The sequence below is a fragment of the Ottowia thiooxydans genome, assembly GCF_040548795.1.
GTDB lineage: Bacteria > Pseudomonadota > Gammaproteobacteria > Burkholderiales > Burkholderiaceae_C > Ottowia > Ottowia thiooxydans_A.
This window is the reverse complement of sequence record NZ_JBEPSH010000001.1, coordinates 1-227,105: the sequence shown is the minus strand read 5'-3', so window position 1 is coordinate 227,105 and position 227,105 is coordinate 1. Positions and strand designations below refer to the sequence as shown.

The window sequence follows — 227,105 nt, the reverse complement described above, 5'->3', positions numbered from 1 at the left end:
AGCGGCTCAGCCCGCAGGAGCAAGCTGGCATTGCGGACTTCCTGTCTTGCGCCGTGGTCGGCGGGCCCGAGACTGTTCGCTCGGGCTTCGAGTCCTTGGCAGAGCAAACGGGTTGCGACGAAATGATGCTGGTCTGTGACGTGTTCGACCCCACCTTGCGCCTTCGCTCCCTGGACATCGCCATGTCCGTGCGCAATGGTGAATTGGTTCCCGGCACAGCGACAACACCATGATCGGCCTGCTCGGGCTCGCGTGTCTCAGCTCGGTTTTTCTGGTTACCGGATGCTCGGTGGCTGGTGCAGCTGCGGGTGCGGCTATCAGTGTGGGCGGCGCCGTGGTGTCGACCGGCGTCGTCCTTACAGGCAAGGCGATAGGCGCTGGAATCGATGCCATGTCCTCCAGTGGAGAGCCCCCTGACCATAGTGGCATTGTCGTGCGCGAACGCATCACCGACACTCCAGGCCCTTGCCGTCCAGACGTAGGGGACACCGTCAACCAGGCCCCTTGCACGTGATGTTGACGACAAAGGCATTCAGGTTCGGCGCAGCCAAGCCTGAGACGATCCCGACGCCCCGCCTCGCAAAGCCCTCGGCACAGGCCTCATGAGCACGCGCATGTGCGGCTAAAATGTCCGCCCTTCTCCTGAATCCGAAGCGCTCAAGCGTAATTGGCATGGACTATCCCGGTAATCTTTTCGTTGTCGCCGCGCCCAGCGGAACGGGCAAATCAAGCCTTGTGAAAGCCCTCATGGAGGTCGACTCAGGAGTTGCGCCCTCTGTTTCTCACACCACGCGGGCACCACGCGGTCAGGAAATGCATGGCCGTGAATACTTCTTTGTGCAGAATTCCGAATTTGACGCCATGGTCGCCGCGGGCGACTTCCTGGAATGGGCTCATGTCCATGGCAATCGCTACGGAACCTCCCGTCAAACCATTGAGCAACGCATTGGCGGGGGTGGGGACATCGTCCTGGAGATTGATTGGCAAGGCGCATTGCAGATCAAGCGCCTGTTCCCCAACGCCATCCTCGTTTTCGTGTTGCCACCCAGTCTGGAAGAACTGCGTGCAAGGCTGTTGCGGCGCGGAGAAGACTCCCCAGAGGTGATTGAGCTCAGGCTCAATAATGCCCGCCTGGAGGTGGCTCAGGCCAGCAGTTTCGATTTCGTTATAATCAATGAGATATTTGAACGCGCACTCTTTGACCTCAAAGCCATTGTGCACGCGCAGCGCCTTAAGTTCAGCGCGCAGAAAACGCTTCGCGCTGATACGTTCAAGGCGCTCAACATTACCTGATCCCGGAGTACTACAAGATGGCCCGCATTACCGTTGAAGATTGCCTTGAGCAAATTCCTAATCGTTTTCAGCTTGTGCTGGCAGCCACCTACCGCGCTCGCATGCTGAGCCAAGGCCACACGCCAAAGCTCGAAACCCGCAACAAGCCTGCCGTTACCGCTCTGCGCGAGATTGCAGCAGGCAAGGTCGGGATTGAAATGCTCAAGAAAGTTCCTTGAGCGCCTGAGACGGCATTAAAGAACTTTCGATCAAAAGGCGCTCCAAGGAGCGCCTTTTTCATTGCAGGGCCAACCCGCTTTGACCATGGGCGCAATCCGTCAATCCGGATGCACGGCGGAAAGCACCGTCTTCTGGCGCTCAACCTGTGAGCCTGCAAGAACTGCATTTTTCTTCAACGCCGCCGAGACTCGAACTGCACTGAAAATGGCCAGGAATGGCGCAACCGCCAACACGGAAAATAGCCACCATGCGGCACTGGATGTTCCCTGGATTCCGCCGGGTTGATTCAGTCCTCCCATATTGGCGAGCATGCCCGCCAGCGCAGACCCCAGAGCAGTCGCAAAGAGTTGCACGGTGGTGATCGAGGTTGCGGCGGAGTCCTGGTCCTTCTTGGGCGCCACCTGCACGACCCGAGTCAACAAGTGGGGCCAACCCAGCCCGATGCCGAACCCGACCAGGACGAGCCCCAGGCATATCAAACCCAATACCAGCACCTTACCGGGCGCGTGCATAGGCACACTAAAGGCCAGCAGCCCCATGCCTGCAAAAACCAACACCGGTCCGATGACAATGCCACGCTGGACAGCCCGCCCCTTCCATCCGGAACTCCATATCTCCGATACGGTCCATCCCGCCGCCATGAGTGCGGCCAGATAACCCGATACCAAAGGCGTCTGAGCATGCAGTACCTGCAGGAAATAAGGCACAAAGGTTTCGCTGGTCATGCCCACGACCAGCAGCCCGATGGTGATGTACAGGGGAAGTAATGGTGAATGCAGGCGCAAGGCGTTCTCAGGCAGCAAGCGCGTCTTGCTGACCAGCTCCCTGCGCACCAGGAGAATGAACAAAACCAGGGCGGTCAGCACGCCGCAGACGTTCCACAGGGGATCTGGCGAGATACTCCCCGCACTGACGGCCAGGACCGCCGCCGTCAACATAACAAGCTGCACAAATGGCAGTTTGTCGGCGTGCTCAACCCCCTCTCGCTGACGAGCGGGCAACACCAACCACACCCACAGCACATACGCCAAGGTCACAGGCACCAGCGAGCCGAACGCGGCGCGCCAAGCATCCATTTGAGCAAACACACCGCCCACTGCCGGGCCCAGCAAGGTGGCCACGCCCCACATGCCGGAGATCAGCGCCATGGCTCTGGGCCACAAGCGCTCATCAAACACCGCATAAATCATGGCGTAGCAAAGCGCGAACAGAAATCCGCCCCCAAAACCTTGCAACGCTCTGCCCATCAGCATGGTGGGCATATTGGGTGCCAGAGCGCAAAGCATGCTGCCCGCAATGAAAACCACTGCAGCAGTGGCATAGGCCCCCCGAGATCCTGCCGCAGCCAGCAACTTGGCTGTCAGAGCTGAACCGAGTATGGAGGCCACAACGAAGAGTGTGGTGTTCCAGGCGTAGAGCTCCAGACTTCCGAGTTCTTTGACTACCGACGGAAGCACCGTGGTGGCGATATAGATATTGATCGCGTGCAATGCCACTCCTCCTGACAACGCCACGGATCGCCCCAGATTTTTCCCGGAGAGCAGATCTCCCCAGCTTCCTTCTTCCCCAGACATGAAACCTCCAAGCCAGTAACTAACTCGCGCACCTCGTTGCCCACGAAAGCTGAATGCGCTACATTAATAAAACAAGTTTATTCTTTGTATATTAGAACTCGGATCAATAATTTGTCAAGCAAACACTTGGAATATTCAAAGGAATCAGCTTCGTCTACGGCCGAGCGCCTGCTTCACCTGCTCAAGACACGCGGGCCCCAGCAGGCGTCGGATGTGGGAGACAAGCTATCCATGACTGCTGAAGCGGTGCGCCAGCAATTCACCAAACTGGCCGCTGCAGGCCTGGTGGAGGCTTACTCTCAAGTCAAAGGAGTGGGTCGACCCAGCCAGTTCTGGAAACTGACGCCCAAGGGACACCAGCGTTTTCCGGATACCCATTCAGAACTGACAGTTCAGTTGCTTGATACCGTTCGCCAGGCATTCGGTGAGCAAGCGATCGACCGTCTCATCGACATGCGTGAGCAAAAAAGCCGCGAGTGGTATCTGCAGGAGCTGCGCGATGCACCAGATTTGCCAGCGCGGGTGGCTCGTCTGGCTCAATTGCGCTCGAGCGAAGGCTACATGGCGGAGTACGAAATTCTGGAGGACGGCAGCATACTGTTCATCGAAAACCATTGCCCTATTTGCGCTGCAGCCACGGCCTGCCAAGGCTTTTGCCGCGCCGAGCTCGCCATATTTGAGCAAGTGCTACAGGCACAGGTAGAGCGGGTAGAACACATACTCCAGCAGGCGCGCCGCTGCGCCTACAAGATCACGCCCGTATTGAATTGAAGGCGACTGGCGCCAACTGATCAGGCCGAACGCCTTGGGATATTCAGCCCCGAGCTTCGTGCTCGCCCACGCTTAAATCAGAGGGCGTTTTCCTTCCGCAAGAATACAAACCATGCCCACCGCCCTGCTCAGCCTCCTTGCGCCCTGTCCCACATGGACCGTCCTGACCGGTGCGGGTCTCAGCACAGGCAGCGGCATTCCTGACTATCGCGATGAACAAGGTGCCTGGAAACGCCCTTCTCCGGTCACCTTCCAGGACTTCATGGGCAGTGTTGCCGTACGGCAGCGCTATTGGGCCAGAAGCCTTATTGGCTGGCCCGTCTTCCGCCAGGCTCTGCCCAACGCTGCCCACCATGCCCTCGTACAGCTGGAAGGGTTGGGGCGCGTCTCGCAAATCATTACCCAGAACGTGGACGGCTTGCATCAACAAGCCGGTAGCCGCCACGTCGTTGACCTGCATGGCCGCCTGGATACTGTGATTTGCATGCAGTGCTCCGCGCGGTCCAGTCGAGCGGACTGGCAGAACGCGCTTTTGCAAGCGAATCCGCACTGGCATGCCCAATCTGCCAATGCCGCCCCAGATGGAGATGCAGATCTCGAAGGTGTGGACTTCTCGATTTTCGTGGTACCGCCCTGTTCTCAGTGTGGCGGGATTATCAAGCCTGACGTTGTTTTTTATGGGGAAAACGTGCCCGTGGCCAGGGTGAAGGCGGCCATGGAGCACCTACAGGGCAGCGACGCTCTCCTGGTGGTGGGCAGTTCCCTGATGGTCTACTCTGGTTTGCGCTTCGTACATGCCGCCAAAGCCCGGCAGATACCTGTGGTCGCCATTAACCTGGGGGTGACGCGCGCAGACGCCGAGCTCGATACCAAACTTCAAGCGCCATGCGATCAAGCTCTATCGCAACTTGCCCTTCACCTTGGCACGGCCACCGATTCAAATCGGTGAATGAAAGCGTGTTCATGAATTGGCGACACATGGGCGTCATATTTCACATTCCAGAAACTTTTGTGCGTAAAGCGACTGCGTAGACAACTCGCCGGTACCTAGACTTCGTAAAGCTTTCTAGGAGGAGACCCATGGGTAAGTCAGCTGCTCGCAATATGTTTTCCCGTCGTTTGGCTCTGGGCATTTCCGCCTTGCTCCTGACTTGCACCACCTCAGCGCAACCCCAGACAGCGCCCCCGAGCACGGCATTTCCACCCACGGCCCAGGTTGCCAATGCAAACCTGGTGCTCAATGGGGTTGGCACTCGTTATAGGGTGGTGTTCAAGGTCTACGACATGGCCTTGTACCTCCCACGCAAAGTGGGCACTACCGAGGAAGTGCTGGCCTTGCCAGGCCCTAAAAGAGTCGATCTGGCCATTCTGCGTGAGGTCACCAGCACAGACCTGGGCCTGGCCATGGTCAAGGGTATGCGTGCGAACGCCACCAAGGATCAAACCTCCCGCCACCTGATGACCATGACGAGATTGATCGAGATCTTTTCCAGTCGCGGCAAACTCGTGGCGGGGGACCGGATAAGCCTGCATTTCGTACCCAGCAAGGGTTCTCTCTTCTTTGTAGGTGATGAACAACAAGGCGCTCCATTGGGTGACGCAGAGTTTTTCTCCATGGTGCTGAAGATCTGGCTGGGCGACTCACCGGCAGATGCCCAGCTCAAGGATGCGTTGCTGAACCGTTAGGCACAATCCCGGCATCGGCCCGCACCCAGCGCGCGCTATGCGCTCACAAGGGGTGCCGGACTCGCCGGACGCCGCCCTGAGGCATGGCGCGCGTGGTAGGCTTGGGCTGTGTCCGCGTCTCCAGGGACTTTGCTCAAGAATCCGACGACGCGCGATTAAGATGACGAGCCCTCGATCCTCCCCAATTCAGCAAATCATTTGAATTTTCGGAGTTTGGCCCATTCTTGGGAAATAGTTGCTTCATACGGTGGTCTATGGCAGACCAGCCACTTTTCTCTCATGGTCAGTGTGCAACGATGACTACTTCGGGATATGCACTTTTATGCAGCATTTGCACGTTTTTTGCGCAACCGGGTTAAGCTAAGGGCATGAGTTCGGTGCTATCGACCCACACTATGCCGTCTGGCCCCTCTCCTTCCCCTCAAATAGCCGCGGCCAATGCCGCAGCTGCAAGTTTTGCGGCGCTGGAGGCCAAGCTGGACTATCTCGACGCGAGTGACGTTGAGCAGGTTCGCCGCGCCTATCGTTTTGCCGACACAGCCCACTTAGGGCAGATTCGCCACAGTGGCGAACCCTACATCACACACCCTATCGCTGTGGCCGCTCAATGCGCCGAGTGGAAGCTGGATGCCCCCGCTCTCATGGCAGCCTTGCTGCACGACGCCATGGAAGACTGCGGCGTGACCAAGGCTGATCTGGTCGAGCAGTTCAGTACCACCGTGGCGGAACTGGTAGATGGTCTTACCAAGCTGGACAAGCTTCAGTTCACCACGCGTGAAGAAAATCAAGCCGAATCATTTCGGAAGATGTTGCTTGCGATGGCGCGCGATGTCCGGGTCATTCTCATCAAGCTGGCCGATCGGACGCACAACATGCGCACCATGTCCGACATGCCGCGCAGCAAATGGGCACGTATTTCCACTGAAACCCTGGAGATCTACGCGCCCATCGCTCATCGCCTCGGTCTGAATCAGACCTACCGCGAACTGGAAGACCTGGCGTTTCGCCATCTCAAGCCCTGGCGCTACAGCATTCTCTCTAAGGCGATTGGCCGCGCACGCCAGCGTCGCCGCGACTTGATTCAGAAAGTCCAGCACGAAATTGAGTCCGCGCTGAACGAAGCGGGCTTGGTCGCGCGCATCGTCGGTCGCGAGAAAGCGCTCTATTCCATCTACACCAAGATGACGGAAAAGCACCTGTCTTTTGCGCAGGTGAATGATCTCTACGGCGTACGCGTGATCCTCTCGAGCGTCATCAACTGCTACACCGCGCTGGGCTTGCTGCACCAACTCTACAAGCCAGTGCCGGGGCGATTCAAGGATTACATCGCCATACCCAAAGTCAATGGCTACCAATCCCTGCACACAACCCTCGTAGGTCCAGCCAGTGTCAACATGGAGTTCCAGATCCGCACCGAGCCGATGGACCTCGTGGCCGAGTCCGGGGTGGCTGCGCATTGGCTCTATAAAGCGGGGGAAAATGAACGTCCGCAGGGCGAACAGCTGGGCACGCAATGGCTGCAGTCCCTGCTCGACATCCAGGACGAAACACGCGACGCCACGGAGTTTTGGGACCACATCAAGGTGGATCTTTTCCCCGACGCCGTGTATGTGTTTACGCCCAAAGGGCAGATCATGGCGCTGCCGCATGGGGCTACCGTGGTGGACTTCGCCTATGCCATCCACAGCAATATTGGCGACCATATGGTGGCGGCCAAAGTCAACGGTGAACAGGTGCCGTTGCGCAGTGAGCTGGCCAACGGTGATGTGATTGAAATCATCACCGCACCCGTGTCCGCACCCAACCCGGCGTGGCTGGGCTTTGTACGGACGGGGCGCGCTCGCTCCAGCATTCGGCACCACCTGAAGACCCTGGCGCACAACGAGTCCAGCCAACTGGGTGAAAAATTGCTGGCGCAGGCATTGCGGGCAGAAGGCCTTGACCATCTGCCCGGGCTGGAGCCTGTAGACAAGCCTATCTGGGAAAAACTGCAGCGCTTTACGGGCAACCGGACACGGGAAGAACTTCTGACCGACATCGGCCTGGGAAAACGCAGCGCCAACATGGTAGCCAAGCGCTTGGTCACCATGCTGGCCGCGCAGGGCCACAAACCCGACGCCCTGCTTCTGACCCGCGAACGCTACACAGCGCATGAAAATCTGTCGCAGGGCGCAGTCATGCTGGATGGTGGCGAAAACACGTCGGTCAAATACGCCACATGCTGCCGCCCCATCCCTGGTGATGGCGTGCTCGGCTACCTGGGACGGGGAGAAGGCCTGGTCGTGCATACCGATGAATGCGCCGTGGCACGCCGACTGCAGCACAAGGATGCAGAACGGTTTATCACCGTAGCCTGGGCGGACGAACCTGTACGGGCTTTCGAGGTCGGGCTTGTGGTCACCGTCGTCAATGGAAAAGGCGTGCTAGCCCGGGTTGCAGTGGCTCTGGCGGAAGCTGAAGCGGACATCATCCACTTGGGTATGGCAGACGAGGCCGCCCAGGATGCCATTGATCTGCGCTTCGTTATTACCGTGCGCGACAAAGCTCATCTGGACGCAGTGCTGCGCAATTTGCGCCGCACTCATTCAGTCCTCAGAGCTTCCCGCATCACGCCTGCTGCACACTGAGCTCCAGCACCGTATCAAGCTCTCGATAGGGGGCGAAGCACCTGCTTGGCATGCGCTTTTAAAAAACGCGTCGTTCTGGCGTGGCTGACTAGACACCAATGCGCCGTCACTGCCAGAGGTTCTCAGGTTCTTCACCCAGGAGCGTCGGGTGCGGGGTAGCTCACGCTCAGAACTTCGATTTCTCGCTGTCCTGCGGGCGTTTCCAGCTTCAAGACGTCGCCTATGCGTGACCGCAAGAGCGTCCGGGCGATGGGGGAAACCCAACTGACCTCCCCGAGTTGGCTTTGTGCTTCATCAATGCCTTTGATGGTTACGGTGCGTTCCTTGCCGTCGTCCTCCACGTAAGTGATGGTCGCTCCAAAGAAAACCTGTTCTCCGCCGTAATGTGCGCTAGGGTCTGTGACTTCGGCAATCTCCAGGCGTTTGGTCAAGAAGCGAACTCGCCGGTCGATTTCACGCAGGCGCTTTTTTCCGTAGAGATAGTCCCCGTTTTCAGAACGGTCCCCATTCTTGGCGGCCCAATGCACAGCCTCCACCACTTTGGGACGCTCGTCATCCAATAGGGTCAGCAGCTCGTCACGCAAACGGGCGTAACCCTTGGGAGTCATGTAATTGCGAGTACCCGCCGGCAACGGGGGCTGTGAGCCGCCTGCGTCGTCGTCATCCTCGTCTGCGTCGGATTCTCGTGTAAATGCCTTGCTCATAGTTTCAAACAATAACACCCCCAGCCTTTCCCACAGCCAGCGCCCTCATGTGCATGAAGCCGCACTGAAAGCACTCATTTTTCCGGTGGTAGTGACGTAAACCCTTATCCGTGGGAAAATAGCTCCTTTGCCCCTGCCATCGCGCGGGCTGGCAGGCTTTGCTCTTATTACAACCTATGACGACATCTACCCTGCATCCCATGCTCAACGTGGCCGTACGCGCCGCGCGCGCCGCTGGCGCCATCATCAACCGTGCCGCGCTCGACGTGGAAGCGGTTCGCATCTCCCAAAAGCAGGTCAATGATTTCGTCACAGAGGTTGATCACGCGAGCGAAGCAGCCATCATTGAGACGCTGCTCACTGCATACCCCCAGCATGGCATCCTGGCCGAAGAGTCCGGAAGCGCCCACGGCAACCCGAAATCTGACCACATCTGGATCATCGATCCGCTGGATGGCACCACCAACTTCATTCACGGATTTCCTGTCTATTGCGTCAGCATCGCCCTGAGCGTGCGCGGACGTATCGAGCAGGCGGTGGTCTATGACCCCTCTCGTAACGATCTGTTCACCGCTACCCGCGGGCGTGGCGCCTATATGAATGATCGGCGCATTCGTGTCAGCAAGCGCACCGAGATGAACCAGTGCCTGATCTCCACCGGATTTCCTTTCCGCAAGGGAGACGATTTCCCCAAGTATCTGCGCATGATGTCCGATGTCATGCAACGCACCGCCGGACTGCGCCGCCCAGGGGCTGCTGCGCTTGATCTGGCCTATGTGGCTGCTGGCTTTACTGACGGTTTCTTCGAAACAGGTCTCAAACCCTGGGATGCAGCCGCAGGCTCTCTTCTGGTGACGGAAGCCGGCGGCCTGATCGGTAACTTCTCTGGCGAATCCGAGTTTTTGGAAGCCGAAGAGTGCCTGGCCGCCAGCCCACGCATCTACGCCCAGCTGGTGGCACTGCTGCGCCAATACTCCAAGTTCCAGGGCGTTGCCCCCCGAGGCACCATCTCCAGCAGAGCCGAGCAAAATGTGGAGACACAGGAGCCAAACCGTGGAACCGAGCCGACATGATGGCAGGCCAAGCAAATGGCGAAGCTGCTGAACACCCAGAACAGGTAGAAGAGCACCAGCCTCCGGCCGAGGGCGTGCCCTTTCCCCGCGCTGTTCGCAGTTTCGTCACCCGCGCCGGGCGTGTGACCACCGGGCAGGCCCGCGCTTTGGCTGATCTGGGCCCGCGCTACATCGTGGCCTATGACCCTGGCACACCTGATCTGGTTGCGGCGTGCGCTACGTCGGCCCAGGCGCAGGGGAAAACCTACGAGAAGACCGTTCTGGAAATCGGTTTTGGAATGGGCGCCGCCACGGCGCATATCGCTGGTTTGCAACCAGACACCTTGTTCATCGGCTGCGAAGTCCATGAACCGGGCGTAGGCGCCCTGCTGAAGTCGATGGGCGAGCAGAACCTGGACAACATTCGCATCCTGCAGCACGATGCCGTGGAAGTGCTGGCGAAAATGATCGCGCCCGCCTCCCTGGACGGCATTCATGTGTTCTTCCCAGACCCCTGGCACAAAAAGCGTCACAACAAGCGGCGCTTACTTCAAGCACCGTTTGTTCGAGAGCTTGCCACCCGTCTGAAGCCAGGCGGCTATATCCACTGTGCCACCGACTGGGAACCCTACGCGCAGCAAATGCTGGAAGTGCTTGGCGCAGAACCATTGTTAGCCAATTCGGCTGAAGGCTATGCTGCAAAACCAGAGTACCGCCCTCTCACCAAATTTGAGCTTCGGGGATTGAAGTTGGGACATGGCGTGTGGGACTTGGTGTTTCGCAAGGTCTGATCAAGACTCTCCGTTTGTTCACGCCGCATGGTCGAGACAGCGTTCCTGCAGTCGACTCAGCGCAAGGTAAAAGGCCAGCCAAGTGCCATGCTTTAATTGGCTTCCCCTGAATCTCGCGCCCTCTCGTCTACCTATGGCCGGCCCCTTGCCAACACGGAGCGCTCAGCCCCGCATTTCAATGCCCCCCGAATGCGCCTGCGCGCGCTGCCGGGTAGGCCGGCATAGCGAAGGGAATGCCTGCTGATGGCCCACGCCGCGCGCCCTTTCAATTTACCCTTGCGTGACGGTGTGAGTGCCAGCACGGTGGCCATACCCACTGCCTCGTGGCCTACCGTACTGGATTTCCTCTCGGAGCGCTTTCCTGTTTTAACTCGAGACGATTGGGCAGCGCGGCTGCTTGCAGGCGAAGTGGTGGGCGATGATGGGCAGGCCGTTGCAGCCACTGCTGCGTGCCAGCCTGGACAGCGCCTGCACTATTACCGCAGCCAAACCAATGAGCCTGAGGTCTTGCAAAGCGAAACCATCGTTTTTCAGGACGAATGGCTGGTGGTGGCTGACAAGCCGCATTTCATGCCAGTCATCCCTGGCGGACCTTATCTTCACAGAAGCCTGGTGGTGCGGCTGAAGCGTCGGCTCGGTCTGGAGCACTTGAGTCCGCTTCACCGCATCGACCGGGAAACCGCAGGTTTGGTCGCTTTCGCTGTTCAACCCGCCACTCGTGCCTCATACCAGGCATTGTTTCGAGATCGCAAGGTGGACAAGGTATATGAAGCTGTGGCGCCGTTCAGGCCAGAACTTGCGCTGCCTCATACACACATCAGCCGACTGGAAACTGATCCTGAACGCTTCTTTCTGTCACGGGAAGTGGCGGGCGAAGCCAATAGCCACACACGCATCGAACTGGCTGCAGTGCGGGGTGAGCATGCCCATTACAAGCTGCGCCCCATCACAGGACAGCGCCACCAGTTGCGCGTGCATATGGCCGCGCTGGGCGTACCGATTTTGGGTGATGCTTTTTACCCCCGAGTGTTGCGGGGTCCTGGCGAGCCCGACGATACAGAACATCCGCTGCAACTATTGGCCAGTCAATTGGCTTTCAATGACCCCATAACCGGACAACGCCGGGAATTCACCTCAGGCTTGAAGCTGCAACAATCAGGTATCTGAACCATGCAATCTGAAATGAACCTGGCCTCGACACTCTTGCCTGCCGATATGCGCGTCCTGGAGCGTGGCTGGCTCTCTTCAAACAATATCGTTTGCCTGGGCGACGAGCCGTGCGTGATCGACACCGGCCATACCAAGCACGCCGGTGAAACAGTGACCTTGTTGCGCGATGTACTCGGCGACCAAGCCTTGGTCACCATCGCACACACACACCTTCATAGTGACCATTGTGGCGGCACAGGTGCGCTTCAGGCAGCGTGGCCGGATGCTTCTACCTGGGTGCCGCTGCCGTCCTTGTCTCATGTACAGACTTGGGACCAGGATGCCCTGACTTTTGGCGGAACGGGTCAGCGCTGCGATGTGTTTACGGCCAGCGACGCCTTGATTCCAGGCAATACGGTGCGATTAGGTAACCATCATTGGGAGATTCACTCTGCACCCGGACATGATGCGCTGGCCGTTCTGTTGTTCGAGCCCGAACACGGCCTCTTGATCTCTGGCGATGCCATGTGGGAGAGTAGTGTTGGAGTCATCTTCCAGCACATAGAGGGCACAGGCAGTTTCGACACGTATGCGGATACGCTTGCGCTGATCGAGAAGCTGTCACCCAGGGTAGTGATTCCTGGACATGGAGCGCCCTTTGCCCGGGATGACGGTGCCATTGATGCCGCCTTCGCCTCAGCTCGCAAGCGGATAGAGTATTTCAAAGATAACCCGGCTCAACACGCGGCGCATGCAGCCAAGGTGATGATCAAGTACCAGATGATGGACTTCGAGACTCTGCCGCGCGCGGAATTCGACGTCTGGCTGAACTCGATGCCTTTGCTGGCGGTACTGCATCAGCAGCATCGCCCTGATGTGCCCTGGAACGATTGGCTGGAATCAGTATTGGAGCCTATGTTCAGCAAGGGCGTGCTGCGGCGCAATGCCACGCACGTGATGAACGGTGACTGAATGGCTACTAATTACCTTCTGTGATTGCATTGAGGTCGGAGGCCGGGGAGTGCGCCCGGCAGCGCAGCCACCTTCTTTTGCTCCGCCAAAAGAACCTGGCGCAAGAAAAGGCGGCCCCACTGTCCGTGACCCTGCGCTGCGCTCCGGGCAACCTGTGGTGCTCAGTCCAGGGGCGGCGCGGCAGAACTCACTTCTTTCGCTTCGCTCTCTACGTTCAAACAGCTGCCGCAAGCTAGATCACGAAGCAAGAGCATCTTGCAGTGCTCTTGCCCGCCCCTGGCCCTGCGCTCCTCGGCACGGCCAAAGGGGTGGGATACCCAATCGGGCCATTGCTGCGCTCGGCCCTCGAATACCTAGTCTTCCCTTGCAGGAAAGATGAATCTAGGACTTGACTGTGTCCGGTCTCAGGAAGTACTTAGACCCTCTCGGCAACCCATCCCTGAACAGATTGCAACGCCTGTGGCAAGCCGCTGGCATCGGTTCCGCCAGCCATGGCCATATCAGGTTTGCCACCGCCCTTGCCGCCGACTTGCTGCGCCACAAAGTTGACGAGTTCTCCGGCCTTGACCTTGCCCACGCTGTCCGCTGTGACGCCTGCTGCCAACTGGACTTTGGTACCGTCCACAGCAGCCAGCACAATGACCGCAGACTTAAGCTTGTCCTTGAGCTTGTCCATGGTCTCGCGCAAGGTCTTCGCGTCCGCACCTTCCAACTTGGCGGCCAGAACCTTGATGCCGTTGATATCAACGGCCTGCGTGAGAAGTTCATCTCCCTGGGACGACGCCAGTTTGCCTTTGAGCTGGGAAATTTCCTTCTCAAGCGCTTTGACCTGATCGAGGACTTGCCCAAGACGACCCTGCACTTCTGAGGGCGGGGCCTTCAACGTGGCCGCCACGCTTTGCAGCGTAGATTCCAGGCCCTGCAAGTAAGCCAACGCATTGGCGCCAGTGATGGCCTCAATGCGGCGAACGCCGGCTGCCACACCGCCTTCGCTGACGATCTTGAACAGGCCGATGTCACCGGTGCGCGCCACGTGGGTGCCACCGCACAGTTCGCGGCTGCTGCCAATATCCAGCACGCGGACGCTTTCACCGTATTTCTCACCGAACAGCATCATGGCGCCGGTTTTTTGCGCGCTTTCTATGTCCATCACGCGCGCCTGCGTTGCGGCGTTGGCCAGGATCTCTTCGTTCACGCGGCGTTCGATTTCGACAACTTGCTCCGGCGTGACCGCCGAATTGTGAGCAAAGTCGAAGCGTGTCTTGTCTGCATCGACCAGCGAGCCCTTTTGTTGCACGTGGGCACCCAGCACCTCGCGGAGAGCCTTGTGCATCAGGTGGGTCACGCTGTGGTTGCGCATGGTAGACGCGCGGCGCTGCTCATCTACCCGCGCATCGATTGCATCACCCACTTTGAGCGCGCCCTGGGTCATGACACCATGGTGACCATAGACGTCGGCACGGATCTTCAGGGTGTCTTGCACGCCGAACTCGACGCCCTCTCCGACCAGTACGCCCTGGTCACCCACTTGACCGCCGGATTCAGCGTAGAAAGGCGTGGAGTCCAGCACGACGATGCCGCTCTGGCCTTCTTTGAGTTCGTTGGCTGGCGTGCCGTCCACATACAGGGCCACGATCTTGCTGCTGTGCGAGAGTTCGTCGTACCCAGTGAAAGCATTGGACGTGCCACTGTATTCAACGGCCTTGTCCATCTTGAATTTGCCCGCAGCCCGGCCTGCTGCCTTCTGGCGCTCCATGGCGGCGTCAAAACCAGCCACATCCACGGTGACGTCGCGCTCACGGCAGACGTCTTGCGTCAGATCGAGCGGGAAGCCATAGGTGTCGTGAAGCTTGAAGGCCACCTCGCCCGGCAGCGACTTCTGGCCGTTCGCCAGCGCGACATCCAGAATTTCCATGCCGTTGGCCAGTGTCTCGAAAAAGCGCTCTTCCTCGGCCTTCAGGACCTCGCCTACACGCTGCTCATCGGCGGCCAGGCGGGGATACGCCTCACCCATGAGCTGAACCAGATCAGGCACCAGTTTGTGGAAGAAAGGCTTTTTCTGCCCTAACTTGTAACCGTGTCGAATGGCACGGCGAATGATGCGTCGCTGTACATAGCCGCGCCCCTCATTGCTGGGAATGACCCCATCACTGACCAAAAACGCCGTGGCGCGCGCATGGTCTGCAATGACTTTGAGCGACGGATTGGTCAGGTCTTCACACCCGGTTGCACGCGCTGCGGACTTGATGAGTGCGTCAAAGAGGTCGATCTCGTAGTTGCTGTGCACGTGCTGCAAGATGGCAGCCAGGCGCTCCAGGCCCATGCCGGTGTCTACACACGGTGCGGGCAATGGAGTCAGGCTTCCATCGTCATGCATTTCAAACTGCATGAACACATGGTTCCAAATCTCGATGAAGCGGTCGCCATCTTCATCGGGCGATCCGGGCGGGCCACCTGGAATTTCCGGGCCATGGTCGTAGAAGATTTCGCTGCAAGGGCCGCAGGGGCCGGTGTCAGCCATCATCCAGAAGTTGTCGCTCTTGTAGCGTCCGCCTTTGTTGTCGCCAATGCGGATCACGCGCTCTGGCGGCAGACCGATGATTTCGGTCCAAATACCGTAGGCTTCGTCATCTTCTGCATAGACGGTGGCCAGCAAGCGTTCGGCGGGCAGGCCAAACACCTTGGTCAGCAGCTCCCAGCCCCACTCTATGCTTTCTCTCTTGAAGTAGTCGCCGAAAGACCAGTTACCCAGCATCTCGAAAAACGTGTGGTGGCGCGCGGTGTAGCCTACGTTTTCCAGATCGTTGTGCTTCCCGCCGGCACGTAAGCAGGCTTGCACACTGGTGGCTCGTACATAGGGCCGCTTGTCGGTGCCCAGGAAAACATCCTTGAACTGCACCATGCCGCTGTTGGTGAACATCAGCGTGGGGTCATTGCCCGGCACCAGCGGGCTGCTCTGCACGACGGCGTGGCCTTTGCTCTCGAAGAAATCCAGAAAAGTCTTGCGAATCTCAGCGACAGAAATGGGAGGACGATTTGTTTTCATATTATTTGACCGACTCAAGCACGGTCACAAGCGTCAACAGTTTTTCTTGCCACGGGGAAAAACCGTGACAAGGTGAAAAACCTCGGGCTTTCTGGGGAGTTAGGTTGAATCAGGCAAATTTTAGCTGTTTCACCCTCAGGGAGCCCTGCTCGCCCTCAGGAACGCTAACTTGCGCCGAAAAGTGCACAGTGAGGGGGCCATCAATGGAAATCCCGACTGGTGGTTGATTCCGCCAGGCGTCCCAGTAAATGGGTCAGGTCATACATATGTTGGGCGATCAGATGCCGCACAAGACCTCCGCTGCCCGCGTCTTTCTGCCATTCACCCTCCACCGCCAGCAAACGCGAGCGCAGCAGGGCGTTTCGTTGATCCTCATCGATACGGGCGCTTTTCCAGACAATGACATTCACCGGGCCGGTTTCGTCTTCCAGCGTCACGAAGATCGTTCCCTTGGCCGTGCTGGGCTGCTGCCGCCCAATAACCAGGCCACAAGCAGTGACACGACGCCCATGCGGCAATTCACTCAGCTGAGCAGCACTTTGTATGCCCCGCCGAGCCAACCGCTCACGCAGCAAGGCCAATGGGTGCTTGCGCAACGTCAGGCCTAATGTGGCGTAGTCATGGACGATTTCCTCACCTTCGACTGCCGCAGCCAGGGACAGCACCGCCTCTTGCACCGGCGCCTCACGCAGCAAACCTGGCGCACGCCGCTCAGCAGAAGCCTGCCAGACCTGCTGGCGGCGATGCCCACTGAGGGAGCACAAAGCGTCGGCAGAGGCCAAGACATTGATGTCTTTAGACTCCAGGTCGGCGCGCAGGCATAGATCGTTCACACTGGCAAAGGGTGAGGATTTTCTCGATTCCATCACCCGCTTGGCCGCCTCCTGGACAAGTCCTTTGACCAGCCGCAGGCCCAAGCGAACCCGGGGACGCGAATCAGAACCAGGAGGGAAACCCTCCAGCGTGCAGTCCCAGTCACTGACCGTGACATCGGGCGGCAACACCACGACATCGTGCCTGCGTGCATCTTGGATCAGCTGCGAAGGGCCGTAAAACCCCATGGGCTGGGAATTGATCATGGCCGCCAGGAATGCTTCAGGTTCATGGCATTTGAGCCAGCTGCTTTGGTAGGCAATCAGCGCAAAACTGTAGGCATGGCTTTCAGGGAAACCATATTCACCAAATCCTTCTATCTGCTTGAAGATGCGTTCGGCATACTCTTGCCGATAGCCGTTTGCCAACATGCCGGCGATCAGCTTTTCACGGTGCGGCCCCAGGCCACCTTTTCTTTTCCAGGCGGCCATGTCCCGGCGCAGCCGGTCGGCATCTTCAGCACTGTAGTTACCCGCGAGCATGGACAATTCCATGACCTGCTCCTGAAAAATAGGAATTCCCAGCGTGCGCGCCAGTGCCTTGCCCAGGCGGGGCTGGCTGCCCGGATCGTTGGGACTCTCAAGATCGAGGGGTGGGTCTTTGGAAGAGCGTTCGTATTCAATGGGCAGACCTTGCCTGCGCCGCTCACGCGCCTTGAGATAAGGATGAACCATACCGCCGGTGATAGGCCCGGGCCGCACAATGGCCACCTGCACCACCAGATCGTAAAAAGTGTCGGGCCTCAACCGAGGCAACATCGACATCTGTGCGCGGCTTTCGATCTGAAAAGTGCCCACCGTATCGGCCATCTGAATCATCTTGTAGGTTTTCGGGCACTCCGGCTGAATATCCGAGCAGCTAAAAGTCTTGCCACGCCGGGCAGAAACCATCTCCAGACAACGTCGCACCGCTGTCAGCATGCCCAGCGCCAGCACGTCGACCTTCATCATGCTCAGGGCTTCCAGGTCGTCCTTGTCCCACTGGATGACCTGGCGCTTTTCCATGGCGGCCGGCTCTAAGGGCACCAGGCGGTGCAAGGGGGTTTCAGTCAAAACGAATCCGCCTACGTGCTGGCTTAGATGCCTGGGGGCACCACGCAACTGGTTGGTCAACTCCAGCCATAAGGCAGCCAGCTCTGGGGTCAAGGTGGCGCCCACATCCTGAGCCAGTGCACTTAGCCGGTGGGCTGCAAGGTCGGTGTCGAACCAGTGGTGGTCCTTGGCAAAAACGTCGATCAGCCGCTCATCAATGCCCAGCGCCTTGCCTACATCGCGCAGCGCGCTGCGCCTGCGGTAGCAAATGACCGTGGCGGAGAGTGCAGCGCGGTCACGACCGTATTTTTCATAGATGTATTGAATGACGTCTTCGCGTCTCTCGTGCTCGAAATCGACATCAATATCAGGGGGTTCATGGCGTCGTTGTCTACTGATGAATCGCGCCAGCAGAGGGTGGGACACACGGGGATCAGCCTCTGTAATTCCAAGGCAATAGCACACCACGGAATTGGCAGCCGAGCCACGCCCTTGGCACAAAATGCCCATGCGGCGCGCTTCACGCACGATGTCATGCACAGTGAGAAAGAACATCTCATAGTTGCAATCGGCGATGAGTTCCAGCTCTGTGTCGATAAAGCCCTGGATTTTTGGTGGTGTTCCGTAAGGAAACCGCCAAGCCGCCCCTTCTTGAGTAAGGCGCGCCAGGGTCTCTGTAGCGGTCAGCCCCTCAATAACGCTTTCCTTCGGGTAGTTGTAGCAAACCTCGTTCAGCAAGAAATTACAGCGTTCAGCCACGGCCAAAGTGCGGGTCAAAAAATCTGGCGGGTACACCTGAGCCAACTGCATGCGAGGACGCAGGTGGCGCTCTGCATTGGGCTGCAATTCAAAACCACACTCATGAACAGGCTTGCCCAGATGGATAGCGGTCATCACATCGTGCAGCCGCTTGGCAGAACGCACATGCATATGCACGTCGCCCGCAGCGATCAAGGGGCAACCCGTGGCCTGGCTGAATTGCCGCATGAAAGACAACCACAGGGCATCATCGGCTCCGCCATTCAGTTCAACCAGCAAAGAGACACCAGAATCAGAAAGTGACCGTTCTTCTTGCTCGGACAAAAGTGAAGAAGCTTGGCCATGGGAAACGCTTTCAGCGCAGCGCCAGGGCGACCACAACAGTTCGCAATCGCCCAAGGCGGCCAATGTTTGCAAGAGCGAACCCATGCGGTACTGCCCCTTGATCGTGGCCCGGCGCGCATGGGTAATGGTCTCGCAAAGATTGCCCCAGCCATTCAAGTTGCGAGCCAACGCCACTAAAGTCCCCAGCCCTTCAAAACGAAACTCGCTGCCGTAAACCAGACGCATGGGTTGCGACATACCCAGCGCAAGACGAGCAGCCCGGATTCGCCCTAACTCTTCGTCATAGGCATCGCTACCCGTTTCGCACAACCCGAGCTCTTTCCAAGCCCGCACCACACCAGCAACCGAACATTCATCAGTAATCGCCAGCGCCTCATACCCCAGCGCCCAAGCACGCCGCACGAGGCTCTCAGGGCTGGAAGCGCCACGCTGAAAGCTGAAGTGCGTCAGGCAATGAAGCTCCGCGTAGCCAGGCAGCTCTGTCTCAGCCAACGGGGCAGACGCAGCACTCCGCCTTGAAGCTTCGCGTCGACGCTCTGGTAGCCGGAGAATGGTGGCGGTGCTCATGATATTTTTAGAGGCTTAGCGTGCTGTAGTGGCGAGCAGCCCTGGGCGGGCGGCCCCCTCACCCTGCCCTCTCCCGCATGCGGGAGAGGGGGCAAAAACCCAAGGGCCGCGGAGCAGGCCATAAAGGTGCCACCGCGGAACGGGCTCCGCCCGGCCGCCAGTGGCGTCCCCCTGGGGGGCGCCCGGCGTAGGGGAAGGCGCGTAAGCGCCTCAGGGGGGTCATGAATACATTCCTTGAAGAAACCAGCGAGGTTCATTTCCCCCATGGTGAGAGCTGGCTCGCTCGCGGTACACCCACAGCAACTCAGCCCCCGGGTTCTGGGCTATGTAGTAATCACGCGCGGCAGGTACGCCCTGCCCCTGCATGGCAGTCCCCCACCAGCCGGTCTCCACTCGGCGCGGCCCCGTCAGTAAACGCAAGCCACCTCGGTAGTAGGGCTGGTCGCCCCGCACTTCCAGCGACAGGGGTTCACGCAGCAGCCAGGTGGGCGCCAGGGCATCAGGCAGGTAGGGAGCGCTGCCTTTGTCTGAAGGAGAGTAAAAACCAGAGGGCGGTGGCGGTCGTTTGGTCTCTTTCGTCTCTGCGTTTTTCACGCCAAGGCTTCTGCCGATGGCGGCCGGTATCCGACCACCTGAACCCCGGCCTTGACGCGTATGAAGGCCGCCTGAACCAGCAGTCACTCCTACGGCTTCGCTCCATTCTTGCGCGCATTCGGGCCTGTGATCGGCACGCATGGCAGGAGACAGTACCTGAGCAGCCCCCAGGCGCGCACTGACACGTTCAAGAAAGGCGTGCATTGGCTCTCCGTTGCGCTGGTCTTCAGGCAAAAAGCTGGTAGTGCCCCCAGACCATGGCGCGGTCTCCAGAGAACGCAAGCGCAAATGCACGGCGGGCGCCATCAGCTTCACCTGGGCCAGGCGCTCAGCCAGCAAACGCCTCAAATGTTCCATGGACTGAGCGGGCTCTGCCGTGCGGATGATGAGCGACTGATTCGGTGGCAATGGCCTGCCGTCCAGGCGTTTCAGGTCCAGATCCCAGATCAATTCGAAAGCCAGCACCCCAAGCTGTCGCGCGCGCAGCCAGATCTGCAAGGCTGCCAGCAAACGGTTGGACGACCACATGAGGGCCTGTGCGTTTTCTACTCGGGCAGCCAGCTCCAATGACTGGTCAAAGAGGTCAGGCAGCTCAAGCCAGCGGTACCCCTCAGGTGCCGAGCCCCACGCCATATCAAGTGCAGCGCGCAGTTCGGCCCCAAAACGCCGCACCAAGGGTCCGCGCGGCAGCGCAACCACATCGCCCCAGGTACGGCAACCCAGGCGCGCCAGCAGATCGAGGTGCGGGCGTGCAGCCGTCAATGCAGCAAGCGGTAATGCGCCAATGCCTCCAGTGGGTAACGGCAGGCCAGCAACACGCAGGCGCAAACGCGCCAGTGCGCCAATGCCGCTGGTGGCTTGGGCCAGTCGCATCTGGCCGGGTGCAGGGTTGGATTCAAGCATCCGGTTCAACAGGGCTTGCCGCCCACCCCAGAGCCGCAGGCTGGCCGACACTTCCAGAAGCAAAGCTTCGTCTACCCAGGCCACGCGGGGAGTGAATCCCAGCGCCCACCAGCCTAATGCCTCATGCATGGGCAGTGCTTCCGCTCCACTGCCGGCGCCTTCAGGCGGCCACTGCAACGCGATCCAGTGCATGGAAGCCTCCTGATGAGTCTGCGGCGACTGGAATGATCAGCCTTGCAGGGGTGAGTGACTGTGCGAGTGGTAGTGATAGCGGTAATGGGGACGCAGGCTGATTCGCCACAAAGGGCAGTACCTCAGCGCCCGCGTTTTCGCTCGCGCCTTGCCGGTATTCCTGCGATTTCTGCGCAGCCTGGACCGCGGCCAGCAGGGCCCGCATTCCATCGCTCTGGGCGCTCAGGAACAGAGGCTCCATCAAGGGAGGTCCACGTCGCTTGAGAATATGCACTTGCAAGCTTGGCTCGGCACCCTGTTCTACCCGGGTGCTTCGAACCACCAGACGTATGCGGGCGGGGGAGGCAGAGGCCGCCGCGCTCTCTGGCCGCAACACAAAGAGCAGGCTTTCAACCCGCCGTGCAGCCGCACCTTGCAAGCGCCGGAGATCGGCTGCACGGACACCAGGCAACCAGGCCATGACGGCCCCGACGTCAGCGCAGTGCAGAGCCTGCTCTGCAGCCCATAAGGAAGCAGCGGCCGTTTCACCACGAATCCATAGAACAGACTGAGCCGCCAGACCTGCTGCTATCAATGCGGGCATGAAAGGCTCATGCGGTGGATGAACCAGCGCCACAGCTTCTCCGTGGGTTTGCCAGTGCGTAGCCAGTGCGGGCAACAGAAGATGCCATACAGGCGCATCCAGTGCGGGCTGAAGCAGCTCGGTCATGGCCCCTAAGGGCCAGCCACCTCCAGGTAGTTCTGCGTCTAGCCGAGAGTGGCCTGTGGCGACCGTACGCAAGGCTCCGCTCGACAATTCATCGGCGTGCCAGACGCCGGGCAGGTCAGTTTGAGAAAGTGAAAAAGCGCCCATGATTTAAACTTCAATACTGCGTTTTTATACAGTATTTTTGATTGTCTGGGAAGCCAAACTTCAGACTTGTAACAAGCCAGGTGCTTGATTGAACGCAAAAATCTCCACCCTCTTGCCCCTCAGCCTCTTGTGAGACTTGGGTACTCAGATGCGTCACAATCTCGACCATGACCACGCCGATTGACCGCCCCATCCGCCAGCAGTACGAAGACTTCATGCGCCATGTCAATGAACATGGCGTGTTCAAGGCTGACCGCACCGGCACGGGCACCAAAAGCGTGTTTGGCCATCAGATGCGTTTTGATCTGAGCGAAGGCTTTCCCCTGGTCACCACCAAGAAGGTTCACCTGAAAAGCATCATCAATGAGCTGCTCTGGTTCCTGCGCGGAGATGGCAATGCACGCTGGCTGCAAGAGCGCGGCGTGACCATCTGGGACGAATGGGCTAACCCGGAGACCGGAGACCTTGGTCCTGTGTATGGGGTGCAATGGCGCTCTTGGCCCAAGCCGGATGGCGGGCACATAGACCAGATTGCCCAGGTCATGGAAACGCTCAAGAAGAACCCGGATTCACGCCGCATCATCGTCAGCAGCTGGAACGTGGCAGAACTGGACAAGATGGCCCTGATGCCTTGCCACGCCTTCTTCCAGTTCTATGTGGCCAACGGAAAACTCAGTTGCCAGCTTTACCAACGCAGCGCAGATATCTTTTTGGGCGTGCCATTCAATATCGCCAGCTATGCCTTGCTGACGCACATGATGGCCCAGCAGTGCGGCCTGGAGGTGGGTGACTTCATCTGGACCGGCGGGGATTGCCACATCTATTCCAACCATGAAGAACAGGTAAAAGAGCAGCTTTCACGCCAGCCCTTCCCCTATCCCACACTGGTTATCCGCCGCAAGCCCGCTTCGATCTTCGACTACGAGTACGAAGACTTTGAAGTTCAAGGCTATCAGCACCACGCAGCCATCAAGGCGCCAGTGGCCGTGTAATTGCCACCCCTGAATGAGTTCGCCTGCATCCGGCAAGCCGCTTCAAGTCCTGCTTCAAGAGGCCTCTGCACATCTTCAGCAGCGTTCGTTCAGTTCTGCCCAGGCGCTGCTGGACGAAGCTGCTCGCCTGGAGCCGCAGGTGCGCGACGTGCGAATGCTGCAGGCCATTTTGGCTGTGCAGACGCGTCAGGCTGAAAAAGCCGAACAGATTTTCAAAGGCCTTTTGCAAGACAACCCTTCAGATGTCGATGCGCTGGCCAATCTGGGCTATTTGCTGCTACAGGCCGAGCGCACGAAAGAAGCCCGCGAGCTGCTTGAACGCGCTGTTCGTCTTCAGCCCCGCCATGCCGGGCTGCACCTGAATCTGGGGGTAGCCCTGGAGGCTCTCGGCCACACGCCAGAAGCCCTGCAAAGTTACCAACGCAGCCTGGCGCTCGACCCGCGCGATGCTCAGACCCACTATGCAGCAGGCAAGCTGCTGCAGCGTGGGCAGGATTACCAGGCTGCATTTGCCAGTTATCAGCGCGCCTTGTCGCTCAACCCTTCCCATAGTGAGGCATTGAGCAACCTCCTGTTCACACACCACTATCTTGAAGACTTCAGCCCCTTGATCAACAGCGCCTGGGCTCGGCGCTTTGCACCACCTGCCAGCGCGGCGCACGAACGCACGGCTTCAAGAGGTTTGCTCAAGCCGCCGCTGAAGGTCGGCTTTGTATCTGCCGATCTGCGACAGCACCCTGTAGGCTACTTCCTCGAAGCCGTTCTTCGGGAACTCGATCGCTCACGCCTGTCGCTGTTCGCCTATAGCAACAACATTTTTGAAGATGAGGTGTCCGCCAGACTAAAACCTCATTTTGCGCAATGGCACGTCATAGAGTCTCTCAATGATCAAGATGCTTCGGCACTGATCCAGCAGGACGAGATAGATGTACTGATTGATCTTTCTGGCTATACGGCCGGCCACCGCCAAAGCCTGTTCTCTTTGCGGCCCGCGCCACTGCAGCTGTCCTGGCTGGGCTATTTTTCCACGACTGGCCAGTCTGCCATGGACTACGTGCTGGCAGACCCGGTGAGCGTTCCGCCTCAAGAAGAGAACCTGTTCTCAGAACGGGTGTGGCGCATGCCTGTCATCCGCTATTGCTTCACGCCACCAGAAAATGCACCAGAGGTCGCTCGCTCGCCAGCGGCCGAACGCGGCCAAATCACCTTTGGAAGCTTTCAGGCTCTTGAGAAGATCAATAACCGTGTGTTGCGCGCCTGGGCTGAAATTCTCAAGGGTGTTCCTGGGGCCAGGCTACGTATTCAGAGCAGCAAGTTTGACCATCCCTCGTCGCGCAGCGAGTTTGAACGCCGGTTGCTGGCATGCGGGTTGCCTTTGGAGCAGGTGCAGCTTGCGGCGGGCCAGAGCCGATCAGATTACCTGGCCGCCTACAAGGAAGTCGATCTGGTGCTGGACACCTTTCCCTACCCTGGAGGCACCACTACCGTAGAGGCGCTCTGGATGGGCGTGCCAACGCTCACGCTCGCGCTACCGGGCATGCTTGGACGGCAAGGCCAAAGCATCATGTCCGCCGCAGGTCTGCCCGACTGGGCAGTGACTACCGAGGCAGATTACGTGGCACGTGCCCTACATTGGGCGCAATCTGCCACCGGCCATCCGGTTGAATGGGCTGAGCTTCGCAAGAACCTCCGTGATCAGGTGCAAGCCAGCGCCCTGTTCAATGCCACCCAGTTTGCCCGCGATTTTGAACAAGCCCTTGAGGGCATGTGGCAAGACACATCAGGCTCGCGCGGCTCTGCGCCGCAGCCACTCAACGCAACCCCAACACCGAAAACACCATGACATCGAAAATCGGCCTGATCTACGCACGTGCGCGCAATGGCGTCATTGGCAAGAACGGCGTCATGCCTTGGCACTTACCGGAAGATCTGGCGCACTTCAAACGCGTCACACTGAATCATCCCGTCATCATGGGGCGCAAAACCTGGGATTCGCTTCCCCCGCGTTTCCGCCCTCTGCCCGGCCGAACCAATATCGTGATCACACGACAATCCGACTGGCATGATCCAGGTGCCACACGCGTTGCCAGTCTGCAAGAAGCCTTGCAAACATGTGGAGATGCGCCTGAAGTCTGGGTCATTGGTGGTGCCCAGATATATGCCCAGGCCATTGACCTGGCACATGAGGTGGTGGTCACCGAGATTGATGCCGACTTCGAAGGCGATGCCTATGCGCCATCGCTCGACAGCTCCTGGCAAGCAGTGGAACGCAATGAACTGACCTCCGCCAGCGGCCTGGGTTTGAGTTTTATCACCTATAGAAAGTCGGCTTCCGACGTTTGAGGGCGTCATACCGTTGCGCCAGGAAGCTGCCTGACTTGGATCGCCGAAAGCGAATGGGCCCCAGCGAGGACAGTTCTTTCGAGTAAGCTCGGCGGCCCCAGGTGAACGGGCCGCTTCGCGAAGCCTGTTAAGGAATCACAATGGCCGTATCGGTCTTTACTCTGTCCAGCGCCACCAGCGTCCTGAAGTACACCACCAGTTCGTTTTCCGCGAAAAGGCGGCGGGTCAAGCCTTCGTAGGTGGGCATATTGGGGGCAATGATGATCAAAATGAAACTCATCCCACCTGTGACGTAAAAGCACTGCTGCACTTCCGGTGTATTGCGAAAGAGCTCCCTTGCAAGATCGGAAGTGCTTGCACGTTCGTCCCTCAGCTGCACTTCCACAATAGCGGTGATGGTGGCGGACACTGCATCAGGGTTCACCACCGCAACATTGGCTGCAATGACACCAGACTTTTCCATGGCGGCAATGCGCCGCTGAACTGCTGCAGTAGAAAGGCTGACCGATTCTGCAATCACCCGTTGCGGCGTCTTGTTATCGCGCTGGATGATGTCCAGAATGGCTCTGTCGTAGCGATCCAGGACAAATAGCGAATTAGTCATTTTCTTCGGCATAACTGAGAAATTCTCTCTTTTTTGAAAAAAGATAGAGTCAATTTATAGCACTGAAACGAGTAAATTACTCGCCATGATGACCCTCCCCATTTCTCGAAGCCACCACAGCGGACTCTGGATCGGCGTAGCCTGTGGCATGGGGGCAGGTGCGTTTTGGGGTTTGGTGTTTCTCGCTCCGGAATTGGTCGGTGAATTCAGCCCGCTGCAAATTGCCATCGGGCGGTATCTCAGTTATGGCTTGATTGCCGCTGCACTGCTGGCTCCTCGCTGGCGCTCAATCGTGGCTCATGTCCCGCGCCGACAGTGGTGGAACCTGATGTGGCTCGCCTTTGCAGGCAATACGCTGTATTACATTTTCCTGGCCAATGCCGTGCAGATTGGTGGAATCGCCATGACTTCACTGGTGATTGGCTTTCTGCCTGTTGTGGTCACCATTGTCGGTAGCCGCGAAGATGGCGCTGTGGCCTTGCGCAAGCTGGCCCCCTCGTTGCTGCTGTGCGCTCTTGGCGCCATCTGCATTGGCTGGCAGGCCGTCGCCGGGCCCAGCGCCGCATCGCCCGCCCAACAATTGACCGGCCTTCTATGCGCCATAGCCGCCTTGGCCTTGTGGTCAGCCTATGCCATTGGCAACGCGCGCTGTCTCGCAAAGCTCGATCGCGTTTCATCTCATGACTGGAGCTTGCTGACGGGCGTGGTCACCGGCGCTCAAAGCTTGCTCTTGATACCCTTTGCCCTGGCATTCAACAAAGCAGACCATTCCATCAACGCGTGGCTATTGTTTGGAGCCGTGTCGGTGGGTATCGCAGTTTTAGCGTCCATCGCCGGCAATGGCTTGTGGAACCGTGCCAGCCGCTTGCTTCCGTTGACGCTAGTGGGCCAAATGATCTTGTTTGAAACGCTTTTCGCACTGCTATACGGTTTCATGTGGGAGCGCCGCCTGCCCACCTGGTTGGAAGTTGCTGCCCTGATCTGCGTCGTGCTCAGCGTTCTTACCTGTCTTGCCGCCCACCGCAAGCCTGTGCCCATGGAGCCGGCAGCGTAACGTCTCAGGCGGCCAAGAGCTCTTAAACCGGCACACTTTCTTCCTTCAGCACACGCAGCACGAAGCTGGATTTGCTGTGCCGGATACCCGGAATCTTGTAGAGCTTTTCGCGCAGCAGGCGCTCATAGTCACGGGTGTCGCGCACCGCGATACGGATGTAGTAGTCGTAGTCGCCTGAGACCAGGTAGGCCTCCAACACTTCCGGAATAGTGGCCAGAACCTGGCCGAACGCGTACAGCGTGTCTTCCGTGTGGCTTTCCAGATTGAGTTGCACGATGACGGTGTCCCGATACCCCAGGCTCGCCGGATCCACCTCTATGGTGTAGCGCTTGATCACGCCTTCTGATTCAAGGCGCTTGATCCGGCTCCAGCAACTGGTGGTGGACAGACCCACTTCCTGCCCAATTTCTTGCAGAGTGCGGCGAGCGTCCTGGAGGAGGATGCGCAAAATGCTCAGATCCGTCTTATCAAAAATCTTTTCTTCTTTTGATGAATTCATAGAAATATTTTCCGGTTCATTGCCAAGATCACTGAAAATCTCGAAGCCAATTCTGCCTGATAACCTGAAAAATTGAGGCCATGAACTCCTCTTCCGTATTTGATTGTCAGGCTACTGCCTCCCACAAGGCACTGAGTGCCAGCCCGCAGGCGCATCGCAACGGCGCACAAGCTTTGCTGGAAACGCTCATTGAGTGCGGCGTGGACACCCTTTTCGGCTACCCCGGCGGTGCGGCGCTGCCCTTGTATGACGCCTTGCATGGCGAACCCCGGCTGCGGCACATACTGGTTCGGCATGAGCAAGCGGCCGTTCACGCAGCCGAAGGCTATGCGCGCAGTACCGGCAAAGTAGGTGTGGTCCTCGTCACCTCCGGTCCGGGCGTTGGCAACACCATCACGGGATTGCTAGACGCCATGAGCGACTCCGTTCCAGTCCTTTGCATCAGTGGACAAGTCGCCACCTCCGTGATCGGCACACAGGCTTTTCAGGAGAGCGATGCTCTGGGCATGTCTCGCCCAGTAACCAAATGGAATTTTCAACCACGCAAGGCGGAAGATATCGTAGGCGCCGTGCGTCGGGCGCTGGCCATTGCATCTGAAGGGCGGCCCGGCCCGGTGCTGCTGGATATCCCCAAAGATGTCCAACTGGCCCCAGCAGGCCCCTCTGTCCCAGCCCCGTCGCTGGCCAGCACACGGCCCGCACGTCTGCCGCTCGCCAATCTCCAGCGAGCCGCCCAACTGATAGCCGAGGCCAAACGACCTGTGTTCTACGGCGGTGGTGGCCTTATTAACGCTGGCACTGCTGCTTGCGAAGCCTTCACAAAACTGGTTCGCGAAGTCGGGGGGCCTTGCACGCTCACCCTCATGGGTCTGGGTGCTTTCCCCGCATCAGACCCGCAGTTTCTTGGGATGTTGGGCATGCACGGCACGCTGGAGGCCAACCTGGCGATGCACGAGGCTGACCTCGTCATCAACGTGGGTGCACGCTTTGACGACCGAATCACCGGCAAGCTTGATCAATTTTGTCCATACGCCCGCAAAATCCACATCGATATCGACCCCAGTTCCATCAATCGAACTGTCAACGTGGATGTCCCCATAGTCGGTGACTGCGGCGAGGTACTGAACGCCCTGTTGGCCCTGCCCCATCTTCGCGGCTTGAATCCCACCAGGCTGTCGCCCTGGTGGGAGTGTGTGGCCCGTTGGCGTTCCCAGCGTTGCCTGGATTTCCTTCCTGACGCCACATTCATCCTGCCTCAACAACTGATGAGCACGCTGAATGCCAAGATCGCAGGGCGCCAGGCCATCGTTTCCACCGATGTGGGCCAACATCAAATGTGGGCCGCCCAATACCTGCAGTTTGAGCAACCACAGCGGTGGCTGACCTCAGGCGGTGCTGGCACCATGGGCTACGGCCTGCCCGCCGCCATCGGTGCACAGATTGCCCACCCGGACGCTCTGGTCGTCTGCGTCAGCGGAGATGCATCGGTCTTGATGAATATTCAGGAGCTCTCTACCGCCATCCAGCATGCCACGCCAGTGAAGCTGGTTCTCTCCAATAACGGCTACATGGGCATGGTGCGGCAATGGCAGGAATTGATTCACGGCAACCGCTTGTCTCACAGCTGGAACGCCGCATTGCCTGACTTCGTGGCCTTGGCCAAAGCCTTCGGCTGGGGCGCATTGAGCGTCAGCGATCCGGCAAAACTGGACGACGCCTTGGCGCAATGCCTGGAGTATGACGGTCCGTTCTTTCTGGATGTCAGAGTCGCTGCGCAGGAAAACTGTTTTCCAATGATTCCTGCCGGCGCTGGCCATCATCGAGTGATGTTAGGAAAAGACCGATGGTATGACGACAAAGCAAACGGCTGTGAAACAAGCTCAACCGTGCTCCCAGCCACCGCCTGACGAACTCAGAAGGTATGAACGAATCCGGCGCGCTCAATGGGGCCGTCAAAAGCCGCCCGGTCAAGGCGAGCATGAGGGATTCGTTCACACCTTCTTAGTGCCCCACGTTACGGATAAGCACCGATTCGAACCTGTAATGCTCAGCAGGAAAAACGCTGAGCGACAGCAAAAGTAGCTTGCCCTCACGCCCCAAATACCAACGCCTGGAGCTCACCGCTGCAGAGCCCTCCGCTTGTTTGAGCATCTCTGCCTGCGTGGCATCCAGCAAGCATGCGCCAATTTCCTGGCGAATGGTCTGGATTTCGTCTCCGTGAGTCTCTGCTATGAATTGGGCGAGCGAGCTACGCAGCTTGGCCAGTTGGCCCACTGACGGAGTCAGCAACGCTGGCACATAGTGGACGCTGGTCAAGAGCTTGCTTCCGTTTGCAGCCTTTCGCAAGGCATGAAGCCGGGAAAAGCGTTGGCCTTCTGGAATTTTCAGCTCCTGTGCCTGCTCGGGCGTGACTGTAAATATCGTCTTCTCCAAGAGCTTGAAGGACACGCCCTGGGTGAAGTAGAGCACCTCATCAATGCTGCCGCCGGCATGAGCGAACACCGGCCGGCTCAGTGTCTGTGAGAGCACCTTGGTGCCAATCCCGGCCCGGCGAGAAACAGCGCCGCCTATCTCCAGCTCCTTCAGGGCCGCGCGCGCCGTAATACGGCTGATGTTGAACTGTTCACACAACTGGGCCTCCGAAGGCAGTAGATCACCTTGGCGGTAAGTGCCTTCCTGGATCTGCTGCAGCAGATGCTCGGCCAGCCGCATGTACTGCGACCCGGCGTGGCGCTTAGTCATGCGCGATCATCCTGGCAATGACCGTTGGAGGCTCTTGCCCCCAGCAAGCGGGAGCAAGCCAGGCAGCTGAAATTAGTGTGCATCCGAAATTTACAAGGTTATCAAGCGGTCACAACCGCCTCCACGATCATAAGACCCCTTCTGTCCGCAATGCCGCGATCTCTTCGGCATCGAAACCGCATTCGAGCAAAACATCATCTGTGTGCTCACCGAGCATGGGCGCCATGTTCTTAGGCTCACCATCGGATTTTGAAGAAGACAGCGGATTGCGAACAAGGCGCACTTCCTCCCCTTCATCACTGCGAACAGTCATGATACGTTGCCGATCATGCACATAGTCGCTCTCAAGCGCATCGTCCATAGACAATACGGGTGAAGCAGGTACCTGACCGCCAAAGATCGCCATCCATTCGCCAGTGGTTCGTGCGGATAGCGCGTGATCAATCAGCTCGGTCAATTCATTGCGGTGTTCCCAGCGACTCGGAAAGTCCTGGTAGCGAGGGTCTTTCGTCCATTCCGGACGCTCTATGCACTTGCATAGAGCGGCCCAGAATTTCTCTTTGTTGCACATCAGGTAGATCCAGCCGTCAGCGGTTTTGTAAAGCTGACACGGCACCAGCGAAGGGTGCGCAGAGCGGGCCTGCCTGTGCGTGGTCGCACCCGCATTCAAATACCAGGCGGCGAGGTAGTTCAGGTTATGAAGCGCCACATCGAAGAGCGAGACATCTACGTCGCTGCCAGTCCCACTGCTGCGGGCATTCAAGACCCCGCTGACCAGACCGAGCGACATCACCACGCCCGTCATGTAATCGATCATGGACAAGCCCATGCGTGACGGAGGCCCGTCTGGCTCTCCCGTCAAGCTGAAGTACCCCGCCTCAGCCTGCATCAGATAGTCGTAGCCAGGCCATTTGGCGCGGGGGCCTTCTCGCCCATAACCACTAAGGTGCGCGCACACAATCTTCGGATTCGCACTGGAAAGATCAGCATAGGTGATGCCAAGCTTGGCCGGCACATCGCCGCGGAGATTGTTGAGCACCGCATCGCTCTTGGCAACAAGCCTTTTGAACACGTCCCGCCCGCGCTCAGTTCTCAAATCAAGCGCAATGCTTTTCTTATCCGTATTAAGGCTATGGAAAAACAGGCTCTGCGCAGTTTCCGGCAGCTTGGGATTGAAATGCGGGCCCACTTGGCGAGAGACGTCTCCCCCTTCACCCGGCTGTTCGATCTTGATCACTTCCGCACCCAATGCAGCCAGGTATTCCGTCGCGAACGGCCCTGCTCCGTACTGCTCAATCGAAAGAACGCGAACCCCTCGCAGCAACGCCATTGGTTTTCCTTGCAAGCTCAAATGCCATAATGATATGATATTTAAGACAATATGATGAGACAAACTTGAAAGGGTTGACATGCAGCGACGCAGCTTCTTGCTTTCTGGAGCCGCCGTGGCTCCATGGGTATTCAACACATCCCCTGCCCTGGCGCAGTCTGCCTACCCAAGCCGCCCCGTCCGCATCCTGATTCCGTTTGCCGCTGGCCAAGGTTCCGACATTCTGGCCCGCGCATTAAGTGAGCACCTCACCACCCTTTGGAGCCAACCGGTCATCGTAGAGAACAAGGCAGGCGCCAACGGTGCGTTGGCTGCTCAGGAACTTGCCGGATCCGCCGCAGATGGCCACACGCTGCTTCTGACCTCCAACTCCCCCATCGTGGTGAATCCGGTTCTCTACAAGAGCCTCAGATACGACGTGGAGCGTGATTTCCATCCCATCGCCCTGCTCTCCACCACCCCATTGGCTTTGGTAGCCAATGCAGCACAGCCTTACAAAACCGTTCCTGAGCTACTGGCTTATGCAAAAGCCAACCCTGGGAAGCTGAGTTACGCGAGCATAGGCGCCGGCTCCACCAGCCACATGTGCATGGAAGCTTTCAAGCAGATCACCGGGCTTGATGCCGTCCATGTACCCTACAAAGGTAGCGCACCCGCACTGGCCGACGTCATGGCGGGACATGTGCACATCATGATTGACGGTCTGCCCAGCGCACTGGCCGCTCACAAGAGTGGCAAGACGCGCGCGCTCGCCATTACCGGCCCTAAAGAATCAAGTTTCATGCCGGGAACGCCCACATTCGACTCCCTGGGCATCAAGGGCGTTCCAGCCGGAGGCTGGTATGGCTTGATTGCCCCTGCGCGAACCGATGCAGCCGTACTGGACAAGCTATACAAGGACTTCACGTCCATCATGAAACGCCCGGATGTGGATGCCAAGCTGCGCTCCCTGAATCTGGAGCCAGCGCCCACGATGACATCCGCCCAATTTCATGAAATGATCCGCAAGGAAACGGCCATGTGGGAAGGCACTGCCAAGAAGCTTGGGCTGTACAAATCGGAGTAACCGAGCCTCTCAAACTTCCGCTCCCAAACCGCCCCCTTCAGATAGCTGCCCATGAACTCCAGCGAACTCGACCTTACGGAAAATTTCCTCAAACACCTGCCGGCCTATGAGACAGTCAGATGCTACCGGGCAGCCGATCATGTTGTGGGCGTCGAACTCGCCCGGCCAGATTCAGCCAACGCGCTGAACACGCAGATGGGCCATGATTTACTGGATGTCTGGACGCGCCTGACCGCTGAGCCGCTGGCGGCTCGCTGCGTCCTACTTGGAGCCAGTGGAACCAAGATTTTCTGCGCTGGCGGAGATCTGAAAGAGCGCAACGGAATGACTCGGGCTCAGTGGATACAGCAGCACGAGCTGTTCGAGCGCATGTTCTGGACCCTGGTAGATCTGCCGCAGCCCGTCATTGCTGCAGTGAACGGGCACGCGTTCGGTGGCGGGCTGGAAATGGCGCTTTGCTGCGACTTCATCTATGCCGGAAGCCATGTGCGCTTCGGGCTGCCAGAAGTGGGTCTTGGCATCATGCCCGGAGGCGGAGGCACACAAAATTTGCCCCGTGCCGTGGGAGAAAGGCGAGCAAAGGAAATCCTTCTCAGTGGAGCCCCCTTCGATGCGGAAAAAGCCTTGCGCTGGGGTTTGGTCAATGAAGTCTTCTCGCAAGAAGAACTTCCATCGGAAGCCTTGCAGATTGCCAGTCGCATTGCTGGCAATGCCCCCCTCTCGACCCGGCAGATCAAGAAGTCCGTCCGTTATGGGACTCAGATGGAGCTTCGCACTGCGTACCGCTTCGAAATCGAGGCTTACAACCACCTGATTGATACCGAAGACCGCATGGAAGGCGTACTGGCTTTCAACGAAAAGCGTGCACCACGATTCAAGGGCGTCTAAGGCTGTCCTCTACATAGCCCCACTATCGTAGCCACGTGGAGCGACCAAGCTGTAAAGTTGCGCCATGACCAAGACCACGGCTGAACTTCGCACGCTTTACCCCTCCATCGAACCCTACGAGACTGGACATCTCGACGTAGGTGATGGACATGTCATTTACTACGAACGCGTGGGCACTCCCGGAGCCAAACCGGCGGTGTTCCTGCACGGAGGACCAGGCGGAGGCATTTCACCGGAGCACAGGAGGGTCTTTGACCCGGCGCGGTATGACGTCGTCCTGTTCGATCAGCGTGGATGTGGGCGCTCTACTCCCCACGCTGGCCTTGAAGCCAATACGACTTGGCATCTGGTGTCCGACATAGAAACGCTGCGCCAACTCGCCGGGGTAGAAAAATGGTTGGTATTTGGCGGTTCGTGGGGATCTACCCTGGCACTGGCCTATGCACAGAAGCACCCGGAGCGGGTAAGCGCCCTGGTGTTGCGCGGCATCTATACCGTGACCCCGGCGGAGCTCTCCTGGTATTACCAATTCGGAGTTTCAGAGATGTTCCCGGACAAGTGGGAGCGTTTTCAGGCGCCTATCCCGCCAGAGGAGCGCGGCAACATGATGGCAGCCTATCGCAAAATCCTGACCGGCCCGGACAAAGCCAAACAGATAGAAGCCGCCAAAGCCTGGAGCCTGTGGGAAGGTGAGACCATCACCTTGCTACCCGATCCATCATTCACTGCAACGCACGGAGATGACCACTTTGCGCTGGCCTTCGCCCGGTTGGAAAATCATTATTTCGTGCATGGCGCCTGGCTGGAGGAAGGACAACTGCTGCGAGATGCGCACCGGCTGCATGGCATTCCGGGAGTGATCGTTCATGGGCGCTACGACATGCCCTGCCCTGCTCGCTATGCCTATGCACTGCACAAGGCCTGGCCTGAGGCGGAATTTCACCTGATCGAAGGTGCCGGGCATGCGTGGTCCGAGCCGGGCATTCGGGATCAGCTCATCCGGGCGACAGATAGATTCGCTCAAGAATAAGCCAAGAAAAGCCGGTGGGTCGTAGACGCACCGGAAGTGGCTTTTGCTTGAATTTTCACGCCCCGAAGATCAGCCCATTTCAGCTCGTTGCGCCGGGTATGGGTTTTGGCAAAAACACTCGCCCAAAGTTCATTAGTGCCATGCCCACGATCGCCATCACGCCCCCGGCTAGCAGTGACATGGTGAGTGACTCACCCAGCCACAATCCGGAAAACAACATGCCAAATAGGGGCACCAGCGCCATGTAGGCTGCAGCTGCGCCAGCACCCAGAACTTTGACACCGTGCAAATACCAGGCATACGCCAAGGCTGTACTCCCAAATGCCAGAGCCATCAGGCTAAGCCACACGGTTGTTGAAGCGCTTGGAAGAGTCTTCCAAGCGGCTGGCCCTTCCACGATCATGCTCGCGATGAACAGAAAAATGGCGCCAATCGCCGCAGTAATAGCCGTGGTCGTGAGCGAATCAACTGTGACAAGGACTTTGCGCCCGATCAAGGTGTAGCCCACCCAACAGGCTGCGCAACCGAGCAGCAACAGCTCCCCGGCACCGGAAAGGCCGGGTTGCATCAGAGCAAGCGAACCATCGGTCAGTGCGTAAAGCGCGCCAGTCACAGCCAGCACCAGTCCGAGCCCCATGATCCAGTTCACCGCCTCGCGAAACAGCAACACCGCAAATATCAAAGTCAAGACGGGGTTGAGCGCCACCACCATGGCCGCCTTGCCGGCTGGCACTTTTTGCAGCGCAAACAGGAAGAAGCTTGCATATCCCAGCACGCCGACCGCCGACGCAGCGGTCAGTCCCCACCATTGACGCACGCGCAGGCCACGCAAAGTGTGCATGCGTCCGCTGCCCTTGAGCCAGAGCAAGAGCACCACACTGGCAAAAACAAAGCGCAGGCAGGCTGCAGCCAAGGGTGGCATGGCTTGGGCCACGACACGCCCCCAAGGCCAGGAAGCGCCCCATAAGGCGGCCATGCCGACCAATCCGAGGTGTGTGGAATATCGAGCAGAGATCATGGTCCGTAGTATCTGCTGATGTGCTCATCATCGAATGTGCAGACACCCATGACCCCACGCAAGCGCAAATTTCTGCCAGCGAGGTCAGCTTGAATGCGCCGTTGCCTCGTAGTAGGCGCGAGACAGACGGTACAAGCGGTGGGGCAACGAACTGGCGGCTTGCACTCACGCGCGCAGATCCACCTTTTTCCACGCTTCGAATACTTCCATCTGATTTCTCAGCCATGCCACAGGAGCTGAGCTCGTACCCCAGTGGTGCAAACGCCCCACCGCCTCTCCAAGATTCCATAAATGCCTGAGCTGTATGAACAAGGGCAGCGCAGCCAAATCCGCATCTGATGGATTGCCACCACCCGCAGAGTAGCCACGCAGGTAGTGCGCCCAGCGCTCCCGCAGGGCTTCGTCGGGTTGCTTCAGGGTCTTGCGAACCATATAGGACCATGGCATCACACAAAGGTCGTACGACAAAAACCCAGGCCCCGCGTCATCGAAGTCGAAGAAAACAGTTTTCTTCTGTCCATTGGCATCCACGAAGACATGGTTATTGAACCCGTGGGTGTCGCCATGGCAAATGACCCGGGTAAGAGCGCCCTCAAGGTCCGCCAATTCTTCAAGTAGGCCGTAGATCAACCGGCTATACGTGTCCAACAGTTCCGCTCCCAACTCCGGGTAAGTTTGCAGATACATCAAAGTCTTGCCGGCCAGGTGATGCCCATCAAGCGTGTAAAGACTTGGCGGACCTGAGTAGTCGCGTGCCGCCCCGTGAATGACGGCCAAAAGGCGGCCAGTTAATTCGAACTCGTCCAGAGTATCGGGCGTGGTGCCCTCTGCATGGCGAAACAGTGCCAGTGCACGCGGACCTTCAGGAAACTGCAGCATGAAGTGCGTTCTCCCGTCCGCAGCGGGAACCACCACAGCCACACCCGCGCCTTGGCTCTCCAAATGCGCCAGAAGTGCGGATTCAAAGTCAATATTGAAGGTCCCACGTGGACGGATGGAGTAAAGGCGTGCGACGTACTGGACGCCTTCGGCAGACCGAAGGGCATAGTTGTCGTTCAGGCCGCGTCTGATCAGATGGCAGTGCTGCACCGCGATGCCATGGTGCTGCGCCACCCACCGAGCAACCGAAGCTGCTGCGGCAGTCGTGTGGGTGGGGACCAGGTCGGGGTCTTGTACTCGTACTTGTTCTTGGGAATCTGCCATGGCACATTGTCGATCCAAAGGAAGGCTCTTCGCGCAAGTTCATCATTTTGCTGTTAGCCTCACGTGGTCGGTAGTGCCCTGCCGAGCCAACCCCGGCCACGCGCCAATCAAAAAGTAAACCCACAATGACCAGCCCTCTGTACACCGCTTCCGTCCCCGTCATGCAGCAGATGCTGCGCGCCATGTCAGATGTGCTGAAGAAAGCCGAAGACCACGCGACACAAAAAAATATCGACCCCAATGCGCTGCTGCAGGCGCGGCTGTTCCCCGACATGTTTCCGCTGGTACGCCAAGTCCAGATCGCCTCAGATTTTTCCAAAGGCATTTCTTCCCGATTGGCTGGCGCCGAGGTGCCATCCTGGCCCGACACCGAAGTCAGCTTCGCTGATCTGCAAGCCTTGATCGCCAAGGCCCTGGACCATATCGAATCCTTCAAGCCCGAACAATTCGACCAAAGCGAAAGCCGTGAGATCGTGTTGCGCCCAGGCACACCCAAAGAAAGGAAGCTGACTGCAAGCACATATCTTCTGCACTACGGGCTGCCACAGTTCTTCTTCCACGTGACCACCGTGTATGACATCCTGCGCCACAACGGTGTTGAAATTGGCAAACGCGACTACATGGGAGCCTATTAATTCACGAGTTGCTAGCAGGCGAGCCCACCCTTAAGGATCCTCTGCATATATCGATCGGCGAGCTGCTGGCGCTCTCCTTAGATATTGCAAAATGTTAACTATTCACTAATAGTTAACGCAGGAGGCTAAGAATGTCGAGACGCCGCAAGTCCAGCCCAGTAGAAGACCTCATGGACTTGGTGGCCATGCTGCCCTGGTGGCTGGGCGTAGCTCTGGCGATCGCTAGCTATTGGGTGCTGCACGCAGTGGCCTCCCGCTCCCTCCCTACCGCAACGTCTGCACCACAAATCGGGCAATTTGCGGTAGACGCCATGGTTCAGACTCTCGCCACTTTTGGCCAATACCTGCTTCCGGTTCTCTGCCTTATTGGAGCGCTGGCTTCGGCACTCCGCCGCAGGCGTAGACACGCTCTTTTTGACTCTACTTCCTCAAGTAGCAGCCCCGATGCACTGCAAGGCATGTCGTGGCAACAATTCGAAGTTCTGGTGGGAGAAGGATTTCGACGCCGAGGCTATGCGGTCAAGGAACTGGGCGGTGGCGGTGCAGATGGTGGTGTGGACTTGGTGGTCACCAAGGCGGGAGAAAAATCGTTCGTACAATGCAAGCAATGGAAAGCCTTCAAAGTAGGCGTTTCTACAGTGCGCGAGCTCTATGGCGTCATGGCCGCCCATGGTGCCTCCGGCGGCTTCGTAGTGACTTCCGGACGCTTCACGAAGGAGGCCTTGGCGTTTGCGCAGGGCCGCAATATCCAGCTCATGGATGGCGCCGCACTCATGAGCTTGCTACGCGAAGCCCGTGGAAAAGGCGATGGGAATACGTCCTCGCCCTCACTAGGGTCAAAATCGCCAGGGTCGCAGAACTTGAACCCGCAAGGCCTGACGCCCCCTGCCACTGAGTTGACCATTCCGGCAGCAAAGACGGTAATACCCACCGAACCACCCTGCCCCCGCTGCAGTAAGCCAATGGTGCGGCGTGTTGCAAAGCAAGGCCCCGCGGCAGGAAAAGCCTTCTGGGGATGCTCTGAATTTTCGGGCGGATGCAGAGGCACAAGAGACATTTAGGCAAGTACATTCGAGGCAACACCAAGCTTTTTCGCAACAAACGCTCTCCATAGTTCATCTACGAGCGTCAGGTTTTGACAACCATAAACCTCGGTCACTATGTCCATAGCGACTCAGGGCCTGTTAACACTATTTCTCCAGGTGCTAATAGGTTAAAAACAGCGCTAAAACGGTGTTGAGATCGGCAAATGCGACTACATGGGTACCTGCTGACGCAAGCGCTCATCCACGCGAGCCACAGCCGGCGCGTTCAATCTCATGACGACGCGCGTCGGTAACTCCTATGCTTGCCAACGTATTCGATTAGCGCCTTGAGCTTGGAAGGTTGGTTGTGTCGGGTGGGGTAATACAGCTGGAAAGCGGGAAATGTGGGGGAAAAATCAGTCAACACCCTCACCAGTCGCCCAGCTTGAATATGCGGCTCAGCAAAGTCCTCGAAGGTGTAGGCCAGGCCAATACCCTCGAGCGCAGCGTCAATGCTGAAAGTCGTATCGCTGATGATCAAGTTGCCTGCGACCTCGTAATCTATCATCCGGCCGCCCATCTCGAATTCCCACTTATAGATGGCCCCAGTCGTGGAAAAGCGCAGACGTATGCAGTTGTGTTGCACGAGCTCATCCGGATGGTGAGGCGCAGGCATGCGACGCAGGTACTCCGGTGAAGCCACCACGGCGACCCGCACCGGCCCTCCAATGGGGACGGCAACCATATCGAGGTCTATGCTCTCCCCGAAGCGGATGCCTGCGTCGAAGCCTCTCTCAACGATATTCACAAAACCCTCGTCATTGGTGATTTCGAGCTGCACATCGGGGTACGTGCGCAGAAAACCATCCAGCAGCGGTCGCAAAGCGAGTGCGATAGAGGCTCGCGCCGCGTTCAAACGCAATAGGCCGGAAGGCCGCCCCTGAAGCGCATTCAATTCGTCGCCCGCATCGATCACCTGCCCAAGGGCCGGGCCTACGCGCCCAAGATAGGCCTCGCCAGCCTCGGTCAAGCTCACGCTTCGGGTGGTTCGGTTCAACAAGCGCACGCCGAGACGAGCTTCGAGCTGCCGTATGGCCTGGCTAAGTGCCGACGGCGATACAGCCAACTCTGCAGCCGCTGCTGTGAAGCCGCGATGTTCGGCGACTTTCCAGAATGCGATCAGTCCGTCCAGGTGATTCAGCTTCATATCTTGAAGCTTAGCTTAATACGGCATGCGGATTTACCCCATTCCTCTTCCTGGTCTAACTCCATAGACTTCTGTTGACAAGCCCCAGAGCATCTACAAGGTCTCGTGGCCTCACCGCCCCGCAAACCCGCATCGGCGCTCTTCAATACTGCCACTTCAAAAAAATACCCATGAGCGTGCTCCAAATTAACGGCCGAGACCATGCGATTGAAGCCGATCCTTCTACCCCCATTCTGTGGGCTCTGCGCGACACGCTGGGCATGACCGGCACCAAATTCGGCTGTGGCGCTGCCCTCTGCGGCGCCTGCACCGTGCATTTGGACGGGCAGGCTATCCGCTCCTGCATTACGCCCATTTCCGCGGCAGAGGGCAAGAAGATCACCACCATAGAGGCTGCCACAGATGGCACCGACCGAGTCGGCTCCGCCGTGCACGCAGCGTGGGTCAAGCACGACGTCGCACAGTGCGGCTACTGCCAGAGTGGCCAGATCATGAGCGCCACGGCGTTTTTGAAGTCACAGCCCAAAGGCAAACAACCCACTGCCGCAGAAATTGATTCAGCCATGGCTGGCAACATTTGCCGCTGCGGGACCTATTCACGTATCCGCGCCGCAATAGCCGACGCGGCCAAAACCCTCGCTTGAAGGAGTACCCATCATGATGCCTACCTCCATACAGCCGAGCGAGTGGCCGCGCGCCCTGCAGCACCTTCTGGAACGAGATCAAGCCAGCGACACTGATATCCCAGGCCTACCACGCCGCAGCTTCCTGAAGATGGCCAGCGTTGGCGGCCTGGCGATTGGTGCCTTTCCACACCTGGCATTGGCACAGGCAGACGGTGCAGCGAAACCGCCGGGCGCTTTGAAGCCCACACAGCAACCCTCGGCCTTTGTACAGATCGCCCCCAATGGTGAGGTCACCATCACCATCAACCGCCTTGAATTCGGACAGGGGGTACAGACTGGCTTGCCCATGATCCTGGCAGAAGAGCTCGATGCGGATTGGAGTTTGGTGCGCAGCAAGAGCGGCACCAACGACGCCGCTTACTACGACCCACTCTTCGGCATGCACTTGACCGGTGGTTCCAACTCGATCAAGAACAGCTTCACGCAATACCGCGAACTCGGTGCGCGTGCGCGAGCCATGTTGCTGTCTGCCGCAGCCTTGAAATGGAATGTGGACGCAGCCACGCTTCGCACGCAAGCCGGCGCAGTGATCGGCCCCGGTGGCCGCAAGGCCGGTTATGGCGAACTAGCCGAGGCAGCCATGGCACTGCCCGTTCCCGAGAAAGTGGTACTGAAAGACCCGAAAGACTTTCGGATCATTGGCAAGCCAACGACGCGCCTGGATGCACGCGCCAAGAGTAGCGGGCGCCAGGATTTTGGAATTGACGTCAAGCACCCGGGTCAACTCACCGCGGTGGTGGCGCACCCACCCGTTTTCCGCGCTCGCCTTACCTCTGTTGACGACAGCGCTGCGCGTGCCGTGAAGGGCGTCAAAGCGGTGTTTCGCATTCCGGTGGATGGTGGCGGCGAAGGGATCGCGGTAGTGGCTGACGGTTATTGGCCCGCCAAGGTGGGGCGCGACGCGCTCAAGCTGCAATGGAACACGGCGGCTGTAGAGAAAGTCGACAGCGAAAAACAACTGGCGCAGTACAGGGAACTGGCCAAGACGCCTGGCCCGCGAAAGTACGATGCTGACATGTCCGCACTCGATAAGGCGCCCCACCGGATCGATGCGGAGATTCTGTTTCCCTATCTGGCCCACGCTCCGATGGAGCCACTGAACTGCACAGTTAAGTTGACGGAAAACGGAGCCGAACTGTGGGTTGGCACGCAGAGCGCTGGACTGGATGCTGGCGCAGCAGCGAAGGCGCTCGGTCTGAAGCCGGAGCAGGTCAAGGTGAACGTGCAGATGGCAGGGGGCGGCTTCGGCAGGCGTTTCGTCGGAACCAGTGACTATGTGGTCGAGGCTTGCGAGGTCGCCAAGGCTGCGCGCACAGCGGGCTTGAACGTACCGGTCCGCCTTATTTGGAGCCGTGAAGACGATGTCAAGGGAGGCTACTACAGGCCCATGCACCTGCATCGCGCAAGCATTGGGTTCGATGAGCGCGGCAAGGTGCTGGCTTGGGATCATGTGCTGGTTGGACAGTCCATTCTGGCGGGGACGGTATTTGAGTCGTTTCAAGTCAAGGATGGCATTGACGCCTCGGCGACGGAAGGCATGCGCGATCCGTATGACCTGCCCATGCGCCTGACCGTGCACCATCCCAAGCTCAACGTGCCGGTTTTGTGGTGGCGCAGCGTGGGCTCGACCCACACCGCGTTCGTCATGGAAACCTTGCTTGACGACATAGCTCGCACTACCAATCAAGACCCGGTGGCCTATCGGATGCGCCTTTTCGACGACAAACATCCGCGCCACCGCGCAGCGCTTCAGCTGGCGGTAGATCAGAGCGGCTACGGCAAAAAGCAGTTACCAGCGGGCCGCGCCTGGGGTGTGGCCGTGCACGAGTCGTTCGAATCCGTGGTGGCTTACGTTGTCGAGGCCTCGGTCAAGGATGGCCAGCCGGTACTGCACCGAGCCACTGCCGGTGTGCATTGCAACCTGGCAGTTAACCCACGTAGCGTCGAGGCCCAAGTTCAGGGCGCGGCAGTCATGGGCCTTTCAATGTGCCTGCCGGGCTCTGCAATTACCCTGAAAGACGGTGTCGTGGACCAAAGCAACTTCGGTGATTTCACCGTTGCACGCATCACCGACGCGCCGGAGATATCGGTGCACATCGTGCCGAGTGCGGAACCGCCCAAGGGCATGGGAGAGCCGGGCCTTCCGCCACTGGCACCGGCATTTGCCAACGCCGTTGCGAAGCTGACAGGAAAACCGATACGCCAGATGCCCTTCAACCTCGGTTGAGGTGAAAGCCCCGCGCCCAGGCTTGCCTGGGTGTCGGTGACAGTGCGGTAAATTATCCGGTCGCTGACCGCTTTGCTAACTCACACAGAGACAGAATGCTCCACGGCGCGTGGCAGAGAAAACTGAAAACTGGCGCCTGTGTCTCCAGTTTCCACAAGTTTGATTGAGCTGCCCTGAAGTTCCAGCATGGTGTGCACGATGCGTAGCCCCAAGCCACCATCACGACGCGCACCGCCCACGGTGAATGGCCTGCGAAAGAGCCCCTCTCGAAGCTCACTAGCAATGCCAGGGCCCGAATCACTGACCGTAATTTCAAGCCGGTCGCCCTTGACGACAATCACCACCCGAACCCGCCCACCCTCGGGTGTGTACCGCAGGGCGTTGTCCAGTAAATTGCTCAAAACGCGCTCAATCATTCCCAAGTCAGCCCTGACAGAAGGCAATTGCAGAGGAAAGTCTGCGTCCAATTGAACGTGCTGGGCCTGCGCACGCAGCTCAAATTTCTGGAAGACATCTTGCACCAAGTCAGCCAGGGAAAAGGCTTCAGGCTCAGGCTGAACGAAGCCATACTCCAGGCGTGCCAGTTCGAAAAGACTCTGGGAAAGAGCCCCCACTTTTCGGCTTTGCTCCAGTGCAATTCCCAGGTAGCGGCGACGCTCCGATGGCTCCAAACTAGCGTCTTTCAACAGCAAAGTTTCCAGGTAGCCATGCAGAGAAGACAAAGGTGTGCGCAGGTCATGTGACACGTTGGCAATCAGCTCCCTGCGCTCCTGGTCTTGACGCGTCAGCGCTTTCCACTGCTCACCCATGCGCCGGACCATCTGCCGGTAGGCGGAATCCAACACTGCAATCTCGTCCTGGCCCTTCTCCATACTTCCGGCCGGCAAAGCAGAAAGCTCAGGCGGTGGGCCGTCGATATCAAACTGGCGCACTGACTCAGTCAGCCGGCGCAATGGCCGCGTAATCAGCGCAAACGCCACGAGGCCGGCCGCAAGGCACAGCAACGCCACCATAGCGATGGAGAGCAGCGCAGTCTTCAAGACGGCATTGGCGGATCCCTTGGCCGCAAGCAGGTCATGCGCCTCCCCCAGTAGCACGACATAAATGAAGCCCACCTGCTTACCCTTCACACTCAATGGGGCGGCGCTGAACACTTTTCGGCCGTCCGAGCTGCGTGGATCGTCGCCCAGAATGGGCAGCATTCGACCCTCCAGAAATCGGCGTACAGGGCCTAGATCGACCTGCTCACGGCGCAGGCGGCCTTCGGGAGCGGCGTGCCCTGCTATGCGGCCATCAGGCTCCAGCAGGTAAACCTCCACACTGGGGTTGACCATCATGAGCTGGTTGAAAAGATTGCGAACGGCGCCCGGCATGAGGCCGTTGGCATCCGTGAGTTGGGCGTCCCGCGCGATGCTCTCTGCCACATCACGTGAAAGCGCTTGGACCACCTCCAACTCATGCATGCGGTTGGAGCGAACCTGGAGCCACGCCGACGTGCCGCTGCAAATCAACAACAAAACGGCGAACACCACGGCCAGTCGCTGCGTGAGTGTGAGCTTCAGGCTCATTGACCTTCCCCGTCTTCGGCAAACTTGTAACCACGCCCCCAGACCGTGAGGATGCGCGCTGGTTCTGCCGGATTGGCCTCGACCTTGGCTCTAAGCCGGTTGATGTGGGTGTTGACAGTGTGCTCGTAGCCTTCATGCTGGTAGCCCCATACGGCATTCAGCAAATCCATGCGTGAAAACACCTTGCCCGGCTGCCGCGCAAAGAAATACAGCAGGTCAAACTCTCGCGGTGTCAGATCAAGCCTTTGGCCTTCAAGGCGTGCGTCACGGGTGACCGGGTCGATGGTCAGTCCATGTCTGGAAAGCTGGCCCGAATCCAGGCGTGCGTTCTGCGCCAGTGCATCCACGCGGCGCAACAGCGCTTTTACACGGGCCACCAACTCCAGCACGGAAAAGGGCTTGGTAAGGTAGTCGTCCGCGCCAATTTCCAAGCCAAGGATGCGGTGCACTTCGCTGGACCGAGCGCTGATGATGATGATGGGGGTGTAGCGCGTCATGGCACGCGCTCGTCGGCAAATCTCCAGGCCATCAACTCCAGGCAACATGATGTCCAGCACCAGCGCATCCCAACCACCCCGCTCCAACTGCGCCAAGCCCTCATCGCCACGCGCGCAGTGGACCACCTCCAAGCCTTCGTCCCGCAGATGGAGCAAGAGAAGATCGGCGATGTGGACGTCGTCCTCAACCAGCAGGACTCGGCGGGCAGTGCTCATAAATACGGGGTTTCAAGGTAGACGACAACGCGGAACGGTTCGCTGCTTCACATTGTGCGCAATCCTGAGTCTCAGACCCCGAGTTATCACGAATCTTTTAACTTTGCGTGAAGACTTCGAGACTCTGCACCTGTAAGCTGACTGGCATTCTCTCTAGGAAACCGATGTCATGACCACCAGACGACACTTGCTCCTGGCCACAGCCGCCTCTACCAGCGCTCTTTTGGCCGGGGTTTTTCACCGCAGTGCGGTCGCAGCAGCTGCATCCGAGACCTTCGAGGTGAACTACACAGACGCCGAATGGAAAAATCGGCTCAGTCCACAGCAGTACGCCGTCTTGCGCAAGGAGGGTACGGAGCGGCCGGGAAGCAGTCCACTCAATGCTGAAAAGCGCACAGGCACGTTTGCATGCGCAGGTTGCGCTCTGCCCCTGTTTTCTTCCGCCACCAAGTTTGAAAGCAATACGGGTTGGCCCAGCTTCTGGAAGCCTTTGGAAAACGCCGTGAGAACTCGGACCGACCGCAGCTATGGCATGGTTCGCATAGAAGCCCACTGCAGGCGCTGTGGCGGCCACCTCGGCCATGTCTTCGAGGACGGCCCTCCTCCGACAGGACTGCGTTACTGCATGAACGGTCTGTCTCTGACATTCTCGCCCAAGCCCGCTTGAGCAGATCGTCACAGCACAACCGTTGTACTAGGGCGTGTTCACCCAACAGACCTACACCATCGATTTTCCTGGGCTCGGGTAGTTCGGCTTACGCCTTTACTTTTGGATGAAAGACATGAAATCTTCTGATTCTTCGAAATCTGTGCCCAGCCGTCGCAACCTGCTCCAGGCTCTGCTGGGAAGTACTGTCTTGCTGGGCGGCGGACTGCTCTGGCAAAGACGTGCTTACTCCGCGGAAGAAGCTGTGCGGATTCCAGCTCCTGCGCAAGACCTCCCAACCAGTGACCAGACGCCACAGCGCGCGATATTTGCAGGCGGATGTTTCTGGGGTGTGCAGGGCGTGTTCCAGCATGTCAAAGGCGTACAACGTGCGGTGTCCGGCTACAGCGGCGGAACCGCAAACACTGCGGCCTATGAGCTGGTCAGCCGAGGCAATACCAACCATGCCGAATCAGTCGAGGTCACTTTTGACCCCACCCAGGTGAGCTACGGCACCTTGCTGCAGATATTCTTCTCGGTGGCGCATGACCCCACTCAGCTCAATCGCCAGGGGCCCGACGTCGGAACGCAATACCGCTCGGCCATCTTTGCCAGCAGCCCGGCGCAACTCAAGGTGGCGCAAGCTTACGTGGCTCAGCTGAACGCGGCGCGCGTCTACCCCAAAACCATAGTGACGCGCCTGGAAGAAAAGCCCAGCTTCTACCCTGCTGAGATGTCCCACCAGGACTACATGACCGAGAACCCTCGCAATCCATATATCGTCATCAACGATCTGCCCAAAGTAGAGGGGCTCAAACGCCTTTTTCCCGACCGCTACCGAAGCGAACCGGTGTTGGTGAAGAAAGCACGCACTTGAGGGACTCGGACTGCCTAGCGGTTAGCGCCTGCTTGGTCATGGCGCGCTAAGCGGCTTCGGACTTGATCTCTTCAAAAGCTTCGCACAAGGCTGTGATCTTTCGATTTTCACCGTCCGAATGCCTCCACGCCAGAGAGATCTGCCTGGATGGCGCCGTGCGACCGAGCCCAAGCACCTGGACGTTATAGGCTGCCAAAAGCCGATTCCTGGGCTTAGGCAAGATCGCCACGCCGATTCCCGCAGCCACCATGGACACAATGGCGTCAATGGAGCGGAGTTCCAGAATAGGAGAAATTCCAGGCACCAGTGCCCGCGCGGTTCGGGCGGCAACCCGACCTCCAGCGATGCCGGGCTCATAACTGATCCAGCCATAGCGCTCAAGAAGCTCTCCAGCGTCGAGTTCGGAGGCATTGGTGGGTGCAAGCATCACGTAGGGTTGCCGAAGCAGGTCGTACCAACCCAATCGCGTAGACCCTCCGCTTTCCGGCCTCGCAAGAAGCCCCACATCAATTTGACCTGACCGTAACGCGGCCAGCAATTCTCCGGGGTCATTCAACGGGGGGACCTTGATTTCCAACGCGGGGTGCTTTTCTCGCAATACACCCAAGGCCAGAGGCAGCAGTTCACTTTGCATGCTGGTCATGACTCCAAACCTAAGCTTTCCTTCCACCGCCATGGAAGGTCGTGCCCGAAGAGATTCAATGCGCTCAATAAAAGACGAAGCGGCAGCACCAACCTCTTTGGCAAATGGCGTGGCAACCACCGCTCTTGTACTGCGGTTGAACAGAGGTCTCCCGAAGTACTGCTCCAGTTGCTTGATCTGAATACTGACAGCACTCGGTGTACACCCCACTACCACCCCCGCAGCAGTGAAATTGCCGTGCACAAGCACTGCCTGCAAAGTTCTGAAGGCTGATAGATTCATGAATATTATTTGAAATTGATTCATGAATTTATCACTTCTCATCACAAAATTTTAAAAATAGGATCTCCTCAACCGCATCGCAGTTGCCTGCCAGCGGCAAGTGAGCCCCCCACAGTGGGACTCAATGCACTCATATCGCACTGTTTATCAATGAGTCTTCAAATGATCGACCTGAGAAGTGATACGGTGACACTACCGACGGAACGCATGTATGAGCAGATGTGCACGGCTCCGCTCGGCGACGACGGCCTGGGAAGGGACCCTACCGCTCTCAAGCTGGAGCAGCATGCGGCGGCGCTTCTCGACAAGCAGGCTGGCTTGTATGTGCCCAGCGCCACTATGGGCAACCTTCTGGCGATACTTGCCCAGGCTGGAAGGCAGCAAACCGTCATCGCTGGCACAGGCTCGCATATCCTGACTTCAGAACAAGGCGCCGCGGCCCTGACCGGCTGTTTTTTTCAATCAATACCTGATGCACGCGGTGCGCTTTGCGTGACTGCATTGGCAGCGTCCCTTCATCCTTCCGATGATCCGTTCAGACCAAGTCTGGTTTGCGCTGAAACCTCACATAACAACGAGGGCGGTGCAGTCGCGCCTCTTGGGCACATGCAAGAGGTCTATCGGCTGGCTCATGCAGCAGGAGCCAGGGTCCATCTTGATGGTGCGCGTTTGTTCAACGCAGCGTTAGCGCTTGGCACCAGCGCCGCCAGCATCTGCGCCCAGGCGGACACCGTTTCAGTGTGCTTGTCCAAGGGATTGAGCGCCCCTATGGGAGCTGTCTTGGTAGGCCCAAAGGAGTTCATTGACCGTGCGCGCTTTCTTCGCAAGGCTTTAGGCGGTACTCAGCGCCAGGTAGGCATATCTGCTGCTGCCGGCCTGGTGGCACTTTCTCCGGAGCAAATTGATCGACTCTCGGAAGACCACGCCATGGCCAGGCGTTTAGCACATGGCTTCAACGCTTCAAGCCACCTGTCAGCCAATACACCGCAAACAAACATAGTTCAAGTCAACGTCGCGCGAACAGGGATGACCGCAATCGAATGGGTCTCCAAGCTTCGTGATCGAGGCGTTTGGGTCCGGGAATGGGGACCCCACCTGTTGCGGTGCGTAACCCACCGTCATCTCGACGCCGAGTCCATAGACCGGGCCACGGCTGAATTCCTGAGCATAGAAGCAGAACTTGAAGCCGCTTGAACGTTGAATTCCACGACACTCATGCCACTAGAAGACGCCCACCTGGTTGAACTCCCAACTTGAGAAGAATATGAAAAATTACCTGCAACGAGCCCACGATAGGCTTGATGACATCATCGAAATCAGACGCGATATCCATGCTCATCCAGAGCTTGGGTTCGAGGAGACCAGAACCTCGGAACTGGTGAAATCCAAGCTCCTCAGTTGGGGGGTGGAAGTGGAGCACTCCATCGGAAAAACTGGCCTGGTTGGCACCATCCACGGCCAAAGAGCTGGAAACCGCGCCATTGGCTTGCGCGCCGATATGGATGCCTTGGCCATGAAGGAAACCAACAATCTCCCTCACGCGTCTCAACATGCCGGAAGAATGCACGGCTGCGGACATGACGGGCATACAGCCATGCTGTTGGGTGCGGCCCGCGCATTAGCTGAAGACCGCGATTTCGAAGGCAAGGTCCATCTCATCTTCCAGCCTGCCGAAGAAGGGCGAGGTGGTGCGCTGGCCATGCTGGAAGACCAGTTGTTTGAGCGCTTCCCATGTGACCGCATCTTTGGCCTTCACTCTTTCCCCTCAATTTCATTAGGTCATTTCGGCATGCGGGCCGGTGCCATGATGGCCGCTTCCGGACGCTGGCAGGTCACGTTTCGAGGAGCAGGAGGCCACGGAGGCGCGTTTCCTCACTTGACCGCAGATCTTGCTGTAGCTCAAGCCAACTTTGTGCTTGGGCTGCAAACTATCATTTCCAGAAATGTGCCGGCTACAGAATCGGCCATTGTCAGCGTGGGGCACATTAGCGCCGGGGACCCGAACGCCATGAATGTCATGCCTTCAGAGCTGCTCATATCGGGAACTATGCGCGCGTTTTCCCCAGCAGTGCAAACGCTTCTGGAGAGCAAGATCAAGGCGCTCGCAAAGGCGCACGCCGAGCTTGCAGGAGCCAAGGTAGAAGTCAAGCTCTGGTGGAATTCCGCGCCGGTCATCAACGACGATGACGCATTTGCTTCTGCCGCACGCGCCGCAGCTCGAGTCACCGATGGCCAAGCCGTGGATCTGGATATTGCCCCGACGACAGGTGGGGAGGACTTCTCCTGGATGATGCAAAAGCGCCCCGGAGCCTTCATGTTGATCGGTAACGGTCGCCGACTGGGTGATGGCGGCGGAGATCTTCACATGCCCAATTACGACTTCAACGACAAAGCCATTCCTTACGGTATTGCCTACTGGCTGTCGGTGGTAGATGAAGAACTCGGCTCCCGCAAATAAGGCTTGTAAGCCCCATCACCCCACCCACTGACCCGAAGAAGGAAAAAGTATGTCTAGAAATCTCCGCTCGGTCTCCCGCAGAACCATGCTCTCCTACGTGGCGGCTCCGGCATTGGCACTACCGGCCGCAGCCGCCTGGGCATGGCCAGACAAGCAAATCAATATGGTGCTGGGATATGCGGCAGGGGGAAGCGTCGACGCAGTCGCACGCTTGATCGCCCCAGCCCTGTCGAACAGGCTGGGGCAGTCGATCGTCATAGAGAATCTGGGCGGCGTTGGTGGGGCCCTCGGTGCCACCCGTGTAGCAAGAGCCGCGCCTGACGCCCATACCCTCATGCTGGGCTCTACGAGTGAGGTGTGTATTGCGTGGGCCGTCAACCCCAACCTGAAATACAACGGGCTCACGGACCTGGCGCCTGTAGGGAACATTGCATCATCGGGGCTCGTCCTGGTGGGTAACAAAGGCATTCCCAGGCAAACGACGCCCGAACTCTTGCAATATGTCAAAAGCAACCCCGGAAAGGTTAGCCTGGCAACGGTTGGAGTCGGTACTCCCCACCACCTCATGCTGGAATACATCAATCGCATGACAGGCACAGACATCCTGCATGTGCCTTATCGCAGCGCAGCGTCCATCACGACTGACGTTATCAGCGGTCGGGTCAGCCTTTCCCTCTTGAGCGTGACGACTGCACTTCCCTTCATCGAATCTGGTCAGCTTCATGCGTTTGCAGTCACCAGTAAGCTGGAAGACCCTGCCCTGCCTGGTGTTCCCCCGCTGTCCAGGGTGGCCGGCTTGAAAGACGCTGTATTCGAGCTCTTCTACGGGATGTTTGCACCGGCCAACACACCGCAAGCCCTTCTTGAAAAATTAAATACTGAACTGAATGCGATCCTGAAGACACCGGATATTCAACAGGCGCTTCTTAAACAGGGGATTGTGGCTTCTGGAGGCAGCATCCATCAGTTCAAGAAACAGGTGCGCGACGATTCGGAAAAGTATCAGCAGATAATCAAGAGCGCGGGGATCACTTTGAGTTGATCCCCTCCTTCTTCACGGCTCGCCGTTAGTTGAGGACAAGCTGCGCGATGATGCCCGTGGCGATGGCAATCAGCACATAGTCACCGCCCACCTGAACCCAGCGATGCCCCCGGGGAGGTGCGCTCAAGTGGTGACCGCGCCAATCGCTGACCACGTAATGTGGGGTCCGGTAATAGGTGGGCAGCCGATCGCCCCTGTAGAAATGCCGGCCAGGACCCGCACCTCTGCCGCGATGTGCATGAACAGGCGGGCGGACGTGGACTGCCACCGGTGCCTGGTAGAGGGGTCCGCGCGGAGGGCCCGCATGGCGACCGTGTTTATGCGCATCGCGCGACGGAGAATGATGACGCGATTGTTCCTGGTGCGGACCCCTGCCATGGCGGTCCTGCGAATAGGGCTGCGCGTTGGCCACGCCTGCACTGATACCAAAGGCCATAGCCGTCAAAGCGATGATGCCGCGTGCGTTCATGGAAATACTCCTTTCAAGGGTTGAAGACTCGTCGCTCCCATTCCATTCACAAGCGATAAACGCCTATTGCGGAATGCGAACATACGCTGGCAATCAGCTTAGATGCGCACAGGGTGCGGTCTTATGACCGGCGTGTAAAGCATCGTGAAGCATGTAAGAACTGAATCAACCGGGCTTGCTCTCGGACTGCGCAACCAGGCCCCTAGCTGGGCAGACACACAGCCTTGGGACGGTGACAAATCCGCATTGAATGGAGTCAAAGGGTTTTCACCGATAATTAGCCTATGCACGCGTTGCGCACATCTTCCGTTCTGAGCCGCCTGGTATTGGTGTGGTTCATGCTGATGCTGGGTGTCGCAACGGCCTCTCCTATCGTTCTGCCCAAGGCTTCGGAAATCATCTGCACCGTCGGCGGCGCGATGAAAGTGGTTTACCTGGACGATGAGAGTCAGGCCGAAAACAATGTCCAGCACACATTGGACTGTTCGCTGTGCTTGGGATCCACCTTACCGCTTCCATCGCAGAGCGTTGTCGGGACCAGCGCTCCTGCGCCCTTGCATCTGTTAATGCCCGAGCTGGCGGCGCCTTTTGCCGCCCTTGCAGGCGCGCCTCTGCCACCTCGCGGCCCTCCCGCTCTTACTTGAGTTTTTCTTAGGTCCTGCGTTGGTTGGCCTAACGCGAATGGTCAAAGATCATGACGAACATGACGAACATGACGAACATGACCATAGGCCCTACCAACGAAGACTCATCATTTCGAGCAAGAATTCGAAAAGCAACTGGCCGTGGATTTCGTGACGCGTTGCGACGTGCCTCTAGCCGCCGCCAGATTTGAATATCTGCGCTTTTCTCCGTAGTCTTTGGGAACATATCCAATCAATCGTCCAGTCAGCAAGTCTTGATATGCGTTCGATCTATCCGACCGCCGTTAGATGACTGTTCAGTTCGCGATGGGCTTGCACCGTTCTCACCCTATTCACTCCAAGAACTTCAACATGAAAATTTCAATTGCATACATCGCCATCGCCGCATCCTTTTTTGCATCAGTTGCCCATGCGCAGGTGACCGTGACGAACGCCTGGGTCAGAGCGACTGTGCCGCAGCAAAAAGCAACGGGCGCGTTCATGCAGATCCAGGCTGCTCAAGACACCAAACTGGTGTCTGTAAGCTCGCCACTGACCCCCGTAGTCGAAGTCCATGAAATGGCCGTGCAAGACAACGTCATGAAAATGCGCCATATCCCCGCCCTCGACCTGCCTGCCGGCAAAGCGGTGGAACTGAAACCCGGTGGTCATCACGTGATGCTGATGGACCTGAAGCAACAAGTCAAAGAAGGCGAGTCTGTACCGTTGACCCTGGTGTTCGAAGACAGCGGCGGTAAACGCGAAACAGTACAAGTTGCCGCGCCCGTGCGCGCCTTGAATGCCGCCGCACAGCACAAGCACGGCGCTGGCAAACACTGAGCGCGGGACTGACACCGAAACGAACCGTGGTGAGCCAGGAATCTAGCGCTGGTTCACCAACTGCCAAGCCATTCGGATACACCACATGTCGACCCATCCCATGACCCGCCGCGCCGCATTGGCGGCCGCCACAATGCTGCTCGTCACGCTCAATAGCGGGGCTCATGCACACGACTTCCGCGCAGGTGACGTGGTGATTGATCACCCTTATGCCACGCCCTCGCTGCCTGGGGTCAAAAACGGCGCTGCCTACTTCCGGGCCATTCGCAACGCTGGGGGTGCAGCTGACCGCTTGCTCGGCGCACGCACGGATGTGGCTGCGAGGGTAGAACTGCACTCCATGCGCACTGAAAACGACGTGATGCGTATGCGCGAAGTGCAAGGCATTGAGCTGCCTGCAGGAAAGAGCGTTCAGCTTCGTCATGGGCAGAAGCAGCACTTGATGCTTGTTGACCTGAAAAAGCCCCTGGTGGTGGGCGACCGCTTTGATTTGACTCTGGTGTTTGAGAAAGCCGGAGAGAAAACCGTGAAAGTCTGGGTTCAGCAGCCCAGAGAAGCCAACAGCGGACACCACCAACACTGAGTGCCGCTCCGCCGCGGCTCACCTCTTCCCTTTGCCACAGGTCGCGCGATGAATGACACGCGCTGTGGAGCGGCATCGCCACTCCAAAAGAGCGCCTCTGCAAAAACCTAACCTGCGGCGATCCCAGGGGAGTTCACGCGCAACAGCTTCCTGAACCTCGTGCACGCCATATGCGATGGCGCAGGACATTCGGCCACGTGCCTAAGCAATTTGCTGAGTGTCATCAGGCGCAGGATCTGTGCATCCAGCTCATCTGCGCGTTGATGCAAGGTGGGCCTTGGCAAGTTGGGCCGCCTTTCCTTGTCGAACATGCCCCTGATCTCATCCAGGGAAAAGCCAGCTGCCTTGCCCAACGAGATCAACGAGAGTTGTACCAATGCGTCCTCGTGGTACTGCCGGCGCAGCCCAATTCTGCTGACTGACTGTATCAATCCCACTTCCTCGTAGTAGCGGAGCGTGGACACGGGAATTCCCGCTGTTTTTGAAAGTACCCCTATATCTACAAGGCTCATGTTCGACCTCAAGTTGACCTCAAGTTGACTTGAGGTTGCATAGTAGGCCTTCATTCCAGATCAAGCAAGGAAACGCCCATGAAGACTGAAGGCTTTAACCCTGAGCAAAGGCTCGTCATGACCGCTTTAGCGGGATCCATCCTCCTTGCCTCCCTAGGCATCAGCATAGCGACCGTGGCACTGCCTACACTCGCGCGAGCCTTCTCTGCGGAGGTTCAACAGGTTCAATGGGTGATGCTGGCTTACCTTCTCGCTGTGACGGTGGCCATTGTTTCGGCCGGACGCCTGGGTGATATGTACGGGAATCGGCGCGTGCTCCTAGCCGGTCTGGCGCTATTTACCTCGGCGTCAGCCGCCTGCACTTTGGCTCCCACTTTGGAGTGGTTGATTGCCGGACGAGTAGCCCAGGGATTAGGCGCCGCCACCCTTCTGTCGTTGCCGATGGCCATGGCCAAAGGGTTGATGCCAAAAGAACGCTTAGGTACCGTCATGGGCTTGTTGGGAAGTACGTCCGCGATCGGCACCGCCATGGGGCCCTCACTAGGCGGCATGTTGATCGGAAAATTAGGATGGCAAGCAGCTTTTGCCTTGTTGACCTTACTCGCTGCAGCCATGTGGATCTTGGTCTCGATTGCAGTGCCGAAGCCAAGAGCGCGACAGGTCACGAGCACCTATATGGATTGGTCAGGCAATTTCTGGCTTGCCGTGACATTGATTTTTCTCTCGCTATCGGCAGCTGGCGGGAAAGTGGTCCTGAACATTGCTCCGATCCTGTCGCTGATGTGCGCTGCCATCGCATTGCTTTTATTTGTACGCGCAGAGCTTGCGTCGGATCGGCCATTGGTTCCCGTGGGTTCGCTGCGAGATCGAAGCATCTCTACCTCCTTGTTGATGAACCTTCTCGTAGGGGCCATCATGATGGCTACATTGGTCGTAGGGCCCTTCTTCCTCTCCTTCGGACTAGGTCTGACCGACGCTCAAACCGGGCTGGTCATGGCAGCCGGTCCTGTTGCAGCTGCGCTTTCCGGGGTTCCGGCTGGACGTTTTACGGATAAATTCGGGGCGGACCGCTCCTTGCTGGCAGGACTCACGCTTTCCACTGCGGGGCTTTGCTGCTTCGCGGTGTTGCCTGGTCTGTATCAGATTCCGGGTTATGTGATTGCCCTGGTACTGCTGACACCAGGGTTTCAGCTCTTTCTGGCGGCCAATAGCTCGGCCGTCATGCTGCGCGCGGCAGATGAGCACAAAGGCATGATCTCGGGGCTATTGGGTCTGTCACGCAATCTAGGCTTTATGGCTGGCGCCTCTCTGCTGCCACTGCTTTTTACATCCGTGCTGGGCGGCGACGGCCTTGCACACAGTTCACCTCAAGCTATAACCGATGCCTTCTCGTGGACGTTTTTCTCGGCAGCGGGTTTGTGCGCTTTAGCCATTCTTCTTGCATTGACTGCCACGAGACCCCTTGCCGCTGCCATTCGCACCTGAACCGATTTCAAAGAATCCAGGCCATGCACGGCCCGCTTTCATTCACAGAGGTCAGTAAGTGGCACCTGCTGAGATGAAGAAAGATGAACCCTATGTCTCCGTAGTCATTTTTCTGGTGAGGAAACTACCCGCGCGGAGTGCTCCTCGAGCGAATTGAGAAGCACAGACAAATGCGCATCCAGTTCAGCCAAGAGCCCCGCAGGCAGCGATTTCAGGATCGACCGCTCTCGCTCCAGGTGAACTTCGACCGCACGATTGACCAGCTCCAGACCCTTTGCGCTCAACGTCACCAGCATGCTGCGCGCGTCGCTTTCATTGGGAACACGCTCGATGAGGCCAGAACCCTCCAGACGCTTGAGGCGGTGGGTCATCGTGCCAGAGGTCACCATCAGTGATGAGAACAATTCGGTGGGGCTCAAGCGATAGGGCTCACCCGCACGGCGCAGCGAGGCCAGCACATCGAACTCCCAGATGCTCATGCCGAACTGGGAAAAGTTTTCATTCAGGCTGTGATCAAGCAAGGCCGCACAACGCTTTATTCGCCCTATCGGCCCCATGGGGCTGGGGTCCAGATCAGGTCGCTCGCGTTCCCACTGCATGAGGATAGCGTCCACCGCATCTTTCGGGCGTGTGGTCAAAGGCGTCTTGGCTTTCATTTGTCTTGACTTCAAGATAAATTACGTTGAGAATCATTTTATCTTGAATTGAAGATAAATGACCATGACGAACAGCGCCTCCCCGCCGCGATGGCAAGACTTCCTGCTGACTGCGGTGGCCCCTGCCATTTGGGGCTCCACCTACATCGTCACCTCCGAACTTCTACCACCGGAGCGGCCATTCACTGCAGCACTGATCCGAGTGCTGCCAGCTGGGCTTCTGCTCATCCTGATCACGCGCCAGAAACCTGAGTCCCAGCATTGGATTCGCCTTCTGATCCTGAGCGCGCTGAACATTGGCGCTTTCCAGGCCCTGCTCTTCGTGGCAGCGTACCGTCTGCCAGGCGGACTGGCAGCGGTTCTTGGGGCGATTCAGCCGCTCTTGGTGATGGCGCTGGCGTGGCTGGTGGATGGCAGGTCCCCGGCACGTACCGCCTTGATCGCAGCGCTGGCAGGTGTCTTGGGGATGGCCATGCTTTTGATCTCGCCACAGACCGTATTTGAGCCCATCGGCATACTCGCCGCATTACTGGGTGCAGCGTGCACTGCAGCAGGTGTCTGGCTGACCCGCCGCTGGCAACTGCCACTGCCTGTGCTGGCGCTTACTGGCTGGCAGCTGTTTCTTGGTGGGTTGATGCTCGCCCCATTGGCACTTCTAGTCGATGCTCCCCTCCCCCGGTTAACCCTTCCACAGTTCGCAGGATATGCCTACCTATGCCTCGCAGGCGCTCTGCTGTCCTATGTGTTGTGGTTCCGAGGGATTGAGCGACTGTCTTCCGTGGCGGTGACATCCCTGGGGTTGCTGAGCCCCTTGACAGCCGTGATACTAGGCTGGGTGTTCCTGGCCCAATCCATCACCGGAATAGCTTTCGCCGGATTGGCGATCGCTTTGGTAAGCATCCTTGTCGTTCAGTGGACCTCTGCACGACCTGGTTGATGATGCAGTCTTGGAGGCTTGGCCCTGCTTCAGGAAAAAAGCGCAGTCAAAGCAAACTAGCTTCCGCTTCTCCCTCGCACCAGCCAGGCCAGAACTCTCAGACAGCGCGGTCTCCAGGTCAAGATCAATGCAACCAGCAATGCGGCAGCGGTCAGCGTCATAACCCAGACCAGAACTGCCATGGACGGATGGTCCGTCCAATGACATAGAGCCAGTCCACAAGCCAACGACAGGACGCCGCACACTCGCAAACGGATCACGAGCTCAGGGTCCTGCATTTGGCCTTGAACCTGCTCCCAGTGGAAATCCAGGGACAACGCCAGCCAAGCCATGCCGAGCACGTTTACCAAAGCCGCGACGAGCATGACCAATGCGGCAGCACTTGCATCAAGCACCGGCTGTCCTTGAGTGCCGGGTGGGCTCATTTTTATCTGCGTTGGACTTCAAGCGGCGCGCGGCCACGAAAGCCAGCCCCCCTGTGCTGAGGAGGAAAAGGTCCACGCCTGCCACCGGCCAGTAGGTGCTGGTGAACACCGTCTTCAAGAGATGGTCGCCTGTAGTGATCCAGTTCAGCAACACCGCGGCCAACGCCATGGTCGCAACTGCGAGACATTGCTCACGCCACGCTGGGCTCTTGCGACTCCGCGCGACGGGCGCATTGCGCAGGAAGGCGTGCGTCATTGCCAGCAACCAGCCAGTCCAGAACACGAGCTGCTCCAGGCGGCCCCGCGGGATCCACCCCGTGGGCAAAGCTTCCGGCAGAAGTCGATTCGCGATGAGCAAGCTCAGAGTGGCTATCAGCATGCCTGTGATGATGGTCACAGCCATCGCGTCAACCACCCTCGCACCTTGTGCTCCCGCTTTGGCATGCTGCATCTTCCGTTTCTCGACGAAGAAAATGAAACCCGTGGCGATGCATACACAACCCATCAGACCTCCCAGCACATAGAGCCAGCGCAGCAACCAATGACGGAAGTGCTGCAGGTGCAGCCCCGTTAGAAATGTGTTGATGCTGCTCACAGTGGAGCGCGGCGGGTCCTGGCGCAAAACTTCGCCTGTCGCGGCTTTGAAGTGAATGCCATCGCCAACCAAGGCAATACGGTCCGTACCCGCACGGTAGATACTCACGAAGCCGTTGTCATCCCCGACATGGTTGATGGAAAGAAAACCCACCTCCCCCGCCATCCCCATCAACTCCCACCGGCGCTGTGCTTCGGCCACCATGGCGTCCACGGAAGCCAGAGGCGCGGCCACACCCGCGCGTTCATGCGGCAAGCCTGTCTCTTGAAACTCCAGTTTTTCGTGCAATTCGTGCAGTGGGCCCAGCTGAATGTCAGACACCGGGAAGTAGACGCCTGCGGAGATCACCATGCCGGTAAAGGCAAAGAAGAAATGAAACGGCAACGCCAGCACCCCGGCCATGTTGTGCAGGTCCAGCGTACTGCGCTGACTGGACCTGTGACTTCTGAACGTAAAGAACTCTCGAAACACCTTGCGATGCATCACCAGCCCGCTGACCAAGGCCACCAACATGACCAGCGCTGCAAAGCCGCCAATCCATGTACCCAAGCGTTTCCAACTCAGGTTAAGACTGTAATGAAGAGGATAGAAAAATTCGCTACCTATCTTGAGTCGGTCTTGAGGTAATGCGGCACCGCTGCGAGGGTCAATCGTCAAGGTACCTGCAGCAGCCTCCTCAGGGTCCTTGGCATTGGGGACCACATGAGCAGAAAACAGACTTAGCACTGGGTCGCGGTGCGTGGTGTAGGCCTCCCAACTATGGACGGTATTGAAATGCTCGGGCAATGTGCCATTGACGCGGTTACGCATGAAATTCCTGCTGGACTCATCGGGCTGCATGGCCTCAAAGACAGGTCGCAGCACTTTGTCGAACGACGGCATGGGCTGGGGCGCGAAACGTGATGAGGCAATCGCCCAACGGTCAATTTCACGGTCAAACACCGACATGGAACCGAAGAAGAAGCACACCATCAGTACAAAGCCCAGAACGAGACCGAACCAGGTGTGCAACCAGGCCATGGATTGGCGCAGATTCTGAAACATACGCGCCGCCTTCAAGTCAGGACGAGCTGCAGCAATGAAGCCATCGCCGTCATGACCACACCGCTAACGGCGAGCACGCTCCACACCAGCGCTGTGCTGCGCCTCGAGAATGCCCATAAAAACGCGACCAGGTACACCAGCATCCCCAGGATATTGCTCAAGCGCTCGGCGTCGTTGAACGGCATCCCCAGCGAGAAGAAACCTGATATGCCGAGAGCAATGAAGCCCCAAGTGAACATATAGCCGCCCAGGCACGCAGCGAATATTCGCGGCACGGCGTGCCAGCGCGAACGGAAGTTATGGCTGGCCATGGTACTGATAGCGAATGCGTGAGGCACCGAACGCACCAAAGTGTGCAAACGGGCTAATGAGTCGCCTCTAGAACCGATATTTAAGGTTGATGGTTATCCTGCGTGGCTCACCAAAGGTGGAGTAGTACTTATTTTCCAGATAAGCGCGGTACTTGCGGTCAAACAGGTTGCTTACCGCCATCACCAGTTCTGTCTTGGGAGTGATCTGGTACTTGGCCATGAGACCGACCAGCAAAAGCCCGCCACTGCGAATGGTGTAGGAATCGCCAGTGGTCCAACTCGAGTCGTTGCGATAGACCTTACTGCGCGCAGTAAGCGTACCGCCTAGCGTCCAACTGGTCCCAGGGAGCGCATAGGCGGTAGAGAGGCGAAGACTGTGCCGAGGCAACTCAGGGCTGTAACGCTGCCCATCCGTGCCGCCGCTGGCGTACTTGCTGTCTACCAAGGTGTAGCCCGCGGCCACGTTCCAGCCAGGCGCGAGCAGGCCGCTCGCACTGAGACTGATACCCTGGCTTACCACCTTATCCGCGGCTACATAGCAGGTACCTCCGCAGGGGTTGGCAGGGTCGTAGGGCACAGTGGAGTCTTCGCGCGGGAGGTTGGTTTGTTCCAGACGGAACAACGCCGCTGCAACGTGAAGCCGCTTGTCGAACAAATCTCCTTTGATCCCCACCTCATAGTTCGATCCAACCACCGGTTTGAGAGATGAACCACCCACGTTCTTTTCCGCTTGCGGATTGAAAATGTCGGAATAGCTTGCATACACGGAAGTCTGTGGAGTCAGTGCCAGAACCACGCCGGCATAGGGACTGATGACTCCGGTTTCTCGGCTATTCGCGAGCCCGGTCGTCACGTCCAGTTCCTTGTAATTGCTGACTCGAATGCCGGTGATGAGCTTGAGCGAATCATTGAGATTGAAACGGGCCACACCATAGGCCCCCAGCTGGGTGGTCTTGGTGTTGCTGGAATAGCCGCCACCTTCCGGACCTTCATCCAAAGACATGGGGTCGAAAGAATAGACATTGAAATCATTGGCAATGGCATAGCCCGTGCCCCGGGATTTGTAGTGCATGGACGACCCGTTCAAGCCGAAAGCAGCCTCGTGCTTTCTCCCAAAAAGATGGAAAGGTCCCGAAGCATGGACGTCCAGTGCATTGGTGCTGAAGTCCTGTGTCAAGCGGCGCTGACGTTGCAGCTCCAAGCCTTCGCCTGTCGCCACATCCAACTCACCCATCACGTAGCTGTCGCGAAACGCACTCATGGCGGTCTTCCCATGAGTGAACGTGGCCTTGGCCTGCCAGTCTCCGGGAAGACGCTGCGTCAAGCCCAGCGTGGTCAGGGTGTATTCCTTCACCGTGCGATTGCCTCCATCTGCAAAAAAGGATGACCGCGGGATATTCAGTTCGCTGCCATCGCCTGCAAATGGCGCGCCATAGTCATGACGCCCCACGTCTCGCTGGTATTGCACGCTGGCGTCGAGCATGGTGGTAGACGTGAGGTCGGCCTCCACCACACCATAGAGAACCCGGCGATTTCGGTAAGCGTAGTCCACGAACGACTGACTATTGTCCGCCACGACCACCAGGCGTCCGCGAACACGAGCCGACTCTGCGAATGGCCCAGAGATATCCCCTACGATGCGACGCCCGTTCCATGAGGAAAGTTGTGCCTCTACATGCGCTTGAAAAGTCTCTGTCGGCCTCTTGCGCACGAGGTTGATGGTGCCGCCAGGCGCTCCTGCGCCCGTCAAAAGGCCTGCCGCACCCTGGAGCACTTCAACCCTGTCAAGGATGGCATTGTCGATCTGAGGGTTTCGGTTGTTGTTGCTGATGCCCACCGGATTGGGGGTACCGTCATACTGAGACTGCATGGCAAAGCCGCGGCTGTAATACATGCTGCCGTTACCGCCCTGATCAGCTACGAATGCTCCACTGACTGATTTCAACACGTCGTCAACGGACGTCATTCCGAAGTCTTCCATCTGCTGGCGTGTCACGACGGTCACCGTCTGTGGAGTCTCGATCGGAGTGAGCGAAAGCTTGGTTGCCGTGTTGGTGTACTCAGCCTTATATGTTTGAGAGCCCTCAGTGACGGGGCTGCGCTCGGCCTGGGCTGTGACCTTGACCTCCGGCAGAACTCCTGCGCTTGAAGACGACGAAGACCCCTGCGCGCCCGAGGGCATCCGTTGCACAAGAAAGCCCCCATCGCCCTGGCGAACAGCCTGAAGCGCTGCACCCACAAGCAATATTCTCAAGGCGTCAGACACGGTATGAGCGCCTGACAGACCTGGACTTTGCAAGCCGTTGGTCAACTCCGTCGAGAAAGACAGCATGATCCCGGCCTCCCGGCCGAAGCGATTGAGCACCCCAGTCAGCGGACCGGCGGGTATGCTGTAGGAACGTGAGGCTTCCGGCTGCGCGTGCACGGAAGTAGCCGCCAAGGCGATCGAGCCTGCCACCACGCCGGCCAAAGCATGTGCCACGGCCAATGCAATGCCGCTGCGTCTGCCATACCGAAGAGCTGCGGACTGAATCGAAGGGTGATAAGGCACTGTCTGGCGCATGTGCGCTCCTCTTGAAAGCAAGTAAAGATGGGTTCCTTACTTTCATTGCCACTTGAGAACGCAAAAGGGATCAATCGACAAGAAGTTTTTTAAAAATTTTTAACTTCATGGCCGCCCGAGGGCTCGCGGCGAGCTCATTCGCTACGGGTCGAAGGCTGCACGCTCGCCCAGAAACGGGTGCGGTAATGAATTTCAACTGGCAGCGCCCTGGTGAGCATGCCCAGTACCTTGGTTGTATCGCTGACAGGGTAGGTGCCGGTCACTCTCAGATGCGCTACCGAATCTGCACAGCCTAGCCAGCCAGAGCGATAGCGCGCCAGTTCAGCGATGAATGCAGCCAGCGGCATGTCTTGTGCGACGATGATCCCTTGTATCCAGGCCGTGCTGCTCTCGTCCGCATCGACAGGCTCAGCCACCTGTTCACGTGTAAAACGTGCCTGCTCACCTGCATTGAGCAGACGAGGACTCCCCTGCTCGGGCTGCACCATGACAGCACCGGCGTAGACGGCCACAGTGCTTTGTCCTCGCACCGTCTGGCGAACCGTGAATTGTGTGCCTATCGGCTGTACACGCCCCTCCGCTGTATAGACAAAGAAGGGACGAGACAGAGCGCGATCATCTGGCCCGCTCGCTACAAAGATTTCACCAGCCACCAGCCGAACCCCGCGCTCTGAATCTGAGAAAGCCAACTCTATCGCCGTATCAGAATTGAGCTCTATGCGCGTGCCGTCCGGGAGCATGATGGTGTCGCGCTCGCCCACCCCTGTTCGGCGATCTGCCGCCCATTGGCGCCACGGCACTCGCTCTTCGCCTACCCAGGCTATCCCGCCCGCAAAAAGGGCCACCGCCAGCGCCTGTACTGTACGCCGTCGGCCAGAAGATTTTGCAGGAGACAGGGCAGCATGGGCCAGAGCCGGTTGCAGCGCTTGAAGTTTGGTGCCCAGTGACTCAATGCGCTGCCAGGCACGTTCATGATCTGGATGCGCTGCTCGCCACCTTTGCCATTCGTAGCGTGTGTGTTCGCCAACCTCGTCCGACTGAAGCTCCACGAGCCAGGCCGCCGCTTTCTTCCGGACGTGCTCTGGAATAGGAATATGGTTGGCCGTCGGAGCAGACATGAATCGAGGCTTTAAGGTGTGCTAACGCAAGGCGCGATGCGCGTCAGTCCTGGAAACAGCACTGCTCCAGCGCTCGGGCGATGTAGCGCTTCACCGTAGGAATAGACACACCCAGCTGCAACGCAATATCCGACTGGCGCAGGCCGTCAAGCTGCGACAAGAGGAAGGCGCGGCGTACCAGCGACGGCAGGCCATCTAGCAAACGATCTATCTCCACCAGAGTTTCAAGCATGATGGCTCGAGATTCCGGAGATGGCGCTACTTCTTCGGGCACCAGAGCGAGCGCATCCATATAGGCTTGCTCAATCTTGCGACGCCGAATATGGTTGAAAACGACACCCTGCGCCACCGTAGTCAAAAACGCGCGCGGCTCCTGAATGACCAGCGGCGCGTCCTTGCACAGCACGCGCACGAAAGTGTCGTGTGCGAGATCCGCCGCATCAAACGAATTGCCCAGTCGCCGACGCAACCAGGCCTGCAGCCAGCCATGATGGGCGGAATACAGATTTTCCAGACTTCCCGGTTCATCCAAGACATGCGCAGCCACAAATACATCCCAACCAAAATGCGATGACGACGCCCGTCCTGCGGTGGCTGAGATGTGGCGGCTGCTGAATCTTTAGCGCGAAGTTGGACGGGGAACGCCGCGATTATAGGCACCCAATGAGAATTACTCTTATTTGCATAAGATCAACCGCGCCGACAAGTAGGCAAGGCTTTTTTCAGCGGTGCGTCTTCCGACGTCAAAGTCCCAGGTAAGCTTTTTGCACCATCGGGTCGGAGCGGACAGCTCGGCTGTCTCCTGTGAATGCAATGCGGCCCGACTCCATCACGTAGGCGCGGTCTGCCACTGTGAGTGCGAGGTGCGCGTTCTGCTCCACCAGCAGGATGGTCGTGCCCTGAGTGCGCAATTGCCGGATGATGCGAAAGACCTCGTGCACGATAACCGGGGCCAACCCCATGCTGGGTTCGTCAAGTAGAAGCAGGCGCGGCCTGGCCATCAGAGCGCGACCCAGTGCCAACATCTGCTGCTGCCCGCCCGACAGGCTGCCGGCTGGCAAGTGCTGCTTCTCACGCAAGATAGGGAACATGTCCAGCACGCGCTCTATGTCTTGCGGGACCTCTGCCTGATCGCGCACGTACGCCCCCATGAGCAGGTTGTCGCGCACGCTCAGAGGTCCAAAGACCTGACGCCCCTCAGGCACCTGCGCCATGCCAGCGCGCAATCGCACCTGTGACGGCTGTGCACTCATGTCTTCCCCGCCAAAGACAATGCCACCGGAGGCCAACGGATGCACGCCCGACAATGTTCGCAGCAAGGTAGTCTTGCCTGCGCCATTGGCGCCTATCAAGGCCACGATCTCACCGGCGTCTATGTGCAGGGACACGCCGTGCAGCACTTCAATGCGGCCATAGGCGGCTCGCATTTCCTGTACTTGGAGCAACTTCATGCGGCCTCCAGCGATTCAGCACCTAAGTAGGCAGCCAGAACAGAGGGGTTGCTGCGTATCTGTGCGGGCGTTCCTCTGGCCAGTTCCTGGCCAAGGTTCAGCACCACAATGCTGTGTGAAATTTCCATGACCAGTTTCATGTCGTGTTCGACCAGCAACACCGTGATGCCCCGAGCGGCGATCGCCTGGATCATTCGCTTGAGCTGCTCCGTCTCAGCGCCATTGAGACCCGCCGCTGGCTCGTCCATGAGCAACAATCTTGGCTCGGACGCAATGGCGCGCGCAAGATCCAGCCGCTTGATGGCACCGTAGGACTGCTCGGCCGCTGGCATATCCGCCGCATCAGCCAGGCCCACGAAATCCAGCCACTCCAGACTGCGCTCACGCAGCGTACGCTCCTCACGCCGGTAGGCTGGCAAGCGAAACAACGCGCTTATCAGGCCACGATGGGCAAAGCGGTGACTGCCAATCTGCACGGTCTGGAGTGCGGTGGCTCCTTCGAAAACCTGAGGGTTCTGGAAAGTCCGCGCTACACCCAACCCCGCCAAGCGGTGCGGGCCCACACGCGTGAGGTCTTGCCCTTCCCACAGAACGCTGCCGCTCGTAGGGCGATACAGGCCACTGATCACATTGAAAAGCGTCGTCTTGCCTGCCCCGTTAGGTCCTATGACGGCCATGATGCTGCCCGGCGGGACCTCGAAGCTGATGCCCGACAAAGCCTGCACTCCCCCGAAGCGCATTTCTATGTTTTGTACCTGCAGCATCAGTTCCCCCTCTTGCGCCAGCGTTGCTGCAACGTCGGCAGCAGACCGCGTGGCAGGAACAAGACGGTAAACACCAGCACCAGACCGAAGACCAAGGTCTCGTAGTCATGAAACCAGGTGAGCAAGTGGGGAAGAGACATCAGGATCGCTGCACCCACGATTGCGCCGTAAATCGATCCCATGCCACCCAGCAAAACGATGATGAGCATCTCGAACGAGTACAGCAGATCTGCCTCCCCCGGTGTGATGAATTCGGTGTAGTGGGCGAAAAGGCTCCCCGCGACACTGGCATACACGGCTGAGACCACAAAGATCAACAGTTTGTAGCGCGCAATGTCCACGCCAGAGACCTCTGCCGCCACCTCGGATCCCTTGATCGCCACCAGCGCCCGTCCTATAGGCGAATTCACCAGATTCAGCGCCAGCCAGGTTCCCGCCAGCAAGGCACAGCAGATCGCGATATACCACTGCACACCGCCCTGCAGACGAAAGCCGCCCACCTCAAACGGCTTGACGGATATGCCATCCGGCCCACCAAAAAGAGCTACGTTCTGATTGAGGATGATGTAGATCATTGAGCCCATGGCCAGCGTAGCCATAGCCAGCAAGTGACCGCGCAGACGAAGGATGGAACGGCCAATGATGAGCGCAATGAGCGCGCACAAGCTCGCGCCCGCCAGCAGTGCCACTGGTACCGGCCAGTCCAGCCGAGAAGTGAGCAAGGCAGAGCTGTACGCGCCAATGGCGAAAAAGCCCGCATGTCCCAGGCTGATCTGCCCCGCAAATCCTAGTAGCAGGCTCAGGCCCAGGCACAGCAAGGCACGAATGCCTATGTTGTTGGCTACGTTGAAGTAGAGGTCACTGGTGATGAGCAGCGGAAGCAAGGCCATGATGGCCGCCAGCGCAACCAGCCCGCCAGTCTGCGGTTGCAAGAAACCGGATTTCATACACGCTCCTTGTGGCGGGCACCGAAGATTCCCTGTGGCGCCAGCAACATGACCGCCAGGATGACCAAAAGCGCAATCAGGTCCTTGTAGCTGGACGACAGATAGCCTGCAGCCATCGACTCCGTCAATCCGAGCAGCAGGCCGCCCACCACCGCTCCCAGGCCGTTGCCCATGCCACCAATAATGGCCGCTGAAAAGCCTTTGACGCCCAGGTTCAGACCTACGTCGTACGAGGTAAAAGTCAGCGGCGTCACGAGCACGCCGGCCAGGCCACCCAGAAATGCTGAAAGAGTGAAACTCCACCGAAGCACCACATCGATCTTGATTCCGAACAACTGCGCCGCCATGGGGTGCGCTGCAGCCGCCAAAATAGCCTTTCCGTGACGGCTGCGCCGAAAGAAGCTGTCTACTGCCACCACTGCGACGATCATCAGACCGATGACCCACAAGGTCTGGGGCACGATAGTGACACCCATCACCTGAATGAGCTCACCGCTGCCGATGGGCGCCAGCGTATGCACTTCCTTGTCCCAGAGCAGCATGGCAATGCCCCTGAAGACAATGCCAAGGCCAATGGTCAGCAGCATGAGCGTGAGTACAGGCGCTTGCCTGCGAGGCTCTATTGTCAAGCGCGCCATCAGTAATCCGACCAGGGACGTGCCCACTACAGCCAGGAACATGGCCACTGGCAGCGGCATGCCAAGGCCGGCGAGCGAGACCGCACCCATGCCTCCGAGCATCACAAACTCTCCCTGCGCCAGATTGACCACGTGGCTGGCGTTGTAGATCAGCGCGTAGCCCAAGCCGACCAGCGCATAGATTGAACCCATGGCGACACCGGAGATCGCCAGCTGCAGAAAACCATCCATTGGTCGATCCCGATGCGGTTGCTGTCAGAGGTCCGGGCGCGCCTTAAGGTGCGTCCTTCTCCAGTGCGAAGCCCTTGCCTTTTACACGCATGGTGTAGACGGAATCGATATCCAGGCCAGCGTGGTCCTTCGGTGTGTAGGTGTAGGTGCCGTTGATCATCACCAGGCCCTTGGTCGACTCCAGCGCTTCGCGCACCTTTTTCTTGTCGTGCGCACCGCCCGCGCGGCGGATGGCATCCACTGCGATCATCAAGCCGTCGTAGCCGGTTGCAGCGAACGCCGACACTTCGATCTTGTATTCCTTCTCATACTCGTGCTTGAGCGTCTGGATGATCTTCTTGCGCGGGTCGCTGTCTGCCAGCTGATCAACAATCGGCATCGCCACAGTGGACATCAGAACACCTTCTGCACCTGGTCCTGCCAGTTCGATGAAGCGCTCAGTAGCATTGCCGGTGGCCACGTAGAAGGGTTTTCCGATCTGCAACTGGTGGAAGTTCTTGGCAGCCAGCGCAGCGCCCGCACCCAGGCCAAACACAAAGACCGCATCCGGACCTTTGCCCCGAATGGTATTGAGTTGGGGAGACAGGTCCTTGTCGTTGTCAGCATATTGCTCATCCGCCACCAGGGTCATGCCCATGGCGGGAACCAGCTCCCGCACTGCCTGCTGACCAGAAACGCCGAAAGCCGAAGTGGAAGACAACAGCCCCACCTTGGTGACACCCCGATTCTTCATGTGAATAAGCGTCTTGCGCACGGTGAGCGCTTCGCCAGCAGCGACCTTGAACACCCACGGACGCACAGGCTCCGTCAGGCGGCTCGTGGTGCCCATGGCCACAAACGGCACGCCAGCGGCTTCTGCAATGGGAGCGGCGGCCAGCGCATGGCCTGAAACACCGCCGCCGACGACGATGTCCACCTTGTCGTTCTCGATCATGCGCTTCATGTAACTCACAGCCATCGCCGACTTCGACTGATCGTCGTACTCAACCAACTCAATCTTGCGACCGTCAATACCGCCCTTCTGGTTGAGCAACTTCACCCATAGCCGAACGGCTTTGAGTTCAGGATCGCCAATCGTTGCGGCGGGCCCCGTCGCTGGGTTGAAAGTGCCGATGCGGATGGTGTTGCTGTTGGCGGACACCGTAGGGGCTACGGCCAGCGTCAACGCAGCCGCTACCGAAGCCAATAGATTCCTGATGTTCATGCTTGTCTCCTGAAAGTTAAGAAAACGGGTCTGGTGCCCATTGCGGGGAATTCCGGAAAAAAATTCGGAAAGTTTGAGAGAGCGGGCCATCCCCAATCTGGCGAAAGCCTCCAGGCGTTCAGAGCTGCGTCAGAAATCCCTGGATCTGCCGAGCCGTCTCTTCCGGTTGCTCAAAGTGAGGCAGATGGCCACATTGCGGCAAGATGACCTTGCGCGAACGCGGCAGTGCCTTGCTCCACACTTCAGCGTATGGCGTGGGACAAATCAGATCGGTGTCCCCCCATAACACCAACGAAGGTGTCATGAGCGCATTCAACTGGCCTTCCAGGACTGGATTGAAAAATCCTGTGGGTCCACCGCCCAAACGCGCAGTGCTGGCGCGGTTCTTGGCAAGCATCTGTTTCTGCTCATGCGTCATTTCCATGGACAGGATGCGCTCCACGATGGACTGGTCGAAATAAGCTTTTCGAGTTACTTCTTGCGGCGTCCAGGACAGCATGTCGGGCACGGGAATATCATCGCGCCGCAATCCTGCCGGACCGAGTAAGGTAAGACTGCGCAGCAGCGTGCTGTTTCGAACGGCAATCTCGCTCGCCAACCAGCCCCCCAGGGAACTGCCGATCAGGTGGACGCGATCTACACCAAGGCCCTCAATCACGTCCAGATAGAACGCCGCCAACTCGCCCATGGAAGAAATCCACTCAGGCGCATCCGACTTACCGTAGCCTGGGTGCTCGATAGCAATGAAGTCGAACCCGTGCGACATGGTTTCAAAGAATGGCGTCCAGTGGCTCAAGCCGGCTGCACCGTGCAGGAACAGCGCAGGTTCGCCCTGCCCGCCTCGGAACATTCGCAGCTTGACGCCGCGCACGGTGTAGGAAGATTCGAATTGCATCATGTCAGATCAAAAAATTGCGGGCTAAGGGTTCTTATGCCGATTGGCCGGCGGCTTCGTCGGTAGATTGGTCGGCGGGGTCATTGACGATGGCGATCGCAGGGGAAATCGCAGGGACGATGGCACTGGGAGTAACGAGATAGTCATCCGGCTCGAACTCGCGCGTGAGCTCCCAGTAGTCCACCAACTTCCAAGGTGAAGTGATGGTCACGCGGTTCTCGCTGTTTTTGTACCAACTGCTCACCCCTGGGTGAGACCACACCATGCCGCGGCAACGTTCATCGACCTCATCGTTGTAGCGGTCATGGATGTCTTCACGTACTTCAATCGCTTGCCAGTCGTTTTCCAGCATGGCGCGCAAGGCCTGCATGATGTACTTCACTTGGCATTCGGTGTGGAATACAAGGCTGCCACCGTGTGCCAGCGCCGTATTGGGGCCGCAAATCACGAACAGGTTCGGAAAGCCCGGCATGGTCATGCCTTTATAGGCGCGAGGATTCTCGCCCTTCCAGGCATCTGCCAGGTTCAGGCCATCGCGCCCGGAGATCTCCAAAGGCCACAGGACTTTGCCCGCATGAAAGCCGGTGGCGAGAATCAGAACGTCTACTTCATGACGAGTACCGTCCTGCATCACGACTGCGTCGTTTGTGATGCGCTCGATCGGACCGTTCTCAAGCGCCACGTTAGGGCGGCGCAGCGTGCGGTACCAATGGTTGTCACGCAGCATGCGCTTGCCATAGGGAGGGTAGTTGGGAACGCACTTAGCGATCAGCTCTTCGTCATCTTCCAGTTCGCGCCGGATATGTGAGATGAGCACTTCCCGCATGGCGTGGTTATCGCGATTGAGCGACAACTCGGGCTGCGTCCAGTCCGGATCAACCTGCAGCGTATCGTGGAAACCATCAGAGCCTGCCCAGAACAATAGAAAGCGGCACCACTCCGTGAACAATGGGATGTTCTCCAGAGCCCACTGCTGACCTGCACTCACAGGCTTGTGGTAGTTGGGGTTGTGCGCCGCCCAGTGAGGAGAACGCTGAAAGAGTGTCAACTTGGCGACGTGAGGAGCTATCTCCGGGCCAGCTTGCATGGCACTGGCCCCTGTACCTATCATGGCCACGCGCTTGTCCTTCAGGTCAACCCCGTGGTCCCACCGTGCCGTATGAAAGCTCGGGCCGGCGAACTCATCCAGCCCCTCAATGGCCGGTAGCGCAGGCCGATTAAGAAGACCTACAGCGCTGATGACCGCCTGAGCGTCCAGCGTCTCAAGAGCCCCATCTTCCTTGCGCAATTCAATGCTCCAGGTCCCAACGTTCTGGTGGTACTGAAGCCGCGTAACCTCAACCCCAAAGCGCACGTGGCGGCGCAGGTCGTGCAATTCGGCGGTGTCTCTGAAATACTCGAAGATCTCATCCCGCTTGGCGAAGTGGTGAGACCAGTCGTTTTTGGGGTTGAAGGAAAAGGAGTAAAAGTGGTTGGGCGTGTCCACACCACAGCCTGGGTAGTCGTTTTCGAACCAGGTTCCCACCATTTCATGATTCTTCTCCAGGATCACAAATGGTATGCCCGCCTGCCGCAAACGTATGCCGGCGCAAATGCCAGACAAGCCGGCACCTATGACCACCACCCGGAAATCCTCTACCGACTCCGGTGCCTGACCGGAGTGCCAGTGCACGGCACGTGGGTCTTGATCTGCGAGCCGCATTTCTTCAATCAGCAGCGGCACATAAGATGCGGGCACTTGCTGCCCGGCACCCACGCTCATGATGCGTTGCAAGCGTTCATCAGGAACAACGCGCGGCACTGGTCGTTCACTTTGTGCGTAGTCCTGGAGCACGCCTATCAGGCGCTCTCTGATACGTTTTGCCAGCTCAGGGGGAATCTTTTGTTGATAGCTCCATGCCCCTTCAATGTAGGGAGCGGCCTCCTCCAGCAGTGCGCTTTCGTCTGTCAACTGGGCCAGGACCATCAGTGCGGGTACCACGTCCGCGTCCTCCAGAGACTGGCGTAGCAGTGCCTCATTGCGGCACGCGCTCTCTATCATCGGATCCATCTTTGTCTCGGTCATTTTGTGAATGACCGCAATACTAGTCAGCGAGACAATTCAGCAAAAGCGATTTAAATGGATGGCAACCATCACTCAATCCGATGACTCGTTCGGCACATGCCCCAAGTTTTTCCGGGGGCAAGCTCAGGTTGCCGAGGAGCTATGAGAGCGACTTGCCGTGCTCGCTTACGGCAGCGTCCCATAGCGCACGCACTTCAACCAATCTGCGTTCCAGAATCTCCGCGAAGGCTCTGGCGGCGGGTGTCAGCGGTCTGCGTTGGTCGCGAACCAGGTAGAGATCAAAGCGCAAGTCCGGATTGATCACCGGGTAGATGAAGTATTCCTTCGAGTCGAGTTCATGAACCACCGCGGTCATGGGAGACAGGCAAGCCCAATCTGATGCAAGCACACTTTCCATTGTCGCAATAGTGCCATCGACCCGCATCAGCGAGCGGGGTTTCACGGCGCCGCTGGCAATGAGCGTACTGATGGCTTGACCCAGCAGATGGCGGTCAGAAGGCACGACCAGCTTGAGGTCATCGCGCGCCGTCAGATCGCACGGCGTGAGAGACTTGCCGTGTATGGGCTGCCCAGAGACCATCACGCACAGATCCCGTATGCTGGAGTGAAACGCCAGGCCGCTGTGTTCCTGCGGCATGGCAGCCAGCGCCACATCCAGTTGCCCGGCCTGAACCTGCTCCGTCAGCGTGCGGTGATAGGCCTCCACGATGCTCACATCCACCTTGGGATAGCGCTCTCGGAACTCCCGCAACACACCCCCCAGGATGCCCCTGCAAATGGACGAAGGCAGGCCAATGCGCAGCGATCCCGTGATCTTTTTGCCTTGGACCAGATCGATGACCTCCTGCTCCGCCGCCGCCAGATCGCGCAGCAGCGGCAAGCTGAGTTCATACAGGCGCTGTCCTGCAGGGGTGGGCACCACGCCCCTTGCTCCGCGCTCGAAAAGCGGTGCTCCAAACTGCTCTTCCAGATTACGGATCTGCGCGCTCAAAGCCGATTGAACAACGTGTACTTTCTCCGCTGCTGCGGTGAAACTGCGCTCCTCATAAGCATTGACGAAATAGTAAATCGCACGCATGTCCATGGTGATCGATCGGGAGAGTGGCAACGGTGCGGACTTTAGCGGACCTGGGTTGGAGGTGCATCGCAACCCAGCGATCGGCGCTCTCGACAGGCGGGAATTACCCTGAATCGATGTGCGATGTGTTACTTGGGCTGCAGGCGGCGTAGAACAGCGGCATCCGGGTAGCTCACCTTACCCGTCAGAAGAGGCGATTCATGGATCGCGCCCTTCACATACCGGTCGAAGAACTCCAGTACGTATCCGTTGATCATGGCATGCGCAGCGCGCGGATGCAGCATGCGCGCATCGTGAGCTTTGAAGAGGCTGGTATCCGCAAAGCTACCGTGATCGGTGCGATCCATAGTGATGTGAAACCAATCTGCTGAAGTTCTGTCCAGCATGGTCCAGTAATGCAAGGCGGCGGCACTGCTCATCTCAATGCGCGCGGCGTCTGCTTCGATGTTCTTGCCACGGGCTTGAGGCACGGGGCCCTCACCCCCGAACATCAGGAGAACTGGCCGTTCGCTGCCCAAGGTGACCACTCCCCTTGGCCCAAGCAGGCCATGTGGCCAACCATCGAGATTGGCTGCTGCTTTGACACGTGGTTCATCACGCGTGGCTTGCAGTGACGTAAAGCCCCCAAGAGACCAACCCAATGAACCCACCCGCTCGAGGTCAAGGCGGGAGAAAAGGCGGCTCTTGGGGCTTTTATCCAGTTGGGTCAACCGGTCGAGCACGAAGCTGATGTCCTGGACATACAGGCTCACATCGGAAGAAGCCAGCATTATTTCCAGTTGCTCGCGACGAGAAAGCTTGCCTCCATCAGTGACTTCCCCTCTCCATTTCTGGCCATCGTTTGAGTAGGATGTTCCATCTGGAAAGCGGCGGATTTCGTTGGCACCTGAATGCCCTATGGACACCACGATGTAGCCGTGGCTGGCGAGAAACTCCGTCTGAAACGTACCGCTGAAGTGGGTATGCGTGCCGCCGTGGTTGTAGATGAGAACCGGGTAGCGGTTGTTGCCGGTCGCAAGCGATGCGTCCAATATGGATTGAGTACGCACATGGGCCAGCTTGTGCACCCAGTGATCATCCGCATAGAGCTGTGGGCTGATCGCATACGGCGCCTTGCGCGGATTCTCCAGGACAGCCGCCGGATACCAGACCTGGACCATCAGCTTGCGTGCGTCACCTGCATTGGAAGTGCTTGGATCATCAATGCGGTCATTGACCCAGAGCTCCTCAAAAGTGCCTATAGGGTGTGGGCCGCGCGGGTCGCTCGCAAACAAGTCCGGGGGTACGCGGTAGGCGGCTTTATCAGAATCACTCGCCCAGGCTGTGGGTACTGCCATGCCGGTCATGACGAAACACCCACAGACGACGAGCCAACGGCCCGCGGACAGAAGCCTGGACAAAGTTGTCTTCACTGGCGTGAATGGCGAAACGCGGATTTCTGACTAAACGGGCACAACAGACGCTGCCGCAGCGCGAGCCCTTGCCGCATGGAGCTTCCTGTAGCTATCCATCAGCCGGTGATGCCTGTCCAGGCCCTCCAGTTTCAAGCTGGTCGGCGTCAACCCAAAGAATCGGACACTGCCATCGACCGAGCCCAGCACGGCGTCCATACGCTCGTCGCTAAACATCCGCCGAAAGTTGGCCTCGAAATCTTCGATCTCAAGCTCGTCGTCCAGCACGACTTCAAGCACCGCATTCAAGGCTTGATAGAACAAGCCACGATCAACGGTGTTGTCGTTGTATTGCAGGAACGCTCCAACGAGCTCCTGAGCTTCTTCGTACCGCTGCAGTGCAAGTTGAATCAGCAGCTTCAGTTCGAGAACGGTCAACTGGCCCCAGACGGTGTTCTCGTCAAACTCGATGCCAATCAGCGTGGCGACATCACCGTAATCATCCAATTCGTTGTTCTCGAGTCGATCCAGCAATGATTCGAGGCTGGAATCGTCCAAGTGATGCAGATTCAGAATGTCGGCGCGGAACAGCAAGGCCTTGTTGGTGTTGTCCCAGACCAGGTCTTCCACTGGATAGACTTCTGAGTAGCCTGGAACCAGGATCCGGCAGGCCGTGGCACCCAACTGGTCATACACCGCAACGTAGGCTTGCTTGCCCATTTCTTCCAGAATTCCGAAAAGTTCGGCCGCTTCGTCCGCGTTGGATTGCTCGCCTTTTCCGGAGAAGTCCCACTCTACAAAATCGTAGTCAGATTTGGAGCTGAAAAACCTCCAGGAGACGATGCCGCTGGAGTCAATGAAGTGCTCCACAAAGTTGTTGGGCTCCGTCACCGCATTGCTGTTGAAGGTAGGCCGGGGTAAGTCGTTCAAGCCCTCAAAACTGCGACCTTGCAGCAACTCGGTCAAACTCCGTTCCAGAGCCACCTGCAGGCTGGGATGTGCTCCGAATGAGGCAAACACGCCGCCTGTACGCGGGTTCATCAAGGTGACGCACATCACGGGGTATTTCCCGCCTAGCGACGCGTCCTTTACCAGCACAGGAAACCCCTGCTCTTCCAAGCCTTTGATACCCGCCAAGATGCTGGGGTACTTGGCCAGCACATCTGCGGGCACATCGGGCAGCGCAATCTCGGAGTTCAAGATTTCGCGCTTGACGGCTCGTTCAAAGATCTCGGACAAGCACTGCACCTGAGCTTCAGCCAGCGTGTTACCTGCGCTCATGCCGTTGCTGACGTAGAGGTTCTCCACCAGGTTGGTGGGAAAGTACACGGTCTCGCCATCGGAATGGCGCGTGAAAGGCAGCGAACAGATGCCGCGTTCTACAAAGCCCGAATTGGTGTCATGCAGGTGCGAAGCTTGCAGCTCGCCATCCGGGTTGAAGATCTCCAGGCAGTAATCGTCCAGGATTTCTGGCGGCAGTGCATCGTCCGGGCCCGGCTTGAACCAGCGCTCGTTCGGGTAATGAACAAAATCCGCCTCAGCAAGCTCTTCACCCCAGAACTGACCCGCATAGAAATGGTTGCAACTCAGTCGCTCAATGTATTCGCCCAAGGCGGATGCCAACGCGCTTTCCTTGGTCGATCCCTTGCCATTGGTAAAGCACATGGGCGAGTGCGCGTCACGAATATGCAGCGACCACACGTTGGGAATGATGTTGCGCCAAGAGGCGATCTCAATCTTGATGCCCAAGTTTGCCAATACTGCTGACATATTGGCAATGGTCTGCTCCAAGGGCAAATCCTTGCCAGGAATGTAGGTGCTGGCGTCAGAGGCCGGATTCAGCGTGAGCAGCGCCTGAGCATCCGCATCCAGGTTCTGCACTTCTTCGATAACAAACTGAGGGCCTGCTTGCACGACCTTCTTGACCGTGCAACGCTCAATGGAGCGCAAGATGCCCTGGCGGTCTTTGGCGGATATGTCTTCCGGCAGCTCTACCTGGATCTTGAAGATCTGTTGATACCTGTCTTCAGGATCGACAATATTGTTCTGCGACAGGCGAATATTTTCTGTCGGGATGTTTCTGGTCGAACAATAGAGCTTTACAAAATAAGCAGCGCACAGAGCCGATGAGGCCAGAAAATAATCAAACGGGCCAGGTGCCGAGCCATCGCCCTTGTAGCGAATGGGCTGATCGGCGACTACCGTGAAATCATCAAACTTGGCTTCCAGCCGGAGCTTGTCGAGAAAATTGACCTTGATTTCCATAAATACCCGAAATGGTTAAGGAGCCTCTGCAAAACCTATCGCGGATGCCGGGCGCTGATGCGGGAATTATCCCGGAGATGCCTTAACCACTTTTTCTTGGGGATTGGGCTCAGACTGCAGAGAGGTGTCGAGGGCTCTGTGGATGCTCACTAACATTCCTGGCGTGCTGGATAAGCAAGGTCAGCTTTTGCCGGAACTTACGCCGGCCGGCATTGACGATCTGATCGCAGACGGCACTATCAGTGGTGGCATGCTGCCCAAGATTGCTGGCGCCCTGGATGCCGCCAAAAGCGGGGTCAATGCCGTGCACATCATTGATGGCCGCGTACCGCATGCGCTGCTTCCGCCCCCTCAAGGGGACGGTAAGTACAAGGGGGCAAATGCCAGGCGGGTCAACGCCGGATTCCAGCGCTCAGCCTTTCCAAATCCTGGAGTTGCCCAGGTTGCTGCAAGAACTACTTCAGAACAGCCAACGACGCGTGAGACGTGCTGTCAGCCTCGAACTGTATGGTTGCAAGCCCACGATCCAGATGGATATCCAATTCGGCCAACATCTCATCCAGACTATCACCCAATGCGCACTCAAGGAATTTTCGGTGGTTCTGTTCGAAGTCAACCTTGGGGGCGTGGGCGATCTGGCAGATGGCAAACCCGAGCTGAATTTTTTGGGTCATCTGCTGCCAGAAGGACGGCATCAGATGGTTGCCACAGCGCTCATAGACGAGGCCGTGAAAATGTGCCTCTGCGCGAATCTCATCCCCAAGATCATCGCTCTCGACCGCAGCGATCATCTGCGCAAAACGGCGGCTCAACTCAGTCCGGAAACCCAGGTCGCGTAAGGGCCAAATGCGTGCGTAGGCCTGCCTTTCCATGACCCGCCGCATCTCATAGACATCGCGCAGAACGTCCGAGTTAACTTCGGTCACGAAGGTACCGGCGTAAGGCCTGTTGTGAGCCAAGCCGCTCTCTATCAGCTCCCTGATGGCCTCACGGAGAAGTCCACGGCTCACCTCCATATCGTTGGCGAGCCTGCTCTCGATCAGTTGAGTTCCAGGAGGAATTTGCCCGGCCAGGATGGCCTTGCGCAGCGTCTCGGCCACTTGGTCGCGCCTCGTCAACGTGGGAACGGGTGCAAATTTTGGGATGCTGCTCATGATGGGGTGATTGTCCTTCGAAAACCTCACACGACCGTCATACGCGCGCGGCGTATCGCTTTTCCAGCCGAGACGCCAGGTACGAACCGGGGTAGATCAGGAGGAAATAAATGATGCCCACCGCCGTCAGAATCTCGAGGGGCCGGTAGAAAGCAGAAGACAGCGCTCTGCCTTGATACATCAGTTCCTGCACGGCAATGACAGAGGCGATAGAAGTATTCTTTGCAAGTTCGATTCCACGGTTAGTAAACGCAGGCAGCATGCGCGAGAACACCTGCGGGACGATAATTCGCTTCATCAATTGTTGGCGGCTCATCCCTAGCGCTCGCCCACCTTCCCATTGCCCCTTGGGTATGGAAGCGATTCCACCGCGGAAAATCTCCGAACAGTACGCCGATGCATTCAGTACGAGACCAAACAGTGCAGCCACGATAGGTGTCAACTGTTGACCTGTCAGGATGGGGAACGCGTAGAAAAACCAGATCAATTGGATAATCACGGGTGTGTTGCGAAAGATCTCGACATAGCCTCGTCCCACCAGATTGGCGGCTCGGTTTCTCGATCCAGTCACCAGCGAAATAAAAAAGCCGATCAACATCGAGACCGGGAACGCGATGACCCACAGCAAGGCTGTCATGCCTACACCTTTGAGCAGCACGTAGTAGTTCTGAAATACCGGAGTGAAGTCCCAAGTAAATTGCATGGCTGTCACCCGGCAAAAGAATCGGAGGAGCGCGCAAGACGAGCTTCCACAACATGGGCCAACATGCTCAAGGTCAACAAGGTGACAAAGAAGATGCCCGCAACGACGGTGTAGACCTCAAGCGGCCGGAACGTGATCGAATTAACTTGCATTGCCTGATACATCAGATCGGAATATGCCAAAGTAGATGCGAGCGCGGTGGTCTTGATGAGCTCAAATGAACGCTCCAGAAACGGGGGCAGCATGCGTTGCGTCGCCTGCGGCAAGATCACCCGCCGCAGGACCCACATGGGCCTCATCCCCAAGGCGCGGGCTCCTTCCCACTGCCCACGGTCCACCGAGATCACCCCGCCACGGAAAACTTCCGCATAGAACGCACCCGACTGTGTCGACAGCGCAATGATGGCCGCGGCATACGGATCCAGACTGACGCCAATCAAGACGGGCAATGCGTAGAACGCCCAGAAGAAATGAACCAGGGGCGGCGTGTTCCGATAGAACTCGGTGAACCACAGGGCTGGGTACATCAACCACTTGCGCATGGAAAGCCTCATGGTTGCCAGCAGAGCACCGATGATTACGCCAACAAAGATCGCCACGGCAGCAATCTTGAGCGTACCGAGCGCCCCGTCCAGGAACATCTGGCGGTATTCCCAGACAGCTCCAAAATCCCAGTCGTAGTTCATGACGGCTGCGCCTAGTCGGCTATTTATTTTTCCAGAGCTTCTTTGGTCACACCGGGTTGTTTTTCCGGATCGAGCCCCTTGGTCTTGAGGTATTGGCTATAGAGAGTTTGAGTCTGGCCAGAGTCATACATCTTCTTGAATTGCTGGTCTAGCATGTCCCGAAAGGCGGGTTCCTTCTCCTTGCGTACACCCGCACTGGTGGGGATAGCGACGACGGGTTTAGGCACTTGCACACTGCCTTTCTTGATCTTGGAGTAAGCGATGGCAAGCACGGAGTGATAAAAGCCAATCGCATCGACCCTGCCTGCATTGAACGCGGCCACGGTCTCGTCGGTATTGGTAAAGCGCTCAATCCTGGCGTTCGGCAAGCGCTTGGTTAGATCACGGTCCGTTGCAGTGCCCAGAGCCACGCCGATGCGAACGTCGGGCTTGTTCAGATCCTCCCAGTTCTTCGCAACAAGACCATCCTTTGCCAAGACGCCTTGCGCATACCAAAGCAGAGGTGTGGCCGGAAAGTCAATAGCTCGCTTGCGTTCCTCTGTTGCGTCAAGCACAAACATCACGTCGAATTGACCCGACTGAAGACCGGCTACGCTGTTCCCCCAAGTCGTCTCGACAGGAATCATCTTGACGCCCATACTCTTTGCAATCTGCTCGCCTACCAGGACACCTACGCCACTCCATTGGCCAGATACCGGGTCACGGTAATACCAAGGATCGCCTGCAGCCACGCCGATTTTCAACTGTCCAGACTGCTTGACCTTATCAAGGGTTTGGGCGCCCGTGGCGGCCCCAGCCAGCAGGCCCATGCAGGCAAGCCCTGCAACGATGGTGCGGCGAAGAGCCGCAGAGCGAGAAAAAACGGTCATGGGAAGCTCCTGTCAGAGGTTGGTTATGAGGAGTTGGAAACTCAGGCAATGATGTACTGCTGATACAGATCATTGAGGCGACTGGTGAGCGAGCCCATGCCCTCGGTGGGCACCCTCCGGCCGTCGATCATGGAAACGGGGGTAATGCCGCCCAATGTTCCCGTCACAAAAGCTTCTTGTGCTGCATAGGTCTCAGCCAATGTGTAGTCGCCTTCGTGAACGGGAATGCCAGCTTCTCGCGCAAGACGAAGAATGGTCGCTCTGGTAATGCCATTGAAGCAGTAGCGTCCCGATGAGGTCCAAAGCGCGCCATCCCGGACCACAAAGAAATTAGTCGAATTGCAACTGGAGACAAACCCGTGCGGGTCCAGCATGATGGCCTCATCCGCTCCGGCGTTGATCGCCTGAATCAGCGCCTGTATGAAGTTCAGGCGGCTGTGGGAATTGAGGCGGAGGTCGAATACATCAGGAGCACTGCAACGGATAGTGGACGTGTAAAGCGAGAGCCCTTTTTTCTTTGCAGAGGCGTCCACGACCTTGTGTTCGGCAACGCACACGACTGTCGCCTTGCCGATGATGAAACGCGGGTCCTGATTGGGCGTTTTCTTGACACCGCGTGTGACCATCAACCTGGCATGAGCACCATCTACCATGCCGTTGGTCTCGAATGTCTTGGTAATGACATTCTTGACTTCCTCTCGGGACAACCCGATGTCCATGGCAATGGAATTCGCACCTTCAAACAGGCGATTGACGTGCAGGTCGAAGGAAATGACTTTGCCGTTGACAAGACGAACACCTTCCCAGACCCCGTCACCGCAGACGTAGCCCGCGTCAAAAACGGAGATGCGCGCCTCCTGACGCGGAACATACTCTCCGTTGATATAGACAAGCACTGTCTCGTTTCTATCGTCCGCGCGATACGCCTGGGAACTGGTTGTTGAAGCTTGGGGGGAAAGTTGCATAGTTGGCCTTCAAGAATCTAGAGGGGGCGGCTTCGGCTTCAGAAGCTGAATGCCGTAAACCGCTCAAGGAAGCGTTGCGTCCGCTCTTTCTGCGGGTTTCGGAGCACCTCGTCAGGGGTACCTGTCTCGTAGAACTGACCGTCCGCAAGAAATAGAACCTTGTTCGCGTAGTGATAGGCAAACCCCAGTTCGTGAGTCACCAGGAGCATCGTCCGCCCCTCCTGAGCCAGGTCCTTGATAACGTTCAAGACTTCTCCCACCAGTTCTGGGTCCAGGGACGAGGTCGGCTCGTCGAACAACAGAACCTCAGGTTCCATCGCAAGAGCGCGGGCAATAGCAACCCGTTGTTGCTGACCACCAGACAAACGCCCTGGATAAGCATCCGCCTTGTGCGCCATACCAACCTTCTCCAATTGCGCCATGGAACGCTGCCGGGCGATCTTTGCCTCAAGCCCAAGCACGGTGGTCAACCCTTCCATGACATTGCCTAATACCGTCATGTGGGGGAACAGGTTGAACTGCTGGAAAACCATGCCGACCTGTTTGCGAACTTCCGAGAGTTCGCTCTGCGAATAAGACGTACGCTCGCCCTTGGCGTCCAGGCCAGATGGCTTGCCTATGCGCTTGCCTTTCAGTTCAATGCTTCCGGACGTGGGTATCTCCATGAAATTCAGGCATCGAAGGAATGTGCTCTTGCCAGAACCACTGGATCCGAGAACCGCGACCCGATCACCCGGCTGGACATCAAAGTCAATGCCTTTGAGTACATGGTTTTCGCCAAACCACTTGTGCAACCCGCTGATACGAACGATTGGAGCAGTCATAGGTCAAGACCAATTTCAAAGATGGTTAGTTTGTTTGATTGTCCGACAATCAACAATCGGGTTTTCACTTAAGAAAAACTTATCCACTCAATACAGCCGGCAATAAAAATATATAGTTGGCAGGCCTATGAAAATCACTACCTGGAACGTCAACTCCCTCACCGCCCGACTGCAGCACGTGCTGGATTGGCTCACTGCCAACCCCGTCGACGTGCTGGCTTTGCAGGAGCTCAAGCTCACCGACGACAAGTTTCCGCACGATGCGCTGCGTGAGATTGGGTACGAAGCGGTTGCCTTCGGACAGAAGACTTACAACGGCGTCGCCCTGCTCTCTCGTTCGCCCGTGGCCAACGTCGCGCGCAACATAGAAGGCTTTGCAGATGAATCGGCTCGCGTCATTGCGGGAACGGTAGAAACGCCCAACGGCCCACTTCGTGTGGTCAACGGCTACTTCGTCAATGGTCAGGAGCCGGGCTCCGAGAAGTTTCAGTACAAGTTGAATTGGCTCAATGGCCTGCAAAGCTGGTTACGCAACGAACTGGCAGCTCACCCGCGTCTGGTGCTGCTGGGGGATTTCAACATCGCGCCTGAAGACCGCGATAGCTACGACCCCGTGGGCCTGGCTGAAACCATTCATCACACCACCGTGGAGAGAGATCACTTCAAGGCGCTGTTGGGCCTCGGCCTGCACGATGCCTTCCGCATGTTCGACCAACCTCCCAAGAGTTTTTCCTGGTGGGACTACCGCATGCTGGGCTACCAGAAAAACCGGGGCTTGCGCATTGACCATATCCTGGTCAGCACGCCTCTGGTTCCGCAAGTCAAGGCTTGCAGTGTGGACCGTGTTCCGCGCAAATGGACCAAGCCCAGCGACCACGCGCCTGTCACCGTGGAGCTAGGCTAAATAGCCTGTCGCGTTCGGACGGGCCAACGCGAACGGCTCAGGCCTTGGGCTGTTCACACGCCCGTGTCGGAACCCACGTTCAGGGTAGTTACCTCAGGCCAGACCCGCGCTGCGGAATCCAGAAATGCCCGGATGAGCGGGTCATTACGCCGGCTCGCCAAGTGCGCGGCGCAAAGAGAATACTGAGACGGCACGGATAGGGGCGAAACGACCAGGCGCCCTGCCGCTTCACCCTCTACAGCGTGCTCTCGCCTGACCAACGTCACACCTGCCCCGCGCTCGACCAGTGCGCGTGCGGAGGTGGCGTTATCAAACCCTATGACGGTGTTGAGCGTGAGACCCCTGGCACCAAATACCTCCTGCAAGACCGCTGAATAAGCCATGCCGCTGTCTGCAGGCGCGATCCAGGGAAGATCCGCCAATTCTTGCCAGCTGGCCGATTCGATCTGCTCCTTCCAGCTCACTGGCCCGACGATGCTGAAGTGCACTCGCGTCAGTTCATGGTAGACCAGTGCGGCATCCGTGGGGCGGTCCAGCAGCACACCTATGTCCAATTCCCCGTTCTTGAGTCCCTGGCGTGTACTGGATGAGGGGCGCACCCGCAAATCGACCTTGATCAGCCTGTGGTGCGAGCGCAGGTCAGAAACCACTTCTCCCAATCGGTTGGCGGTGAGATCGCTGCTGGTTCCCACCATCAAGGTTCCCTGGATCTTTCCCTTCAGTTCGCTGGCAAAGGACGAAAACAGCACCGCCTCGTTCAACAGCAGCTTGGCTTTGCGCACCAGTGTCTCGCCGGCCTGGGTAAGCTCCAGGCTTCGATTGGTGCGCACAAATAGTTGAGTGTCCAGATGCTCCTCTATGGCGCGCACGTGGGCACTGGCTGCGGACAGACTGATGTGCAAGCGCTCCGCAGCACGGGTGAGATGCTGCTCTTCGGCCACGGCCACGAAAGTGCGTAGCTGAACAAGATCAATCAACATGGTGTTGGCTCCATTTTCTTAGGCAACTGCCTCGGCTGGCCAGCGCGGCGCCCATTGTCGCTTCTCAATGAGCGTGACAACTCAAAAGTTGCCTGTTTGACCCATTTTCCTCCAAGGGTAAGCCCATGGATCAACCGAACCTTCACGAGACATGAAGACGGTGTTCCGAAAAACGCCATGGACACAGCGGGCTTCCATTTCTAGACTAGCCCCACTTATCCATAGAAGGTCTGGTTCATGCAAGAGACAACGACAGAAGACTACGCGGTCACCCTTAGCCGGTTCGCCACTCAGCTGTCGCTGGATACTCTACCTCCAGAGGCCGTATTGGCCGCCAAAGCCAATATCTTCGACACCCTGGCGTGCGCTGCCGCCGGTTCGAGCGCCGCAGGCATATCGGAACTTCATGGTCTGGCCACTCAGTGGGGCGGCGCGCCGCAAGCCAGCATACTGGTCTTCGGAGACAAGGTGCCCGCCCATCAGGCCGCCTGGGTCAATGGTGCCATGGCGCACGCCAGGGACTACGACGATACACATGACGCAGCCGTTCTCCATGCGGGTGTTTCAGTGGTGCCCGCCGCTCTAGCGGCTGCGGAACTTGCGGGCGGCGTGTCTGGCTCCGACTTTATCGCGGGCGTGGCCGCCGGCCTGGAAACCATTTGCCGCATTGGTGTTGCAACGCAGATTGGCATCATCGAGAGCGGGTATATGTACACCTCACTGTTCGGTCACTTTGGCGCTACCGTGGCCGCCGGACGCGTGCTCGGATTGAACGAAACCCAGATGATCAACGCACTGGGCATAGATTACTCGCAGGTCGCCGGCAACCATCAGGTCACCCGGGATGCTGCGCTCACCAAGCGCATGCAACCGGGCTTCGCAGCCATGGCAGCACTGATCTCGGTACAGATGGCGCGTGTCGGTATTCGCGGAGCGCAAAAAACCTTCGAAGGCGAAGACGGCTTTCTGAGGGTTTACCTGCATGACCGGTGCGACCGCGCCGTGTTGCGAGATGGCTTGGGCGAACGCTTCGAGTTCACCCAACTGAGCTACAAGCCCTTTCCTTGCTGCCGCTTCAATCATCCTGCCATCAGTGCGGCCTTGACCTTGCGCAAGACGATTGGACAGCGGGTGGACCGCATCCGGGCCATTCGAGTCGGTTTGAATCACCAGGCCTACCAAGCCGTCTGCACTCCAGTAGAGGTGCGCAAGGCGCCTAAGACCATCGTTCAAGCACAGTTCAGTATTCCTTACACCGTAGCCACGGCGCTGATAGACGGCCGGGTGGGCATGGATCATTTTGCGGACGCATCTCTGGTACGAAAGGATCTGCTCGCCCTCGCCAGCAAAGTGGACGCATCCGTTGATGCCGACATTGAACGCCAGGCGGGCCGCAATATCTCGCCCGTGCTGGTGGAAATTGAAATGGACGACGGCACCGTTCACCGTGAACGCGTGGATGTGCCCCTGGGGCATCCCGATGCCCCCATGTCTGAGGATGACTTCAATGGCAAAGCCCACGATTGCATGCGCGCGTCGATTCGCCCCCTCGGCGACGATGCCGTGGCCCGGCTACGCGCTCAGGTCAATCAGCTTGAAAAACAGAGCGATGCCCGTGAACTCATCAAAGCCTTGAGCCCTGTCACATGACGGTTTCATAGCGCGCGATCAAGACCCAAACAACTAATTGAAGGAGACAACATGAGCGATTTCAGAAACATCAGCCGCCGAATGATGCTTGCTGCTGGCGCGGGCGCACTGCTTCCGCTACAAGCCAATGCACAAGCAGCCTTTCCAACAAAACCCATCAAACTGGTGGTCCCTTTCACACCAGGTGGCAGCAATGACATCTTGTCGCGCATGGTGGGAGCCAAGTTGAGCACCCGCCTGGGGCATGCGGTCGTCATTGAGAACAAAGGTGGCGGCGGCGGCACCTTGGGCACAGACTTCGTGGCCAAATCTCCAGCTGATGGTTACACCCTGCTGTTCGCATCCACATCTGTCACAACCAATGCCGCCAGTGGCAAGAAATTGCCGTATGACCTGTTCAAGGATCTACAGCCAATTGGTCTACTGGGCGCAACCCCGTTCGTGATTGTTGTGGGCAACCAGGTCAAGGCCAATACGCTTTCTGAGTTCATTGCACTGGCACGCGCCAATCCGAAAGCCGTGAACTACGGGACTGCCGGCATCGGTGGCATCAACCATCTGGGAACTGAACTGTTTGCCTCCGCCGCGAAGATCGAAATGACCCACGTGCCCTACAAAGGCATTGGCCACGCCTTCACCGATCTGATGGGAGGCTCCTTGCAGATGACGCTGCCTACCCTGGCCTCGGTGCTGCCTCATATCCGTGGCGGCAAGATGCGGGCTCTGGCCATCACGAGTGCAGCGCGCTCACCGCTGGCTCCAGAAATTCCAACGGCATCTGAAGCTGGTCTTCCAGACTTCCAGTTGGAAGCCTGGTATGGCCTCCTGGGCCCCGCCAATATGCCCGCTGCTGTCGTCAGCAAGCTCAACACAGAACTTAACTGGGCTCTCACCCAGCCCGATGTGAAAGAAGCGATGGCGCGCGAAGCCGCGACCACCACGCCAGGCGCGCCCGAGCAGTTCACCAACCTGATGAAGTCAGAAGTCAATCGCTGGAGCAAGCTGATCACCGAGAAGAACATCCAGATCGACTGAGGTCATTAGCAAGAAGACCGATCTCTGGACCGCGTCCGAACCTCGGATAGCCGTTCGCTCAGCGTGGCCCGTCCCAAGTTGTCGAAGCAAGGAAGCGTTGTGCAAGACCCTTCGACAAACTCAGGACAGGCTTCGACAAGCTCAGCCCGAACGGCGGAATGGCTCAGACGGTGGTTTTGCTCAGACGGTGGGTTAGCTCACACGTCATTTTGGACTGAATAAGCAATGAAGCAGATATCTCTCACTCAACTGCGGTTCGCCGAGTTACTGGTACCAGGTGATGTCATTGCCTGGCCTCAGGGTCCTGGCGAACCTCTGGCCCTGACTGAGCGCCTGGTAGAGCAACGGGCGGAACTGAGCCGCCCGGCACTTCAGTTTGGCCTGACTCAGTCGCCCACACTGCGCCCGGAACTTGCGGAACACTTTGACTTTCGCGCACTCAATGGCGCGGGCACCAGCCGCAGAGTCACCGCCTTGGCAGACATCATTCCCTGCCAGATCAGCACTATGCCCGCCTTGCTTAGAAGCGGTCGGCTCAGAGTGGATGTAGCCCTCATCCAGGTGCGCCCTCTTCCAAGCGGTGGTTTTACAACTGGCGTGATCGCTGACTTCACCCAGGCCATGATTGAGCGCGCCCGCGTGGTCGTCGCATTGCTCAATCCTTCGCTGCCGTTGATGGGCGGCGACGCCTGTGTAGATGAGTCAGACATTGACTGGCTGGTAGACGGCGACAGCCGCATCATCGACATGCCAGACCCTGCACCATCCTCGGTAGAACTTGAGGTAGCTGCACGTGTTGCCGCGCTCATACCCAACCGCGCCACTGTACAGCTCGGCATCGGAACTCTGCCGGCCGCTGTGGCGAAGTACCTGAATCATCACCAGGAGCTTGGTGTGCATTCCGGGGTGGTTTCTGATGTGCTGGTGGACCTTGTCGAGCAAGGCATCGTCACCAACGCATACAAGGGTGCAGACGTGGGCCGCACAGTGACCGGTGGCCTCTTCGGCACGCAACGCTTGCGAGATTTTGCTGAGCAAAGCAAGCTCGTAGAGCTGTGCAACGCAGGGTACACACACCAGATCAGCACCGCTCAATCGCTGTCCGCATTTCATTCGATCAATTCCGTGATCGAGATGGATCTTTCGGGCCAGGCCAACGCTGAAATTGCAGGCGGCCGCTATCTGGGCGCCATCGGCGGTCTGGTGGACTTCATACGCGCAGGCACAGTGTCGCCCGGTGGGCAGTCCATTCTGGCCTTTCCCTCGACCACGCCAGATGGCAAGAACTCTCGAATTGTGGCTTCGCTGGGCAACCGACCTGTCACCGTGCCTCGTGTCGAGGTCGATGTGGTCGTGACCGAGCACGGCGTGGCTCATCTGCGCGGTTGCTCCCTGACCGAACGTGCCAAACGCTTGCTGGCCATAGCACACCCGGACCATAGGGAGTCACTTGAACGAGCGCTGCGCGCCTCGGACCAAGCCTCCAACCCTGCCTGAATCAAGAATTTCTTTCGCCTTACCAACAGAGTCTCATATGAACCCCGTCCAACTCAAGCTTTCCGATGAACAACGTGCCCTGGTGGGTGCTGTACGCGACTTGTCTCACTCCAAGGACTTCCGCGGAAACTCCATCAAGTACCTGGATGGCACCTACCCTTGGGAAAACCTGGATGCACTGGCAGAAATCGGCATCCTTGGCATGTCCATACCAGAAGAGTACGGCGGTTCCAATCTGCCTGTTTTTGACACGGCTTTGGTGGTTGAAGAGGTTGCCAAGGGCTGCTACGTTACCGCGATGGCTCTGATGGGCATGCTGGGCGTTCAGGTTCGCGTGATTTCCACGTACGCGCCTGAATCCATGAAGCGCGATATTCTGCCTAAGGTTGCCGCAGGCAAGGTCCACCTTGCCGTTTGCATGACAGAGCCGCATGCAGGCACCGACGTCCCTAACTACAAGACCAACACCGTCATCAAGGACACACACGCCGTGGTCAATGGTGTGAAGACGCTCATCAGCCGCGCCAACGAGGCCGAGTGGTTTGTGGTGTTCACGCGTATCAATGGTTCTCCCGGACGCCATGGCATAGGCTGCGTGCTGGTCAATCGCAACTACCCAGGCTTCGAAGTCACCGCTCGCTATCACACCATGGGGGGCGAATACCTGGCAGAGATTCAGTTCAACAACGTCGAGGTTCCGCTCGAAAACGTGATCTTGCGTGAAGGCGGTATGAAACAGCTGATGAGCGCTTTCAACACACAGCGTTGCCTGAATCCAAGCATCTCGCTCGGCATGGCTGAAGCCGCCTTCGAAGAAGCCATCAAGTACGTGCGTGAGCGCACCATCCGAGGGCAGGCAGTTGCCAATTTCCAGGGCATTCAATGGAAGCTGGCTGAAATGTACAGAGACATCGAAGCTGGTCGCGCCCTGCTCTATCAGGCAGCGCTCTCGGCCAACCCTTTCCCTGACCCCTATCAGGCAGGCGTGGCCAAGATGTTTGTGAACGAAATGGCGATTCGCGTCGCCAACGAAGCCTTGCAGGTCCATGGTGGCTATGGCTTCACAGACGACTATCCCATCTCGCGCATCTACCGCGGCGTACGCTACGGCACACTGGGCGGTGGAGCCACAGAAGCCTTGAAAGACCTCGTGGGCAAAAAACTCGTCAACGACTTCGATCCCGTCGACGGATTCCTTTCCATGGGTAACTTCTAAAAATGCGCTCGCTTCTCTTCGTTCCGGGGCACGACGAGCGCAAGCTCGTCAAGGGTCTCAGCTGCAGCGCTGATGCGCTGATCGTCGATCTGGAGGATGCCGTTCCGGAGGCAGAGAAGCCACGCGCACGGGGCATCACCTCAGACTTCGTCAAGGCCCACTACGCCGAAGTCCCCATCTTTGTTCGCATTAACGCCTTTTCTACCGGGTGGGCGCAGGATGACTTAGCCGCAGTGGTGCTTGCGCGCCCGTACGGCATTGTGTTGCCAAAATGCGCATCGTCGCGGGACGTCAAGCTTCTGAGCATTCACTTGAGTGCGCTGGAAGCACGGGAAGGCATACCCGCAGGAAGCATCCGGATCTTGCCCATCGTCACAGAAACGGCAGCCTCCGTGCTGGGAGCGGCAAGTTACGGTGAGCATCCTAATGACAGGCTGGTCGGCTTGACCTGGGGCGGCGAAGATCTGGCTGCAGACATAGGAGCCACGGGCAACCGCGGGCCTGACGGTCGATACGCCCCGCTGTATGAGCTTGCCAGATCGCTCACGTTACTGGGCGCGACGTCAGCTCAAGTGGCTCCCATTGATGCTGTCTTTACCAACTTCCGCGATACCTCTGGGCTCAAGAGCGAAGCTGAGCAGGCATTGCGTGACGGTTTTACCGGAAAGATGGCCATCCATCCGGACCAGATTGGCACCATCAACGATGCTTTCACCCCCACGACCTCGGACGTGGAGTGGGCCAGGCGCGTCGTTGAAGCATTTCAGGCGGCGCCCACCAAGGGCGCCATCCAGCTCGATGGAAAGATGCTGGATCGTCCGCACCTGCGTTCGGCCCAACGCGTGCTCGCGCGTTCTGCTGCGGCAAGCGCGAATTGATTTTTTCGGAGGCAGAAATGTCAGACGCCCAAAAATATCCGCTGTCGGGGATCACCGTTCTCGACCTGTCCCATGTTTATAACGGACCTTACGCTACCTTCCTTATGGCCATGGCCGGGGCGGATGTGATCAAGATTGAGCCGTTCGAAGGCGAACACCTGAGAAGCCGTGGCGATATGGGCGGTGCGGCGCTACCGTTTGCCATGTTGAACTCCAACAAGAAACCGGTCACCTTGAACCTCAAGAAGGACAAGGGACGCGAGCTTTTTCTTGAGATGGTGCAGCGCGCTGACATCCTGGTAGAGAACTTTGCCCCTGGTGTGATGGACCGTCTGGGCCTTGGTGCAGACGTGCTGCATCAGCTCAACCCCGGGCTGATCTACGGATCTAGCTCGGGCTATGGCAAAGAAGGCCCGTACAGGGACTACCCTGCGATGGATCTCGTCATGCAAGCCATGTGCGGCGTGATCGAATGCACTGGCTACCCCGATCAGCCACCTGTTAAAGCCGGAGCAGCCCTGTGCGACTTCATGGCAGGCATTCATCTGTACGGGGCGATCATGACTGCACTTTATGAGCGCGAGCGCACTGGTGTTGGTCGTACGGTGGAAGTTTCCATGCAAGAGGCCACCTACGCGTCGCTGGCCTCGAATCTGGGCATGTTCCACGCACGTGGCGCCGCAGCGCCATCACGCACCGGCAACCGCCACGGCGGCCTGGGTATTTCTCCCTATAACGTCTACCCCACGACTGACGGTTACGTCGTGCTGAACGCCCCTGGCGACCATCATTTCCGTGCAATCCTTCAAGTGATGGGTCGCTCTGATCTCAAGGATGACCCCCGCTTTGTCAGCCGCTCTTCTCGCGTCGCGAACTTTACCGACGTAGACGCTTTGCTTGAGAGCTGGACGACCACGCTCTCCAAGCAGGAAGTGGCGGACCTTATGCTGGCTTCCAAGGTGCCCTGTGCACCTGTACGCGGGCTTTCGGAAGTCATGAACGATGAGAACATGCACGCCCGTGGCAGCCTGCAATGGATCGACCACCCAGAGATCGGCAGAGTCGCCCTGCCCCACTCCCCACTCGTCTTTGAAGACAGCCCGCGTAAACCCATAGAGCCCAGCCTGCCTTTGGGCGCCAAGAACGACGAGATCTTCGGCAAGTGGCTCGGCCACTCGCCGGAGGAATTGCAGACGCTCCGATCGGATGGAGTCATTTCCTGATCGAGCCTCTAAAGAACCGTTCGGGCAGAGGTTCTATGGGTTTAGTGAAGCGGAAAGTGTCGTTTGAACAAACAACACCGTTCAGGCTGAACCTGTCCTGAGCTCTGTCGAGGGGCTCAGCGCGAACGGACTTTTTTTGGCCCTGTCCTGAGCTCTGTCGAAGGGCCCAGCCCGACGGTGCTCAGGTGTGTGAAGCTCTGAGCAATAGTCCGCCTGCTGAAATCAGAACACGCGTTTATTTCGGAGAATTTTCTACTCATGACCAATAAGAATGCCCCCTCTACAGCGAACGCTTATAACGTGGACCTGCTCATCAATAACCAGGTTCTCGCCGGCGAAGGCGAATCACTGAGTGTGATCAGTCCCACCACCGAAGAGGTGGTGACAGAGTTTCGCGGTGCGTCACCAGCCCAGGTAGACGCCGCAGTGCAAGCCGCCAGGGCGGCGTTCGACAGCGGCGTCTGGACCGACCCCGTCAAGCGCAAAGCCATCCTGATCAAATTTGCGGACTTGATTGAAGCGCACCGTGACGAACTCATGGAAGCGTTGATGACGGAAGTCGGATCGCCCGTCAACCTCAAAGCCAATCACATAGACACGCCAGCCAACTTCATTCGTTGGTTTGCCGAAGCTGGCACGCGTGAACGCACAGTCAACCTCGGCTACAACAATACGCACACCGCCACCAGCTCAGTCGCCTATCGACCGGTGGGTGTCGTGGGGGCCATTACCGCCTTCAACTACCCCATCTTGATCGGCGGCAGCAAGGTAGGCGCCGCGTTAGCGGCTGGATGCACTGCCGTGTTGCTCTCATCACCCCAAGCCCCCATCGCAGTGGCTATGCTCGGCAAGCTTGTTCTCGAAGCCGGCTTTCCTCCTGGTGTGGTCAACATCATCTCGGGTGCTGCAGAAGCTGGCCGCGCATTGACCGAACACCCGGGCGTGGACAAGGTCAGCTTCACGGGATCCGTCAACGTGGGCCGTATCGTCATGCAGCAAGCTGCCGCAGGTCTGCGCAGCGTGGTGTTGGAGTTGGGCGGAAAATCAGCCGCCATCATGTTGCCTGGCGTGGACTACGAAAAATATGCGCTCTGGCTGCACGCCCGCTATGCGCGCAACGCGGGTCAGGGTTGCGGTTCACCCACGCGCATCCTGGTGGAGGAAAGCCGTTACGACGAGTTCGTGGAAGTCAGCCGCACGGCCTATGCGCAGATCAAGGTGGGAGACCCACGGGATCCAGCCACCATCGTCGGCCCCGTCATATCGTCCGCACAGCGTGAGCGCATTGAAGCCGGACTGGAGCGCGCCGTTGCGGCTGGGGCACACATCCTCGCGGGCGGCGGACGCCCTCCTATGGAAAAGGGCTGGTTCACCAACCCCACACTGGTGGGCAACCTGGACAATCAGGCTCCCCTGGCACGCAATGAGATTTTTGGACCTGTCTCGGTGGTGCTGACCTACCGCACCGTGGATGAAGCGATACACATCGCCAACGATTCTGAACTGGGTCTCAAGGCCTACCTTTTTGGCGCCAAAGACCAATGCCTGAAACTTGTGCCACGCCTTCGGGTGGGCACGGTTCAGATCAACGGCGGCAGCCCTCTCCGGCCTGACGCTCCCATGACGGGATACAAGCACAGCGGCGTCGGTGCCGAATGGGGTGAAGACGGTTTGCGTGAGTTCATGCTGCCGCAGCACATCGACTGTGCGCTGAACTGACACCCGCTTTCATTGAAAAAAGCGTCGATTCGGTTCGAAGAGAGGTTTTTGTTTTCGACAAACGGCAAGGTTTGTTGGAAGCAAAAATCCGGTCGAACTGAGGTTCTATGGTTTTCGTCAACCGGAATGTGGCATTCCAACTCAAAAAACCGTTCGGCCTGAGCCTGTCGAAGGCTTGCGCAACGCCACTTCGACAAGCTCAGCCCGAACGGATTGTTGTGGAGCGTAACTCCTCGGCCATACAACGGATTACGCACCTGTCGATCCTCGCGCCGCGCCACTTCGACAGGCTCAGGACAGGCTTTGACAAGAACGAAACGGTCTACTGATCTGCCACCAGCTGGCGTCAAAACATACCGCACAAACATCCCCCTCCTATCTTTAGAAAGGGGAATCTTGGGGACTTACTGCGCTTCCATCCCGGCTTGTTTAACCCATTGTTGCCATGAGGCAATCTGCTCCTTGTTGAATTCGGCCAATGCCTGAGGAGTAGAAGAACGACCGATCATGCCCAAGCGACGAAAATTCGCTTGTGCATCAGGGGTATCTATGGCTTTGACGAACGCAGCATTGAGCGAGTCGATCACCTGCTTGGGCGTGCCCCGTGGTGCATAGATCGCTGTAAACGAAACATAGTCGTAGTTTGCAATGCCGGCCTCGGCCATGGTCGGAAGCTCCGGCATAGAGGGAAGACGAACCGAAGAACTGACAGCCAAAGCGCGTATTTTTTGCTGCTTGATGAAGGCATCAGCAACAGCGGGGTCGACGAACATGAAGTCTAGACGCCCGGCGACCAACTCAAGCATGGCCTGCGACGTACCGGAGAACGCCACATCCTGCGCTTCTATCCCGGCAGCCGACTTCAGCAGCTGAACCGCAACCCGCCCACCCGCATTCCCGATTCCGTAGTTCATCTGCCCAGGTCGAGCCTTGCCGTAGGCCACCAACTCAGCCACGGATTTGATAGGCAGATCTGACCGGACCACCAACACCAATGGGTTGAGTGTGACAAGGGACACAGGCTCAAAATCTCGCAAAGGGTCATAGGACAGGCTTTTGAGCAAGAATTTATTCGCAGCCATGATCGTATTGCCCGCCAACAGGATGGTGTAGCCGTCAGGTGGGGCACGCCGCACAAAATCAGCAGCAATCACGCCCGTCGTGCTCGCCTTGCTGACAATCACAAACGGCTGCTCCAGCGTTTTGGTGGCGTCATTTCCCACATAGCGCATGATCACGTCGGAGGCTGAACCTGCCGCTGTAGAAATGATGGCCTGAATGGGCTTTGCGGGGAATTTTTCAGCCTGTGCAGCGGCAAACTGAGCACCCAATGCGAGCGTGATGGCAAACGATGCCCGAACTATCTTGATCATGAAGTCTCCTGAGTTTTTAGTGAGCGAAAGATGAGTCCAGCGCGCAGCATTGGCATGGTGGCCAGCAGGCGCTCTTTCCATTCTGGAAGCGCGAAGGGCCATCCGTCCATGGCGATTTATGAGACTCGGTCTGCGGAAATTCCGCAGCCCAAAGCGGTTCATAGGACTGTCCGCTTTCGCGAATCTGGGACACGGACTTCCGAAAAACCTCATGGACGCTCAAAAGCACGGCTCTTACACTGCTTTTTTCGCCCGTTCGCTGCGGCGTATCGGCTTGATTCACATTGGAAGAACAATCTCATGAGTCCAGGCAACAGCACCACCGCTCCAGAGCACATTCGCATGCATATCGGAGGCCAGTGGCGCGACGCCGAGCAGGTGGCGCAGGTCAAGAACCCTTATGCAGGCAATATCGTCGCCCACATGCCCGTATCGAGCCCCCGGGATCTGGACGATGCGCTGAACGCTGCACGAGGTGCGCGCGCCGCCATGGCAGATATGCCGGGTTATGAGCGGGCCGCCATGTTGCAGCGCGCTGCAGATCAAGTCGCCAAGCGAGCAGAAGATATCGCCCGAGCCATGTCGCTTGAAACCGGCAAGGCCCTGCGCGACTCTTTGCTCGAAGTGCAGCGCACATCCGGCGTGCTGCGCTTGTGTGCAGAAGAAGCTGTTCGAATTCAAGGCGAACATGTGCCCATGGACGCCAGCGCCCTTGGCGCAGGAAAAATCGGTATGGTGATGCGTTTTCCGGTGGGGGTGGTCGCAGCTATCACGCCATTCAATGCACCGGTCAATCTCGCCGCACACAAGCTGGGGCCAGCACTCGCTGCGGGCAACAGCCTGGTACTCAAGCCCTCCCCTAAAGCGCCGCTTAGCGTACATAAATTCATTGAAGCCGTGCTGGAGGCTGGTGTGCCAGAGGGTGCTGTCAATACGCTTTATGGCGATGCAGTCGCACCTCAGCTGATCTGCGATCCAAGAGTTGACTTTGTCAGCTTCACTGGTTCCATTCCCGTGGGCAAAATCATTCGCGACCGGGTGGGCATGAAACGCGTCGCATTGGAGCTGGGTGGCGTGGGTCCGACCTTTGTCCACCGCGATGCAAACTTGAAGGCGGCGGCCATCGCGTGCGCGCGCAACGCAGTGGGTCTAGCGGGTCAGAGTTGCGTGTCGGTACAGAACGTCTTCGTTCATCAAGCCATCCTGGAAGAGTTCACGGAAGCGGTTTGCCGTGAAATGGACAGTATCCGTTTTGGCGACCCCATGGATATGGCCACTGAAGTGGGCACCTTGATCGACGAGCAAGCCGCTATCAGGGTCGAAGGAATGATCACAAGAGCCCTGGAGTCTGGCGCCACAGCGCTGCGCGGTGGTGCACGTGCCGGCGCTCAATTGCCTGGGACCATTTTGACGAACGTCAAGTCCAACATGAGTATCGTCTGCGATGAGATCTTTGGCCCCGCCATGAGCATCCAACCGTATGAGCAGGTAGAAGCACTCTTCTCAGCCATCAGCGACAGTCCCTATGGATTGCAATGTGGCATCTACACCAACTCACTGGATCTCGCACTGAAAGCCATCAAGACGATCCGCACCGGTGGCGTGATTGTCAATGGCACCTCGCGCTGGCGCTCGGACCAGATGCCCTACGGCGGGGTAAAGGACAGCGGCATGGGTCGTGAGGGACCCAAGTACTCCATTCGAGACATGACTGAAGAACGGCTGTTTGTGCTGAACTGAAGGTCAGTGCGCAGTCAGATCTGTGCGTCGAAGACGCGGACCTGAACTTCGTGGATAACTCGGCGCCCTGCAACTTCGAATCCACAGGTGCGGTGCATCAGCGGCAGGTTGTGCCAGGCGATCACGTCGTTTGGCTGCCACGCGTGCCGATACACATTCTCCGGCCGAGTTGCGTGGCGCATCAGCTCGCTGAGCAAAACATCACTGGTTTCGCGTTCCATACCAACTACCTGCGCGGCGTGGTAGCCCAATAACAGGTGCGAAGGTGATGCATCTCGGACCAGGGGCAAGGTACCTTTGCGCGACGGGTCGTCAGGGTGTGCAGTCGTGTGCCTTACCGAGGTGAAATCGTGCTCGACCTCCAGTGCACGCAAGCGATGTTGGACCTCGGGCGTTAGCTCTGACCATGCACGCCGATTGGATACCAATTCGAACTCTCCGCCATGTGATGGAAACTCCCGGATCGACATCAGGGTCAGTTCGCAGGGACGGCCATCGTACAAGTTGCCGACATGGTGCCAGCGCCCCTGGCCGGACGAGCCGGTAGGCCCCTCAACCACGAAGCGCTTGATCTCGCTGCAACCTTCGCCAAGCATCCCTCCGACCAGACCCAGCTGCTCATCATCCAATGGTGCGTCTCGTAAGATCACAAGGTCGTGATCCATCAGTAGCCGGCGTAGTGTGGTCGCCAGATCCACGGTGTCGCGCCGCATCATCCGAACGTCCACGCTGCGCGGGATGAGAGCACTTAATGCATCACTGGCTGGACCTTGGCGTTCGGCCGCAGGATGGAGGGTCATGACTTAATCTCCCGAACAACAACTTCGTGAATGACACGCAGCGATTGGCTGCTCCATGGATGGCCGCGATGCGCAACTGCTTTGAGATCCCAGATCAGCAGGTCATGAGGTCGCGCTTCGTGCAGTTGGCGCAGTCCAGGGGTCCTCGCGAGGGCGAGAATTCGCACAAGCGGCTGCGCGAGTGTGCCTTCAGCAATAACGCTTCCGTCCGCGAGTTCAACGGCATGCCCACCCAAATAAAGCGCCTCCTGCACACCCTCTGGAGTGATGCGTTGCGTCACCATCGGATGCCACGCAGGCTCGGCGATGGGCGGTATGCCCGCATGCGCAACGGGAGAAAAATCATGGCGCACCTGCTGCTGTCGTGCCCATTGCTTGTCGGCTTCTGAGAGCAATTCGAACCAAGCTACCGAGTCGAACAACTCGGTTGAGCCTCCGTGCTCAGGAACCGCTGGCGTGTAGTACAGCAACCAATCGTCCAGCGAACCGTTGCAGTTGCTGTGATGGTGCCAGAGCGAAGGCTGTGGTTTTACCGACGGTCCTATCGTGCTGTACTTGATGACGCGCTCTTCAATGGCGCCGAACTGTCGGCCTAGCGCCATGAGCGCCGTGTCGGTGAATCGTTGATCACGAACTACGACAAAACCATGCCGGAGTACGGCTGAGTGCAGATTCCGGTACACATCTAGTGCATCGTCTTCACCACCGAGCTCGTCAAGTCGACCGGGATCAAGAGTGGCGCCGAATTGGCGCCCGAGAAAAGGCATAACCTGGCCTATTTCTTCACTGCAACCAACATGATCTCGACCAGCATCCGCGGATTGCCGAGTTTCGCTTCTACAGTCGCGCGGGCAGGTAGATGCTCAGGGTCAGCCCACGCGAGCCAAGCCTCGTTCATTTCGTCGCGAGTGCGTATGTCGGCCAACCATATGTTGACAGTGAGGATGCGTGACTTATCTGAGCCGACGCTGGCCAACATGCGATCAATGCTCGCCAGGATTTGTTGGGTCTGACCCCGCACATCCTGGCTAAGGTCGTCTGCGACCTGACCGGCGAGGTAGATTCGTCCGTCATGCTCGACAATATTGCTCAGGACTTTAGAGGACGAATGGCGCGTGATGGTCATACACATACCTTCAATGACGAGATAGAAAGATTAGAGAGTGACTCTTTTCTTTGTCGACTGGACTCAAGAAAACTCCACTCTGCATTGGAAATGCGGCAGATCGCAGTTAGCAGGGCAAGCGTGAAAACGCACTCTCTAATTCACTCCGGCTCCGGTTTCCTTGACGATCTTCGCCCAGTGCGCCGATTCGGTACGAATGCGGGAGGCGAACTCCTCGGGAGTCAAAGCCATCGGCTCGGAAGCTTGGCCTTCAACCAAGGTCCGCATCTCGGGCGTTTTCATGATTTTTTCGATCTCGGTATAGAGTCGCTTGACAATGGGTGCAGGTGTCCCGGCAGGTGCAAAAATGCCAACCCATGAGTTGATGTTCTCCATACCCTTGACGCCCTGCTCTGCGAACGTTGGTATGTTGGGCAGCACCGGGCTGCGTTTGGCTGACGTCAGCCCAATAGCGCGCAGTGTGCCCTCCTTCAAATAACCGAAGGTACTGGGGCCGCCCGCGCAGTAAAGATGTACACGCCCGGCCAGCAGGTCAGCAGTAGCGACGGATCCGCCCTTATAGGGTACGTGCACGATGTCAACGCCGGCTTGTCGCTTGAACCATTCGCCACACAGGTGCGGCGTGGTGCCATTGCCAGACGAGACGAAGTTCAAGGTTCCCGGGTTGGTCTTGGCGAGTTGGATGAACTCCTGTGCCGTCTTGGCTGGAACGGAGGGCGGTACCACCAACATATAGGGCACCAGTGCGAACAACGATATTGGTTGCAGATCCTTCTGGGGATCGAACGGCATCTTCGAGCCGTAGACGCTGGGCGCAATGGTGATGGTCCCGTTGGCCGCGAGCAAAAGCGTGTAGCCGTCTGGAGCTGCTTTGGAGACTTGGTCTGCACCCAAAGTGCCACCGGCGCCTGGACGGTTCTCGACCACGACGCTCTGGCCGAGGGCTCGCCCCAATTTTTCGGCCATGGCGCGCCCGAACACATCGCTACTGGTTTGGCCCGGCGGGAAAGGGATGATCAGCTTGATGATCCGTTTGGGCCAATCATCCGCAGCATGCGCGTTGCCAATGGCACCAAACCCCAGCGCGAGAGCGGATGTCGCCGTAAGCAAGATGCGACGCCAAGTGACGTTGAACGAGATAACTTTCATGTCGAATGACCTTTCAGTGATGCTCAAGCCGAAATGGCGTAATTCAACGCTTGCCATAAGCTGCATTGAAATTTTCTCTAAATTTCGCGAATAAATTATTCTTTCATTGAAATTGATGTACCCATGATAGGGAAAACGAGGATAAATGTTTAATTACAATGAAACACCTTCTCGTTGCCTTATGGGGCCGCCCGAAAGAACAACCTTGCTTAACTCCACTACGACAACCTCCCAAGAAGAAAGCACCTTCGATGCATTAGGTGACTTGGGTCCGAGACTGCGTGAACTACGCAACGAGAAAAAGATGACCTTGGCTGAGTTATCGCTTCGTAGCCAGGTGTCCATCGGGATGCTCAGTCACATCGAGCGTGGGCAAACTTCACCATCATTGAAAACGCTAGAACGCTTGCGATTAGCGCTGGAGGTTCCTCTGGCCCGCTTCTTCGAGCGTGAAGACTCCGCTCTACGTGACGACGGCACGGTCGTACGGGCCAACGCGCGCTCGCGGTTACCGTTCAAGAAGCTAGGTTTGACCAAGGAGCGCCTGTCTCCGCCTGGGCATTCAGATCTCGATCTCTTGATGCTGGTGATAGAACCCGGAGGCGGCTCAGGGAACGAGCCCTGGACGCGCAGAGGCGAGAAGGCAGGCTTGGTGCTGGAAGGAACATTCGAGTTGTATGTGGGAGATGCCCGCCACGTGCTCCAAGAAGGTGACAGCTTTCAGTTCGATGGCAGCCAGCCTCACACTTTTCGCAACCCAACTGAATCACCCGCGCGCGTACTCTGGATTATTAAGTCAGACGAAGCTGGTTGATCAATTCCTGGAGCAGCCTCCGCATGTCGATCTCGAAACTGCTCCGCACCGCAGCGAGCAACGGATCGCAAAGCGATCAGGCGGAGATTTGTGTTTGAGGAAGCTTCCGATTACCACAGGGTCATAGGCCTGTTGATAGCGAGTTAGCTGCGCCCCTGATCCGGACACAAAATCACAGACGTGCGCGGTAGGCGGCCGGCGTGTCTCCAAAGGTACGCCGGAACAGCCCGATGAAAGCGCTCGGTGTCGAGTAGCCCAGGTCAAGTGCGATGGCAGTGACCGACATACCCGCCGCAAGCATCTCCAGGGACCGCATCATGCGCGCGCGCTGCCGCCATGCAGTGAAGTTGAACCCGGTCTCGGTCACGAACCGCCGGCTCAGCGTGCGCGAACTAACGGCTCCCCACGCAGCCCAATGCTCCAGGTCCCCGTCGTCGGCAGGATCGGCAATCAGCGCCCGAGCGACGCGTTGCAAACGCGGATCGCGCGGTAGCGGTAGTCCGAAGGGCTCGACGGGGAGGCTGCGGATCTCGTCGAGGATCACCGCTGCGACGTGGGCCTGGGACTCGGTCAAAGGCAGAGCTGAGACGGATTCCCAGGCGCATGCACGCAGTACCGCCTCGCGCAGCAGGCCGGAGGTGCGGAGGGTGCAGGGATGCTGCGGCAGCTTCGCGCAAGCGAGCTCGGCGACGTAGACGCTCCAGCCATGAAACGGCCCGTGCGAACGGCCCGAATGGGGCGTGTGAGGCGGCAGCCATACGGCGTGGATCGCCGGGACAATCCAGACGCCGTCATCGACCCCCACTGAAAGTAGTCCGCGTAGCGACCCGAACAGCTGCCCACGTGCGTGCTGGTGTGGGGTAGATGCCAGCTCACTGTCGTGCCGCCCCTCGGCTGCGACCAGAACAGGCCCCTCAGCCATGTTGAGGAAGTCACGCAAGTCAAGGATCGGATCGGACATGGCGGCTACAAGCTATTGAATGGCCGATAAATTCTACAGCCGCCACAAAGATGCGCCTTAAGCTGGAATTCTTCCAAGCAAGAGAGCCACCCATGCGCGCCCAGGACATCCTTCCAGACCACGCCGACGAGATGCAGATCAACGGGCTGACCGTCCGCAAAGGATCGGTCGGCGCATTCCTCGTCAACGCGAGAGCACTCAGTGACCCGGCCGTTACCGGAGCGGCACGCGAGGCCTTTCTGAGCGACATCGAGGCGGCGCTGCCTGCACTGCGTGCCTTGGGCTTGTTCGATGTACTGGAGATCCGTGATCCGCAGCTGCGGGCCTTCGTGGAGGAGCGGTCATGACGGACCAACCCAACGTGGGCACTCTGTACGCACTCCCCACCGAAGTGATCCAGAGAGCCGTGTTGGATCAGTTGGTCGACTCCCGTGTGGACTACCTCAAGGTCGCCACCTTCTTTTTGCCTGGCCGCCCCACAAATCAATTCACATTACGACCGTTCGGTCTGGCACGACTTCTACTGAACAATGAAAAGGACTGAGGATGCAACTCGATACCACGCGATTCCCCCTGGTGTTTCTGAGGGAGCACGATCATGAGCAATCACATGACGAGGCCGAAGCACAGATCGCAGCCCTGCTCGACCGCGGAGAGCGCTTCGTTCTTTTGACCGATCACCTGCCTGGCGACGACCATAGACATAACGACAGCCACGAGGACCGCAAACAGCGGGCGCTGTTCTTCAAGCGCAACAAGCAGAGGCTCAAGGACTTGTGTGCGGGCCTGGTGATCATCACGGGTGACCGTTCGATACCCGCTGCGGCCAAGTTGGCGTTACAAACGCTTGGCAAGGTGCTTGGGCTCGGGTTCGTGATTGTTCGCGACACGCACGATGCGACGGAACAAGCCAGCAAACTCCTCGGACATTGAGTCCGCTGACCGCCACACACCTGCAGCGCTTAGCGATTGAGCAGGCGACCGCCGTCGACAACGATTTCCGTGCCAAGCGACCAGCGGGATTCATCAGAGGCCAGGTACAGCACGGCCTTGGCTACCTCTTCAGGCGTGCCGAAGCGGCCCAGCGGGATGGTGGCCGCAATGTCCTTGTTCAGTTGTTCGCGGTGGGCCTCAGGAATGCCCAGCTTGTCGTACAGCGGCGTGTCGACAGGCCCCGGGCTGACCGCATTGACGCGAACACCGCGTCCGAGCAGCTCGGTCGACAGCGTCTTCGACATGTTCAGGACCGCTGCCTTGGTGGCTGCGTAAACAGAGGAGCGGTCTGCACCCACGTGCGCGCTGATGGACGTGTTCAGCACGACCGATGCGGAGGGGGCGAACACTGGCAGCAGCGATTGGATCAGGAAGTACGGGCCTTTGACGTTGACATCGAATGAACGGTCGAACATCTCTTCCGTCCAGTCTTCGAGCGGCAGCCAGACGGAGATGCCCGCGTTGAGGAAGGCCACGTCCAACTGGCCGTAGTGGTTCTTGACGGTTTGTGCCAGGTCCTTCTGCGCGGCCACGCTGGCCGAGTCGGCGCGCAGAACCAGCACCTCAGGTCCGAGTTCGGCCTGGGCCTTGGCAATGGAATCCGGCTTGACGCCAGTGACGATGACGCGGGCGCCTTCGGCCAGAAACTGCTTGGCAGTTTCCAGGCCAATGCCGCTGGTGCCGCCAGTGATGAGGGTGCGTTTGCCTTGCAAGCGTGACATGACTTTCTCCTGTAGACGGCCACCCACCGTGGCCGATGAGGATAATGTGCATCCATGCCGAAATTTATATAAGATGGAAATATTGAATACCATCCATGCATTTCAGGCATGAATTGGAGGGAGCTTGGACCGATTTCTGCTGATGACCTGCTTCGCGCGTGCCGTGGAGACGGGGAGCTTCACGGCCGCAGCTCGTGACCTGGGCCTGGGGCAGCCGAACGTGAGCCGCTACGTCGCGGCACTGGAGGAGCACCTCCAGACCCGGCTCCTGCACCGTTCCACACGGAAGCTTGCCCTCACGCCTGAGGGGCAGCGCTACTATGCGGAGGTCCGACGGATTCTTGATGCTGTGGACGAGTCCGAATCGTCCTTCAGGACCAACGTCGATCCGTCAGGCCTCTTGCGGGTAGCTTGCCCCACCGCGATGGCCCATGCTTTCGTGTTGCCGCACGTTCCGACTTTTCTTGAGCGCTATCCGAAGTTGACCCTTGATCTGCAGATCAATGACCGCTTTGTCAACCTCGTAGATGAGGGGACGGAGCTGGCGATTCGCATCGGACAACTGGAGGACAGTGCGCTGCGCGCCAGACGCATCGGGGCTTACGAGCGGGTGTTCGTTGCGAGTGCAAGCTACCTGGCGCAGCGCGGCGTGCCGCAAACGCCTGACGACCTCCGAGACCACGACTGCGTCATCTACACGCTGCTGTCGTCAGGTGCTACCTGGCGCTTTCGCGAGACCGATGTGCCCGTTTCCGGCAGGCTCAGAGTGAACTCACCTGAAGCGGTCAGCGCGGCGGTCATTGCAGGCTTGGGAATCGGCCACGGTCCGGCATGGCTCTTCGACGAAGGGTTGAGGAGTGGGCGCCTGAAGTTCATCTTGACGAGCTACTCCGCGCCGGCCGTTCCTGTCCAGATCGTCTACGTCGCTAATCGACTTTTGCCGACGCGTGCAACCGTGTTTATGGATTTCATTGCTGACGTGTTCGCCCGGATTCCTGCCCTTGGCGGCACCGTCAAGCCAGTCATCGCCGGTCAGCAATGACCGCCACTCACGGATAGGGTTTGCCTCAATCGCGCGGCCCGCGCTGATGCTGCGTTCGATGTCGCTAAGTTTTCACCCCACACGCTCCAGGGCCAGCTTGACGGCGGCACTGGCCCGATGCCGAACATTCCCGGCTCCACCACAGCCAAGCCTACCGGTGCGCTGGCTGATGTTCCGAGATTTCGTGAACGAACTGCTTTGAGTACCTGGGCCTACGCCTAGTCGGACGCTTCGCGAGAAATGGCGCGGCAGGTTGCTCATCCCGTGCTGGCTGCGAGCGTGTTCGGCGCTGTCAAGACAAGCGATAGATGCGCCGCGCTGTACCGCTGAAAAGCTGCTCCCGCTCGCGGGAAGACAGTGTGCCCGTCGCGCGCTTGTAGGTGTTCCAAAGCGCACGGTAGCTGCAAGATTGGCTATCGACCGGGAAATTGCTCTCGAACATACAGCGGTCCGCCCCGAAACGGTCAATGCAATCCATGATCAAGGGCTGCCAGACAGGCAAAAGCTCTTCCGAGCTGGCTGGACTTGCACCGTGTTCAAACCCAAAGCCGAACACCGCCATGCCCAGCCCGCCAATCTTCACCACGACGTTGTCCAGCGCTGCCAGGGCATCCAGACCGGCCCGCCATTCTGCGAGTACCTCAGCCCGGCGATCGCGAAACTGCTCCACGCCTATCAAGCCACCCACATGGTTCAGCACCACCGTCGTTTCGGGAAAGGCCTTTGCAAGTTCTGCCAAATCCTTGAGTTGGTGATGAAACAGCCAACTCTCCAGGTGCAGCCCTCGCGGCGCTAGCTGAGCCACCCCGCGGCGAAATTGCGGGTCAACCAGACGATCTGGCGGGGATTTGTGTTTGATGAAGCTGCCGATGGGACCTGGGTCGTAGGCCAATTGATAACGAATGCCACGCAGCCTGCCGCGTCCGGCGATAAGTTCTTCATCAAGCACGGCACCCACCGCCTCGCCCAACATCAGATCGGCATGCCCCACCATGGCGGCGGCAATCTGGCATGGGCCATAAGTGCCACTGGCTCCGATGGCGCCCAGGCCTGCTGCAAACTCAATCTCCCCGACGGGCCGCATTTGCTCCGGGCCGCCTTGGCGCCACATGGAGTAGTAAGCTTCTACATAGACCGTATGGGTTATGCGGTGCCCCTGACCAATATCTGCCAGCAGATCGGGCAACATGTACCGGCTTCCCCTGGCAGGATCTTCGTACAGGTGGTGATGCGGATCCACGATGGGAAGATCAGGCTCCAGCACAGGCTCTGGCTCCGCCAGCTTGTGCCAGGCCAGGAGCTCAGAAGTGGATTTGGGCTGGTTGCCCGCGAAAGCGTGTGGAGATGCAGCCATAGCGGGTTACCTCATGGCATTGATGATTTTCTGACGACCATTGAGCCACCAGCCATACTGCTCCGGCCAGTTGTGAAACGGCGCTGCAGGGTCGTTGTGACCCAAGCTAGCCTCCGCGTGCAATGGCCAGTTTGGATTGACCAGCGCCTGCCGACCTATGGCGATCAGGTCCGCTCTCCCTTCGGCAATGACAGAGTTAGCGAGATCCGGCTCGGTAATCAAGCCCACCGCCATGGAAGCGACCCCTGCCTCACGGCGAATGCGCTCCGCATAGGGCACCTGAAATCCATACCCACGCGGCCCCCCTCCTCCCGCTGTAGAGGCCGAGTGCCCTCCGATGCCACCAGATGAGCAGTCAATCACATCGACACCCACTTTCCCCAGTTCGCGGGCAAACGCCAGGGTCTCGTCGAAAGTCCGACCAGCATCAACGCCATCCAATGCAGACACTCGAGTAAACAATGGCCGTTCGGCGGGCCACGCTTTGCGCGCGGCGGCCACAACTTGCAGGGGAAATCGGTGGCGCCCCGCAAAGTCGCCACCAAAGGCATCTTCACGGTGGTTGGTGCTGGGCGACATGAAGCTGTGCAGCAGGAAGCCATGCGCCAAATGCAGTTCCACCACATCAAACCCGGCAACGTGGGCTCGCTGCACGGCGTCCACGAATTGCTGGGTGACTGTGGCCATGTCTTGCTCATCCAGCGCAGAGGGCGTGTCGTAGTCCGGCCCGAATGCAATGGCGCTGGGAGACACCAGAGGCCAGCGGGTTTCCCCACGTTGCTGAAGATCCTCCTCACCCAAGGGACCATTGCCGTGCCAGGGCCTTTGCCGGGCAGCCTTGCGGCCGGCATGGCACAGCTGGATACCCACCGCGCCACCTTGGGCCTTTACCAAAGAAGCGATTCGTGCCAGTGGCTCAATCTGCGCGTCGTCCCAAAGCCCGAGATCTCCGTGGCTGATGCGGCCTTCCGGTGCGGTCGCCGTCGCTTCCAGCATGACCAGCCCGGCTCCACCAAAACCGAATCGGCCGTAATGAGCTACATGGAAATCGTTGGCCACGCCCTCCTTGGCAGAATAGGTGCACATCGGAGAAATGGCGATACGGTTTCGCAGCGTCAGTTCACGCAGGCGAAGCGGTGAAAACAAATGTGTCATGACCATGCCGTCAAGCACCTCCATCAGACACTGCCATGCGGCAGAAGGATCTGGCGCACAACTTCGCCGCGGTCGAGCAGATCAAGGCTGACGTTCAGTCGGTCAAAGTCAATAGATTCGCTCTTGAGGCGATCGACAGGCAGGCGCCCCTGCCGGTACATCTCGATGTAGGAGGGAATGTCTCGCTCGGGTACGCAACTGCCCATGAAGGAGCCGCGGAAGGATTTTTCTTCTGTGACCAAGCCGGCGTGCGCGTACTGGAACTGGGCATCCGTCGCTCCCAGACCCACACAGATGATCTCGCCGCCTCGGCGTGTGATGGCGTTGGCCATGGTCATGGCCGGAAAGCTTCCCGACATCTCGAAGGCAATGTCTACGCCGCCGTTGGTAATGGAACGCACGTGCTCTACCGCCTTGGGGTCACGCGCATTGACCACATCTGTCGCACCCAGTTCACGAGCCAGCGCAAACTTGCCTTCGTTGATGTCGACGCCGATGATCTGAGAGGCTCCGGCCACCTTGGCGGCCATCAGGCCGTTCAGGCCAATGCCTCCCAGGCCAAAGATCGCGACGCTCGAACCTGGCGCCACTTTGGCCGTGTTGAACACCGAGCCCGCTCCGGTCACTACGGCGCAACCGAACATGGCTGCCACATCCAGCGGCACATCATCAGGAATACGCACCAGCGACTTGGGAGAGGTGATGGCGTATTGAGCAAAAGCTGAGATGCCACTGTAGTGATAGATAGGCTCGCCTCTCAGGCTAAGCTTGCAAGCGCCATTGGCCAGCAAGCCCTGGGTGCGCGGCAAGGTCACACTCTGGCAAAGCGCTGGGCGCAGCGTAAAGCAAGTACGGCAATGCCCGCACCCTGACACCACTGTCATGACGACATGATCGCCCGGCTTCAAGTCAGTGACGCCGGCGCCAACCTCACGAACGATGCCGGCACCCTCATGGCCACCGACCACGGGCAGCTTGCGCTTGCGCAAGCCTGCAACCTGGGAAAGGTCTGAATGACAGAGGCCGGCCGCACGGACTTCAACCAAGACCTCCCCGGGGCCCGGCCCTTCCAAGTCCACCTCTTCAATATGAAATGGGTGAGAGTCGGCATAGGGCGCGGGCAACCCTTGTTCATACATTACCGCAGCCTTCATTCGCATGGTGTTCCTTCGTAGACTTGATTCGTTGGGAAAGACTGAAAATAGTGTTGGAGACTTAAGCCAGAATGCGTTCGTTCCGATAGTGGGTAAGTTGGTCGATGACCATGTCTTCGGTGTCCACCATTCTGTGAAACCCTGCCTTGCGGATCTTGGTGGTGGACGAGATGATGTCGAAGTCGCAGCCCAGCAGAAAATCGGCGAAACCCCAGGAAGCCACATCGTCAAGGGAGCGCGCCTGCAGCCCTTCCTTTTTTACTATTTCGTCCCAGACGGGGCCTTTGTCTGCCATCCATTGCACCAAAGGAAAGTACCTGACGGTACCCATCTTCATGCCGTAATGCTCAGCGATGCGAGGCCAGATGCTCTCCCAGCGGAACAGATCGCCATTGACGACGTTGAACGCCTGATTCTCGGCTGCCGGGGTCTGGCACATCCAGAAGATGGACTCTGCCACCTGCTCCGCATCTGACAGCTCCATCAAACTCTTGAAGGCCCCGGGCTTGCCCGGAAAATCCAGCGGCAAGCCAAGATGCCTGGAGATAAGAGCGTAGACGCCCAGGGTGGAAACCAGGTTGGGGCCGCTACCCACGTTCTTGCCGTTGATGGCCGCCGGCCGGCTGGTCGACCATGTCCATGGGCCGCAGGCTGACTCGAGGAACTTCTGCTGATCAAAATAGAAGTTGGGCGGCATGTGCCCGGGGGCCGATTCCCGCGCAGGCGTCGGGTAAGGGCCCATGTGAAACCCATACCACTTGGATCCCTGGATGACATGGACGTGCTTGAGCGAAGGACCTTCACACGCAGCCACCACGTTACGAAGCATGGTGATGTTGGGCTCCACGTTTTCAACGCCTACCTTGGCACCTGGTGCCATGGTGGTGTAGAGCTTGTGCTTGGCACGGGCGGCGAAAACCAGATGCGTGACCTTCACGTCCTTCAGTGCACGTTTGCAGGCTTCGGCATCCATCATGTCTGCTGCAATATGCAGCACCGAAGGAGGCAAGCTCGCAGGTGGAGTGCGGGACAGGCCAATCGCCTTCCAACCCTTCGCTTTGCGGACGATTTCAATCAGATTTTGAGCCGCAACGCCCGTCGCGCCCGCTACCAGCATGGTTCCACCTTCTATTGGCATGTCATCTCCGTTTTAGTTTTTAAACCCAGCCACCGTCACACCTTAAGGCGCAAGTTTTATCCGCCCAGATAGATTTTTTGCACGGCTTCATTTCCAAGAAGTTCGGCGCTGGTGCCGCGCAGTGATACCTCACCGTTTTCGAGCACCACGCCGCGATCGGAAATACGCAACGCCAGGCGTGCGTTCTGCTCCACCAACACCACGGCAATGCCTTCCGCGTTGATCAGCTTGACCAATCTCGCCACCTCATGAATCATCTTGGGAGCCAGCCCCAGAGTCGGCTCGTCCAGCAGCAAAAGCTTGGGCTTGCTCATGAGTGCCCTGGCAATGGCCACCATCTGCTGCTCGCCACCCGACAGACTCGAAGCCGTCTGCTCTGTGCGGTCCGCCAGTTTCGGAAACATCTCATACATCTGCTCGAGGCGTTGCTTGAACGCCGCGCGGTCGCGTGAGCTGTAGGCCCCCATGCGGATGTTCTCCAGCACCGTCATCTCCGGGAACAGGCGCCGCCCCTCCGGACACAAGGTAATGCCCAAATCCAGGCAGCGCGGAGGAGAAGAACCACGCAGGTCCTTGCCGTTGAATCGTAATTGGCCTCGCTGCGAAGGAACCAGGCCCACAATGGCTTTGAGCAAGGTCGATTTACCGGCACCATTGGCGCCCAGCACCGTGACCACCTCGCCTTCAGAGACCGTAAGGCCTACCCCTCTCAGTGCGGGCACACCGTCATAGGCGACATCCAGTTCGCGTACTTCAAGCAAGCTCATGGTCGCCCCCAAGATAGGCCTCGATCACCGCAGGATCCGCTTGCACAGCTTCCGGCGTTCCCAGCGCAATCCTTCGTCCCTGGTTGATCACCAGAATTCGATCGGACAGGCTCATCACAAGGCGCATGTCGTGCTCTACCAGCAGGATGTCGATGCCCCGCTCATCACGCAGACGTCGAATGAGTGCGCCCATCGCGACCTTCTCAGTTGAGTTCAAACCGGCCGCTGGCTCGTCCATGAGCAGCACGCCAGGCGAAGTCATCAGTGCCATGGCAACGCCCAGCATCTTCTGCTGGCCGTAGGGCAATGCACCGCCAGTCTGGTCAAGTTGGCCTGTGAGTCCTACGAAGGCTGCCACCTGTTGGCTGCTTTCCTCAATCTGTGCCTCATTGCGCGCTCGAGGACCCCAGAAATGCACCCACGGCCCGTAAGACCGCTGCAGCAGCGCGGCTCGGCGGAGGTTCTCCCGAACCGTTTCCAGCTTGAAAGTATGCGCAGCCTGAAAGGTGCGGCCAATGCCTCTTCGGGCGATGACATCAATGCCCTTCCCGGTCACATCAACGCCATCATGCAGCACCTGGCCGTCAGAGGGTTTGTGCACACCCGCCACCAGGTTGAACAAGGTGGTTTTTCCTGCGCCATTGGGGCCAATCAACCCGAAAATCTCTCCGCGTTGTACCGAGAACGACATCTCCGACACTGCGTGCAAACCACCAAAGCGCTTGCTCAGGTTGCGCAGTTCAAGGCGTGGTGGCGTGGTCATGAGCGACCTCCTTCATGTGCGGGCCGGGGCTTAGGAGGCTCGCTGGCAATTGGCGCCTTGCGGGGCGGCCGCGACACGAACTTCTGCACCAGGCCGACAAGACCGTCTCGGAAAAACAGCAGGAAGACAATCAGCACCACGCCGTAGCACAGCAGTTGATATTCCTTGGCTCCTCGCAATAGCTCAGGCAGTGGCACTATCAGCATGGCTCCCAGAAGCGGACCCCACGCAGAAGCTGCGCCGCCAATCACGTTCATCACCACCAGATCTACCGACAGTCCGAAGCCAAATGGTGCGGGTGAGAGAAACCCAATGATGTGTGCGTAAAGGCTCCCGGCCACCCCGGCCATGGCCGCCGTCAGCACGAATACTGCAATGCGCCACGAGAGCGCGTCCACACCAAGCGAACGGCTCAGGGCCTCATCCGCTTCCAGCGATTTCATCAATGCGCCAATGTCCGATCGCAGCACTGCGCGCACCAGCAGGAAAGAGCCCAGCGCAAAGAACAGAGCAACTCCGTAGATCATGGCCGGATCGGTGAGTCTGTAGCCGAATGCCGAGAACTTCGGAATGCCATGCAATCCACCGTTACCGCCAAACAGACCCGTCCATTCCTGAAACACCAGATTGACAATCTGGCCAAAGGCATAGGTCAGCAACACGAAGTGCACCCCTTTGATGCGCAGGAACACCGGCCCCAGCACCGCAGCCAGAATGGCGCAAACAAGCGCGCTGAGCGGCAATGCCAGTGCGGGCGACAGACCCAGTCGCATCGACAGCAGCGCAGAAGCGTAGGCTCCTATACCCATGAACGCCCCATGCGCCATCGACAGTTGGCCGATCTGCAGCATCAGGTTCATGCCCAGAGCCAGTATGCTCATAATTGCAATCATGGTGGACACATGCAGTACATACCGCCCACCAATGACCCAAGGCAGGATAGCCATCACAGCCAGCAAAATAAATGGCAGCCGCTTCATCGCCCACCCCTCGCCCACAGCCCATTGGGCTTGACAATGATGACCGCGAGCACGATCACGAAGGAGGCAATAAGCGCAAGCGTTGTGTTGAACATCGTGGAGAACACGGATTCAGACAAGCCGATCAGCAGACCTCCCAGCACCGCGCCAGGCACGCTGCCCAAGCCGCCAAGAATGACGACCACAAATGCCTTGAGCATGGGCAATTCACCCATGGTCGGAGCTACCGTATACACGGGTGCCATCAACGCTCCTGCCAGCCCTGCCAGTGCAGCGGCGATCGCAAAAGAACGCAGGTATACCGAACCCGCCTCCACACCCATGAGGCTGGCCGTCTCGCGGTCTTGCGCCACCGCCTGCATGGCCAGTCCCATTCGGGTGTGGCGCAGGAAAAGCTGAAAAATCACCAGGGCCACCACGGCGCAGACAGCAACCACAGCACGGTCCAGTGGAATCACGGCCTCGTGAACACGCCAGATGCCCGTCACAGGACGATCGACTGACAGATCGGCAGGCCCGAAAAAGATGAGCGCGAGCGCTTGCAGCGTGATACCCACCGCAAGGGACATGATCATTCCGCCCAGTTCTCGCCCAACAAATGGTCGATACAGCACGCGTTCGACGGTTGCGCCGAACAGGGCAGTAATGACCGTCGCCAGGATCACCGCAGGAAAGTAGCCCAGGCCGAGCTGGCTATTGAGCGCCAGCACTGCGAAGGCTCCGATCATGTAGAACTCGCCGTGAGCGAAGTTGACCATGCGCATGATGCCGAACACCAGCGTAAAGCCCAGCGCCATCAGCGTATAGACCAACCCGGCCATCAGGCCGTTGACGGCCATCTGTTCGATCAACCCGATCATGTGGCTAGCAGGGGGCGCTGATTACTTGGTCTTGCCGATAACCACCGGCTCACCGTTGCGAATAGAGCCGATGTAGTTGATGGTCATCACTTGTGCATCAACGCCATAGGTCGATTTGCCACCGAAGGTCAATTGGTCGCCTTGAATTGACTTCATGGGGAGGGCTTTGGGAAAGGCCGCAATGACTTTGGAGGTGTCATCGACAGTACCTGCCTTCTGCATGGCGTTCAGCAGCACGTTGGCACCGTCGTAGAACGAGACAATGATCTCGTTCGCGTCCTGGCCGCGTGCTTTCTTGTAGGCGGCAGCCAGCCGCTTGTAGCCTTCGTTGGCCGGGTCGGCGTAGAGCATGTTGATGGTGCCCTCAGCCGCTTTGGCGCCCGCGCTGGCGACAATGTCCTTGGGCCCAGCACCGCCTGTCTTGCTGAACAGCTTGTCATAGCCCAATTCACGCGCCTGGCGGATGATGAGACCCGCTGTAGCTGGGGAGGTACCGCCCAGCTCGATCACGTCAGGCTTCATGGCGATGACCTTGGTCATCATGGGTTGAAAGTCTTTCTGGACCCGTTCGAACAACTCGCTGCCCAGCACCTCAAACCCGTTGGCTTTGAACACGCGCGTCGCCAGTTGAGTCTGGTCCCAGCCGGTTTCGTCATTGGGGTTGATGATGGCCACGCGACGGCCCTTGACGTTGTCCTTCATCCAGGCGATGAAAGAGCCAATATAGTCATCTGGTGGGCTGTACAGGCGAATCATGTACTTGGAGCCCTTGTCCAGGGCCTTGCCTGTGTAGGAGGCCGTCAAGGCTACGACCTTGTCGTCCTCTACCTGCTGCTTCAGCGCCATGGTGGCGGCCGAACCCATGATGATCACGTACTTGACCTTGTCCTGGTTCACCAGACGGTTGTAGGCCGCCACGGCGTCCGCCGCTTTGTACTGATCGTCATACGCGACGATCTCGACCTTGTGCTTTTTCCCCGCGACCTCCAGGCCGCCTTTGTCGTTGATTTCCTGGGCAAGAATGCGCGGGCCTTCGGCTGCGGCCAATCCCCAGGGGGCGCCGCCGCCAGTGAGCGCCGCAATCACACCGATCTTGACGGTCTGCGCGGATGCGACGCTGAGAGTCATGGAGGTCGCCAGAAGCGCCAGCGCACGGGGAATGTTCAGGGTCACGAGATGTCTCCTTCTGTTATGGGATCAACGCAAGAATGCGTTTTGGCCTCTTGATCCAGGAAGCAGTCTCGATATCCAGATTGGACGGCGCCCCAGAAGGAATTCAGTTTAGGACCGCCCATCCGGCGGTGTCCATTCTGATTTCCGGGACACGGGGTCTTTGATTCGCGAAGAATGTATACAGGTATACGATCAGACCCAGGTCCTGGGACCAGCCCGGAAGACGGGTTTATCCGAAGCCCTTGGCGTCCATCCTCACCCCGTCATCCCATCTTCCGTCACCCCGGGTGAGGCGGTGAATAGACGCCTAAACAATCCGATTGCGCAGCACACCCAACCCTTGAACTTCGAGTTCAATCACATCGCCCCGACGAAGCCATCGATCCAGCTCAAGGCCGCATCCGCCCGGTACCGTTCCTGAACCGAAAAACTCACCCGGATAAAGCGTCTCGTCCTGGGAAACGTGCGCGATCATGTCTTCAAAGCGATGGGCCATCTCGCCAGAATTTCCACTCGACCACTCTTCGCCGTTCACACGTGCAGTAAGGACCAGGTTGTAGGGATCCGGTAGTTCATCAGCGGTGACCAGCCACGGCCCAATCACGTTGCCGGTGTCAAAGTCTTTGCCCTTACATGGGCCGAGTTGGCCGTCTGACTCGCGGGCCTGGGCGTCTCGGGCACTGATGTCGTTGAATATGGAAAAGCCGAAAATGTGTTGATGAGCGTTCTCGCGCGAAATGTTCTTCCCACCGCGACCGATGAATATGCCAAATTCAAGTTCGTAATCGAGCAGCTTCGAATAGCGGGGCCACTGGATATCCTGTTCATGCCCTATGACCGACATACGGTTGCCCTTGTAATAGATGGGCTGCTCATACCAGACGGGCGCGAGTTTCAATCCACCCGCCGCAACAAATGCTTCCCATTGCTGTTCGGCGTCCGGCATTCCCTGTGTGCGATGCTTGAATCGAGTGGTTCGGCAACCTTGCACATGCCGCTCAAAACTCAAAAAATCTCGCATTTGCGTGGGCCGAGGAACTGGGGCAAGCAGTTTGAGACTCGCCAGCGGCAGCCGCAAAGAACAGTTCCCGGGTAAGGATCCATGCTCCAGTGCCGCCTTGGCCAGATCAAGACCAACTTCATCGGATTCGATGAGCGCAAGCATGGAAGTGAGCGCCTCGGTACCTCGGCCAAGCGCCTCGGCGGAGTCCGCCAGGTCGACCACTTCGCTCAAATCTGATGTAAGGGCACCTACTCGCGCAGCGCCGTTGTCAGGATGAAGATAGGTGACAAGTTTCATGGTCGCTGTAGCGCCTCGGTCAATGAAGATGCATTCAATTCCAGCCATGCATGCATGGATTCCCCAAGGCTGCGTTCGACATGCACGTCATAGGTGAAGTCTGCAGTTCGGTGAATGAGTACCGCAAACGGCCCTAGTCGAGTCTGTGCGAACTGATTGACTGCAAACCGGTCAGGTCGCAAGTCCACGCCGCAGCCGGAGGCCAGCAGTTCCCTGGCACGATCGCCTTCAAGTCGCAAGACAAGCTGCGCGCTGGATACATCAATGACGAAAACATCCGATCCGGCGGAAGGTTGAATGCTCATGGCTTCAGATCCTTCGGGCAAGAAAAGCTGCTCACCGGGGGCCAGAGCAAAGCGCGTCCCAGCATCGGTCCGGGCAGCGAAGTGGCGATCGCCCTCCAGGAAGACACTTCGCTCGTCATAACTACGCAAGAGGTATCTAGGATGCCAAGGCACCCATGAAATACTCGTCAGACTTGAAGCTTGATCGCCAACATGCGAATGCGATTCGAGGTCAAGCATGAAGTCGCTCCCCTGCCGGGTCCACAAAACAGCTATCTGTTAGCCGAATGGCCACGGATTCGTTGGCCACAGGTGAGACCGCATAGAGCGATTTCCCAATTTGGCTGCGGCCGGCTTGCACCATAGCCAAGCCAATGGATCGTCCCAAGGTAGGGCTATAACACTGTGAGGTCAGATACCCCAGCGAATCCTGGATGGCAGCTTCGCCGTCCGCAACGATGTGCGCGCCGGGCGGGAGTTTCGCATTGGGATCCAGGCATTGCGCTCCGACCAACTGCAGACGATCTGAATCCGTGTGTGCGGGAAGTGCCAGGGAACGTATTCCGATGCAGTCTTTGCTGGTATCCAAAAGCCCGCCAAGACCAAGATCATCCAGTGTGGCTGTTCCAGCGGCCTCCCGGCCTACCACGAAATGCCCCTTCTCGATACGCAGCACCCCCATCGCCTCAGTCCCGTAGACCACCAATCCCAAAGGCGTTCCCACTTCGATCAAGGTAGTCCAGAGTCGCATGGCGTCAGCGGCCGGCACACTGATTTCATAAGAAAGCTCTCCGCTGAAACTCATGCGGGTAACTCGCGTCTTGATACCGAAGAGCCGTCCGACACGAACCGACATGTGCGACATCGCCTTGGCAGCGAAATCAATATCGGAATCGAGTTTCTCGAGTACGGCGCGCGCGCGCTGGCCGGCAAGCGCAAAGGTAGCCCATTGCTCGCTGACCGGCGTCACGCACACGCGAAGATGCGGCCACATCGTGTGCATGCAGTAAGCGATGTGCTCCGGCACGGTTTTGCTATGCGCGGTACTGGTGCTCATCACATAATGGAATTCGCCAATTCGAGCCACCACGCTATCGTCCAGGACCATTCCGTCCTCACGCAGAATCACGCCGAACTTGGCTCGGCCCACTGCCAGTTTGTCCCACCGATTGGCGTAAATGCGGTTTAGCAGTTCAATGACATCAGGGCCGTGCAGCTCTACTTTCCCCAAAGGAGAAACGTCGATCAATCCAACTCCGTTGCGTACGGCGTTGACTTCTCGATTGACCGCTTGCAGATCAGTCTCCCCTGCTTGGCGATAGAACTGAGGTCGCAGCCAGGGGGCTGATTGCGTGAAGAACGCGCCGTTCTTCACCTGCCAATCATGCGTGGCCAGGCGACGTACGGGATGAGCCGGGTGGCTGAGTACAGGCCCAGCTGCAGTGGCCATGTCGATCGGCACATACGGCGGGCGAAACGTGGTGGTTCCGGTCTGGCCCGGGGTTTGGCCCAACTGATGAGCCAGGATCTCAAGACCGTTGAGGTTGCTGAGCTTTCCCTGATCGGTGCCCATGCCCAAGGTGGTGTAACGTTTGAGATGCTCGACGGATTTGTACCCTTCGCGCGCGGCTTGCAGAACGTCGTCCACGGTGACATCGTTTTGGAAGTCAACAAACGCTTTCTCCCTCCCATGGAGTTGCTCAACATTCTCGATTCCAAGCCAAGTACTTCCCGCATCCGGTGGGCCTGTGAATTTCAACGGCGATCCATCCGCGAGCATCTTCTCAATTTCTGGTGCGGACTCATATCCGGATGCTTTGCTTGCAGCAAAACCAGCCCTTACGCCCTCGCCTATGCATTGGGCTGTGTCAAACTGGCCATTGCAGGCCCCAGCGCTGTGGTTTCGCCCTCCAGGCGCGTTGGGGACGAAACCAGCCAGCTCAGGCGCATAACGCAGCGTGCCACGTGCTTGCGAGAACAGATGAACCCGCGGCGTCCATCCACCAGATACGGCCAATAGGTCGCAGGTCACTGTGCCGGCGTCACCGCCCTCGCCTTTCCAATGGATGCCACTGATTTCAGTGCTTCCACTGGTACCTACAATTCGCGCACCCGCAACAACACGCACCCCCTTGGACGAAAGCGCCTGCGCGTATGGGCTGAGAGAGCCCCTTGTGTCGACGACAAGGCGAACGATGGCGCCCGCATCCTGCAAGGTCGTGGCCAAGCCGTATGCGCTGTCGTTATTGGTATAGAGAACAACCTCCCGACCGCACAACACGCGATACCTCTGCAGGTAGCTTCCGACGGAAGCGGCCAGCATGACGCCAGGACGATCATTTCCCGGAAAAACAAGTGGGCGCTCGATGGCTCCCGTGGCAAGTACCACCTGCGAAGCGCGGACCTTCCAGTACACCTGCGCAGGTTCTGAGCCGTTTGCGGATTTTGTAGCGGCAGTGTCCGTTGACTGAACCATCGTGAGGTATTCGTGGTCGTAATACCCGGTGACGACGGTGCGCGGCATCAATTGAACATTTTTTAGCTGTCGCAACTCATGCAGGGTCGTGGCAAGCCAGTGCGCCTTGGACCCCGCTGCGGTGTTGATCGGAGTGTCGAGCAAGCTCCCACCCAGGTTAAGACCGTCGTCGGCAAGAATGACTGTCGCACCCGTACGCCCGGCTGCGAGGGCCGCAGCAAGTCCAGCGGGGCCTCCGCCTGCGATGAGAACGTCAATGTGCACATTCTGCTGAGAGGTAGCGGCTTTCTCTTGCGACGTTGGAGGTGCTCCCAAGCCGGCGGCTTTCCTGAGTATGTGTTCGTAGCTGGGCCACCAACGACGGGGCCACATGAAAGTCTTATAGTAAAACCCCGCTCCTAGAAAACGCCCCAGCCAATTGTTGACCGCGCCGACGTCAAACTCCAGGCTTGGCCAATGGTGCTGGCTTTCCACCTCAAGTCCTTCGTACAGCCTCATCAGCGTGGCTCGGGCATTAGGCTTGCCACCGCCGGAGCGATCCATAAGGCGAACCAGCGCGTTGGGCTCTTCCGACCCGTGGGCCATGATGCCGCGTGGCCGGTGGTACTTGAAGCTTCGGCCCAGCAGCCGAACACCGTTGGCAAGCAATGCTGATGCCAAAGTGTCGCCTTCGAATCCTTGATAGGTGCGACCATTGAACTTGAAATTCAGGGGGGTGTTCCGGTCAATGAGGCCTTCACCTTCCACGCGCCATAGCTGAGTCAAGACGTCTCCTTCGGCGTAACGATCGACGTGAGGGCAATTGCCGTGTGATCCAGCGTATTGCGCTCAAGCTCGAACCATTGGCGGCAACCGTAACGGTGGTTCCAGTGCTCGCGATGCATGCCGCGAGGGTTGTCTCTAAGGTAGAGATAAGACGTCCATTCTTCATCACTCGCAGCGCTTGGGTCCAGAGGTCGGAGGATCTTCGCGTCGCCCTGATAAACGAATTCGTTCTCGTTGCGCGGGCCGCACCATGGGCAAGGTATGAGCTGCATCTTGAAGTCAATGCGCGTTGGGTTGAGGGCCGGCGCCACGCTCATTGAGCAGGCGCCCAGTCCTGAAGCGGTCAAGCGAGTGTTCGACGTTCAGCGGGTGCGGTTCGTCATTGGCGATCATGTGGGCAAAGCAATATCCGGAGGCGGGCGTGGCTTTGAAGCCTCCATAACACCACCCGCCATTGAAGTAAAAACCTGAGACGGGCGTTTTTGAGATGATCGGGCTACCATCCATCGACATATCTACCGCACCAGCCCAGGATCTCATCAAACGTGCCCCAGCCAGCTTGGGAAATAGTGCAACCGCACCGCCAAGCACCTCCTCCAGTGCCGGCAGGCTTCCTCGCTGGGAGTAGGAGTTGTAGCCATCGAGTCTGCCTCCCATCAAGATTTCGCCTTTGTCGGTCTGGCTGACATAGACGCGCCAAGCCCCGGTCGACACCACCTGGTCGATCATGGGCTCCACAGGTTCAGTGACTGCGGCTTGAAGCAAGTGGGTCTCCACGGGCAGGCGAAGGCCGGCCATCGCTGCGACGCGGCTTGAGTGCCCCGCGACACAACAGCCAAGCCTTCCGGTTTCGATATACCCCAGGGAAGTCTCCACTCCACGAACTTTCCCGCCTTCGATCGAGATGCCGAGCACCTCACAGTTTTGAATGATGTCTACGCCCTCGGCATCGGCAGCTCGCGCATATCCCCAGGCAACGGCATCATGACGCGCTGTGCCGCCGCGTGGCTGAACGACCGCGCCAACTACAGGGTAGCGGCCATCGCCTGCAAGATCCAAACCGGGAATGCGCTCGCGAAGCGCTTCAGTGCTCAAAACTTCTGCGTCAATTCCCCGCAGTCTCATGGAGTTGTATCGTCTCACCCAGTTCTCGCGTTCGTTGGATGAGTGCACCAGATTGATCACGCCGCGTTGACTGAACATCACGTTGAAGTTCAACTCCTCACTGAGACGTTCCCACAATCTCAATGAGTGCTCATAGAAGTGGGCATTGGCACGCAGCGCGTAATTGGAGCGGATGATGGTGGTATTTCTGCCTGTGTTTCCGCCGCCCAACCACCCTTTCTCGAGCACAGCGATGCGCTTTATACCGTGATTCTTTGCGAGATAGAAAGCGGTAGCCAACCCGTGCCCACCTCCACCTATGATGACGACGTCATAGCGACTGCTCGGGGTAGGTTGGCGCCATGCCGGTTGCCATTCAGGGCGGCTCTTAAGCCCCTGAGTGAATAAAGAAAGCGCACTGTAACGCATGGGTTTCCTCAGAGCACTTGCCTCAGAAACTCCTGCGTACGCGGGTCTTTCGGGTTGCTGAAGAACTCCTTCGGATGGCCTGACTCCACAATGCGACCTTGATCAGTGAAGTGAATCGAATCAGCTACTTCGCGCGCAAATCCCATTTCATGGGTGACCAGAATGCAGGTCATCCCTTCATCAGCGAGGTCACGGATCGTGACCAACACTTCCTTGACCGTCTCCGGATCAAGCGCCGCAGTGACTTCGTCGAACATCATGACTTGAGGGGACATGGCCAAGCTTCGCGCAATAGCCACCCTTTGCTGCTGCCCTCCGGAAAGTTGGCCGGGGTAGTGGTGCTCCTTGCCGCTCAGTCGAACACGCTTAAGTAGAGAGAGCGCGAGCGCCTCCACCTTGGCTTTATCCTGCTTCAGAACATGAATGGGCGCCATCATCACGTTCTCGAGCGCAGTCTTGTGGGGGAACAGGTTGTAGCTCTGGAAGACCATTCCAACGTTGCGGCGAAGTGCAAGCTCATCGAGCTTCGGATCGTTCACTTCAATGCCCGCCACCTTGATGGTGCCACTGTCGATGGGAATCAAGGCATTGACGCAGCGCAGGAGCGTAGATTTTCCGGAACCAGACGGACCGATGATGCAAACAACCTCCGAATGGCGTACGGACAGTGAAATATTCTTCAGCACCGTGTTGCTGCCAAAGGATTTGCATACGTTGTCAACAACTACTTGGAGATCACCCAATTGCTTCGCCACGTTTATTCCTTAAAAGCCCACTTGCGTTCAAGCCATAGCGTGAGCCGGCTGATCGGGAAGATATAGATAAAAAACCAGACCAGGATGTATCCGTACATTGGAAGCAAGAGGTCCGAGCGCCGCTCCGATGCCAGGATTTCGCGAGTCATCGTCATAGCTTCGGAAACCCCCACCACGTTGGCGAGAACAGTAGCCATGGTCAAGATCGAATAGAGGTTCATCCACGGCGGAAGCATGCGTTTGGCGCACTGAGGAAGGACGATCATCCAGAGTGTCTGACGGCGAGTGAAGGCCAATGAGCGGGCCGCCTCCCACTGCTGAACGGGGATCGATGAAATGCCTCCACGCACTATTTCCGACACGTTGGCGATCACTGGCAGCGAAAAGCCCAACGTGGCCTTCAGCCAATCAGGAATCTTGATGAGTACGCCGCCTACATGCACCTCGTAAGGAAGCATGTACATAGCATAGAAGATCGCCACCAACCAGGGCGCATTGCGCAGAATTTGGGTCAACAGGCTCGCAGAACGTCTCACAGGGCCCAGCAGGGAGACCTGCGCAAGCCCCACGAAGACACCCACTATGGTGCCGCCAATCATGGCAAGTGCACTCATGAGCAGGTTCAGCAGAAAGCCATCAAAGAGCATTGGCGTCCACTTCCACATGACGCTAAATACGCTGGGGCGCGACGGGTCTATCGCTTGTGTCTGTGCAAAAACAGAGCCACCGACCAATAGAAAGGACACTGCTATCAGCAGGGCACAGCGCTGACCGGAACCAGCACCTGGAGTGGAGCTTGATCCTGTCATACAGAGTGCCCCGGTATGCGCAGCCAACGTTCCCACCGTTTGAAAAGTAAGACGAAGAAGCCAACCAATGTGAGGTAAGTGACGAGCACCACGTTCATCATCTCCGTGACATTCAGGTTGTCCGTCCAGATTTGATTGGCAACGTATAAAACCTCTGGGACGGCGATCGCATACGCAATAGAAGTGGTCTTGACCAGGTTCACGAGATTGTTTCCCAGCGATGGAAGGCAAATACGCAAGGCCAGGGGGAAAATCACATGGCGATAGGCAGCGATCCGGCTATATCCAAGCGACTTGGTGGCCTCCACCGTAGAGTGCGGTACGGCCTCTATGCCGGATCGAAATATCTCCACATTGAACGCCCCCGCGAACAAGGACAGGGAGATGATGGCCCAATGTATGTTGTTGAACATTGGCTCCGCTACTCCGGAGGTATTGACAACCCGAGGCATCAAAGAACCTATTCCGAAGTAGAGGAAATACAGTTGCGCCAGAGGAGGCGTGTTGCGAAAAATCTGAACGTAGGTATACACCACCGCCCGAACTGCGCGCCACCGTGACATCTGCATCCCAGCCCCGATGATGCCCAGCACGAGCGAAATCAGAATTGAGAGCGTGGCGAGCATCAGCGTGTAGCCAATGCCTTCCACATAGCGAGCACCATCCCATGAGTCGTAGAAGATGGTCAGGTTGACCCCGGTGGTCTCGTACAGGCGCAAGAACCACCGCTGAATTGAGGCAAGAAGTTCCATTCGGATTGACCGAAAGATTTGACCGAAAGATTTCGGACTTCTTACTTGGCGTTCTTGTACTTTTCCTGCATTTCCTTAACGAAGGCAGTGGGCTGCAGCTCCCATTTCTTCTCCAGGGCGATCAGGGTGCCTTCCCGGTGCCAGGCAGTGACCGCGGAGGAAAGAAAGCCAGCAAACTCGTCGTCGCCGTATTGAGTGGCAACCCCCCAAGGCTCACGGTCTTGAACCGGCAGTTTGATCTCGAAATCTCCCCAGGTTGCGGTGTCCAGGAGGCGAGAAGCCGCGAGAGCGTCGTCTGTCAGATTGCCGATGCAACGACCGTCCTGCAACGCTTGGCCCGCTTCGGCTATTCCTGCGAAAGCTTGCAAATCAAGATCGTAGCGGCGTTGATATTCCTTGTTCCAGAAGGCGCCCTGGCTGACGCACAGCTTTTTTCCTCGGATATCGTCCCAGGTCTTGATCGGAGTGGATTTCCGTGCAATCACCGTGATGCCTGATGAGTAATAGTTTGGCTGAACAATATTGATGACCTTCCTGCGCTCAGCGTTGTCGGTCATTGTTCCTATAAGCACATCACATTTGCCTTGTTGCACGAACTGAACGCGATTGGCCGCAATCACGGAGATTTTCTCGACCGTGATGGGCTTGTTGAACTTCTGTCCGAGTCGCTTCGCCAGATCCGCGACCAAATCGTGTTCCAGTCCTACCTGGTCGCCATTGGGAGCACGGTAGCCAAATGGTCGATAGTCGAGCTTGATACAGGCGGCAAGCTGGCCTCGCTCGTTGATCTTGTCCATGACCTTGCCGGCCATTGCCGATGTTGAAGCCAAGAGCGTCAGCGCTGCGAGGGATGCTGATGCAAAAAGTCTGATCATGAAAGCTCCTTATACAAGTTTCGAACCAAGAGGATCTATCGTCTTCCAGCGGGAGTAAATAGTTTTCGCGCCGCTACGAGGCTTCTGGCCGTGCAGGACATCAACGGTTCGTTGCCGGAGCAAAGGCACACGTGACGCCATTCGGCCACCACATTGGAAACAAAGGCGCGACCAGAGGGGACTGGGGGTTACCCCAGCCGCGCAAGGCTCGCCCGGCATGCATAAGGTGTTTGACGCGTTTGCGGTTGCCTTGTTGACGCACTTCAGACGCGCCTGGAGGTGACGCCGATCGGCATGACCTTGTAGGTGCCTGAATCTGTATCGAAGGCAATACGCTCGTCCAGAATCTCCAGGGCTTTTCCGTACATGTGCAGGTGGCGAATAGCTCGCTCCCCCTGAATCTGAACGGCATGGATGTCATCAGGCATCAGCGCGATGCCTGCTCCAGGTTCAACAATCACCAGCTCCCGTTGCCTGACTTCGCCCTTGCCTTGCACACTGGCATCATCGATTCGATCGTATACATAGTTGTATTCGATGCCCTCGACGGAAGCGATGCAAGCCCAGGTCGTGTGATTGTGCGGAACAATTTTCTTACCCGGCAACATGACATTCAAGTAGAGGGCAAACCCCCGATCAGCATCTTCACTGATCAGATATCTCGCTTGATTCTCTCCCGCCTCTGGTTCTGCATAGCGGGATTGGGTCCACCAGTCCTTGTGTGAAGCAAGTTCTACCAGGCATGCGAGGACGTCTGCGAGGCTCTCACGGGTCAAGCCTTGTCTGCTTAAGTGCCCCTTCATCCGGCTAATGGATTGATGAACGCCAGATTCCTGCAAGTCACTTTGCATCATGAAGCAAACTCCTCTTAACCCGGTAAATGTTGAGTCACTTTACTGTTAAAGAAAAGGTGCGACAAATTAGAAATGATGCAATACTCATTAGGAACGCTTAAGTGACACCCTGCGGTCGAACATGCGCAAGCGCATAGAAATGCCGCGCCCGACAGGTGTGTGCGGGGCTCCAATGATGGCCTTCCACCCCCCCAAAATATCACTTACTACCTGTGGATTCGTAGCAAGCCTCCTGCGGATGTGCAAAGAGCGTATGAAATGCTTAAAGAAAATATGGGCTTAATTGAGACCTGCACACTGTAGCCAAGAGGCCACGGCGACCCCGGAAGAAGCCCGTCTGATCAAAGCGTGAACGCCTTAAATGCTGTCCAAAGGAAATACCGGGCGGCTCACGTGATCAAAGGTGAAGCGGGTGTAGTCAGACGTGGTCACGCCTGGGCTGTCACACTCCACTAACCCCGCCGAAAGTGGCACAAACACGGGGCGGCAGTACATGCGCGATTTGAGCAAGAGGTAGCGGAACCGCGTGGGATCGATGCCCACGCAATGGAACACACCAAGGTCCCATGGTTCGTGCGTCTGCTCGGTCACAACAATCTGCGCAGCCCCGATGTCGAAGCACACCGCTCGACCCATTTGGCAGCGCTGACCCGTGTAGATGGGGCCGGTCACGGTGTAGCTACCGTCACTCACTGCTCGCACAGTACCGCGTAAGCGCAGTGGCTTCTTGTGCAATCCAATGTGCTCAAGCGAAACCTTGTTACCGAGTTCGATCTCCAGTTCCGCGCCGACGCCTGCAGCCGTGAGCATGGCCACCGCTTCCGGGTCACACAAAGGCCCCACCGCCATCCCGGATAGCCCCAGCTCCAGCGCGGCCTGCAACACATCCATGGTGTCGCAGGTTCCGCCAGACATACAGTTATCTCCATGGTCCAGCAACAACACAGGCTGGGTGGCGTCCTTCGCAAGGGATTGCGCGCGTAGCAGGGAATCAGACAGCGGCTCACTTTGGTAGATGTAGTCTGTGCGGCGCTCCCAGATTTTCCCAGCCAGGGCTTGAACAGCCTCTTTACCTGCTGCCACTTCGCCTTGACTGCAAGTAGCCACCACGCTCACGCAGGGCGCCTCGATATCGGCTAGTGAAAAGCCACTAAATACCGAAACCGCGGGTACACCCCCGCGTTCCATCTCTCGCGCAAGCTCTACTGCTTCGCGCATATGCCCACTCAGCGTGGTACTGCGCAAAGTGTGACTCATCAAGGGCAAGGACTTCCACACCACCTGATACGCGGCAGCGCCCCGCCACATTTCAAGCAACAGGCGTCCAGCCTGCTCACCCGTCTCATACATATCAACGTGAGGATAGGTCTTGAAACCCACCATGACGTCGGCGTTGGCAATCATCTTCGGTGTGATGTTGCCGTGCAAATCCAGGGCCACACCAATAGGCACACCTGGCGCGGCCGCGCGAACACGCGCAAGCAAATCGCCTTCACCATCGGAACTGTTCTCTGCCACCATCGCCCCATGCAGATCGAGCAAGATGGCATCGCAGCCGGGAACCGCTTCGACGATGCGGCGCGTCAGCTCATCGTAGGCAGCAGCATGCACAGGGCCACTGGGATTCGCCATAGCCGAGACCGGCGATACGATCTCCGCCCCTTCAGCCTCAGCGAGGTCGATGAAGGCCGACATGGCGGTCCTCATGCCTTTGTTGGCCTGGTACGCTTGCCCGCCGTAGACAGGCGCGAAAGCTTCTATCGGAGTCGGAACCGGAGAAAAGGTGTTGGTCTCGTGGTTCAGTCGCGCAATAAGAAATTTCTTCGAACTCATTGGGCAATTCCAGCGCTATCGAGCATTGCACGCAAGAGCACGTTGCAACCTGCCTCCAGATGTTCTGGCTCGGCGTCTTCTATTTCGTTGTGGCTGATGCCATCCGCACAAGGCACAAAAATCATGGCTGCTGGTGCCACTCGTGCGACATAGACCGCGTCATGGCCGGCGCCGCTCACGCAATCCATCGTGCTGTAACCCATGTCCTGGGCGTTTCTGCGCACAGCCTCCACCAGGCTGGGTGCGAAAGGCTGCGGTGGAAAGTAAACGACTTGCTCGATGTTGATCGATGTTCCGCTCTCTTTCGCGATGCGCTCACAGGCTGCACGAATATCAGCATCCATGTCAGTAAGCTGAGCGTCGTCAGGGGCTCGCAAGTCCACACTGAACTTCACACGTCCCGGAATGACGTTGCGTGAATTGGGAAACACTTCCAGGAAACCCACCGTACCGCGCGCATGGGGCTTGCGATCCAGCGCGATGCGGTTGACCTCTGCAATCAGTGTGCTGGAGGCCAGGAGCGCATCCTTGCGCAGCTCCATGGGTGTGGGACCCGCATGGGCTTCCATGCCCTGCACCGTCACGTCATACCAGCGCTGACCGAGTGCCGCCTGCACGACACCAACCACCTTCTCGTGGTTCTCGAGTACGGGACCCTGCTCAATATGGGCCTCAAAATACGCGCCCACGGGGTGGGCAGCATCGCCCTCGCCCGCATAGCCAATCTGCTTGAGGGCATCGCGAACACAGACACCTTCAGCATCTTGCTGCCCCAGCGCATGCTCCAACGTGAACGCTCCCACGAACACACCGGAGCCCATCATGACGGGCACGAAGCGTGATCCTTCTTCGTTGGTCCACACCACCACTTCCAACGGAGCGCGGGTGCGGATGCCCGCGTCGTTCAACGTGCGCATCACTTCAATGCCTGCCAGAACACCGTAGTTCCCGTCAAACTTTCCACCGGTGGGCTGAGTGTCAATATGGCTACCCGTCATCACCGGGGGTAGCGTATCGTCTGCCCCTGCTCTGCGGGCAAAAATATTGCCAATGGCGTCGACCCTGATGGTGCACCCAGCGTCCAGCGCCCATTTGGAAAACAGATCACGTCCCTGGCCATCAAGCTCTGTCAATGCCAGCCGACAAACCCCGCCCTTGGGGGTGCCGCCAATCTTTGCCAGATCCATAAGAGATTGCCAGAGACGAGATCCGCTGACACGCAGTGCCCGGGTATCCTGCGTATTCTGGTTAGTAGGAGCGATGGTGCTGGTATTCATGTCAATGTTTCACTTCTTCAATAGATTGGCTCTCAGGCCATGCCAACGCCCAGGTAACGGTCCTTGATGGCTTCGTCCGCCAGAAAATCGGCATTGGAGCCCTCATACACAATGGCGCCCTGCTCGACGATGTAATGGCGGTCTGCCAGTTGGGTGCAAACCTCCAGGTTTTGCTCCACCAGAATGATGGACACGCCTGCGGCTTTGATCACCTTGAGCTGAGCCACGATCTCTTCAACGATCACCGGCGCAAGGCCCTCCACAGGTTCGTCCAGCATCAGCAGACGCGGCGCGTTCATCAAGGCGCGGCCAATCGCCAGCATTTGCTGTTCGCCACCTGAGAGCTGACCGCCCCCATTCGAGCGTCGCTCCTTCAACCGGGGAAAGATCTGATAAACATCGTCAAGTTGCCACTTGGACTGCTTTCGCTGGCCCAGCATCAGGTTTTCTTCCACCGTAAGCAGCTTGAAAACCCCCCGGTGTTCCGGCACCAGGCAAACTCCCCGCTGCGCCACTTGGTGCGTAGCCAGTTTGCTGACGATTTCAGTGCCAAATCTGATCTGTCCCTGAGTAGGCTGAATGACCCCCGCAATAGTCTTGAGTGTGGTTGTCTTACCTGCTCCGTTACGGCCGAGCAGCGTCACGAGTTCACCGTCGGCAACGCGCAAGTTGACACCTTGCAGCACATGGCTCTTGCCGTAATGCGCGTGGACTTGCTCAACTTCAAGAAGAGTAGGAGCGCTTGCACCATTCATGCTTTACCTCCGGTGATCATGTTGCCCAGATACGCTTTGCGTACTCTGTCGTCATTGCGGATTTGATCAGGCAAGCCCTCAGCCAGCACACGGCCTTGCTGCATGACCGTGATGGTGTCCGAGATGTCCATGACGATGTTCATGTTGTGTTCAATCAGTACCACGGTCTGCTCATCCTTGAGACTGCGAATCAACTGCTTCATGTCTTCGAGATCGTCGATGCCCATACCTGAAGTGGGCTCGTCCAGAAAGATGGCTTTGGGTTTCGCCGCCAGTGCCATACCTACCTCCAGGCGTCTCTGCTGCCCGTGGGAAAGGTTGCCCGCCGGAGTGTCTGCATACGCCTGCAGCCCTAACGTGCCCAGAACCTTGTCGACTGTCTCGGAACAAGCCAAAGCGCCGGTGGGCGGCTTCCAGGGGTTAAGCGCAACGGCTGGCGCCACACCCTGAGCGGCCAGACGCAAGTTCTCGCGAACGGGCAGTGTGAGAAACAGGCTGGTAACCTGGAATGAACGCGCCATGCCACGCCGAACTCGCACATAGTCCGGCTCACGCGTGACATCGTGACCATCAAAGATGATCCGTCCGCCACTCACAGTCTTGGTTCCGGTGAGCATGTGGAACAAAGTGGTCTTACCGGCACCGTTGGGACCAATCACAGAATGGACCGTATTGGCGCGCACCTTGATGTCTACGCCGCCAAGGGCGACAAACTTGTCGTAATGCTTCTCAACCCCTACGGCTTCCAGCAAGATATTGCCGGGTACAGATGCCTTGGTCATGCGTGGCCTCCATCAGCTTTGACACCAGAGCGACTGGGCTCAGCGTCGGTAGTGCTCTCTTTTTCAACACTTTTTCCACCACGCACCAGTTGAATCAACTTCTGGCACAGCCCCCACAGGCCACCTTGCATGCCCAGGCTTACGACCATCAGCACCACGCCCAGAAGCAAGAGCCAACGCGGCCAGAGAGTCGATAGCCAGTCGCCCAGCAGCACATAGAACGCGGCACCCAGTAGCGATGCCAGCAAATTTCCAGTACCGCCAATCACCGTCATCACCAAGATCATTTCACTGGTGTGGAACTCCACGTTCGATAGCGGCGCAATACCCGTCATGAGCGAGTGCAAGGCCCCCGCCAGCCCCGTCACGGCGCCGGAGATCACAAAGGCTTGCAACTTGAGCAGACGCAAGTTGTAGCCTACTGCGGCTGCACGCTCTTCGTTGTCTCGCACCGCAAGGAGCGTGCGCCCAAAGACAGAATCGCAAACGCGCTGCAAAAGGAAATAGACCACCATGAACACCACCGCCACAAAGGTGTAGTACTGCCAAGGTGTCGCCAAAGGCACAATCGTTTGACCACCCACAGTGAGCGAATGACGCGGAATGTCCATCAGGCCGTTGTCTCCGCCGGTCAGACCGGTGGCGGTGTAGGCCAGAAAGTAAAACATCTGGGAAAAAGCCAGCGTCAACATGACGAAGTAAGTGCCCTTCTGGCGGATCGCCACCCAGCCGACGATGGCTGCACCTGCCGCGCCCATGATTACGGCGCTTGCCAAGGCCAGAGGAATCGGTATGGGCAACCTCGTGAGCACGATACCCAGCGTGTAGCTACCCAAACCAAAGAAGATTCCCTGACCAAATGACAACAAGCCGGTATAGCCCAGCAGCAAGTTGCAACCCATGGCCGCAAGGCCGAAGATCAGAACCTCACTGGCCAGTGAACCCGACTTCATGAAAAGCGGCATCGCGAGCACAATCACTGCGGCCACGAGGAATTGAATATGCTTGAACATCATCTTTTCCTTCACACCGCACGGCCGAGTAAACCATTGGGACGCAGCAGCAAGACAGCTCCCATGGCGATATAGATCATCAAGCTCGCACCCTCTGGCCAGATGGTGCTCATCAGGCTCTGGACGATGCCTATCAACAAGCCACCTACCAGAGCGCCACTGAAACTCCCCAGGCCGCCCACGACCACCACCACGAAGGCGACGGCTAGCGCTTCAACGCCCATGAAAGGACTCACGCCGCGTATGGGCGCGGCCAAGACCCCAGCCAGTGCAGCCAGTCCCACACCCAGGCCAAACACCAGGCTGAAAATGCCGAACACGTTGATGCCGAGTAAGGACACCATTTCTGTGGATTCGCTACCGGCGCGCACCATGCCCCCAAGGCGCGTGCCTTCCAGAATCCACCAGATGGCGACCGCGAGCACCGCTGTAAAACCGATCACGAACAGCCGGTATTTAGGGTAGACAAAGCTGCCCCACATCACCACGCCGCTGAGCAGATCAGGCGTAGCCACACTATCGCCAAGCGGCCCCCAGATGATGATCACAATCTCTTGCACCACCAGAGCAAAGCCCACAGTCACCAGAATGTGAAACTCGTGCGCCTTGGCATAGACATGCCGAAGCAACAACTTCTCCGTCAGCCACCCAATCGCGCCCACTGCCAACGGAACGACCAGCAGAGTGAGCCAGAAGCTCATTCCCCATCGGTTCAGCTGATAACAAAAGTACGCCCCTACAAGGTAGAACGTACCGTGCGCGAAGTTCACAAAACGCAAAAGGCCGAAAACGATGGACAAGCCCACCGCCAGCAAGAAATACAGCATTCCGATACCAATGCCGTTAATGATCTGCAGCAAATAGATGCTCATGGGAGATCCGAGACGTCAAACGGGAGGCATGCAACCGGCACCCTCCCTTGGGGAAGGCGCCTCGCGCACAAGGTGAGTAAAAGTCGAGCCTCTTCAGGTCATCTTGCAGCCGGCATCCGCCGCTGAAAGGAACGATTTACCGGAACTCACGACGTCCGCGTAATCGTCCTTGTTTTTCATCTTGGCCTTGCCCTTACCCTTGAGCAGGTAATAGTTCTTGAGAACCTGGTGGTCCGCCTTGCGAATCTCTTCGTCACCCGTGAGGCCGGCATACTTCATACCTTCCATGGCGGCGATCACTGCCTTCGGGTCCGCAGAACCCGCTTTGATGATGCCGTCGATCATCAGCTTGGTGCAGATATAGGAGCCTGCCAAGCTGTAGTTGGGGTTGTATTTCAACTTGTCGTTGCAACGCTTGACCAGATCCTTGTTCAGCGTCGAATCCACCGTGTGCCAGTATTGCGCGCCAAAGTAAAGACCGTCACACAGATCGGCTCCCAGAGACTCGAACTGCTCCAAACCGGAAGCCCATGCCACCAGGATGATGCAGTTCTTGTTCAGGCCAAAGCTCACCGCCTGGCGCAGCGTATCGGAACATTGCTGACCAAAGTTCAGGATCAGCAGAACGTCTGGTTTGGCTGCGACTGCATTGGTCAGATAGCCGCTGAATTCTTTTTCCGTCAACGAGTGGTAGCTATTGCCCACATGCTCGACACCCTTTTCCTTGAAGATGTTCTTGGCTGCAGTCAACAGGCCATCACCAAACACGTACTGCGGCGTGATGGTGTACCAGCGTTTGGCCTTTGGATTGGCCTCAATGAGCGGACGAACCGTTTGCTCAATAGCACCGAACGTCGGAACAGACCAGCGGAAGGTCGCGCTGTTGCAGTCCTTGCCGGTAATTTCGTCGGCGCCTGCGGTGGTAATGAACACGCCGCCGGTCTTCTCCGCTTCCTTGCCCATGGCCAGGGCCTCTGACGACAAGATACCGCCTGCAAAGAAGCGTGCGCCTTGCTGCGATGCATCTTGCACCTTGCGAATAGCAGTTGCAGGTTTGCCTTCAGTGTCCAGCAACGTATAGGCCAACGGACGATTCAACACTTTGCCGTACTGCTCAATCGCCAGCTTCATGCCCAGGTCAGCAAACTTGCCGTTAGCGGCGAACGCGCCAGACATGGGTACCGGGCATCCGAATTGGATGGCGTTGTTGCCTTGCGCAAAAGCGCTGTGCGCGAGGCCCATGGATGCTGGCAGTGCGCTGAGCGCGGACATGTGCAGAAACTGACGACGTTGCATGTGGTGACTCCTGGGTTAGTTGAGGCACGAGGGCCTTCTTTATTCGGAGCACAATGCATGCCAAACTCATCTGCATGTCGCTGGGCTCCTAAATTCATATTTATAGTGACAAATAGAATAAATATGATGCGGACAAACCCTATGGCATGCGGTGCGTGCCCCGGCGAGGTGCATACTGCACCAAAAGCGCACTGCAACAAGTTCCATACGATAGAACAATGGCAACACGGAAGACCGTTCCTGCGGCGATCAAACAACTTAAACGCCCCGACCTCGTCGCACGGGAAATCAAGCGATTGATTGCGGAAAAAAATCTCAGCCCGGGTGATCGACTACCCCGGGAGAGCGAACTCCAGACTCAGTTTCTGGTAAGTAAAGGCACCATTCGCGAAGCGCTCAAGTCACTGGAAGTTCAAGGGCTGGTCACGATATCTACCGGCCCATCGGGTGGCGGCACCATCGTCGAGGTACCGCTGGATCGCACCTTGCAGTTCATGCAGAACTACCTGTTCTTCCAGGAAGTGACGATCGACGACATCTATGCCGTGAGGCAACAACTGGAGCCTGAACTGGCGGCAGGTGCGGTGCCTCATTTGACCGACGCCGATTTCGAAGCGCTGGAACACAGCATCAGCTGCTGCGACCCTACTCAAAGTCACGACGACTTGCTAAGCCAGCGACGCGAAGACGTGAACTTTCACGACATCCTGGCTGCGGCCAATCCCAATCCGTTTCTGCGCTTCGTCTGTGAGCTGATCAATGAGATGATTCGTCAACTTATTGTGTATAGCAATCGCACATCACAAGCGGAGCACCGCAGGTTCGGCGAAGCCAACGCGCAGATCCATCGCGAGATCGTGAAAGCAGCACGGGCCCGCGACGTAGAGGAGGTTCGCGCGCTCATGAGACGCCACATGCAAGACGCCGCCAGCAGCGTGAAACGCATGAAAGGCCGTATTCAGGGGCGCCTCATTCTGGATGCGGAAAGCTTGCGCGCGCCCCGCGCCGAGATGGCTAAGCGGGACAGCCCCAAGCGCAAATCCAGCGATTCGTAGGCGGCAGGCAGGCCAGACCGCCCAACGTGGCGGGTGCAGGCAATCCCGACTCCATTTCGCTGGTTATGCGGATTTGAACGCAGCGTTTCGAATAGCGCCTTGCGTCATGCATGGCTTGAGCCTGGCATCTCCACGCTCGTCCACCGGCCAGCCCGAGCAACCCAAAAAGTAGTTCCGCCCTACTCGCGGGAGGCATCGCTACATCTCAGGCCCTCCCTCACCAGATCATCGGGTTTCTACGAGTATCGTTCAAAACTAAGATTGTCGACAATATTTGAATGCAGCAATCGAGCTGAATCAATAGGAGACCGGCTATGCAAACGACGAAACTGAAAAGTCCTGATGTCTGGCGGAGCGAGCAGTTGGGCGGTCCGGAAAACTGGGTCCAGCAGCTGACACCCGGGGAGCTGCGTGAGATATCGCAAGCAGTTCTACGGTGCGAGAGCAACAACGTTCCTCTGTTCGAGATCACGAAGGACGACTTCCCCTTGACGGAGTTGGCCGAGCGACTCAAGCGCCTTCAGCATGAGCTGGAAGGTGGTCGGGGCTTCGCGGTATTGCGGGGATTGGATCTGAGCACCACCAGCGCTGAAAGCTGCAAGCGCATCATTTGGGGAATGAGTCTCTACCTGGGAACCCCCGAACCCCAAGACCGGGCAGGCAGCCTGGTTCACAGCGTCACCAACACGGGCAAAACCATCGCCAATAGTGATACCACGCGCGGATATGAGACCGACGATGAGTTGAAGTTTCACAACGACGGCGGCGATGTTTTCATGCTCCTTTGCCAGCGCATTGCCAAAGAAGGCGGCGTGAGCAAATTGGTGAGCGCGAGCGCGCTGTTCAATGCCATTCTGGAAGAACGACCAGACCTTGCTGCTGTCCTGCAGCAACCGTTCTACTTCGATTCACGCGCACAGAACGTGAACGAGAGCAAGGTTCAGGTCGTTCCCATCTTCACGGAATACATGGGTCGCTTGAATGTGCTGTACAAAAGGCGCTACATAGAAACCGCTCAGAGGTTTCCAGAGGTTCCCCGTCTGACCCCTCTGCAGGTCGAGGCCCTGGATATCTTCGATCGCCTGTGCGCCGATCCTGCGTTGCAACTGTCCTTCAGTATGCAGCCCGGCGATATCCAGCTTGGAAACAACTATTCCATCCTGCACTCGCGCACCAAGTACCAGGACTTCGAAGAGCCCGAGCGTCGCCGCCACCTGTTTCGCCTGTGGCTTACCTTGGACAACTGCCGCCCCCTGCCCCCCGCTTTCGCGACCACTCGGGAATTCGGCCCCACCTATGCGAGGCGGCAAGGCCGAGGGTTGGCCGCTTAGATCAAACAGCCATTGGAGCAGTAAGCATGGAACAAGTGCAGTTTCTTTCTCTTCCCGATCAGATCGTTAGCAGGCTGACAGAAGACATCCTGAAAGGGGTGTACCAACCAGGGCAACGGCTGAAGGAGCAGGAGTTGGCGCTCAAGATGGGTACGAGCCGGGCTCCCCTGAGGGAAGCTTTTCGTGTACTCGAGCGCGATGGCCTGATCGAGATCTTGCCTTGGAAAGGGGTACGCATCGTAGAGCCCACCAACAAGGAAATCAAGGAACTGTTTGAAGCTCGAGCCGACATGTTCGGTCTGACCGTCAAGCATGTGGCCTTGAATGGTGATCTGGCCCTTCTGAAGAAAATTGAGGCTGAAATTGACGAGCTGATATCGCAGACAGACGCCGGTTGCGACGAGCGTGAGTACAAAGAGATGACCAACGCAATCAGCTCGCAAATGTACGCGCTCATCCCCAACAGATACACCCGCGCATTCATAGACGATCTGCGCCAGAAGATGCTCTGGCATTACTGCTACATGGGCATCTCTTCCTACGCGAGCCGGCAAGACGCCAACCGGCATTGGAAAGATCTTGGCGCGGCGCTGTTGAAGCGGGATCCGCAGTCAGCAGAAGCTGCAGCGCTTTCGATCATCAATGCATCAAAGGACTTTGCGTTGCGCTTGCTGGAAGAAAAGCGACATGGCATCCCTGCACCAACCACGGATGACGACTGAAACCGAAGTGCTGTCAAAAAACAGCTCCTGGTCAGTATTGCATAGCACACACATCGCATGAATCAGGCTCTGAAGAAGCCTGAGTGTGGAGTTGAAGGAGACAAGAAATGCTGAGTATCAGACGGATGTTTTGTGGCCTGGGTTTAGCCACGCTTTGCTCATTGCCCGGCATGGCACAGTCCTGGCCGGAAAGGCCGATCACCATCATCAATTCCTATCCGGCAGGAGGAGCTGGCGACATCGTCACCAGAGTTGTCCTGAATGAGTTGTCCAAAAGCCTGGGCCAGCCGATTGTTCCTGACTCCAAGCCGGGCGCGAACTCGAATATCGCAGCAGATTGGGTCGCCAGGGCCAAGCCCGACGGCTACACGCTTCTGGTCACCAGCCCCTGGTTTGCCATCAACCAATACGTGGAAACAGGCAGACGCTGGGAGCCCGACAGCTTTATACCGGTGGCACGATTCGCGCAGACGGACAACGTGCTGGCCATACCCGGGAGCGCGCCATTCCAGACTCTGGCCGAGTACGTGGAATTTGCTCGCAAGCAGACCACGCCTTTGCACTATGGAAGCCCGGGAACAGGATCAACTCAGCGCATGGCCGCCGAGTTGTTCCTCAAGCAGGCTGGCATCACCATGGAGTCCGTTCAGTACAAGGGAGCGCCACCCATCATTCCGGATCTCGTGAGCGGGCGTGTCTCCACGGCGGTTCTGGCCTCGGCCAATGTCACTGCATTGATCAAGTCAGGCAAGTTGAAGGGGTTGGCCACTTTTGGGGAAAAGCGTGACCCCAATATGCCCAACATTCCGACCATGGCTGAACAAGGCTACCCAAGGGCCATTGTGACCTCATGGTTTGGATTGCATGCCCCCGCAGGCACGCCAGCGGAAATCATCAAACGCGTATCAGATGCCATCAAGGAAATCGTTGCAAGACCCGATGTTCAGGCGTCGCTGCGAAACGCAGATGCGCAAGCGGCCTATCTGAACACGCGTGATTTTGCCGAGTACATCCGAGGCGAGCAGGTGCTGTGGAAAGAAGTCGCTTCGAATCTTGATGGAAAAAAATGACTGAAGTTCATGTCGTAGTGGAAAGTGGAGACACGCTGGGGGAAGTCCCGCTATGGTCTTCATCGCGCAAGCTGCTGTTCTGGATCGACGTCCGCAAGCCCGCGCTGTATGCCTACACGCCCGGCGTCGGTACGGTGCGAACTTATCCGCTGCCCGAACTGGTGGGCAGTTTCTGTGAAACCAACCAAGGCCGGGTATTGCTCGCCCTGAAGTCCGGCCTGTATTTTCTTGACCTGGAATCTGGCCAACTGCAATCTTGGTTCGACCCGGAGCCAACGCTGCCGAACAACCGGCTGAATGACGGCAAATGTGACAGACAGGGGCGCTTCTGGGTGGGCAGCATGAATGACGGAGACCGCATTCCAACCGGCACGCTCTATTCCGTTTCGGGCGATGGGAAAGCAAGAGGCCATTTCTCGGGCATCACAGTTCCCAATTCGCTGGCGTGGAGCCCGGATGGCAAGACGATGTACTTTGCCGACACGCCCACGAAACGCATCCTCGCTTTTGACTTCGATTTAGACGACGGTGTGCTGCACAACCCCCGCACTTTTTTAGAGATGGCCGACCATGTCGGTCGCCCGGATGGCGCGACGATTGATGCTGAGGGGTGCTTGTGGAGCGCCGAGATTCATGCAGGCAGAGTGGCTCGCTACACCCCGGACGGGCGGTTCGATAAGGCCGTGCAACTCCCGGTGACCAGCGTCACCTCATGCGCCTTCGGGGGTGATCGCCTGGACACACTGTTCATCACCACCGCCACCCAAGGCATGACGGAACAAGTTCGTCAGGAACAACCGCTGGCCGGTGCGCTTTTTGCAGTGAACGTGGGTATCTCAGGGGTACTGGAGACGCCTTTCGCGGAAGCACCTGGAGCTTTCGAAGCTCGTCAGCAGACATAAACACAAGGAAAAATATGAGTTCAATTACGGGTGGCCGCGTCATTGCGCAGATGCTTCAGGCGCATGGCGTAGAGCATGTGTTCTTCATGGATGCCATTCTCCGCCGTGGGCTGGTCGAGATGGAGGCACTGGGAATCAAGCGCATCCTGGCGCATTCAGAAATCGCCGCAGTCTATATGGCCGACGGTTATTCGCGAGTCAAAGGCAAGCCCGGCGTCTGCATGGCTCAGTCCGTGGGCGCCGCGAATCTGGCGGCGGGTTTGCAAGACCCCTTCTTTGCCCAGACCCCTATCGTGGCATTGACGGGGCGACAGCCCGCTCCCATGCAATATCGCAATGCATACCAGGAGCTACCCCATGAACCGCTGTTTCGTTCCACGACCAAAAACAGCATGCGCGTGGACACCATTGAGCAACTACCGCACGTCCTTCATCAGGCATTCCGGGAAGCAGTCACCGGCAGGTCAGGCCCCGTACACGTTGATATTGCGGGACACACGGGTGACGCTATTGCTGCGGCAACCCTGAATGGATACCAGGCTGCCAACCGGCCCTTCTCTACCCTGCCCGGCTTTCGACCTCCTGCCGAGCAACGGTTGATAGAAGAAGCCGTTCACCTGATTTCGAAGGCCGAGCGGCCAGTGATCGTGGCGGACCAGGGCATATGCCTTATGCGTGCAGAAAAGGCATTGCGCCAATTCGCTGAAAACGCATCCATTCCCGTAGTGACCTCACTGGACGCCAAGGCGGTCTTGCCCGAAGCCCATCCTTTGAACGGCGGCGTCGCGGGCACGTATTCGCGCGCTTGCGCGAATCAGATCGTGAGTGCGGCAGATCTGGTGATCTTTACCGGCAGCATCGTCGGTGACCACATCAGCCACAACTGGACACTGCCCAAGCAAGGAGTGCCCGTTATCCAGATCGACATGGATCAAGCGCAACTCGGCCGGAACTACCCCGGAACGCTGGGGCTTCCAGGTGATGTTCGGACCATTCTCGAACAGCTGACCCAGGCCTGCGCAACAGTTGAGCGCCCTGAATGGAAGGCCAAGGTTCAAGATTTTGTGCGGGATTGGAACACCACCGCTGCGCCGATGAGAACAAGTGATGCCGTTCCGATTCGCCCTGAACGGCTTTGCGCTGAACTGAGCAAAGTGCTGCCCCCAAACACCATCCTGGTGTCCGATACAGGCTATTCGTCTCAATGGTCCGGAACCTATGTGGAGCTTCGCCACGAAGGACAGCGGTACCTGCGTGCCGCCGGATCCTTGGGATGGGGGTTTCCAGCCTCGCTCGGTGCGAAGCTCGCAGCACCTGATGCCACAGTGGTCTGTTTTACGGGTGATGGCGGCTTCATGTACCACCTGCCTGAGTTGGAGACCGCGCTGCGTAGGGGCCTCAACACCATTACCGTAGTCAACAACAACCACTGCCTCGCACAGGGAGCTCGCTCGATCCTGAGCGCCTATGAAGGAGTCAACGGCAATCACGAAGAAATCTACCACTACCGGCCCATGAACTTTGCGGCCATTGCGCAGGCCATGGGAGCCGTGGGAATCCGGGTGAATCATCCCTCGGAGTTCGCTGCGGCATTTGCGCAGGCGCTCGCGAGCGATCTGCCCGTGGTGATCGATGTAGTCACTGACCCAGAAGCCCTGGCCCCTCTGGCCTGGACGCCCTGACCATGCTGACATAGTCAATTTCCGGGCCATTTTGCTGATCAAAAGGAGACCATCATGAGACTTAAAATTCGCACATTGAATGTTGCCATTGGGGTGTTTTGTGTTGGTTTTTCTGCCCTGGCCTCAGGCGCGGAGACGGACTATCCATCTCGCCCCATCAGGTTGATCGTTCCCTACGCGCCCGGTGGCAGCACGGATCAGGTGGCGCGTCAGTACGCCGAGCTGATGCGGCGCGAACTGAAGCAGACGGTGCTGATAGAAAACAAGCCCGGCGCATCCACCAACATCGGCAACAAGATGGTGGCCGATGCCGACCCAGATGGCTACACCCTGCTCTACGCCACGGGGCAAGTAGTCCAGAGCTTTGTCTTCGGGCCCTTCCCCGCTATTGACCCCAAGGCCGCCTTGGAGCCTGTCAGCCTGATACTGACTTCGCCGCAGATGATTGCGGCCGGAAAGGATCAGAAAATATCTTCGCCGGAAGAGTTGATCGCAGCGGCCAAGGCCAACCCCAAAGGAGTAAGCGTTGCAACAGCGGGCCTCCAACTCTATGTGAGCGTGCTGCAATCAGGGGCAGGCATCGAGCTGCTTCATGTTCCCTACAAAGGCGGAGCGCCAGCGGTTACCGACACCATAGGAGGCCGCACCAACCTGGTGATGGGGCAACCTCCTGTCTTGATGCCCTTCTTCAAGAAAGGTTTGCTCAAACCAGTGGCCATGCTGTCCAAAGAACCTTTTGCCGGACTTCCCGACGTCCGGACCTTTGCGCAGGCCGGTGTGTCCAATGTGAACCTGGTGACGTGGAACGCAGTGTTTGCGCCTAAAGGTACCCCCGCCTCCGTAATCAAACGCCTTTCTCAGGCCACACAGGCTGCCTTGTCAGACCCTTCCTTGCAGAAGCTTTCAAGCGAGGGATTGATGGTTCAAGCAAGCACCCCTGCTCAACTGGCAGAACGTGTAGACAGCGAACTCGAATTGTGGAGGGGACAAGCCAAGCGCAGTCCGGAGCTGATGCAGGCACGCTGACCTATCGAGACTCCTACGCTCAGAACTCAATTTGAAGGGAACGGATCCAATGCAAGCAACTTCGGACCAAGCCGGTCGCGGCTACATCATGGTGACCGGTGGCAGCCGGGGTATTGGTGCAGCGATCTGCGATATGGCAGCCCGTGACGGCTACGACGTCTGCATCAACTATCGAAGCGACGAAACACAAGCGCAAGCGGTAGCCGAACAAGTACGCAGCCATGGCCGCAAGGCCTTGGTGTTTCAGGCAGACATCGGCAACGCCGAACAGATCTCGGATCTGTTTCAGGCGGCTGACGATAACCTGGGTACCTTGACCGCACTCGTCAACAACGCCGGCACGAGCGGCTTCATTGGCCGTGTAGATGCTATCTCTGCATCTGACCTACAGGAGATTTTTTCGCTCAATGTCGTCGGCAGCTTTTTGTGCGCCGGAGAAGCCGTGCGACGCATGTCGACCATGCACGGGGGACAAGGCGGAAGCATCGTGAACATGTCCTCAGCGGCCGCGCGACTGGGAGCAGCCGGGCGCAATGTGCACTACGCCGCGAGCAAGCGTGCGCTGGAGGCGCTGACCTTCGGCCTGGCGCAAGAAGTGGCCGGCGAAGGAATACGCGTCAACACTGTGTCCCCTGGCGTCATAGATACGGAAATCCATTCGCGAGAGCGGCTAGCGCAAATGGGGCCGCAACTACCGATGAAACGGCCCGGCACCGCTGCTGAAGTGGCCAACACCGTGATGTGGCTCCTATCGCCCGCGGCCAGTTATGTATCAGGAACTAATGTAGGTGTGTCGGGGGCGCGTTGACGCAAGAGATGATCATCCGGCTCATCAGTTCAATTTTCTTCCTGATTCAGGAAGGCCTGCGGCGTGAGCTTGCTGCGGCGATTCCTGCTATGGATAACGAGAGCAGCAACATCGCCCACTGGCCCAGCGTAGGAACCGGCGTAGGGGGCGCAGGAGTTACGACGGCCGCATCATCATTGCGCACCAACACTTGCGCCGGCGAGCCTGCGACCGTGTAGCTATCGACCGTAGTAGGCGCCGCTATTGAGAGCTCTGCAGTGACATCACCATCTCCTGCCACCGTATTCTCCACTGCGGTAATCGTGCAGGTTGCTGAACTCGTGTTGGCCGCCATCACGATGGGCGACGTGCAGGTGGTGCTGTAACGAGTGCTCGCAACGGGCAGATTCAGGTTCACACTCAAGTCTTGCGCAGGCGCGTAGCTCAGAGTCAGAGTGCAGGTACTGACTTGGGCCTCGGAATCAGTCAATTCTGAAGGCGCACAAACTACGCTGGCCTCCGGCGGGATGAGTTTGGATTGCAAGTACCAAGTGTTTCCCACCTGGTTCAGAGTGTAGAGAAATCCACCGACTTCCAATTGCCCGCCCGCCAAAACGAAAGCACCGGCCGCCGCTACTCCACTGGCGGTAGCTACGGCGATCCCATTACCTGTCGTGGCCGCCCCCAACCCATTGAGATTGCGAACATCCAGAGTCGTCGTGCCCGTTGCACTGCCCTGCACCGTGAATATGTCGGTAGGTGAACTGGAGTCGCCCAGCACGGTGTCCAAACGTATGACACCTCCGGCGCCAAAGTAATTACCGACGACCGTGAGCGAGTCACCCGTCTGAGGGCTAGCACCACTTAAGTCCACCAAGCCGGATGTGTTAGTCACCGAACCGCTCATGGTCCGCGTGGCATTGGGGGTGGACAGGGTGCCGCCGCCCGCTAAGCTGAGCATCGTAAGAAACGCATCAGCCGTCAAGTTCCAGGTAGCCGAATTGAACAGGGAGACACTCAGTGCGCTGCCTGCTTCTTGCGCGCTGGTACCCGTGTAAGTGCCGCCGTCGGCGATGAAATTGGGCTGCGCAGCAGCAGTGGTTTGCCACAGCGTGGCCGCAGTGACATTGGCGCCATTCAATGTAGTGGATGGAGTGATGGCACCACTATAGGCAAAGCCCGTTAAAGCCGAAATGCTCAAGCCCGTCCCCGCCACCAGTGGTTCGGCGTTTGCACTGCTGATGCGTACCGCCACACCGCCCGTGTTATCGAGCAAAGAGCCGGCACCTACGGTCAACTTCGCTGAACCCTGAATGCTGGCAGCAGAGTCTGCTCCCAAATCCCCATGTATCTTGAGCCAGCCGTCGACCGTGGATTCTGCTGAAGCGTTGGTCAAAAAACCGACTGCGCCAGCTCCTTCTACCCACACCTCCGTATTGCCTGTGCCGTGCAGTCTGGCCATACCTGTCAAGACCCGAATGCCAGTGGAGCCTGCGTCACCTCGGAAGTCGATGCTGGCACCTGCGTAATTGATGCTTCCGCCGCCTTCCGCACTCAGACCTCTGTGAGAGGTACCGCCGGTCTGCGTCACGGTGATGGGTCCATCAATAGTGACCTCGCTTCCGACACCGTTGGCCATGATGGCCCGACGCGTAGAGCCACCCGAAGCCATGGTCACATCCACTGCGCCTCGTATGCCTACCGTGCCGACCCCGGCTGGATTAACTGGCCCCGCCGCGACCCCATAAGAGTTAAGGGCGCCAGCCTGAATAAGCGTAACGTTGCCCTGGGCAATCAGGCGTCCTCCGGCCCCTGCAGATACCACGCCCGTGCCAGCATTGGATCCGTAGCCTAATGGGTTGGCACTGACGTTGCTTGAGATGGTTAGCGTGCTGTTGGCTCCACTTGCCAGCAAGGCGTGAGCCGCATTGGAAGCTCCGCTGTAGACCGTGCCAGTAGCAGGACAGTTGTCACCAGCAGTGGCCTGCGCTCGCGAGGCAGTATCGATACAGGCTGCGTGGGCGGCGGGTACACCAGCTACAAAAATGAGGGCCAACTGCCAAGGACGCAACAAGGAATGAATAGGGAAATGCATAACCCTGTTTTTCGCGGAGGCTGGCCTCGATGGCAATAGCGATCTCCCCAGGTGTTAAAGACGAAAGTCCACTTTCAGGAAAAAATTCACAGAGTGCCTGGATCCTGAGGCGTACCCCAAAGCCGCGTCGCAACAGCTGTCAATACTTTAATCAAACATATACAATAGTTTCCAAACGACACAACATTAACAACCTAAGGTTACTATGCACTTGAACCGTGGGCGCCTCTCCTGTGCATGGGCACTTTCTCTGTGCCTTCCATTCTCGGCGTGGGCCGGTTCGGCATCGTTTACATACACAGGGACGATGCAGACGTTCACAGTTCCTGCTGGTGTCACCAACCTCACCATCAGTGCCAAGGGCGCACAAGGCGGTTCTGTCTCGACTGCCTGCGTGGCCAGCGGCGGCCTCGGTGCTCACATGGTGGGTGATTTCGGCGTGGCGCCAGGTGAAGCGCTAAGCATTCTTGTAGGCCAGCAAGGGCAAAGTAACGGTCAGGATGGCGGCGGCGGAGGAGGCTCTTTTGTCGTCCGACAATCCAGCACGGCTCCATTGGTTATAGCGGGCGGAGGTGGCGGTGCCACGAACAACATACTGGGATGCGGCAGTAACCTCAACGGTATGGATGCCAGCATTACCAACAGCGGCACAGCGAGTGCAGATGGCGTCGTGGCTGGAGGCGCGGGCGGCGGCGGCGGAGGTGCCAATAGGGGAACCGGCGGAGGCGGGGGAGGCTTTCTCACCAACGGGGTTGCCGGTGATACCAACCCAGGTGGGAACGGAAAATCCTTCTTGAACGGCGGCGCCGGCGGTACTCCCAGCGGCGGCAGTTCGGATGGCGGCGGATACGGCGGAGGCGGCGCGGGCTGGTACACCGGTGGCAATGGAGGAGGAGGCGGTGGATATTCAGGTGGTGGCACCAATGGCAACATGCCCTTCTCAGGCGGTGGTGGAGGTGGTTCGCTCAATGCCGGGGACAACCAAATCAATACGGCCGGTGTTCAAGCTGGCAATGGCGAGGTTTCAATTACCTGGACAGATGAGCCTGGCGCCCCTACAGGAGTCACGGCCACATCGGGCAACGCCCAATTGAGTCTGGCCTTCAGCCCTCCGACCCACATCGGCAGCAGCGAAATCACGGCATATACGGCTACTTGCACTCCAGCGGCCGGTGGCGCGGCAGTCATTGCCTCAGGCATGAGCAGTCCCATTGTCGTGACTAGCCTCACCAACGGCACCGCTTACAACTGCACCGTCACAGCCAGCAATGCCGTTGGAAGCGGGCCTGCGTCCAGCCCCGTGGCGCCGGGCACTCCGCTTGCCAACGTTCCCGGTGCGCCTACAGGCGTGACCGCCACGGCGGGCAATGCGCAAATTTCTCTGGCCTTCACCGCACCTGCGGACACTGGCGGAAGCCCCATCACGAGTTACAGCGCGAGTTGCACCCCATCGGGTGGCGGTACAGCCCTCACAGCCCAAGGCAGCGCCAGCCCTGTTGTGGTGGCAGGTCTGACCAATGGCACCGCGTACGACTGTGCAGTCACTGCGTCCAACGTAGCCGGGGCAGGTGCCGCGTCGACTTCGGTGGCGGCAACCCCACGGGCTCCCGTTCCGGCACTGGCACCCACTGCGGTACCGAGCTTGAGCGAATGGGGGTTGATGCTAATGGGCTTGGTGGCTGCAGGTCTGGGCATGCGTAGGCTGCGTCACCAGCAGTCCTGAAGTTCGAAGAAAAACTGCATCTCGTGGGGGGCGGGACAGCGGCTTCTGCAGAAGCCGCTGGGCTGAAGATCATTGGATTCTGGTGGATTGGAATTTCCAATTCCGCTAACGTAGGCACCTCTACTAGCGCCTCGTAATGAACGGCTAGCAACACTTACGAACCACATAAGCAACTCCGAAGGTATCGCGGCCGCCTCAAGACTATTGAGCCCAGTTATTCAGGGCCTGAAAGCGAAGGAAACGCGTATCAAACAGGGTGGCAGTGTTGGTGGTAAAAAGTCTGCGCGTACGAGCCAGTCGAACTCCAAAATTCCCGAGTTGTTTGATCTCGTGCACGAGCGCAATCGACTACTTGAAGCGGGAAAGCAAGCTAAAGACGTCGCCAGCATCCTTGCTCAACGTTATGGGGTCCACGCCAAGCATCCGTCGCATTCTCAACAAAGAGTAAACTGGTAGTGAGCGCATCTTCACCGGAAGCGCTCGCATGGGGTTAGGCTTCTGCTATCGGCCACGAGCAGCCGGTGGTGGAAGACGAAAGTGGACACACAACGTCGGAGTTGACCGGCACGCAGTGGCATTGCGCCGCCGGACGTATGCTCACTGGCATGTTTGGCAGCGCAATGCCGCCGTGTGACCGTGTCGAACGACTTGTTAGGTCTCACTGCCTGCTTTGCGAGTTTGTATGTAGTCCATATTGGCCTTGCCCGAAAGCGTTTCCACGAACAGCTTCCATTCGCTTAGCAGGTTGGCATGGTCGGTGGGCGAGAGTCTGAAGTTCTCTGTGGAGCGCCACTTCTCCACCGTAGTGATGAGTATGTCAAACCACCACTTGGCGCTGTGAAAGCGGATGACTTGATCCTCATTGCCCGAGTCGGCCACCGATTTCCTGACTGCTTCGACAACGGGCTTGAGCGCGAGCAAGTGCGCATAGAAGCGAGCTAGGTTCGTCAGGTTCCGAGCCTCGTCCGCGAGAATGAGTCTGCCACCTGCTGACTGCGGAAAGTACTCGGGAGGTGGCGCTACCTTGGCAACTAAGCTTCTTAAATTGTCGATTCTGCGCGCAACGGTCCATCCCGCCGAAATCTGGTCGAAACGATATTTCCCATAAAGTGCCAGCATACCAAGGACGAACGCCAATGTTGGCCCGATCGCCGGGCCGTAGTCTTTGAGAAATTCCGCCATATCTGTGGATGAGACCTAATGTGATGTATGCCGCAAACCTTGCGGGATAAGCTGGACCGCGCGGGATATTCTGGACATTGATTCCTCCTGAACGCGGCTGCAGCTTGGGGTTGCGGGGTCTGAGCTGTTCAAAAGCACGGGTATAAAAATTCCGCGAAACCCGGTAAGTCTCACGTTGCCAAACTATAGCTTGCCAGCTGGCAGGGACCGGACACTTCAACAACACGTTTTGGACTATCAGCCAGCGGGCAGTGAATCAGCGGCAGCTTCCGGGTGGAGCGAAGCGCGATGATGAAGCTAGCTCCAAATGAGTTCACCGCGCGCTTGCATCACAGCAGACGAGCCTTCAGAACAATAAGCATGATGGAACAAAGGCGTGCACGAAGAGGGTTCGTGTACGCGACACAGGGAAAAGTCGAGCCATCGCAACACACCCAAACAGACCCAAACAGACCCAAACAGGCACAAACGATGGCAATTAGAAACGAAGCTTACCCACCGATCGAAAGCATCACAAAGCCTACGGTTCCGACGCCTCAGGCGGCCTACTATCTAATCGTCGCACACCGGAACGGGCCCCAGGGCGTTGTGCCCCTGCAGTTCATTGGCAAGTACCAGCAAATGGGTGACTGGATGGGATCCAAGCCACTTCATAAGGCCGCGCCTGCGTCATTACGAAGCCGCAGTGCCGACTTTTAGTTCCACCCTCGTCGGCGCAGGCCATCATGTGCTTCAAGCGTTTGATACGCGAGAATTGCAACCTGAAATCGACCGGCTGAGTTTTCAGCCGGCCCAAATACGGAAAATCGCCGCATTTACACGGCTCAGTTCTGAGCGTTTGGTGACCGGCCCCTCTTCCATTGAGGTTATGAGCGTCAATGGCTCCGAACGCATGACGTGCGATGTCACCTAGTTGGAGGGAATCCAGGCTGTTGGCGCTGTGGTCACGCCCCGCAAATGGATGCCTGACTAGTTGCCATTGCGTCGCGGCTATGATGTGAGCGATTGTTTCAACGGAGGATGGAAATGAGGAAATTAGCTTTAGCCTCGCTGCTTTGTGTTGCCGCTGTCGCACCTACCGTTTCATTGGCGCAAGGCCTAAAAAATGCGCAAACTGTCTTCACCGCAGGTAAATGGAAGGTTGTAAGAGATATCGACAAGATGACCGATAAGGTTGATTGCACCGGAATCTTTAACAATGACTACTCGGTGCAGCTCACGGAAGACACTCTTTATATGGGTTTCAGCGGCGGCCTACAAGGTGTCACCCTACGGTTTGACGATCAAGCCCCTAGCCCTCTTAGACTCGCGAACGAGACCGAGAAGAAGATTCGAACTGTCGTTATTTCCGGACGTGAGTTCGTAGAGGCCCTGAAGTCCACCCGACTTCTTGTGCAAGTATCGACGTTGGTTGGTGGCGTGAAAATGCAAGAGGTGGACACCACAGACATGATGGCAGCCCTGGATAACATAAAGGCAGGATGCCCTATCGCAGCAACCCCCATCACACCCAAGCGGGAGGTTGGCGCCGAGCAAAGCGTCAGCGGCAGCTGCTCACCCGAATTAATCGAACGGATGAAAAAAGCAAAGATCTCCGCCAGCCAAATTGAGTTGGCCTGCAAGGGCTGACATCTTTCCACCCCACCCGAAGTGCTGTTTAGGTCGCGGGGGGAGGCGGCTCAGATGGAGTTTGATTTGGAGGGGTGAGATGAGGCGTCCGCCTTCGGAATAATTCTTGGAATAATTTAAGGAAAAAATTAAATCTGAGGTATGATTGCTTGCAAAGGAGATTTGCACCCATGGCGATCGTTTCCCAAGATTTAGTGTGTGAGGAACTAGACCATCACCTGGAAGCATTTGATGAGATGGTAAGGGGGGCTTGGGCCGATTACAGGGCACTCCCTAGCATATGCCATGTCACTTTTGGCGCTCGAAGTCGAGCCTCAGTTGTTCACGATTTCTTGCTTAGTCGAGCTGCCGCTTATGCCGACTCAACACCTGGAGTTTGCTATTTCAAACTGAATCTCATGCATGGCATCGTGATCGGCGGCAGATACGCGATCCGCTTCAAAAAATTTGACTACGACAACCGTTCGCGGAATCAGCCCACCTTGCAGGTCGCCGAATTCCGCAGCCAGATTGAACTTGATGGTATCGACGCGGCGCACCATCTTGAAGTCGGCTACATACTGGATGATTTAGACGCAGACGTAGTTGATGTGAGGCTGGCCTGCCCCTCTGGATATGGAAACGCATGGGTGGTTTCACTTTCTGATCGAGGCACTGCAACCGTAGTCGCCGATCTATTCTCGCCCAGCAATGACGGCGACACTGGTGGTGAAGTCGAACCAGCTGGGATCAAGCCAAGGAAACCTGAAGGCAAAGTCATTTCAATTACAACCAAGTCACGATGATGTTTATCGTTGGACAGATGCTGACTCTCGCACGAGACTATCGAGCGATAAGTCAAGAGGAACTGGCCCGCATGCTCGGAATGAGCCAAGCTCAAGTAGCCAAAATAGAGGCTGGGCTGAAAAAAGAAGTAGACGAAAACACCGCGATTCGCTTAGTCCAAACCTTGGGCTTTCCGCGCGGATTCTTCGAGCAGGAGGAAGACTTGCTAGGCTTTGGCTCCAGCGCTTACTTTTACAGGAAGCGCGCGACCATAAGCGCTGCTGACAGAAGGCGCATTCATAGCCTTGTTAACCTGTTGCGTATTGCAACTAAGCGCGTGCTCCCTCATGTCGAGATTCAACCCAAACGCCCTCTCCCTTCTTGGGACATTGAGAACTATGGAGACCGAGCAAGCAACGTGGCACGCGCGCTTCGTGCACATTGGCATCTACCCGATGGACCTATTAGAGACCTGACGGCATTAGTCGAAAGTGCTGGCGTGATAGTTATTTCATGCGAGTTTGGGCACAAAACAGTAGATGCAACAAGCCTAAGACTTGCAGGAATGCCGCCACTGATTTTCATGAACTGCGAAGTCCCAGGGGATCGCTGGAGGTTCACACTTGCTCACGAGTTAGCTCATTTGGTCATGCACAGAGAGCCGCATGATCAAATGGAGATTGAAGCTGATGAGTTCGCTGGCGAATTCCTTGTGCCGGCCGCAGAGTTGGGGCCTCAGCTCTCGAAGTTACCTCGCGTGCAGGTGCGTGACTTGCTGCCATTCAAGCGACACTGGAAGGTGTCAATTCAGGCGCTGATATTCCGAGCTTTCGAAGCTGAAGCAATAACAGAAGCGCAAAAGAAGAGCTTGTTTGTACGCATTTCCCAGCTGAACATGCGACAAGTGGAACCCGAAGCCATCGAAAGGGAAACGCCCGGCAATTTTGCTCGTATGTTCCAGACGCTTACTGACACTCTTCATTTCAACTCGGATGAGTTAGCCAGTTTGCTGGAATGGGGAGCATCAGACATGCGGGCTTTGCTACCGTTGCCAAACTTACCTCCGGTGCGACACTTACGCGCGATCTAGCGTCCCAAGCCATGCGCAAAGATGCGGAAGCCGCATTGCGCTCAGGTAAATCGCTTAATTCGACCGCGTTGTCGCGTCTCTTGGATTTCCAGCGAGTGGGGGCTATGCCGACTCGCGGCACCCTCACGCTTGACCCTATCCAAATTACACGAGAACAAAATCTCTCCAAAATCGGAGCGAATTCGAACGATAGTGGCCTCCACGGTTTGGCCAAAGTCCAGAATGAAAACAACAGCGCTCTGATCGGCACCATCAACCGCCTAGGAGCTGGAAGCTCTGATGATGCTCATTCGGTGGGTGAACGAGCTATCAGCGCACTTCAAGGCGGGATCAAGCGCGAAAAACATAACATCGATCAACTATACGATCAGGCGCGAGACAGCGCAGGTCGCTCATTTCCGCTGAATGGCAATGAATTCACATCCAAAGCCAACCGTCTGTTGGACGATGCATTGCTGGGCGGTGCGCTCCCCTCATCTGTCAGTCAACATCTAAATCGCATTGCGCTACCTGAGTCTGTGGAAGGACTATGTCTCTGCTGGCGGAAACCGACTGCCGGGTATTCTGCGGGACTCTCTGTGCGATGAAGTGACTCAACGCCAGGCGACCGTGTGCGCGTCATTCATGGTGTTCATGGGTTGCAACTGCGGCCTCGGCTTCACAAGGGCTGCAGAGAGCCTTTGCGCCATCGACAGCGGTGGGCCATACCGATTGCGCGCACACGCATTTCTCATGGCATGGGCTATTGAGAATAGGCGCCACTGCGGGATCAATCGCAACCTCCGGACCATTGAAGCCATGCTGGCGCGGGACTTGTGGATATACGACCCTCCATACCCACCATCCGTCAGATTTGAAGCTCTAGACGAGATCACCACTGATGACTACGACACCGTTGAGTGCATGGTGGAGTGGTGGGCGGGCGAAGAGGCGAAGAACATGCGCGAGATTGCAGAACCGCTAATACACGCGGCCTATCGCAAGGCCTCGAGTGGATTGTTTACCCAGGCCAAGGAAGGAAAGTCATGACCATCGCCTCAATCCGCAACGGGCGGAATGACAACGTCAACGAGGAAGGCGCATCATGAACAGCCCCTATTTGACTGACGCTGAAATCGACGAGATGTGCGACGGCCTTGAGATCAATGCCGCCAAAGTTCGCCACCTCCAGTCCTTTGGCCTCACGGTCAACCGCAAACCGAACGGCCGCCCACTCGTTCTGCGCTCGCATTCCGACGCCGTATTGAGTGGGCAAGCGGAAGCCATTGCGAAAGCGGAAGCTCCGCCCCCCCAATTGAACACAGCAGGAATCATTGAATTGTTCAGTCGCAGAAAGGTAGCCTGATGGGCCGTCGCCGCAAGACCAATCTCGATCTTGAATCACGCGTCTATTTCAATCACGGTGCGTATTTCTACGTCCACCCAGATGGCAAATGGGAACGCTTGGGCACAAACCGCGAGGATGCCAACGCCAAGGCCAAAGCCTTCAATGACTCGAGCAATCTCTATGGGACGATGGTTTATTGGCTCGACCAGTTCCTTGTCCATTGCGAAACGAAGGTCAAAGCACGCACGCTCTCCCAGCGGACGCTCGAAGACTATGAAGACGCGATCCTGGCGCCGACAGCGACACGTGCGCGCGGAGCACTTCGCGTTGCATTCGCTCCGCCTATAACGCCCCATGATGTCGAGGCTGCCATGGTTCAGAACTTCGTCACGACCATGGCTGAACTGGGACGCCCTACGCCGGCCAATCGCGAGCGGGCCTGCTTATCGGCTTGCTTTAGCTGGCTCCTGAGAACCGGGAAAGTGCCAGGCCTGAAGGTCAATCCCTGCCTTCGAGAGTCCGGTGTGCAGCGCAACAAGGAAACGAAGCGGGCTCGGTATGTCACTCACGACGAGTACCGGGAAGTCTTTGCCGTCGCCAGCTCCGCTGAACGCTTGATGATGGAACTCACCTACCGCACTCTCCAGCGGCCTCAGAGCGACATCATTTATTGGACGTCCGCTAACTTGGCGGTCGAAGGTGGCCAGCGGATCTTGGTGCACCAGCAAAACAAAACGGGCTCGCCCATCAAGATTGCTCTGCCAAAGAACCTGGTGGAATTGATTGACAAAGCGATGGGACCCTTGAACGCGAGTGTCGTAAAACTGCGCCAGCCTCTGGTGCACCGCCTGGATGGTGATCACTACACCTATCACGGGCTAAGTTCTATGCTGCGCGAATCCATCGCAGTGGCGAACGTGCGGCGCAAGGCACGCAAGTTGGCGCCCATGGCATCTTTTGGCTTCCGGGATCTGAAGGGAAAGGGCGCAACTGACATGTGGCTAGCCGGTGTTCCCATCGAAAGAATCCAGTTGCTTTGCGGACACAAGTCCAAGAATACGACGGAAATTTACATCAAACAGCGCTGGCTTGAGACGGCCCAGCCCAACATGGTGGAGATGGGTTAGGAGTACTGGATATTTGGCACTGCCAAATATAAAGCTCCCGGGCAAGAAAAAAGCCACTAAGGCTTGTGACCTAAGTGGCTGATTTCGTTGGAGTTTTTTGGCTCCTCGACCTGGGCTCGAACCAGGGACCTACGGATTAACAGTCCGGCGCTCTACCGACTGAGCTATCGAGGAACAAGCTTTAAATTATAGCTTGAAATTCGGTGGTTTCTTCTTAGCGATGCAGTTTTGACTTGAAAATTTTCTTGTCGCTTACTGGGCGCTGCGGATGAAATTGCTCTCATCAGCGAAGCCTGCGATCTTAGCATATTTCTTGCGCATTTCCGGCCCTCAGTCCACCTTCGACAAGAAGAACTCGAAGTACGCTGATCCCCACCCCCCCATTGCCGAACTGTAGATCTTGCTTGTGGCGTCTGCGGGTGATTCTCCTACTCTGCGTGCCGGCTTCGCGACCTATAAAAGAAGTTTAGAAAGGAAGCTCAATGAGAAGAAAGTCGCTACAAGCTTGTACCTCTCAACGTTCCGCAGCCACCCTGCTCGCCGGTGGGGTTGGCATTGCGGCGGGTTGGTATGTAGCTCAACGCGTATCACCTCCTCCTGCAGTGCAGCCTGTCCGTGACTTCAATCTTGAACGTTATCTGGGGCACTGGTACGAGGTCGCCCGAATCGACTTCATGTTCGAGCGCGGGATCACATCCTGCACTGCCGACTACTCGTTAAACAATGACGGAACAGTAAGCGTGTTCAACCAAGGGTTTGATCCCGAAAAAGGAGTCTGGAAGTCGGCTAAGGCGATCGCCAAGTTGGCCGGTTCACCGAATGAAGGAGCTCTCAAAGTTTCATTCTTCCGTCCGTTCTACTCCGGGTATTACGTGGTGCACGTGGATGAGGCCTATCAACATGCTGTCGTAGTGGGTGATGGATGCAAGTACTGCTGGATACTGTCTCGCTCGCCAGATATGGACGAGGAGCTTTATACAGAGCTGCTATCGGTAGCGGCTGCAAACGGAGTTGACAGGGGAAAGATGCACAGAGTGCCTCATGGCGCTCCGCTGGAACCAACCGAATAGGCTGCCTATGGGATGCTTTGAACGCGGTGTACAGAGGAACCGCGTAAAGGCTGGCATTGAAGTTTTTCCGCCTTCCCAGGAACGGGCAAAACTCCCTGCTACAATCAACGGCTCGACACTGCGGAGAGGTGGCAGAGTGGTCGAATGTACCTGACTCGAAATCAGGCGTACGGTTTCCGTACCGAGGGTTCGAATCCCTCCCTCTCCGCCAAGATAAAGCCTAAGTGATTGATTCACTTAGGCTTTTTTCTTTGGCGGCCTGCTTTCCCGCCCAAACACCCGCCCAAAGTTGACCCGGTAGGAGCTGCACTTGATTGCAGGATGCGGGGGAGACTTCAAGGTGTTGTGCTTGGCACGAATCCATAGCCGGGATCACGTGAAAAGGTGAAGCTAGACCGTATGACCTTGCCCTTTGCCGGATGTAGGGTCACTGTCACACGTAGGCGCTTGCGGCCATCGTGAATGTCCATGCCCGTTGGTTCGGGCAACACGACATCTAGCCATAGCTCCTTGCTTTCGCTTGTGGCGATGGTTCCCACTACATCTTTGCCGCCAATTTTGGCCGTGAGGGCTGAACCGTCCAAGGTGGCTTGCACTTCCGTTCGGGCAATCTCGCCTATTGCACTGCCGTGGTTTGTGATTCTGGCCTTAAAAGTGTTGTCGCCATCGTTAAGGGACAAGTACATCAGGACTACCCCATCAATTCGCACATCGGCCTTTGGCCCTTGTCGAAGCCCTGCCCATATCGCAACACCGGTAGCGGCAACGATGCCTGCAATACCGATACCCCAGCCTACATAGTCTGCTGCCATGCTTTTCCCTATGCTGCTGCAAGTGCAAGCAAGGTTGCTATGTGCGGCTGGGCAAGCCCTGCAATGAGCCCTCCCGCTGTCCCTTCCGCTATGGTCTTAATACTGCGTGCGGTGGCCTTGATGATCTCCCACTTGGGCTTTGGGGAATCGGCCTGAGCCTTTAATGTCGCCAGTTCTGACCGTAGTTCGTCGGCTACATCCCCTTGGGCAGGCTCAAGCACGGCCGCTAGCGCCTGTACCAAGCCTTTGAGGGCTTCAAGGTTAGCACCCGTGGTATTGGCCTGTGTCTGGGTTGATCCACTGGAACTGATCTGAATCTGCGATCCCGATACGTCGCCAAAGTGATTGTGAATCTGCTGCACTGCTAGTTTCTCCTGCTGAGTGAACGTCATTCCTTCACCGATGATGCCGCGCCCCTCAAGGTCTAGCGCCCAATCAAGAATGCGACTCCTGACTGTTTCAATGATCCCCTCAATCTGGACAGTCGAGAATCTGAGAGCGGGCCGCATTGCTACGCCCATGCTTTCACGCATCATGCGTATGAGCGTTTGTTCAACGTCTGGAGGAAAGTGACTGAAAATTCCTGCCTCATTGGTCTGAAGGCGGATTAGCTCGGGGATTGACTGGCGTGCAGAAAAGTCCGTTAAGAGTTCAGTCATTTCGGGCGGTGCAAAAAACGGCATCACTCCGTTGTATGGGTTCTCTGCAACCAATTGCCCATTAAGCCGCCTGTAGTCTGGAACTTCCTCTTGCTTATAGCCGGTTAGCTCCGAGTTGATCCAATCCACAAGCTCAGGAGCTGCAAGGCGACGGGCTACGACAAGGGCACGGCGCAACAGATCGGTGGTGGACACGGTGGGGTCGCTTGCCATGTTGACAAGCTCAGGAACAATTGCAGGCATCTTCCCTCGTTGGTGTTGCCTGCACAGGCGGATCAAGCGAAGCGCTTGCGTTGTACGTTGTAGTACCTGTTGCAGGTGCTCAATTATCTCGTGCAATCAGTTGCAAGAGGGGCCATCCTCGCCGCTGCATTCACCGAACGGAATCGGCGCGAGTCTTCTTGGGCGTGCTCATGCGACGCTCTACATCCTCAATCATGGCTGCTGGGCTGGTCTCCAGCACCTTGCATAGCTTAAAGATCGTTCGCAGGCTCGGGGACTTGCTGCCTAGCTCTAGCTGGCTGACGTAGTTGCGGGCAAGTTCGGCCTCAAACCCAAGCGCTTCCTGCGATAGGGATTTTTGGTTGCGCAAGTCACGTAACGCCTTGCCGAAAGCTATTTCCAGTTCTGCCATGTATGCCCACTAAAGTGAGCAAAGCATCTCGTTTCGTTGTTTTTCCGTCTTCCACCTATAGTTAGAATTTTCAGTTTTGAAACAACCATAAAAGAGGATGCTATAGCGATGACCACATGCAAGGAGTGCGGCAAGCAGGTCAGCACAGGGGCGAAAACTTGCCCACACTGCGGAACATCAGCCCCCGCGAAAAAGAAGGCCAAAGGGGGCATTGGCAAGTGGCTGCTGATCGTCTTCGCCATCGGTGTGGTTGTGGCGATCCTCACCAAGCAAGACAAAGCTACGCCAGTTGCAAGCGCACCACCGAAAGCGCCAACTGTGCGCGCCGTAGAGGCTCCAAAAGCACCAGCTCCAATCGAGGAAAAGCTGACTGAGGGGCAGCAAAAGGCGTTGGATGAAATCAGGGCAAGCAGTGCCCGACTTGCCAAGCTGAACGCTGAGACCCGAGAACTATGGGATGCGGAAACCAAGGCAGATGCAAAGCTACTGCGCGGATGCCTTGAGCATCAAGGTTGTGACTCTGGAACCTACCCCCGACTACTGCGCGAAAAACCGCATGCCTTCGTCAATGACCTTCTTGGTGATCCTGCTTCGGTGCAGAACATCGGTGGGCGGGAAATCCACTACTTCAACGTCCCGACGACTGACGGGCGCAAGCGTGCAAAACTTCAACTGAGCTACAAGAACTTTGCGGTCGAAAGCGTCAACGTCTACTAGGGAGTTGCTCACACTAGCCTGCCTGCCACCAGCTTTAACTCAACAATCACCTGCCTCATGGCGTTGCCCCACCTTCGACAGTACACTTAACCCAAATATTTTTCACCTAGAGGAGTGGGATGAAAGTTCGGTTCTTTGGCTTCACCTTTGAGGCGGTTAGTAAAAATCTAACCCTCGATCAATGGGCATCCCACCTCCACCAGAATCCTCCCAATATTGGCGCTGTGGTTCAAGGGCAAAGACTCCTTCTTATTAATGATGCCGTTAATGCGAACTATCGAGTCGGCTTGGTTGTAACAATAAAGGATCAGCGTAGGTTCTGTCAACTGATTAACGATGGCGCTGGAGTGGTCGTGCGGGTAAATGAGCTAGGACAAGACTCCGGTCTCATGGATTTCAATTTCTTTGTGATCCACAAAACAACGGGGGCGGGCCTTTATCAACACTATCATCAATCTTGTAGTGTTCCCAGTTTTTGTGAATTGGCTCGAAAGAGTTTCGGTTCATTTAAAGAACAGAAGATTGAGAGCATATTTTCGGCACTCCCTCCTGGAGACCAAACACCAGAAAATCGGATAAAAATCGAAAAGAAAAATTCCGGACGTTTAAAATGGACTCAGCTAGTTCGACAGGAAGCGCTTGAGGCATTAATCGCCGAATTTGATAAAGTTAAATCATTTGAATACCTTCTCACCACTCCTTTTGTTACGGAGAATGAGTTTCGCCCACTAGCGAATCATATTCGCGCTAGATCAACTAGAATTGGCTTTGCCACGGGTACACCTACACAGCTCGCGGCTGGCGCAATTGCAAATTTTGTACGATCTGGCGAAGCTAAGCGTGGCAAGGTCGAGGGGAGTGATGCAGAAGGAAACCCTCAGTATCTTTCGATTCTTAATAATCCCGATAATTTTGCGGAATATGAATTTGACGATGTTGCCGCTCAGCTAAATGATCTAAATTTATCTCAATTTCACGAATCTTGGGTTGTTCAAGAGTTGCTAACGGCCTGTCAAGGCAATAGCCACATTATTGAGGTTCCGATCCAACCATGAACAAAATGATTGCTGCATCTATCCTGGCCGCGTTGGCAGTTTTGGGTGCGGTGATTTTTTTTACGCCTGATTCCGCACAGGCAATCCAGTTTTACGACGAAAAAATCCGCTCAATTCTTTTTTCTGGCTTGCTAACCGTCGGCAGCTTTTTACTATCCTTGAAAGTTTTTATCGTTGTCAAATTCAAGGAGAATGTGTTTGACAGCGAATCTTACAAGAAAAAGTTGGCTGAGCGGCGAAAAATTAATCCAGATTTATCGCATTATGGCCCTGTCCGAAATCTTAGCAAAGTCTTATTTGTTGCAATCATCTCAAGTCTTTGTGCTTCTGCAATTCAAGTTACAATCGGCCTAATTCCTGAGTGGTGGGCATTATTAATATGTGTCGGACTTGCTGCGTTTGCAGGTGTAATGCTTCTTCAGGTATTATTTTTGATCAGAACAATTCTCAAAGACTGGCTTGATCACATGGAAGACAAGCCGCAGAAATAAGTACGGCTAGTTTGGAGATGAAGAGAGTTGATCCGGCAACCATGGCAGGCAAAGCCAGTTTTTGAAGGTCGGCCTGTAGGGGACTTCAGGGCTGGAAAGTTGCCGCCATTGCAAGTCTTCCAGCGCAGATAGCTTCACCTTGTGGACAAGGCCAGCAATGGCAGTACCGAAGCCGGGGCAAGCGTTATTGATGATGGCGTAAGGGTCAAGCCCTAAGGGCAGGCTTTAGGTTTGCTTGCGAAGCCCCCATAGCAGGGCTACGGCTTCCCCCCATGCAATTGATTGCAGGATGCGATCCGGCAACGTGTGCAGGGCTTCGGGGTTGGCTTTGTGCGCTGCCTTCGCCCCTTCCCATAGCTGGGCATCCGCGCCCACGTTGCAAGCTGGCTTGCCCGCATGTGGGGTGCATTCGCAGTCACAAGCCATGCCATGGCGGCGCGTGTAGCTGAGCTGTGGCCTTTGCAATCGCCCGTCATGCGTGCGTGCTGTGCCTTCAGTGCGTCCAGGTCTTCTCGACGCATGGATGCGGGCAACGATGGATGGAGGGTCGTGCCGGTGCCGGTGCTGGCTTCAATGGTGGTGCTTTGGCTGGCTTGCATGGGTCAATCCCTTTCCAAAATGCTTCATGAATTCTTCATAGCTTGAGGCGGAATCCTGCGCGGGTGGCGTGGCCTTGTTGATCTCGAAAATCAACCGGATGGCCTGTAATTTCGTTGCTGGTGGTGCGGTCTCTAGGAGGCTTGCCAGCACTTCCGCTGCCCGCTGGTGAAGCCCTTGCAGGGCTGTTTGCACGCCTGTATGGGCAGGCTGTAGCAGAGCCTGTACGTGGCTTTTGAAGGCTTCCTTCTGTGCCCACGCGGTAAGCGTTTGAGGCGACACGCCCACGGCTTGCGCTGCCTGCCGACCGTCCTTGCCAAATCGGGATCATTCTGTCAGGACGGCTCTCGGGCATCCACGACAAGCGGGAATGGCGCAGAGCTCCTACCAGACCAGGCACGTTGCGCATGCGCCGACGCCTTACCGAGCGACGACTAACCATCATGGCCACCGACTGATGTGAGTCCGTCGCGAGCCAACATCCCATGAGTTAAACGAATACCTAAAGCTTCTTTAGGAAGTTCTGATTTCTGAAATGCGTTTCTACACTGACCACTTGATTTATTCACGATCAAGGGTTTAAGGAGGCATATGAGCACATCCATTCCAATACGAAATCCGCGCACCGGCCAATACGATTTCAATTTGGTCAGCAATGAAGTTTCTGATCTGCCAGTTCTAGCTGATGAGTTGCGAGCAAACCAGACCCATTGGGAAAGCATAGGACTGGAAGGGCGACTGGAAGTACTCAATGCCTGGCGCAAGGTGTACTTGGAGTCATATGACGAGATTCTGGCATCACTGGTTGCGGATACGGGACGATTGGCCGAATCACAAAAAGAGATGCAACGGCTTTCGTCCAGCATAGACAAGCTCACCATCATGGCTCGCGAGGTGTTCCAGGAACGCGCGTTCCACCTGCGTTCAATGAAGTCCGTTGAAATCCGAGGAAGCTACCACCCCTTTCAAGTGGTCGGCGTCATCAGCCCATGGAACTTCCCCTTATCTAGCTCCTTGCTCGACACTATTCCTGCGTTGGTCGCAGGCTGTGCAGCTATCGTCAAGCCGAGTGAAATTACGCCAAGGTTTGTTAAGCCGCTGGTCAAGACCATTCAACGGGTGCCTGAGATGAATGCGGTCTTGCGCTACGTACAAGGTGACAAAGCTATTGGCGAAGCGCTTATCGCTCATGCGGATGCAGTTTGCTTTACTGGCAGCGTGCAGACTGGTCAGAAGGTCGCCGAGGCCGCTGCCCGCGCCTTTATTCCAGCTTTCCTGGAGCTAGGCGGCAAAGATCCCGCTATCGTCACCGAATCAGCCCACCTCGATGCAGCCGCTGCCTCCCTGGTCGCTGGTGCAACCTCGAATGCCGGGCAAGTTTGCGTATCCATCGAGCGAATCTACGTCGCAAGGCCGGTGATGGACAAGTTGGTTCAGAGCCTTGTTGAAAAAGCAAGTGCAGTCAAGATCGCCTATCCAACTCCTGACGACGGCGCCCTAGGACCCATCATCTTGGAGCGCCAAGCTCATGAAATCAATCGTCACCTCGAAGACGCCTTAAGCAAGGGCGCAAAGATCCAGTGCGGAGGCATGGTTGAGCAGCGCGATGGTGGCTGGTACGCGCCGGCCACCGTGGTTACCGGAGTTGACCATAGCATGGTGTTAATGACCGAGGAGACCTTTGGTCCGATCATGCCTGTCATGGCCTACGACACGGTTGAGGAGGCAGTGGCGCTGGCCAATGACAGTTCCTATGGCTTGAGTGGAGCGGTTTTCGCGGGCTCTGCCGATGAAGCAATGGCTATTGCACGACGAATTCAAGTCGGCGCAGTGAGCATCAATAGTACGGGCTTAGGCACTGCAGCTATTGGCGAAGGTGACATTCATGAGAAAAATTCCTTCAAGCGCTCAGGCTTGGCGGGATCACGCTTGGGCTACGACTCGATCACTCGGTTCATGCGCAAAAAAGCTTATCTGGTTCAGCACTGAGCAATCCGCAACAGCTCATTTATCAACTACCACCTAGAGGCTTTCAACATGCTCGATTTCAGCGAGAAGATAGTGTTTATCACAGGTGCCAGCGGCGGACTAGGCGGCCAGATGGCACGCGATTTTGCCCGCGCTGGCGCAACGATTATTGCCCACGACTTCGGTCTGGCGGGTGCGGCGTCGGACCTAATGACAGACATTGCGACCACGGGGAAGAAGCATCTCCTTGTCGAAGGCGATCTCACTGACGCGGCGACAGTCAAGGCCATCGTGCAGCAGATTGAAAAAAACTGTTCCCGAGTCGATGTGCTGGTGAACAATGCGGGCGCATCGCCCAACAAAACACCTTTTCCTGATGTAAGTGTTGATCTTTGGGACAAGGTTATCGCCATCAATCTGCGTTCGGTCTTCTTGGTCACGCAAGCCTGTCTTCCCCTGCTGGAGCGCTCTGGCAAAGGCCGTGTCATCAACATCAGTTCGACCGCTGCTCGCAATGGTGGCGCTCCAGGTGGCCACGCTTACGCAAGCTCGAAAGGAGCGGTCTCGTCGCTCACCAAATCGATGGCCAAGGACTTCTGTACAAAAAACATCCTTGTCAACGCTATCGCGCCCGGACTAATAGACACGCCCTTTTACGGCGACGTCAATGTCGGTGAGAAATACGCGGAACGTCTTAAAGGAATTCCGCTTCGACGTGTAGGAATTCCGAGCGACATCTCAGGCCCGGTGATGTTTCTGGCCTCCCCACTGGCTGGCTACATCACCGGCGAAGTGATAGAGGCCAGCGGCGGCCTTTCAATGATGGCGTAGCCCCATTCAAACAAAAATATAAAGGAGATAAGAATGCAAAGCAGAAGAAATATTTTGGTGAAATCAGGCTTGACGCTGGCTGCAGGGCTGCTGACGTCGACGCATTCGGCCGCAGATTTAAAGGGTAGCGCACCCATCCGGTTAGTGGTGCCGTTCGCGGCAGGTGGGGCATCGGATACCATCTCGCGAACTCTCGGTGTAAAGATCGCCGACATCATCGGCGCGCCAGTTCTTGTTGATAACAAACCTGGTGGTGGAGGTGTCATCGGAGCAACGGCTACGCTTGCAGCGAAGCCGGATGGCCGTACCCTTTTCGTGGCTTCGAACGGGGCGATGATTATCAATCCAGCGCTCCGCGGAGACCTGAAATACAACCCGGACAAGGACTTCAAGCTTGTTGCGAGCATGGTTCGCGCGCCGATCTGGATTTGGGTGCGTGCTGACCTCCCGGTGAAAAACGTTGACGAACTCGTTCGTTTGGCCAAGCAGCGTTCACTGTCCGCAGGTTCGGCTGGCAACGGCAACATTACCCACCTCGCGATGGCCAACTTCGCTGACATCGCGGGCTTGCAACTTAACCACGTTCCATTTAGTGGCGACACACCGGCACTCACGGCATTAGGCAGTGGCACGCTTGACGTAAGCTTCAATGCATTGATAGCCGCACTGCCTATGTACCAATCGGGTCGAATCCGACCCATAGCCATCCTGGACGGCAACCGCGATTCTGCTCTGCCTGAAGTCCCCACGCTGACCGAAGCCGGCTACCCCGGAACTTCAGCAGCAGCATGGTTCGGCCTTGCCGCACCCGCCGGAGCGCCCGATCAGGCTGTGCGCGAAATCAACAAGGCAGTGAATGAGGCACTTGCCATGGGGGATGTCCGTGAACGCTTGAAGGGACTAGGGTTCACCGCGCTGCCAGGCTCAATCGCGGAGTTTCAGCAAATGTACGACCGCGAGGTTGCCACTTGGCGTCCGCTTGTGAAGAAGCTGGACTTGAAAGCTAGCTAGATGCAGATCGATTGTTGATGCAAGGGCCGCGCGCGAAGGCGCGCCCAGGCGGTGGGATGGAATGGGCGGAATCTTTGACTGCGAGGTCTCGAAATGCGCCGCTGGAAACTCTGGAGAGATGTTAAAGACAGACTTAGGGCGACTTCTTTCTGCGCGTGAGCCCTGCCGCCCCTGCCACCAATCCGGATAGCAACAGCGCTCCCAAACCACCAAGTGCAGGCACTGCTGTGGTCGTGCCAGCTGTTGATCCACCTGCTCGGGTGTTGGTGTCGGTTGCACTGACGCTGCTGCCAGTGTTGTCCGGGCCAGGCGCCGCGGTCGCCGTATTCACTAGATTGCCAGTGAAATTGGCGGGCACTTTCAGCGTTAGTTGGTAAGTCACGATGCCGTCTTTTGGTAAGGTGACGATGTCATCGATAGCCCCGCTCCCACTCGCTTGGCATGTGGCGCCGCCCGTAGCACTGCATGTCCAGTTGGCAGTCGTGATACCTGCAGGCAAGGCATCGGTCACCTTCGTATCAATAGCGGCAAAAGGCCCGTTGTTCTGTACAGTGATGGTGTAGACCACATCACTGCCCGGCGCGTACGTGCTATTGCCGTCGGTCTTTGTGATCACTAGCTCGGCAGGGAAGGCGATGACCGCGTTAGGGCAGTTGGCGCCGTCGTTGGTACCCGAGCCCGGCGCGCTGGAGATAAGAGTTTTCTTGCCCGTAGTCAGGTTGATCTTGTAGAAACCGCTACCATCGTTAGCGGAGCCGAACAGCCCATTGACGCCGCCAAACTGCGCGCCCAGCACGCCGCCGGTGGCATCAGGGGTACCGATTGCAGTCACAGTGGCTGGCGCGGTTGCAAGGTTGATGGAGTAAAGCTGCCCATTGTCCCCAACCGCATAGAGTCCACCTCCTGCTCCTCCCACCCAAGCCAAGTCGGATATCTGGATGGACTGATCGAGGGCAATCCATGTGACGGCTTTTGTTGTGACGTTGATGGCCGCGATTGCGTCATTATCGCCAGTCATCTTGACGTAGTACACGCCATCGCTTCCCACTGTGCCAGCATTGAAAGGCGTGCCGCTAACCAGGTCGATATCGTGAGCGGTTACCGCACCAGTGGCGGGATCCACCGTCAGAAAATCGTTGCCATTGGTGACTATCGAGAGGGCGTAAAGCTGCGTGCCGTCCGGCGACATGCCCAGCGAGTTGTACCAACCATCGTTGGTGCCAATAGGCGTGAATGTCATCGGGGACGTCGCGGTGGAGATGCGGTTGAGCTGAGTTTGATCACCTTGCGACAAAAACAAGCTGCCATCACAGGTAGTTTGCGCCATGGCCAGCCCCGGCGCAGCCATGACTGTCACGGCGAATAGGCAGAGCGCACGTCTAGCTTTCTTGACAGAGTGGGATTGCAAAGTGGCAAAGCTGGAGCAAGCTCGGTTATCCAATGTCATAGAAGCAACCTTGTAATGAAAAGCGTTCGGAGTAAAACGGAAATCGGTGTCATGCCGGCAAGCATCGGCGGTACATCTACGAAGCCACCCTTCAGAAAACAAGTAGCTGAAGAATGATGTTGTAAAAATCAATGAACAGCAGCCATTCTTTCATCAAAAAATATTCGGTTTATCTGTAAATTTCGATATCTCTTTGATTCTTAGCGTCAAAATGGATCCGCGCAGGAAATAATTGATATCACCCCATGCAGATGGATCAAACAGCCCTAGCCTCATTGGCCGACCAGATAATGCACCTCATCGCAATGAAGCGGTCAAAGCGCGCAAACAAGTGGGGCGTGCTATCTGGAAATGCTGGAGCGGCTACCACCGAAGGTCATTGGTGGAGACCAAGATGAATTGCTTTAAGCGCCTGGGCGAGAAAGTGATGGTCAGAACGTTTGAGCGGCAGGTGGCAAAGCTCAGCATTCGCACCTCTATCCTTAATCAGTTCACCGCACTTGGCACGCCCCAGACGGCCGCTGCTTCATAAGGAGGCCCTGGGGTCGGGAATTGCTCGGCCTCTGGCCGATTTATGCAACAACACCGTTTATTGGTTGATCTAAGTGATTTCAAAGATTATTCCTCGTAAGGATTAACCCTTGGAAAATCAATCGTTCATAGTCCTTATTGGCTGAAATGATGCAGTAAGATGAATTAGGGACTGCGTTCAAAGCGCTGTATAGACGCACGTCAAGGCTTGATGAACTAGAAAAACTGAAGGCCAAAAATGGCCTCTTGGAGACGGCTACATGGACAATGTCGGTTCCCCGCCTGAAGGAATCAGCATCAGCTTTCCGCCTGAATCAGATGCCCATCACATGCACGATCAGGTCACCCAGATACTGCGGCCGCTGGGCGGGTTGGACTGGTGTATGGGAGAGTCCCTTGACCTGCCGCAAGGCAGAGTATGGCGACTGCGTTTGAAGGAACCGCATTTTGAGATTCTGCTGCCCTCACATGACACGCTGGGATTGCGACAGCGGTTAACTCAGATTACCAATATCAGCGGCAATGACCTGCTGATGCTTGAGGTGTGGGTGGCCCTGCTCGGCGCGCCAGTCAGAATTGACTTCGCAGACCTCGATGAATTGCAGGCGCATGTGCGGATCAGGTGCAACATCGCTCGAGCGGCGGAGAAAACTGCACTGGCCTTTAAAACCGATGCAGCAGAAAGACCCAGCGCTTTCTGGCAGGATCAACCGGGTACAGGGTTCTTGCTCAAACCGGAGGCGAGCCTCACAGATGCGCTCACAGCAGCGACGCAGCCCGAGCGTACCGGGCGCTTGTATGAATTTTCCTGTTATCGCGCGACCGAATACGTCATTTTGCTTGGTATCGCGCAAGAGGCTGAATGCTCGCGGCCAGGCTTGTACGAACAGTTGGAGCGTACGGCCAGAACGCGTTGCATCAAGTCCGGTTCATTTCACGAAGTTTTTCTTTCTGAGTACGGTACTGCTGATGTACCCATACCCATGAACTACTATGTGCCAGGTGATCGGGTGTGGTTCAAAAATCCTGATGAACCCTCCTCGAATGCCTCCGGGTATGAGGGATCCTGGGTCATCTACCTTGGGGATGGATGCTTCAGCAATTTCTGGAAGCGAGACAGCCCGTATACGCTACAAGACAAGATGCTGGAGATCTACCATTGGCGCGACGGGGCTTACCTGGACGACCAATCCATGCTTCAGATGAATGAAAAATTGGTCGAGGACAAAGTTGCTTCAACGCAAAAAAGCCCCGACAGAGCGCAACAGGTTCTCAATCGAATGATGCGTTACCGAGATTTGATGGGTGTTTACTCCGAAGGGGGCAGCATTGATTCAAGCCGCGAATTTCCGAGAGATCTCTCAAGCATTGCTGCATCTCTCGCAAAAGAAACAGCTCACTCAAGTACCAGCCATTAGGACCATGCTGTTTGACCTACTCAGACCCAGTCCTCCCGATCAGGTGACTGGGGGCATCTGATGCAGCAACTTGTCCAAAGTGATTGGATAGTCGCGAACTCGCACGCCAGTTGCGTTGTAAACGGCGTTGGCTACAGCGGCGGCTATTCCGCACAAGCCTAACTCGCCAACACCTTTCGCTTTCATCGGTGAAGAAATAGGATCCGTTTCGTCCAGGAAGATGACTTCCTGGTGTGGGATGTCAGCGTGTACAGGCACCTCGTAGCCGGCCAGGTCATGGTTTACGAAAAAGCCATGTCTTTTGTCGACTGCAAGCTCCTCTATCAACGCTGCACCTACGCCCATCGTCATGGCGCCGATGACCTGGCTACGCGCGGCCATTGGATTGAGTATGCGCCCGGCTGCACACACGGCCAGCATGCGCCGCACCCTGATTTCCGCTGTAGCGGCATCCACACCCACCTCCACGAAGTGGGCACCGAATGTGGACTGCACGTACTTCTTCTTCAGATCCCCGAACTCGATCTTGTCTTCAGCGCTCATGTCCTCCGATCCCGCCACCTCTGCAAGAGCAACGGCGCGGTCACCCGAGCGGACCATGCCATCCGCAAACGTGGCGTCTGCGACATCGAAACCCAGTTTTTTTGCAATGTCGCCGCGCAACTTCATGCAGGCGGCATATACACCTGCCGTCGAACTGTTGGCACCCCATTGCCCTCCAGATCCGGCAGATACAGGGTAATTCGAGTCTCCCAGACGCACGAACACCTTGTCCAGAGTCAGCCCCATCGTCTCTGCCGCGGTCTGGGCAATGATGGTGTAAGAGCCAGTACCGATATCGGTCATGTCCGTCTCGACGGTAAGGCTGCCATTTTTGTTCAGCCGAACGCGCGCGCCGGAGTTCATCACAGGGTTACCGCGGTACGCGGCGGCCATGCCCATACCGACCATCCAGCGGCCATCACGCACCTGTGCCGGACGCGCATTGCGTTTGTTCCAACCGAAATGTTGCGCGCCTGCGCGCATGCACTCGATCAAGCGACGCTGCGAGAACGGCCGCTTCGGGTTTTCCGGATCGACCTGAGTGTCGTTAAGCGCCCTTAGCTCGATGGGATCCATATCCAGGCGCTCGGCTATCTCGTCCATGGCGCTTTCCAGGGCCATCATACCGCTGGCCTCACCTGGGGCGCGAAGAGCATTGCCCTCCGGTAGGTCCAGGACGGCAAGACGCACGTGGGTTTCTCGGTTCGGCGCGGCATACAGCAACCTGGTCTGATCCACTGCAGGTTCAGTGGATCCGCCAGGAAGGTTTCCCGACCAGCTCAAATGTGAAATCGCAGAAAGCTTCCCGTCTCGCGTGGCGCCAAGACGGATGCGCTGGATAGTGGCGGGGCGATGAACTGTGTTGTTGGCGATCAATGACCGCTGCAGTGCAACCTTGACCGGACGACCTGCAACCCGCGCGCCCAACGCAGCAAGCAATGCGTCAGCTCGAATCCAGAGTTTGCCTCCAAAGCCTCCTCCAACGAAGGGCGACACAACGCGCACATCGGACTTTGGGATGCCCAAGGTCTTGGCCAAGTCCGACGCGCTCCAGTCGATCATCTGGTTGGCAGTCCAGACCGTCAACTTACGGCCTTCCCAAGCAGCCGTGGTTGCGTGCGGCTCCATCATTGCGTGAGTCTGATCGGGTGTCGTGAAGGTCACATCCAGTTGCACCGGAGCCTCGGTAAAGGCTTTGGCGAAATCGCCCCGTGTCTTCTCACGAGGGCTGCCGTCTGATGAGCCAGGCATGGGGGCCGAATCTTTCGCCACGGCAAGGTCAAATTCCCCGGAGCTAGTGGTGTACTCGATTTTCACAAGCGCGGCTGCGGCGCGAGCTTGCTCGAATGTCTCAGCAACGACCAATGCCAACGCTTGATGGTAGTGTTCGATGACTGGACCGCCCAATAGCTTGGCAGTATTGAACTTTCCCTTGCCGAGCTTTCCCGCGTTGCGCGCATTGATGATGGCCAGCACGCCGGGTGCAGCCCGCGCCGCGCGCAGATCCATGGATGCGATTCGTCCCTTGGCAATGCCTGCTCCCACGACATAGCCGTAAGCCGCATTGGGCGCGACGTCGTGACGCTCGTAGGCGTACGGCGCCAAGCCCGTGGTTTTGAGAGGGCCGTCTATTCGAGGGGTGGGCTTACCTACTATCTTGAGTTGATCAATGGGGTTGTTGGTTGCTGGTGAATCAAACTTCATGATCAGCTCCGGGCCTGCAGCAAGACCGATGCGAGTGTGCGCTCGACCAAAGTCAGCTTGTAGGCATTATCGTGGCTGGGTTGGGCACCCGCCAGCAGACTTGCGGTCACTTCCTTGGCGCCTTGTGGCATGGCGGCTTCCGAAGCCTCGACGCGCCAAGGCTTGTGGGCCACGCCTCCTAAAGCGACCCGCCCCGAGCCGTCTCTCTGCACCACAGCAGCTACGGAGACGAGCGCAAATGCATATGAAGCGCGGTCGCGCACCTTGCGATAAATGTGAACACCGCCCAGCGGCTTAGGCAGCGTGACGGCAGTGATCAACTCGTCGCGCTCCAACACCGTCTCGATGTGCGGTGTATCTCCGGGCAAAGTATGGAAATCGGCGATGGGAATGGTGCGCGATTGGCCATCAGGCCGAACAGTCTCTATGGTGGCATCCAGCACACGCATCGCCACCGCCATGTCGCTGGGGTGGGTAGCCATGCAGGCCTTGCTATGGCCCATGACCGCGTGAAGCCGAGTGACACCGCCCATGGCACTGCAGCCGCTTCCTGGGTTGCGCTTGTTGCAGGCCTGCGCCGTATCGTAGAAGTAAGCGCAGCGAGTGCGCTGGAGCAGATTTCCCGCAGTTGTGGCCTTGTTGCGTAATTGGCCTGAGGCGCCTGACAACAGCGCACGCGACAAAACTGCATAGTCTTTGCGTACACGCTGATCAGCGGCCAAGTCGGTATTGCGGACCAATGCACCAATGCGCAATCCTCCGTCGGCCGTAGTTTCGATTTTGTCCAGCCCCAACGCATTGACATCCACCAGGTGCGTTGGCGCTTCTATTTCCAGCTTCATGAGATCAAGCAGGTTGGTGCCGCCCGCTATGAACTTGGCTCCCGGCTGCCGCGCCACCGCGGAAGCAGCTTGAACGCCGGTTGTGACACGCTCGAATGTAAAAGCCTTCATGCTCGGCCCCCTGCAACTTCGATCATCGCTTCGACAATGTTCGAATAGGCGCCACAGCGGCAAAGATTGCCGCTCATACGTTCGCGCAGCTCCTCTGGCGAGAGCAAGGGCTGCGACGTCAGATCCGCGCTGACATGGCTGGGGATTCCTTGCCTGATCTCATCGATTACCGCGACGGCAGAGCAGATTTGCCCAGGGGTGCAGTAACCGCACTGGTAGCCGTCATGTTTCACAAAAGCAGCCTGCATGGGATGCATCCGTTCAGGAGTACCAAGCCCCTCAATTGTGGTGACCTTGGCGCCTTCATGCATCACGGCCAGCGTCAGGCAGGAATTGATTCGCCGACCATCCACCATCACGGTGCAGGCGCCGCACTGTCCGTGATCACAACCCTTCTTCGTTCCCGTCAAGTGAAGATGCTCCCGCAATGCGTCCAGCAAACTGGTGCGGGTATCCAACTCAAGCGTTTTCGGCTCATCATTGACATGCAACGTGACTCGCACGAGGGTAATGGAAGACTTAGAAGGAGTGCCTGGAGATGCCATTGTCGTTTCAGGTATTCCACCGGTTGCTGTAGCGGCACCCACCAACAACGTATCGCGCCGCGTCATCAAAAAAGGGCTGGGGTGATGCATGTCACTCCTTAGGGTGGTTCGTGGGAAAGTATGGCCAACGGAACCCAGATAGCTGGCGAGATAAGCCCAGCTTTCCGCGTAGGCGTATAACGACTGTAAATGCCCAAGCCCAAGTGAGCAAGTGCGTGTGCACGCTTATGAGAGCCGAGCAGGAGCTCGGCGGTCCCAGGTGAACAGCCGACTTCGGAGTACCTTAACGACTGTCGCTTTTGGCCTGAACAGCCCGCGTTCGCGCTCTGGCCGACGCATGGATTTTCCGATTGACGGGCTCGTCCTTGAGCGGATTACTGCGCGCTGCTGCAGCTGGCATGGAAGAAGGGACCGCCCCTTGGGATAGCTTCGTAACTGAATCGCCCAAAACCTGCTTGCGTTTGCTCGAGCGAGGGAGACTTTCCCTGGCTGCATCCCCGCCGTCTTTTTGTTTGGTGACCACGGCTTTTCGTACCGCTTTGACAAGCTCAGTGACGGCTTTGGTCTTCGGCCGCTTGGCACTTGTTTTCTGTGAAGCGACAGGCTTTGTGCTTTCAGCCTTCACCGCCCGCTTGCGCACGACCTTGTGCGCTTCGTCTTCAGCCGCTTTGTTCGCCCTTGCCAGTTGTCTGGGGGATGCCGCCTTGGTCCCCGCTGTAACGATGGCCCCCCTGCCCTTCTGCCCTGCAGCGCCAGATCGACGTGCGGTGGGCCTGGAGGAAGCATTCCCAACTTTCGCGTCACTTTCACTGGACTGATGCTTCAGGAGCTGATCTTCAAATCGAGAAAGTATTTCCTGAAAGACATCGGACTTCAATTCTGTTCGAGAATTTTCTCCACCGAGCGCCTTGCGCTTGGTTCCGGACTGGGCTTGAGTGGAAACCGATTGCCTCCGAAACAAATCGCGGTACTTATCGCGCAGCGTTCGCGACCTCTTGATTTTTGCCTCGAGCTGCTTAGGAGAAAGTGACCTGACAGCATTCATTCTGCTGGCTTGAAACAGGTCTAGCTCTGGATTAGTTAAAAGATTTTGGACGTCTCTCTTCTGATATGCCATGGGCTCTCCTAAGTTCAAATTACAGTTGATGGAGCGAGATCAATTTCTAAAGTTCAACTTCCTTGCAGATTGAATATCTAGGGCGTGTTCACACTAAATTCACCCCCGCGCCGGAGTTTGCCGGGCTGCAGCGCAAGGCGCGCCGTGCCATCAAGGTAACGGAGGCGCAACGCGGCAATCCGGCGCGGCCGGCATAGGCCCGGCAAACACCGGCCCGGAGGGTGAGACTCTGGCAAACCGCACTCGGCGTTGCAAACCCTCGCCGGGTGTCCAACCCGACTGCGGTTTGCGCCTTGATTGCGGCTCGCCAAAGACTCACGCGGGGGTGAATTTAGTGTGACCACGCCCTAGAATTCTCACGTGGAGTTTCATTCTGCCAACTCAGGATCGGGTGTGATGTAGGTGAATCTCCAAACATCGACCGATGAAGGCTTTTTTGGAGACTGCGTTTTTAGAGCGTTGAAGTGATCTTGGACATAAAGCAAAAACCGTTGAGATATCTGTTGGCCGCCACAAGCCTGCTGCTACTAGGCTTAGGCCTCGCCCCCTTGATTGCAGGAAATTTTCATCTGGGTGTGGCCGTGCCGATGGTGCTGGGCGCCGGCGGCTTATGGCTGGCTTGGCAATGGCAAGCGGTGCGCCGTTGGCGTGCAGCCGCACCATGGCGTCGGTGGCTCTGGCGCGCTGGCTGGAGTGCGCTGGCGGCGTGGACCGCCAGTGTGGTGGGGCTGTGGATGATGATTGCAGGTATGGGGTTTGAACCTCAAGCAACGCCCCGGGTAGCAGCGATGGTTGTCCTTGGCAGCGGCACGCAAGATGGTCACCCGCGCGCACCACTTGCCTTGAGGCTGGACACAGCTGCTGAACTGGCAGCGGCGCAGCCTGACGCCATCGTCGCGGTGAGCGGAGGCGTGGATTTTGGTGAGAAAGAAAGTGAAGGCATCATCATGGCGCGCTATCTGGCTGCCAACCATGGTTTGCGACAGAGTGCCGTGGTGGTTGAAGAGGTCAGCACCAGTACCGAACTCAACCTGGCATTGACCAGGCCATTGCTGGAGCAGCGCGGCGTCGATTTGAATCAGCCCATCGCCGTTGTGACGAGTGACTTTCATCTTTGGCGCGCCTTGCGGATTGCCAAGCGCCAAGGCTATGTTCAGCCGGTGGGCGTCGGCGCTCCAACACCGCTCATCATTCGTTTCAACGTTTGGCTGAGGGAATATTTTGCCGTGGCGAGCAGTTGGGCGCTGGGTGAGTGGTAGCAGACGTCAGAAGCTCTGTCTCGGCTGAACTCAACGACACCACACTCTGGCAAGCTCTGCATGGAGCGCACTTCCCCAGGTCAAGGCGCTAAGCTACTCGGCCTTAATGCCTAAGTCCTTGATGAGCTTGCCCCACATCGCACCTTCGTCGCTTATGGTTTTGTCCAGGGCTTCTGGAGTGCCAGGAAGGGGCACCGCGCCCATGCCTTCGATCTTTGTCTTCACATCCGGACGGGCCAGGATCTGGTTGATCGCCGTGTTGTAGCGTCTAGTGATAGCTGGGGGCGTTTTGGCCGGGATCACAAGCGCCAGCCAGCCTAGCTTCACGAAGCCTTCCACACCAGACTCACGAACGGTCGGAACGTCTGGTAGTTGCGGCAGACGTTGATCTGGCGTGACCGCAATGGCCTTCAGTTTTCCCGCTTTGACTTGAGGAAGTCCAAGTGCCACCGAGGAAATGGTGAAGTCCACATGTCCGCCCAGAACGTCGGCCTGTCCGGGAGCAAGGCCTTTGTAGTGGACCACGGTGATCGGCACCCCGGTCTGGATAGCCAGCCGCTCTGCCATCAGGTGTTGAGGCGTACCGGCTCCCGGCGAAGCAAAGGAAAGCGGCTTGCCGGATCGACGTGCATTGGCAAGAACCTCCGCCAAGGTTGCGCCTGACACCGCAGGATTGGCCACAAGCAAATAAGGAGTACCCGCCACCATACCAACCGACTGGAAAGACTTGATGGGATCAAAGGAAAGGTTGGGATACAGCGCAGGGGTTGACGGGTGTGAGTTATAGATAAGCAGCATGGTGTTGCCATCGGCTGGCGCACGAGCGACGAATTCCGCTGCGAGGTTTCCACCAGCTCCGGGTTTGTTTTCGACGATAAATGACCGGCCTTCCGCGGCGGTCAGCTGCTCGGCCATCAATCGCGCCATGATGTCCGTGATCCCTCCCGGAGCGTTACCGACGATGATCTTCGACACCGCTCCGGGTGGCACTGTCTGAGCACTTGCCAAAGGATTGAGCGCAGTGAGAACGAGGGTCAGGGATAAGAGTTTGAAGATTCGGCGCAAAGCATGGCTCCTGAAATTTATAAGATTTACATGCCATATTATCTTATTTGCCTACTATTAGGCATAGCTAGCCGTCTTAGGTGATCTACCACCCTCGCCCACCCTAGGCAGGTCCCCTAAGCGGCCCCCCTAGCCAGGCTCCTTGGCCAGGCGCTCGTGGGAGAAGAGGAAGTCATAGACCTCTATTCCAGCTGGGACGACCTGAAGGGCCAACATCCCAGGAGAAATTGGGGGGTAAACCACATGCGGTATTCTGGCGGCCATGCTCGACATCAATAAAATTCGCGCCATTTCCCTTGACCTGGACGATACCCTCTGGCCGATCTGGCCGACAATCGCAAAGGCTGAAGCTGCTCTGGATGCCTGGCTTCTGAAGCACGCTGTTGCCACGCGCACCCTGCTCTCCGATCTGGAAAAGCGGCACTTGATTCGCGAGCAGGTTGAGCACGACAACCCACAACTGGCGCATGATGTCGCTTCACTCAGAAAAGAAGCCATTCGTTCGGCCTTGCGATTGGCTGGCGACGACGAATCGATGACGGATGTTGCTTTCGGCGTTTTCATGGATGTTCGGCATGAGGTGGAGTTCTACGAAGACTCTCTGGAGTCACTCCAATACCTTGCCGGGCGTCTTCCCTTGATTGCATTGTCCAACGGCAATGCAGACCTTGGCCGCATTGGCGTGTCGCATCTCTTCAGCGGTGCGCTCGCCGCTGGGAAGTTTGGTGTCGGCAAACCTGACATCCGAATTTTTCAGGCTGCAGCTGATATGGCCGGTGCCCCGCTCGAGTCCATATTGCACGTGGGTGACGACGCCTCGCTTGATGTGCTTGGTGCTCATGCCGCAGGCATGAAAACCGCCTGGGTGAACCGAGGTGATCACCCTTGGACTCACGATGTACTGCCAGACTTGCAGATCACCAATCTGCACGAACTCTGCGCCTTGTTCAAACAAGCACCGGCTTGAACCACGCCCCTACCGCAAGGTCAAGGGCGTCATCACCGCCGGCGCCTCCAGTCAGGCCAATCCGCTGTTCAGAGTAGCCAGCAGCCTTGCCCATGCACGGTCTGCCTGCGCAGCATCGTAGACACGACTGTCGGGCGGGCACCAGCCGTGGGCAGCGGGGTATACCTCCACCTCTGCTGGCCGCTTTGCGCTTTCCAACGCCGCGCGCAGTGCGTTCTTGGCTTCGGGCTCTTTGGTGTCGTCGTTCTCGGCAATGGCAATCAAGTAACGTGCCTGAGTCTGGCCCACCAGGCGATGAGGGCTGTCTGGAGCTGGGGTCACCATGGCTGCGCCATGGAAGCTGGCCACTGCGCCCACGCGATCCGGTGCCACAGTGGCCGTGCGTACGGCAATGGGGCCGCCCATGCAGTAGCCGGTGGTACCGATTTTCTTGGTCTTGTCCACTTGGGGCTGGGTATCGAGCCAGCTCACGAAGGTCTTGCCATCGCTCAAGTGCATGGCCGGCGTCAAGGCCTGCATCAGGGGCCTGACCTCCTCAATGGGCGTTTGGCCGCCTTGAGCTGCAGTGGGCGCTTTCTTCTGCCGGTAAAACGGGTTGACCACCAGCACGCTGTAGCCAGATTCGGCCAGCCTGCGCCCCATTTGCTTGAAAGCGGGCCGAAGGCCAAATACGTCGGGCCACACCAGCACGCCGGGTGCGGAACCCGAGCTGGGTGCGACAAAATAGGCGTCGCAGGTACCGTCAGGCGTGGTGATGGTCACCTCACGCTCGGTCACGGCCACAGCGTTCGCCACGCCAGGCAACACGGCCAGCACGCCGGCCGATGCCGCCCAGGTACCGAAGTCACGGCGGGTGTATTTGCTCAACTCTTCCTGGTCATTCACATCACACATGGATGGCTCCTTTTAGGGGGGTTCAAATCACAGCACAGCTTATGCCACGAATCATGACGATCAGCAAGAACGCAACTTCTCAGGGGTTGTAGGGAGAGGCTTCGACAAAGCGCCACCGAAGCGCCCCATGGAGACGATGAATGCGCCAGTCATGAACTGTGAACTCAATCCACCGGCCTGTTCCGCCGGTGGAATGGCACGAGCGCCAAAGCGGCGGACCAGATCCAACAAGGTGAATACCAGGCGCTCTACGGATCCAAAAAACAGGAAACCCTCCATGGGGTGAATCATGATGCGTGCATTCACTTGCATAGCCAGAAAAATGCAATGGGGACACCATGGCCATCAACAAGGCAAAATCCTGACGCAAGTGATCGCAAGGCCGATTGAGCTCAAATAGGAAGTACGATGAAAGAAGAGATTTTTCTGAAGAAGGCTATAGAGCTGGCGCGCGCCAACATCGATCAGGGTGGCCGGCCATTTGGGGCAGTCGTCGTGCGCGATGGCCAAGTCATTGCCAGTGGCGTCAATGAAATCCATTCCACCAACGACCCTACTGCCCACGCCGAACTCACCGCGCTTCGTGCTGCCAGCCGCGCACTCCAATCGCCTGATTTGAGAGGCTGCGCCGTGTACGCCAGCGGGCATCCTTGCCCCATGTGCATGGCTGCCATGCGGATGGCGGGTGTCGAACAAGTGAGGTATGCCTTGACCAACGACGATGGCGCGCCGTTCGGGCTTTCGACCGCTGCCGTCTATGAAGATCTGTCCAGACCTTTTTCCGAGCAGAGCATGGACATCCAACACATGCCGGTAAGTACGGAGGGCCAGCCGGAACTCTACGAGCAATGGAATCAATGGCGGAGTCCGCAGGCTAAAAAGGAATGAGGGCCCAGCGCCCAACATCGGCCAACCTCGTGTTGCTGGCCGCGGTTGCGTTGATAGCGCTGAATCTGCGCCCATTCATGACCGGTATTGGACCGCTTGCCATCGACATCACTCAGACCACTGGGCTGCAGTTGCAAGGCATGGCCCTGCTTACTTTGGTTCCCATGCTACTGATGGGCCTGTTCGCGTTCGCCGGGCCTTTCTTGCACAACCGAGCGGGAGCTCGGCGCTCCATTCTTGCCGCTCTGGCTTTGCTTGTACTTGGCTCATTTCTTCGGCTCTGGACGACCAGTGGATGGCAATTGGTGGGCACTGCTGCGCTGCTAGGTCTAGGCACAGCTGTGGTACAGGCATTGCTACCCGGCATCGTCAAGCGCATGTTTCCCCGCCACGTAAGCATGGTGATGGGCTTGTATTCCGCGATGCTGATGGGAGGGGGCGCGCTGGGTGCTCAAATATCTCCGCTGGTGACGTCCACCACCGGGGATTGGCATATTGGCTTGGCCTGGATGGCCTTGCTGGCTAGCCTTGCGTTCGCCCTTGGGGCTTTCACACTACCTGATGATGAAGCAGCTGGAACGGGTCGAATCGCAGTGGGCGAGTACTTACGGCGACCCCGGGTGTGGCTGCTGATGGCCTGCTTCGGGTTGGTGAATGGAGGTTATTCCACCGTGGTGGCCTGGCTATCACCTTTCTACCGCGAGCTCGGATGGAGCGCGACTGCCAGCGGAAGCCTGTTGGCTATTTTGGCAGTCGGCCAGGCAGCCTCGGCCTTGTTGATGCCGGTGTTGGCTCGCACGAGCGAAGACCGGCGCCCGTGGATCTGGCTGGCGCTGGCGATGCAAGTGATGGGCTTCACTGCGCTTGCATTTTGGCCAGAAGGTGCACCGGCCATCTGGGCCTTGCTTCTGGGAGCAGGGTTGGGTGGCTGCTTTGCACTCACCTTCATCGTGGCGCTGGACCATCTTTCAGATCCCGCCCAAGCCGGGGCACTTTCCGCACTGATGCAAGGTGGTGGGTTTCTGATTGCAGCCATCCCGCCCTGGATCGTAGCCGTACTTCACGATTACGCAGGAGGCTTTCTGGCCGGATGGCTGCTCCACTTGAGCTGCGTTGGCGTGGCGATCGTGTTGGTGAGTCGGTTGAGGCCCGCAAGTTATGCGAAATCCATGGCCATGACCGATCGATGAACACTATCCAATTGCTTCCCCATGCGATTTAGAGAGGCTGCAGGCTGAGGGAGCCTACGGTCAAGCCTGCGTCGATGCGCAATCAATAGTAGGCACGAAGTTAGCATCCTGCTCCATCATTTTTGCCCCTCCGTCATCAATATGCCATCTGTCCGACACATATCGGTTGGACACATGAGTACACTGCTGAAGTGTTCTAACCAAGGGGAAAATATGAAACTCGCAGGGATTGCTCTTATCGCCGCTCTGGCACTGGCGGGCTGCGGCAGCATGGGTACTTCAACGTCCAAGCCCAGTACGCCCGCGCAGGCCGCTGACGGCACGCTGATCGGACCCAACGGCAAGACTTTGTATTTCTTCAGCAAGGATACAAAAGGCAGTGGCGCATCTGCGTGCTATGACACGTGCGCCAAAAACTGGCCGCCGCTGGACGTAGCCTCAACGGCTCAGCCCATTGGGGACTACAGCATCATCATCCGTACAGATGGTGCGCGGCAGTGGGCCTACCAAGGTCAACCGCTCTATTACTTCGTTAAAGATGCAAAGCCTGGTGACAAAACCGGCGACGGCGTTGGCGGCAACTGGAAAGTCGCCAAGCCGTAAGTAGGCGCTTGGGGTTGGGCGAGAGTGCCACTTTGCACGCTCCCTCACCCTGCCCTTTGAGCGCCCTTTGAGCGCCCTTTGACTGCCCTTTCCTTCATGCGGGAAAGGGCGGTTCGAGCTTACTCCACAACCTGAATGCGGGGGGCGGCCTGCCTGCTGCGCCAGCCCAGAAGCTCATTGACGAGCAAGGCACCCACCACGAGAGATCCGCCCACAAGCACCTCTTTGCCTGGTGCTTCGCCTGCACCCAGCCAGGCCCAGAGAATCCCGAAAATCACTTCAAGCAAGGCCAGCAGAGAGACTTCCGGCGCCTTCAGCACGCTCGCACACAGAACGCAAAGCACACACGGTATAGCCAACTGCACCACGCCCAGCAGGGCAAGCCAGCCTAGGTCCGCTGCCGTTGCTGAGAATGGAAATGCCAAAGGCAGTGTGGCAAGGGTAGAAATAACTGCACCTATCAGCACGGCTGGCACCAGATCTACCCGTTCGCCTTGAGACTGGCTGCGTTGAACTACGGTCCAGTTGATCGCACTTCCTATGGGGACGCCAAGGGCCACGGCCATGCCCGCCAAGGAGGCTTCTGCGTCGAATTGGCTCGCGAACATGTAGAAGATGCCCGCACCAGCCACCAAAATAGCCCACCCTGTTCGGGCAGGCATGCGATGGCCTATGGCCACTCTCGCCACCAGAGCGGTCAACAGAGGTCCTGCTGCCATGGTGACCAACACATTACCCACACTCGTGAGCGTGAGGGCCAGCATGAACGCAGTAAACATCAAAGACCAGCACACGCCCGATAGCAGCAAGGCCTTGTGCCGCCAGTCCACCCTGCGATGCCAGCCCGGGCCTTGCCACAAAGGCAAGATGACCAGCAGGGCCAGCAGCGTGAAGAAGCTGCGCCAGAAGGTGACTTCGAAACCTCCGGCGCTGGTCAATTGGCGTGTGACTACGCCAGCAATGGACCACATCAGCGTGACCGCGACCATGCTCCATACGGCACGGGCGTGGCTCCAGGCAGGAGTGGCTGATTGGACCATTTGTCTACCTACCCTTACGGGCAAGCGTGTCAGGCTTCGCGGCTGGCGCGCTTGCGATCATGTTCCTTGAGGTGGCGCTTACGCAGACGGATGCTCTTAGGAGTGATTTCGACGAGTTCGTCGTCCTCGATGAACTCGACGCCGTATTCCAGCGTGAGCATGATCGGTGGCGTGATCTTGATCGCGTCTTCCTTGCCGCTGACCCGGAAGTTGGTCAGTTGCTTGGTACGGGTAGCGTTGACGACCAGATCGTTGTCCCGGCTGTGAATGCCGACGATCATGCCTTCATACACAGGGTCATTCGGACGTACGAACATGCGACCGCGGTCGTCCAGCTTGCCCAGGGCATAAGTGAAGATCTCACCGTCGTCCATGCTGATCAGCACGCCGTTTTTGCGGCTGCCAATATCGCCTCTGTGCGCTTCGTAGCTGTCGAAGATGTTGCTGATGAGACCAGAGCCGCGTGTCAGGTTCAGGAATTCGTTGGAGAAGCCGATCAAGCCACGAGCCGGGATACGGTACTCCAGGCGCACACGACCGCGGCCATCGGGTTCCATGTTGACGAGGTCACCACGGCGTTCACCCAGGGCCTGCATCACACCACCCTGGTGTGCTTCTTCGATGTCAGCCGTCACCAGTTCGATAGGCTCATGACGCTCGCCATCCACCTCACGGAACACCACGCGCGGCTTGCTCACTGCCAGTTCGTAGCCTTCGCGGCGCATGTTTTCCAGCAAGATGGTCAAGTGCAATTCGCCACGACCTGACACTTCAAAAATGCCGTCTTCGTCTGTTTCACGAACGCGCAGTGCCACATTGCTCTGAAGTTCTTTCTGCAGGCGGTCCCAGATCTGGCGGCTGGTCACGTACTTGCCTTCACGTCCAGCCAGCGGGCTGGTGTTCACGCAGAAGTTCATGGTCAACGTGGGTTCATCCACATGCAGCATGGGCAGAGGCTGCGGGTTGGCCGGGTCCGTCAGCGTGACGCCAATACCAATGTCCGCTATACCGTTAACGAGCACAATCTCGCCGGGGCCCGCTTCTGTGACCTGAACGCGGTCTAGGCCTTGGAAAGTCAGGACCTGGTTCACACGGCCTTTGAAGGTCTTGCCGTCAGTGCCTTCAGCTACGACCACGTCCATGCCTGGCTTGACGGTGCCAGCGCTGATGCGCCCAACGCCAATACGACCGACGAACGTGGAAAAATCCAGCGCAGAGATCTGCAATTGCAGTGGTGCAGCAGGATCGCCTTCGTGCGCAGGCACGTGCTTGAGCACGGTTTCGAACAGGGCAGACATGTCTGGACCCCATTGCTCGCCCTGCTCGCCTTCCACCAGCGACGACCAGCCGTTGATACCCGAGGCATAAACCACTGGGAAATCGAGCTGTTCGTCATTGGCACCGAGTTTGTCGAAGAGTTCAAACGCGGCGTTGATCACATGGTCAGGACGGGCACCGGGTTTGTCGACTTTGTTGACCACCACGATAGGCTTGAGACCCAGGGCCAACGCTTTTTTAGTCACGAAGCGCGTTTGCGGCATGGGGCCTTCTTGCGCGTCAATCAACAGCACCACGCCATCCACCATGGACAGGGCGCGTTCGACTTCACCGCCGAAGTCCGCGTGTCCGGGCGTGTCGACGATATTGATGTGTGTGCCACCCCAGGACACAGCGCAGTTCTTGGCCAGGATGGTGATGCCACGCTCGCGTTCAATGGCGTTGTTGTCCATCACGGTGTCCACCACTTTTTCGTGGTCGGCGAAGGTGCCCGACTGACGAAGCAGTTGGTCAACCATGGTGGTTTTGCCATGGTCAACGTGGGCGATGATGGCGATGTTGCGGATTGGTTTGCTCATACGATAGCTTCAGGTTGTTGGCTGCGTGGAGACGCAGCGAGGATCTGCTGGATTTCAATTGGGCTCAGCAAGCGCGCCGGGATGAGTTCTCCGGACTTGACGTGCGCGGTGCCAAGAAGGGCATGCGGCTCGCGGCCGAATACTGCTACGGTTTCGTTGTCGGGCCACGTGCCCCGACGCCTCATACCACTCAGGAACCGTCCGGCATCTTCGCCGTCTAGCGTGACAGGTGAGTGATCGGGCAAAAGTGCCTCGGGCAACAAGAGTCGTTGAAGACGTTCTACCTCCGGCAGAGCCTCCAAGGTCTCCAGACTGAGGCATTGGGCCGCCCCGAAAGGGCCAGTGGCCACGCGGCGCAATGCCGTCAGGTGACCACCACATCCGAGAGCTTCTCCGATATCCTGGCCCAGCGTCCGGATATAAGTGCCCTTGCTGCAACTGACAAAGATATCCAGAGTCTCAGGATGGAGCCCTGGCTGAATCTTAAGCGAGTGGATGTTGACATCACGAGAGGCTCTTTCAACCTCTATGCCTTGGCGGGCGTACTCGTACAGCGCTTTGCCGTCTTTCTTGAGCGCGCTGTGCATGGGCGGTACTTGGGAGATAGGCCCAGTAAATCGCAGGCGCACCTCTTCCAGCTGGGCTGCAGTGATGGTCGGAACGGGTCGCCGTGAGGTCACCTCACCTTCGGCATCACCGGATGAGGTACAAATACCGAGTTGGATAGTGGCTTCGTAGGACTTATCAGCATCCAGATGGATTTGGCTGAATTTGGTGGCTGCGCCAAAACAGAGTGGCAGCACACCCGTAGCCAAAGGGTCTAGCGTGCCTGTATGGCCCGCTTTTTCAGCGCGCAGCAACCATTTGGCCTTTTGCAAAGCCTGATTACTGGACAAACCCAATGGCTTATCCAGCAGGAGCACCCCGTGCACGGGGCGCCGGACGACCCTCGTGCGCGGCGCGTTCATACGTTACTCTTCGGAATCTTTCGAACGAGATGAAACGGCCTTGGCAATCAAGGCGTTCATATCGGCCGCACGTTCGATCGTGCGGTCAAAAAGAAAGTGCAGCGTGGGCACAGTGTGGATATGCAACCGCTTGAAAAGCCCGCTCCGCAAGAAACCCGCAGCGGCATTCAAGCCTTCAGCGGTCTCTTCTGGATCTCCGGTCAACAGACTGAAGTACACCTTCGCATGCGCGTAATCTGGTGTGACTTCAACTGCGTTCAAGGTCACCATGCCCACTCGCGGATCTTTCAACTCGCGCGCGATCAACTCGGCCAAATCTCGCTGGATCTGGTCGGCAACCTTGAAACTACGGTTAGGCGTAGTGCTTTTTCTTGGCATGGCGAATGCGTGGAAGCTGCTGGAGCTGCCCTTGCCTCTTGAGAGGCAAGGGCGTTGACCCCGTTTTACAGCGTGCGCGCGATCTCCTTGATCTCGAAAATCTCCAGCTGATCGCCTTCGCGGATGTCGTTGTAGTTCTTGAGCTTGATACCGCACTCAAAGCCCTCTTTGACTTCGCGGACGTCATCTTTCATACGCTTGAGCGAATCAAGCTCACCTGTGTAGATGATGACGTTGTCACGCAGCAGACGGAAGCGAGCATCGCGACGGACGACACCGTGTGTGACCATACAGCCGGCCACAGTACCGATCTTCGAAGCCACGAACACGGTGCGGATTTCCGCATGACCGATAACTTCTTCCTTCTGTTCGGGCGCCAACATGCCCGACATGGCTGCCTTCAGCTCATCAACAGCGTCGTAAATGATGCTGTAGTAATGAATGACCACATCGTTACCTTCGGCCAACTTGCGAGCGCCGACGTCTGCACGGACGTTGAAGCCGATCACCAGTGCCTTCGAGGCAATAGCCAAGTTGATGTCGGATTCACTGACACCACCCACGCCGGCGTAAACCAGCTGAACTTTCACCTCGTCGGTGGATAGTTTCAGCAACGACTGTGCAAGTGCTTCTTGCGAGCCCTGTACGTCGGCCTTGATGATGATCGGCAACTGCTGGACTTCACCGGAGGTCATGTCGGTGAACATGTTCTCCAGTTTGGCAGCTTGCTGTCTTGCCAACTTGGTGTTGCGGAACTTACCAGCACGGTAGGTGGCGATTTCGCGCGCACGGCGCTCATCTGCCATGACCATGAAGTCGTCGCCAGCTTGTGGCACTTCAGTCAAACCCTGGATCTCAACCGGGATCGAAGGGCCCGCTTCCTTGATAGACCTGCCATTTTCGTCGAGCATGGCGCGAATACGGCCAGATGTCTGACCGGCGAGAACCACGTCACCTGCCCGCAGAGTGCCGGACTGAACCAAGACCGTAGCCACAGGACCACGTCCTTTATCGAGTCGGGCTTCGATCACGATACCTTTGGCCGCAGCATCCACTGGGGCCCTCAGCTCGAGAACTTCAGCCTGCAACAGGACTTGCTCAAGCAGGTCGTCCACGCCCTGGCCAGTTTTAGCCGACACAGAAACGAAGGGCGAATCGCCGCCAAACTCTTCTGGCACGACTTCTTCGGCGACGAGTTCAGACTTGACGCGCTCTGGATTGGCATCCGGTTTGTCGATCTTGTTGATGGCCACCACAATCGGCACACCCGCAGCTTTTGCGTGCTTGATGGCTTCTTTTGTTTGCGGCATGACGCCGTCATCGGCGGCCACCACCAGGATGACGATGTCGGTGGCTTGGGCACCACGAGCACGCATCGCTGTAAAGGCTTCGTGGCCGGGAGTGTCCAGGAAGGACACGACGCCACGAGGCGTTTCCACGTGATAGGCGCCAATGTGTTGCGTGATGCCGCCTGCTTCGCCAGACGCCACTTTGGCGCGACGGATGTAATCGAGCAGCGACGTCTTGCCGTGATCGACGTGGCCCATGACGGTGACCACAGGCGCACGAGGCAAGGCCTCAGCAGCTTGCGCTTGCACTTCGACTTCAGTGAAGGCCTCTGGATCGTCCAGAGCAGCGACAACTGCTTTGTGACCCAGGTCTTCGACCAAAATCATGGCGGTGTCCTGGTCAAGTGGTTGGTTGATGGTGACCATCTGACCCAACTTCATCAACTGCTTGATGACCTCGGATGCCTTGATCGCCATTTTGTGGGCGAGCTCAGCAACCGTAATGGTTTCAGGCACGTGCACCTCGATGACGCGCTGCTCGGTCTGAGCAGCTTGCATCGGCATATCGCGATGGTCGCGATCACCTCGACGTCCACGCGGACCGCTGCGCCAATTGCCGCCACGTCCAGCACCGCCAGAGGTGTCGCCACGAGTTGGAATGCCCTTTTTCTTGGCCGGATCGCCAGCCCAGCTAGAGGACAGCTTGGCCGATTTGACCTCTTTGTTTCCAGACGGCGCAGCCGCGCCGGCACCAGGGGCGCCCCCAGCACCGGCGGGTCTGACCGCACCGGTGGCGGGTTTATGCAGCGTTCCCTTGACACCAGCAGCCTTAGGCGCCTCAACCTTTTTCGGCTCTTCAGGCTTCTTGGCCACGAGGACGCGCCTAGGCGCGTTCATCATGTTGCGGATGGCCTCGGCCTCCGCCAGAGCCTTGCGACGACGCTCATCCTGCTCACGCTGGCGCGAAGCCTCGTCTTCTGGTTCGGTTTTGGCTGCCACTGCAGGTGCAGCAGGAGCGGTGATCGCGGGTGCGGATGTCGAATTCACAGATTGCTCAACAGGCGCCGCAGGCGCCTCAGTACTAACGGTCTCAACCTTGGCTTGCACGCTCTTATCCGACTGAGCTTGGGCAGACTCAGCTTGAGCGGCTGTCTTCTGAGCGGGTGCCTTTGATGGCTCGTCCGCAGAAGAGTCGGCAACCTGAGCGGCGCGCGCAGGCTCAGCCACCTGCTCTGGCACAGAAGCCGATTCGGAGGCAGGAGCTGACGCGGCGGAGGCCGCCACTTGAGCCCGGGCAGCGTTCGCGCTGACCTGCGCTTCACGCTGACGGCGCTTCTCCGCCTGATCTTCTTCTTGCCGGCGCATGAACTCTGCATTGCGGCGGGACTCAGCCCCGCGGCGAGCCAACTCCGCTTCATTGATAACGGAAGTGGCTTGAACAGGTGCCGACGCGGGTGCTGCTGCTGGTGCCGGTGTTGGCACTGGTACAGGCTCGGGTGCAGGGGGAGGTTCAGGGGCGGGAGCAGGCTCAGGTACTGGAGCCGGCTCGGGCGCTGGTTCAGGCGCAGGTGCAGGTGCGGGCACTGGCGCTGGCAGAGGCTCTGGAGTCGTCGCTGGCGCCTCTTCAACTTCCGAATCCATAGCGGAAATTTCGTCGTCCCGCTTGATGAAAGTGCGCTTCTTGCGAACTTCAACCTGGATGGTACGTGCCCTGCCGGTGGCGTCGGCCTGCTTGATTTCGCTGGTCGATTTCTTAGTGAGCGTAATTTTTTTGCGTGCGGCCGATTGCGTTCCGTGGCTGGTCTGCAAGTAATTCAGCAACTTCTGCTTGTCATTGTCAGTCAGAGCGTCGGTGGGGGCCGACTTGGGCACCCCCGCTGCCTGCAATTGTTCAAGCAGAGTTTCTGTCGGCTTTTTGAGTTCGTTCGCGAACTCGGAAACAGTGGTGTTCGTCATATGCTGTGCGTGTCTCCATGACCATTACTCTTGGTCTGCAAACCAGTGCTCGCGCGCCTTCACAATGAGCGCGCGGGCTTCGTCTTCGGACTGCTGGGTGATGGCGGTAAGCTCATCAACTGCCAGATCGGCAAGGTCATCACGGGACTGAATACCCGCTTCGGCCAGTTTCGCAATCAGTTCAGGCGTCAAGCCTTCAAGGTCACGCAGATCCTGAGAAACGGCGTCCACCTGTTCCTCACGAGCAATTTCAATGGTCAACAAGGCGTCCTTGGCACGGGCGCGAAGCTCATTGACCGTATCTTCATCAAAGCTTTCGATGTCCAGCATTTCCTGGATGGGCACATAGGCAACCTCTTCCAGGTTGGTGAATCCTTCTTCAATGAGGATGTCTGCAATTTCCTGATCCACATCGAGCTTTTCCATGAAAAGCTGGCGTGTGGAGCCAGTTTCTTCGGCCTGCTTCTGAGCCGATTCAGCAGCGTCCATGATGTTAATCTTCCAGCCCGTGAGGTCTGAAGCCAGGCGGACGTTCTGACCGCCACGCCCAATGGCGATGGCAAGGTTTTCTTCGTCCACGACCACATCCATGGCGTGCTTTTCTTCATCAACCACGATGGATTGCACGTTGGCCGGAGCCAGCGCGCCAATCACAAACTGGGCAGGATCTTCAGACCAGAGCACGATGTCCACACGCTCGCCAGCCAATTCATTGGTCACTGCGTTGACGCGCGTACCACGCACCCCCACACATGTACCAATGGGATCGACTCGCTTGTCGTGGCTCAGGACAGCAATCTTGGCACGGCTGCCGGGATCGCGGGCACAACTCTTGATTTCGAGAAGGCCTTGTTCGATCTCTGGCACCTCATTGCTGAACAGCTCAATCATGAACTCAGGCGCAGAGCGCGAGAGCAAAATAGGAGCGCCGCGCAAGGTCAGATCGACCTCCATGATCATGGCACGGACGCGGTCGCCATTGCGCAGGTTCTCCTTGGGGATCATCTCGCTACGGCGCAGACGCCCTTCCACGCGGCCTGATTCGACCAGGATGTCGCCTTTATCCATACGCTTGACGGTGCCAGAGAATATTTTCTCGCCGCGCGACATGAAGTCATTCAGAAGCATCTCGCGCTCAGCGTCGCGGATTTTCTGCAAAATAACCTGCTTGGCAGCCATGGCGCCAATACGGCCGATAGGCACCGACTCCACCGACTCTTCGATGTACTCGTCAACTTCGACGTCAGGAATCTGCTCTTTGGCCTCAAACAGAAGAATCTCCTGCTCGGGCAGTTGAAGACCCGCCTCATCGGGCACCACATGCCAGCGACGGAAAGTCTCGTACTCACCCGTGTCGCGATCAATCGCCACACGAATATCCACCTCGCCCTGGTACAGCTTCTTTGCCGCTTGCGCCAGCGCAGCTTCAACGGAGCCAAATACCACGTCGCGCTCGACGTTTTTCTCGCGCGAAATGGCCTCGACCAGCATCAACAGTTCGCGATTCATGATTAAGACAACTCCATATCAAATCTCCCCGCCTTAAACAAAGGCGCGGCAAGCACGGCTCTAAACCGTCAATCCTTTTCGTTTTCCGGGGCTTCCAGAGACGATTGCCCACGCCCCTTGAAATCCACCATGGGCGCCAACCGGGCGCTCTGCAATTCATCCAGCGCAAATGCCATGACATGCACCGGAGGAGGCGCCCGCTTTGCGCTCACGCGCTGCCCCGGCTTGACCACCACCTCGTCGCTCCAGATGATTTGCCAACCCGCAGGCTCAGCACGCTGCAGCGTGCCGCGAAACTTCTTTCGATTGGCGTTGACCTGACCTGCAGCCGCAGCAACCCCCAAGGGAGCCTTGAGCACCAAATCAACCACCTGCCCTTGAAAACGCTCGAAATCCAACTCGTTGCGCAGAGGCCTGTCGATACCGGGCGAGGACACCTCAAGCCGCTTGTAATCAACACCCTCGACTTCCAGCACATACTGAAGTTGACGTGTTACGCGCTCACAATCCTCAACAGTGATAGAGTGGACCACGGTATCACTGGGGTTCCAGGGAAGATCTATGGAAACGCGCAGCAACCCGCCAGCAGAGCGCTCCGTCTCTACCGGTTCAAATCCGAGCCCGCGAACGGTATCGTCAATCGTTTGCTGCAGCGCAACACTCGTCAAATTATTTACCCCGGGCCATTAGGGCCTCAAAAACGAAAAAGCATAAAAAATGGGCGGTAGCAACCCGCCCATTTGGTCGTGAATTAATGTAATTCTACCACGAAAGCGCAGACTCTTGGACTCGGTTATGCGCTTACCAAGCTCAGCCCTGCTCTTCGCATATCATCTAGGCACCCTCTGCAAAATCCATCGTGAATACCGGGTGACGGACCCAGTCTCAAGAACGCTTTTGCAAAGGGACACGACGAGCCAATTCAGCGTAAGAATGAACACCGCGAAGGTGCCTGACAAGTGAATATATTGGAGCTAATGAGGGAGTTTCTAGCCGACCGGCTGGAAATACCGGGAGAAAAAGTCGTGCCCGAGGCTAAATTGGCTGATCTGGGCGTCGATTCCTTGATGTTTGCAGAAATGCTGTTCGAGCTGGAAGACAGAGCGAAGACCGAGCTGGACATCCGCTCGGCCGACGCTCTGCCTGAAACCGTGGGTGAATTGGTGGGCTTGATTGAAGCCCATCTTCAAACCGGAGCTGCTGAGCTCCCGGTACCGCCCAGCGCAGCGCATTGAGCCCATCGCAAGAATGTTTCACAGAGTAGCCGTCACCGGGCTCGGCATTGTCAACCCGTTTGATGCTGAAGGCGCGCCCGCTTCTGACGGAGTGACTGATTTCTTCCAGCGGGTCGCCGGCGGACAATCCGCCATCTCTCTCTATGAGACAGAGGATATTCCCCGGGCGATTTCTGTTCCGGCCGTGCAATGCGCCGCGTTTCGGCCAGATTTGAGATTGGGCAAGGCCTTGTCAACCATGATGGAGCGCTTTGCCCAGTTGGGCGTCGCTGCGTCGTTTGATGCATGGAAAGACGCAGGCTTTGATCGCGACTACACCAAAGCCTCAGGAAGGTCCGGCGCAAGTGGCGTGGCCTGGGGCACTGCCCTGGGCGGGCTGATGGCATTTGAGCGCGGTTATCGAGATTTCTGGCAACACGGACGCGAGCGCGTGCCTCCCATGTCTGTAGTGTTGGGCATGAACAACGCCGCGGCAGGGCATATCTCTATTCAGTTGGGCCTGGGCAATACCGCCCTCACCTACTCAGTGGCCTGCGCCTCAGCGGCCACTGCGATCGGCGAAGCATTCCGCCAAATTCGCAGCGGTCGGGCCAAAATCATGGTGGCGGGTGGTTCCGACGCCACACTCGCCTACGCAGTGGTTCGCGCCTGGGAGGCTCTCAAGGTGCTCGCCCCAGGCGATAGCGAGACCGCACCCCAGGCTTGCAAGCCTTTTCACCCGGACCGCGCAGGACTGGTTTTGGGAGAAGGAGCTGCGGCACTTGTCCTCGAAGACTGGGATCATGCCGTGGCGAGGAACGCGCGCATTTATGCAGAGCTGGCCGGATACGGCGCCAACGCTGATCATGTTCATCTCGTCCGCCCTGACCAAAGCGGTCAGGTAGCGGCCATGACCATGGCGCTCGAGGAAGCAGGCCTGTCACCCGCAGAGGTGGGCTATGTCAATGCCCACGGAACTGCCACACGCGAGGGCGATCCGATCGAAATTTCCGCCTTGCGAGCCGTATTTGGGCCGCATTCTGAAGGCCTTGGAGTAAGCGCCACCAAATCAGCACATGGGCATTTGATGGGCGCAACGGGCGCGGTTGAAGCACTGCTGACTGTTCTGGCGCTGCACTACGATACATTGCCACCAACCGCTCATCTGGATGACGTGGACGCTCTTTGCGCAGGAGTCGCGCACATTCGCGGCACAGCGCTGCGCGGCTCGAAGGTCAAAGCGGCCCTCTCCAATTCCTTTGCCTTCGGAGGCAGCAACGCAGTGCTTGCTTTCAAGGCCGCCAGTTAGCCGACCGCTTGGCACTGGTTATCAAAAAACACTTGACCCCACTTTTTATGTCTTCATCTCCTTCTGCAAACGACGCCGACGCTCTGATCCCCGAAGTGGCGCAGTTGATGGTCACCGCCTTGAATCTGGATATACAAGCTTCTGAAATCTCTCCCGACGCCCCCCTCTATGGAGACGGCCTGGGTCTGGACTCCATCGACATTCTCGAAGTGGCGCTTGCGGTATCAAAAAAGTACGGCTTTCAACTTCGCGCCGATGATGAGGAAAAGGCTGCCATTTATGCGTCGCTGCGAAATCTGACGCAGCACATTGCGAAGCACCGAACGACCTGACTGATGTAGTCGCGGGCCGGAGCTTGCGGCTGAAGATGATGCAGTACCCATTAAGCAGCCATTTGCCGGAAGATGTGATTGCCCATCGACCCGGCGAGTTAATCACGGCCAGCCAGTTTTATCAGCAAGCCGTGGCTCTCGCACGCGAGTTGCCTGAAACTTCATACATCATCAACACGTGCCAGGATCGCTATCTGTTCATGCTGGGTTTTGCCGCCGCTGCTTTGTCCGGCAAGATCACCTTGATGCCCTCCAGCTTTGCGCCCAATACGATCTCGCAGTTGCAATCACGCTATCCGGGTTTGCTTTGCGTTCATGATGGCCGGGACCAGGCTCAGGGCTTACCCGATTTCTTGATCACTGGCCGTGCTCTCGCCAATATCGCCGATCTCGGCGTGGCAGAGGTGCCTCAGATAGACGCGGAGCAGGTGGTTTCCATAGTCTTTACTTCGGGCTCTACTGGTGAGCCCACCGCGCATTCCAAGCGCTGGGGGCTTCTTTGCCGCAATGGTGCGTCCGAGTCCGAACGCTTGCAAGCCAAAGGCACGACCATCGTTGCGACCGTCCCGCCGCAGCACATGTATGGTTTTGAATCCAGCGTTTTGCTGGCACTTCATGGTGGCTCCAGTATCTGGAACGGTAAGCCCTTCTATCCAGCAGACATCATTGACGCACTCCATGCAGCGCCCAGTCCGCGCATGCTTGTCACGACGCCCTTCCATCTTTCAACCTTGATGGCGGCCAACCTTCCCTTGCCGTCGTGCGACATGGTCCTCAGCGCTACGGCACCATTGCCCTTGCCTCTGGCGGAACGGGCAGAACAGGAATTTAAAGCACCTCTGCTGGAAATCTATGGCTGCACTGAAAGCGGGCAAGTGGCGAGTCGGCGCCCCTCTCACAACCCAGCCTGGGAGTTGCTTCCAGGAGTGAAAATGGATGCAAGGCAAGACGGCGCCTGGGTGTTTGATGGTCATGTGGAAGGCCGTGTGCAGCTGTCTGACCACATCGAAGACCAGGGCGACGGGCACTTCATTCTTTTGGGGCGTCATGAGGATATGGTCAACGTTGTGGGCAAGAGGACATCCATCCCCTACCTCAATTCGCAACTGCAAGCCATTCCAGGCGTTGTAGACGGATGTTTTCTGCAGCCTGACCCCTCGACCGAGGACGCCAAGGATCTCGAAACTGTACAGCGCCTCGTTGCCTTGGTTGTCGCGCCTACCCTGGAGACCCGAGAAATACTCGCGCAATTGCGTTCACGGATCGATGCCGTTTTTCTCCCCCGCCCCGTGCTGCGAGTCGATGCACTTCCACGCAATGCCACAGGCAAGCTCGTTCGATCTGAACTCCTTGCTCTATACGACAAGCACCGCTCATGAAAAATTGTTGGGTCTCATGCCGCCTCTCTGCGCACCGGGGGGCGCTTTTCATCTTGGGAGCGGCCCTGCGATGAAAAATATGCCCCCACGCTCACCTGCTTCGCATGGATCGCTGCCCCCCAGGGGGGCGCTTTTCATCTTGGGAGCGGCCCTGCGATGAAAAGGATCCTCAATTGGCAGGACTGGCCAGTGCTTGGGCGCTGGCAGGTAAGCCCTGACCATCCGGCGCTGGAGGGGCATTTCCCGGGAACGCCTGTGGTACCCGGGGCCCTTTTGCTCAGTTGGTTTTTGCAGCAGCTCACTCGTTCAACTGGATGTGCTGTGGCAGAGATCAGGGAGACACGCTTTTCTGGAGTGGCATTGCCTGGAGCACAGCTTGAGTCCCGCGTTTCGGTCAATGGTATGGATACCCGGTTTGCCATCGTGGACAGCAGTTCAGAACCAGCGCGTGTTGTCGCCTCGGGATGGGTGATTGTTGCCAGTGGAGACGCGGCAGCATGAAGCCCACGTCTGCTCGCAAGGCTTCGTGGGCGCAAAGCCCGGAGCGCAGTTCCATGGCTGCACTGCGCTTCATGAGCTGGCTCTCGCTTACTCTGGGACGCAGGATCAGCCGCCTGGTGCTTTATCCGATTGCCCTGTACTTCCTGCTGTTCTCTCCCTCAGCTAAAAAGGCTAGTAAAACCTTTCTAAGCCGCGCCCTCGGACGCCCAGCGCGGCTGCGTGATGGTTTCAAGCATGTGCTGGCGTTTGCCTCAGTGGTGCATGACCGTGTGTACTGGCTTCGCGGCCGTTTCGAACTTTTTGACCTTAAAGTCTCAGGCGAGCAGAGCATCGCCGTTCCACATGCAGAAGGCCGAGGCATTGTGTTGTTGGGAGGACATTTTGGAAGTTTCGAGGCATTGCGCGTATTAGGCGAGCGCCACGCTATTGATGCCAAGATGCTGATGTACCCCGACAACGCACGCATGGTGACCGCGGTGCTGGCCGCCATCAACCCGGCCTTGACGGACAGTGTCATTTCTCTTGGGCGGCCAGAATCGATTCTCCATGTTCGGGAGCACCTGTCCACGGGGGGCTGTGTGGGCATACTGGCTGACCGCACGCTGGATAGCAACAACACGCGCGCACTGTCATTTCTTGGCAAGCCCGCCCCCTTCCCCTTGGGACCCTTTCGCCTTGCGGCCATGCTCCGCGCGCCAGTGGTTTTTATGGCAGGAACCTATCTGGGTAGCAATCGGTACCATCTTCACTTTGAGCCTGTCCTCGATTTTTCCGAAGTCGCGATTCAAGACCGCGATGCAGCCATCACCTCCGCTCAAGACCGCTACGTCGATCTGCTGCAGCAGCATTGCAAGAGCACTCCCTGGAACTGGTTTAATTTCTATGATTTTTGGCAAGAAACTCCTCAGTGAATCCCGATCTCGCAGGCTTGTGGTGCTTGCAGTATTGGCCTGCGCAACAGCAACGCCTGTCTGGGCAAACTGGAACATCGACGCACTGATGAAGCAGCTTTCTCAGCATCCAGGAGGCAGTGCACGCTTCACGGAAACGAAGAAGCTTTCTGTTCTGGACACCCCCGTAGTGAGTTCCGGCACTTTGCTTTTCAGCCCGCCTGACCGGTTGGAAAAGAACACGCTCCTCCCAAAGCCGGAGTCCATGGTGCTGGAACGCGACCGCTTGACGCTTGTGCGCGATGGAAAAAAACGAGAAATACGTTTGCAGCAGTACCCGGAAGCGATGGGCATCGTCGAAGCCATTCGCAGCACACTGCTTGGCAATCAATCCGTGCTGCGGCAGCACTACGCTCTGCAACTACAAGGCACAGAAGCGAATTGGCGATTGGTGCTGACTCCAGCCGAAGAACGGACGTCGCGCTGGATCACGCAAATCCTGATCAGCGGCAAGAGCAACCAGGTTACGACCGTAGAAACACTGCAGGCCGATGGCGATCGTTCCGTGATGGCTATTGAACCCCACAAGTAAGGTCAGCGCCAATGCCTTCGACTTCAGTACGCGCCGGCTCCTCACGCGGCGCGCTATGGCTTTGGGCCTTGATCATGGTCTCATGCGTCGCGATTGTGGCGACAAGCCGGTTCAGCACCGATATGTCGGCCTTTCTGCCCAAGGACCCGGATGCGCGCCAGCGCCTGCTGGTTGATCAGATTCGTGAAGGCGCCCTCTCACGCATGGTGTTGATGGGCATTGACGGCGGTACTTCATTGGCCCGCGCAGATGCATCTCGCGCCCTGGCGGCAAAGCTGCGTGCCAGCAGTGAATTTGTAGGCGTGGTCAATGGCGATGAAGCCAGTCGCGAGCATGACCAGGAACTGGTGCTCAATTACCGATATTTGTTGAGCCCGGCCGTGACTTCGGAGCGATTCAGTGCTGCCGGTCTGCACGAGGCCATCTCTCAGACCGTAGCCGACCTCTCTGGCTCTGCTGGCCTTTTGCTGAAAAGCCTGCTGCCGCGTGACCCAACGGGTGAATTGGTCAGGACGCTCGATTCCATTTCAGGCGCCAATATGCCTTCTACCAGCGATGGCGCCTGGGCTTCGGCCGATGGTGAACGCGCCTTGCTGGTCACCATGACCTCTGCCTCCGGCACCGACACCGATGCTCAAGAGCGCACCTTGGCAAACATTCAGGCAGCCTTTGACGAAGCCAATCCCACCGGGGAGTTGCGTCTGCTGATGTCCGGTACGCCGGTGTTTTCCGTCCACGCGCGCAGCACCATCAAATCCGAGGTGGAACGCCTTTCATTGATTGGTAGTCTCACGGTGTTCGCATTGCTGTTTGCCGTGTATAGGTCCATACGCAATGTGGTGATTGGATTGATTCCTGTGGCATCGGGCATTCTTGTGGCCGTTGCGACAGTAGGACTGGGCTTTGACACCATCCACGCCATCACCATAGGGTTTGGAACAACCCTGATTGGCGAATCGATCGACTACAGCATTTATTACCTGGTGCAAGCCCATGACCCCGACACATGGCGACGCAGCTATTGGCCTACTATCAGGTTGGGCGTTGCCACCTCAGTGTGCGGGTTCGCGGTGCTCCTGTTTTCCAGTTTTCCGGGGCTGGCGCAACTGGGCGCTTATTCTGTCGCGGGCCTGATCGCCGCAGCGGCCATCACCCGTTTTGTACTTCCTGCCTTGCCCACCGCGCCCGTTCCCATGGAACGCATTGAGTGGCTGGGTGCGCGCATGGCCAGCCTGAGTACTTGGGCACGCCGCTTGCGGTGGCCGGTGGCCGCTCTGGCGCTGGCAGCCTTGGTGGTCGTCATCATGGGACGTTCGCAACTGTGGTCAGAAGGCCTCTCAGGTTTGAATCCCGCGCCTATGGACCTGCAGAAAATTGACGAGGAATTGCGCAAAGATGCCGGGGCGCCAGATCTGACCCACATGGTGGTCGTCTCAGCCGCCACACAGGACGCGGCGCTGGCGGCTGCAGAGCAGATCGAGAAGCAACTGCAGCCCCTGATTGACAGCGGCAAGATCCGGGGAATCGAAACTCCTGCGCGCTTCATGCCCAGCCAGGCCACGCAGATCGCGCGCAGAAGTGCCCTCCCCGAAGAACCGGAGCTGCGCCAGCGCCTGACGTCAGCACTGAGCGGTCTGCCGCTTCAAGCGGCAAGGCTTGAACCCTTCATAGAAGATGTTGCGAATGCGCGTACGGCGCCGGAACTCAATGCCAAGGTGCTGCAGGGCACCAGTTTCGCTTTTGCCGTGCAGAGCCTTCTACTGCAGCGCGCTGAAGGCTGGTCTGTCTTGATGCCAATCAAAATGCCTGAAGGTGGGGGCGCGACTGAGGCAGCTGCAGCCAAGGCAGCCGCCAACACGCTGCTCGCGTCACCGGGACCGGGCATTGATGTGTTCTATCTGGATCTGGAAGAACAAGCCACCAGCATGTTCGGTCAGTACTTGCAACAAGCACTTATGCTTGCCACGATAGGTGGACTTTGTGTGGTGCTTTTGCTTGCGGTTGCGTTGCGCAACCCGGTTCAGGTTCTCAAGGTAGTGCTCCCGCTGGCAGGTGCCGTGGTTCTGGTGATGGCTGGACACGTCCTTGGAGGGGTGCGAATGACTCTGCTGCACTTGGTCGGCCTGCTGCTTATCATTGCCGTGGGATCCAACTACGCACTGTTCTTCCATCAGCGTGTGGGCGATGACACGCCAGGGTCAACGCCAGGAAGCACAGGCCTTCCTCGCGCGACAGCTCTGGCGTCCTTGGCCATGGCCAATATCTCCACCATGATTGGATTTGGCGTTCTGTCATTTTCAAAGGTTCCCGTACTTCACGCCGTCGGGGCTACTGTAGGGCCGGGCGCCTTGCTGGCCATGCTGCTTGCCATGAGTTGGTCAGGCGGCGAAAGTGTGAATGACACTCAAGGACGCGCATGACAAAAACCGCTCTGTCCCATAAAAGTGCCAGTCCCTGGCTAGAGGACATGCGCCGACGATTTCGGACCCTGCCTTTTCTGAAAGCTACAGGCAACACTGTATTTCTGTTTATTTTTTTCTACCTGTATCTCTACATACAGCGCAATCCGGTCTTCGAGGTCACTCAAATACCTGCTACCCAGCTTGACCGCTGGATAGGCTTTCAACCATGGGCACTGGCTTTGTATCTCTCGCTCTGGGTCTACACAACATTGCCTGTAGCACTTCAACCAGACTTGAAGCAACTCACCAAGTATGGCCTGCATATTGGCTTGATGTGCGCCCTCAGCCTGCTGATTTTCGTTTTCTGGCCAACTTCCGTGTCAGCGGCGGTAGGACCGCGCGAAGGAGGCGGGATGTTTGCGATGATGTACGCCGTAGACACGAATGGAAACGCCCTCCCCTCACTGCACGTGGCAGCAGCCGTGTTTTCATTCATGTGGCTGCAAACCATATTTCGGTCTGTGAGAGCACCCATATGGTTAAGGGTGGTAGACGCACTCTGGTGTGCGGGCATTTGTTATTCCACACTCGCGGTCAAGCAGCACCTGCTGCTGGATGTGATTGCGGGTGGCGCACTGGGCGCGGTGGCTGGATGGCTTAGCCTGCGAAGCGCAGGAAGAGGCAAAATAGCCGGGTAACAACAGTCGGCAAATTTTGGAGGGTGTCCGACAAGCAGTTCGTGCCAGTTTAAGCATAATTCAACCTGGGCAGCGCCCGCTGGCGCAGCTTGCCCTGCGCTCACGTTTTTCTAAGCCTACCGCTCTTTTGTGCCGAAATTACTCTGGCGTGTCTATGAACCTCTAGCTATGGCCTTGGGCGTCGGACTGCTGACGCTCATTTGCCTTTCCTGGACACCGTTCGCAATGATTTTGGGCGTCGTACTTCCTGAGTCGCGCGCCAAGCATATTGGGCGCGCAGCCATTCGAACCGGGTTTCGAATTCTCCTGCGTTTGCTGGCCATTTTTTGCGGCTGCCGGTTTGATCTGCAGGAAGTCAAAGAATTCGGCCGTCGGCGGGAACCCATGGTGGTGGTAGCCAACCACCCGTCACTTTTTGACGCCATCGTCCTGGTGTCGTGCCTTCCCAATGCCGTGTGCGTCATGAAAGCCGGGCTGATGCACAACCTGCTGCTGGGTGCCGGTGCTCGGATGGCGCGCTACATAGTCAATGACTCTCCTCTGCCCATGATACGAAGTGCCATCCACGAACTTCGAGATGGCGCGTGCCTTGTGATCTTCCCTGAGGGCACACGCACCAACACCCCCCCGGTAAGCCCATGCTCCGCTACAGCGGGCGTCATTGCGGCGCGTGCTGGCGTTCCTGTGCAAGCGCTGATGATTGAAATGAGCTCCAACTACCTGGGCAAGCAGTGGCCCATGTGGCGCCCGCCTCGCCTTCCGCTCACCGTACGCGTGAGACGAGGGCAGCGCTTTGACGCTATCCAGCAACCGCAACATTTTGGGCGCGAAATTGAGCTCTATTTTCGTGAGCACCTCTCAGCCGCCCCCCTCAACAGCGCACAGAGGAATTGAAGAGAGCGCCATAAAAGCCTCTGAGAAATGGAAAATACCCACCCATTTCCACTTGCGAATGTGGATAATAAATCGCAAAGGCAGAACAAAAAAAGGAAGCATCAAGATCGCCCCCCATGCGTAGTGTTGCGGTGGACCCCATTTACGAATTGATCGCCTACGGATACCGACTAAAAATATCTATTATCTCCCCGGAAAAGCAGATATTTCTTAATTCACCCAGATTTTTGCCATAGAGCGATCAACCTCGCCAATTGAAAGCTGCTCAGTCGACACCGCGACTATATGGGGTGCAAATGCGAGCAGAAAATTACGTACTGTCGCGGGCAACCCCATTCTTTTATCAAATACTGCATACACCGTAGTGGGTTCAAACAAATGATCAACGGAACGCACGCATAAAGCAGCTCGATCGTCCTCCGTCAACGATAAACTCGTGATAATCGCAATACCCAGACCGTCACGCACACAGCTTTTTACCATGTCCACACCGATGGCACTAATGGTCACGTTCGGTGTTAAATTTCTTCGCGCAAACGCGCTGTCCAGGATATTTCGTCCCGTAAAAGCCCGGTCATAAGCGATCATCGGATATTTGACCAACGCCTCCATGGTGAGCAGCTCTAAATTGGCCAACGGATGGTTCGCTGGCATGATCAATACACGCGGCAACAGATAGCATGGAATGTAGGCAAGTCGATCAAAATGCTCGGCGAGTTCCGTCGTAACCGCAATGTGTGCTTGACCGGTATTGACCTGCTCCAAAGACTCAAGCGGAGTGGCATTGGCCAGGTTGATTCGAGTGGACGCATGGACCGACGAGAACAGCCGTAACGCTCGCGGCACCATATAGCGAGCCAGCGTGTGTGACGCCGCAACCCTGATATCCAGCAACTCAGACCGGCGTTGACGTCCCAGCTCGAGCAACCTGTCCAGATCATCGGCAATACGAAGCGCCAAATCAATGATCGGCTGCGCCTCCGGGTTGACATGCACCACTGCGTTGCGCTGCCTGATGAATAGCGTCACGTTCAACTCTTCCTCAAGTTGCCGTAACTGTCGGCTTACGCCGGGCTGAGAGGTGTGCAGTCGCCGCGCCGCTTCAGAAATACTGAGTCCGCTTCGCAGAACTTCACGAAGGTAGCGTAGCTGTTGAAGATTCATGTCATATCTCGATGTTATGGCTCCATTCATATCAAGCATTGGCCCGATAGTACCCAGGCTTGATAGGATTCTTGCTGAATCAAAAATTCAAAAGGAAAATTAATGAGAGGCGCGCTTTCTGGATATCGCATTTTAGACATGACGCGTGTATTGGCTGGGCCTTGGGCCACTCAATTATTCGCAGACCTCGGCGCGGAGGTCATAAAAATAGAACGAATTGATACCGGCGACAGCACGCGAAAGTTTGGTCCATTTTTCAAAAGCGAAGACGGCCAATCAAAACTGGCAAGCTACTTCGCCAGCGCCAACCGAGGGAAAAAATCATTGGCAATTGATTTCTCCCGCCCTGAGGCGACTGATGTTGTCAGATCTTTGGCTTGCAAATGTGATGTGCTGATTGAAAACTACAAAGTTGGCGACCTTGCACGATTTGGACTAGATTATCCAGAATTATCAAAAATCCACCCTGGTTTGGTGTATTGCTCAATTACCGGTTTTGGACAGACGGGGCCTTACCGTTATCGTGCCGCCTACGATTTAATTCTACAGGGAATGTCCGGTTTGATGAGTATCACCGGCCCCCGAGAAGATGAGCCAGGCAGTTCTCCTTACCGAACAGGTGTGGCTATGTCGGACCTGAACACCGGTTTGTACGCCGCAACATCAGTGCTCGCTGCGCTGCTCCATCGTGAGCGGAGGGGCGAAGGCCAGCATATCGACCTGTCGTTGCTGGAAGTTCAAATGGCCCTTCTTGCCAACGTGGCGCAGGGCTACCTGGCTTCCGGCGAAGAACCTGAACGCCATGGCAACCGGCATCCAACTATCACGCCCAATCAAACGTGCAGATGCAGGGACGGCTACATCAACATCGTGGCAGGCAGCACTGGGGGGCAGTTTCAAAAGTTGTGCGACGCCTTGGGTTGCCCGGAACTCAAAACTGACTCACGTTTTATGGACAACCCTTCGCGCACGCGCCATAGGGATATCTTGATTCCGTTGCTCGAAGCGCGATTGATGGAGCAAGACCGCGCTTACTGGGTCAGCAAGCTAGAGCCGCTGGGAGTCCCGTGCGGGACGGTCAATCGCGTTTCTGAGGTTTTTGACGACCCTCAGGTCCGCGCCAGAGAGGTAGTGCAGACCATGCAACACCCCAAGGCAGGCGCCATGTCTTTTGTGCGCAATCCCATCCGATTCTCAAAAACGCCGCCTCAGCATGGATTGCCCCCTGACCTGGGAGAGCACAGCAAAGAGATTCTGCGCGAACTCGCGGGTCTCAATGACCAGCAGATCGAGCATCTTATCGAAATCGGATTGGTTCAATAGAGCACGTGTATGAACAACGAGTCATTTGCTTCCGTCATGGACTTCTCTCACATCCAGTTTGAAACTCACGGCCACGTCGCTGTGGTCCGAATGAACCGCCCGCCGGTCAATGCCCAGAACACCACCATGCGACAGGAATTGATACGGGCGTTCGATACCATCAACGACATGGTAGACGTTCGCTGCGTCATTCTGACCGGTAGCGGTGACAAATTTTCTGCGGGAGCTGATCTGCGCGAACGTGACCACTTCAAGGAAGCAGGTTCATACTGGGCACACAATCGCAACGCCCGCGAAGTGGGTAACGCCATAAACGAGTGTTCTCGACCGGTGATCGCCGCTATAAACGGTCCAGCCATAGGCGCTGGCTTTGGTCTCGTCATGCATTGCGATATTTGGATCGCTTCCAATGAAGCCTGGATCTCCATGCCCGAAATCAAGGTGGGCCTGGCTGGTGGAACGGCGTCCCTGCAGCGGGTGTTCGGTAAATCTCGTGCTCGCCGCATGATCTATACCGGCATGCGGGTCAGCGCTAACGAGTTGTATCGCCTGGGTTTGATCGAGGCGTCCGTTCCTCGTGACAAGCTCATGGACGAGGCGATGGCAATCGCCAACGAGGTCGCCGAAAACAGCCCAACGGCCGTGCGCATGGCCAAGGAATCCGCAAGGGTAACGACGCTCATGCCGCAACGCGATGCATATCGGTTCGAACAGAACATGACGGTCGCGCTTTCCCGGACCGAAGATGCTCGAGAAGCCCGAATGGCATTCCTTGAAAATCGCCGTCCGCTTTTCAGAGGTTGCTGACGATGACAGGAACCCATAGTGCACTCAAGGCGCTTGAAGATGAGATACGCAGCTTTGCGCGCACACAGTGTCCGACGGACTTGCGCCGCAAGGTAGCGTTGCATAAGAAGATAGGCCGTTCCGAGCTGGCCTTCTGGCAAGCTTCCTTGAACAAAAAAGGCTGGGGCGCTCTGGACTGGCCCAAGGCGCATGGTGGTGCTGAATGGGACATAGCAAGTCGTTTTTTGTTCGAGCGCGTCATGGCGGAGGAGAACTGTCCCGTTCAATATCACCACGGTATTCGCCAGATCGGGCCGGTATTGATTCGCTTCGGCAATGATGCACAGCGGCAGCGCTATCTTCCCAGGATACTGAGCGGCGAAGAATGGTGGTGCCAGGGCTATTCCGAACCACAGGCCGGCTCGGATCTGGCCGCACTGTCCATGCGGGCTGTCCCCGATGGAAAGCACTACGTCGTCAACGGCCAGAAGATCTGGACGTCCCACGCCCATGAGTCGGACATGATGTATGCGCTGGTACGTACCGCACATAGCGGAAAGCGGCAGGAGGGCATAAGCATGCTGCTCGTTCCACTATCACTGCCCGGTATCGAGGTGCGCCCTATCCACACCATCGATGGCATGCATCACGTCAACGAGGTGTTTTTCACAGACGTCCGGGTTCCGCGTGAAAACTTGGTTGGCACCGAACACCAGGGTTGGACGTATGCACGATACCTACTTGATCGGGAACGTTTGGGTGGAACTGCGGCCATACCGCGGCTGGTGGAACTCATCCGGCACCTGGCATCGCTGCTGAAAGAAAAGAAGTCATGGCTAGGCGAGCCGAGTTACCACACCATCCGATTGCGGCTCGATTTGGCGTGGGGAGAAATCGACGGTGTCAGTGCGCTGGCCACCCAGGTCCTGGAGGACGCGCGTCTGAATCGCCCCCTCGGCGCGAATCCATCGATTCTGAGACTGACAACAACACTGCTCCATCAGCGATTGACCGAGATCGGCGTCGAACTGGACGGGCTACGCAACGCATTGCTTTTCAAAGGTTTCGCAGAAAGCGCGGACCGAGTCGAATGGATGGCTGTGCACGCATTCGGCCGCTCAAAAACCATTGCCGGTGGCACCAGCGAAATCCAACGCACGGTGATTGCGCGCGAACTGAACAAGGATTGATCATGCCCTTCGTCAAACCTTGCATATTCCCATCAGACATCCACGACGCCGCCGTAAGGCTGGCGAAGGAGACAACCGCTGAGTTAATGAACAACCAGTCAGGCGATGCGCAGGCGCAAGCTTACGGGGAGTGTCTGCGGAAGTCGACACCGCTGGGCTGGACGTTGGTCTTCATCCCGGAGTCGGATGACGGTTTTGGCGGAACTTTGACCGACGTTGCCAGCATTGCCGAGGCGATGTCTGAAGCCGCCATCCCCTACCCCGTGATGGAGATGCTCCTTGCACCCGCCATGCTCGCACGCGCCGATCCATCCAAGCGCCTGCTGTCAATGCTGAGGGATCAAGAAGGCGTGCACCTGACGGGTAGCAGCTTCGGTACCACCGTGCAGGCGTCTTTTGGCGGTACTGAACGCGCGGTATGGCCCTTTGGTGAATATGCTGACACCTTATTGGCTATGCACTCCGATGCTAACGGCTCGGCGTGCGTCACACTCGTTCCCCGCGGCAGTTGTACTGCGGTGGCAGTTGCCCAACGGCTGGACGGAGCGTCAGTGAGTCTATTGAAGGCTGAGCAGCCTACGCTCAGCCGATGCGAGCGCATCGTTCTGAACCAGCCATACGCTGAAATGGTGATCGAACTGCAGGCCGCGCAATGTCTGTTCGCCAGTGTCAGCCAAGTGGTGACCATGGGAAGAATGGTTCAGGAGACGAGAGACTATCTGGCCACCCGGCAACAGTTTGGAACCAAGCTGATCAAGCACGAAGCTCTTATGCATCGCCTGGTCGACATTTATGTGAAATACGAACTGTGCCGCGCCTCGGTATTCGAGCATGTCAGCCGCGGCGAAACGGGTGATCGGGCATCTCTCCTTCGTAACCGTCTATACGTACAGCAATGCGCCCGCGAAGCTGCCCACGAAGTCATTCAACTTCACGGCGGCATGGGGATGACAACCGATTTGCTGGCGGGCCGGCTAGCTCGGTTGACGCTCGCAATGGAGTTCGCGGGCGGCGACAGGCATTGTCTTGTCCAGGGGTTGGCACCCACCACCTGACAAAACCGAGTTCCAAACCAAATCATAAAGGAGACAATTCAATGATGAAATCGAAGATTTTCCTGGGCGCGCTACTTGGCGTCTCGGTATTGCCCGCATGGGCATCCGACTATCCGAGCAAGCCCATCCGATTGGTTGTCCCTTACGCTCCAGGAGGCAGCACCGACAACATGTCCCGCAGCCTGGCCAAGCTTCTTGCCGAGCAACTAAAGCAAGCTGTCATCGTGGACAACAAGCCAGGAGCTGGAACCATGCTGGGGACCAACGAGGTCGCGAGGTCATCTCCGGACGGGCACACTTTGGTCGTCGCCACCAACGCCTTGACTATCAACCCTAGCCTGATCCCCGGTTTTCCAGCTCGCCCTTTGGACGTACTTGCGCCCGTCGCTCTGTTTGCATCGGCGCCCAATGTGCTGGTCGTCAGTCAATCTCTTGGTGTCAGTACAGTCGCTGATCTGATCAAGATGGCCCAGTCTCAGCCCGGCAAACTGAATTACGCAACTTCCGGTATCGGAACATCCATCCACCTTGGGATGGAAGTCTTCAAACAAAGAACCCAAACGGACATTCAGCCGATTCACTACAAAGGCGCGGCTCCGGCGCGCAATGACCTCGTCGCCGGTATCACACAAATAATGCAGGGCAACGTGGCCAACTCGCTCCCCTTCATTCAGGACGGCAAGTTTGTGCCGCTGGGCGTGACATCCCTCACGCGATCGCCGCTGCTGCCAAAGGTACCCACACTCGACGAAGCTGGGGTCAAAGGCTTTGACGTCGTCACCTGGTATGGCATCCTTGCGCCCAAAAAAACACCGCAGCCCATCATCGATCAACTCAACAAGGCTATCAATGCGGTGATCAGAGACAAGGAACTGGCTGAAAAGCTGGCAGTCATGGACGGTGCGGTACCTGAAGGAGGATCACCTCAGCAATTCGGCACTCGAATCAGTAAAGACTTGGTATTTTGGCGGGAAGTCATCAAAAAAGGCAACATCACCCCTGAGTGAACGACCTCGCCATCTGCGAGCAGTTCTCACGGCAGATTCGTCAATGGGGGCGATGAATCAAGCTGTTTCGATGCAAAGCTCGCAGGAGGGTCGCCCCAGCCCCGATGATCTTGGGCGAAAAATGCGTTTCCCGATCGCTGCGCACCATCGTGCAAGCCTCGCCAATGCTTGCGCAAGTAGGCTCAGAAGGCTTCGCTTCGCGCGGTCCCACCGTCAGATCGCGCAAGCCATCTACACGCGCATAGTGCACCTTCCCTGCTGGATATGATCAGGGCATAGCTGGAATCGGTTGGACTCACCAAAATCACCGAATATCGAATTGAAGGCTGTAGAAATATCTCACTCCCGTTCTGAAAATTCCTGGATACCCCACATGGGCGATCACCCTCCTCATTCCTCTCCTCGAGCCTCATCCACACACTTGGTGCTGATACCCAGCTACAACCCCGGCCGCAAGGTGCTGGAGACAGTGCGTGCGGCGCGGGCTTACTGGACGCCGGTTTGGGTCGTCGTGGACGGCAGCACTGACGGCAGCGCTGATTGGTTACGCGAGATGGCGGCCCACGACCCAGGTTTACGCGTCATTGTCAAACCTCAGAACCAGGGCAAGGGTGCTGCTGTCCTGACTGGAATTGACCAGGCAGCGCAAGAAGGTTTCACCCATGCTTTGACGATGGATTCTGACGGCCAGCACCCTGCCGAACTCATTTCGGATTTCATGAAAGCCTCGCAAGCCTCGCCGGCAGGGATGGTGTTGGGAGTTCCGGTCTTCGGTACCGAAGCCCCTCGGCTGCGCGTATGGGGAAGAAAAGTCTCCAACGGTTGGGCTAACCTGGAAACCTTGGGGATGGGGATCGGGGATTCGCTGTACGGCTTCAGGGTCTACCCCATCGCCCCGCTCGCCCGCGTCATGCGAAACCAGCGCTTCATGCGCCGCTTTGATTTCGACCCTGAAGCCGCAGTGCGCCTTTGTTGGGCTGGCGTTCGCCCCATCAACCTGCCTGCACCAGTGCGGTATTTCACTGCAGAGGAAGGTGGCGTTTCGCACTTCAAATACCTGCGAGACAACACGTTGCTCACATGGATGCACACGAGGCTCTTCCTGGGGTTTCTTTTGCGTCTACCCTTGCTGGCTTACAGGCGTTTGTTCAGCCGATAGCGGTTGAGTTAAACACGCCCGCCAGGCACGGCCAGCCACCCCGCCAGCGAGCCAGCGAGCCAGCGAGCCAGCACAACGATGGCATGTTCGAGGAGGGTGAAAGAAGCGCAAGGCTTTGACAGGCTCAGCCCGAACGGTTTTAGTTAGATCAAATACCACTTTCCGCTTGACCAAAACCATATAACCTTAGCCCGAGCGGCTCGTATCGATCGACCGCAACTGGGTACTAAGCCTTGCGCACCGCCGACAGCCAAGCCGCGCGCCTTGGGGGCTCATGAGTACATGGCTCCATTGATCCCTATGGTCTGCCCAGAGATGTAGCTCGATTTTTCGCTCGCCAGGAAGGCCACAAGGTCAGCCACCTCCTGCGCTTGACCGGCGCGTTGCATGGGCACCAGTCGCTTGATGGAAGCTTCGTCGAATGCGCCCTCACTCATGTCCGTGGCGATGATCCCAGGCGCGACCGCGTTGACGGTAACGCCTCTGCTGGCACATTCTTGCGCCAGCGCTTTGACCGCGCTGTGCAATGCTCCCTTGGCCGCTGAATAATTGACCTGGCCGCGATTGCCAGCTTGACCGGCCACTGACGTAATGGCGATGATGCGACCCCAACGCGTGCGCAGCAGGGGCAGCATCAAAGGCTGAGTGACATTGAAAAAACCATTCAGATTGACGTCGATCACGCGATGCCATTGCTCAGGCCGCATGCCTGGAAAAATGGCGTCGTCGTGTATACCAGCGTTGTTGACGATGACCTGGATGGGCCCTGACTCCAACTGCACGGCCAGGACTTTATCGCAGGCCCCGCGATCAGTCACGTCGAACACCACAGGCCGGGCAACTCCGCCAGCACTTTGGATCTCCAAGGCCAGGGCCTGGGCAGCTTCAAGCTGACGATTGGCGTGAACAAGGACTTCGAAACCTTGTGCAGCCAGCGTGCGGGCAATAGCCCCGCCAATACCGCCACTGGCACCGGTTACCAGTGCACGGCGAAGAGAAGATGCGGAAGTAGTCATACGGTGGGCGTGGAAGCATTCAGCATGACCATGGCGCGCCCTTGAATAAGGACGCGTTCTGCCGCTGACAGCTTGAATTCATAGACGCAATGATCGCCGTTGTCGGCTTCGCAACGCGCGGATACGGTGAGGTCTTCCGACAGGTCATCAAGTCTGTCAACGTGCAGTGACACATTTCTTACGTTGACCAGAAACCCCTTGCTGGAACGATCGGTCCCCTTAATTTCAGCTATCAAGGCGCCGTGCAACGCCATGGCCTGAGCGGCGTATTCGATACCGCAGGCAGCCCCTAGCATTCCATCAACGCGCATAGGATTGTGTGGCGAACGATGGCTACTGGAGGTGCAGACCATCTCCTGCGCAGATGCTAAAACCACGTTGTCGAGCAGACACATGAGACCCTGATGGGGAATGCGTGTGGCAATCCAGTCTCGCTGCTGCCCGGCGGCACTTGCCCAAACGACAGATGAGCCTAGCACGGTCATTGAGCCTCTGCGCTGGTCACCTGCACCACAAGCGATTGGGGGGTGAAGTATTCGATAGCGACCTCCCGCAGTGCGGGTTGCGAATCGTCTGGGTTGAAGATGAGTGCTTGAGCCAAGGGCAAGCCACGCATGCCGGGCATGGTACGAACGCATGCTGCCAGCGCACTGTGGTTTCCCTGGAGTTCCGATGAGGTTCGCTCCTGCAAGGCACCGCGGCGGGCCAGGCGTATCTGTGCAATGGAGCGCTCGGTACGCACAGGCGAAAGCACCAGCGCCAGGCCCCCTGTGTCCCTAAAAGGCCGTTTGGCATGCAAAGGGTCAGGGTACTCACTGTCGCAGGCTACCAGCAGCACAGATTGCCTGGACATCTCCACCTGGCTGATGGCTTCCAGCAAACCGGCGGCAAAGCTGGCGTCAAAAGCGCCCAGCACCTGTCCTGCCGGAGTTGCCCCCGTTGCAATGGACCAGTATCCGGAGGCTGCGTTATGCACCGAATTATGAAATCGAGTGGGCGAAATCTGCCGGTCCTCAGACGCGAGCAACTCACATAAGGAGTGGCAATTGTGGCCATCGCCGCCTGAAGAGGCAAAGACATTGGGCAGGGAGCCTGGATCTACCTGCGCATGCTGGCAAGCTTCAAGCCCCACAGCCAAAGCCGCTTTAACGATTCGGCTGGCTCGCCGGCGCTCTGCTGGAGGCAACAGCTCGGGCGCTGGCAACACAGTGGGGGTGCATTCATAAGCACTTTCACCGCGCAGGATTGACTGTGCGCCCTTCCAATCAGAAATGCCGGGTGCCAGCATACCAATACCTTCCACCCAGACTCGGATAGGCTCGGCTGAATTCACTTTCACATGGGCTCCCTTCGGGACAGAATCAAGCTGCAATTGCTGCCACCGAAACCAAAAGAGTTGGAGAGCACGTGCTGGAGCGAGGGTGCTGTTCTTGGCGTTAAAACCAACTCTATCGCAATGGAAGGGTCGGGCTTTAGGGTCCCTACGCTGGCGGGAAGCAGTTGGTGGCGCAATGCCAGCGCTGAGATGACTGCCTCCAGGCCCCCTGCGGCACCCAGCGTGTGCCCTGTCATGCCCTTGGTGGAACTCGAGGGGACACTGTTGCCAAAAATAGCCGCCACCGCAGCGCCTTCCGACGCATCGTTGGCGGGCGTCGCGGTTCCGTGGAGGTTGATATAGCCGACATCCGCCGCACGCAGTCCAGCACGCTCCAGAGCCTGCTGCATGGCCGCACGAGACCCCCGCCCTTCTGGATGGGGAGCGGACATGTGATGAGCGTCACTCGACTCCCCCCAGCCGCTCAAAATAATGTCGCCAGAGCTTTCCGAGGCGCGCTCCAGCAGGGCGAACGCAGCAGCCTCGCCAATTGAAAGGCCCTGGCGTTCGGCATCCCCTGGCCTGCAAGGCTCGGGTGACGTCAGCTCCAGTGAAGAAAAGCCATAAAGCGTTGTCAGGCAAAGTGAATCCACTCCGCCCACAACGGCCGCATCTGCCAAGCCGCTGGATATCAAACGGTCTGCCGCTGCAAAGGCCTTTGCAGACGACGAACAGGCGGTGGACACCACAGTGACAGGGCCGCGCAACCCCAGATAGTCGCGCACGAATGAGCCGACTGAGGCCGTATTGTGCGTGCAACGGTAATCGAACCACTCGGGCAAGGCGCCCGAAGCATCTCGCTCACGATAAGCCAGTTCGGCCGACAAGATTCCAGAAGTGCTGGTGCCCAGTATCAGTGCCACTCGGTCCGCGCCGTGACGAGACATCGCAGCTCTGACCGCATCTTCGAAGCCATCGGCGCGCAAGCCCAGCAAAGCGAGACGATTGTTTCGACAGTCGTATTCGGCCACCGCCGGAGGCAAAGTCACGCCGTCAATGCCAGGGGCTTCGCCGATCCAGGTGTCAATAGACGCGGTCTCGAAATCGCAGGGTTTCAGGCCGCATTTGCCCGCCTGCAGCGCGTCCAGGTGTGCTTGTAATCCAACACCCAACGCTGAACTCGCAGTAAACGCCGATAGAACCAATGGTGTGCTTGAGCTCATTTGGAGACTCCATGGCGCGGTACCCGTGCGATGAGCATCGTGTTGGCAAAAGGTGGCCCGCCTTCTGTTCGAATGGTCCGCACTTCAAAGCCCAACTCTTCCAATGTCCGCGCCCAATCTGATACCGGACGGCAGTACATGGGTGAAAACCCATGGCCTCTTACGAAGGTGACCGCCTGATCCACCCAGCGGCTGAGCGAAAAGCGAAACCCACCTGCAGCGTCACCCACCCGAGCCAGCAGAACGCCACCTGGCCGTAGAGCGGCCCGAATGCGGCGCAGCACATCTTCTTGTGCATCTGGGCCGAAGTAATGCAGTACGTCAAAAATGGTGATGACATCCACGGTCTCAAAGCCGGTCTGGCAAATGTCGCCCCGCTCCACCCGCACACGAGCCTCGCCAGCAAAGGCGGCCTCCGCGCGGGCCACGTCTTTGGACATCAATTCGAGTCCATGAAGGCTTTCCATGACGGGAGGCGGATTCCAGCCGGCTGGCCATGTTCCGGCCTCATAGCACTGGCGGGCTGCCAGAAGCCAGGATGCAAAAACCGCCTGGCCGCAACCCAGATCAAGAAAGCGCCCATGAGCCGGAAATTCGCCCAGACGGAGCAGGTCTATAAAAAGCGGGTCGATGCCTAGCTTGCCTCTCGCGAAGTGATAGCTGAAACGCCCTCCACTCCTATAACGGGCGCTGGCGACATCCACCAAGGCCCTGTGCAAGGCATGCTGATCCGGAAAAACTCCGGCATGCGCAGCGGGAAGCCGAGCCTCTTGAATGGCTACAGAGGCCGCTGAAGTCGGCTTATCTCGGGGGAGGCCCAGAACTTGATCGGGTTTTTTCATACCTGCACCTCCTTCAGCGCATGGTTGGCAATTGGCATGCAGCCAGCTTGCAAAGTGACAGAGTGCAGTCCTTGTTGTTGAAGTGCCGCCAGAAGAGGCGGCAAGACATTCAGAATCACGGGGGAGCCGGTGGCATCTCGGGCCGAATGCCCGTCATGCATCAACAGAATGTCGCCCGCAGACAGGCCCCGCGTGAGGCGATGCAGCACAGTCAGCGCATCACCCGTACGAGTATCGTAGGGCCTGCGGGTCCAGCTCGCCAGACGCAGGCCACGCCGTGCCAACAGGGGGTCCAGAAAGGGATTACGCAATCCGGCGACGGCTCTGAAAAACTGTGGAGCGCGGCCAGTAATGTCCTGCAATGTGTACTGGGCGCGGTCGATTTCCAGTGCCATCTTCCTGGGGCCAGAAGCGGCAAAGGAATGGGGATGGGTATCGGTGTGATTTTCTATCAAATGCCCGCGACGCAGAATTTCGAGAGCCAGCGCGGGGTGCTCGCGGACACGCTCGGCAATACAAAAGAAAGTAACCCTGTGTTCAGTGCGATCCAGAATGTTGAGCACCTGGGGGGTGACTTCAGGATCTGGACCATCATCGAATGTGAGGGCAACCTCGCCTCGGGCAGCGGCCTGAGGCGGAAGTCGAACCAGATTGGGGCCCAGCAGAGCACTACGAGGCAATAACCCGGATATGGCGGCCACAGCGTGGGTGGCCAGTACCGCACTCCCCCAGTAAGGCCAGAATTGAGGTGCCAGCAAGGCACCCGTGCCTGCGCCCAGATGCGCGGCGGCACTTAATTTCAAAAATGGACTTGGCCGCCAAGACCGGTACGGTGACTGAAGCATCGCGAACGATTATCCGCGATGCATTCATTGTTTAGGCGACGCGAAAGCCCAATGAGAGAATAACCACCCGTTTCATATTGCTGGCGGATCCATGAAGCCGAATAGACGTGGGGTTTTCCAGACAAGGGGCTTCACACCGCCGCCAGCAGTCTCTGGGTATACGGGTGTTGCGGGGTGTCAAGCACCTGTGCTATAGAACCCGACTCCACGATTTCGCCGTCTTTGAGCACGATCACGTCGTGCGCCATGGCGCGAACCACGTCAACGTCGTGCGTAATGAGCAGGTAGGCCAACCCACGATCACGCTGCAAGCGCTGAAGAAGGCCTAACACCTGCTTTTGGATAGTGACGTCCAGTGCACTGGTCGGTTCGTCGAGCACCAAAAGACGGGGTTCGACAATCAAAGCGCGCGCCAAGGCAATCCGCTGTCGTTGACCCCCTGAAAATTCATGGGGGTATCGCGATAGCAGGTGCGGAAACTGCGATTCTTCAAGGCCGACTTCGCCAAGCGCCTGACGAACACGTTCGGTACGCTCCACCGCGCTCACTTCAGGGGCGTGCACGAGCAAGCCTTCTCCTACGATCTCCTCCACGGTCATACGGGGAGAAAGAGAGGAAAAAGGGTCTTGAAACACCACTTGCACCAAGCGGCGCAGCGGCTTGTCGGCCCCGGCCTTTCGTTGCCAACGCCTGCCGCCCTCCAGTTCAAGGTCGCCAGTAAAGGGGAGCAACCCCAGGGCGGCGAGCGCCACCGTTGATTTTCCAGAACCAGATTCGCCAATGACGCCTAAGGTGCGACCCGACAGCAAGCTGAAACTGGCGTCTTGCACCGCAACAAACTCACTTTTTCTGAACCAACCGCGCAAACCTGGCAGGGGCACGGGATAACCCACCCGCAAGTTCCGTGCCTCCATCAACAGCGGCCCTTCTCCATTGGGTTCCACCACATCACGCTCTGGCTTGCTGTCCAGCAGCTTCCGGGTATAGGGGTGCTCTGGCGATTCGAACACATCGACCACAGCGCCCTGCTCCACCAGTTTCCCCCTTTGCATGACGGCGATGCGATCTGCGAAGCGGCGCACCAGGTTGAGGTCATGTGTGATGAGCAGCACAGCCATGCCATTTTTTTGCTGCAAGCTCACGAGCAAATCAAGAATCTGCCCGCGCAGGGAAACATCCAGTGCTGTAGTAGGTTCGTCAGCAAGCAGCAGCTTGGGTTGACAAGCCAGAGCCATGGCAATCATGGCGCGCTGACGCTGGCCGCCGGAGAGCTGGTGAGGGTAAGCGCTGGCGCGCCGTGCTGGCTCGGGAATGCCTGTGCTCGCAAGCAGATCGACGGTAGCCTCTGCCAACGGAACACCCGACAGGCCGCGCTTCAGGCGAAGCACCTCGGCAATCTGCTCACCCACCGTCATCAGTGGGTTGAGAGCTGTCATGGGCTCCTGAAAAATCATGGCAATGTCGTCCCCACGCAGCCCGCGCATGTCACGCTCAGGCAGTCCAAGCAGCTCACGCGACTGGCCGCCGTCGTTGAACAGTACGCGCCCGGTTGTTTGCGCATCCGGCAGCAGGCGCAGCAGAGCCAATGAGGTCACTGTCTTGCCGGAACCTGATTCGCCCACCAAGGCCAGCTTTTCGCCGGGGGCTATGCTGAAGCTGACATCGTCGACGACTGGCCTGCCTCCAAACGCCACAGTCAGGTGTTCCACCTTCAGTAACGGCTCCACGCTCTGTGAGAAATCGCGCTCAGTCATTGCGCCTTCCTTGGATCCAACGCATCGCGCAGGGCGTCGCCCATGAAAGTCAGCAACAGCAGGGTCATCACCAGCACACCAAAGGTGGATAGCGAGATCCACCAGGCGTCGATGCTGTTTTTACCCTGGCTGAGCAATTCGCCCAGGCTGGGTGTACCAGGGGGAACGCCCAACCCCAGGAAGTCGAGAGAGGTCAAGGCCAAAATGGCCGCACTCATGCGAAAGGGCAAGAACGTCACCACAGGCGTCATGCTGTTGGGCAAAATGTGGCGCCAGATGATCTGCCCATTGGAGACCCCCAAAGCCCGCGCCCCTTTTACATAGTCCAGCTGGCGGTTTCGGAGAAACTCAGCTCGCACGTAATCCGAGAGGCCCATCCACCCAAACAGGCTGAGCAAAACCAGCAACAGGCCCACGCTGGGTGCAAAGATGGCGCTGAAGATGATGAGTAGATAGAGCTCGGGCATTGAGCTCCATATCTCAATGAACCGCTGAATCGCCAGGTCGGTCTTGCCACCGAAAAAGCCTTGCAATGCCCCAGCCGCAATGCCAAGCAGAGTACCTACCGCCGTCAGTGCCAGCGCGAACAGCACACTCACTCGAAAACCGTAGATAAGCTGCGCAAGCAAGTCGCGCCCCCTGTCATCCGTACCCAGCCAATTTTCAGTGGTGGGGGGCGCAGGGTTAGGGGACTTGGCGAAATAGTTGATTGTTTTCGCACCGTAGGGGTTGAGTGGGTACACCGCCCAGTTGCCGGGTTTGGAGAACTGCTGTTTGATGAACGGGTCCAAGTAGTCCGTTTCGGTTTCGAAGTCACCCCCAAAGGTTTTCTCCGAATAGGTCTTGACTACGGGAAAATAAAACTTCCCTTCATAGCGGACGAGCAACGGATCGTCGTTGGACAGCACCTCGGCGAAAAGGCTAAGCACGACAAGGGTCACAAAAAGAATCAGGCTCCAAAACCCCAGGCGATTTCGCTTGAACCGCTGCCAGGCGCGAGCCCGCGGCGAGAGCACTAACGCTGGGCTGTCGCTCATGGCTTGTCCTTCGTGCAAGTACACGGCCCCTTACCTGTGTAGAGGCACCGCTCGGAAGTGGGGGAGGAAGAAAATGCGGCAGTCACGCAGTCAAGTGTATTCGGGTCTTTCAATATAGAACGGCTTGTCCATCCAGTCGGGCTAGGCTTGCGCGGACATTTTGGCCTAAAGCATTCGGCGCGTCGCGAAAAATCTTCCGTAGAGATGACACTATGATCGCCCCATTGCAGGTCAAACAGCACAAGCCGCCTGGAGAACATACTGCTAGTCGGTGCGCCGCGGCCGGTAGGGCTTCACCTGCTGAATCAATCAATTAGAGGCCTGAACTGCCTGCATCAAGCACTCATTTTGCAGAGGAAATTGAGGATGATCATATCGGGACACATCGATGTCGTCTCACCGGAATTAGTCTCGGGCTGGGCAATTGCACCCAGCAACCCGGGCATGCTGCTCAATCTCCGGCTGTGTCTTGGGGGGCGTGAAATCAGCCGCAGCACCACAGCGACTGACAGGCCGGACGTTGCAGAACACTTCGGAATTACCGGCCACCGGAAGTTTGGCTTCCTTTTTCCAGGGTTGCCCGACGAACAGCAACGTCAGAGCTTTGAGATAGAGGTGCTCACTCAAAACGGTTGGCAACCCTTGGTGAAGAAATCAACACCTGGCAGATATCAAAGTATTGACGGGAAGGGAGACGGCGCATCGAATTCACAGAACAAGTTGGAGGCGCTCCGCCTTAGTGAACTCGCCACTGAGCAAGGCATTCCGCCGCTGCGTGGAAAGCGCATTCTTGATCTAGGATGCAATGAAGGATTTTTCTGCCGGGAAGCGATGAGTCAGGGTGCGGCCTCTGTGCATGGCGTCGACCGATCGAGCCACTTCATCGAAGCAGCACGCCAGCTTGTGCCAGACGCCACGTTCACCAACGAATCCTGGTGGGACGTCCAGTCAGGGCAATACGACGTGATTTTCTTTCTTTCGGCCATTCATTATGAAGATCGGCAACGCGAACTGTTGCGCCATTTGTCGGGGCTTCTAGCGCCTGGCGGTACGCTGGTACTGGAGTGCGGCCTGTGGGCTTCCGCGCCCAATCAGGCATGGCACGTCATACAGCGCCATGACGGACCCATGCGCTACCCAACTAGAAGCCACCTGGAAAATACCCTACTGGCCGACTTTTCCATTCGCTACATAGGGCCAAGCGTGGCACAAAGCGGCGACCCCGTTCCTCGGCATGTGTACCACTGCAGGCGCAAAAAGAATTCGGTCATTCTGGTCCACGGGGATAGCGGGATCGGCAAAACCGCCATCACGCGGCTGATTGCGCACGACAACAACAGCTACAGCACTGATGACCTGCTCCATCGCCTGTTCAATGAGCAAACCATGAATGGATTGCCTATCCGCAACGCGGTAGTCAAGAAACTTCAACATGCGCCTCGTGATTCGGCGGAGGAGATGGCAACGGAGATCATGGAACTTGGTTTGGTCAAGGAATTTTGCGCCTTGATGGTGCAAGAACTGCCGCTGGATCTGGAGCTCGTCATTGTCGAAGGACAAGCACTTTCACACCCTGATATTCGGATGGAGCTGATGGATCTCCTCCGCCTTCGAGGAGTCAGTTCGTGGGAACTCACTCAGGGCGGTATACCGGCACTGGAACCCGCCATCATTGAACAAGTACACACTGGTTTAGCCGCAGCCTGAATGCATTCATGCTGAACCATCAAATCCGCTACCAACGAATTCTGAGAGATAGCCCCGAGCTGGCTGATCCGCTGCTGAGTGTGTTGGAAGTGGGAAGAGGTTCGCAGAACATCTCTGATCTTCTCCAACGAAAGGTGACTACGCTGCAAGCGGGGCCCCGAGCAGACCCCGCCTCAGCATGGACCGAACCCGTTGCTGGGTCTTTGTTCTGCCTGCCTTTTGCCGACAACGCATTTGACTACGTGGTCTGTGTAGACGCTCTGCAATTTGTTGCCAAGCCGGAGCGGGCCCGGGCACTGAATGAATTGGTGCGCGTGGCACGCAGGGAAGTGATCTTGTCACTGCCCTGCGGCTCACCAGCCAGGCAAAGCGATCTGGAGCTTGCTTTGGCGTTGCAACGAGCAGGCAAAAGCGTTCCGCTTTGGCTACAGGAGAGATTCATACGAGCTCTTCCCCAAATGTCTGAGATGGTGGAGCTTCTTTCACGCACCGGAATCCGGTTCGAAATTCATACCAACGAGGCCTTGCTGCAGCACTACAGCGGCCTTTTGCTGGATCTTTTTCATCCGTTCTCATCGCAAATTCAACAGAGGGTTCATCAAAAGAAATCGACGGAGCTGGTACTGCCTGCGCATGAATGGGAAATCTACTACAGCTATCGCTTCCAACTGTTCAAGGCAGATAGGATCAGCACGGCTTTTCGAGCAGTCCGCTCGTCTGCAAGCCATGGGCGCGAGCCGGGTGCAGCGATGTACGCCGTCTATCACAAGCGACTGCCCTTGGCGACGGGCACCGGCATCACACCCGTCTATGTGGGAGAAGCTGCACAAAACGCCTTCCCGGGTGAGCGTGCCGAAGCTGCGGCCACCTCACCTGACAACAAGCGATGGTGCGAACTTTCCGGCATCAATGAAGTCTGGCGAAACGGTCCGAAAACGGAGTTTGTGGGCTTTTGCCACTACAGGAGATTTCTGGACTTTTCACGTGGGGAGGCACAGGCACACGCCGAGGCCTCTTCCCATACCCTTGAAGGCCGCGATCGTCCGCGCACCTCACAACTGACATTCGAAGCCTATACCGACCGGGCTGCCGACACCGCCAGGCATCATGCCGAGCTGGCACTCCAATCAAACCCGGACACCATCCTGACGGCACTGCCATTGGATGTCGGCATGAACGTCTGGGATCAATACGCCAGCGTGCACAACGCGAACGATCTTTGCGAGATCACTAACCTGATCGTCGAGCGGCATCCTTACCTGACGCCCTTTCTGGCTGAAAGCTTCGGTTCGAAGGCGTTCTACGCCAACAATCTGTTCGTGACCCACTGGGAGCACTTCGACGAGTTGTGCTCCATCTGGTTTGACGTATTGGGAATCTTCGACGAGAAGGTGCCTGCGCGTGTCGAAGACTCCTACCAAAGGCGAGATATCAGCTTCCTCTCAGAACGCATATTCGACGCCTGGGTACGCTACAGAGTGTCGCAAGGTACCAGGCTGGTAACCTTGCCCATCCTGGAGATCGTCTACCCAGGTCTTGACGTGCTTGCATGGTCGCGCGTGCCGTCAACAGCCTCATGAACGCCAAACCGAACGACGGACTGAAAAGACGGGATTGTCCATGGACCAACGCGAAAAGCAGCGCATACTCGTGACCGGCGGCGGAGGCTTCATAGGCTCCCACCTGTGCCATAGACTTCTAGGCAACGGTCACTCGGTTGTCTGCCTTGACAATTTCGTCAGCAGTTCGCCGCGCAATATCGATACATTGCTGAGCCATCCCCGGTTCGAGTTGATTCAACAGGACGTTTCATTGCCGTTGAACGTTCGGGCGGACCAGATCTACAACCTCGCCTGTCCGGCTTCCCCCGTTCAATACCAACTTGACCCAGTGCAGACCATTCGCACCAACGTGGCTGGCGCTACGAATGTGCTCGAGCTCGCAAAGGCCACCGGTGCCCGGGTTCTGCAGGCTTCCACCAGCGAAATCTATGGAGACCCTGCAGTTCACCCTCAAGCTGAAAGTTATTGGGGCCATGTGAATCCGATTGGATTGCGCGCCTGCTATGACGAAGGCAAGCGTTGTGCAGAAGCGCTGTTTTTTGCGTATCACCAACAGTTCGCGGTCGACATCAAGGTGGTCCGAATTTTCAACACCTACGGCCCTCGCACCCAGTTGGATGATGGCCGGGTCATTAGCAATTTCGCTGTCCAGGCGCTTCGTGGCCAGGACCTTACCGTATATGGGGACGGATCACAGACTCGAAGCTTCTGCTACGTGGATGACCTGGTGAGCGGTCTGATCGCCATGATGAATTCCGAACAGGGATTTACGGGCCCCGTCAATCTGGGAAATCCGGAAGAAATCACGATCCTGGAACTGGCTCAGATGCTACGGGAGATGACTGCCAGTGCCTCGAGCATCGTGCTCAAACCATTGCCGCAGGACGACCCTCGCCAACGCATGCCAGACATTCAACTGGCACGCCAGCGCTTGAACTGGCAACCCAGTACCCCACTGAAACATGGTTTGGCGCGCACCATAGACTACTTTGGCCAAGAGCTCATCAGAGTCAATCGAACTTCACTCGTGGGTCAACCCATACATAGCATAGATCACTGATCAATTTGGTGAACAGGCCAATGAGTGTGAACAAGTAGAGCGTGCCGAGAACTACCGGGTAGTCGCGCCGGATCACGCTCTCATAGCTGAGCAAACCCAGGCCGTCGAGCGAAAACAGAGTTTCAATGAGCAGCGCGCCCGTGAAAAATGCGCCGATGAAGGCTGCCGGAAAACCTGTGACCAGCGGAATCAGCGCGTTGCGGAAAACGTGCTTCCAAAGCACCTGCCGTTCACTCAAACCCTTGGCTCGTGCCGTCAGCACGTATTGCTTGCGGATTTCTTCCAGAAATGAATTTTTGGTCAGCATCGCCGTGACGGCGAAGCTACCCAATACCATGGCGGTCACGGGAAGCGTGATGTGCCACAAATAATCAACTATTCGGGCTGGCCAACTGAGCTCTTCCCAATTAGCAGAAGTGAGTCCACGCAGGGGAAACCACTGCAGCTGCCCACCGAAGATCACCAACAAGGCCACGCCCAGCACAAAGCCCGGAATAGCGTAGCCAACCAACACGATGAGCGTGGTGACCATGTCAAAACGCGAACCGGCTCGTACCGCCTTGGCAACGCCAAGCGGCACTGAGATCAGATAGCTGATGAAAAACGTCCACAGCCCCAGGCTGATGGAGACCGGCAGCTTTTCCTTCACAAGCGTCCAGACGTCCTTGTTCTGGAAAAAGCTATGGCCAAGATCAAAACGCGCAAACTGGCCCAGCATCTGGAAGAACCGTTCATGGGCAGGTTTATCGAATCCGTAAAGCGCCTTGATTTGTTCCAGCTGCTTGGGATCGACGCCCTGGTTGCCTCGGTAGGTGATGCCACCAGATTCCACACCACCGCCGGCCGAACTGCGCGCTTCCATCAAATACTGCTCGACCGGGCCGCCGGGCACAAATTGCAGCACCACGAAGGTCAACAGCAGTACTCCCAACAAGGTAGGGAGCATCAACAAAAGGCGCTTGACGATATAGGCAAACATAGTTTTTCAAGACCCGACTCAAATGCCTGAAATCAAAGGACCAGTGTCACGCTGATGGCCCTATGGCTTGCTCGCCTGAGGCTGCAAGGACCACCACGTGGACATCACCCACTCCTCTGCCCGCGCATACGCCGGCATCGGTGGCTGGTAAGCCAGCTTGTGAGCGTTATAGACCAGTCGATGCGAGGAAAGCGTCCACTGAGGGATATGGTAATGACTGTGCATGATGACACGATCCAGTGCGTGACAGGCGGGCAAGAGCTCTTGCAGGCTGCTCGCGCTCACGACGCGCTTGACCAGAGCATCTACCGCAGGGCTTTTCACACCTGCGTAGCTTGCGCTACCCTCAACATCCGCTGACTTGCTGCCGAAAAGCTGCTCGAGTTCCTGGCCCGGATAAGGCGTACCAGGTATGTTCAGGCTGATGATGTCGTATTCGAACTTGTCTACCCGTTGCTGATAGAGCGCAAAATCGACCGCAGCAAACCGAAGCCGGATACCCAATTTCTCAAGGTTCTGAGTCCAGGGACCCACCGTGCGAATCCCTCCCTCCCGGCTATCCAGGTACTCCAGCACCATGGCTTGGCCTTTGGCGTTGCGCAAGGCTCCGTTTTGGTAAGTCCACCCTGCTTCGCGTAGCAGTTCCTTGGCCTTGCGGAGATTGTCGCGCAATGACTGCCCCGCTTTCTCGGTATTGTGGGGTTCATACATGGGACCAAAGACGGCATCAGGCACCTTGCCGCGCCAAGGCTCCAGCAAAGCCAACTCGTCGGCATCAGGCATTCCCGTGGCCTGGCAAACCGTGTTGCCAAAAAAATCCTTCACGCGAGGATAGCCGCCGTAGAACATCTGCCGGTTCATCCACTCGTAATCAATGGCCAAACTCAATGCCTCGCGAACACGTGGGTCGCGAAGCATTGGCCGACGCATATTGAGGACATAACTTTGGAAGCCGGCTGGGAGCTTGTGCTGCAGTTCTTTTTTCACTAACTCGCCAGTGTTAAAGCGCCGCCCAGTAATTCTGCGAGCCCAGTCGCCTGCCGAATAGACCGTCATGAAATCGAACTCTCCGGCCTTCATTGCCTCCAGCCGGGCCGTGTTGTCACGGTAGATCTTTACCGTGATTCGCTCGAAATTCGACGCACCTCGCGCCACGTTCAGATCGCGTGCCCAATACTGGGGATCGCGCACATAGGTGATGTCACGTCCAAATCGAACAGGGCCTATGCGATAGGGACCACTCCCAATGGGTGTGTCCGTCACCACTTCATCGAACGGTTTGCCCGCTCCCCATTTGCGGCTGAACACCGGAATCGCACCGACAGTCAAGGGAAGTTCCCGATTGGGCACCTTGAAGCGAAAGCGCACGGTCCGCGAATCAATGACATCCACACCTGCGACTTCGTGCAGCATCGTCCGATACCCTGGTGAGGCCTGTGGACTCATGAGCGTGTCGTAGCTGTGCTTGACGTCCTCAGCGCGGACAGGATCGCCGTTGTGAAACCGGGCTTCTGGCCGGAGCCTGAACACCACCGAGAGGCGATCATCGGACACCTTGACGTCTTCAGCCAGCAGGCCGTAGCCACTGCTGGTTTCGTCCATGGAACCTGTGAGCAAGCTGTCGAACAGAAGATTGCTCAGATAGGCGGGAGGCGAGCCCTTCATGGTGAAGGGGTTGTACTTGTCGAAGGTGGAATAGCGTGTGTTGCTCACCAGGCGCAATTCACCGCCTTTGGGCGCTTGCGGATTGACATAGTCAAAGTGCGTGAACCCCGGCGGATACTTGAGCTCTCCCCACAACGCATAGCCATGGGCGGCCCACGCAGAGGCTGACAGACCAAGAATCAGGGCACCGAAAAAAAGTCGCATGCTGGGGATTCTGCCGTGAATTTAAAAAAATGCTGCTTTTACTTGAAAAAGGCAACCTGTGGCCTGCCACTGCCCGGTGGCCTCGACATGCGACAATTCCGCAGCTAATACATCTAGGAGCGTTTACGCATGAGCCAGAAGACCGGCTTTCTCGCTGGCAAGAAATTGTTGATTACCGGCGTTCTTTCCAACCGTTCAATCGCCTATGGCATCGCACGCGCTTGCCATAACCAAGGCGCTGAACTTGCCTTCAGCTATGTAGGTGAACGCTTTAAGGACCGTATCACCGATTTTGCCGCCGAGTTCGACTCCAAACTGATTTTCGATTGCGACGTGGGCAACGACGATCAGATTGCCGCGATGTTCCAGGATCTCTCGGCCACGTGGCCGAAGTTTGACGGTTTCGTTCATGCCATCGGATTTGCGCCGCGCGAAGCTATCGCCGGTAACTTCCTAGAAGGTCTTTCGCGCGAGTCGTTCAAGATCGCGCACGACATCAGCGCCTACAGTTTTCCGGGCATGGCCAAGGCCGCCCTGCCCTTCCTGAACGATAAAGCCGCTTTGCTCACGCTAAGCTATTTGGGCGCGCTGCGTACCGTCCCCAACTACAACACCATGGGGCTGGCCAAGGCATCTCTGGAGGCTTCTGTACGGTATCTGGCTGAGGCGGTGGGCCGCACAGCAGATGGTCGCTCCATTCGCGTCAACGGCATCAGCGCAGGGCCCATCAAAACCCTGGCGGCCAGCGGCATCAAGGACTTCAGCAAGTTGCTTGGCTTTGTGGCCGCAGGCTCTCCCCTGCGCCGCAACGTGAGCATTGATGACGTAGGCAATGTGGCCGCGTTCCTGCTAAGCGATCTGGCTGGCGGCGTGACCGCAGAAATTACCTATGTGGATGGCGGCTTCAGTCAAACGGCAGGTATTAGCTCGGACAGTATTGGGTAACTGAGTATCCCCCTGAGGCGCTGTGCGCCTTCCCCCTCTGGGGGACGCAGCCAGCGGCCTGGCCAAGCCAGCTCCGCGGCTACTCACGCATGGCCTGCTCCGCGGCCTTTTGATTTTGACTAGAGCCAAAGTGTGCGCTGGCACCCTCTGGGGACCGCCGAGCTCCTGCTTGGCATCTTGGCTCTGTGTGAACGCTTGCGCGCCTTCCCCCTCGGGGGGACGCAGCCAGCGGCCTGGCAAAGCCAGCTCCGCGGCGGACAGAGCCTCCCCCCTGTGGCGCTTGCGCGCCTTCCCCCTCCGGGGACGCAGCCAGCGGCCTGGCAAAGCCAGCTCCGCGGCTACTCACGCATGGCCTGCTCCGCGGCTTTTTGATTTTGACTAGAGCCGGAGTGTGCGCTGGCACCCCCTGGGAGCGCCAAGCTCCAGCTTGGCAATTCTTCTGTTCTTCTCAAACGCCCTGTTGCCAAGCTGGAGCTTGGCGCTCCCAGGGGGCCAAAGAGGCCTGCGGCGCTATCTGGCGGCGTATTTCTTCGCACCTACGACGCAGACAACGGCTGCGAGCGTGACCACGAGCATCATCCAGCTCACGTTCTCGTGCAGCAGCAGAGCGGCCAGCGCGAGCCCTATGAAGGGCTGCAACAGTTGAAGTTGTCCCACTGCGGCAATGCCCCCTTGTGCCAAGCCGCGGTACCAGAAAATGAAGCCTATCAACATGCTGAACAATGAGACGTAGATCAGCCCGAGCCAGGCTGGCGTGCTCACATGCTCAAAGCTGGCAGGCATGCTCCAGAGGGCTACAGGCAGCATGACGGGCAGTGACAGCACCAGCGCCCAACTGATCACTTGCCAGCCTCCCAATGTTCGGGTCAGGCGCGCTCCTTCGGCATAGCCGAGCCCGCAAGCCACGACAGCCGCCACCATGAGCAAGTCCCCGGTCAACGAGGTTTCCCCGCGCCCGAGCGCCGCATATCCGGCAACACAGGCCGCACCGGCCGCAGCAAACAGCCAAAACGCCGGCTGAGGGCGCTCACCCGCGCGAAGCACGGCAAAGGCCGCAGTACAAAGGGGTAACAAGCCCACAAAAACGATGGAGTGCGCAGCAGTGATGTGCTGAAGTGCCAGGGCAGTCAGCAGCGGAAAACCCACCACCACGCCCAACGACGTAAGGGCCAGCGAACTTACTTCTGCGACCTTGGGCCGGGGTTGGCGGAGCATCAACAAGAAAAACAAACCCAATACAGCGGCCAGCGTCGCGCGAGCGCTTGTCAAAAACGTGGGATTGAAATCGGAAACTGCCACGCGGGTAGCAGGCAGCGATCCGGCAAATATGGTGACCCCGGCAAGACCATTGATCCAGCCACTTCGTGATTCATGCATCGGAACCTCTTTAACAAGAGAGCAAGTGGAGCACTAACCCGCCCAATAATCCAAGCACAATCCACTACAATTAAAAATAACTGTAATGCACACAGAACCAATACGATTAAGTCAATGAGGCAAAACATCACCCGAATCCAATTGGTCATGGCTGAAGTTCAAGCCCGGATAGCCTCCCGCGCGTATGGTCCCGGCTTTCGCCTGCCGTCAGTGCGGGCCCAAGCGCAAGCCTTGGAGGTTTCGGTTTCTACCGTCGTGGAGGCCTATGAGCGTCTGGCGGCAGAGGGCGTTATCGCCTCCCGGCCTGGGTCCGGCTTTTTTGTGGCAGGCCCGGTGGCGCCACTGGCCCTTGCCAAGATGGGGCCCAAATTGGACAGGCAAGTGGACCCGCTCTGGGTCTCCCGGCAATCATTGGATGCAGAAGCCGCCACGCTCAAACCTGGTTGCGGCTGGCTGCCGCCTTCATGGATGTACGAAGCTGGTGTGCGCCGTGCCCTGCGCACACTGGCAAGGGCAGAGTCCAACGTCTTAGCCGACTACGCCACGCCCCTCGGTCATCCAGGCTTGCGGCAATTTCTGTCGCGCAGACTGGCAGGAAATGGCATTCAGGCTGCGCCAGAGCAGATCATGCTGACTGAATCAGGAACGCAGGCCATCGATCTGATCTGCCGCTTTTTATTGGAACCTGGCGACACCGTGCTGGTCGATGACCCCTGCTATTTCAATTTCCACGCTTTGCTCAAGGCACACCGCGCCCGTGTCGTCGGAGTTCCCTACACGCCCCACGGGCCGGATCTTGAAAAATTTGAGGCTGCACTGCGCGAACACACGCCGCGGCTCTACATCACCAATTCAGGCATCCACAATCCGACGGGCGCTGCGCTTTCCCCCGCCATTGCTCACCGCATACTGAAGCTTGCCGACATCTCCAACCTGGTGATCGTAGAAGACGACATCTTCTCTGACTTTGAAAACACGCACGCACCGCGACTGGCGGCCTTTGACGGGCTCGCGCGTGTCGTGCACATCAGCAGTTTTTCGAAGACCATTTCAGCTTCAGTACGCTGCGGTTACATCGCCACGCGAGCAGACTGGCTGGAAAGCCTGTGTGACCTGAAATTGGCCACCTCGTTCGGCGGAGGGCAGCTTGCCGCGGAAATCATCTTGACCGCGCTGACTGACAGTGGGTATAGACGGCACCTCGAAAACCTGAAGCGGCATCTCACCGAAGCGATGACCAAGACCGCTGCAAAACTGAATGCGCTTGGGATCAAGCCGTGGCTGACGCCGCAGGCCGGCATGTTTCTCTGGTGCCAGTTGCCTGAAGGCCTGGACGCTGCCAGCGTGGCCCGCTTTTGCTTGAAAGAAGGCGTGGTATTGGCACCCGGCAATGCGTTCAGCCAATCGCTCACTGCCAGCAACTTCTTGCGCTTCAATGTAGCGCAGTCATTGGACAAGCGAATTTTTGAAGTCCTTGCCCGCGCGCTTCGTTCGCCCTGAGTGCCCGCTGGCACATCAGTGTTGCCAGATAGGCATGCCGAGCGGGAGCTCGGCGGTCCCAGCAAATACCAAGACTCGCATAATCTCTGATTGCTGGAACGAGTTGCTCGAATTTGGAGGGCCTGGCCGTCCGTGGCGAGACGCCGTCTTCCGAGAGCCCCAACTCCCCGATCACTAGAAACAATACCTTCATGCAAACCGATACCCCTGCGTTCTGGAGTCCGCCTGTGGCCAAGCTTCAACCCTATGTGCCCGGCGAACAGCCGCGCATTGCCGGGCTGATCAAGCTCAACACCAACGAGAACCCCTACCCACCCTCTCCCGCTGTTCTGGCTGCCATCGGAGAGGCTGCGGCGACAGGACTGGAACGCTATCCCGACCCTGAGTCGCTGGCTTTGCGCCAGACCATTGCCACGCGTCACGGCCTCCAGCCGGACCAGGTGTTTGTGGGCAATGGATCGGATGAAGTCCTGGCACACGCTTTTTCTGCCTTCTTCCGCCAACCGGGTCAGGCGCTGCTTTTCCCGGATGTCACCTACAGCTTCTACCGCGTCTACACCCAGCTCTTCGACATTGAAGCTGAGCTGATGCCAGTGGATGAGGCGCTGCGCATTGATGTTGATGCACTGGTGGAACGCGCCGCCAAAGGCTGTGCTGGCATCGTCATAGCCAACCCCAACGCGCCTACGGGAATTGGCTTGCCCCTCTCAGACATAGAGCGCCTGCTTCGCGCCTGTCCTGATCGCGTGGTCCTGGTCGATGAAGCGTATGTGGATTTTGGTGGCACTTCCGCGCTGTCCCTGGTTCAGCAATACCCCAATCTGCTGGTTGCGCAGACTCTGAGCAAATCGCGTTCGCTAGCAGGCTTGAGAGTGGGCTTCGCATGCGGCCAGGCCGTCTTGATTGAAGGCTTGACGAGGGTCAAGGACAGTTTCAACTCCTACCCTATCGACAGACTTGCCAGCGCAGGCGCCATTGCGGCCATGGAAGACGAGGCCTGGTTCGATCAGACTCGACACGACGTGATGCAGGCCAGGGACATGCTCCGCGGGCAGCTTCAGGACCTCGGTTTTGATGTGCTGCCCTCGGAAGCCAATTTTGTATTCGCGCGCCACCCAAAGCACGACGCGGCACAACTGGCGGCAGCTTTGCGAGAGCGGGCCGTGCTGGTGCGCCATTTCAAGCAGCCCCGCATTGCCCAATACCTGAGAATCAGCATTGGAACGCCCACGCAGTGCGACGCCTTGGTCACAGCGCTCAAAGCCATTTTGTAAGCAACAAAATCTTAACTGCGCTCGGCACCCTCTGAGGGAGTGTGCCCAATAAAAAACCCGCCATGTCCTGGCGGGTTCTTTCGGCTGAATTAACTCACACAGCCTGGGGATCAGCTTTCTTCAAGATGACATACAACTCGTCTTTGATCTGAAGCTTCTCTTTCTTCAAGACTTCGATCTGTTCTTGCGACGCGGGCTCCTGACCGTCTGTCATGCGTTTGACCTGATGATCGAGCACATGATGCTTCTCAAATAAACGCGCGAAATGGGCATCCTCCATTTTCAGCTTGTGAATCAGGTCGCGGTACTCAGGAAACATTGTTTCTCCTTTCGGTTGTTACGAACCCGTCCACGATCTCGCAGGGGATCGCGAACAGGTTCTTATCCTGTCTGCCCCTGGATGCACCCCCAAGGGGACTCAAACAGACCCTCAGGGTAGCCTTTATCAGGATGCTGTCAACCTCAGCTGGTCAATTCGCAGTCACGTAAGGGGAATCTTTCTGGGTTTCGAGAAGATCCTGGATAGTTGTGGTTGGAGTGACCTGTTGGGGGGCACCGTCTTCTGCCACGCAGTCGGCGTAATAACGAACCGCACCTGAGTCATCTCTGACCTCGACCAGACCATGGATATCGGTCTCGAAGCCCGGACACATCAGCGCGAATTCACGCGCAAACTTCAAGTAATCAACAATTTTCTTGTTGAACACCTCACCCGGAATGAGCAGCGGAATACCTGGTGGGTAGGGAGTCACCAGACCCACGGTGATACGACCTTCAAGCTGGTCGATCTCCACCCGCTCCACCTTGCGCCGCGCAATGCAGGCGTAGGCGTCTGACGGGTTCATAGCCGGCTGCAGCTCCGAGAGGTACATGTCGGTGGTCAGCCTGGCGATGTCGTACTTGGCGTACAGCTGGTGCACGTGCTGGCAAAGGTCGCGCAGACCCATGCGCTCATAGCGCCTGTGGTGCTGGCAGAACTCCGGCATGATGCGCCAGAGCGGCTGGTTGCGGTCGTAATCGTCCTTGAACTGCTGGAGCTCTGTCAGCATGGTGTTCCAGCGGCCCTTGGTGATGCCGATGGTGAACATAATGAAAAAGCTGTAGAGGCCCGTCTTTTCAACGACCACGCCGTGCTCAGCCAGATACTTGGTCACGATGGACGCCGGAATGCCTGTCTTGTGGAATTTTCCGTCAAGATCAAGCCCCGGATTAACGATAGTGGCCTTGATGGGGTCCAGCATGTTGAAGCCGGCGGCCAGCTTGCCAAATCCGTGCCAGTTGCTCGCCCGCGTGGTGCCGTTCTTGATGATCCAGTCGTCCGCGCGGCCCATGCCCTCAGGGCTGAGCTTGTCCGGGCCCCAAACCTTGAACCACCAGTCGTTCTTGCCGAAATCGGCCTCCACCTTGCGCATGGCGCGGCGGAAATCCAGCGCTTCCACCAGGCTTTCTTCCACCATAGCTGTGCCGCCAGGAGGCTCCATCATGGCGGCTGCGACATCGCAGCTGGCAATGATGCTGTACTGCGGGCTGGTCGAGGTGTGCATGAGGTAGGCCTCATTGAACAGGTAGCGATCCAGCTTGACGTTCTGCGAGTCCTGCACAAGCACATGGCTGGCCTGGCTGATCCCCGCCAGCAGCTTGTGGATGGACTGCGTGGAATACACCACAGACTGCTTGGGGCGTGCCCGCTTCTTGCCCATGGCATGGTAGGTGCCGTAGAAGGGGTGGAACGCGGCGTGTGGGAGCCAGGCTTCGTCGAAATGCAGATTCTCTACGTAGCCATCCAGCATGCCCTTGATGGTTTCCGTGTTGTAGAGCACGCCATCGTAGGTGGATTGCGTGAGGGTCAAGATGCGTGGCTTGACCTTGTCTGCGTCCACGTGCTTGAGCAGCGGGTTGGCGCGAATCTTGGCCTTGATGGTTTCGGGCTCGAACTCGGACTTCGGGATCGGTCCAATGATGCCGAAATGGTTGCGAGTTGGCTTCAGGAACACGGGAATGGCCCCGGTCATGATGATGGCGTGCAAATTGCTCTTGTGGCAATTGCGGTCCACCAGCACCACATCGCCCGGCGCCACTGTGTGGTGCCAGACCATTTTGTTGCTGGTGGAGGTGCCGTTGGTCACAAAAAAGCAGTGGTCGGCATTGAAGATGCGCGCCGCATTGCGCTCGCTCTCACCGATGGCGCCATCGTGATCGAGCAACTGGCCCAGTTCTTCGACGGCATTGCAGACGTCGGCGCGCAGCATGTTTTCACCATAGAACTGGTGGTACATCTGGCCGATGGGGCTCTTCAGAAACGCCACCCCGCCCGAGTGACCGGGGCAGTGCCACGAGTACGAGCCGTCTTCGGCGTAATCGAGCAGCGCCTTGAAAAATGGGGGTTGAATACCTTCGAGGTAGCTCTTGGCTTCACGGATGATGTGCTTGGCCACGAACTCTGGCGTGTCCTCGAACATGTGAATAAAACCATGCAACTCCCGCAGGATGTCATTGGGTAAATGCTGACTGGTCTTGGTCTCACCGTAGATATAGATCGGCACATCGGTGTTCTTGCGTCGCACTTCCTGTATGAAGTTACGCAAATTCACCACAACGGGGTCGAGTTCCGGTGCCGCTGCAGAGAACTCTTCGTCATCAATGGACAAAATGAACGCGCTGGCGCGGCTTTGTTGCTGCGCGAACTGGCTCAAATCACCGTAACTGGTGGCGCCCAGTACCTCGAAGCCTTCGGCTTGTATGGCATCGGCCATGGCCCGAATGCCCAAACCAGAGCTGTTTTCGGCACGAAAGTCTTCGTCAATGATGACGATGGGAAAACGAAATTTCATAAGGCAGGCTCCCGCCACGTATGGCAATGCAGCGGCGAAGTGTACGGAATTGGAAAGACAGTGCGGCGTCTAGGGCGCTTTTTGCCTCAGAATGTCGTCATATGGTCACAGTGACCGTCAGAATCAATAGTACAGGAGGCGTAATGGCCGAATCGACGATGTGGTGGATCGCCGCTGGCGCCATGGTGGCCCTGGAGCTGTTCACCGGCACTTTTTATCTGCTGATGCTCAGCATCGGCTTGGTTGCGGGCGCCTTGGCCGCCATGGCGGGCGCTTCCCTGGCTACACAGTTGATCGTTGCCGCCGTGGTGGGCGGAGGCTCGGTGCTCATCTGTTACTTTGTACGGCGCCGCAAGCCAGGGGACCCCTCGGCCCGTGCGCAGCGGAGCGTGAACCTTGATGTAGGAGAAACTGTGGAGATTCCCGGCTGGAGCGCCGACGGCACCGCACAAATCCGCTACCGTGGCGCGCAATGGACCGCCATACACCGCCCGGGCGTCATCCCTCAGCCCGGCATGCACCGCGTCGTTGAACTGGTAGGCAGCCGCCTGCTGGTTGAAGTGATCTGAAACCCCTCCCATCCCCCTTCCCTGAAAGGAAACCGCTTTGGAAATCGCAATCGTCCTGTTTGTAATAGCAGTCGTCTTCATCACCCGTGCAGTCAAGGTGGTGCCTCAACAAAATGCCTGGGTGGTGGAACGGCTGGGGAAATACAACGTCACCCTGACGCCCGGCCTCAGCTTTCTGGTGCCCTTCATCGATCGCGTGGCTTATAAGCACAGCCTGAAGGAAATTCCTCTGGACGTGCCCAGCCAAGTCTGTATTACGCGAGACAACACCCAACTGCAGGTAGACGGCATTCTGTATTTCCAGGTGACCGACCCCATGCGTGCCAGCTACGGCTCCAGCAACTATGTGGTGGCTATCACTCAACTGGCGCAAACCTCGCTGCGTAGCGTGATCGGTAAGCTGGAACTCGACAAAACCTTTGAAGAGCGCGACATGATCAACGCCCAGGTGGTGCAAGCCATCGACGAAGCGGCCTTGAACTGGGGCGTGAAGGTGCTTCGCTACGAGATCAAGGATTTGACACCGCCTGCCGAGATTCTGCGCGCCATGCAGGCGCAGATCACTGCCGAGCGTGAAAAACGCGCTCTGATTGCCGCTTCTGAAGGTCGCCGCCAGGAGCAGATCAACATCGCCACCGGTGAGCGTGAAGCCTTCATTGCGCGCTCTGAAGGTGAAAAGCAGTCCATCATCAACAATGCACAAGGTGAAGCGGCATCTATCACTGCAGTGGCCGAAGCGACTGCGCAGGCCATCGAGCGCGTCGCGGCCGCTATCCGGCTTCCGGGCGGCGAGCAAGCGGTGCAGCTCAAGGTGGCGGAGAAATCCGTGGACGCCTACAGCAAGGTAGCAGCCGATGCCAAAACCACGCTGATCGTGCCGTCCAACATGACCGAAGTCTCTGCGCTCATCAGCTCTGCGATGAAGATGGTGCAGGCCAATCGTTCAGCTCCCTGAGCAAGGTCCAATCCATTGACCAAGCGGGCCCCTGCGGCCCGCTTTTTTTGCATTTGGCGCAGGCAGTCAACAAACTCATTTTCCAGGGGGGCCAAAAGTGGCCCAAACTCTTGCTAGAATAGCGGGCTTCGGAGCGGTGGATGAGTGGTTTAAGTCGCACGCCTGGAAAGCGTGTGTGGGTTAATAGCCCACCGCGGGTTCGAATCCCGCCTGCTCCGCCAAAAAATCAGTTTTGAATGGTCCCACACCGTTCCAAACTATCCCCTAAAAGCCTCGGTTTCTCAAGAAGCCGAGGCTTTTTTGTCTCCAATGGCTGATACAGGCCATCATGTCCTTGAGCCGTGTGCGGCGAGGGCGAACATAGCTGCTTTGCAACGGCGATCGGAGACAACTGCAGTTCTGTTCGCCAGAATACGAGTGTCACCCTCACGCAGAGCCTTCATGAACGAAAACTCCCGCGCCCCGCGAGCTCCTGTTTGGTCCCTTGAATCTATGCCCGTGCAGGCCCCTGCCCAGGAAGGCTGGATTGATGTCGGGGGAGCACGCCTTTGGTATTGGGATACCGGCGGAACTGGGCAACCAGTCGTGTTCATGCATGCAGGCTC

The 227,105-nt window shown here is 57.5% G+C and carries 213 protein-coding genes, 3 tRNA genes and 2 pseudogenes (1 of these 218 running past the window's edge); 107 read left to right on the top strand and 111 right to left on the bottom strand.

Annotated elements, in window-relative coordinates; all coding sequences use genetic code 11:
* The 4 genes from ABIE13_RS01090 to rpoZ form a co-directional block, all read left to right on the top strand.
* Positions 1-233, top strand: the end of a protein-coding gene (locus tag ABIE13_RS01090) for an LLM class flavin-dependent oxidoreductase (RefSeq protein WP_354440389.1). It extends 802 nt beyond the left edge of the window; the window shows 233 of its 1,035 coding nt (coding positions 803-1,035); the start codon falls outside the window, past its left edge; it ends in the stop codon at positions 231-233.
* Positions 230-514 carry a hypothetical protein gene (locus tag ABIE13_RS01085; RefSeq protein WP_354440387.1) on the top strand — a complete coding sequence of 95 codons (285 nt, stop codon included), beginning with the start codon at positions 230-232 and terminating at the stop codon, positions 512-514. Before ABIE13_RS01090 ends, ABIE13_RS01085 begins: the two co-directional genes overlap by 4 nt.
* 158 nt (positions 515-672) lie before the next feature.
* Positions 673-1,293 (top strand): guanylate kinase, encoded by a 621-nt coding sequence (gmk, locus tag ABIE13_RS01080; protein WP_354441218.1) that lies wholly within the window; start codon positions 673-675, stop codon positions 1,291-1,293.
* 17 nt (positions 1,294-1,310) lie between these two features.
* On the top strand, positions 1,311-1,511 hold the full coding sequence (gene rpoZ / locus ABIE13_RS01075; RefSeq protein WP_354440386.1) for a DNA-directed RNA polymerase subunit omega: 201 nt from the start codon (positions 1,311-1,313) through the stop codon (positions 1,509-1,511).
* Between the two features lie 99 nt (positions 1,512-1,610).
* Here rpoZ and ABIE13_RS01070 read toward each other — a convergent pair whose 3' ends face one another.
* Entirely contained in the window at positions 1,611-3,086 is a 1,476-nt protein-coding gene (locus ABIE13_RS01070) for an MFS transporter (protein ID WP_354440384.1), read from the bottom strand.
* Between the two features lie 126 nt (positions 3,087-3,212).
* Here ABIE13_RS01070 and ABIE13_RS01065 point away from each other — a divergent pair, with 126 nt between their 5' ends.
* The 4 genes from ABIE13_RS01065 to ABIE13_RS01050 all read left to right on the top strand — a co-directional run bounded on the left by ABIE13_RS01065 (position 3,213) and on the right by ABIE13_RS01050 (position 8,170).
* Positions 3,213-3,857 carry a helix-turn-helix transcriptional regulator gene (locus ABIE13_RS01065; RefSeq protein WP_354440382.1) on the top strand — a complete coding sequence of 215 codons (645 nt, stop codon included), beginning with the start codon at positions 3,213-3,215 and terminating at the stop codon, positions 3,855-3,857.
* Positions 3,858-3,969: 112 nt separating this feature from the next.
* Complete coding sequence (locus tag ABIE13_RS01060; protein ID WP_354440381.1) at positions 3,970-4,806, top strand: NAD-dependent protein deacetylase; 837 nt, start codon at positions 3,970-3,972, stop codon at positions 4,804-4,806.
* Positions 4,807-4,937: 131 nt separating this feature from the next.
* Entirely contained in the window at positions 4,938-5,543 is a 606-nt protein-coding gene (locus ABIE13_RS01055; protein WP_354440379.1) for a chalcone isomerase family protein, read from the top strand.
* A 368-nt stretch (positions 5,544-5,911) separates the two neighbouring features.
* Positions 5,912-8,170: a RelA/SpoT family protein gene (locus ABIE13_RS01050; RefSeq protein WP_354440377.1), complete on the top strand. Its 2,259-nt coding sequence runs from the start codon at positions 5,912-5,914 to the stop codon at positions 8,168-8,170.
* 131 nt (positions 8,171-8,301) lie between these two features.
* On the opposite strand, the gene greB is transcribed toward ABIE13_RS01050, so the two are convergent.
* Positions 8,302-8,874, bottom strand: a complete 573-nt coding sequence (gene greB / locus ABIE13_RS01045; protein ID WP_354440375.1) for a transcription elongation factor GreB — start codon at positions 8,872-8,874, stop codon at positions 8,302-8,304.
* 176 nt (positions 8,875-9,050) lie between these two features.
* On the opposite strand from greB, the gene ABIE13_RS01040 reads away from it, so the two are divergent.
* From ABIE13_RS01040 to ABIE13_RS01025, 4 genes are all read left to right on the top strand, one after another.
* Positions 9,051-9,947, top strand: a complete 897-nt coding sequence (locus tag ABIE13_RS01040) for an inositol monophosphatase family protein (protein ID WP_354440373.1) — start codon at positions 9,051-9,053, stop codon at positions 9,945-9,947.
* Positions 9,947-10,717 (top strand): tRNA (guanosine(46)-N7)-methyltransferase TrmB, encoded by a 771-nt coding sequence (gene trmB, locus ABIE13_RS01035; protein ID WP_354441216.1) that lies wholly within the window; start codon positions 9,947-9,949, stop codon positions 10,715-10,717. Before ABIE13_RS01040 ends, trmB begins: the two co-directional genes overlap by 1 nt.
* Before the next feature lie 243 nt (positions 10,718-10,960).
* Positions 10,961-11,884 carry a pseudouridine synthase gene (locus ABIE13_RS01030; protein ID WP_354440371.1) on the top strand — a complete coding sequence of 308 codons (924 nt, stop codon included), beginning with the start codon at positions 10,961-10,963 and terminating at the stop codon, positions 11,882-11,884.
* 3 nt (positions 11,885-11,887) lie between these two features.
* On the top strand, positions 11,888-12,838 hold the full coding sequence (locus ABIE13_RS01025; RefSeq protein ID WP_354440369.1) for an MBL fold metallo-hydrolase: 951 nt from the start codon (positions 11,888-11,890) through the stop codon (positions 12,836-12,838).
* A 415-nt stretch (positions 12,839-13,253) separates the two neighbouring features.
* On the opposite strand, the gene alaS is transcribed toward ABIE13_RS01025, so the two are convergent.
* The 4 genes from alaS to imuA form a co-directional block, all read right to left on the bottom strand.
* The gene (gene alaS, locus ABIE13_RS01020) at positions 13,254-15,884 is read right to left on the bottom strand and encodes an alanine--tRNA ligase (RefSeq protein WP_354440368.1); all 2,631 of its coding nucleotides are present in this window, start codon (positions 15,882-15,884) and stop codon (positions 13,254-13,256) included.
* Between the two features lie 200 nt (positions 15,885-16,084).
* Positions 16,085-19,459 (bottom strand): error-prone DNA polymerase, encoded by a 3,375-nt coding sequence (locus ABIE13_RS01015; protein ID WP_354440367.1) that lies wholly within the window; start codon positions 19,457-19,459, stop codon positions 16,085-16,087.
* 219 nt (positions 19,460-19,678) lie between these two features.
* Positions 19,679-21,148 carry a Y-family DNA polymerase gene (locus tag ABIE13_RS01010; RefSeq protein WP_354440365.1) on the bottom strand — a complete coding sequence of 490 codons (1,470 nt, stop codon included), beginning with the start codon at positions 21,146-21,148 and terminating at the stop codon, positions 19,679-19,681.
* On the bottom strand, positions 21,117-22,001 hold the full coding sequence (gene imuA / locus ABIE13_RS01005) for a translesion DNA synthesis-associated protein ImuA (RefSeq protein WP_354440364.1): 885 nt from the start codon (positions 21,999-22,001) through the stop codon (positions 21,117-21,119). Before imuA ends, ABIE13_RS01010 begins: the two co-directional genes overlap by 32 nt.
* Positions 22,002-22,168: 167 nt before the next feature.
* Here imuA and ABIE13_RS01000 point away from each other — a divergent pair, with 167 nt between their 5' ends.
* The 3 genes from ABIE13_RS01000 to ABIE13_RS00990 are packed head-to-tail and all read left to right on the top strand — an operon-like array spanning position 22,169 to position 25,336.
* Entirely contained in the window at positions 22,169-22,993 is an 825-nt protein-coding gene (locus tag ABIE13_RS01000) for a thymidylate synthase (protein ID WP_354440362.1), read from the top strand.
* 13 nt (positions 22,994-23,006) lie between these two features.
* A complete protein-coding gene (locus tag ABIE13_RS00995) occupies positions 23,007-24,836 on the top strand; it encodes an O-linked N-acetylglucosamine transferase family protein (RefSeq protein WP_354440360.1) in 1,830 nt (609 codons plus the stop codon).
* A complete protein-coding gene (locus tag ABIE13_RS00990; RefSeq protein WP_354440359.1) occupies positions 24,833-25,336 on the top strand; it encodes a dihydrofolate reductase in 504 nt (167 codons plus the stop codon). The genes ABIE13_RS00995 and ABIE13_RS00990 overlap by 4 nt, the downstream gene beginning before the upstream one ends.
* A gap of 127 nt (positions 25,337-25,463) precedes the next feature.
* Here ABIE13_RS00990 and ABIE13_RS00985 read toward each other — a convergent pair whose 3' ends face one another.
* The gene (locus ABIE13_RS00985) at positions 25,464-25,940 is read right to left on the bottom strand and encodes an Lrp/AsnC family transcriptional regulator (protein ID WP_354440358.1); all 477 of its coding nucleotides are present in this window, start codon (positions 25,938-25,940) and stop codon (positions 25,464-25,466) included.
* 85 nt (positions 25,941-26,025) lie between these two features.
* Here ABIE13_RS00985 and ABIE13_RS00980 point away from each other — a divergent pair, with 85 nt between their 5' ends.
* Positions 26,026-26,994: a DMT family transporter gene (locus ABIE13_RS00980; RefSeq protein WP_354440357.1), complete on the top strand. Its 969-nt coding sequence runs from the start codon at positions 26,026-26,028 to the stop codon at positions 26,992-26,994.
* Between the two features lie 22 nt (positions 26,995-27,016).
* Here ABIE13_RS00980 and ABIE13_RS00975 read toward each other — a convergent pair whose 3' ends face one another.
* Complete coding sequence (locus tag ABIE13_RS00975; protein WP_354440355.1) at positions 27,017-27,493, bottom strand: Lrp/AsnC family transcriptional regulator; 477 nt, start codon at positions 27,491-27,493, stop codon at positions 27,017-27,019.
* An 80-nt stretch (positions 27,494-27,573) separates the two neighbouring features.
* Here ABIE13_RS00975 and ilvB point away from each other — a divergent pair, with 80 nt between their 5' ends.
* On the top strand, positions 27,574-29,400 hold the full coding sequence (gene ilvB / locus ABIE13_RS00970) for a biosynthetic-type acetolactate synthase large subunit (RefSeq protein ID WP_354440354.1): 1,827 nt from the start codon (positions 27,574-27,576) through the stop codon (positions 29,398-29,400).
* A gap of 94 nt (positions 29,401-29,494) precedes the next feature.
* On the opposite strand, the gene ABIE13_RS00965 is transcribed toward ilvB, so the two are convergent.
* Entirely contained in the window at positions 29,495-30,235 is a 741-nt protein-coding gene (locus ABIE13_RS00965) for a GntR family transcriptional regulator (protein ID WP_354440352.1), read from the bottom strand.
* A 127-nt stretch (positions 30,236-30,362) separates the two neighbouring features.
* Positions 30,363-31,565, bottom strand: coding sequence for a CaiB/BaiF CoA transferase family protein (locus ABIE13_RS00960; protein WP_354440350.1), 1,203 nt, complete (start codon positions 31,563-31,565; stop codon positions 30,363-30,365).
* A gap of 79 nt (positions 31,566-31,644) precedes the next feature.
* Here ABIE13_RS00960 and ABIE13_RS00955 point away from each other — a divergent pair, with 79 nt between their 5' ends.
* The 3 genes from ABIE13_RS00955 to pip all read left to right on the top strand — a co-directional run bounded on the left by ABIE13_RS00955 (position 31,645) and on the right by pip (position 34,549).
* Positions 31,645-32,631 (top strand): Bug family tripartite tricarboxylate transporter substrate binding protein, encoded by a 987-nt coding sequence (locus ABIE13_RS00955; RefSeq protein WP_354440348.1) that lies wholly within the window; start codon positions 31,645-31,647, stop codon positions 32,629-32,631.
* A gap of 51 nt (positions 32,632-32,682) precedes the next feature.
* Positions 32,683-33,519: an enoyl-CoA hydratase/isomerase family protein gene (locus tag ABIE13_RS00950; protein WP_354440347.1), complete on the top strand. Its 837-nt coding sequence runs from the start codon at positions 32,683-32,685 to the stop codon at positions 33,517-33,519.
* A gap of 64 nt (positions 33,520-33,583) precedes the next feature.
* Entirely contained in the window at positions 33,584-34,549 is a 966-nt protein-coding gene (gene pip / locus ABIE13_RS00945; RefSeq protein WP_354440345.1) for a prolyl aminopeptidase, read from the top strand.
* A 79-nt stretch (positions 34,550-34,628) separates the two neighbouring features.
* Here pip and ABIE13_RS00940 read toward each other — a convergent pair whose 3' ends face one another.
* Both ABIE13_RS00940 and ABIE13_RS00935 read right to left on the bottom strand, forming a co-directional pair.
* The gene (locus tag ABIE13_RS00940) at positions 34,629-35,567 is read right to left on the bottom strand and encodes a DMT family transporter (protein WP_354440343.1); all 939 of its coding nucleotides are present in this window, start codon (positions 35,565-35,567) and stop codon (positions 34,629-34,631) included.
* Between the two features lie 165 nt (positions 35,568-35,732).
* Positions 35,733-36,770 (bottom strand): phosphotransferase enzyme family protein, encoded by a 1,038-nt coding sequence (locus tag ABIE13_RS00935; protein WP_354440341.1) that lies wholly within the window; start codon positions 36,768-36,770, stop codon positions 35,733-35,735.
* A 125-nt stretch (positions 36,771-36,895) separates the two neighbouring features.
* Here ABIE13_RS00935 and ABIE13_RS00930 point away from each other — a divergent pair, with 125 nt between their 5' ends.
* A complete protein-coding gene (locus tag ABIE13_RS00930; RefSeq protein ID WP_354440340.1) occupies positions 36,896-37,405 on the top strand; it encodes a DUF1993 domain-containing protein in 510 nt (169 codons plus the stop codon).
* A gap of 131 nt (positions 37,406-37,536) precedes the next feature.
* Positions 37,537-38,466 carry a restriction endonuclease gene (locus ABIE13_RS00925; protein WP_354440338.1) on the top strand — a complete coding sequence of 310 codons (930 nt, stop codon included), beginning with the start codon at positions 37,537-37,539 and terminating at the stop codon, positions 38,464-38,466.
* 256 nt (positions 38,467-38,722) lie between these two features.
* On the opposite strand, the gene ABIE13_RS00920 is transcribed toward ABIE13_RS00925, so the two are convergent.
* Positions 38,723-39,637 carry a LysR family transcriptional regulator gene (locus ABIE13_RS00920; RefSeq protein WP_354440337.1) on the bottom strand — a complete coding sequence of 305 codons (915 nt, stop codon included), beginning with the start codon at positions 39,635-39,637 and terminating at the stop codon, positions 38,723-38,725.
* 170 nt (positions 39,638-39,807) lie between these two features.
* Here ABIE13_RS00920 and ABIE13_RS00915 point away from each other — a divergent pair, with 170 nt between their 5' ends.
* A complete protein-coding gene (locus ABIE13_RS00915; RefSeq protein ID WP_354440335.1) occupies positions 39,808-40,281 on the top strand; it encodes a (2Fe-2S)-binding protein in 474 nt (157 codons plus the stop codon).
* 13 nt (positions 40,282-40,294) lie between these two features.
* Entirely contained in the window at positions 40,295-42,550 is a 2,256-nt protein-coding gene (locus tag ABIE13_RS00910; RefSeq protein WP_436278364.1) for a molybdopterin cofactor-binding domain-containing protein, read from the top strand.
* An 80-nt stretch (positions 42,551-42,630) separates the two neighbouring features.
* On the opposite strand, the gene ABIE13_RS00905 is transcribed toward ABIE13_RS00910, so the two are convergent.
* Both ABIE13_RS00905 and ABIE13_RS00900 read right to left on the bottom strand, forming a co-directional pair.
* The gene (locus ABIE13_RS00905; protein ID WP_354440333.1) at positions 42,631-44,118 is read right to left on the bottom strand and encodes a sensor histidine kinase; all 1,488 of its coding nucleotides are present in this window, start codon (positions 44,116-44,118) and stop codon (positions 42,631-42,633) included.
* Positions 44,115-44,831, bottom strand: a complete 717-nt coding sequence (locus tag ABIE13_RS00900) for a response regulator transcription factor (RefSeq protein WP_354440331.1) — start codon at positions 44,829-44,831, stop codon at positions 44,115-44,117. The genes ABIE13_RS00905 and ABIE13_RS00900 overlap by 4 nt, the downstream gene beginning before the upstream one ends.
* Before the next feature lie 169 nt (positions 44,832-45,000).
* On the opposite strand from ABIE13_RS00900, the gene msrB reads away from it, so the two are divergent.
* Both msrB and msrA read left to right on the top strand, forming a co-directional pair.
* Positions 45,001-45,498, top strand: a complete 498-nt coding sequence (gene msrB, locus ABIE13_RS00895) for a peptide-methionine (R)-S-oxide reductase MsrB (protein WP_354440329.1) — start codon at positions 45,001-45,003, stop codon at positions 45,496-45,498.
* 115 nt (positions 45,499-45,613) lie between these two features.
* Positions 45,614-46,354, top strand: coding sequence for a peptide-methionine (S)-S-oxide reductase MsrA (gene msrA / locus ABIE13_RS00890; protein WP_354440327.1), 741 nt, complete (start codon positions 45,614-45,616; stop codon positions 46,352-46,354).
* 46 nt (positions 46,355-46,400) lie between these two features.
* Here msrA and ABIE13_RS00885 read toward each other — a convergent pair whose 3' ends face one another.
* Positions 46,401-47,279 carry a LysR family transcriptional regulator gene (locus ABIE13_RS00885; RefSeq protein WP_354440325.1) on the bottom strand — a complete coding sequence of 293 codons (879 nt, stop codon included), beginning with the start codon at positions 47,277-47,279 and terminating at the stop codon, positions 46,401-46,403.
* Between the two features lie 162 nt (positions 47,280-47,441).
* Here ABIE13_RS00885 and ABIE13_RS00880 point away from each other — a divergent pair, with 162 nt between their 5' ends.
* From ABIE13_RS00880 to ABIE13_RS00870, 3 genes are all read left to right on the top strand, one after another.
* Positions 47,442-48,473, top strand: a complete 1,032-nt coding sequence (locus ABIE13_RS00880; RefSeq protein ID WP_354440324.1) for a threonine aldolase family protein — start codon at positions 47,442-47,444, stop codon at positions 48,471-48,473.
* A 70-nt stretch (positions 48,474-48,543) separates the two neighbouring features.
* Complete coding sequence (locus ABIE13_RS00875; RefSeq protein WP_354440322.1) at positions 48,544-49,737, top strand: amidohydrolase; 1,194 nt, start codon at positions 48,544-48,546, stop codon at positions 49,735-49,737.
* 49 nt (positions 49,738-49,786) lie between these two features.
* A complete protein-coding gene (locus tag ABIE13_RS00870) occupies positions 49,787-50,779 on the top strand; it encodes a Bug family tripartite tricarboxylate transporter substrate binding protein (RefSeq protein WP_354440321.1) in 993 nt (330 codons plus the stop codon).
* A gap of 25 nt (positions 50,780-50,804) precedes the next feature.
* Here ABIE13_RS00870 and ABIE13_RS00865 read toward each other — a convergent pair whose 3' ends face one another.
* A complete protein-coding gene (locus tag ABIE13_RS00865; RefSeq protein WP_354440320.1) occupies positions 50,805-51,248 on the bottom strand; it encodes an RcnB family protein in 444 nt (147 codons plus the stop codon).
* Positions 51,249-51,532: 284 nt separating this feature from the next.
* On the opposite strand from ABIE13_RS00865, the gene ABIE13_RS00860 reads away from it, so the two are divergent.
* From ABIE13_RS00860 to ABIE13_RS00850, 3 genes are all read left to right on the top strand, one after another.
* Positions 51,533-51,892, top strand: coding sequence for a DUF2946 family protein (locus tag ABIE13_RS00860; RefSeq protein WP_354440319.1), 360 nt, complete (start codon positions 51,533-51,535; stop codon positions 51,890-51,892).
* Between the two features lie 351 nt (positions 51,893-52,243).
* Positions 52,244-52,711, top strand: a complete 468-nt coding sequence (locus ABIE13_RS00855) for a copper chaperone PCu(A)C (protein ID WP_354440317.1) — start codon at positions 52,244-52,246, stop codon at positions 52,709-52,711.
* A gap of 85 nt (positions 52,712-52,796) precedes the next feature.
* The gene (locus ABIE13_RS00850) at positions 52,797-53,294 is read left to right on the top strand and encodes a copper chaperone PCu(A)C (RefSeq protein WP_354440316.1); all 498 of its coding nucleotides are present in this window, start codon (positions 52,797-52,799) and stop codon (positions 53,292-53,294) included.
* A 107-nt stretch (positions 53,295-53,401) separates the two neighbouring features.
* Here ABIE13_RS00850 and ABIE13_RS00845 read toward each other — a convergent pair whose 3' ends face one another.
* Positions 53,402-53,806 (bottom strand): helix-turn-helix domain-containing protein, encoded by a 405-nt coding sequence (locus tag ABIE13_RS00845; protein WP_354440315.1) that lies wholly within the window; start codon positions 53,804-53,806, stop codon positions 53,402-53,404.
* A gap of 78 nt (positions 53,807-53,884) precedes the next feature.
* Between ABIE13_RS00845 and ABIE13_RS00840 the strand changes: the two genes are divergently transcribed.
* Positions 53,885-55,291, top strand: a complete 1,407-nt coding sequence (locus ABIE13_RS00840; RefSeq protein ID WP_354440313.1) for an MFS transporter — start codon at positions 53,885-53,887, stop codon at positions 55,289-55,291.
* A gap of 104 nt (positions 55,292-55,395) precedes the next feature.
* Here the strand turns inward: ABIE13_RS00840 and ABIE13_RS00835 are convergent, their stop codons facing one another.
* Complete coding sequence (locus tag ABIE13_RS00835) at positions 55,396-55,947, bottom strand: MarR family winged helix-turn-helix transcriptional regulator (RefSeq protein ID WP_354441213.1); 552 nt, start codon at positions 55,945-55,947, stop codon at positions 55,396-55,398.
* A 64-nt stretch (positions 55,948-56,011) separates the two neighbouring features.
* Here ABIE13_RS00835 and ABIE13_RS00830 point away from each other — a divergent pair, with 64 nt between their 5' ends.
* The gene (locus tag ABIE13_RS00830) at positions 56,012-56,884 is read left to right on the top strand and encodes an EamA family transporter (RefSeq protein WP_436278363.1); all 873 of its coding nucleotides are present in this window, start codon (positions 56,012-56,014) and stop codon (positions 56,882-56,884) included.
* Between the two features lie 56 nt (positions 56,885-56,940).
* Here the strand turns inward: ABIE13_RS00830 and ABIE13_RS00825 are convergent, their stop codons facing one another.
* The 16 genes from ABIE13_RS00825 to ABIE13_RS00750 all read right to left on the bottom strand — a co-directional run bounded on the left by ABIE13_RS00825 (position 56,941) and on the right by ABIE13_RS00750 (position 75,869).
* Complete coding sequence (locus ABIE13_RS00825) at positions 56,941-57,309, bottom strand: DUF3325 domain-containing protein (RefSeq protein WP_354440309.1); 369 nt, start codon at positions 57,307-57,309, stop codon at positions 56,941-56,943.
* Complete coding sequence (locus ABIE13_RS00820) at positions 57,272-58,948, bottom strand: PepSY-associated TM helix domain-containing protein (RefSeq protein ID WP_354440307.1); 1,677 nt, start codon at positions 58,946-58,948, stop codon at positions 57,272-57,274. Before ABIE13_RS00820 ends, ABIE13_RS00825 begins: the two co-directional genes overlap by 38 nt.
* Before the next feature lie 11 nt (positions 58,949-58,959).
* Positions 58,960-59,286: an iron uptake protein gene (locus ABIE13_RS00815; protein ID WP_354440305.1), complete on the bottom strand. Its 327-nt coding sequence runs from the start codon at positions 59,284-59,286 to the stop codon at positions 58,960-58,962.
* 40 nt (positions 59,287-59,326) lie between these two features.
* A complete protein-coding gene (locus ABIE13_RS00810; protein ID WP_354440304.1) occupies positions 59,327-61,822 on the bottom strand; it encodes a TonB-dependent siderophore receptor in 2,496 nt (831 codons plus the stop codon).
* Between the two features lie 134 nt (positions 61,823-61,956).
* On the bottom strand, positions 61,957-62,940 hold the full coding sequence (locus tag ABIE13_RS00805; RefSeq protein ID WP_354440303.1) for a FecR family protein: 984 nt from the start codon (positions 62,938-62,940) through the stop codon (positions 61,957-61,959).
* 43 nt (positions 62,941-62,983) lie between these two features.
* The gene (locus ABIE13_RS00800) at positions 62,984-63,487 is read right to left on the bottom strand and encodes a sigma-70 family RNA polymerase sigma factor (protein ID WP_354440302.1); all 504 of its coding nucleotides are present in this window, start codon (positions 63,485-63,487) and stop codon (positions 62,984-62,986) included.
* 196 nt (positions 63,488-63,683) lie between these two features.
* On the bottom strand, positions 63,684-64,385 hold the full coding sequence (locus ABIE13_RS00795; RefSeq protein ID WP_354441211.1) for an ABC transporter ATP-binding protein: 702 nt from the start codon (positions 64,383-64,385) through the stop codon (positions 63,684-63,686).
* A 2-nt stretch (positions 64,386-64,387) separates the two neighbouring features.
* On the bottom strand, positions 64,388-65,155 hold the full coding sequence (locus ABIE13_RS00790) for an ABC transporter ATP-binding protein (RefSeq protein ID WP_354440300.1): 768 nt from the start codon (positions 65,153-65,155) through the stop codon (positions 64,388-64,390).
* Positions 65,155-66,102: a branched-chain amino acid ABC transporter permease gene (locus tag ABIE13_RS00785; protein ID WP_354440298.1), complete on the bottom strand. Its 948-nt coding sequence runs from the start codon at positions 66,100-66,102 to the stop codon at positions 65,155-65,157. The genes ABIE13_RS00790 and ABIE13_RS00785 overlap by 1 nt, the downstream gene beginning before the upstream one ends.
* Positions 66,099-66,971 carry a branched-chain amino acid ABC transporter permease gene (locus ABIE13_RS00780; RefSeq protein ID WP_354440296.1) on the bottom strand — a complete coding sequence of 291 codons (873 nt, stop codon included), beginning with the start codon at positions 66,969-66,971 and terminating at the stop codon, positions 66,099-66,101. The genes ABIE13_RS00785 and ABIE13_RS00780 overlap by 4 nt, the downstream gene beginning before the upstream one ends.
* Positions 66,972-67,014: 43 nt before the next feature.
* The gene (locus ABIE13_RS00775; protein ID WP_354440294.1) at positions 67,015-68,175 is read right to left on the bottom strand and encodes an ABC transporter substrate-binding protein; all 1,161 of its coding nucleotides are present in this window, start codon (positions 68,173-68,175) and stop codon (positions 67,015-67,017) included.
* Between the two features lie 118 nt (positions 68,176-68,293).
* Positions 68,294-69,073, bottom strand: coding sequence for an alpha/beta fold hydrolase (locus tag ABIE13_RS00770; protein WP_354440293.1), 780 nt, complete (start codon positions 69,071-69,073; stop codon positions 68,294-68,296).
* A 31-nt stretch (positions 69,074-69,104) separates the two neighbouring features.
* On the bottom strand, positions 69,105-71,135 hold the full coding sequence (locus ABIE13_RS00765; protein WP_354440291.1) for a flavin-containing monooxygenase: 2,031 nt from the start codon (positions 71,133-71,135) through the stop codon (positions 69,105-69,107).
* Positions 71,136-71,274: 139 nt separating this feature from the next.
* Positions 71,275-72,219 (bottom strand): LysR family transcriptional regulator, encoded by a 945-nt coding sequence (locus tag ABIE13_RS00760; RefSeq protein WP_354440289.1) that lies wholly within the window; start codon positions 72,217-72,219, stop codon positions 71,275-71,277.
* Positions 72,220-72,341: 122 nt separating this feature from the next.
* Complete coding sequence (locus ABIE13_RS00755; RefSeq protein WP_354440287.1) at positions 72,342-73,550, bottom strand: alpha/beta hydrolase family protein; 1,209 nt, start codon at positions 73,548-73,550, stop codon at positions 72,342-72,344.
* Between the two features lie 105 nt (positions 73,551-73,655).
* Complete coding sequence (locus ABIE13_RS00750; RefSeq protein ID WP_354440286.1) at positions 73,656-75,869, bottom strand: OsmC domain/YcaO domain-containing protein; 2,214 nt, start codon at positions 75,867-75,869, stop codon at positions 73,656-73,658.
* A gap of 136 nt (positions 75,870-76,005) precedes the next feature.
* Between ABIE13_RS00750 and ABIE13_RS00745 the strand changes: the two are divergent.
* Positions 76,006-76,212 (top strand): annotated as a pseudogene (locus tag ABIE13_RS00745) (amino acid kinase family protein); the annotation flags it as partial.
* 112 nt (positions 76,213-76,324) lie between these two features.
* Here ABIE13_RS00745 and ABIE13_RS00740 read toward each other — a convergent pair.
* Genes ABIE13_RS00740 through ABIE13_RS00715 form a run of 6 tightly spaced genes read right to left on the bottom strand, consistent with a single transcriptional unit; the run spans position 76,325 to position 81,070 of the window.
* A complete protein-coding gene (locus ABIE13_RS00740) occupies positions 76,325-77,023 on the bottom strand; it encodes a GntR family transcriptional regulator (protein ID WP_354440284.1) in 699 nt (232 codons plus the stop codon).
* Positions 77,024-77,060: 37 nt separating this feature from the next.
* The gene (locus tag ABIE13_RS00735; RefSeq protein ID WP_354440283.1) at positions 77,061-77,726 is read right to left on the bottom strand and encodes an amino acid ABC transporter permease; all 666 of its coding nucleotides are present in this window, start codon (positions 77,724-77,726) and stop codon (positions 77,061-77,063) included.
* A gap of 5 nt (positions 77,727-77,731) precedes the next feature.
* A complete protein-coding gene (locus tag ABIE13_RS00730) occupies positions 77,732-78,412 on the bottom strand; it encodes an amino acid ABC transporter permease (RefSeq protein ID WP_354440281.1) in 681 nt (226 codons plus the stop codon).
* A gap of 23 nt (positions 78,413-78,435) precedes the next feature.
* A complete protein-coding gene (locus ABIE13_RS00725) occupies positions 78,436-79,281 on the bottom strand; it encodes a transporter substrate-binding domain-containing protein (RefSeq protein WP_354440280.1) in 846 nt (281 codons plus the stop codon).
* A 41-nt stretch (positions 79,282-79,322) separates the two neighbouring features.
* The gene (locus ABIE13_RS00720) at positions 79,323-80,246 is read right to left on the bottom strand and encodes an aminotransferase class IV (RefSeq protein WP_354440278.1); all 924 of its coding nucleotides are present in this window, start codon (positions 80,244-80,246) and stop codon (positions 79,323-79,325) included.
* A gap of 38 nt (positions 80,247-80,284) precedes the next feature.
* Positions 80,285-81,070, bottom strand: a complete 786-nt coding sequence (locus tag ABIE13_RS00715; protein ID WP_354440277.1) for an amino acid ABC transporter ATP-binding protein — start codon at positions 81,068-81,070, stop codon at positions 80,285-80,287.
* 127 nt (positions 81,071-81,197) lie between these two features.
* Here ABIE13_RS00715 and xth point away from each other — a divergent pair, with 127 nt between their 5' ends.
* Positions 81,198-81,974, top strand: coding sequence for an exodeoxyribonuclease III (gene xth / locus ABIE13_RS00710; RefSeq protein ID WP_354440275.1), 777 nt, complete (start codon positions 81,198-81,200; stop codon positions 81,972-81,974).
* Between the two features lie 53 nt (positions 81,975-82,027).
* Here the strand turns inward: xth and ABIE13_RS00705 are convergent, their stop codons facing one another.
* A complete protein-coding gene (locus ABIE13_RS00705) occupies positions 82,028-82,954 on the bottom strand; it encodes a LysR family transcriptional regulator (RefSeq protein WP_354440273.1) in 927 nt (308 codons plus the stop codon).
* Positions 82,955-83,191: 237 nt separating this feature from the next.
* On the opposite strand from ABIE13_RS00705, the gene ABIE13_RS00700 reads away from it, so the two are divergent.
* The 8 genes from ABIE13_RS00700 to ABIE13_RS00665 all read left to right on the top strand — a co-directional run bounded on the left by ABIE13_RS00700 (position 83,192) and on the right by ABIE13_RS00665 (position 92,501).
* Positions 83,192-84,604, top strand: coding sequence for an MmgE/PrpD family protein (locus ABIE13_RS00700; RefSeq protein ID WP_354440272.1), 1,413 nt, complete (start codon positions 83,192-83,194; stop codon positions 84,602-84,604).
* Positions 84,605-84,655: 51 nt separating this feature from the next.
* Complete coding sequence (locus ABIE13_RS00695; RefSeq protein ID WP_354440270.1) at positions 84,656-85,639, top strand: tripartite tricarboxylate transporter substrate binding protein; 984 nt, start codon at positions 84,656-84,658, stop codon at positions 85,637-85,639.
* A gap of 225 nt (positions 85,640-85,864) precedes the next feature.
* The gene (locus tag ABIE13_RS00690) at positions 85,865-87,136 is read left to right on the top strand and encodes an acetyl-CoA hydrolase/transferase family protein (RefSeq protein WP_354440268.1); all 1,272 of its coding nucleotides are present in this window, start codon (positions 85,865-85,867) and stop codon (positions 87,134-87,136) included.
* 37 nt (positions 87,137-87,173) lie between these two features.
* Complete coding sequence (locus tag ABIE13_RS00685) at positions 87,174-88,352, top strand: acyl-CoA dehydrogenase family protein (RefSeq protein ID WP_354440266.1); 1,179 nt, start codon at positions 87,174-87,176, stop codon at positions 88,350-88,352.
* A 2-nt stretch (positions 88,353-88,354) separates the two neighbouring features.
* Complete coding sequence (locus ABIE13_RS00680) at positions 88,355-89,230, top strand: HpcH/HpaI aldolase/citrate lyase family protein (RefSeq protein WP_354440265.1); 876 nt, start codon at positions 88,355-88,357, stop codon at positions 89,228-89,230.
* A gap of 17 nt (positions 89,231-89,247) precedes the next feature.
* Positions 89,248-90,453 (top strand): CaiB/BaiF CoA transferase family protein, encoded by a 1,206-nt coding sequence (locus ABIE13_RS00675; RefSeq protein WP_354440263.1) that lies wholly within the window; start codon positions 89,248-89,250, stop codon positions 90,451-90,453.
* Between the two features lie 258 nt (positions 90,454-90,711).
* Positions 90,712-92,172, top strand: coding sequence for an aldehyde dehydrogenase family protein (locus ABIE13_RS00670; protein ID WP_354440261.1), 1,461 nt, complete (start codon positions 90,712-90,714; stop codon positions 92,170-92,172).
* Positions 92,173-92,279: 107 nt separating this feature from the next.
* Positions 92,280-92,501, top strand: coding sequence for a hypothetical protein (locus ABIE13_RS00665; protein WP_354440259.1), 222 nt, complete (start codon positions 92,280-92,282; stop codon positions 92,499-92,501).
* A gap of 75 nt (positions 92,502-92,576) precedes the next feature.
* Here the strand turns inward: ABIE13_RS00665 and ABIE13_RS00660 are convergent, their stop codons facing one another.
* Positions 92,577-93,545 carry a Bug family tripartite tricarboxylate transporter substrate binding protein gene (locus ABIE13_RS00660; protein WP_354440257.1) on the bottom strand — a complete coding sequence of 323 codons (969 nt, stop codon included), beginning with the start codon at positions 93,543-93,545 and terminating at the stop codon, positions 92,577-92,579.
* A gap of 300 nt (positions 93,546-93,845) precedes the next feature.
* On the opposite strand from ABIE13_RS00660, the gene ABIE13_RS00655 reads away from it, so the two are divergent.
* Complete coding sequence (locus ABIE13_RS00655) at positions 93,846-95,285, top strand: aldehyde dehydrogenase family protein (protein WP_354440256.1); 1,440 nt, start codon at positions 93,846-93,848, stop codon at positions 95,283-95,285.
* A gap of 14 nt (positions 95,286-95,299) precedes the next feature.
* On the opposite strand, the gene ABIE13_RS00650 is transcribed toward ABIE13_RS00655, so the two are convergent.
* The 4 genes from ABIE13_RS00650 to ABIE13_RS00635 all read right to left on the bottom strand — a co-directional run bounded on the left by ABIE13_RS00650 (position 95,300) and on the right by ABIE13_RS00635 (position 98,360).
* The gene (locus ABIE13_RS00650; protein WP_354440255.1) at positions 95,300-96,085 is read right to left on the bottom strand and encodes a TauD/TfdA dioxygenase family protein; all 786 of its coding nucleotides are present in this window, start codon (positions 96,083-96,085) and stop codon (positions 95,300-95,302) included.
* The gene (locus ABIE13_RS00645) at positions 96,082-96,852 is read right to left on the bottom strand and encodes a TauD/TfdA dioxygenase family protein (RefSeq protein ID WP_354440254.1); all 771 of its coding nucleotides are present in this window, start codon (positions 96,850-96,852) and stop codon (positions 96,082-96,084) included. The genes ABIE13_RS00650 and ABIE13_RS00645 overlap by 4 nt, the downstream gene beginning before the upstream one ends.
* A gap of 8 nt (positions 96,853-96,860) precedes the next feature.
* Positions 96,861-97,211, bottom strand: a complete 351-nt coding sequence (locus ABIE13_RS00640) for a RidA family protein (RefSeq protein WP_354440252.1) — start codon at positions 97,209-97,211, stop codon at positions 96,861-96,863.
* A 135-nt stretch (positions 97,212-97,346) separates the two neighbouring features.
* Positions 97,347-98,360, bottom strand: a complete 1,014-nt coding sequence (locus ABIE13_RS00635) for a Bug family tripartite tricarboxylate transporter substrate binding protein (RefSeq protein ID WP_354440251.1) — start codon at positions 98,358-98,360, stop codon at positions 97,347-97,349.
* Between the two features lie 145 nt (positions 98,361-98,505).
* Between ABIE13_RS00635 and ABIE13_RS00630 the strand changes: the two genes are divergently transcribed.
* Positions 98,506-99,174, top strand: coding sequence for a helix-turn-helix domain-containing protein (locus ABIE13_RS00630; RefSeq protein WP_354440250.1), 669 nt, complete (start codon positions 98,506-98,508; stop codon positions 99,172-99,174).
* A 172-nt stretch (positions 99,175-99,346) separates the two neighbouring features.
* Here the strand turns inward: ABIE13_RS00630 and ABIE13_RS00625 are convergent, their stop codons facing one another.
* Positions 99,347-100,135 (bottom strand): AraC family transcriptional regulator, encoded by a 789-nt coding sequence (locus ABIE13_RS00625; protein WP_354440248.1) that lies wholly within the window; start codon positions 100,133-100,135, stop codon positions 99,347-99,349.
* Between the two features lie 92 nt (positions 100,136-100,227).
* Here ABIE13_RS00625 and ABIE13_RS00620 point away from each other — a divergent pair, with 92 nt between their 5' ends.
* Genes ABIE13_RS00620 through ABIE13_RS00610 form a run of 3 tightly spaced genes read left to right on the top strand, consistent with a single transcriptional unit; the run spans position 100,228 to position 101,068 of the window.
* On the top strand, positions 100,228-100,482 hold the full coding sequence (locus ABIE13_RS00620; protein WP_354440246.1) for a hypothetical protein: 255 nt from the start codon (positions 100,228-100,230) through the stop codon (positions 100,480-100,482).
* The gene (locus ABIE13_RS00615) at positions 100,479-100,679 is read left to right on the top strand and encodes a hypothetical protein (protein WP_354440245.1); all 201 of its coding nucleotides are present in this window, start codon (positions 100,479-100,481) and stop codon (positions 100,677-100,679) included. Before ABIE13_RS00620 ends, ABIE13_RS00615 begins: the two co-directional genes overlap by 4 nt.
* Before the next feature lie 2 nt (positions 100,680-100,681).
* A complete protein-coding gene (locus ABIE13_RS00610) occupies positions 100,682-101,068 on the top strand; it encodes a hypothetical protein (RefSeq protein WP_354440243.1) in 387 nt (128 codons plus the stop codon).
* A gap of 29 nt (positions 101,069-101,097) precedes the next feature.
* Here the strand turns inward: ABIE13_RS00610 and ABIE13_RS00605 are convergent, their stop codons facing one another.
* Positions 101,098-101,850, bottom strand: coding sequence for an SDR family oxidoreductase (locus ABIE13_RS00605; protein WP_354440241.1), 753 nt, complete (start codon positions 101,848-101,850; stop codon positions 101,098-101,100).
* Between the two features lie 124 nt (positions 101,851-101,974).
* On the opposite strand from ABIE13_RS00605, the gene ABIE13_RS00600 reads away from it, so the two are divergent.
* Entirely contained in the window at positions 101,975-102,892 is a 918-nt protein-coding gene (locus ABIE13_RS00600; RefSeq protein ID WP_354440240.1) for a LysR family transcriptional regulator, read from the top strand.
* A gap of 292 nt (positions 102,893-103,184) precedes the next feature.
* Here the strand turns inward: ABIE13_RS00600 and ABIE13_RS00595 are convergent, their stop codons facing one another.
* The 26 genes from ABIE13_RS00595 to ABIE13_RS00470 all read right to left on the bottom strand — a co-directional run bounded on the left by ABIE13_RS00595 (position 103,185) and on the right by ABIE13_RS00470 (position 130,467).
* Entirely contained in the window at positions 103,185-104,246 is a 1,062-nt protein-coding gene (locus ABIE13_RS00595; RefSeq protein WP_354440239.1) for an amidohydrolase family protein, read from the bottom strand.
* A 6-nt stretch (positions 104,247-104,252) separates the two neighbouring features.
* The gene (locus tag ABIE13_RS00590) at positions 104,253-105,407 is read right to left on the bottom strand and encodes an NADH:flavin oxidoreductase/NADH oxidase (RefSeq protein ID WP_354440238.1); all 1,155 of its coding nucleotides are present in this window, start codon (positions 105,405-105,407) and stop codon (positions 104,253-104,255) included.
* 17 nt (positions 105,408-105,424) lie between these two features.
* Positions 105,425-106,561, bottom strand: coding sequence for a zinc-binding dehydrogenase (locus ABIE13_RS00585; RefSeq protein ID WP_354440237.1), 1,137 nt, complete (start codon positions 106,559-106,561; stop codon positions 105,425-105,427).
* Between the two features lie 55 nt (positions 106,562-106,616).
* Positions 106,617-107,693, bottom strand: a complete 1,077-nt coding sequence (locus ABIE13_RS00580) for an SDR family oxidoreductase (protein ID WP_354440236.1) — start codon at positions 107,691-107,693, stop codon at positions 106,617-106,619.
* Positions 107,694-107,749: 56 nt separating this feature from the next.
* Positions 107,750-108,460, bottom strand: coding sequence for an ABC transporter ATP-binding protein (locus tag ABIE13_RS00575; RefSeq protein WP_354440234.1), 711 nt, complete (start codon positions 108,458-108,460; stop codon positions 107,750-107,752).
* Positions 108,447-109,223, bottom strand: a complete 777-nt coding sequence (locus ABIE13_RS00570; protein WP_354440232.1) for an ABC transporter ATP-binding protein — start codon at positions 109,221-109,223, stop codon at positions 108,447-108,449. The genes ABIE13_RS00575 and ABIE13_RS00570 overlap by 14 nt, the downstream gene beginning before the upstream one ends.
* Positions 109,220-110,203 (bottom strand): branched-chain amino acid ABC transporter permease, encoded by a 984-nt coding sequence (locus ABIE13_RS00565; protein WP_354440230.1) that lies wholly within the window; start codon positions 110,201-110,203, stop codon positions 109,220-109,222. The genes ABIE13_RS00570 and ABIE13_RS00565 overlap by 4 nt, the downstream gene beginning before the upstream one ends.
* Positions 110,200-111,063, bottom strand: a complete 864-nt coding sequence (locus tag ABIE13_RS00560; RefSeq protein ID WP_354440228.1) for a branched-chain amino acid ABC transporter permease — start codon at positions 111,061-111,063, stop codon at positions 110,200-110,202. Before ABIE13_RS00560 ends, ABIE13_RS00565 begins: the two co-directional genes overlap by 4 nt.
* A 21-nt stretch (positions 111,064-111,084) precedes the next feature.
* Positions 111,085-112,236, bottom strand: a complete 1,152-nt coding sequence (locus tag ABIE13_RS00555) for an ABC transporter substrate-binding protein (RefSeq protein ID WP_354440227.1) — start codon at positions 112,234-112,236, stop codon at positions 111,085-111,087.
* A 307-nt stretch (positions 112,237-112,543) separates the two neighbouring features.
* Positions 112,544-113,536 carry a fumarylacetoacetate hydrolase family protein gene (locus tag ABIE13_RS00550; protein WP_354440226.1) on the bottom strand — a complete coding sequence of 331 codons (993 nt, stop codon included), beginning with the start codon at positions 113,534-113,536 and terminating at the stop codon, positions 112,544-112,546.
* Positions 113,533-113,841, bottom strand: coding sequence for a sarcosine oxidase subunit gamma family protein (locus tag ABIE13_RS00545; protein WP_354440224.1), 309 nt, complete (start codon positions 113,839-113,841; stop codon positions 113,533-113,535). Before ABIE13_RS00545 ends, ABIE13_RS00550 begins: the two co-directional genes overlap by 4 nt.
* A gap of 211 nt (positions 113,842-114,052) precedes the next feature.
* The gene (locus ABIE13_RS00540; protein ID WP_354440222.1) at positions 114,053-117,061 is read right to left on the bottom strand and encodes a sarcosine oxidase subunit alpha family protein; all 3,009 of its coding nucleotides are present in this window, start codon (positions 117,059-117,061) and stop codon (positions 114,053-114,055) included.
* The gene (locus tag ABIE13_RS00535) at positions 117,058-117,333 is read right to left on the bottom strand and encodes a sarcosine oxidase subunit delta (protein ID WP_354440221.1); all 276 of its coding nucleotides are present in this window, start codon (positions 117,331-117,333) and stop codon (positions 117,058-117,060) included. Before ABIE13_RS00535 ends, ABIE13_RS00540 begins: the two co-directional genes overlap by 4 nt.
* Before the next feature lie 7 nt (positions 117,334-117,340).
* Positions 117,341-118,594 carry a sarcosine oxidase subunit beta family protein gene (locus ABIE13_RS00530; RefSeq protein ID WP_354440219.1) on the bottom strand — a complete coding sequence of 418 codons (1,254 nt, stop codon included), beginning with the start codon at positions 118,592-118,594 and terminating at the stop codon, positions 117,341-117,343.
* Between the two features lie 8 nt (positions 118,595-118,602).
* Positions 118,603-119,349, bottom strand: a complete 747-nt coding sequence (locus ABIE13_RS00525; protein WP_354440217.1) for an amino acid ABC transporter ATP-binding protein — start codon at positions 119,347-119,349, stop codon at positions 118,603-118,605.
* Between the two features lie 2 nt (positions 119,350-119,351).
* Positions 119,352-120,158, bottom strand: coding sequence for an amino acid ABC transporter permease (locus ABIE13_RS00520; protein WP_354440215.1), 807 nt, complete (start codon positions 120,156-120,158; stop codon positions 119,352-119,354).
* Positions 120,155-120,910, bottom strand: a complete 756-nt coding sequence (locus ABIE13_RS00515; RefSeq protein WP_354440213.1) for an amino acid ABC transporter permease — start codon at positions 120,908-120,910, stop codon at positions 120,155-120,157. The genes ABIE13_RS00520 and ABIE13_RS00515 overlap by 4 nt, the downstream gene beginning before the upstream one ends.
* A gap of 41 nt (positions 120,911-120,951) precedes the next feature.
* A complete protein-coding gene (locus ABIE13_RS00510; protein WP_354440212.1) occupies positions 120,952-121,785 on the bottom strand; it encodes a transporter substrate-binding domain-containing protein in 834 nt (277 codons plus the stop codon).
* A 263-nt stretch (positions 121,786-122,048) separates the two neighbouring features.
* Positions 122,049-122,588: a hypothetical protein gene (locus ABIE13_RS00505; protein WP_354441210.1), complete on the bottom strand. Its 540-nt coding sequence runs from the start codon at positions 122,586-122,588 to the stop codon at positions 122,049-122,051.
* Positions 122,589-122,996: 408 nt separating this feature from the next.
* Positions 122,997-124,472: a M81 family metallopeptidase gene (locus tag ABIE13_RS00500; RefSeq protein WP_354440211.1), complete on the bottom strand. Its 1,476-nt coding sequence runs from the start codon at positions 124,470-124,472 to the stop codon at positions 122,997-122,999.
* Positions 124,469-125,749 carry a Zn-dependent hydrolase gene (locus ABIE13_RS00495; protein ID WP_354440209.1) on the bottom strand — a complete coding sequence of 427 codons (1,281 nt, stop codon included), beginning with the start codon at positions 125,747-125,749 and terminating at the stop codon, positions 124,469-124,471. The genes ABIE13_RS00500 and ABIE13_RS00495 overlap by 4 nt, the downstream gene beginning before the upstream one ends.
* Positions 125,750-125,781: 32 nt before the next feature.
* The gene (locus tag ABIE13_RS00490; RefSeq protein WP_354440207.1) at positions 125,782-126,504 is read right to left on the bottom strand and encodes an ABC transporter ATP-binding protein; all 723 of its coding nucleotides are present in this window, start codon (positions 126,502-126,504) and stop codon (positions 125,782-125,784) included.
* Positions 126,501-127,286, bottom strand: a complete 786-nt coding sequence (locus ABIE13_RS00485; protein WP_354440206.1) for an ABC transporter ATP-binding protein — start codon at positions 127,284-127,286, stop codon at positions 126,501-126,503. Before ABIE13_RS00485 ends, ABIE13_RS00490 begins: the two co-directional genes overlap by 4 nt.
* Positions 127,283-128,299, bottom strand: coding sequence for a branched-chain amino acid ABC transporter permease (locus ABIE13_RS00480; RefSeq protein WP_354441208.1), 1,017 nt, complete (start codon positions 128,297-128,299; stop codon positions 127,283-127,285). Before ABIE13_RS00480 ends, ABIE13_RS00485 begins: the two co-directional genes overlap by 4 nt.
* A gap of 11 nt (positions 128,300-128,310) precedes the next feature.
* Positions 128,311-129,171 carry a branched-chain amino acid ABC transporter permease gene (locus tag ABIE13_RS00475; protein ID WP_354440204.1) on the bottom strand — a complete coding sequence of 287 codons (861 nt, stop codon included), beginning with the start codon at positions 129,169-129,171 and terminating at the stop codon, positions 128,311-128,313.
* A gap of 93 nt (positions 129,172-129,264) precedes the next feature.
* On the bottom strand, positions 129,265-130,467 hold the full coding sequence (locus ABIE13_RS00470) for an ABC transporter substrate-binding protein (protein WP_354440202.1): 1,203 nt from the start codon (positions 130,465-130,467) through the stop codon (positions 129,265-129,267).
* 218 nt (positions 130,468-130,685) lie between these two features.
* Between ABIE13_RS00470 and ABIE13_RS00465 the strand changes: the two genes are divergently transcribed.
* From ABIE13_RS00465 to ABIE13_RS00430, 8 genes are all read left to right on the top strand, one after another.
* Entirely contained in the window at positions 130,686-131,522 is an 837-nt protein-coding gene (locus tag ABIE13_RS00465) for a FadR/GntR family transcriptional regulator (RefSeq protein WP_354440200.1), read from the top strand.
* Between the two features lie 314 nt (positions 131,523-131,836).
* Positions 131,837-132,853: a TauD/TfdA family dioxygenase gene (locus ABIE13_RS00460; protein WP_354440199.1), complete on the top strand. Its 1,017-nt coding sequence runs from the start codon at positions 131,837-131,839 to the stop codon at positions 132,851-132,853.
* A gap of 26 nt (positions 132,854-132,879) precedes the next feature.
* The gene (locus ABIE13_RS00455; RefSeq protein ID WP_354440197.1) at positions 132,880-133,575 is read left to right on the top strand and encodes a GntR family transcriptional regulator; all 696 of its coding nucleotides are present in this window, start codon (positions 132,880-132,882) and stop codon (positions 133,573-133,575) included.
* A gap of 107 nt (positions 133,576-133,682) precedes the next feature.
* The gene (locus ABIE13_RS00450; protein WP_354440195.1) at positions 133,683-134,645 is read left to right on the top strand and encodes a Bug family tripartite tricarboxylate transporter substrate binding protein; all 963 of its coding nucleotides are present in this window, start codon (positions 133,683-133,685) and stop codon (positions 134,643-134,645) included.
* The gene (locus tag ABIE13_RS00445; protein ID WP_354440193.1) at positions 134,642-135,547 is read left to right on the top strand and encodes an SMP-30/gluconolactonase/LRE family protein; all 906 of its coding nucleotides are present in this window, start codon (positions 134,642-134,644) and stop codon (positions 135,545-135,547) included. The genes ABIE13_RS00450 and ABIE13_RS00445 overlap by 4 nt, the downstream gene beginning before the upstream one ends.
* A 14-nt stretch (positions 135,548-135,561) precedes the next feature.
* Positions 135,562-137,229, top strand: a complete 1,668-nt coding sequence (locus ABIE13_RS00440; RefSeq protein WP_354440191.1) for a thiamine pyrophosphate-binding protein — start codon at positions 135,562-135,564, stop codon at positions 137,227-137,229.
* Positions 137,230-137,283: 54 nt separating this feature from the next.
* The gene (locus ABIE13_RS00435) at positions 137,284-138,255 is read left to right on the top strand and encodes a Bug family tripartite tricarboxylate transporter substrate binding protein (RefSeq protein WP_354440189.1); all 972 of its coding nucleotides are present in this window, start codon (positions 137,284-137,286) and stop codon (positions 138,253-138,255) included.
* 49 nt (positions 138,256-138,304) lie between these two features.
* Complete coding sequence (locus ABIE13_RS00430) at positions 138,305-139,063, top strand: SDR family oxidoreductase (RefSeq protein WP_354440187.1); 759 nt, start codon at positions 138,305-138,307, stop codon at positions 139,061-139,063.
* Between the two features lie 46 nt (positions 139,064-139,109).
* On the opposite strand, the gene ABIE13_RS00425 is transcribed toward ABIE13_RS00430, so the two are convergent.
* Complete coding sequence (locus tag ABIE13_RS00425) at positions 139,110-141,137, bottom strand: IPTL-CTERM sorting domain-containing protein (protein ID WP_354440185.1); 2,028 nt, start codon at positions 141,135-141,137, stop codon at positions 139,110-139,112.
* 307 nt (positions 141,138-141,444) lie between these two features.
* On the opposite strand from ABIE13_RS00425, the gene ABIE13_RS00420 reads away from it, so the two are divergent.
* Entirely contained in the window at positions 141,445-142,860 is a 1,416-nt protein-coding gene (locus ABIE13_RS00420) for an IPTL-CTERM sorting domain-containing protein (RefSeq protein ID WP_354440183.1), read from the top strand.
* A gap of 651 nt (positions 142,861-143,511) precedes the next feature.
* Here ABIE13_RS00420 and ABIE13_RS00415 read toward each other — a convergent pair.
* Positions 143,512-144,042, bottom strand: a complete 531-nt coding sequence (locus ABIE13_RS00415) for a hypothetical protein (protein WP_354440182.1) — start codon at positions 144,040-144,042, stop codon at positions 143,512-143,514.
* A gap of 471 nt (positions 144,043-144,513) precedes the next feature.
* Here ABIE13_RS00415 and ABIE13_RS00410 point away from each other — a divergent pair, with 471 nt between their 5' ends.
* The 8 genes from ABIE13_RS00410 (at position 144,514) to ABIE13_RS00375 (ending at position 149,980) form a co-directional block, all read left to right on the top strand.
* Complete coding sequence (locus ABIE13_RS00410; protein WP_354440180.1) at positions 144,514-144,741, top strand: hypothetical protein; 228 nt, start codon at positions 144,514-144,516, stop codon at positions 144,739-144,741.
* 327 nt (positions 144,742-145,068) lie between these two features.
* Positions 145,069-145,671 (top strand): hypothetical protein, encoded by a 603-nt coding sequence (locus tag ABIE13_RS00405; protein WP_354440178.1) that lies wholly within the window; start codon positions 145,069-145,071, stop codon positions 145,669-145,671.
* Between the two features lie 170 nt (positions 145,672-145,841).
* A complete protein-coding gene (locus ABIE13_RS00400) occupies positions 145,842-146,456 on the top strand; it encodes a hypothetical protein (protein WP_354440176.1) in 615 nt (204 codons plus the stop codon).
* Entirely contained in the window at positions 146,453-147,526 is a 1,074-nt protein-coding gene (locus ABIE13_RS00395; protein WP_354440174.1) for an XRE family transcriptional regulator, read from the top strand. Before ABIE13_RS00400 ends, ABIE13_RS00395 begins: the two co-directional genes overlap by 4 nt.
* Before the next feature lie 11 nt (positions 147,527-147,537).
* Complete coding sequence (locus ABIE13_RS00390; protein ID WP_354440173.1) at positions 147,538-148,113, top strand: hypothetical protein; 576 nt, start codon at positions 147,538-147,540, stop codon at positions 148,111-148,113.
* Position 148,114: 1 nt separating this feature from the next.
* A complete protein-coding gene (locus ABIE13_RS00385) occupies positions 148,115-148,555 on the top strand; it encodes a hypothetical protein (RefSeq protein WP_354440172.1) in 441 nt (146 codons plus the stop codon).
* A gap of 55 nt (positions 148,556-148,610) precedes the next feature.
* Positions 148,611-148,871 carry a hypothetical protein gene (locus ABIE13_RS00380; protein WP_354440170.1) on the top strand — a complete coding sequence of 87 codons (261 nt, stop codon included), beginning with the start codon at positions 148,611-148,613 and terminating at the stop codon, positions 148,869-148,871.
* Positions 148,871-149,980, top strand: coding sequence for a tyrosine-type recombinase/integrase (locus ABIE13_RS00375; RefSeq protein WP_354440168.1), 1,110 nt, complete (start codon positions 148,871-148,873; stop codon positions 149,978-149,980). The genes ABIE13_RS00380 and ABIE13_RS00375 overlap by 1 nt, the downstream gene beginning before the upstream one ends.
* Before the next feature lie 98 nt (positions 149,981-150,078).
* Here the strand turns inward: ABIE13_RS00375 and ABIE13_RS00370 are convergent.
* A tRNA-Asn gene (locus tag ABIE13_RS00370) sits at positions 150,079-150,154 on the bottom strand.
* A 308-nt stretch (positions 150,155-150,462) separates the two neighbouring features.
* Between ABIE13_RS00370 and ABIE13_RS00365 the strand changes: the two genes are divergently transcribed.
* Entirely contained in the window at positions 150,463-151,050 is a 588-nt protein-coding gene (locus ABIE13_RS00365) for a lipocalin family protein (RefSeq protein ID WP_354440166.1), read from the top strand.
* Between the two features lie 122 nt (positions 151,051-151,172).
* A tRNA-Ser gene (locus ABIE13_RS00360) sits at positions 151,173-151,261 on the top strand.
* Positions 151,262-151,385: 124 nt separating this feature from the next.
* Here the strand turns inward: ABIE13_RS00360 and ABIE13_RS00355 are convergent.
* From ABIE13_RS00355 to ABIE13_RS00345, 3 genes are all read right to left on the bottom strand, one after another.
* On the bottom strand, positions 151,386-151,862 hold the full coding sequence (locus ABIE13_RS00355) for a hypothetical protein (protein WP_354440165.1): 477 nt from the start codon (positions 151,860-151,862) through the stop codon (positions 151,386-151,388).
* 8 nt (positions 151,863-151,870) lie between these two features.
* On the bottom strand, positions 151,871-152,764 hold the full coding sequence (locus ABIE13_RS00350; RefSeq protein ID WP_354440164.1) for a hypothetical protein: 894 nt from the start codon (positions 152,762-152,764) through the stop codon (positions 151,871-151,873).
* A 130-nt stretch (positions 152,765-152,894) separates the two neighbouring features.
* On the bottom strand, positions 152,895-153,155 hold the full coding sequence (locus tag ABIE13_RS00345; RefSeq protein ID WP_354440163.1) for a helix-turn-helix domain-containing protein: 261 nt from the start codon (positions 153,153-153,155) through the stop codon (positions 152,895-152,897).
* Between the two features lie 36 nt (positions 153,156-153,191).
* Between ABIE13_RS00345 and ABIE13_RS00340 the strand changes: the two genes are divergently transcribed.
* The 3 genes from ABIE13_RS00340 (at position 153,192) to ABIE13_RS00330 (ending at position 155,418) form a co-directional block, all read left to right on the top strand.
* Positions 153,192-153,872 carry a zinc ribbon domain-containing protein gene (locus ABIE13_RS00340; protein WP_354440161.1) on the top strand — a complete coding sequence of 227 codons (681 nt, stop codon included), beginning with the start codon at positions 153,192-153,194 and terminating at the stop codon, positions 153,870-153,872.
* Positions 153,873-153,991: 119 nt separating this feature from the next.
* Positions 153,992-154,927, top strand: a complete 936-nt coding sequence (locus ABIE13_RS00335) for a hypothetical protein (protein WP_354440159.1) — start codon at positions 153,992-153,994, stop codon at positions 154,925-154,927.
* Positions 154,924-155,418 carry a hypothetical protein gene (locus ABIE13_RS00330; protein ID WP_354440157.1) on the top strand — a complete coding sequence of 165 codons (495 nt, stop codon included), beginning with the start codon at positions 154,924-154,926 and terminating at the stop codon, positions 155,416-155,418. Before ABIE13_RS00335 ends, ABIE13_RS00330 begins: the two co-directional genes overlap by 4 nt.
* 570 nt (positions 155,419-155,988) lie before the next feature.
* On the opposite strand, the gene ABIE13_RS00325 is transcribed toward ABIE13_RS00330, so the two are convergent.
* Positions 155,989-156,210 carry a hypothetical protein gene (locus ABIE13_RS00325; protein ID WP_354440155.1) on the bottom strand — a complete coding sequence of 74 codons (222 nt, stop codon included), beginning with the start codon at positions 156,208-156,210 and terminating at the stop codon, positions 155,989-155,991.
* A gap of 396 nt (positions 156,211-156,606) precedes the next feature.
* Here ABIE13_RS00325 and ABIE13_RS00320 point away from each other — a divergent pair, with 396 nt between their 5' ends.
* The 3 genes from ABIE13_RS00320 to ABIE13_RS00310 are packed head-to-tail and all read left to right on the top strand — an operon-like array spanning position 156,607 to position 159,825.
* Entirely contained in the window at positions 156,607-158,004 is a 1,398-nt protein-coding gene (locus ABIE13_RS00320) for an aldehyde dehydrogenase family protein (protein ID WP_354440154.1), read from the top strand.
* A gap of 48 nt (positions 158,005-158,052) precedes the next feature.
* Entirely contained in the window at positions 158,053-158,814 is a 762-nt protein-coding gene (locus ABIE13_RS00315) for an SDR family NAD(P)-dependent oxidoreductase (protein WP_354440152.1), read from the top strand.
* Between the two features lie 33 nt (positions 158,815-158,847).
* Complete coding sequence (locus tag ABIE13_RS00310) at positions 158,848-159,825, top strand: Bug family tripartite tricarboxylate transporter substrate binding protein (protein WP_354440150.1); 978 nt, start codon at positions 158,848-158,850, stop codon at positions 159,823-159,825.
* A 133-nt stretch (positions 159,826-159,958) separates the two neighbouring features.
* Here the strand turns inward: ABIE13_RS00310 and ABIE13_RS00305 are convergent, their stop codons facing one another.
* Positions 159,959-161,272 (bottom strand): DUF11 domain-containing protein, encoded by a 1,314-nt coding sequence (locus tag ABIE13_RS00305; RefSeq protein WP_354440149.1) that lies wholly within the window; start codon positions 161,270-161,272, stop codon positions 159,959-159,961.
* Between the two features lie 298 nt (positions 161,273-161,570).
* Here ABIE13_RS00305 and ABIE13_RS00300 point away from each other — a divergent pair.
* Positions 161,571-161,804: pseudogene (locus ABIE13_RS00300) on the top strand (IS5/IS1182 family transposase); the annotation flags it as partial.
* 259 nt (positions 161,805-162,063) lie between these two features.
* Complete coding sequence (locus tag ABIE13_RS00295) at positions 162,064-163,221, top strand: hypothetical protein (RefSeq protein ID WP_354440148.1); 1,158 nt, start codon at positions 162,064-162,066, stop codon at positions 163,219-163,221.
* Positions 163,222-163,260: 39 nt separating this feature from the next.
* Here ABIE13_RS00295 and paoC read toward each other — a convergent pair whose 3' ends face one another.
* The 4 genes from paoC to ABIE13_RS00275 all read right to left on the bottom strand — a co-directional run bounded on the left by paoC (position 163,261) and on the right by ABIE13_RS00275 (position 168,083).
* Positions 163,261-165,468, bottom strand: a complete 2,208-nt coding sequence (gene paoC, locus ABIE13_RS00290; RefSeq protein WP_354440147.1) for an aldehyde oxidoreductase molybdenum-binding subunit PaoC — start codon at positions 165,466-165,468, stop codon at positions 163,261-163,263.
* A gap of 2 nt (positions 165,469-165,470) precedes the next feature.
* Entirely contained in the window at positions 165,471-166,421 is a 951-nt protein-coding gene (locus ABIE13_RS00285) for an FAD binding domain-containing protein (protein WP_354440145.1), read from the bottom strand.
* A complete protein-coding gene (paoA, locus tag ABIE13_RS00280) occupies positions 166,418-167,056 on the bottom strand; it encodes an aldehyde dehydrogenase iron-sulfur subunit PaoA (protein ID WP_354440144.1) in 639 nt (212 codons plus the stop codon). The genes ABIE13_RS00285 and paoA overlap by 4 nt, the downstream gene beginning before the upstream one ends.
* Positions 167,057-167,249: 193 nt before the next feature.
* Positions 167,250-168,083, bottom strand: coding sequence for a hypothetical protein (locus ABIE13_RS00275; protein ID WP_354440142.1), 834 nt, complete (start codon positions 168,081-168,083; stop codon positions 167,250-167,252).
* Between the two features lie 503 nt (positions 168,084-168,586).
* Here ABIE13_RS00275 and ABIE13_RS00270 point away from each other — a divergent pair.
* Positions 168,587-169,342, top strand: coding sequence for a YdcF family protein (locus ABIE13_RS00270; RefSeq protein WP_354440141.1), 756 nt, complete (start codon positions 168,587-168,589; stop codon positions 169,340-169,342).
* Positions 169,343-169,435: 93 nt separating this feature from the next.
* Here the strand turns inward: ABIE13_RS00270 and ABIE13_RS00265 are convergent, their stop codons facing one another.
* Positions 169,436-170,407: a Bug family tripartite tricarboxylate transporter substrate binding protein gene (locus ABIE13_RS00265; protein ID WP_354440139.1), complete on the bottom strand. Its 972-nt coding sequence runs from the start codon at positions 170,405-170,407 to the stop codon at positions 169,436-169,438.
* Between the two features lie 262 nt (positions 170,408-170,669).
* On the opposite strand from ABIE13_RS00265, the gene ABIE13_RS00260 reads away from it, so the two are divergent.
* Complete coding sequence (locus ABIE13_RS00260; protein WP_354440137.1) at positions 170,670-171,374, top strand: HAD family hydrolase; 705 nt, start codon at positions 170,670-170,672, stop codon at positions 171,372-171,374.
* Between the two features lie 51 nt (positions 171,375-171,425).
* On the opposite strand, the gene ABIE13_RS00255 is transcribed toward ABIE13_RS00260, so the two are convergent.
* Positions 171,426-172,268 carry a dienelactone hydrolase family protein gene (locus ABIE13_RS00255; RefSeq protein ID WP_354440136.1) on the bottom strand — a complete coding sequence of 281 codons (843 nt, stop codon included), beginning with the start codon at positions 172,266-172,268 and terminating at the stop codon, positions 171,426-171,428.
* Positions 172,269-172,328: 60 nt separating this feature from the next.
* Positions 172,329-172,574: a hypothetical protein gene (locus tag ABIE13_RS00250; RefSeq protein WP_354440134.1), complete on the bottom strand. Its 246-nt coding sequence runs from the start codon at positions 172,572-172,574 to the stop codon at positions 172,329-172,331.
* Between the two features lie 102 nt (positions 172,575-172,676).
* Here ABIE13_RS00250 and ABIE13_RS00245 point away from each other — a divergent pair, with 102 nt between their 5' ends.
* From ABIE13_RS00245 to ABIE13_RS00235, 3 genes are all read left to right on the top strand, one after another.
* Positions 172,677-173,156, top strand: coding sequence for a nucleoside deaminase (locus tag ABIE13_RS00245; RefSeq protein WP_354440132.1), 480 nt, complete (start codon positions 172,677-172,679; stop codon positions 173,154-173,156).
* On the top strand, positions 173,153-174,346 hold the full coding sequence (locus tag ABIE13_RS00240) for a cyanate transporter (RefSeq protein WP_354440130.1): 1,194 nt from the start codon (positions 173,153-173,155) through the stop codon (positions 174,344-174,346). The genes ABIE13_RS00245 and ABIE13_RS00240 overlap by 4 nt, the downstream gene beginning before the upstream one ends.
* 213 nt (positions 174,347-174,559) lie before the next feature.
* Entirely contained in the window at positions 174,560-174,949 is a 390-nt protein-coding gene (locus ABIE13_RS00235; RefSeq protein ID WP_354440128.1) for a COG4315 family predicted lipoprotein, read from the top strand.
* A 119-nt stretch (positions 174,950-175,068) separates the two neighbouring features.
* Here ABIE13_RS00235 and ABIE13_RS00230 read toward each other — a convergent pair whose 3' ends face one another.
* The 7 genes from ABIE13_RS00230 to rimP all read right to left on the bottom strand — a co-directional run bounded on the left by ABIE13_RS00230 (position 175,069) and on the right by rimP (position 184,613).
* Complete coding sequence (locus ABIE13_RS00230; RefSeq protein WP_354440126.1) at positions 175,069-175,989, bottom strand: DMT family transporter; 921 nt, start codon at positions 175,987-175,989, stop codon at positions 175,069-175,071.
* Between the two features lie 29 nt (positions 175,990-176,018).
* Complete coding sequence (gene typA / locus ABIE13_RS00225) at positions 176,019-177,845, bottom strand: translational GTPase TypA (RefSeq protein ID WP_354440124.1); 1,827 nt, start codon at positions 177,843-177,845, stop codon at positions 176,019-176,021.
* Positions 177,842-178,813: a tRNA pseudouridine(55) synthase TruB gene (gene truB, locus ABIE13_RS00220; RefSeq protein ID WP_354440123.1), complete on the bottom strand. Its 972-nt coding sequence runs from the start codon at positions 178,811-178,813 to the stop codon at positions 177,842-177,844. The genes typA and truB overlap by 4 nt, the downstream gene beginning before the upstream one ends.
* Positions 178,814-178,816: 3 nt before the next feature.
* Entirely contained in the window at positions 178,817-179,191 is a 375-nt protein-coding gene (gene rbfA, locus ABIE13_RS00215; RefSeq protein WP_354440122.1) for a 30S ribosome-binding factor RbfA, read from the bottom strand.
* Between the two features lie 65 nt (positions 179,192-179,256).
* A complete protein-coding gene (gene infB, locus ABIE13_RS00210; RefSeq protein WP_354440120.1) occupies positions 179,257-182,436 on the bottom strand; it encodes a translation initiation factor IF-2 in 3,180 nt (1,059 codons plus the stop codon).
* A 24-nt stretch (positions 182,437-182,460) separates the two neighbouring features.
* The gene (gene nusA / locus ABIE13_RS00205) at positions 182,461-183,945 is read right to left on the bottom strand and encodes a transcription termination factor NusA (protein WP_354440119.1); all 1,485 of its coding nucleotides are present in this window, start codon (positions 183,943-183,945) and stop codon (positions 182,461-182,463) included.
* A 68-nt stretch (positions 183,946-184,013) separates the two neighbouring features.
* On the bottom strand, positions 184,014-184,613 hold the full coding sequence (gene rimP / locus ABIE13_RS00200; protein WP_354440117.1) for a ribosome maturation factor RimP: 600 nt from the start codon (positions 184,611-184,613) through the stop codon (positions 184,014-184,016).
* Between the two features lie 309 nt (positions 184,614-184,922).
* On the opposite strand from rimP, the gene ABIE13_RS00195 reads away from it, so the two are divergent.
* The 10 genes from ABIE13_RS00195 to ABIE13_RS00150 all read left to right on the top strand — a co-directional run bounded on the left by ABIE13_RS00195 (position 184,923) and on the right by ABIE13_RS00150 (position 194,156).
* Positions 184,923-185,180 (top strand): acyl carrier protein, encoded by a 258-nt coding sequence (locus ABIE13_RS00195; protein WP_354440116.1) that lies wholly within the window; start codon positions 184,923-184,925, stop codon positions 185,178-185,180.
* Positions 185,181-185,193: 13 nt separating this feature from the next.
* Positions 185,194-186,468 carry a beta-ketoacyl-[acyl-carrier-protein] synthase family protein gene (locus ABIE13_RS00190; RefSeq protein WP_354440115.1) on the top strand — a complete coding sequence of 425 codons (1,275 nt, stop codon included), beginning with the start codon at positions 185,194-185,196 and terminating at the stop codon, positions 186,466-186,468.
* Between the two features lie 47 nt (positions 186,469-186,515).
* Entirely contained in the window at positions 186,516-186,800 is a 285-nt protein-coding gene (locus tag ABIE13_RS00185; RefSeq protein WP_354440113.1) for a phosphopantetheine-binding protein, read from the top strand.
* Between the two features lie 35 nt (positions 186,801-186,835).
* Positions 186,836-188,179 (top strand): AMP-binding protein, encoded by a 1,344-nt coding sequence (locus tag ABIE13_RS00180; protein ID WP_354440112.1) that lies wholly within the window; start codon positions 186,836-186,838, stop codon positions 188,177-188,179.
* A gap of 156 nt (positions 188,180-188,335) precedes the next feature.
* The gene (locus tag ABIE13_RS00175; RefSeq protein WP_354440111.1) at positions 188,336-188,680 is read left to right on the top strand and encodes a hypothetical protein; all 345 of its coding nucleotides are present in this window, start codon (positions 188,336-188,338) and stop codon (positions 188,678-188,680) included.
* On the top strand, positions 188,677-189,591 hold the full coding sequence (locus ABIE13_RS00170) for an LpxL/LpxP family acyltransferase (protein WP_354440109.1): 915 nt from the start codon (positions 188,677-188,679) through the stop codon (positions 189,589-189,591). The genes ABIE13_RS00175 and ABIE13_RS00170 overlap by 4 nt, the downstream gene beginning before the upstream one ends.
* A complete protein-coding gene (locus tag ABIE13_RS00165; protein ID WP_354440107.1) occupies positions 189,476-190,162 on the top strand; it encodes an outer membrane lipoprotein carrier protein LolA in 687 nt (228 codons plus the stop codon). The genes ABIE13_RS00170 and ABIE13_RS00165 overlap by 116 nt, the downstream gene beginning before the upstream one ends.
* A gap of 11 nt (positions 190,163-190,173) precedes the next feature.
* Complete coding sequence (locus tag ABIE13_RS00160; RefSeq protein WP_354440106.1) at positions 190,174-192,582, top strand: MMPL family transporter; 2,409 nt, start codon at positions 190,174-190,176, stop codon at positions 192,580-192,582.
* Positions 192,579-193,262: a phosphatase PAP2 family protein gene (locus ABIE13_RS00155; protein ID WP_354440105.1), complete on the top strand. Its 684-nt coding sequence runs from the start codon at positions 192,579-192,581 to the stop codon at positions 193,260-193,262. The genes ABIE13_RS00160 and ABIE13_RS00155 overlap by 4 nt, the downstream gene beginning before the upstream one ends.
* A gap of 168 nt (positions 193,263-193,430) precedes the next feature.
* Positions 193,431-194,156 (top strand): lysophospholipid acyltransferase family protein, encoded by a 726-nt coding sequence (locus ABIE13_RS00150; protein ID WP_354440104.1) that lies wholly within the window; start codon positions 193,431-193,433, stop codon positions 194,154-194,156.
* A 210-nt stretch (positions 194,157-194,366) separates the two neighbouring features.
* Here the strand turns inward: ABIE13_RS00150 and ABIE13_RS00145 are convergent, their stop codons facing one another.
* A complete protein-coding gene (locus ABIE13_RS00145; protein ID WP_354440103.1) occupies positions 194,367-195,320 on the bottom strand; it encodes a LysR substrate-binding domain-containing protein in 954 nt (317 codons plus the stop codon).
* A gap of 102 nt (positions 195,321-195,422) precedes the next feature.
* Between ABIE13_RS00145 and ABIE13_RS00140 the strand changes: the two genes are divergently transcribed.
* The 6 genes from ABIE13_RS00140 (at position 195,423) to ABIE13_RS00115 (ending at position 201,840) form a co-directional block, all read left to right on the top strand.
* Positions 195,423-196,643 (top strand): CaiB/BaiF CoA transferase family protein, encoded by a 1,221-nt coding sequence (locus ABIE13_RS00140; protein ID WP_354440102.1) that lies wholly within the window; start codon positions 195,423-195,425, stop codon positions 196,641-196,643.
* 9 nt (positions 196,644-196,652) lie between these two features.
* Entirely contained in the window at positions 196,653-197,450 is a 798-nt protein-coding gene (locus ABIE13_RS00135; RefSeq protein ID WP_354440100.1) for an enoyl-CoA hydratase/isomerase family protein, read from the top strand.
* A gap of 2 nt (positions 197,451-197,452) precedes the next feature.
* Entirely contained in the window at positions 197,453-198,619 is a 1,167-nt protein-coding gene (locus ABIE13_RS00130) for an acyl-CoA dehydrogenase family protein (protein ID WP_354440099.1), read from the top strand.
* Between the two features lie 2 nt (positions 198,620-198,621).
* Positions 198,622-199,674, top strand: a complete 1,053-nt coding sequence (locus tag ABIE13_RS00125; protein WP_354440098.1) for an acyl-CoA dehydrogenase — start codon at positions 198,622-198,624, stop codon at positions 199,672-199,674.
* Between the two features lie 41 nt (positions 199,675-199,715).
* Positions 199,716-200,681 (top strand): Bug family tripartite tricarboxylate transporter substrate binding protein, encoded by a 966-nt coding sequence (locus ABIE13_RS00120; RefSeq protein ID WP_354440096.1) that lies wholly within the window; start codon positions 199,716-199,718, stop codon positions 200,679-200,681.
* Between the two features lie 373 nt (positions 200,682-201,054).
* Complete coding sequence (locus tag ABIE13_RS00115) at positions 201,055-201,840, top strand: glycosyltransferase family 2 protein (RefSeq protein WP_354440094.1); 786 nt, start codon at positions 201,055-201,057, stop codon at positions 201,838-201,840.
* A gap of 272 nt (positions 201,841-202,112) precedes the next feature.
* Here ABIE13_RS00115 and fabG read toward each other — a convergent pair whose 3' ends face one another.
* From fabG to ABIE13_RS00075, 8 genes are all read right to left on the bottom strand, one after another.
* On the bottom strand, positions 202,113-202,856 hold the full coding sequence (fabG, locus tag ABIE13_RS00110) for a 3-oxoacyl-ACP reductase FabG (RefSeq protein ID WP_354440092.1): 744 nt from the start codon (positions 202,854-202,856) through the stop codon (positions 202,113-202,115).
* Positions 202,853-203,341: a hydroxymyristoyl-ACP dehydratase gene (locus ABIE13_RS00105; RefSeq protein ID WP_354440090.1), complete on the bottom strand. Its 489-nt coding sequence runs from the start codon at positions 203,339-203,341 to the stop codon at positions 202,853-202,855. The genes fabG and ABIE13_RS00105 overlap by 4 nt, the downstream gene beginning before the upstream one ends.
* On the bottom strand, positions 203,338-204,195 hold the full coding sequence (locus tag ABIE13_RS00100) for a beta-ketoacyl synthase chain length factor (RefSeq protein ID WP_354440088.1): 858 nt from the start codon (positions 204,193-204,195) through the stop codon (positions 203,338-203,340). Before ABIE13_RS00100 ends, ABIE13_RS00105 begins: the two co-directional genes overlap by 4 nt.
* Positions 204,192-205,394 carry a beta-ketoacyl-[acyl-carrier-protein] synthase family protein gene (locus ABIE13_RS00095; RefSeq protein WP_354440086.1) on the bottom strand — a complete coding sequence of 401 codons (1,203 nt, stop codon included), beginning with the start codon at positions 205,392-205,394 and terminating at the stop codon, positions 204,192-204,194. Before ABIE13_RS00095 ends, ABIE13_RS00100 begins: the two co-directional genes overlap by 4 nt.
* Positions 205,391-206,236, bottom strand: coding sequence for a class I SAM-dependent methyltransferase (locus ABIE13_RS00090; RefSeq protein WP_354440085.1), 846 nt, complete (start codon positions 206,234-206,236; stop codon positions 205,391-205,393). The genes ABIE13_RS00095 and ABIE13_RS00090 overlap by 4 nt, the downstream gene beginning before the upstream one ends.
* The gene (locus ABIE13_RS00085) at positions 206,233-207,039 is read right to left on the bottom strand and encodes a polysaccharide deacetylase family protein (protein ID WP_354440083.1); all 807 of its coding nucleotides are present in this window, start codon (positions 207,037-207,039) and stop codon (positions 206,233-206,235) included. Before ABIE13_RS00085 ends, ABIE13_RS00090 begins: the two co-directional genes overlap by 4 nt.
* A gap of 173 nt (positions 207,040-207,212) precedes the next feature.
* A complete protein-coding gene (locus tag ABIE13_RS00080; protein ID WP_354440081.1) occupies positions 207,213-208,835 on the bottom strand; it encodes an ABC transporter ATP-binding protein in 1,623 nt (540 codons plus the stop codon).
* The gene (locus tag ABIE13_RS00075; RefSeq protein WP_354440080.1) at positions 208,832-209,872 is read right to left on the bottom strand and encodes an ABC transporter permease; all 1,041 of its coding nucleotides are present in this window, start codon (positions 209,870-209,872) and stop codon (positions 208,832-208,834) included. Before ABIE13_RS00075 ends, ABIE13_RS00080 begins: the two co-directional genes overlap by 4 nt.
* 366 nt (positions 209,873-210,238) lie before the next feature.
* On the opposite strand from ABIE13_RS00075, the gene ABIE13_RS00070 reads away from it, so the two are divergent.
* From ABIE13_RS00070 to ABIE13_RS00060, 3 genes are read left to right on the top strand one after another with little or no spacing between them, the layout of a single operon-like run.
* Complete coding sequence (locus ABIE13_RS00070; RefSeq protein ID WP_354440078.1) at positions 210,239-211,579, top strand: class I SAM-dependent methyltransferase; 1,341 nt, start codon at positions 210,239-210,241, stop codon at positions 211,577-211,579.
* An 8-nt stretch (positions 211,580-211,587) separates the two neighbouring features.
* Positions 211,588-213,159 carry a DUF4422 domain-containing protein gene (locus tag ABIE13_RS00065; RefSeq protein WP_354440076.1) on the top strand — a complete coding sequence of 524 codons (1,572 nt, stop codon included), beginning with the start codon at positions 211,588-211,590 and terminating at the stop codon, positions 213,157-213,159.
* A gap of 40 nt (positions 213,160-213,199) precedes the next feature.
* Positions 213,200-214,201 (top strand): UDP-glucuronic acid decarboxylase family protein, encoded by a 1,002-nt coding sequence (locus tag ABIE13_RS00060; RefSeq protein WP_354440075.1) that lies wholly within the window; start codon positions 213,200-213,202, stop codon positions 214,199-214,201.
* On the opposite strand, the gene ABIE13_RS00055 is transcribed toward ABIE13_RS00060, so the two are convergent.
* Both ABIE13_RS00055 and ABIE13_RS00050 read right to left on the bottom strand, forming a co-directional pair.
* Positions 214,152-215,180 (bottom strand): microcin C ABC transporter permease YejB, encoded by a 1,029-nt coding sequence (locus ABIE13_RS00055; RefSeq protein ID WP_354440073.1) that lies wholly within the window; start codon positions 215,178-215,180, stop codon positions 214,152-214,154. The two genes, ABIE13_RS00060 and ABIE13_RS00055, sit on opposite strands and share 50 nt — an antisense overlap.
* A gap of 60 nt (positions 215,181-215,240) precedes the next feature.
* Complete coding sequence (locus tag ABIE13_RS00050) at positions 215,241-217,049, bottom strand: extracellular solute-binding protein (protein WP_354440072.1); 1,809 nt, start codon at positions 217,047-217,049, stop codon at positions 215,241-215,243.
* Between the two features lie 129 nt (positions 217,050-217,178).
* Here ABIE13_RS00050 and fabI point away from each other — a divergent pair, with 129 nt between their 5' ends.
* A complete protein-coding gene (fabI, locus tag ABIE13_RS00045; RefSeq protein WP_354440070.1) occupies positions 217,179-217,994 on the top strand; it encodes an enoyl-ACP reductase FabI in 816 nt (271 codons plus the stop codon).
* A gap of 510 nt (positions 217,995-218,504) precedes the next feature.
* Here the strand turns inward: fabI and ABIE13_RS00040 are convergent.
* Positions 218,505-219,371, bottom strand: coding sequence for a DMT family transporter (locus ABIE13_RS00040; protein WP_354440068.1), 867 nt, complete (start codon positions 219,369-219,371; stop codon positions 218,505-218,507).
* Positions 219,372-219,518: 147 nt separating this feature from the next.
* Here ABIE13_RS00040 and ABIE13_RS00035 point away from each other — a divergent pair, with 147 nt between their 5' ends.
* Positions 219,519-220,871, top strand: a complete 1,353-nt coding sequence (locus ABIE13_RS00035; protein ID WP_436278362.1) for a PLP-dependent aminotransferase family protein — start codon at positions 219,519-219,521, stop codon at positions 220,869-220,871.
* Positions 220,872-221,062: 191 nt separating this feature from the next.
* The gene (hisC, locus tag ABIE13_RS00030; RefSeq protein ID WP_354440064.1) at positions 221,063-222,145 is read left to right on the top strand and encodes a histidinol-phosphate transaminase; all 1,083 of its coding nucleotides are present in this window, start codon (positions 221,063-221,065) and stop codon (positions 222,143-222,145) included.
* Positions 222,146-222,239: 94 nt separating this feature from the next.
* Here hisC and ABIE13_RS00025 read toward each other — a convergent pair whose 3' ends face one another.
* Positions 222,240-222,464: a YdcH family protein gene (locus tag ABIE13_RS00025; protein ID WP_354440062.1), complete on the bottom strand. Its 225-nt coding sequence runs from the start codon at positions 222,462-222,464 to the stop codon at positions 222,240-222,242.
* 151 nt (positions 222,465-222,615) lie between these two features.
* On the bottom strand, positions 222,616-224,976 hold the full coding sequence (locus ABIE13_RS00020; protein WP_354440060.1) for an arginine/lysine/ornithine decarboxylase: 2,361 nt from the start codon (positions 224,974-224,976) through the stop codon (positions 222,616-222,618).
* A 143-nt stretch (positions 224,977-225,119) separates the two neighbouring features.
* On the opposite strand from ABIE13_RS00020, the gene ABIE13_RS00015 reads away from it, so the two are divergent.
* The 3 genes from ABIE13_RS00015 (at position 225,120) to ABIE13_RS00005 (ending at position 226,721) form a co-directional block, all read left to right on the top strand.
* Positions 225,120-225,545: an NfeD family protein gene (locus tag ABIE13_RS00015; RefSeq protein ID WP_354440058.1), complete on the top strand. Its 426-nt coding sequence runs from the start codon at positions 225,120-225,122 to the stop codon at positions 225,543-225,545.
* Between the two features lie 37 nt (positions 225,546-225,582).
* Positions 225,583-226,500, top strand: a complete 918-nt coding sequence (locus ABIE13_RS00010) for an SPFH domain-containing protein (protein WP_354440056.1) — start codon at positions 225,583-225,585, stop codon at positions 226,498-226,500.
* A 130-nt stretch (positions 226,501-226,630) separates the two neighbouring features.
* Positions 226,631-226,721, top strand: a tRNA-Ser gene (locus ABIE13_RS00005).
* Positions 226,722-227,105: the final 384 nt, after the last annotated feature.

Bases quoted from the DNA above. Each gene is read 5' to 3' on its own strand.
- msrB (WP_354440329.1), top strand. From the start codon at position 45,001: ATGACCACCAGACGACACTTGCTCCTGGCCACAGCCGCCTCTACCAGC.
- ABIE13_RS00355 (WP_354440165.1), bottom strand. From the start codon at position 151,862: ATGGCAGCAGACTATGTAGGCTGGGGTATCGGTATTGCAGGCATCGTT.
- ABIE13_RS00520 (WP_354440215.1), bottom strand. From the start codon at position 120,158: ATGACAGGATCAAGCTCCACTCCAGGTGCTGGTTCCGGTCAGCGCTGT.
- ABIE13_RS00805 (WP_354440303.1), bottom strand. From the start codon at position 62,940: ATGTCTGCTCCGACGGCCAACCATATTCCTATTCCAGAGCACGTCCGG.
- ABIE13_RS01055 (WP_354440379.1), top strand. From the start codon at position 4,938: ATGGGTAAGTCAGCTGCTCGCAATATGTTTTCCCGTCGTTTGGCTCTG.
- pip (WP_354440345.1), top strand. From the start codon at position 33,584: ATGACCAAGACCACGGCTGAACTTCGCACGCTTTACCCCTCCATCGAA.
- ABIE13_RS00120 (WP_354440096.1), top strand. From the start codon at position 199,716: ATGATGAAATCGAAGATTTTCCTGGGCGCGCTACTTGGCGTCTCGGTA.
- ABIE13_RS00415 (WP_354440182.1), bottom strand. From the start codon at position 144,042: ATGGCGGAATTTCTCAAAGACTACGGCCCGGCGATCGGGCCAACATTG.
- ABIE13_RS01050 (WP_354440377.1), top strand. From the start codon at position 5,912: ATGAGTTCGGTGCTATCGACCCACACTATGCCGTCTGGCCCCTCTCCT.
- typA (WP_354440124.1), bottom strand. From the start codon at position 177,845: ATGAGCAAACCAATCCGCAACATCGCCATCATCGCCCACGTTGACCAT.
- ABIE13_RS00930 (WP_354440340.1), top strand. From the start codon at position 36,896: ATGACCAGCCCTCTGTACACCGCTTCCGTCCCCGTCATGCAGCAGATG.
- ABIE13_RS00380 (WP_354440170.1), top strand. From the start codon at position 148,611: ATGAACAGCCCCTATTTGACTGACGCTGAAATCGACGAGATGTGCGAC.
- ABIE13_RS00670 (WP_354440261.1), top strand. From the start codon at position 90,712: ATGACCAATAAGAATGCCCCCTCTACAGCGAACGCTTATAACGTGGAC.
- ABIE13_RS00880 (WP_354440324.1), top strand. From the start codon at position 47,442: ATGATCGACCTGAGAAGTGATACGGTGACACTACCGACGGAACGCATG.
- ABIE13_RS00575 (WP_354440234.1), bottom strand. From the start codon at position 108,460: ATGAGCTTGCTTGAAGTACGCGAACTGGATGTCGCCTATGACGGTGTG.
- ABIE13_RS00410 (WP_354440180.1), top strand. From the start codon at position 144,514: ATGGCAATTAGAAACGAAGCTTACCCACCGATCGAAAGCATCACAAAG.
- ABIE13_RS00445 (WP_354440193.1), top strand. From the start codon at position 134,642: ATGACTGAAGTTCATGTCGTAGTGGAAAGTGGAGACACGCTGGGGGAA.
- ABIE13_RS00960 (WP_354440350.1), bottom strand. From the start codon at position 31,565: ATGGCGTTGCTGCGAGGGGTTCGCGTTCTTTCGATTGAGCAGTACGGA.
- ABIE13_RS00715 (WP_354440277.1), bottom strand. From the start codon at position 81,070: ATGACTGCTCCAATCGTTCGTATCAGCGGGTTGCACAAGTGGTTTGGC.
- ABIE13_RS00165 (WP_354440107.1), top strand. From the start codon at position 189,476: ATGCAGCCATCACCTCCGCTCAAGACCGCTACGTCGATCTGCTGCAGC.
- gmk (WP_354441218.1), top strand. From the start codon at position 673: ATGGACTATCCCGGTAATCTTTTCGTTGTCGCCGCGCCCAGCGGAACG.
- ABIE13_RS00985 (WP_354440358.1), bottom strand. From the start codon at position 25,940: ATGACTAATTCGCTATTTGTCCTGGATCGCTACGACAGAGCCATTCTG.
- ABIE13_RS00140 (WP_354440102.1), top strand. From the start codon at position 195,423: ATGAGAGGCGCGCTTTCTGGATATCGCATTTTAGACATGACGCGTGTA.
- ABIE13_RS00275 (WP_354440142.1), bottom strand. From the start codon at position 168,083: ATGGCATATCAGAAGAGAGACGTCCAAAATCTTTTAACTAATCCAGAG.
- ABIE13_RS00865 (WP_354440320.1), bottom strand. From the start codon at position 51,248: ATGAACGCACGCGGCATCATCGCTTTGACGGCTATGGCCTTTGGTATC.
- ABIE13_RS00705 (WP_354440273.1), bottom strand. From the start codon at position 82,954: ATGTTGATTGATCTTGTTCAGCTACGCACTTTCGTGGCCGTGGCCGAA.
- ABIE13_RS00125 (WP_354440098.1), top strand. From the start codon at position 198,622: ATGCCCTTCGTCAAACCTTGCATATTCCCATCAGACATCCACGACGCC.
- xth (WP_354440275.1), top strand. From the start codon at position 81,198: ATGAAAATCACTACCTGGAACGTCAACTCCCTCACCGCCCGACTGCAG.
- ABIE13_RS00980 (WP_354440357.1), top strand. From the start codon at position 26,026: ATGATGACCCTCCCCATTTCTCGAAGCCACCACAGCGGACTCTGGATC.
- rbfA (WP_354440122.1), bottom strand. From the start codon at position 179,191: ATGCCAAGAAAAAGCACTACGCCTAACCGTAGTTTCAAGGTTGCCGAC.
- paoA (WP_354440144.1), bottom strand. From the start codon at position 167,056: ATGCATCACCCCAGCCCTTTTTTGATGACGCGGCGCGATACGTTGTTG.
- ABIE13_RS00920 (WP_354440337.1), bottom strand. From the start codon at position 39,637: ATGAAGCTGAATCACCTGGACGGACTGATCGCATTCTGGAAAGTCGCC.
- ABIE13_RS00070 (WP_354440078.1), top strand. From the start codon at position 210,239: ATGATCATATCGGGACACATCGATGTCGTCTCACCGGAATTAGTCTCG.
- ABIE13_RS00485 (WP_354440206.1), bottom strand. From the start codon at position 127,286: ATGACCAAGGCATCTGTACCCGGCAATATCTTGCTGGAAGCCGTAGGG.
- ABIE13_RS00060 (WP_354440075.1), top strand. From the start codon at position 213,200: ATGGACCAACGCGAAAAGCAGCGCATACTCGTGACCGGCGGCGGAGGC.
- ABIE13_RS00755 (WP_354440287.1), bottom strand. From the start codon at position 73,550: ATGGCAGTACCCACAGCCTGGGCGAGTGATTCTGATAAAGCCGCCTAC.
- fabG (WP_354440092.1), bottom strand. From the start codon at position 202,856: ATGACTACTTCCGCATCTTCTCTTCGCCGTGCACTGGTAACCGGTGCC.
- ABIE13_RS00875 (WP_354440322.1), top strand. From the start codon at position 48,544: ATGAAAAATTACCTGCAACGAGCCCACGATAGGCTTGATGACATCATC.
- ABIE13_RS00515 (WP_354440213.1), bottom strand. From the start codon at position 120,910: ATGGAACTTCTTGCCTCAATTCAGCGGTGGTTCTTGCGCCTGTACGAG.
- ABIE13_RS00700 (WP_354440272.1), top strand. From the start codon at position 83,192: ATGCAAGAGACAACGACAGAAGACTACGCGGTCACCCTTAGCCGGTTC.
- ABIE13_RS00995 (WP_354440360.1), top strand. From the start codon at position 23,007: ATGAGTTCGCCTGCATCCGGCAAGCCGCTTCAAGTCCTGCTTCAAGAG.
- ABIE13_RS00175 (WP_354440111.1), top strand. From the start codon at position 188,336: ATGAAAAGGATCCTCAATTGGCAGGACTGGCCAGTGCTTGGGCGCTGG.
- ABIE13_RS00160 (WP_354440106.1), top strand. From the start codon at position 190,174: ATGCCTTCGACTTCAGTACGCGCCGGCTCCTCACGCGGCGCGCTATGG.
- ABIE13_RS00235 (WP_354440128.1), top strand. From the start codon at position 174,560: ATGAAACTCGCAGGGATTGCTCTTATCGCCGCTCTGGCACTGGCGGGC.
- msrA (WP_354440327.1), top strand. From the start codon at position 45,614: ATGAAATCTTCTGATTCTTCGAAATCTGTGCCCAGCCGTCGCAACCTG.
- ABIE13_RS00630 (WP_354440250.1), top strand. From the start codon at position 98,506: ATGTTTAATTACAATGAAACACCTTCTCGTTGCCTTATGGGGCCGCCC.
- ABIE13_RS00720 (WP_354440278.1), bottom strand. From the start codon at position 80,246: ATGCAACTTTCCCCCCAAGCTTCAACAACCAGTTCCCAGGCGTATCGC.
- ABIE13_RS00480 (WP_354441208.1), bottom strand. From the start codon at position 128,299: ATGTTCAAGCATATTCAATTCCTCGTGGCCGCAGTGATTGTGCTCGCG.
- ABIE13_RS00435 (WP_354440189.1), top strand. From the start codon at position 137,284: ATGAGACTTAAAATTCGCACATTGAATGTTGCCATTGGGGTGTTTTGT.
- ABIE13_RS00855 (WP_354440317.1), top strand. From the start codon at position 52,244: ATGAAAATTTCAATTGCATACATCGCCATCGCCGCATCCTTTTTTGCA.
- ABIE13_RS00455 (WP_354440197.1), top strand. From the start codon at position 132,880: ATGGAACAAGTGCAGTTTCTTTCTCTTCCCGATCAGATCGTTAGCAGG.
- ABIE13_RS00295 (WP_354440148.1), top strand. From the start codon at position 162,064: ATGGACAATGTCGGTTCCCCGCCTGAAGGAATCAGCATCAGCTTTCCG.
- ABIE13_RS00020 (WP_354440060.1), bottom strand. From the start codon at position 224,976: ATGAAATTTCGTTTTCCCATCGTCATCATTGACGAAGACTTTCGTGCC.
- ABIE13_RS00050 (WP_354440072.1), bottom strand. From the start codon at position 217,049: ATGCGACTTTTTTTCGGTGCCCTGATTCTTGGTCTGTCAGCCTCTGCG.
- ABIE13_RS00170 (WP_354440109.1), top strand. From the start codon at position 188,677: ATGAAGCCCACGTCTGCTCGCAAGGCTTCGTGGGCGCAAAGCCCGGAG.
- ABIE13_RS00535 (WP_354440221.1), bottom strand. From the start codon at position 117,333: ATGCAGCTCATACCTTGCCCATGGTGCGGCCCGCGCAACGAGAACGAA.
- ABIE13_RS00345 (WP_354440163.1), bottom strand. From the start codon at position 153,155: ATGGCAGAACTGGAAATAGCTTTCGGCAAGGCGTTACGTGACTTGCGC.
- rpoZ (WP_354440386.1), top strand. From the start codon at position 1,311: ATGGCCCGCATTACCGTTGAAGATTGCCTTGAGCAAATTCCTAATCGT.
- ABIE13_RS00530 (WP_354440219.1), bottom strand. From the start codon at position 118,594: ATGCGTTACAGTGCGCTTTCTTTATTCACTCAGGGGCTTAAGAGCCGC.
- ABIE13_RS00870 (WP_354440321.1), top strand. From the start codon at position 49,787: ATGTCTAGAAATCTCCGCTCGGTCTCCCGCAGAACCATGCTCTCCTAC.
- ABIE13_RS00615 (WP_354440245.1), top strand. From the start codon at position 100,479: ATGACGGACCAACCCAACGTGGGCACTCTGTACGCACTCCCCACCGAA.
- trmB (WP_354441216.1), top strand. From the start codon at position 9,947: ATGGCAGGCCAAGCAAATGGCGAAGCTGCTGAACACCCAGAACAGGTA.
- ABIE13_RS00260 (WP_354440137.1), top strand. From the start codon at position 170,670: ATGCTCGACATCAATAAAATTCGCGCCATTTCCCTTGACCTGGACGAT.
- ABIE13_RS00905 (WP_354440333.1), bottom strand. From the start codon at position 44,118: ATGAGCCTGAAGCTCACACTCACGCAGCGACTGGCCGTGGTGTTCGCC.
- ABIE13_RS00440 (WP_354440191.1), top strand. From the start codon at position 135,562: ATGAGTTCAATTACGGGTGGCCGCGTCATTGCGCAGATGCTTCAGGCG.
- ABIE13_RS00660 (WP_354440257.1), bottom strand. From the start codon at position 93,545: ATGATCAAGATAGTTCGGGCATCGTTTGCCATCACGCTCGCATTGGGT.
- ABIE13_RS00690 (WP_354440268.1), top strand. From the start codon at position 85,865: ATGAAGCAGATATCTCTCACTCAACTGCGGTTCGCCGAGTTACTGGTA.
- ABIE13_RS00195 (WP_354440116.1), top strand. From the start codon at position 184,923: ATGAGGGAGTTTCTAGCCGACCGGCTGGAAATACCGGGAGAAAAAGTC.
- truB (WP_354440123.1), bottom strand. From the start codon at position 178,813: ATGAACGCGCCGCGCACGAGGGTCGTCCGGCGCCCCGTGCACGGGGTG.
- ABIE13_RS00095 (WP_354440086.1), bottom strand. From the start codon at position 205,394: ATGAGCTCAAGCACACCATTGGTTCTATCGGCGTTTACTGCGAGTTCA.
- ABIE13_RS00190 (WP_354440115.1), top strand. From the start codon at position 185,194: ATGTTTCACAGAGTAGCCGTCACCGGGCTCGGCATTGTCAACCCGTTT.
- ABIE13_RS00320 (WP_354440154.1), top strand. From the start codon at position 156,607: ATGAGCACATCCATTCCAATACGAAATCCGCGCACCGGCCAATACGAT.
- ABIE13_RS01085 (WP_354440387.1), top strand. From the start codon at position 230: ATGATCGGCCTGCTCGGGCTCGCGTGTCTCAGCTCGGTTTTTCTGGTT.
- ABIE13_RS00230 (WP_354440126.1), bottom strand. From the start codon at position 175,989: ATGGTCCAATCAGCCACTCCTGCCTGGAGCCACGCCCGTGCCGTATGG.
- ABIE13_RS00490 (WP_354440207.1), bottom strand. From the start codon at position 126,504: ATGAATGGTGCAAGCGCTCCTACTCTTCTTGAAGTTGAGCAAGTCCAC.
- fabI (WP_354440070.1), top strand. From the start codon at position 217,179: ATGAGCCAGAAGACCGGCTTTCTCGCTGGCAAGAAATTGTTGATTACC.
- ABIE13_RS00790 (WP_354440300.1), bottom strand. From the start codon at position 65,155: ATGCTGCAGGTACAAAACATAGAAATGCGCTTCGGGGGAGTGCAGGCT.
- ABIE13_RS00725 (WP_354440280.1), bottom strand. From the start codon at position 79,281: ATGACCGTTTTTTCTCGCTCTGCGGCTCTTCGCCGCACCATCGTTGCA.
- ABIE13_RS00105 (WP_354440090.1), bottom strand. From the start codon at position 203,341: ATGACCGTGCTAGGCTCATCTGTCGTTTGGGCAAGTGCCGCCGGGCAG.
- ilvB (WP_354440354.1), top strand. From the start codon at position 27,574: ATGAACTCCTCTTCCGTATTTGATTGTCAGGCTACTGCCTCCCACAAG.
- ABIE13_RS01060 (WP_354440381.1), top strand. From the start codon at position 3,970: ATGCCCACCGCCCTGCTCAGCCTCCTTGCGCCCTGTCCCACATGGACC.
- ABIE13_RS00850 (WP_354440316.1), top strand. From the start codon at position 52,797: ATGTCGACCCATCCCATGACCCGCCGCGCCGCATTGGCGGCCGCCACA.
- ABIE13_RS00055 (WP_354440073.1), bottom strand. From the start codon at position 215,180: ATGTTTGCCTATATCGTCAAGCGCCTTTTGTTGATGCTCCCTACCTTG.
- ABIE13_RS00150 (WP_354440104.1), top strand. From the start codon at position 193,431: ATGGCCTTGGGCGTCGGACTGCTGACGCTCATTTGCCTTTCCTGGACA.
- ABIE13_RS00245 (WP_354440132.1), top strand. From the start codon at position 172,677: ATGAAAGAAGAGATTTTTCTGAAGAAGGCTATAGAGCTGGCGCGCGCC.
- ABIE13_RS00665 (WP_354440259.1), top strand. From the start codon at position 92,280: ATGGTTTTCGTCAACCGGAATGTGGCATTCCAACTCAAAAAACCGTTC.
- ABIE13_RS00675 (WP_354440263.1), top strand. From the start codon at position 89,248: ATGTCAGACGCCCAAAAATATCCGCTGTCGGGGATCACCGTTCTCGAC.
- ABIE13_RS00750 (WP_354440286.1), bottom strand. From the start codon at position 75,869: ATGGAAATCAAGGTCAATTTTCTCGACAAGCTCCGGCTGGAAGCCAAG.
- ABIE13_RS00620 (WP_354440246.1), top strand. From the start codon at position 100,228: ATGCGCGCCCAGGACATCCTTCCAGACCACGCCGACGAGATGCAGATC.
- ABIE13_RS00650 (WP_354440255.1), bottom strand. From the start codon at position 96,085: ATGACCCTCCATCCTGCGGCCGAACGCCAAGGTCCAGCCAGTGATGCA.
- ABIE13_RS00695 (WP_354440270.1), top strand. From the start codon at position 84,656: ATGAGCGATTTCAGAAACATCAGCCGCCGAATGATGCTTGCTGCTGGC.
- paoC (WP_354440147.1), bottom strand. From the start codon at position 165,468: ATGAAGTTTGATTCACCAGCAACCAACAACCCCATTGATCAACTCAAG.
- ABIE13_RS00765 (WP_354440291.1), bottom strand. From the start codon at position 71,135: ATGACCGAGACAAAGATGGATCCGATGATAGAGAGCGCGTGCCGCAAT.
- ABIE13_RS01015 (WP_354440367.1), bottom strand. From the start codon at position 19,459: ATGAGCACCGCCACCATTCTCCGGCTACCAGAGCGTCGACGCGAAGCT.
- ABIE13_RS00775 (WP_354440294.1), bottom strand. From the start codon at position 68,175: ATGAACATCAGGAATCTATTGGCTTCGGTAGCGGCTGCGTTGACGCTG.
- ABIE13_RS00465 (WP_354440200.1), top strand. From the start codon at position 130,686: ATGGCAACACGGAAGACCGTTCCTGCGGCGATCAAACAACTTAAACGC.
- ABIE13_RS00635 (WP_354440251.1), bottom strand. From the start codon at position 98,360: ATGAAAGTTATCTCGTTCAACGTCACTTGGCGTCGCATCTTGCTTACG.
- ABIE13_RS00185 (WP_354440113.1), top strand. From the start codon at position 186,516: ATGTCTTCATCTCCTTCTGCAAACGACGCCGACGCTCTGATCCCCGAA.
- ABIE13_RS00065 (WP_354440076.1), top strand. From the start codon at position 211,588: ATGCTGAACCATCAAATCCGCTACCAACGAATTCTGAGAGATAGCCCC.
- ABIE13_RS00390 (WP_354440173.1), top strand. From the start codon at position 147,538: ATGCGCAAAGATGCGGAAGCCGCATTGCGCTCAGGTAAATCGCTTAAT.
- ABIE13_RS00180 (WP_354440112.1), top strand. From the start codon at position 186,836: ATGATGCAGTACCCATTAAGCAGCCATTTGCCGGAAGATGTGATTGCC.
- ABIE13_RS00090 (WP_354440085.1), bottom strand. From the start codon at position 206,236: ATGAAAAAACCCGATCAAGTTCTGGGCCTCCCCCGAGATAAGCCGACT.
- ABIE13_RS00155 (WP_354440105.1), top strand. From the start codon at position 192,579: ATGACAAAAACCGCTCTGTCCCATAAAAGTGCCAGTCCCTGGCTAGAG.
- ABIE13_RS00395 (WP_354440174.1), top strand. From the start codon at position 146,453: ATGATGTTTATCGTTGGACAGATGCTGACTCTCGCACGAGACTATCGA.
- ABIE13_RS00840 (WP_354440313.1), top strand. From the start codon at position 53,885: ATGAAGACTGAAGGCTTTAACCCTGAGCAAAGGCTCGTCATGACCGCT.
- ABIE13_RS00545 (WP_354440224.1), bottom strand. From the start codon at position 113,841: ATGAGCATTCAACCTTCCGCCGGATCGGATGTTTTCGTCATTGATGTA.
- ABIE13_RS00605 (WP_354440241.1), bottom strand. From the start codon at position 101,850: ATGTCACGCTTGCAAGGCAAACGCACCCTCATCACTGGCGGCACCAGC.
- infB (WP_354440120.1), bottom strand. From the start codon at position 182,436: ATGACGAACACCACTGTTTCCGAGTTCGCGAACGAACTCAAAAAGCCG.
- ABIE13_RS00590 (WP_354440238.1), bottom strand. From the start codon at position 105,407: ATGGTCATGACACATTTGTTTTCACCGCTTCGCCTGCGTGAACTGACG.
- ABIE13_RS00915 (WP_354440335.1), top strand. From the start codon at position 39,808: ATGAGCGTGCTCCAAATTAACGGCCGAGACCATGCGATTGAAGCCGAT.
- ABIE13_RS01000 (WP_354440362.1), top strand. From the start codon at position 22,169: ATGACCACGCCGATTGACCGCCCCATCCGCCAGCAGTACGAAGACTTC.
- ABIE13_RS00495 (WP_354440209.1), bottom strand. From the start codon at position 125,749: ATGAATACCAGCACCATCGCTCCTACTAACCAGAATACGCAGGATACC.
- ABIE13_RS00500 (WP_354440211.1), bottom strand. From the start codon at position 124,472: ATGAGTTCGAAGAAATTTCTTATTGCGCGACTGAACCACGAGACCAAC.
- ABIE13_RS00760 (WP_354440289.1), bottom strand. From the start codon at position 72,219: ATGGACATGCGTGCGATTTACTATTTCGTCAATGCTTATGAGGAGCGC.
- ABIE13_RS00925 (WP_354440338.1), top strand. From the start codon at position 37,537: ATGTCGAGACGCCGCAAGTCCAGCCCAGTAGAAGACCTCATGGACTTG.
- ABIE13_RS00475 (WP_354440204.1), bottom strand. From the start codon at position 129,171: ATGAGCATCTATTTGCTGCAGATCATTAACGGCATTGGTATCGGAATG.
- ABIE13_RS00460 (WP_354440199.1), top strand. From the start codon at position 131,837: ATGCAAACGACGAAACTGAAAAGTCCTGATGTCTGGCGGAGCGAGCAG.
- ABIE13_RS00365 (WP_354440166.1), top strand. From the start codon at position 150,463: ATGAGAAGAAAGTCGCTACAAGCTTGTACCTCTCAACGTTCCGCAGCC.
- ABIE13_RS00595 (WP_354440239.1), bottom strand. From the start codon at position 104,246: ATGGCTGCATCTCCACACGCTTTCGCGGGCAACCAGCCCAAATCCACT.
- imuA (WP_354440364.1), bottom strand. From the start codon at position 22,001: ATGGGCGCTTTTTCACTTTCTCAAACTGACCTGCCCGGCGTCTGGCAC.
- ABIE13_RS00450 (WP_354440195.1), top strand. From the start codon at position 133,683: ATGCTGAGTATCAGACGGATGTTTTGTGGCCTGGGTTTAGCCACGCTT.
- ABIE13_RS00350 (WP_354440164.1), bottom strand. From the start codon at position 152,764: ATGCCTGCAATTGTTCCTGAGCTTGTCAACATGGCAAGCGACCCCACC.
- ABIE13_RS00885 (WP_354440325.1), bottom strand. From the start codon at position 47,279: ATGAATCTATCAGCCTTCAGAACTTTGCAGGCAGTGCTTGTGCACGGC.
- ABIE13_RS00580 (WP_354440236.1), bottom strand. From the start codon at position 107,693: ATGCCAATAGAAGGTGGAACCATGCTGGTAGCGGGCGCGACGGGCGTT.
- ABIE13_RS00375 (WP_354440168.1), top strand. From the start codon at position 148,871: ATGGGCCGTCGCCGCAAGACCAATCTCGATCTTGAATCACGCGTCTAT.
- ABIE13_RS00315 (WP_354440152.1), top strand. From the start codon at position 158,053: ATGCTCGATTTCAGCGAGAAGATAGTGTTTATCACAGGTGCCAGCGGC.
- ABIE13_RS00430 (WP_354440187.1), top strand. From the start codon at position 138,305: ATGCAAGCAACTTCGGACCAAGCCGGTCGCGGCTACATCATGGTGACC.
- ABIE13_RS00420 (WP_354440183.1), top strand. From the start codon at position 141,445: ATGCAGACGTTCACAGTTCCTGCTGGTGTCACCAACCTCACCATCAGT.
- ABIE13_RS00940 (WP_354440343.1), bottom strand. From the start codon at position 35,567: ATGATCTCTGCTCGATATTCCACACACCTCGGATTGGTCGGCATGGCC.
- ABIE13_RS00730 (WP_354440281.1), bottom strand. From the start codon at position 78,412: ATGAACTACGACTGGGATTTTGGAGCTGTCTGGGAATACCGCCAGATG.
- ABIE13_RS00830 (WP_436278363.1), top strand. From the start codon at position 56,012: ATGACGAACAGCGCCTCCCCGCCGCGATGGCAAGACTTCCTGCTGACT.
- ABIE13_RS00990 (WP_354440359.1), top strand. From the start codon at position 24,833: ATGACATCGAAAATCGGCCTGATCTACGCACGTGCGCGCAATGGCGTC.
- ABIE13_RS01030 (WP_354440371.1), top strand. From the start codon at position 10,961: ATGGCCCACGCCGCGCGCCCTTTCAATTTACCCTTGCGTGACGGTGTG.
- ABIE13_RS00135 (WP_354440100.1), top strand. From the start codon at position 196,653: ATGAACAACGAGTCATTTGCTTCCGTCATGGACTTCTCTCACATCCAG.
- ABIE13_RS00305 (WP_354440149.1), bottom strand. From the start codon at position 161,272: ATGACATTGGATAACCGAGCTTGCTCCAGCTTTGCCACTTTGCAATCC.
- ABIE13_RS00035 (WP_436278362.1), top strand. From the start codon at position 219,519: ATGGCTGAAGTTCAAGCCCGGATAGCCTCCCGCGCGTATGGTCCCGGC.
- ABIE13_RS00470 (WP_354440202.1), bottom strand. From the start codon at position 130,467: ATGCAACGTCGTCAGTTTCTGCACATGTCCGCGCTCAGCGCACTGCCA.
- ABIE13_RS00565 (WP_354440230.1), bottom strand. From the start codon at position 110,203: ATGAAGCGGCTGCCATTTATTTTGCTGGCTGTGATGGCTATCCTGCCT.
- ABIE13_RS00115 (WP_354440094.1), top strand. From the start codon at position 201,055: ATGGGCGATCACCCTCCTCATTCCTCTCCTCGAGCCTCATCCACACAC.
- ABIE13_RS00835 (WP_354441213.1), bottom strand. From the start codon at position 55,947: ATGAAAGCCAAGACGCCTTTGACCACACGCCCGAAAGATGCGGTGGAC.
- ABIE13_RS00330 (WP_354440157.1), top strand. From the start codon at position 154,924: ATGAACAAAATGATTGCTGCATCTATCCTGGCCGCGTTGGCAGTTTTG.
- ABIE13_RS00025 (WP_354440062.1), bottom strand. From the start codon at position 222,464: ATGTTTCCTGAGTACCGCGACCTGATTCACAAGCTGAAAATGGAGGAT.
- ABIE13_RS00130 (WP_354440099.1), top strand. From the start codon at position 197,453: ATGACAGGAACCCATAGTGCACTCAAGGCGCTTGAAGATGAGATACGC.
- ABIE13_RS01040 (WP_354440373.1), top strand. From the start codon at position 9,051: ATGACGACATCTACCCTGCATCCCATGCTCAACGTGGCCGTACGCGCC.
- ABIE13_RS00935 (WP_354440341.1), bottom strand. From the start codon at position 36,770: ATGGCAGATTCCCAAGAACAAGTACGAGTACAAGACCCCGACCTGGTC.
- ABIE13_RS00080 (WP_354440081.1), bottom strand. From the start codon at position 208,835: ATGACTGAGCGCGATTTCTCACAGAGCGTGGAGCCGTTACTGAAGGTG.
- greB (WP_354440375.1), bottom strand. From the start codon at position 8,874: ATGAGCAAGGCATTTACACGAGAATCCGACGCAGACGAGGATGACGAC.
- ABIE13_RS00310 (WP_354440150.1), top strand. From the start codon at position 158,848: ATGCAAAGCAGAAGAAATATTTTGGTGAAATCAGGCTTGACGCTGGCT.
- ABIE13_RS00640 (WP_354440252.1), bottom strand. From the start codon at position 97,211: ATGACCATCACGCGCCATTCGTCCTCTAAAGTCCTGAGCAATATTGTC.
- ABIE13_RS01025 (WP_354440369.1), top strand. From the start codon at position 11,888: ATGCAATCTGAAATGAACCTGGCCTCGACACTCTTGCCTGCCGATATG.
- ABIE13_RS00780 (WP_354440296.1), bottom strand. From the start codon at position 66,971: ATGGATGGTTTTCTGCAGCTGGCGATCTCCGGTGTCGCCATGGGTTCA.
- ABIE13_RS00825 (WP_354440309.1), bottom strand. From the start codon at position 57,309: ATGAGCCCACCCGGCACTCAAGGACAGCCGGTGCTTGATGCAAGTGCT.
- hisC (WP_354440064.1), top strand. From the start codon at position 221,063: ATGCAAACCGATACCCCTGCGTTCTGGAGTCCGCCTGTGGCCAAGCTT.
- ABIE13_RS00740 (WP_354440284.1), bottom strand. From the start codon at position 77,023: ATGAGCAGCATCCCAAAATTTGCACCCGTTCCCACGTTGACGAGGCGC.
- ABIE13_RS00285 (WP_354440145.1), bottom strand. From the start codon at position 166,421: ATGAAGGCTTTTACATTCGAGCGTGTCACAACCGGCGTTCAAGCTGCT.
- ABIE13_RS00685 (WP_354440266.1), top strand. From the start codon at position 87,174: ATGAACCCCGTCCAACTCAAGCTTTCCGATGAACAACGTGCCCTGGTG.
- ABIE13_RS00240 (WP_354440130.1), top strand. From the start codon at position 173,153: ATGAGGGCCCAGCGCCCAACATCGGCCAACCTCGTGTTGCTGGCCGCG.
- ABIE13_RS00845 (WP_354440315.1), bottom strand. From the start codon at position 53,806: ATGAGCCTTGTAGATATAGGGGTACTTTCAAAAACAGCGGGAATTCCC.
- ABIE13_RS00505 (WP_354441210.1), bottom strand. From the start codon at position 122,588: ATGAAGGGGCACTTAAGCAGACAAGGCTTGACCCGTGAGAGCCTCGCA.
- ABIE13_RS00015 (WP_354440058.1), top strand. From the start codon at position 225,120: ATGGCCGAATCGACGATGTGGTGGATCGCCGCTGGCGCCATGGTGGCC.
- ABIE13_RS00975 (WP_354440355.1), bottom strand. From the start codon at position 27,493: ATGAATTCATCAAAAGAAGAAAAGATTTTTGATAAGACGGATCTGAGC.
- ABIE13_RS00735 (WP_354440283.1), bottom strand. From the start codon at position 77,726: ATGCAATTTACTTGGGACTTCACTCCGGTATTTCAGAACTACTACGTG.
- ABIE13_RS00950 (WP_354440347.1), top strand. From the start codon at position 32,683: ATGAACTCCAGCGAACTCGACCTTACGGAAAATTTCCTCAAACACCTG.
- ABIE13_RS00405 (WP_354440178.1), top strand. From the start codon at position 145,069: ATGAGGAAATTAGCTTTAGCCTCGCTGCTTTGTGTTGCCGCTGTCGCA.
- ABIE13_RS00570 (WP_354440232.1), bottom strand. From the start codon at position 109,223: ATGACCACGCCACCACGCCTTGAACTGCGCAACCTGAGCAAGCGCTTT.
- ABIE13_RS01010 (WP_354440365.1), bottom strand. From the start codon at position 21,148: ATGCACTGGATCGCGTTGCAGTGGCCGCCTGAAGGCGCCGGCAGTGGA.
- ABIE13_RS00560 (WP_354440228.1), bottom strand. From the start codon at position 111,063: ATGATCGGGTTGATCGAACAGATGGCCGTCAACGGCCTGATGGCCGGG.
- ABIE13_RS00040 (WP_354440068.1), bottom strand. From the start codon at position 219,371: ATGCATGAATCACGAAGTGGCTGGATCAATGGTCTTGCCGGGGTCACC.
- ABIE13_RS00900 (WP_354440331.1), bottom strand. From the start codon at position 44,831: ATGAGCACTGCCCGCCGAGTCCTGCTGGTTGAGGACGACGTCCACATC.
- ABIE13_RS00910 (WP_436278364.1), top strand. From the start codon at position 40,295: ATGATGCCTACCTCCATACAGCCGAGCGAGTGGCCGCGCGCCCTGCAG.
- ABIE13_RS00550 (WP_354440226.1), bottom strand. From the start codon at position 113,536: ATGAAACTTGTCACCTATCTTCATCCTGACAACGGCGCTGCGCGAGTA.
- ABIE13_RS00610 (WP_354440243.1), top strand. From the start codon at position 100,682: ATGCAACTCGATACCACGCGATTCCCCCTGGTGTTTCTGAGGGAGCAC.
- ABIE13_RS00510 (WP_354440212.1), bottom strand. From the start codon at position 121,785: ATGATCAGACTTTTTGCATCAGCATCCCTCGCAGCGCTGACGCTCTTG.
- ABIE13_RS00400 (WP_354440176.1), top strand. From the start codon at position 145,842: ATGGCGATCGTTTCCCAAGATTTAGTGTGTGAGGAACTAGACCATCAC.
- ABIE13_RS00585 (WP_354440237.1), bottom strand. From the start codon at position 106,561: ATGCGAATGAAGGCTGCGGTAATGTATGAACAAGGGTTGCCCGCGCCC.
- ABIE13_RS00145 (WP_354440103.1), bottom strand. From the start codon at position 195,320: ATGAATCTTCAACAGCTACGCTACCTTCGTGAAGTTCTGCGAAGCGGA.
- ABIE13_RS00955 (WP_354440348.1), top strand. From the start codon at position 31,645: ATGCAGCGACGCAGCTTCTTGCTTTCTGGAGCCGCCGTGGCTCCATGG.
- alaS (WP_354440368.1), bottom strand. From the start codon at position 15,884: ATGAAAACAAATCGTCCTCCCATTTCTGTCGCTGAGATTCGCAAGACT.
- nusA (WP_354440119.1), bottom strand. From the start codon at position 183,945: ATGAATCGCGAACTGTTGATGCTGGTCGAGGCCATTTCGCGCGAGAAA.
- ABIE13_RS00770 (WP_354440293.1), bottom strand. From the start codon at position 69,073: ATGATGCAATTCGAATCTTCCTACACCGTGCGCGGCGTCAAGCTGCGA.
- ABIE13_RS00810 (WP_354440304.1), bottom strand. From the start codon at position 61,822: ATGCGCCAGACAGTGCCTTATCACCCTTCGATTCAGTCCGCAGCTCTT.
- ABIE13_RS00255 (WP_354440136.1), bottom strand. From the start codon at position 172,268: ATGTGTGATGTGAATGACCAGGAAGAGTTGAGCAAATACACCCGCCGT.
- ABIE13_RS00425 (WP_354440185.1), bottom strand. From the start codon at position 141,137: ATGCATTTCCCTATTCATTCCTTGTTGCGTCCTTGGCAGTTGGCCCTC.
- ABIE13_RS00820 (WP_354440307.1), bottom strand. From the start codon at position 58,948: ATGTTTCAGAATCTGCGCCAATCCATGGCCTGGTTGCACACCTGGTTC.
- ABIE13_RS00335 (WP_354440159.1), top strand. From the start codon at position 153,992: ATGAAAGTTCGGTTCTTTGGCTTCACCTTTGAGGCGGTTAGTAAAAAT.
- ABIE13_RS00625 (WP_354440248.1), bottom strand. From the start codon at position 100,135: ATGTCCGATCCGATCCTTGACTTGCGTGACTTCCTCAACATGGCTGAG.
- ABIE13_RS00965 (WP_354440352.1), bottom strand. From the start codon at position 30,235: ATGACTAAGCGCCACGCCGGGTCGCAGTACATGCGGCTGGCCGAGCAT.
- ABIE13_RS00645 (WP_354440254.1), bottom strand. From the start codon at position 96,852: ATGCCTTTTCTCGGGCGCCAATTCGGCGCCACTCTTGATCCCGGTCGA.
- ABIE13_RS00860 (WP_354440319.1), top strand. From the start codon at position 51,533: ATGCACGCGTTGCGCACATCTTCCGTTCTGAGCCGCCTGGTATTGGTG.
- ABIE13_RS00785 (WP_354440298.1), bottom strand. From the start codon at position 66,102: ATGAAATCCGGTTTCTTGCAACCGCAGACTGGCGGGCTGGTTGCGCTG.
- ABIE13_RS00655 (WP_354440256.1), top strand. From the start codon at position 93,846: ATGAGTCCAGGCAACAGCACCACCGCTCCAGAGCACATTCGCATGCAT.
- ABIE13_RS00680 (WP_354440265.1), top strand. From the start codon at position 88,355: ATGCGCTCGCTTCTCTTCGTTCCGGGGCACGACGAGCGCAAGCTCGTC.
- ABIE13_RS00075 (WP_354440080.1), bottom strand. From the start codon at position 209,872: ATGAGCGACAGCCCAGCGTTAGTGCTCTCGCCGCGGGCTCGCGCCTGG.
- ABIE13_RS01070 (WP_354440384.1), bottom strand. From the start codon at position 3,086: ATGTCTGGGGAAGAAGGAAGCTGGGGAGATCTGCTCTCCGGGAAAAAT.